The organism is Arthrobacter sp. StoSoilB20, from assembly GCF_019977295.1.
Lineage (GTDB): Bacteria > Actinomycetota > Actinomycetes > Actinomycetales > Micrococcaceae > Arthrobacter > Arthrobacter nicotinovorans_A.
In genome coordinates this window covers 57477-285072 of record NZ_AP024651.1, presented here as the reverse complement: position 1 = coordinate 285072, position 227596 = coordinate 57477, and the positions used below count along the sequence as shown (strand labels likewise).

At 62.6% G+C, this 227596-nt stretch carries 223 protein-coding genes, 1 tRNA gene, 6 rRNA genes and 1 pseudogene (2 of these 231 only partly in view); 105 read left to right on the top strand and 126 right to left on the bottom strand.

The window, feature by feature from the left end; all coding sequences use genetic code 11:
* Window positions 1–150: the start of a universal stress protein gene (locus LDN85_RS01440; protein WP_223944379.1), read on the bottom strand. 225 nt of this gene lie to the left of the window's left edge; only the first 150 of its 375 coding nucleotides appear in the window; the start codon lies at window positions 148–150; its stop codon lies off the left edge, out of view.
* Between the two features lie 218 nt (window positions 151–368).
* Here LDN85_RS01440 and LDN85_RS01435 point away from each other — a divergent pair, with 218 nt between their 5' ends.
* Window positions 369–1175: an SDR family oxidoreductase gene (locus LDN85_RS01435; RefSeq protein WP_051421598.1), complete on the top strand. Its 807-nt coding sequence runs from the start codon at window positions 369–371 to the stop codon at window positions 1173–1175.
* Window positions 1176–1288: 113 nt separating this feature from the next.
* Entirely contained in the window at window positions 1289–1498 is a 210-nt protein-coding gene (locus tag LDN85_RS01430; protein ID WP_026541717.1) for a dodecin, read from the top strand.
* Between the two features lie 54 nt (window positions 1499–1552).
* Here the strand turns inward: LDN85_RS01430 and LDN85_RS01425 are convergent, their stop codons facing one another.
* Window positions 1553–2440, bottom strand: coding sequence for a helix-turn-helix transcriptional regulator (locus tag LDN85_RS01425; protein ID WP_026541716.1), 888 nt, complete (start codon window positions 2438–2440; stop codon window positions 1553–1555).
* 186 nt (window positions 2441–2626) lie between these two features.
* Here LDN85_RS01425 and LDN85_RS01420 point away from each other — a divergent pair, with 186 nt between their 5' ends.
* The 5 genes from LDN85_RS01420 to LDN85_RS01400 are packed head-to-tail and all read left to right on the top strand — an operon-like array spanning window position 2627 to window position 7429.
* The gene (locus tag LDN85_RS01420; RefSeq protein ID WP_223944378.1) at window positions 2627–3448 is read left to right on the top strand and encodes an aldo/keto reductase; all 822 of its coding nucleotides are present in this window, start codon (window positions 2627–2629) and stop codon (window positions 3446–3448) included.
* Window positions 3449–3486: 38 nt separating this feature from the next.
* Complete coding sequence (locus tag LDN85_RS01415) at window positions 3487–4458, top strand: aldo/keto reductase (protein WP_223944377.1); 972 nt, start codon at window positions 3487–3489, stop codon at window positions 4456–4458.
* A 5-nt stretch (window positions 4459–4463) separates the two neighbouring features.
* Window positions 4464–5492, top strand: coding sequence for an NAD-dependent epimerase/dehydratase family protein (locus tag LDN85_RS01410; protein WP_223945402.1), 1029 nt, complete (start codon window positions 4464–4466; stop codon window positions 5490–5492).
* Window positions 5493–5552: 60 nt separating this feature from the next.
* Window positions 5553–6383, top strand: a complete 831-nt coding sequence (locus LDN85_RS01405; protein ID WP_223944376.1) for an aldo/keto reductase — start codon at window positions 5553–5555, stop codon at window positions 6381–6383.
* Window positions 6384–6385: 2 nt separating this feature from the next.
* Complete coding sequence (locus LDN85_RS01400) at window positions 6386–7429, top strand: beta-propeller fold lactonase family protein (RefSeq protein WP_223944375.1); 1044 nt, start codon at window positions 6386–6388, stop codon at window positions 7427–7429.
* Window positions 7430–7502: 73 nt separating this feature from the next.
* Here the strand turns inward: LDN85_RS01400 and LDN85_RS01395 are convergent, their stop codons facing one another.
* From LDN85_RS01395 to LDN85_RS01365, 6 genes are all read right to left on the bottom strand, one after another.
* Window positions 7503–7733 (bottom strand): hypothetical protein, encoded by a 231-nt coding sequence (locus LDN85_RS01395; protein WP_026541710.1) that lies wholly within the window; start codon window positions 7731–7733, stop codon window positions 7503–7505.
* Window positions 7730–7927, bottom strand: coding sequence for a hypothetical protein (locus LDN85_RS01390; protein ID WP_026541709.1), 198 nt, complete (start codon window positions 7925–7927; stop codon window positions 7730–7732). Before LDN85_RS01390 ends, LDN85_RS01395 begins: the two co-directional genes overlap by 4 nt.
* Before the next feature lie 241 nt (window positions 7928–8168).
* On the bottom strand, window positions 8169–9194 hold the full coding sequence (locus LDN85_RS01385) for a hypothetical protein (protein ID WP_223944374.1): 1026 nt from the start codon (window positions 9192–9194) through the stop codon (window positions 8169–8171).
* Window positions 9195–9199: 5 nt separating this feature from the next.
* A complete protein-coding gene (locus LDN85_RS01380) occupies window positions 9200–9709 on the bottom strand; it encodes a sigma-70 family RNA polymerase sigma factor (protein ID WP_026541707.1) in 510 nt (169 codons plus the stop codon).
* Between the two features lie 112 nt (window positions 9710–9821).
* On the bottom strand, window positions 9822–12329 hold the full coding sequence (locus LDN85_RS21905) for a S26 family signal peptidase (protein WP_263422077.1): 2508 nt from the start codon (window positions 12327–12329) through the stop codon (window positions 9822–9824).
* A gap of 24 nt (window positions 12330–12353) precedes the next feature.
* Entirely contained in the window at window positions 12354–12977 is a 624-nt protein-coding gene (locus tag LDN85_RS01365) for a hypothetical protein (RefSeq protein WP_026541705.1), read from the bottom strand.
* Window positions 12978–13238: 261 nt separating this feature from the next.
* Between LDN85_RS01365 and LDN85_RS01360 the strand changes: the two genes are divergently transcribed.
* Window positions 13239–14216: a serine hydrolase domain-containing protein gene (locus LDN85_RS01360; RefSeq protein ID WP_026541704.1), complete on the top strand. Its 978-nt coding sequence runs from the start codon at window positions 13239–13241 to the stop codon at window positions 14214–14216.
* On the opposite strand, the gene LDN85_RS01355 is transcribed toward LDN85_RS01360, so the two are convergent.
* The 8 genes from LDN85_RS01355 to LDN85_RS01320 all read right to left on the bottom strand — a co-directional run bounded on the left by LDN85_RS01355 (window position 14213) and on the right by LDN85_RS01320 (window position 20853).
* On the bottom strand, window positions 14213–15253 hold the full coding sequence (locus LDN85_RS01355; protein WP_026541703.1) for a nickel transporter: 1041 nt from the start codon (window positions 15251–15253) through the stop codon (window positions 14213–14215). The two genes, LDN85_RS01360 and LDN85_RS01355, sit on opposite strands and share 4 nt — an antisense overlap.
* Window positions 15253–16194 (bottom strand): urease accessory protein UreD, encoded by a 942-nt coding sequence (locus LDN85_RS01350; protein WP_223945400.1) that lies wholly within the window; start codon window positions 16192–16194, stop codon window positions 15253–15255. Before LDN85_RS01350 ends, LDN85_RS01355 begins: the two co-directional genes overlap by 1 nt.
* A 328-nt stretch (window positions 16195–16522) precedes the next feature.
* Complete coding sequence (gene ureG / locus LDN85_RS01345; protein ID WP_223944373.1) at window positions 16523–17140, bottom strand: urease accessory protein UreG; 618 nt, start codon at window positions 17138–17140, stop codon at window positions 16523–16525.
* A gap of 21 nt (window positions 17141–17161) precedes the next feature.
* Window positions 17162–17833 carry an urease accessory protein UreF gene (locus tag LDN85_RS01340; protein WP_346347067.1) on the bottom strand — a complete coding sequence of 224 codons (672 nt, stop codon included), beginning with the start codon at window positions 17831–17833 and terminating at the stop codon, window positions 17162–17164.
* A 138-nt stretch (window positions 17834–17971) separates the two neighbouring features.
* Window positions 17972–18445 (bottom strand): urease accessory protein UreE, encoded by a 474-nt coding sequence (gene ureE / locus LDN85_RS01335; RefSeq protein ID WP_026541699.1) that lies wholly within the window; start codon window positions 18443–18445, stop codon window positions 17972–17974.
* Window positions 18446–18461: 16 nt separating this feature from the next.
* Window positions 18462–20192, bottom strand: coding sequence for an urease subunit alpha (gene ureC / locus LDN85_RS01330; protein ID WP_026548000.1), 1731 nt, complete (start codon window positions 20190–20192; stop codon window positions 18462–18464).
* The gene (locus tag LDN85_RS01325; RefSeq protein WP_223944371.1) at window positions 20189–20542 is read right to left on the bottom strand and encodes an urease subunit beta; all 354 of its coding nucleotides are present in this window, start codon (window positions 20540–20542) and stop codon (window positions 20189–20191) included. Before LDN85_RS01325 ends, ureC begins: the two co-directional genes overlap by 4 nt.
* Before the next feature lie 8 nt (window positions 20543–20550).
* Window positions 20551–20853 (bottom strand): urease subunit gamma, encoded by a 303-nt coding sequence (locus tag LDN85_RS01320; RefSeq protein WP_026541696.1) that lies wholly within the window; start codon window positions 20851–20853, stop codon window positions 20551–20553.
* A 197-nt stretch (window positions 20854–21050) separates the two neighbouring features.
* Between LDN85_RS01320 and LDN85_RS01315 the strand changes: the two genes are divergently transcribed.
* Complete coding sequence (locus LDN85_RS01315) at window positions 21051–21572, top strand: flavin reductase family protein (protein WP_026547998.1); 522 nt, start codon at window positions 21051–21053, stop codon at window positions 21570–21572.
* Between the two features lie 25 nt (window positions 21573–21597).
* Here the strand turns inward: LDN85_RS01315 and LDN85_RS01310 are convergent, their stop codons facing one another.
* From LDN85_RS01310 to LDN85_RS01295, 4 genes are read right to left on the bottom strand one after another with little or no spacing between them, the layout of a single operon-like run.
* Window positions 21598–21756, bottom strand: a complete 159-nt coding sequence (locus tag LDN85_RS01310) for a hypothetical protein (RefSeq protein ID WP_155854148.1) — start codon at window positions 21754–21756, stop codon at window positions 21598–21600.
* Between the two features lie 24 nt (window positions 21757–21780).
* The gene (locus LDN85_RS01305; protein WP_223944370.1) at window positions 21781–22881 is read right to left on the bottom strand and encodes an alanine racemase; all 1101 of its coding nucleotides are present in this window, start codon (window positions 22879–22881) and stop codon (window positions 21781–21783) included.
* A gap of 39 nt (window positions 22882–22920) precedes the next feature.
* Window positions 22921–23925, bottom strand: a complete 1005-nt coding sequence (locus LDN85_RS01300; RefSeq protein WP_026541693.1) for a LacI family DNA-binding transcriptional regulator — start codon at window positions 23923–23925, stop codon at window positions 22921–22923.
* A gap of 57 nt (window positions 23926–23982) precedes the next feature.
* Window positions 23983–24390 (bottom strand): RidA family protein, encoded by a 408-nt coding sequence (locus LDN85_RS01295; protein WP_026541692.1) that lies wholly within the window; start codon window positions 24388–24390, stop codon window positions 23983–23985.
* Window positions 24391–24592: 202 nt separating this feature from the next.
* On the opposite strand from LDN85_RS01295, the gene LDN85_RS01290 reads away from it, so the two are divergent.
* The 5 genes from LDN85_RS01290 to LDN85_RS01270 all read left to right on the top strand — a co-directional run bounded on the left by LDN85_RS01290 (window position 24593) and on the right by LDN85_RS01270 (window position 27856).
* Entirely contained in the window at window positions 24593–25312 is a 720-nt protein-coding gene (locus LDN85_RS01290; RefSeq protein ID WP_026541691.1) for a GAF and ANTAR domain-containing protein, read from the top strand.
* A gap of 92 nt (window positions 25313–25404) precedes the next feature.
* Window positions 25405–26187, top strand: coding sequence for a GAF and ANTAR domain-containing protein (locus tag LDN85_RS01285; RefSeq protein ID WP_026541690.1), 783 nt, complete (start codon window positions 25405–25407; stop codon window positions 26185–26187).
* Window positions 26188–26312: 125 nt separating this feature from the next.
* A complete protein-coding gene (locus tag LDN85_RS01280; RefSeq protein ID WP_223944369.1) occupies window positions 26313–27035 on the top strand; it encodes a GAF and ANTAR domain-containing protein in 723 nt (240 codons plus the stop codon).
* Between the two features lie 11 nt (window positions 27036–27046).
* The gene (locus LDN85_RS01275) at window positions 27047–27364 is read left to right on the top strand and encodes a hypothetical protein (RefSeq protein WP_035761003.1); all 318 of its coding nucleotides are present in this window, start codon (window positions 27047–27049) and stop codon (window positions 27362–27364) included.
* Window positions 27365–27481: 117 nt separating this feature from the next.
* Window positions 27482–27856: a hypothetical protein gene (locus tag LDN85_RS01270; RefSeq protein WP_026541688.1), complete on the top strand. Its 375-nt coding sequence runs from the start codon at window positions 27482–27484 to the stop codon at window positions 27854–27856.
* A gap of 13 nt (window positions 27857–27869) precedes the next feature.
* Here the strand turns inward: LDN85_RS01270 and LDN85_RS01265 are convergent, their stop codons facing one another.
* Window positions 27870–29396: an alpha-N-arabinofuranosidase gene (locus LDN85_RS01265; protein ID WP_026541687.1), complete on the bottom strand. Its 1527-nt coding sequence runs from the start codon at window positions 29394–29396 to the stop codon at window positions 27870–27872.
* Between the two features lie 203 nt (window positions 29397–29599).
* Here LDN85_RS01265 and LDN85_RS01260 point away from each other — a divergent pair, with 203 nt between their 5' ends.
* The gene (locus tag LDN85_RS01260) at window positions 29600–30220 is read left to right on the top strand and encodes a class I SAM-dependent methyltransferase (protein WP_026541686.1); all 621 of its coding nucleotides are present in this window, start codon (window positions 29600–29602) and stop codon (window positions 30218–30220) included.
* A 61-nt stretch (window positions 30221–30281) separates the two neighbouring features.
* Here the strand turns inward: LDN85_RS01260 and LDN85_RS01255 are convergent, their stop codons facing one another.
* The 6 genes from LDN85_RS01255 to LDN85_RS01230 all read right to left on the bottom strand — a co-directional run bounded on the left by LDN85_RS01255 (window position 30282) and on the right by LDN85_RS01230 (window position 35182).
* Window positions 30282–30881, bottom strand: coding sequence for a hypothetical protein (locus tag LDN85_RS01255; protein ID WP_026541685.1), 600 nt, complete (start codon window positions 30879–30881; stop codon window positions 30282–30284).
* Between the two features lie 83 nt (window positions 30882–30964).
* Window positions 30965–31459 (bottom strand): hypothetical protein, encoded by a 495-nt coding sequence (locus LDN85_RS01250; RefSeq protein ID WP_026541684.1) that lies wholly within the window; start codon window positions 31457–31459, stop codon window positions 30965–30967.
* 193 nt (window positions 31460–31652) lie between these two features.
* The gene (locus LDN85_RS01245) at window positions 31653–32258 is read right to left on the bottom strand and encodes a hypothetical protein (protein ID WP_155854618.1); all 606 of its coding nucleotides are present in this window, start codon (window positions 32256–32258) and stop codon (window positions 31653–31655) included.
* A 93-nt stretch (window positions 32259–32351) separates the two neighbouring features.
* A complete protein-coding gene (locus tag LDN85_RS01240) occupies window positions 32352–32837 on the bottom strand; it encodes a hypothetical protein (RefSeq protein ID WP_026541682.1) in 486 nt (161 codons plus the stop codon).
* Between the two features lie 128 nt (window positions 32838–32965).
* Window positions 32966–34984 carry an alpha/beta hydrolase gene (locus tag LDN85_RS01235; protein ID WP_026547988.1) on the bottom strand — a complete coding sequence of 673 codons (2019 nt, stop codon included), beginning with the start codon at window positions 34982–34984 and terminating at the stop codon, window positions 32966–32968.
* Between the two features lie 125 nt (window positions 34985–35109).
* Window positions 35110–35182 (bottom strand) — tRNA-Lys (locus LDN85_RS01230).
* A 238-nt stretch (window positions 35183–35420) separates the two neighbouring features.
* Between LDN85_RS01230 and LDN85_RS01225 the strand changes: the two genes are divergently transcribed.
* Window positions 35421–36080, top strand: a complete 660-nt coding sequence (locus tag LDN85_RS01225; protein WP_026541680.1) for a hypothetical protein — start codon at window positions 35421–35423, stop codon at window positions 36078–36080.
* A gap of 234 nt (window positions 36081–36314) precedes the next feature.
* Here LDN85_RS01225 and LDN85_RS01220 read toward each other — a convergent pair whose 3' ends face one another.
* The gene (locus LDN85_RS01220; protein WP_026541679.1) at window positions 36315–37049 is read right to left on the bottom strand and encodes a hypothetical protein; all 735 of its coding nucleotides are present in this window, start codon (window positions 37047–37049) and stop codon (window positions 36315–36317) included.
* A 195-nt stretch (window positions 37050–37244) separates the two neighbouring features.
* Between LDN85_RS01220 and LDN85_RS01215 the strand changes: the two genes are divergently transcribed.
* Both LDN85_RS01215 and LDN85_RS01210 read left to right on the top strand, forming a co-directional pair.
* Window positions 37245–37862, top strand: coding sequence for a hypothetical protein (locus LDN85_RS01215; protein ID WP_026541678.1), 618 nt, complete (start codon window positions 37245–37247; stop codon window positions 37860–37862).
* 1 nt (window position 37863) lies between these two features.
* Complete coding sequence (locus tag LDN85_RS01210) at window positions 37864–38880, top strand: inorganic phosphate transporter (protein WP_026541677.1); 1017 nt, start codon at window positions 37864–37866, stop codon at window positions 38878–38880.
* 171 nt (window positions 38881–39051) lie between these two features.
* Here LDN85_RS01210 and pstB read toward each other — a convergent pair whose 3' ends face one another.
* The 4 genes from pstB to pstS all read right to left on the bottom strand — a co-directional run bounded on the left by pstB (window position 39052) and on the right by pstS (window position 43201).
* Window positions 39052–39831 (bottom strand): phosphate ABC transporter ATP-binding protein PstB, encoded by a 780-nt coding sequence (gene pstB / locus LDN85_RS01205; protein WP_011772968.1) that lies wholly within the window; start codon window positions 39829–39831, stop codon window positions 39052–39054.
* Window positions 39832–39904: 73 nt separating this feature from the next.
* A complete protein-coding gene (pstA, locus tag LDN85_RS01200) occupies window positions 39905–41008 on the bottom strand; it encodes a phosphate ABC transporter permease PstA (protein ID WP_026541676.1) in 1104 nt (367 codons plus the stop codon).
* Window positions 41009–41941 carry a phosphate ABC transporter permease subunit PstC gene (gene pstC, locus LDN85_RS01195; protein WP_026541675.1) on the bottom strand — a complete coding sequence of 311 codons (933 nt, stop codon included), beginning with the start codon at window positions 41939–41941 and terminating at the stop codon, window positions 41009–41011. It lies immediately after the preceding gene.
* 138 nt (window positions 41942–42079) lie between these two features.
* On the bottom strand, window positions 42080–43201 hold the full coding sequence (gene pstS, locus LDN85_RS01190) for a phosphate ABC transporter substrate-binding protein PstS (protein ID WP_026541674.1): 1122 nt from the start codon (window positions 43199–43201) through the stop codon (window positions 42080–42082).
* Between the two features lie 247 nt (window positions 43202–43448).
* Here pstS and LDN85_RS01185 point away from each other — a divergent pair, with 247 nt between their 5' ends.
* The 4 genes from LDN85_RS01185 (at window position 43449) to LDN85_RS01170 (ending at window position 47469) form a co-directional block, all read left to right on the top strand.
* Window positions 43449–44576 (top strand): FUSC family protein, encoded by a 1128-nt coding sequence (locus LDN85_RS01185; protein WP_026541673.1) that lies wholly within the window; start codon window positions 43449–43451, stop codon window positions 44574–44576.
* 110 nt (window positions 44577–44686) lie between these two features.
* Window positions 44687–45385 carry a phosphatase PAP2 family protein gene (locus LDN85_RS01180; protein WP_043433230.1) on the top strand — a complete coding sequence of 233 codons (699 nt, stop codon included), beginning with the start codon at window positions 44687–44689 and terminating at the stop codon, window positions 45383–45385.
* Window positions 45386–45417: 32 nt separating this feature from the next.
* The gene (gene radA, locus LDN85_RS01175; protein WP_026541672.1) at window positions 45418–46791 is read left to right on the top strand and encodes a DNA repair protein RadA; all 1374 of its coding nucleotides are present in this window, start codon (window positions 45418–45420) and stop codon (window positions 46789–46791) included.
* Window positions 46792–46845: 54 nt separating this feature from the next.
* Window positions 46846–47469, top strand: a complete 624-nt coding sequence (locus tag LDN85_RS01170) for a Pr6Pr family membrane protein (protein WP_026547984.1) — start codon at window positions 46846–46848, stop codon at window positions 47467–47469.
* 24 nt (window positions 47470–47493) lie between these two features.
* On the opposite strand, the gene LDN85_RS01165 is transcribed toward LDN85_RS01170, so the two are convergent.
* Both LDN85_RS01165 and LDN85_RS01160 read right to left on the bottom strand, forming a co-directional pair.
* Window positions 47494–47889, bottom strand: coding sequence for a hypothetical protein (locus LDN85_RS01165; RefSeq protein ID WP_139183529.1), 396 nt, complete (start codon window positions 47887–47889; stop codon window positions 47494–47496).
* Window positions 47890–47960: 71 nt separating this feature from the next.
* Window positions 47961–48641, bottom strand: coding sequence for a TetR/AcrR family transcriptional regulator (locus tag LDN85_RS01160; RefSeq protein WP_026547983.1), 681 nt, complete (start codon window positions 48639–48641; stop codon window positions 47961–47963).
* A 228-nt stretch (window positions 48642–48869) separates the two neighbouring features.
* Here LDN85_RS01160 and LDN85_RS01155 point away from each other — a divergent pair, with 228 nt between their 5' ends.
* From LDN85_RS01155 to disA, 6 genes are all read left to right on the top strand, one after another.
* Window positions 48870–50411, top strand: a complete 1542-nt coding sequence (locus LDN85_RS01155) for an amino acid permease (protein ID WP_026547982.1) — start codon at window positions 48870–48872, stop codon at window positions 50409–50411.
* A 101-nt stretch (window positions 50412–50512) separates the two neighbouring features.
* Complete coding sequence (locus tag LDN85_RS01150; RefSeq protein WP_026547981.1) at window positions 50513–51391, top strand: urea amidolyase associated protein UAAP1; 879 nt, start codon at window positions 50513–50515, stop codon at window positions 51389–51391.
* A complete protein-coding gene (locus LDN85_RS01145) occupies window positions 51388–52041 on the top strand; it encodes an urea amidolyase associated protein UAAP2 (protein ID WP_026541666.1) in 654 nt (217 codons plus the stop codon). Before LDN85_RS01150 ends, LDN85_RS01145 begins: the two co-directional genes overlap by 4 nt.
* Window positions 52038–55766: an urea carboxylase gene (gene uca, locus LDN85_RS01140; protein WP_026547980.1), complete on the top strand. Its 3729-nt coding sequence runs from the start codon at window positions 52038–52040 to the stop codon at window positions 55764–55766. The genes LDN85_RS01145 and uca overlap by 4 nt, the downstream gene beginning before the upstream one ends.
* On the top strand, window positions 55763–57775 hold the full coding sequence (locus tag LDN85_RS01135; protein WP_223944368.1) for an amidase family protein: 2013 nt from the start codon (window positions 55763–55765) through the stop codon (window positions 57773–57775). The genes uca and LDN85_RS01135 overlap by 4 nt, the downstream gene beginning before the upstream one ends.
* A 234-nt stretch (window positions 57776–58009) precedes the next feature.
* Window positions 58010–59086 carry a DNA integrity scanning diadenylate cyclase DisA gene (gene disA, locus LDN85_RS01130; RefSeq protein WP_024819020.1) on the top strand — a complete coding sequence of 359 codons (1077 nt, stop codon included), beginning with the start codon at window positions 58010–58012 and terminating at the stop codon, window positions 59084–59086.
* A gap of 36 nt (window positions 59087–59122) precedes the next feature.
* On the opposite strand, the gene LDN85_RS01125 is transcribed toward disA, so the two are convergent.
* Entirely contained in the window at window positions 59123–59806 is a 684-nt protein-coding gene (locus tag LDN85_RS01125) for a hypothetical protein (protein ID WP_026541663.1), read from the bottom strand.
* Window positions 59807–59921: 115 nt separating this feature from the next.
* On the opposite strand from LDN85_RS01125, the gene LDN85_RS01120 reads away from it, so the two are divergent.
* From LDN85_RS01120 to LDN85_RS01100, 5 genes are all read left to right on the top strand, one after another.
* Entirely contained in the window at window positions 59922–60872 is a 951-nt protein-coding gene (locus LDN85_RS01120) for an A/G-specific adenine glycosylase (RefSeq protein WP_275966471.1), read from the top strand.
* Window positions 60873–60986: 114 nt separating this feature from the next.
* Window positions 60987–61469 carry a hypothetical protein gene (locus LDN85_RS01115; RefSeq protein ID WP_223944367.1) on the top strand — a complete coding sequence of 161 codons (483 nt, stop codon included), beginning with the start codon at window positions 60987–60989 and terminating at the stop codon, window positions 61467–61469.
* Between the two features lie 28 nt (window positions 61470–61497).
* Window positions 61498–62028: a MepB family protein gene (locus tag LDN85_RS01110; RefSeq protein WP_223944366.1), complete on the top strand. Its 531-nt coding sequence runs from the start codon at window positions 61498–61500 to the stop codon at window positions 62026–62028.
* Window positions 62015–62389: an SDR family NAD(P)-dependent oxidoreductase gene (locus LDN85_RS01105; protein WP_223944365.1), complete on the top strand. Its 375-nt coding sequence runs from the start codon at window positions 62015–62017 to the stop codon at window positions 62387–62389. The genes LDN85_RS01110 and LDN85_RS01105 overlap by 14 nt, the downstream gene beginning before the upstream one ends.
* On the top strand, window positions 62359–62526 hold the full coding sequence (locus tag LDN85_RS01100) for a hypothetical protein (protein WP_223944364.1): 168 nt from the start codon (window positions 62359–62361) through the stop codon (window positions 62524–62526). The genes LDN85_RS01105 and LDN85_RS01100 overlap by 31 nt, the downstream gene beginning before the upstream one ends.
* 57 nt (window positions 62527–62583) lie before the next feature.
* On the opposite strand, the gene LDN85_RS01095 is transcribed toward LDN85_RS01100, so the two are convergent.
* Entirely contained in the window at window positions 62584–63393 is an 810-nt protein-coding gene (locus LDN85_RS01095) for a helix-turn-helix domain-containing protein (protein ID WP_223944363.1), read from the bottom strand.
* Window positions 63394–63470: 77 nt separating this feature from the next.
* On the opposite strand from LDN85_RS01095, the gene LDN85_RS01090 reads away from it, so the two are divergent.
* Window positions 63471–63983, top strand: a complete 513-nt coding sequence (locus tag LDN85_RS01090) for a VOC family protein (RefSeq protein ID WP_223944362.1) — start codon at window positions 63471–63473, stop codon at window positions 63981–63983.
* A gap of 41 nt (window positions 63984–64024) precedes the next feature.
* Here the strand turns inward: LDN85_RS01090 and LDN85_RS01085 are convergent, their stop codons facing one another.
* From LDN85_RS01085 to LDN85_RS01055, 7 genes are all read right to left on the bottom strand, one after another.
* Complete coding sequence (locus LDN85_RS01085) at window positions 64025–64384, bottom strand: VOC family protein (RefSeq protein WP_026541644.1); 360 nt, start codon at window positions 64382–64384, stop codon at window positions 64025–64027.
* A 3-nt stretch (window positions 64385–64387) separates the two neighbouring features.
* Window positions 64388–64648, bottom strand: a complete 261-nt coding sequence (locus LDN85_RS01080; protein ID WP_026541643.1) for a DUF4235 domain-containing protein — start codon at window positions 64646–64648, stop codon at window positions 64388–64390.
* 104 nt (window positions 64649–64752) lie between these two features.
* On the bottom strand, window positions 64753–64929 hold the full coding sequence (locus LDN85_RS01075) for a CsbD family protein (protein WP_035760998.1): 177 nt from the start codon (window positions 64927–64929) through the stop codon (window positions 64753–64755).
* An 89-nt stretch (window positions 64930–65018) separates the two neighbouring features.
* The gene (gene dhaM / locus LDN85_RS01070; protein WP_223944361.1) at window positions 65019–65711 is read right to left on the bottom strand and encodes a dihydroxyacetone kinase phosphoryl donor subunit DhaM; all 693 of its coding nucleotides are present in this window, start codon (window positions 65709–65711) and stop codon (window positions 65019–65021) included.
* Window positions 65708–66415, bottom strand: a complete 708-nt coding sequence (dhaL, locus tag LDN85_RS01065; RefSeq protein WP_223944360.1) for a dihydroxyacetone kinase subunit DhaL — start codon at window positions 66413–66415, stop codon at window positions 65708–65710. The genes dhaM and dhaL overlap by 4 nt, the downstream gene beginning before the upstream one ends.
* Window positions 66416–66418: 3 nt before the next feature.
* Window positions 66419–67420, bottom strand: coding sequence for a dihydroxyacetone kinase subunit DhaK (dhaK, locus tag LDN85_RS01060; protein ID WP_223944359.1), 1002 nt, complete (start codon window positions 67418–67420; stop codon window positions 66419–66421).
* Between the two features lie 74 nt (window positions 67421–67494).
* Complete coding sequence (locus LDN85_RS01055; protein WP_223944358.1) at window positions 67495–68127, bottom strand: isochorismatase family protein; 633 nt, start codon at window positions 68125–68127, stop codon at window positions 67495–67497.
* A gap of 132 nt (window positions 68128–68259) precedes the next feature.
* Between LDN85_RS01055 and LDN85_RS01050 the strand changes: the two genes are divergently transcribed.
* A complete protein-coding gene (locus LDN85_RS01050; RefSeq protein WP_223944357.1) occupies window positions 68260–69219 on the top strand; it encodes a helix-turn-helix domain-containing protein in 960 nt (319 codons plus the stop codon).
* An 81-nt stretch (window positions 69220–69300) separates the two neighbouring features.
* Here the strand turns inward: LDN85_RS01050 and LDN85_RS01045 are convergent, their stop codons facing one another.
* The 10 genes from LDN85_RS01045 to lysS form a co-directional block, all read right to left on the bottom strand.
* Window positions 69301–69495, bottom strand: coding sequence for a hypothetical protein (locus LDN85_RS01045; RefSeq protein ID WP_223944356.1), 195 nt, complete (start codon window positions 69493–69495; stop codon window positions 69301–69303).
* A 12-nt stretch (window positions 69496–69507) separates the two neighbouring features.
* Complete coding sequence (locus LDN85_RS01040; protein WP_223944355.1) at window positions 69508–70956, bottom strand: FAD-binding oxidoreductase; 1449 nt, start codon at window positions 70954–70956, stop codon at window positions 69508–69510.
* 167 nt (window positions 70957–71123) lie between these two features.
* Window positions 71124–71633, bottom strand: a complete 510-nt coding sequence (locus tag LDN85_RS01035; protein ID WP_026541636.1) for an amino-acid N-acetyltransferase — start codon at window positions 71631–71633, stop codon at window positions 71124–71126.
* Between the two features lie 112 nt (window positions 71634–71745).
* Window positions 71746–72150, bottom strand: coding sequence for a hypothetical protein (locus tag LDN85_RS01030; protein ID WP_223944354.1), 405 nt, complete (start codon window positions 72148–72150; stop codon window positions 71746–71748).
* Between the two features lie 372 nt (window positions 72151–72522).
* A complete protein-coding gene (locus LDN85_RS01025) occupies window positions 72523–74625 on the bottom strand; it encodes a S9 family peptidase (protein WP_223944353.1) in 2103 nt (700 codons plus the stop codon).
* Window positions 74626–74757: 132 nt separating this feature from the next.
* On the bottom strand, window positions 74758–75975 hold the full coding sequence (locus tag LDN85_RS01020; protein WP_026541633.1) for a glycosyltransferase: 1218 nt from the start codon (window positions 75973–75975) through the stop codon (window positions 74758–74760).
* Window positions 75976–76186: 211 nt separating this feature from the next.
* The gene (locus tag LDN85_RS01015; RefSeq protein WP_026541632.1) at window positions 76187–78679 is read right to left on the bottom strand and encodes an ATP-dependent Clp protease ATP-binding subunit; all 2493 of its coding nucleotides are present in this window, start codon (window positions 78677–78679) and stop codon (window positions 76187–76189) included.
* 365 nt (window positions 78680–79044) lie between these two features.
* Window positions 79045–79371, bottom strand: a complete 327-nt coding sequence (locus tag LDN85_RS01010; protein ID WP_026547965.1) for an Lsr2 family protein — start codon at window positions 79369–79371, stop codon at window positions 79045–79047.
* 126 nt (window positions 79372–79497) lie between these two features.
* Window positions 79498–79671: a hypothetical protein gene (locus LDN85_RS01005; protein WP_167332902.1), complete on the bottom strand. Its 174-nt coding sequence runs from the start codon at window positions 79669–79671 to the stop codon at window positions 79498–79500.
* Between the two features lie 2 nt (window positions 79672–79673).
* Window positions 79674–81203, bottom strand: coding sequence for a lysine--tRNA ligase (gene lysS, locus LDN85_RS01000; protein WP_223944352.1), 1530 nt, complete (start codon window positions 81201–81203; stop codon window positions 79674–79676).
* A gap of 75 nt (window positions 81204–81278) precedes the next feature.
* On the opposite strand from lysS, the gene LDN85_RS00995 reads away from it, so the two are divergent.
* From LDN85_RS00995 to LDN85_RS00985, 3 genes are all read left to right on the top strand, one after another.
* Window positions 81279–82175, top strand: coding sequence for an alpha/beta hydrolase (locus LDN85_RS00995; protein WP_223944351.1), 897 nt, complete (start codon window positions 81279–81281; stop codon window positions 82173–82175).
* Window positions 82176–82184: 9 nt separating this feature from the next.
* Window positions 82185–83039 carry an alpha/beta hydrolase gene (locus tag LDN85_RS00990; protein ID WP_223944350.1) on the top strand — a complete coding sequence of 285 codons (855 nt, stop codon included), beginning with the start codon at window positions 82185–82187 and terminating at the stop codon, window positions 83037–83039.
* An 81-nt stretch (window positions 83040–83120) separates the two neighbouring features.
* Window positions 83121–83954 carry an alpha/beta hydrolase gene (locus LDN85_RS00985; RefSeq protein ID WP_026547962.1) on the top strand — a complete coding sequence of 278 codons (834 nt, stop codon included), beginning with the start codon at window positions 83121–83123 and terminating at the stop codon, window positions 83952–83954.
* 92 nt (window positions 83955–84046) lie between these two features.
* On the opposite strand, the gene LDN85_RS00980 is transcribed toward LDN85_RS00985, so the two are convergent.
* Together LDN85_RS00980 and LDN85_RS00975 are read right to left on the bottom strand one after the other, a co-directional pair.
* On the bottom strand, window positions 84047–84892 hold the full coding sequence (locus LDN85_RS00980; protein ID WP_223944349.1) for an EamA family transporter: 846 nt from the start codon (window positions 84890–84892) through the stop codon (window positions 84047–84049).
* An 8-nt stretch (window positions 84893–84900) separates the two neighbouring features.
* On the bottom strand, window positions 84901–85968 hold the full coding sequence (locus tag LDN85_RS00975) for an alkaline phosphatase family protein (protein ID WP_223944348.1): 1068 nt from the start codon (window positions 85966–85968) through the stop codon (window positions 84901–84903).
* A 77-nt stretch (window positions 85969–86045) separates the two neighbouring features.
* On the opposite strand from LDN85_RS00975, the gene LDN85_RS00970 reads away from it, so the two are divergent.
* Entirely contained in the window at window positions 86046–86903 is an 858-nt protein-coding gene (locus LDN85_RS00970) for a LysR substrate-binding domain-containing protein (RefSeq protein ID WP_026547960.1), read from the top strand.
* A 256-nt stretch (window positions 86904–87159) separates the two neighbouring features.
* Here the strand turns inward: LDN85_RS00970 and rrf (LDN85_RS00965) are convergent.
* The 3 genes from rrf (LDN85_RS00965) to LDN85_RS00955 all read right to left on the bottom strand — a co-directional run bounded on the left by rrf (LDN85_RS00965) (window position 87160) and on the right by LDN85_RS00955 (window position 92695).
* Window positions 87160–87276: ribosomal RNA gene (gene rrf, locus LDN85_RS00965) — 5S ribosomal RNA — on the bottom strand.
* Between the two features lie 167 nt (window positions 87277–87443).
* Window positions 87444–90588, bottom strand: a 23S ribosomal RNA gene (locus tag LDN85_RS00960).
* Window positions 90589–91175: 587 nt separating this feature from the next.
* Window positions 91176–92695 (bottom strand): 16S ribosomal RNA (locus LDN85_RS00955).
* Between the two features lie 540 nt (window positions 92696–93235).
* Between LDN85_RS00955 and LDN85_RS00950 the strand changes: the two genes are divergently transcribed.
* On the top strand, window positions 93236–93829 hold the full coding sequence (locus LDN85_RS00950; protein ID WP_223945398.1) for an HhH-GPD-type base excision DNA repair protein: 594 nt from the start codon (window positions 93236–93238) through the stop codon (window positions 93827–93829).
* A gap of 77 nt (window positions 93830–93906) precedes the next feature.
* On the opposite strand, the gene LDN85_RS00945 is transcribed toward LDN85_RS00950, so the two are convergent.
* From LDN85_RS00945 to ftsH, 15 genes are all read right to left on the bottom strand, one after another.
* On the bottom strand, window positions 93907–94416 hold the full coding sequence (locus LDN85_RS00945; RefSeq protein WP_223944347.1) for a GNAT family N-acetyltransferase: 510 nt from the start codon (window positions 94414–94416) through the stop codon (window positions 93907–93909).
* Between the two features lie 186 nt (window positions 94417–94602).
* Window positions 94603–94719 (bottom strand): 5S ribosomal RNA (gene rrf, locus LDN85_RS00940).
* A gap of 167 nt (window positions 94720–94886) precedes the next feature.
* Window positions 94887–98031: ribosomal RNA gene (locus LDN85_RS00935) — 23S ribosomal RNA — on the bottom strand.
* A 587-nt stretch (window positions 98032–98618) separates the two neighbouring features.
* Window positions 98619–100138 (bottom strand): 16S ribosomal RNA (locus LDN85_RS00930).
* Together the 16S, 23S and 5S rRNA genes form the textbook arrangement of a ribosomal RNA operon.
* 1829 nt (window positions 100139–101967) lie before the next feature.
* Complete coding sequence (locus tag LDN85_RS00925; protein ID WP_223944346.1) at window positions 101968–103479, bottom strand: DHA2 family efflux MFS transporter permease subunit; 1512 nt, start codon at window positions 103477–103479, stop codon at window positions 101968–101970.
* Between the two features lie 105 nt (window positions 103480–103584).
* Entirely contained in the window at window positions 103585–104487 is a 903-nt protein-coding gene (gene panC / locus LDN85_RS00920; protein ID WP_223944345.1) for a pantoate--beta-alanine ligase, read from the bottom strand.
* Between the two features lie 5 nt (window positions 104488–104492).
* Window positions 104493–105401: a DUF2520 domain-containing protein gene (locus LDN85_RS00915; protein WP_026540845.1), complete on the bottom strand. Its 909-nt coding sequence runs from the start codon at window positions 105399–105401 to the stop codon at window positions 104493–104495.
* The gene (locus tag LDN85_RS00910) at window positions 105394–106953 is read right to left on the bottom strand and encodes a PH domain-containing protein (protein WP_223944344.1); all 1560 of its coding nucleotides are present in this window, start codon (window positions 106951–106953) and stop codon (window positions 105394–105396) included. Before LDN85_RS00910 ends, LDN85_RS00915 begins: the two co-directional genes overlap by 8 nt.
* Window positions 106950–107462, bottom strand: coding sequence for a PH domain-containing protein (locus LDN85_RS00905; RefSeq protein ID WP_223944343.1), 513 nt, complete (start codon window positions 107460–107462; stop codon window positions 106950–106952). The genes LDN85_RS00910 and LDN85_RS00905 overlap by 4 nt, the downstream gene beginning before the upstream one ends.
* Entirely contained in the window at window positions 107443–107964 is a 522-nt protein-coding gene (locus tag LDN85_RS00900) for a DUF3180 domain-containing protein (RefSeq protein ID WP_026540848.1), read from the bottom strand. The genes LDN85_RS00905 and LDN85_RS00900 overlap by 20 nt, the downstream gene beginning before the upstream one ends.
* A complete protein-coding gene (folK, locus tag LDN85_RS00895) occupies window positions 107961–108506 on the bottom strand; it encodes a 2-amino-4-hydroxy-6-hydroxymethyldihydropteridine diphosphokinase (protein ID WP_223944342.1) in 546 nt (181 codons plus the stop codon). The genes LDN85_RS00900 and folK overlap by 4 nt, the downstream gene beginning before the upstream one ends.
* Window positions 108503–108862, bottom strand: a complete 360-nt coding sequence (gene folB / locus LDN85_RS00890) for a dihydroneopterin aldolase (protein WP_026540850.1) — start codon at window positions 108860–108862, stop codon at window positions 108503–108505. The genes folK and folB overlap by 4 nt, the downstream gene beginning before the upstream one ends.
* A gap of 11 nt (window positions 108863–108873) precedes the next feature.
* Window positions 108874–109779 carry a dihydropteroate synthase gene (gene folP / locus LDN85_RS00885; RefSeq protein WP_026547155.1) on the bottom strand — a complete coding sequence of 302 codons (906 nt, stop codon included), beginning with the start codon at window positions 109777–109779 and terminating at the stop codon, window positions 108874–108876.
* 5 nt (window positions 109780–109784) lie between these two features.
* A complete protein-coding gene (gene folE, locus LDN85_RS00880; protein WP_223944341.1) occupies window positions 109785–110420 on the bottom strand; it encodes a GTP cyclohydrolase I FolE in 636 nt (211 codons plus the stop codon).
* Between the two features lie 10 nt (window positions 110421–110430).
* The gene (gene ftsH, locus LDN85_RS00875) at window positions 110431–112500 is read right to left on the bottom strand and encodes an ATP-dependent zinc metalloprotease FtsH (protein WP_026540853.1); all 2070 of its coding nucleotides are present in this window, start codon (window positions 112498–112500) and stop codon (window positions 110431–110433) included.
* Between the two features lie 464 nt (window positions 112501–112964).
* Between ftsH and LDN85_RS00870 the strand changes: the two genes are divergently transcribed.
* Entirely contained in the window at window positions 112965–113942 is a 978-nt protein-coding gene (locus tag LDN85_RS00870; protein ID WP_026540854.1) for a type IV toxin-antitoxin system AbiEi family antitoxin domain-containing protein, read from the top strand.
* A gap of 12 nt (window positions 113943–113954) precedes the next feature.
* On the opposite strand, the gene LDN85_RS00865 is transcribed toward LDN85_RS00870, so the two are convergent.
* The 5 genes from LDN85_RS00865 to dacB form a co-directional block, all read right to left on the bottom strand.
* Window positions 113955–114782 carry a hypothetical protein gene (locus LDN85_RS00865; protein ID WP_026540855.1) on the bottom strand — a complete coding sequence of 276 codons (828 nt, stop codon included), beginning with the start codon at window positions 114780–114782 and terminating at the stop codon, window positions 113955–113957.
* A gap of 329 nt (window positions 114783–115111) precedes the next feature.
* Complete coding sequence (hpt, locus tag LDN85_RS00860; protein WP_026540856.1) at window positions 115112–115663, bottom strand: hypoxanthine phosphoribosyltransferase; 552 nt, start codon at window positions 115661–115663, stop codon at window positions 115112–115114.
* Window positions 115664–115694: 31 nt separating this feature from the next.
* Window positions 115695–116765 carry a tRNA lysidine(34) synthetase TilS gene (gene tilS / locus LDN85_RS00855; protein ID WP_026540857.1) on the bottom strand — a complete coding sequence of 357 codons (1071 nt, stop codon included), beginning with the start codon at window positions 116763–116765 and terminating at the stop codon, window positions 115695–115697.
* Window positions 116766–116914: 149 nt separating this feature from the next.
* Complete coding sequence (locus LDN85_RS00850; protein WP_026540858.1) at window positions 116915–118036, bottom strand: zinc-dependent metalloprotease; 1122 nt, start codon at window positions 118034–118036, stop codon at window positions 116915–116917.
* A 60-nt stretch (window positions 118037–118096) separates the two neighbouring features.
* Window positions 118097–119539, bottom strand: a complete 1443-nt coding sequence (gene dacB, locus LDN85_RS00845) for a D-alanyl-D-alanine carboxypeptidase/D-alanyl-D-alanine-endopeptidase (RefSeq protein ID WP_026540859.1) — start codon at window positions 119537–119539, stop codon at window positions 118097–118099.
* 212 nt (window positions 119540–119751) lie between these two features.
* Between dacB and LDN85_RS00840 the strand changes: the two genes are divergently transcribed.
* From LDN85_RS00840 to leuD, 9 genes are all read left to right on the top strand, one after another.
* Window positions 119752–120240 carry an inorganic diphosphatase gene (locus tag LDN85_RS00840; protein ID WP_026540860.1) on the top strand — a complete coding sequence of 163 codons (489 nt, stop codon included), beginning with the start codon at window positions 119752–119754 and terminating at the stop codon, window positions 120238–120240.
* 194 nt (window positions 120241–120434) lie between these two features.
* Complete coding sequence (locus LDN85_RS00835; protein WP_026540861.1) at window positions 120435–121415, top strand: hypothetical protein; 981 nt, start codon at window positions 120435–120437, stop codon at window positions 121413–121415.
* Window positions 121412–122215 carry a hypothetical protein gene (locus LDN85_RS00830; protein WP_026540862.1) on the top strand — a complete coding sequence of 268 codons (804 nt, stop codon included), beginning with the start codon at window positions 121412–121414 and terminating at the stop codon, window positions 122213–122215. Before LDN85_RS00835 ends, LDN85_RS00830 begins: the two co-directional genes overlap by 4 nt.
* A gap of 46 nt (window positions 122216–122261) precedes the next feature.
* Window positions 122262–122897 (top strand): RDD family protein, encoded by a 636-nt coding sequence (locus LDN85_RS00825; RefSeq protein ID WP_026540863.1) that lies wholly within the window; start codon window positions 122262–122264, stop codon window positions 122895–122897.
* Window positions 122884–123519, top strand: a complete 636-nt coding sequence (locus LDN85_RS00820) for a hypothetical protein (RefSeq protein WP_026540864.1) — start codon at window positions 122884–122886, stop codon at window positions 123517–123519. The genes LDN85_RS00825 and LDN85_RS00820 overlap by 14 nt, the downstream gene beginning before the upstream one ends.
* 937 nt (window positions 123520–124456) lie before the next feature.
* Window positions 124457–124972 (top strand): CocE/NonD family hydrolase, encoded by a 516-nt coding sequence (locus tag LDN85_RS00815; RefSeq protein WP_223944340.1) that lies wholly within the window; start codon window positions 124457–124459, stop codon window positions 124970–124972.
* Between the two features lie 63 nt (window positions 124973–125035).
* Window positions 125036–125530 (top strand): CocE/NonD family hydrolase C-terminal non-catalytic domain-containing protein, encoded by a 495-nt coding sequence (locus LDN85_RS00810; RefSeq protein WP_223944339.1) that lies wholly within the window; start codon window positions 125036–125038, stop codon window positions 125528–125530.
* A gap of 70 nt (window positions 125531–125600) precedes the next feature.
* Window positions 125601–125915, top strand: a complete 315-nt coding sequence (locus LDN85_RS00805; RefSeq protein WP_026540866.1) for a hypothetical protein — start codon at window positions 125601–125603, stop codon at window positions 125913–125915.
* 48 nt (window positions 125916–125963) lie between these two features.
* On the top strand, window positions 125964–126563 hold the full coding sequence (gene leuD, locus LDN85_RS00800; RefSeq protein WP_051421529.1) for a 3-isopropylmalate dehydratase small subunit: 600 nt from the start codon (window positions 125964–125966) through the stop codon (window positions 126561–126563).
* Window positions 126564–126870: 307 nt separating this feature from the next.
* Here leuD and LDN85_RS00795 read toward each other — a convergent pair whose 3' ends face one another.
* A complete protein-coding gene (locus LDN85_RS00795) occupies window positions 126871–128301 on the bottom strand; it encodes a HEPN domain-containing protein (protein WP_026540868.1) in 1431 nt (476 codons plus the stop codon).
* 222 nt (window positions 128302–128523) lie between these two features.
* On the opposite strand from LDN85_RS00795, the gene LDN85_RS00790 reads away from it, so the two are divergent.
* The 4 genes from LDN85_RS00790 (at window position 128524) to LDN85_RS00770 (ending at window position 131246) form a co-directional block, all read left to right on the top strand.
* Window positions 128524–128964, top strand: a complete 441-nt coding sequence (locus LDN85_RS00790; RefSeq protein ID WP_223944338.1) for a recombinase family protein — start codon at window positions 128524–128526, stop codon at window positions 128962–128964.
* 303 nt (window positions 128965–129267) lie between these two features.
* Window positions 129268–129672 carry a hypothetical protein gene (locus tag LDN85_RS00780; protein WP_026540871.1) on the top strand — a complete coding sequence of 135 codons (405 nt, stop codon included), beginning with the start codon at window positions 129268–129270 and terminating at the stop codon, window positions 129670–129672.
* A complete protein-coding gene (locus tag LDN85_RS00775; RefSeq protein ID WP_051421530.1) occupies window positions 129662–130552 on the top strand; it encodes an ATP-binding cassette domain-containing protein in 891 nt (296 codons plus the stop codon). The genes LDN85_RS00780 and LDN85_RS00775 overlap by 11 nt, the downstream gene beginning before the upstream one ends.
* The gene (locus tag LDN85_RS00770; RefSeq protein ID WP_026540872.1) at window positions 130545–131246 is read left to right on the top strand and encodes a hypothetical protein; all 702 of its coding nucleotides are present in this window, start codon (window positions 130545–130547) and stop codon (window positions 131244–131246) included. The genes LDN85_RS00775 and LDN85_RS00770 overlap by 8 nt, the downstream gene beginning before the upstream one ends.
* On the opposite strand, the gene LDN85_RS00765 is transcribed toward LDN85_RS00770, so the two are convergent.
* Both LDN85_RS00765 and LDN85_RS00760 read right to left on the bottom strand, forming a co-directional pair.
* Window positions 131225–132769: a DUF418 domain-containing protein gene (locus LDN85_RS00765; protein ID WP_223944337.1), complete on the bottom strand. Its 1545-nt coding sequence runs from the start codon at window positions 132767–132769 to the stop codon at window positions 131225–131227. The genes LDN85_RS00770 and LDN85_RS00765 overlap by 22 nt on opposite strands.
* Window positions 132770–133254: 485 nt before the next feature.
* Window positions 133255–133725, bottom strand: coding sequence for a hypothetical protein (locus LDN85_RS00760; RefSeq protein WP_026540874.1), 471 nt, complete (start codon window positions 133723–133725; stop codon window positions 133255–133257).
* 280 nt (window positions 133726–134005) lie between these two features.
* On the opposite strand from LDN85_RS00760, the gene LDN85_RS00755 reads away from it, so the two are divergent.
* Window positions 134006–134674 (top strand): recombinase family protein, encoded by a 669-nt coding sequence (locus LDN85_RS00755; protein WP_051421531.1) that lies wholly within the window; start codon window positions 134006–134008, stop codon window positions 134672–134674.
* A gap of 44 nt (window positions 134675–134718) precedes the next feature.
* Here LDN85_RS00755 and LDN85_RS00750 read toward each other — a convergent pair whose 3' ends face one another.
* Window positions 134719–135207, bottom strand: coding sequence for a hypothetical protein (locus LDN85_RS00750; protein WP_155854585.1), 489 nt, complete (start codon window positions 135205–135207; stop codon window positions 134719–134721).
* A 631-nt stretch (window positions 135208–135838) separates the two neighbouring features.
* Here LDN85_RS00750 and LDN85_RS00745 point away from each other — a divergent pair.
* From LDN85_RS00745 to LDN85_RS00730, 4 genes are all read left to right on the top strand, one after another.
* Window positions 135839–136600: a sce7726 family protein gene (locus LDN85_RS00745; RefSeq protein WP_162150845.1), complete on the top strand. Its 762-nt coding sequence runs from the start codon at window positions 135839–135841 to the stop codon at window positions 136598–136600.
* On the top strand, window positions 136530–137486 hold the full coding sequence (locus tag LDN85_RS00740) for a sce7725 family protein (protein ID WP_155854586.1): 957 nt from the start codon (window positions 136530–136532) through the stop codon (window positions 137484–137486). Before LDN85_RS00745 ends, LDN85_RS00740 begins: the two co-directional genes overlap by 71 nt.
* Entirely contained in the window at window positions 137479–138522 is a 1044-nt protein-coding gene (locus tag LDN85_RS00735) for an RES family NAD+ phosphorylase (protein WP_051421534.1), read from the top strand. The genes LDN85_RS00740 and LDN85_RS00735 overlap by 8 nt, the downstream gene beginning before the upstream one ends.
* 357 nt (window positions 138523–138879) lie before the next feature.
* Window positions 138880–139626, top strand: coding sequence for a hypothetical protein (locus tag LDN85_RS00730; RefSeq protein ID WP_155854587.1), 747 nt, complete (start codon window positions 138880–138882; stop codon window positions 139624–139626).
* Between the two features lie 38 nt (window positions 139627–139664).
* Here LDN85_RS00730 and LDN85_RS00725 read toward each other — a convergent pair whose 3' ends face one another.
* The 3 genes from LDN85_RS00725 to LDN85_RS00715 form a co-directional block, all read right to left on the bottom strand.
* Entirely contained in the window at window positions 139665–140348 is a 684-nt protein-coding gene (locus tag LDN85_RS00725) for a hypothetical protein (RefSeq protein WP_155854588.1), read from the bottom strand.
* Between the two features lie 255 nt (window positions 140349–140603).
* On the bottom strand, window positions 140604–141164 hold the full coding sequence (locus LDN85_RS00720) for a PIN domain-containing protein (protein ID WP_026540880.1): 561 nt from the start codon (window positions 141162–141164) through the stop codon (window positions 140604–140606).
* A gap of 47 nt (window positions 141165–141211) precedes the next feature.
* Window positions 141212–141655, bottom strand: coding sequence for a helix-turn-helix domain-containing protein (locus LDN85_RS00715; RefSeq protein WP_035760787.1), 444 nt, complete (start codon window positions 141653–141655; stop codon window positions 141212–141214).
* Window positions 141656–141833: 178 nt separating this feature from the next.
* Here LDN85_RS00715 and LDN85_RS00710 point away from each other — a divergent pair, with 178 nt between their 5' ends.
* Together LDN85_RS00710 and LDN85_RS00705 are read left to right on the top strand one after the other, a co-directional pair.
* Entirely contained in the window at window positions 141834–142433 is a 600-nt protein-coding gene (locus LDN85_RS00710; RefSeq protein ID WP_026540881.1) for a hypothetical protein, read from the top strand.
* A gap of 40 nt (window positions 142434–142473) precedes the next feature.
* On the top strand, window positions 142474–142950 hold the full coding sequence (locus LDN85_RS00705) for a hypothetical protein (protein WP_026540882.1): 477 nt from the start codon (window positions 142474–142476) through the stop codon (window positions 142948–142950).
* 91 nt (window positions 142951–143041) lie between these two features.
* On the opposite strand, the gene LDN85_RS00700 is transcribed toward LDN85_RS00705, so the two are convergent.
* From LDN85_RS00700 to LDN85_RS00690, 3 genes are read right to left on the bottom strand one after another with little or no spacing between them, the layout of a single operon-like run.
* Entirely contained in the window at window positions 143042–143617 is a 576-nt protein-coding gene (locus LDN85_RS00700; RefSeq protein ID WP_223944336.1) for a DUF3618 domain-containing protein, read from the bottom strand.
* Window positions 143614–144045 carry a phage holin family protein gene (locus tag LDN85_RS00695; RefSeq protein ID WP_026540884.1) on the bottom strand — a complete coding sequence of 144 codons (432 nt, stop codon included), beginning with the start codon at window positions 144043–144045 and terminating at the stop codon, window positions 143614–143616. The genes LDN85_RS00700 and LDN85_RS00695 overlap by 4 nt, the downstream gene beginning before the upstream one ends.
* Window positions 144042–145055 (bottom strand): hypothetical protein, encoded by a 1014-nt coding sequence (locus tag LDN85_RS00690; RefSeq protein ID WP_223944335.1) that lies wholly within the window; start codon window positions 145053–145055, stop codon window positions 144042–144044. Before LDN85_RS00690 ends, LDN85_RS00695 begins: the two co-directional genes overlap by 4 nt.
* A gap of 184 nt (window positions 145056–145239) precedes the next feature.
* On the opposite strand from LDN85_RS00690, the gene LDN85_RS00685 reads away from it, so the two are divergent.
* Window positions 145240–146322, top strand: coding sequence for an aromatic acid exporter family protein (locus LDN85_RS00685; protein ID WP_223944334.1), 1083 nt, complete (start codon window positions 145240–145242; stop codon window positions 146320–146322).
* A 4-nt stretch (window positions 146323–146326) separates the two neighbouring features.
* Here the strand turns inward: LDN85_RS00685 and LDN85_RS00680 are convergent, their stop codons facing one another.
* Window positions 146327–147361, bottom strand: a complete 1035-nt coding sequence (locus LDN85_RS00680; protein WP_223944333.1) for an NAD-dependent epimerase/dehydratase family protein — start codon at window positions 147359–147361, stop codon at window positions 146327–146329.
* Between the two features lie 10 nt (window positions 147362–147371).
* Window positions 147372–148997, bottom strand: coding sequence for a D-glycero-beta-D-manno-heptose 1-phosphate adenylyltransferase (rfaE2, locus tag LDN85_RS00675; protein WP_223944332.1), 1626 nt, complete (start codon window positions 148995–148997; stop codon window positions 147372–147374).
* 158 nt (window positions 148998–149155) lie between these two features.
* On the opposite strand from rfaE2, the gene LDN85_RS00670 reads away from it, so the two are divergent.
* Window positions 149156–150331, top strand: coding sequence for a glycosyltransferase family 9 protein (locus tag LDN85_RS00670; protein ID WP_223944331.1), 1176 nt, complete (start codon window positions 149156–149158; stop codon window positions 150329–150331).
* On the opposite strand, the gene LDN85_RS00665 is transcribed toward LDN85_RS00670, so the two are convergent.
* From LDN85_RS00665 to LDN85_RS00635, 7 genes are all read right to left on the bottom strand, one after another.
* Window positions 150297–150992, bottom strand: coding sequence for an SDR family oxidoreductase (locus tag LDN85_RS00665; protein WP_223944330.1), 696 nt, complete (start codon window positions 150990–150992; stop codon window positions 150297–150299). The genes LDN85_RS00670 and LDN85_RS00665 overlap by 35 nt on opposite strands.
* Window positions 150993–151020: 28 nt before the next feature.
* Window positions 151021–152457, bottom strand: a complete 1437-nt coding sequence (locus LDN85_RS00660; protein ID WP_223944329.1) for a PfkB family carbohydrate kinase — start codon at window positions 152455–152457, stop codon at window positions 151021–151023.
* The gene (locus tag LDN85_RS00655) at window positions 152454–153050 is read right to left on the bottom strand and encodes an SIS domain-containing protein (RefSeq protein ID WP_223945510.1); all 597 of its coding nucleotides are present in this window, start codon (window positions 153048–153050) and stop codon (window positions 152454–152456) included. Before LDN85_RS00655 ends, LDN85_RS00660 begins: the two co-directional genes overlap by 4 nt.
* A 170-nt stretch (window positions 153051–153220) precedes the next feature.
* Window positions 153221–154489 carry a glycosyltransferase gene (locus LDN85_RS00650; RefSeq protein WP_223944328.1) on the bottom strand — a complete coding sequence of 423 codons (1269 nt, stop codon included), beginning with the start codon at window positions 154487–154489 and terminating at the stop codon, window positions 153221–153223.
* Window positions 154486–155571, bottom strand: a complete 1086-nt coding sequence (locus tag LDN85_RS00645) for a glycosyltransferase (RefSeq protein WP_223944327.1) — start codon at window positions 155569–155571, stop codon at window positions 154486–154488. The genes LDN85_RS00650 and LDN85_RS00645 overlap by 4 nt, the downstream gene beginning before the upstream one ends.
* Window positions 155568–156656 (bottom strand): glycosyltransferase family 9 protein, encoded by a 1089-nt coding sequence (locus tag LDN85_RS00640; RefSeq protein ID WP_026547176.1) that lies wholly within the window; start codon window positions 156654–156656, stop codon window positions 155568–155570. Before LDN85_RS00640 ends, LDN85_RS00645 begins: the two co-directional genes overlap by 4 nt.
* Window positions 156653–157207 (bottom strand): HAD-IIIA family hydrolase, encoded by a 555-nt coding sequence (locus LDN85_RS00635; protein ID WP_223944326.1) that lies wholly within the window; start codon window positions 157205–157207, stop codon window positions 156653–156655. Before LDN85_RS00635 ends, LDN85_RS00640 begins: the two co-directional genes overlap by 4 nt.
* 86 nt (window positions 157208–157293) lie before the next feature.
* On the opposite strand from LDN85_RS00635, the gene LDN85_RS00630 reads away from it, so the two are divergent.
* The gene (locus LDN85_RS00630) at window positions 157294–158256 is read left to right on the top strand and encodes a glycosyltransferase family 9 protein (RefSeq protein WP_223944325.1); all 963 of its coding nucleotides are present in this window, start codon (window positions 157294–157296) and stop codon (window positions 158254–158256) included.
* Window positions 158257–158278: 22 nt separating this feature from the next.
* Here the strand turns inward: LDN85_RS00630 and LDN85_RS00625 are convergent, their stop codons facing one another.
* Entirely contained in the window at window positions 158279–159055 is a 777-nt protein-coding gene (locus LDN85_RS00625; RefSeq protein ID WP_223944324.1) for a sigma-70 family RNA polymerase sigma factor, read from the bottom strand.
* A gap of 139 nt (window positions 159056–159194) precedes the next feature.
* On the opposite strand from LDN85_RS00625, the gene LDN85_RS00620 reads away from it, so the two are divergent.
* The gene (locus tag LDN85_RS00620; protein WP_223944323.1) at window positions 159195–159935 is read left to right on the top strand and encodes an ANTAR domain-containing protein; all 741 of its coding nucleotides are present in this window, start codon (window positions 159195–159197) and stop codon (window positions 159933–159935) included.
* A gap of 17 nt (window positions 159936–159952) precedes the next feature.
* Here LDN85_RS00620 and LDN85_RS00615 read toward each other — a convergent pair whose 3' ends face one another.
* The 4 genes from LDN85_RS00615 to helR all read right to left on the bottom strand — a co-directional run bounded on the left by LDN85_RS00615 (window position 159953) and on the right by helR (window position 164561).
* On the bottom strand, window positions 159953–160348 hold the full coding sequence (locus LDN85_RS00615; protein WP_223944322.1) for a DUF1761 domain-containing protein: 396 nt from the start codon (window positions 160346–160348) through the stop codon (window positions 159953–159955).
* A gap of 75 nt (window positions 160349–160423) precedes the next feature.
* On the bottom strand, window positions 160424–161272 hold the full coding sequence (locus LDN85_RS00610) for a helix-turn-helix domain-containing protein (protein WP_223944321.1): 849 nt from the start codon (window positions 161270–161272) through the stop codon (window positions 160424–160426).
* A 43-nt stretch (window positions 161273–161315) separates the two neighbouring features.
* A complete protein-coding gene (locus LDN85_RS00605; RefSeq protein ID WP_026540899.1) occupies window positions 161316–162161 on the bottom strand; it encodes a Cof-type HAD-IIB family hydrolase in 846 nt (281 codons plus the stop codon).
* Between the two features lie 117 nt (window positions 162162–162278).
* Entirely contained in the window at window positions 162279–164561 is a 2283-nt protein-coding gene (gene helR, locus LDN85_RS00600) for an RNA polymerase recycling motor ATPase HelR (protein WP_223944320.1), read from the bottom strand.
* Window positions 164562–164755: 194 nt separating this feature from the next.
* Between helR and LDN85_RS00595 the strand changes: the two genes are divergently transcribed.
* The gene (locus LDN85_RS00595) at window positions 164756–165496 is read left to right on the top strand and encodes a class I SAM-dependent methyltransferase (protein WP_223944319.1); all 741 of its coding nucleotides are present in this window, start codon (window positions 164756–164758) and stop codon (window positions 165494–165496) included.
* A gap of 104 nt (window positions 165497–165600) precedes the next feature.
* Here the strand turns inward: LDN85_RS00595 and serS are convergent, their stop codons facing one another.
* A complete protein-coding gene (gene serS / locus LDN85_RS00590) occupies window positions 165601–166881 on the bottom strand; it encodes a serine--tRNA ligase (RefSeq protein ID WP_026540902.1) in 1281 nt (426 codons plus the stop codon).
* Between the two features lie 112 nt (window positions 166882–166993).
* On the opposite strand from serS, the gene LDN85_RS00585 reads away from it, so the two are divergent.
* Complete coding sequence (locus tag LDN85_RS00585; protein ID WP_026540903.1) at window positions 166994–168055, top strand: diacylglycerol kinase family protein; 1062 nt, start codon at window positions 166994–166996, stop codon at window positions 168053–168055.
* A 34-nt stretch (window positions 168056–168089) separates the two neighbouring features.
* Here LDN85_RS00585 and LDN85_RS00580 read toward each other — a convergent pair whose 3' ends face one another.
* The 3 genes from LDN85_RS00580 to LDN85_RS00570 all read right to left on the bottom strand — a co-directional run bounded on the left by LDN85_RS00580 (window position 168090) and on the right by LDN85_RS00570 (window position 169718).
* Window positions 168090–168320, bottom strand: a complete 231-nt coding sequence (locus LDN85_RS00580) for a hypothetical protein (protein ID WP_026540904.1) — start codon at window positions 168318–168320, stop codon at window positions 168090–168092.
* A gap of 105 nt (window positions 168321–168425) precedes the next feature.
* A complete protein-coding gene (pheA, locus tag LDN85_RS00575) occupies window positions 168426–169358 on the bottom strand; it encodes a prephenate dehydratase (RefSeq protein WP_026547183.1) in 933 nt (310 codons plus the stop codon).
* Between the two features lie 33 nt (window positions 169359–169391).
* On the bottom strand, window positions 169392–169718 hold the full coding sequence (locus LDN85_RS00570; protein WP_026540906.1) for a rhodanese-like domain-containing protein: 327 nt from the start codon (window positions 169716–169718) through the stop codon (window positions 169392–169394).
* Between the two features lie 155 nt (window positions 169719–169873).
* On the opposite strand from LDN85_RS00570, the gene LDN85_RS00565 reads away from it, so the two are divergent.
* From LDN85_RS00565 to LDN85_RS00555, 3 genes are read left to right on the top strand one after another with little or no spacing between them, the layout of a single operon-like run.
* Window positions 169874–170617 (top strand): peptidase E, encoded by a 744-nt coding sequence (locus LDN85_RS00565; protein ID WP_223944318.1) that lies wholly within the window; start codon window positions 169874–169876, stop codon window positions 170615–170617.
* A 25-nt stretch (window positions 170618–170642) separates the two neighbouring features.
* Window positions 170643–172046 carry an amidase gene (locus tag LDN85_RS00560; RefSeq protein WP_223944317.1) on the top strand — a complete coding sequence of 468 codons (1404 nt, stop codon included), beginning with the start codon at window positions 170643–170645 and terminating at the stop codon, window positions 172044–172046.
* Between the two features lie 54 nt (window positions 172047–172100).
* Window positions 172101–173600, top strand: a complete 1500-nt coding sequence (locus tag LDN85_RS00555) for a peptide MFS transporter (RefSeq protein ID WP_026540909.1) — start codon at window positions 172101–172103, stop codon at window positions 173598–173600.
* 91 nt (window positions 173601–173691) lie between these two features.
* Here the strand turns inward: LDN85_RS00555 and LDN85_RS00550 are convergent, their stop codons facing one another.
* Complete coding sequence (locus tag LDN85_RS00550) at window positions 173692–174393, bottom strand: DUF4190 domain-containing protein (RefSeq protein WP_223944316.1); 702 nt, start codon at window positions 174391–174393, stop codon at window positions 173692–173694.
* 217 nt (window positions 174394–174610) lie between these two features.
* Here LDN85_RS00550 and LDN85_RS00545 point away from each other — a divergent pair, with 217 nt between their 5' ends.
* Both LDN85_RS00545 and pgm read left to right on the top strand, forming a co-directional pair.
* Window positions 174611–175366 (top strand): glucose 1-dehydrogenase, encoded by a 756-nt coding sequence (locus LDN85_RS00545; protein WP_026547188.1) that lies wholly within the window; start codon window positions 174611–174613, stop codon window positions 175364–175366.
* Window positions 175367–175653: 287 nt separating this feature from the next.
* Window positions 175654–177327 carry a phosphoglucomutase (alpha-D-glucose-1,6-bisphosphate-dependent) gene (pgm, locus tag LDN85_RS00540; protein ID WP_223944315.1) on the top strand — a complete coding sequence of 558 codons (1674 nt, stop codon included), beginning with the start codon at window positions 175654–175656 and terminating at the stop codon, window positions 177325–177327.
* A gap of 446 nt (window positions 177328–177773) precedes the next feature.
* Here the strand turns inward: pgm and LDN85_RS00535 are convergent, their stop codons facing one another.
* Complete coding sequence (locus LDN85_RS00535) at window positions 177774–178433, bottom strand: TetR/AcrR family transcriptional regulator (RefSeq protein WP_202900163.1); 660 nt, start codon at window positions 178431–178433, stop codon at window positions 177774–177776.
* A gap of 105 nt (window positions 178434–178538) precedes the next feature.
* Here LDN85_RS00535 and LDN85_RS00530 point away from each other — a divergent pair, with 105 nt between their 5' ends.
* The gene (locus tag LDN85_RS00530) at window positions 178539–180011 is read left to right on the top strand and encodes an MFS transporter (RefSeq protein WP_223944314.1); all 1473 of its coding nucleotides are present in this window, start codon (window positions 178539–178541) and stop codon (window positions 180009–180011) included.
* 109 nt (window positions 180012–180120) lie between these two features.
* On the opposite strand, the gene LDN85_RS00520 is transcribed toward LDN85_RS00530, so the two are convergent.
* Complete coding sequence (locus tag LDN85_RS00520; protein ID WP_026540915.1) at window positions 180121–180726, bottom strand: malonic semialdehyde reductase; 606 nt, start codon at window positions 180724–180726, stop codon at window positions 180121–180123.
* Between the two features lie 255 nt (window positions 180727–180981).
* Here LDN85_RS00520 and LDN85_RS00515 point away from each other — a divergent pair, with 255 nt between their 5' ends.
* The 6 genes from LDN85_RS00515 (at window position 180982) to LDN85_RS00490 (ending at window position 186634) form a co-directional block, all read left to right on the top strand.
* Entirely contained in the window at window positions 180982–182337 is a 1356-nt protein-coding gene (locus tag LDN85_RS00515) for a solute carrier family 23 protein (RefSeq protein ID WP_026547191.1), read from the top strand.
* Between the two features lie 346 nt (window positions 182338–182683).
* Entirely contained in the window at window positions 182684–183556 is an 873-nt protein-coding gene (locus tag LDN85_RS00510; protein ID WP_223944313.1) for a sensor histidine kinase, read from the top strand.
* The gene (locus tag LDN85_RS00505) at window positions 183553–184206 is read left to right on the top strand and encodes a response regulator transcription factor (protein WP_026540921.1); all 654 of its coding nucleotides are present in this window, start codon (window positions 183553–183555) and stop codon (window positions 184204–184206) included. Before LDN85_RS00510 ends, LDN85_RS00505 begins: the two co-directional genes overlap by 4 nt.
* Before the next feature lie 66 nt (window positions 184207–184272).
* Window positions 184273–185094, top strand: coding sequence for a hypothetical protein (locus LDN85_RS00500; protein ID WP_223944312.1), 822 nt, complete (start codon window positions 184273–184275; stop codon window positions 185092–185094).
* Between the two features lie 29 nt (window positions 185095–185123).
* Window positions 185124–185840 carry an ATP-binding cassette domain-containing protein gene (locus LDN85_RS00495; protein WP_026540923.1) on the top strand — a complete coding sequence of 239 codons (717 nt, stop codon included), beginning with the start codon at window positions 185124–185126 and terminating at the stop codon, window positions 185838–185840.
* Entirely contained in the window at window positions 185837–186634 is a 798-nt protein-coding gene (locus LDN85_RS00490; RefSeq protein ID WP_051420847.1) for an ABC transporter permease, read from the top strand. The genes LDN85_RS00495 and LDN85_RS00490 overlap by 4 nt, the downstream gene beginning before the upstream one ends.
* 20 nt (window positions 186635–186654) lie before the next feature.
* Here LDN85_RS00490 and LDN85_RS00485 read toward each other — a convergent pair whose 3' ends face one another.
* Window positions 186655–187506, bottom strand: a complete 852-nt coding sequence (locus LDN85_RS00485; protein ID WP_223944311.1) for an alpha/beta hydrolase — start codon at window positions 187504–187506, stop codon at window positions 186655–186657.
* Window positions 187507–187928: 422 nt separating this feature from the next.
* On the opposite strand from LDN85_RS00485, the gene LDN85_RS00480 reads away from it, so the two are divergent.
* The 6 genes and pseudogenes from LDN85_RS00480 to LDN85_RS00455 all read left to right on the top strand — a co-directional run.
* Window positions 187929–189245: an extracellular solute-binding protein gene (locus LDN85_RS00480; protein WP_223944310.1), complete on the top strand. Its 1317-nt coding sequence runs from the start codon at window positions 187929–187931 to the stop codon at window positions 189243–189245.
* Window positions 189246–189308: 63 nt separating this feature from the next.
* Window positions 189309–190406, top strand: a complete 1098-nt coding sequence (locus LDN85_RS00475) for a sugar ABC transporter permease (RefSeq protein WP_223944309.1) — start codon at window positions 189309–189311, stop codon at window positions 190404–190406.
* Window positions 190403–191305, top strand: a complete 903-nt coding sequence (locus LDN85_RS00470; protein WP_026547196.1) for a carbohydrate ABC transporter permease — start codon at window positions 190403–190405, stop codon at window positions 191303–191305. The genes LDN85_RS00475 and LDN85_RS00470 overlap by 4 nt, the downstream gene beginning before the upstream one ends.
* Window positions 191305–192762, top strand: a complete 1458-nt coding sequence (locus LDN85_RS00465; protein ID WP_223944308.1) for a GH1 family beta-glucosidase — start codon at window positions 191305–191307, stop codon at window positions 192760–192762. The genes LDN85_RS00470 and LDN85_RS00465 overlap by 1 nt, the downstream gene beginning before the upstream one ends.
* 45 nt (window positions 192763–192807) lie before the next feature.
* Window positions 192808–193827, top strand: coding sequence for a LacI family DNA-binding transcriptional regulator (locus tag LDN85_RS00460; protein WP_026540928.1), 1020 nt, complete (start codon window positions 192808–192810; stop codon window positions 193825–193827).
* A gap of 24 nt (window positions 193828–193851) precedes the next feature.
* Window positions 193852–194214: pseudogene (locus LDN85_RS00455) on the top strand (Gfo/Idh/MocA family oxidoreductase); the annotation flags it as partial.
* A 595-nt stretch (window positions 194215–194809) separates the two neighbouring features.
* Here the strand turns inward: LDN85_RS00455 and LDN85_RS00450 are convergent.
* Window positions 194810–195097: a helix-turn-helix transcriptional regulator gene (locus tag LDN85_RS00450; protein ID WP_081733568.1), complete on the bottom strand. Its 288-nt coding sequence runs from the start codon at window positions 195095–195097 to the stop codon at window positions 194810–194812.
* The gene (locus LDN85_RS00445; protein WP_223944307.1) at window positions 195097–195588 is read right to left on the bottom strand and encodes a DUF2975 domain-containing protein; all 492 of its coding nucleotides are present in this window, start codon (window positions 195586–195588) and stop codon (window positions 195097–195099) included. The genes LDN85_RS00450 and LDN85_RS00445 overlap by 1 nt, the downstream gene beginning before the upstream one ends.
* A gap of 192 nt (window positions 195589–195780) precedes the next feature.
* Between LDN85_RS00445 and LDN85_RS00440 the strand changes: the two genes are divergently transcribed.
* The 6 genes from LDN85_RS00440 to LDN85_RS00415 all read left to right on the top strand — a co-directional run bounded on the left by LDN85_RS00440 (window position 195781) and on the right by LDN85_RS00415 (window position 199953).
* Window positions 195781–196347, top strand: a complete 567-nt coding sequence (locus LDN85_RS00440; protein WP_223944306.1) for a type 1 glutamine amidotransferase domain-containing protein — start codon at window positions 195781–195783, stop codon at window positions 196345–196347.
* A 419-nt stretch (window positions 196348–196766) separates the two neighbouring features.
* Entirely contained in the window at window positions 196767–197216 is a 450-nt protein-coding gene (locus tag LDN85_RS00435) for a peptidoglycan-binding domain-containing protein (protein WP_217638348.1), read from the top strand.
* 27 nt (window positions 197217–197243) lie between these two features.
* Entirely contained in the window at window positions 197244–197624 is a 381-nt protein-coding gene (locus tag LDN85_RS00430) for a hypothetical protein (protein WP_155854591.1), read from the top strand.
* Window positions 197625–197655: 31 nt separating this feature from the next.
* A complete protein-coding gene (locus LDN85_RS00425) occupies window positions 197656–198423 on the top strand; it encodes a hypothetical protein (protein ID WP_035760789.1) in 768 nt (255 codons plus the stop codon).
* Window positions 198424–198485: 62 nt separating this feature from the next.
* Window positions 198486–199349: a hypothetical protein gene (locus LDN85_RS00420; protein WP_223944305.1), complete on the top strand. Its 864-nt coding sequence runs from the start codon at window positions 198486–198488 to the stop codon at window positions 199347–199349.
* 40 nt (window positions 199350–199389) lie between these two features.
* The gene (locus LDN85_RS00415; RefSeq protein WP_026540936.1) at window positions 199390–199953 is read left to right on the top strand and encodes a DUF4253 domain-containing protein; all 564 of its coding nucleotides are present in this window, start codon (window positions 199390–199392) and stop codon (window positions 199951–199953) included.
* Between the two features lie 365 nt (window positions 199954–200318).
* Here the strand turns inward: LDN85_RS00415 and LDN85_RS00410 are convergent, their stop codons facing one another.
* Entirely contained in the window at window positions 200319–200609 is a 291-nt protein-coding gene (locus LDN85_RS00410) for a hypothetical protein (protein WP_223944304.1), read from the bottom strand.
* Window positions 200610–200725: 116 nt separating this feature from the next.
* Between LDN85_RS00410 and LDN85_RS00405 the strand changes: the two genes are divergently transcribed.
* The 4 genes from LDN85_RS00405 (at window position 200726) to LDN85_RS00390 (ending at window position 206958) form a co-directional block, all read left to right on the top strand.
* Entirely contained in the window at window positions 200726–204325 is a 3600-nt protein-coding gene (locus tag LDN85_RS00405) for a putative toxin (protein WP_223944303.1), read from the top strand.
* Window positions 204326–204355: 30 nt separating this feature from the next.
* Complete coding sequence (locus tag LDN85_RS00400; protein WP_051421539.1) at window positions 204356–205549, top strand: hypothetical protein; 1194 nt, start codon at window positions 204356–204358, stop codon at window positions 205547–205549.
* Between the two features lie 492 nt (window positions 205550–206041).
* Entirely contained in the window at window positions 206042–206368 is a 327-nt protein-coding gene (locus LDN85_RS00395) for a hypothetical protein (protein ID WP_026540940.1), read from the top strand.
* A 38-nt stretch (window positions 206369–206406) separates the two neighbouring features.
* Complete coding sequence (locus LDN85_RS00390; protein ID WP_026540941.1) at window positions 206407–206958, top strand: dihydrofolate reductase family protein; 552 nt, start codon at window positions 206407–206409, stop codon at window positions 206956–206958.
* Between the two features lie 47 nt (window positions 206959–207005).
* On the opposite strand, the gene LDN85_RS00385 is transcribed toward LDN85_RS00390, so the two are convergent.
* Window positions 207006–207959 carry a DUF5937 family protein gene (locus LDN85_RS00385; RefSeq protein ID WP_026540942.1) on the bottom strand — a complete coding sequence of 318 codons (954 nt, stop codon included), beginning with the start codon at window positions 207957–207959 and terminating at the stop codon, window positions 207006–207008.
* A gap of 55 nt (window positions 207960–208014) precedes the next feature.
* On the opposite strand from LDN85_RS00385, the gene LDN85_RS00380 reads away from it, so the two are divergent.
* The gene (locus tag LDN85_RS00380; protein WP_223944302.1) at window positions 208015–209274 is read left to right on the top strand and encodes an MFS transporter; all 1260 of its coding nucleotides are present in this window, start codon (window positions 208015–208017) and stop codon (window positions 209272–209274) included.
* A 75-nt stretch (window positions 209275–209349) separates the two neighbouring features.
* Here LDN85_RS00380 and LDN85_RS00375 read toward each other — a convergent pair whose 3' ends face one another.
* Window positions 209350–209649, bottom strand: a complete 300-nt coding sequence (locus tag LDN85_RS00375; protein ID WP_026540944.1) for a hypothetical protein — start codon at window positions 209647–209649, stop codon at window positions 209350–209352.
* Window positions 209650–209837: 188 nt separating this feature from the next.
* On the opposite strand from LDN85_RS00375, the gene LDN85_RS00370 reads away from it, so the two are divergent.
* Window positions 209838–210104: a hypothetical protein gene (locus LDN85_RS00370; RefSeq protein ID WP_346347055.1), complete on the top strand. Its 267-nt coding sequence runs from the start codon at window positions 209838–209840 to the stop codon at window positions 210102–210104.
* Between the two features lie 4 nt (window positions 210105–210108).
* Here the strand turns inward: LDN85_RS00370 and LDN85_RS00365 are convergent, their stop codons facing one another.
* On the bottom strand, window positions 210109–210552 hold the full coding sequence (locus LDN85_RS00365) for a YdeI/OmpD-associated family protein (RefSeq protein WP_223944301.1): 444 nt from the start codon (window positions 210550–210552) through the stop codon (window positions 210109–210111).
* Window positions 210553–210651: 99 nt separating this feature from the next.
* On the opposite strand from LDN85_RS00365, the gene LDN85_RS00360 reads away from it, so the two are divergent.
* Window positions 210652–210894 carry a DUF2630 family protein gene (locus LDN85_RS00360; protein ID WP_026540948.1) on the top strand — a complete coding sequence of 81 codons (243 nt, stop codon included), beginning with the start codon at window positions 210652–210654 and terminating at the stop codon, window positions 210892–210894.
* Here the strand turns inward: LDN85_RS00360 and LDN85_RS00355 are convergent, their stop codons facing one another.
* Together LDN85_RS00355 and LDN85_RS00350 are read right to left on the bottom strand one after the other, a co-directional pair.
* Window positions 210895–212037, bottom strand: coding sequence for a glycerate kinase (locus tag LDN85_RS00355; RefSeq protein ID WP_223944300.1), 1143 nt, complete (start codon window positions 212035–212037; stop codon window positions 210895–210897).
* Between the two features lie 61 nt (window positions 212038–212098).
* On the bottom strand, window positions 212099–213061 hold the full coding sequence (locus tag LDN85_RS00350; RefSeq protein WP_223944299.1) for a D-2-hydroxyacid dehydrogenase family protein: 963 nt from the start codon (window positions 213059–213061) through the stop codon (window positions 212099–212101).
* Between the two features lie 74 nt (window positions 213062–213135).
* On the opposite strand from LDN85_RS00350, the gene LDN85_RS00345 reads away from it, so the two are divergent.
* On the top strand, window positions 213136–214974 hold the full coding sequence (locus LDN85_RS00345; RefSeq protein ID WP_223945509.1) for a sugar-binding domain-containing protein: 1839 nt from the start codon (window positions 213136–213138) through the stop codon (window positions 214972–214974).
* 51 nt (window positions 214975–215025) lie between these two features.
* On the opposite strand, the gene LDN85_RS00340 is transcribed toward LDN85_RS00345, so the two are convergent.
* Together LDN85_RS00340 and LDN85_RS00335 are read right to left on the bottom strand one after the other, a co-directional pair.
* Window positions 215026–215823 (bottom strand): glycerophosphodiester phosphodiesterase, encoded by a 798-nt coding sequence (locus LDN85_RS00340; RefSeq protein ID WP_091550465.1) that lies wholly within the window; start codon window positions 215821–215823, stop codon window positions 215026–215028.
* Window positions 215824–215836: 13 nt separating this feature from the next.
* Window positions 215837–216109: a hypothetical protein gene (locus LDN85_RS00335; protein WP_026540953.1), complete on the bottom strand. Its 273-nt coding sequence runs from the start codon at window positions 216107–216109 to the stop codon at window positions 215837–215839.
* A gap of 151 nt (window positions 216110–216260) precedes the next feature.
* On the opposite strand from LDN85_RS00335, the gene LDN85_RS00330 reads away from it, so the two are divergent.
* Together LDN85_RS00330 and LDN85_RS00325 are read left to right on the top strand one after the other, a co-directional pair.
* Window positions 216261–217127: an SDR family oxidoreductase gene (locus LDN85_RS00330; RefSeq protein ID WP_263422076.1), complete on the top strand. Its 867-nt coding sequence runs from the start codon at window positions 216261–216263 to the stop codon at window positions 217125–217127.
* A gap of 56 nt (window positions 217128–217183) precedes the next feature.
* Window positions 217184–218044 carry an isoprenylcysteine carboxylmethyltransferase family protein gene (locus LDN85_RS00325; protein WP_223944298.1) on the top strand — a complete coding sequence of 287 codons (861 nt, stop codon included), beginning with the start codon at window positions 217184–217186 and terminating at the stop codon, window positions 218042–218044.
* Window positions 218045–218076: 32 nt separating this feature from the next.
* On the opposite strand, the gene LDN85_RS00320 is transcribed toward LDN85_RS00325, so the two are convergent.
* The 4 genes from LDN85_RS00320 to LDN85_RS00305 form a co-directional block, all read right to left on the bottom strand.
* On the bottom strand, window positions 218077–218901 hold the full coding sequence (locus LDN85_RS00320) for an isocitrate lyase/phosphoenolpyruvate mutase family protein (protein ID WP_223944297.1): 825 nt from the start codon (window positions 218899–218901) through the stop codon (window positions 218077–218079).
* 68 nt (window positions 218902–218969) lie between these two features.
* Window positions 218970–219779: an HAD family hydrolase gene (locus tag LDN85_RS00315; protein ID WP_026547224.1), complete on the bottom strand. Its 810-nt coding sequence runs from the start codon at window positions 219777–219779 to the stop codon at window positions 218970–218972.
* Between the two features lie 39 nt (window positions 219780–219818).
* Window positions 219819–221063 (bottom strand): HipA domain-containing protein, encoded by a 1245-nt coding sequence (locus tag LDN85_RS00310; protein WP_043432592.1) that lies wholly within the window; start codon window positions 221061–221063, stop codon window positions 219819–219821.
* Window positions 221050–221391: a helix-turn-helix transcriptional regulator gene (locus LDN85_RS00305; protein ID WP_223944296.1), complete on the bottom strand. Its 342-nt coding sequence runs from the start codon at window positions 221389–221391 to the stop codon at window positions 221050–221052. Before LDN85_RS00305 ends, LDN85_RS00310 begins: the two co-directional genes overlap by 14 nt.
* Window positions 221392–221530: 139 nt before the next feature.
* On the opposite strand from LDN85_RS00305, the gene LDN85_RS00300 reads away from it, so the two are divergent.
* Complete coding sequence (locus LDN85_RS00300; protein ID WP_026547225.1) at window positions 221531–222592, top strand: glutathione S-transferase family protein; 1062 nt, start codon at window positions 221531–221533, stop codon at window positions 222590–222592.
* Window positions 222593–222637: 45 nt separating this feature from the next.
* On the opposite strand, the gene LDN85_RS00295 is transcribed toward LDN85_RS00300, so the two are convergent.
* Together LDN85_RS00295 and LDN85_RS00290 are read right to left on the bottom strand one after the other, a co-directional pair.
* Window positions 222638–223573, bottom strand: coding sequence for a carbohydrate kinase (locus tag LDN85_RS00295; protein WP_223944295.1), 936 nt, complete (start codon window positions 223571–223573; stop codon window positions 222638–222640).
* A 40-nt stretch (window positions 223574–223613) separates the two neighbouring features.
* Complete coding sequence (locus LDN85_RS00290; RefSeq protein ID WP_026540961.1) at window positions 223614–224435, bottom strand: alpha/beta hydrolase; 822 nt, start codon at window positions 224433–224435, stop codon at window positions 223614–223616.
* 110 nt (window positions 224436–224545) lie between these two features.
* Between LDN85_RS00290 and LDN85_RS00285 the strand changes: the two genes are divergently transcribed.
* The 3 genes from LDN85_RS00285 to LDN85_RS00275 form a co-directional block, all read left to right on the top strand.
* Complete coding sequence (locus LDN85_RS00285) at window positions 224546–225652, top strand: RelA/SpoT domain-containing protein (protein ID WP_026540962.1); 1107 nt, start codon at window positions 224546–224548, stop codon at window positions 225650–225652.
* A 22-nt stretch (window positions 225653–225674) separates the two neighbouring features.
* Window positions 225675–227171: a SulP family inorganic anion transporter gene (locus LDN85_RS00280; RefSeq protein ID WP_026540963.1), complete on the top strand. Its 1497-nt coding sequence runs from the start codon at window positions 225675–225677 to the stop codon at window positions 227169–227171.
* Window positions 227172–227249: 78 nt separating this feature from the next.
* On the top strand, window positions 227250–227596 hold the start of the coding sequence (locus LDN85_RS00275) for a bile acid:sodium symporter family protein (RefSeq protein WP_223944294.1). 649 nt of this gene lie beyond the right edge of the window; the window shows 347 of its 996 coding nt (coding positions 1–347); its start codon is at window positions 227250–227252; its stop codon lies off the right edge, out of view.

Here is a 227596-nt window from a genome sequence, read left to right as displayed (position 1 = left end):
AACCTTGCGGGCAACGTATTCCGCTGAGTCGGCCGAGGACACTGTGATGCGGTCGCTGCCGCTGCCGAATTCTTCGATCCGGTCATCGGAGAAGCCGCTGATTACGTGCAGTTCGGCGCCGAGTGCGGTGGCGAGCTTCGCTGCTGCCACGGCTGCCCGTTTGGCCGTCTAGCTGCTGTCAACGCCGACCACAATAACTTCTGACATGAGTACTCCTGGTTGTGGGGATTCACTGGGTGCTGCTGCAAGAAAATCTACACTCGATCACCTTCGGCCGGGATAACCCTTTGAACCGGGAGTGTTTACGGCCGGTGTCACTGGGTAGGGATACAACTATCGGAACGATCACACGACCGAAAGGCAGGACCATGAGCAGCGCACCATTTTCTCCGCAGACCGCCATCGTCACAGGATCGGATTCAGGCATCGGAAAGGCCACTGCGGTGGCGTTGGCCAAAGCCGGCATGGACGTTGGCATCACGTGGCACTCAGACCAGCAGGGCGCGGAGGAAACAGCCGAGGAAGTCCGCGGTCTCGGCCGGAAAGCAGTGGTCCATCAACTGGACACCACGGATGTCCGCGGAACAGCTGCCGCCATCGAGGATCTGGCGGAGGAACTTGGCGGGGTGGATGTATTCGTCAACAACTCCGGCACCGGCGATGGCACCAAGTTCCTTGAGTTGGACTACGACACCTGGATGTCCACCTTGGACACCAACCTCAACGGCGCCTTCGTGGCCATGCAAACAGCTGCCAAGCGGATGGTGAAGGCCGGCCGCGGCGGGCGGATCATCGCAGTCACCAGCGTCCATGAGTTCCAACCACGTGTTGGGGCCTCGGCCTACGACGCTTCCAAGCACGGTCTGGGTGGCCTCATCAAGACCATGGCCCTGGAACTCGCTGAACACGGGATTACCGCCAACAATGTGGCACCGGGTGAGATCGCAACCCCCATGACCGGCCAGGAAGACGAGGACCCCAAGGGCAAGGAACGTCCCGGCGTGCCTGTTGGCCGTCCCGGTGACGCCCGCGAGATCGCAGCGGTGATCGCATTCCTGGCGTCCCCGGATTCGAGCTACGTCAACGGCGCATCGTGGCCGGTGGACGGCGGAATGCTGCAGATGGGGCCGCAGGCGGGCTCGCACATCACCAGCAATGATTGGCGCGAAAGCTAGGCCGCTGCAGGCTCTGGCCGCGCGGTGATCCGTGGGCTAGTCTGCATAAACGGCCTGCCCGGCGGGCCGGATTTACCTTTCCAGAGATTCGTAAGACGTTGATGAGGAGCACCATGGCTGGCCACACCTATAGCGTTTCCGAAATTGTAGGAACTTCCACGGAGGGCGTTGACGACGCCATCAAGAACGGGATCGCCACCGCGTCCGAAACCTTGCGGAACCTCGACTGGTTTGAGGTCAAGGAAATCCGCGGCCACCTCGAGGACGGCGCAGTTGCCGACTGGCAGGTCACCATCAAGCTCGGTTTCCGCTTGGAGCGCTGACCCACCCCTCCGCCAGATGGCAGTTGCTGACAGTTCCGGGGCTCGGGATTGTCATCAACTGGCATCTCGGCGAGAGGGTTCGGGCACAGCCGATGGGTTGGCGCTGGTGCCGACGTCGCCGATGTTGAGCAGCGTCAAAGCGTCCGACGACGGCGAACCGGCCTTCGCGGAATACACCCTCAGCATCTGGTCGGGGTCGTCCGGGAGACTGAGGGTTTCAAAGTTCAGTTCCAGGTCCCCCACCACGGGGTGGTGCAGCCGAATGGTTCCCGCGGACCTCGACGTGACCCGGTGCCCGGCCCACCACTGACGGAAATGTTCACTGTGGACGGCAAGCTCCCCCACGAGTTGGTTGGTCTGGGGATCATTGGGATGCCGGCCTACGTCCATGCGCAGCGCCCCCACGGCCTCAGCCGCCACGGTCTTCCAGTCCCTGAACAGCAACCCTGCTGCGGGATCAAGGATGATCCAACGCGTGAGGTTCCGCTCCCCTGCGGGCAACGCCGTGAAGTCGGTGAACAACAAATGGGCCAGGCGGTTTCCGGCCAGGACGTCGGCACGGCGCCCCAACACCAAGGCAGGAACATCCCCGACGGCGTCCAGCAGCTGCCGCACCGCGGGCCGCACCTTCTGGACGGGGCCGGGAGTTCCAGCCGAGCCGGCGCAGTGCTCCAGCAGGTCCATCATGTGCGCCTGCTCCCCTGCGTCCAGCCGAAGTGCGCGGGCCACGGATTCCAGCACAGCCTTGGAGGGGTGGATGTTGCGGCCTTGCTCAAGGCGCGTGTAGTAGTCCGTGCTCACTCCGGACAGGCGTGCCACTTCCTCGCGGCGGAGGCCGGGCACCCGGCGCGAACCACTGGATTCCAGGGTTCCGGCGTCTTCGGGTGTGAGGCGGGCACGCATGACTTTGAGGAATTTTCCGAACTCGGCGCTTTGACCCATTCGTCCATTCTGCCGTTTGGAACGTGTGAAAGACCACCTTTGTGGGTAGGACTACCAGACCTAGGAAAAACAGGATCAGGTTGGATTGCTGACTCTGCAGCCAAAAGTGCATAGGCTCGGTACAGAGCCTCCGAAAACGCTTTCTGGAGTGTCACCACCATCATCATCCCGTCGAAGGAGACCGTCATGCCAGAGCTGACATTGAACAACGGCGTCACCATTCCCCAGCTCGGATTCGGTGTCTTCCAGGTACCTGCTGAGGAAACGCAGAAGGTAGTGGAAGACGCCTTTGAAGCCGGCTACCGCCATATCGACACCGCTGCCGCGTACCGCAATGAGGCAGGAGTCGGCGCTGCCATTGCAGCTTCAGGGATTGCCCGCGAGGAACTCTTCATCACCACCAAGCTTCGCAACGGCGAACAGGGCGAGGCCTACGATGCCTTCCAGCGAAGCCGTGATGCCTTGGGCCTGGAAGTCATTGACCTCTACCTGATCCACTGGCCGGTCCCGTCGCAGGGCCTTTACACGCAGGCTTGGAAAGAGATGGAGAAGCTCTACCAGGACAAGCAGATCCGGGCGATCGGCGTCTCCAATTTCCTGTCCGAGCACCTGGACACGCTTCTTCGCGAGGCAGACGTGGTCCCGGCAGTGAACCAGATCGAGGTCCACCCCACCTACCAGCAGGGCGGGCTGGCCAACAAGTGCCGCGACCTGAGCATCGCGGTGGAGGCGTACAGCCCGCTGGGCCAAGGCAAGGACCTTAACGCCGAGCAGGTGGCATTGGTGGCCGCGGCACATGGCACCACTCCTGCACAGGTAATCCTGGCCTGGCACCTGGCGCAGGGGACCATCGTGATCCCCAAGTCTGCGGACTCCGCACGCATGCGCGAGAACTTCGGCGCAGCAGACCTTTCCCTCACCGAATCAGAACTGGCAGCCGTTACGGCACTTGAGGCGGGCGCCCGCATCGGTTCCGATCCCGCCGTCGCCGCTTTCACCCAGCTCTAGGAACCGCTTTCACCCAGCCCTAACAACTAAGGACGAACATGCAGTACACCCATCTTGGCCGTTCCGGCCTGAAAGTATCCCGCCTCTGCCTGGGCACCATGAATTTCGGCCCCCAGACGGACGAAGCGACAGCCCACTCGATCATGGATTCTGCGCTGGATTCCGGCATCAACTTCTTCGACACCGCCAACGTCTATGGCGGCGTGGAGCACCGGGGCTGGACCGAGGAAATCATCGGCCGCTGGTTCGCGAAGGGCGGCGAGCGCCGCGAGCGCACGGTCCTGGCCACCAAGTTGTACGGCACCATGACGGACCGGCCCAACGAGTCCAAGCTGTCCGCATTGAACATCCGCCGTGCACTGGACGCGAGCCTGAAGCGTTTGCAGACGGATTACATCGACATCCACCAGTTCCACCACATTGATCGCGAGACCCCGTGGGACGAAATCTGGCAGGCGATCGAGGTTGCCGTCCAGCAGGGCAAGATTCTGTACTCGGGCAGCAGCAACTTTGCGGGTTGGCATATCGCCCAGGCGCAGGAAGCTGCCCGGAGGCGGAATTACACGGGCCTGGTCAGCGAGCAGTCCATTTACAACCTGTTCCGGCGCGAACTTGAGCTTGAGGTCATTCCGGCGGCCCAACAATATGGCTTGGGCCTGATCCCGTGGTCGCCGCTGCAGGGAGGGCTGTTGGGTGGCGTGCTCAAGAAGGAAGAACAGGGGGTACGCCGCGCCGAGGGCCGCGCACTGGAGACCCTCAAGAAGCACGAGGACCAGATCCGCCGGTACGAGGATTTCGCGGACGAGCTGGGCCACGCACCCGGCGACGTCGCCCTGGCCTGGCTGCTGCACCAGCCGGCCGTCACGGCGCCGATTGTTGGGCCACGCACGCAGGAACAACTGGATGCGGCCATCCGGGCGCTGGACGTCACCTTGAACGAGGACGCCCTCAAGCGCTTGGACGATATTTTCCCGGGCCACCGCACCGCGCCGGAGGATTACGCCTGGTGAGCGATCTGTCGTCCCACAGCCTCGGGTTGGCAGCGGACACCGTCTCGCCACGGAACATCCTGTTCATTGGCGGGACCGGGGTCATCAGTGCGGCGGCGGCTGAACGCGCCGTCGCATTGGGCCACCGGCTGACCATCCTCAACAGGGGACGGTCAGCCGGGCGGCCGGTACCGGACGGGGCTGAGGTCCTCCACGCGGATGTCCGCGACGCCGACGCCGTGCGGGAGGTACTGCAAGGAAGGGAGTTCGACGCCGTTGCGGACTTTATCTCCTTCACCCCGGACCAGGCGCGGGCCGGCACGGAATTGTTCCGTGGGCGGACCGGCCAGTACGTGTTCATCAGTTCCGCCTCGGCGTACCAAAAACCGCCGACAACACTGCCCATCAAGGAATCGACCCCGCTGAAGAATCCGTTCTGGCAGTACTCCAGGGACAAGATCGCCTGCGAGGAGTTGCTGTTCCAGGCCTACCGCGAGCAGGACTTTCCGGTGACGGTGGTCCGTCCATCCCATACTTATGACCGCACCAAGATTGCGATGGTGGGCGGGTGGACCGACATTCACCGCATGCGCGCGGGGCTGCCCATCCTGGTTCATGGGGATGGAACATCGTTGTGGACTTTGACGCACAGCAGGGATTTCGCCAAGGCCTTCGTCGGCCTGTTGGGAAGGCCCCAGGCCATCGGTGAGAGCTACACGATTACTTCTGACGAGTTCCTGCCGTGGAACCAGGTCTATGCCCTTTTCGCGAGGGCGGCCGGTGTGGCGGAACCACGCCTGTTCCACGTTGCCTCCGAGACCATCGCCGCCCACAGCCCGGAGCTTGGCCCCAACCTGCTGGGCGACCGCTCCCATTCCGTGGTGTTCGACAACTCCAAGATCAAGGCGCTGGTTCCGGACTACAGGGCCACGATTCCTTTCGCGGACGGTGCCCGGGAGATCGTCGACTGGTATGACACCCATCCTGAACTTCAGGTGGTGAAGGAGGATTTCATGGAGCTGAGCGACCGGCTCCATGAGTGGTCGCGGCGGTAGCTGTTGCCAAGCAGCTGCCGTCCAGCGTAGAAACAGAGAAACCCGGAGGAGACCAAGCCCATGACACTTGCCCCACTCATTGAACTCAACGACGGCCAGAGGATCCCGCAGTTGGGACTGGGCACCTGGCCCCTGAATGACGCCGAGGTGGCCGACGCCGTGGTGGAAGCGGTGTCGCACGGCTACCGGCATGTGGATACGGCCAAAAAGTACGGCAATGAGAAGGGCGTCGGCAACGGCATCCGTGCGTGTGGAGTGGGCCGCGAAGAACTCTTCATCACCACCAAGCTGGATGGGGAGTTCCAGGGCTCCGGCAAGGCTGTTGCGGGACTGGAAGGATCGCTGGAACGGCTGGGGCTGGAATACCTTGACCTGCTCCTGATCCACTGGCCGCTCCCCCGGCGGGGCGAGTTCGTTTCCACCTGGAAGACCTTCGAGGAGCTCCAGGCCTCGGGCAAAGCCCGCTCTATTGGCGTCTCCAATTTCAAGCCCGGACACCTGGACCAGTTGTTCCGGGAAACTGACGTGGTGCCGGCGGTGAACCAAATCCAGGTCAGCCCTTCCATTCCCCGTCCGGCAGCCCGGGCCTACAACGAACGGCATGGGATCGTCACCGAGTCTTACAGTCCGCTGGGTGCCAGCAGCGATCTGCTCAACGCCCCGGTGCTTGCCGGCATCGGCGGGAAGTATGGGAAGACGCCGGGCCAGGTGGTGCTGCGGTGGCATGTCCAGCAGGGGCTGGTTGCCATCCCCAAGACCGCTAATCCGGAACGGATGAAGGAGAACCTGGAGGTGTTCGATTTCGAACTGGACCAGGAGGACCTTTCCAAACTGCAAACCCTCGACGCCGGTCCTGACGCAGGCGTCGACTCGGACGTACAGGGGCACTGACCATGGCCAACGAAAACACACTGATCTGGGTGGGTTCCTACACCGCCGACAGGAACGCCAACGGCAAGGGCATCACCGCCCTATCGGCCGGCGATGACGGCCAACTGAGCTCACTCGGCTTGGCTGTGGCTGCAGATTCACCGTCGTTCCTTGCGGTGCATCCAACGCTGCCGGTGGTTTATGCGGTGGCCGAGGAAGCAAGGACCGTCCGCGCTTACCGCCGCACGGGCGGCTCCGGGCTGGAGGAGTTCGGCGAGCCGTGGACGGCCGGTGAGGCCACGTGCCATGTTGCCGCGGACCCGCAAGGACGCTTTATTGTGGCTACGTGTTGGGGCGATGGCCAGGTCATCCTGTACGAATTGGACGACGACGGCGCCATCACCTCGCGCACCAGCGCGGCAGCCGCCGTCGATCCCCACACTGCAACGTCCCCGGACGGGCAGCGGCCAAGCCGCGGGCATTCAAGCCTGATGCTCCCGGACGGACGCGTGATGACCACCGATCTTGGGCATGACCTGGTCCGGGTGTGGAAATACGTTCCCGGCGAGGGGCTGCAACTGGACCATCAGGTGGTTTTGCCCAAGGGCTCCGGCCCGCGGCACATGGCACGCCATCACAGCGGGACCGTTTTTGTGGATACCGAATACTCCGTGGAAGTCGCCGCGATCCGAATGGAACCGGACGGTACCTACGAGCTCACGGCCGTGGTTCCGGCGACTGCTTCGGGGGTCAAAGACGGCGACGCCGGAGCGGAGATTGCGTTGTCACCGGATGGCCGATTCGCTTATGTGGGGGTGCGTGGGTCGGACCGCATCTGCGTGCTGAAAGTGAGCCACGACGGCACTGAACTTGAGCCCATCGCCGACATTCCCTGCGGCGGCGCCTGGCCCCGGCACCACCTGGTCCGCGAAGGCTGGCTGTACGTCGCCAACGAAGGCTCGGACGACGTCGTGAGTTTCAGGCTGGACCCGGGCACAGGATTGCCGGACGGTCCCGCGGGCCGGGTGGAAACGGGTTCCCCCAGCGTGCTGGTCCCCGCCGGTTAACTGACACCGAGGTGGCACTCAATACCCATGATCCGCTCAGACATTGGTATTAAGCGCCACCTCGGCGGGCTTTTCAGGCGGACCAGACCTGGACGTCGTCGGTGCCGCAGATCAGTTTGCGGCCAGTGGGTTCAAGGATGACCCACAGCAGTTCCTGATGCTTTGAGACGTCGTCCACACGGCCCGTGCCGGCACCCCAGGCGACGTCGTAGATCCACACAGGATCGCCGGAACTGAGCTCGGACCATTCTGCCGCGGGAACGTGCCGGTAGTCTGCCGGCCGGTTCAGGATGGAGCTGGTCACGCTGATACTTCGGCAGCAGTGCGGCGCCGCCACAGAGTTGCCTCGCCATTGTGGGCGGGAAGCACGTGACCCTCGGGGAAAACCTGGACGGCGTCCGGATCGGAGTCCGGGCTCCACAGGCCCGATGCCGGGCAGTGGGACCCGGTTGGCATGGTGCGGGTGGCTCGTTCGCGCAGGAGGGCGATGCTCTTCATCGTTGAAACTCATCCTTGGGGGTAGATCGGGGCACTGCGTGGTGTGAAGCAGATCTCTTCAACCCTATGCAAGTCCTACCTGCTTGGTTATAGGCAAATGCATAGCGTCCCGTGATGTGGCTATGCAAATGCACAGTGGCATTCCGAAGGGGATCAGCGCCCGTCGCACTTTAACCCACGCAGGGGGCAGGAAACGTCGCTATGGGAGCCCATAGCGACGTTTCCTCCTACCCGGATGTGGCTATTTGTAGCTCAGGCTCAGGAACATCGCCTTCAGCTGGGCGTACTGCGTAGTATTCATCCAGGCCTTGGCCGCTTCCGGGGTGGCGAAGGCGGGCTGCTTGGCGGGATCGAAAATCGCGTAAGCACTCATAATGCCATTAGGTACGCGGATCTGATTGATGCCTGAACCTGTCTCACCGGCTTGCATCTCCGAGGCCAGGCGAACGTCCATGATGTACGTGGGAGTCTCGTCCAGCGGCGTGGCCGGAGCTTCCTCTCCCGGGTGCGTCATGAGGGCCGACTGGTGGGCAAAGAACCCGAACTGCACCGGGTCGTTGGGCGACGTCGAGGACACAACACCAGGTACTACGGCTCGGTCATAGACGGTTCTCTTCACCCAGCCGCCCGTACCATCGGCGTAGTTGCCATTGAACACGCGGGCCACCTCTGCCCCAGCGGCATCGAAGACAGTCACAATGCGCGAGGCTTCCGCAGTCCCGGGAGGATCGAATGGTCCTTGTTCCACCCGGATACTCCAGCCCACCGGATAGGTGAAGGACAAATGCCCGTCCGGGAAGGTGTAAGTCGGCACTACAGCGTGCGGCAGGGTCGTTGTCGAAATTGGTGTGGGCTCTGGGATCGGGACCGCGGGAGCCACGGGCGGGGTGGTTGCCGGTGCGGCCACCGTGGGCGTGGCCGACGGCGTGGCCGTGGGAGTTGGCGTGACCGAAACGCTGGGCGTGGGTGTCGCTTCAGTGGAGGTGACCGTGACAGCAGGTGCCGGCGCGGAGCTCACTGATCCAAGGTTGGCGGCGACCAGCACTCCCGCAGTGACGGCCGCAGCTGCGAGCAACAGCCCTCCGGCGATCTGGGCCTTACGGCGCCTGCGCTGGTCAAGGGACGTCACTGCCGCCGCCGGGTGGCTGTCGCTGAACACCGTGGAGCCGGAGAGGATCCTGTGCAGCGCTTCTTCCCCATTGGGCTCGGCAATTGGATCGACTGTGAGCGGGTCAATCGCTGAAATCTGGTTCTTGATCGGATCCATTGTCTTCAGACCCCCATCTTGTGTGTGGTGGTTTCGGCCCCTGCAGGCATCTGTTTCCGGAACGCCGTTCGGGCCCGGTGGAGGCGGACTTTGGCCGCCGATTCACTGCACTGCAGCACGCCTGCTATTTCTGCGGTGCTCAAGTCGTCCCAGTAGGCCAGTTGGAGGATGTCCCGGTCCTGTTCACGCAACCGCATCATGGCGTCCTGGACCACGACGTTTTCGGACTCCTCGCCAAACCGCTCCACCGCCGTCGTCCGGAGCTTTTCCTGCAATGCCAGCCGCCGGTCGCGGCTCCTGTAGGCGTTCCCCACCAGGTTCCGGGCAACCGTCAATAGGTACGGGAGTTCCGGGCGCGAGTCGTCGCTCCACTTTTGCCAGACGATGCGAAAGACGTCGGCGGCGATCTCCTCCGCCGCCTCAGCGGATTCGACGCGCCGGCAGACGAATTTGAAGACGGATGGGTAGCTGTCTTTGTGAATGGCGATGAACGCCAATTCGCGCTCGGAAAGCACGATTGTTCCCCCTGATATAGAGCCCTGAACTGCAGGATACTTGTATAGTTTCCGGCCGGGACGCCACGGTTACAGAGTCCCGGAAAATCTTCCGGAAGCTGCAGTTGCCCGGTTAGAAGTCCCGGTCCAGGACACCCGCTTCGGTGAGGGGCGCCAGCGAGCAAGCGACGCCTGTCAGGCCGGTGACGGCCGACGTCGGTGTCCAGACCATGTTTGCAGCCGCACCTGCCGTCCTCACACCGGAGCCGCCGCTGGCTGCACTGCCGAGGGTTACGGTCACCACTGTCCGCGGAATTCCGCCCACGGTTTCGGTGGCGGCGGTCATGATGGCGTTGAAAAGGACTGTCTTGCGGCTCTTGGCGTAGTTCTGTTTGAGGTTGACCGAGCCGAGGTTGACGCTGCTGCCGGTTCTCTGGACGTCAAGGACATCCGTGGAGTTGCCCAGGCCGGCAAGGTTGCCGTCCCTCAGGCGCACCGTCACCGGAAGCGCCGCACCGGACCAACCGGGTGTGACGCTGGCCAGGTTGACTTGCTGGCTGTAGACGAAGCTCATGGAGTCACCGCTTTCGAGCCTGCTTTGGGTGCCTCCACCGTTGGCTGTCCTGATGTCGGCTGCCCGGAGCGGGCTGTTGTCCACCCTCCTTGAAGCCACCGTGGCTGAGATGGTCTCTTTGCCAGTGCGGTCAGTGAGGACCGCCCTGAGGTCGTAAGCGCCGTCGGCATAGGCGCTGGTGTTCCAGTTGCAGCCATAAGGTACGGCGACCGGCGTGCAGAGCGTGGTCCACGTGGCTGCTCCCGAAGGTGCCGACTGGATCCTGACTGAAGCCACCCCGGCGGTTGAATTGGCGGCGGCGGACAGGGGTACGGTGCCGGTGAGGTAGGCTCCCGGGTCTTCAAGGGAAATTGAGGCAATGGTGTTATCCACTGTCCTGCTGGTGGCCGCAGTGGTGGCGATATTTCCCGCAGCGTCGACGCTGACGGCCCGGAAGGAATAGGCGCCATCGGACACGGTGGTGGTGTCAAAGCGGCAGGAATAGGGAGTCTCAGTGACCGTGCACGCTGTGGACCAGGTGCTGGTGCCGGTCTTGGCATATTGAAGGCTCAGTTGTGAGACGCCGGAGTGGGTGTCCGTTGAGGTGGCAGCCAACGTGCGGGTCCCGCTCAGGGGAGTGCCCGGGTCCGTCAATGCCACGGTGGGGGCAAGGTTGTCCACGATGATGTCGGTAACCACAGCGGAGTAGGTCGTGGTCAGTCCAGCGACGGCCACGGCGCGGAGATCGTATGTTTCATTCGTGAAGAGCGCAGTGTTCCACGTGCAGTTATAGGGACTGACCAGGTTCAGGCACAACGTGTTCCACTTGTTCGCCCCTGCCAACGAGTACTCCACGCGCACGCTGTAAATGGTGGTACCTGCACCCAGGAGGGTAGTGGACAAGGGCACGTTCCCGCGCACCGCTTCGGCGGGGCTCGCCAGGACCACAGTGAAACTGTTGGCAATCGTAGTGCTGCGGACCGGGGTCACTGAGGTGAGTCCGGCGTTGTCCGTGGCCCGCGCGCGGAGGCTGTAACCGCCGTCGGGCACTGCTTTGGTGTTCCACTGGCACGTGGCAGTGGCGGTGGAAGCCGTACAGAGATTGGTCCACGTGGACGAGCCGTCCCGGAGGTACTCGACGTCGATGCTCCTGATCCCGGACTCGGCGTCCTGGGCGGTGGCTGAGATGGTGGCGGTATCCCTGATGGAGACACCGGGGTCCGCGAGGGTGACCGTGGGCGGGTTCCAGTCCGGGGCCGCGCCGAAGGTGTTCCCGGTATTTGAGGTGACCGAGGTGAAGGCTGCCGCTGTTGTCCCGGCCGTCGCACCAAGGATTACCAATACGGCGATGAGGGCCGCGAGCAGGAAGGCGGCCACCGCCTTGGTACGCGGGCTCGCCCACAGTGGGGGGATGCGGCCGGGAACAGCGGCGGTGGTGGTAGCGGCGGCGGTAGCGACGGCGGTGGTAGCGACGGCGGTGGTAGCGGCGGCGGCGGTAGCGGCGGCGGCGGGGATCCTCCGCGTCCCGCCGCCGGGTGTGGAGCTGCCCAGGTAAATGGCGCACACCACCGCAAGCAACGTTCCCACGGACCATATGGCCAATTGAGGAAGGGTGCCGTGGGCTATCCATAATCCTGGCAAGCCCACCATGGGCACCAAGAGGCGGGCCTGGCCCGTGATCTGCTCCCGCTTCATGGGGGTGCTGTCGGTCTCCACATTGGCGTCGCCGGCGGTGATGTAGGTTCCGTCGTCGTTGGCTCCGACAATGCGGTGAAGCCGGGTCTTCTCTTTCCCGTCGGGCTCGGCTTCTGCGGGACTGAGGAACTCCACCACGCCCCCCACCGGGACCGGGCGGTCATCCGGAAGCCCCGAGGAAAGGACGACGTCGCCGGGGCTGATGTGGGGTTCCATGGAACCGCTTTGCACCACGCTCCCGCTCCAGCCCAGCACAGCTGGAAACAGCGCGATAACCGCCAGCGTCAATGAGATGCCCAGATAAACGCGGGCCAGGAGCGCCACCACAAACGGCACCCATCCCTCAGCGGAGAACAGGGCTGTTCTGGCGCTGTCCTTGTATTCCAGGCTCACGACGCTGCGTTGGATCCCTTCAGCCTACGGAGTAGGCGCGGTGTCCGACTGCAGTTCCCAGACGAGGTCGATGCTGACCCTGGCGCCCTGGAGTGCGTTCACTTGTTCCTGGGTGAGTCCCGTGGTGTTGAAACGCCAGGTACCCCGGTAACTTTGGGTCTCTCCCGGGGTACCGGCAGTGTCCCAGGATGATCCGCCTGTTGCGTAGTCCCTGTTGGATGTGGCCAGTGTGGACAAAGGCAGCTCCGGGACGGTGTTGGCCGTGGGCGTGAAACCGGTGCAGTCATTGAATGACCCGCCGGTTCCCTGTTCCAAATCAAAGTAGATGCGGTCTTCCAGTCCGCGGTCCGTGATCAGGTTTTGCGTATAGGCCCGTACTTCGCCGGGAACATTGGAATTGGACGTCACTACGATGCACTTTTGGCCCGTTTGGCCGGGAACGATGTTTTCCACCGTGAATGCTGCCGCACCGAGGTCGTCATCAGTCAATGTGACGTTGCCTGCGCTCCAGGAGCTGCCGGAGTTGCGCGTGGTGGCCGTGAATGCGGCCTGGGATCCTTGCCAAACCATTGCACCGGCAATGATGACCGCTATGGGCCCGGCTGTGAACCCGGCTATGGCCCTGGTTCGGGAAGAGGGGGTTTTCATGGCTGACATCCTTTGCTTGAGACCACTGAATGACCGCACGCAGGGAAGCATCGAAACCAGGCACCCCATTTCTGCGCAACGACATGTTCAGGCTACGCGAATATAGGGAACCTATCTACAAGTTAGTCATGCAATTGCTGAAGTTTGTCATATGACTTGTCATTACTGTGCTTGACCTGCACAGGTGCGTTTTTCGGGCCGGGATCCTGTTTCCACGGTAGATTCGACTGCACCGAAACCTAACGAGAGCGTGGAACAACCATGGTGGAAACAGGACCCTCCGCAGACTGGGCCCGCAAGCAGGTAGACCTGGGGCGCGTTCCCGTCGCGGTGTTGGGAATTGCGTCCAGCCGTGGCATCGAGGACGTCGTGGCGTTCGGGACCGACGCCGGCAGGCAGGCAACTCCCGAAGACCACTTCGCACTCTTCTCCGTTTCCAAGCCGATCAGTGCCCTGACCGTGATGCGGCAGGTGGAGCAGGGGAAGTTGTCCTTGGGGGCACCTCTTAGCGCCGCCGTCCCCGCCTTCGGTGCCCGCCGCACGGACAGCGTGACTTTGGAACAGCTGCTCAGCCACCGTTCCGGGATTGCCGATCCAGCGCTCGACGCCGGCACTCCCCTCCGCGAGGCCCTCACCAAAGCGGACCAAGCCTTCTACGCGGGAAGCCTGGTCCAGTACTGCAACATAGCTTTTGAGGGAGCCGCCGCCATGGCCGAGTGGGCCGATGGGCGCCCGTTCGAGGAGCAGTTGCTTTCTCTGGCCCGTGACACCGGCGCGGCATCCCTTACCTTTGATGCAAGCTGCAACCCGCACACCGTCCATGGCACCGAAGCCGCGGGCCTGAATGTGCAGGCCATGTATAAGAACCGCCATCCCGGAGCGGGCTTGTTTGGCACAGCCACGGACCTGCTCAACCTGGGCTCGGAACTCCTGCGACATTCCGGGAAGGCAGTCAAGCCCGCAACCCTTGCGGCCATGCGCCGCCCCCGCACCACGGAGGTTTCACACATCACCACCCGCCCCACCCCGCTGAGGCACACGGGATTGGGCTTCCAACTGCCCGCCAATGAGTCCGAGCTCCTGGCCAAGGGGATCTACGGCCACCCTGGCTGGTCCGGGACAGAATGGTGGATGTTCCCGGAGCAGGACAGGTGCGTGGTGTTCCTGACGAATGTGCTGGACGCGCCGGACACGGGCGTAGACACCAACGAGCTCTTCAACGCTGTGGCAGCTTCCTAGACGCTGATCTTCCTGCTGCGCACCGCCGATACTGCCCACAAGAGCACGAACAAGCCCACCAGGATCAGGCCGGCATCGCCCAGGTCAATGCTGCCCAGCCAGGTGGTCAGCGGGTCCTCGAGTTCGAACGCCGAATTCACGAACCCACCCAACGTGATGACCGCAATGAAGAGCGCCGAAACAGCGGAGATTCCGGTGATGACGGCGTTGAATCGAAGCTTGCGCTGCGGGTTGTGAATGGCTGAGGTGTACATCTTCATCATGGCTACGCCATTGATTGAATCGCACAGTGTCATAGCCGCCGTGAACGCAAGCGGGAGGACAAGCAGGGCGAGCGGAGAAACTCCGGCGAGTGACGCCGTCGTGGTGATGACCAGCAGCCCAATGGTGGTGGCGGTGTCGAATCCCAGGCCGAAAAGGAATCCGATGACGTAGATGTTCCGTGGCCGCTGCACTTTGGACAGGGGTTTGGCCAGGAGCCGGGCCACGAAGCCCTTGGCCTCCAGGTCCTCGTGCCGCACCTCGCCGCCGGCCCGCACCTTCCGGTACGCCTGTGTGGCACGGACGAACGCCGATCCGTTGAACAGGCCCATCGCCAGCAGGAACAGCCCGGAAACACCGGCGCCAATCAGCCCCAGCACCTTGTTGCCCGTGGTGCCGTCCTCCATGAACTGCCCGATCATGGATGCACCCACCACCACCAACAGGCCCGCCGCGATCACCACGGAACTGTGCCCCAGGCTGAACGCGAACCCCACGCTCACAGGATCTTTGCGCTGTGCCACGAACTTTCTGGTGGAGTTGTCGATTGCCGCAATGTGGTCCCAGTCGTAGCTGTGCTTGATGCCGGCAACGTAGGCCGTGACCACCAGCCCGAGCGCCAGGGGCTGCGCGGCGCCGGCCGCACCGACCAACAGGAGCACGACGGCGGCGAGGTGCAATGCGGCGACGGCACCGAAAGTGAAAAGCAACCGGGTCCGCAGGGGCAAGGCCTCCCGCTCCCGGTACATGGTGGCGAACCCGGTCAGGGCAGTCATTAGTACTTCCTCAAATTCAAGGGTTCCTGCCCGTACCAGCGTTCCCGCAGGAGGCCGGTGCAGGCACCCAGCAACGTGTTGAGTTCCTCGGTGCTGTTGGACAACGATCGCAGCACAATCCCGGTACTCCCGGCAATAGTCGTGGTCAAGGAAATACCCGTGAAAGCGGCAAAATCCTTGACTGTCCTGTCCAGCTCGTCAGCAAGCCCTTGATCCACCCGCGGATCCACCACCACCAACGACCCCAGATGGCTGAAGCCCTCCATGAAACCCATCCCGGTCACGTCGTTGAGGGGCGGCCGGATCAGGAGGTTGTCGAGCGCCAGCAGTTTCGCTCCGTTCCCGCCCTCGATCCAGATCTCATTGCGCAGCCGCACCTCTTCATATTTAAAGGACGCGCCGTCAGGGGACCACCCCGGCGTGATGACTTCGGCCATGACAAGGCTCGACGTCGGGTGGAGGCTGATGTGCGAATTCTGCCGATAGCTCGCCTCCCGATACGCAATCAACTGATCGGGCATCAGCTCCAACCGCGAGCCCTCCGCCAGCCGGACACTCATCCGCTGCTCAGCAAACGACCCCGGTGTCCGATAAACCTTGGTGGCCGACTGCGTGGTCAACAACAGCTCAGCCCCAGCCCCAACCTCCACGTCAACAACGAACAGATCGGCCCCCAGATACGCCCCACCCGGATTGACCATGACATAGCAAACCTGCCCGGACCCATCCAGATAATGCGGCCTAAGCACCCGCAAAGCGCCCTCATGGAACTGCCGCAAAGCAACAGACCGCCCCCCGCGCACCCCAACGCCCAACTCCAACCGCCCCCGCACACCCCGCTCCCCCAAGGCCAACCCAGCGCCCGGCTCAACATTCCCAAAGGCCAACCGAGCGCCCGGCTCCACGTCCCCCCAAGGACCAGCATCGACGCCCGAGCCCATTACACGCGTGCTCACAAGCCACCCCCGGAGGACGCCCCGAACGTCGCGACGTTGCAGCCTGGGCCGGCCGTGAACGCCAGCCGAATGGCCGGCGACCAAACGGCGGAGGCGGCGCAGCCGGAGAAAAGGGGCCGCCGGGCCGCGGCGGCAGTTGGGGCGGGGCGATCCGCGGAGCCGGGTGATAGGGGCCGCGGCGTGGTGGGCCACGTGGGGGGCCCACTGCCGCGAGGGCCCCGACTCGAGCTTGCGAGAGTTGGGAGCGGCTGGGGACGGGCACGGCCCCTATCACCCGGCGAAGCCGCCGGTCCCCGCCCGGGCATGAGCACGGTCATTGCGCCAAGTCGAGCATCAGGACGTCGCGCCGGATCCAGTTGAGGACCTCGTCCAACCCTTCGTCCGTCTTGAGGTTCGTGAAGCAAAACGGCTTACTGCCGCGGAACTCCTTGGAATCCCTCTCCATGACGGCCAGGTCCGCCCCAACATGTGGCGCCAAATCGGTCTTGTTGATAATGAACAGGTCGGATTTGATCATCCCTTGGCCGGCTTTGCGGGGGATTTTTTCGCCTTGGGCTACGTCGATGATGTAGATGGAGAAGTCGACGAGTTCGGGGCTGAAGGTGGCGGAGAGGTTGTCGCCGCCTGATTCGACAAAGATGACCTGCAGATCGGGGTGCCTGGCTTTGAGTTCTTCGATGGCCGCGGTGTTCATGGAGGTGTCTTCGCGGATGGCTGTATGCGGGCAGCCGCCGGTTTCGACGCCGATGATGCGGTCTTCGGGGAGGATGCCGTTGGCCGCGAGGATTTTGGCGTCTTCGATCGTGTAGATGTCGTTGGTAATGGCGGCCATGGAGATGTCCCTGCACATGTGCCGGGTGATGCGTTCCACCAACTGGGTCTTGCCGGCTCCGACGGGTCCGCCGACGCCGATTTTGATGGGTTCAGTCATGTTTTCTGTCCTTTGCTCCAACTAGCTCATGAACATGCGGGCGCGTTGCCGTTCGTGCCGCATTTGTGAAATTTCAAGTCCGGGGCTGACGGCCCCAAAGTCGTCCCAGCACAGCTGTGCTACATCCTCGACGGCGGCAGCTACGGCGTCGTGCGCGTGGCGCAGTACCCGCTGGCCGGCGTTCTGCCCGAGCGGAATGGCGCGCACTGCGTTCTGGGTCAGGGAAGTCACTGCAGCAAACAAATAGGCAGAGAGCGCGGCCTCAAACGGAACACCCAGTGACCGTGCAATCACCCCAAAAGCCAAGGGCTGATGCCCCCCGGCCCCACCCCCACGAACCAACTCCCGGTACGCTGCCAACTCCGCCGAAGGAAACACCTCCCCGCCGATCTCCAACAACCGCCCACCCATCTTGAGCGAAGCCTCCCGCACCTCCCGAGCCAACAATTGCGCAGAAAGAACAGAATCCAACAAACAAACATCCACCCCGTCATACAAGAACCGCAGAGCCAACCCATCCGAATAGGTCAGCTGCTGCCCCACAAAAGCCCCCAACCACTCCCCAAAAGACCCCTCATCCCAAACCAACCCACGATGCACATAGCTCTCAAACCCCAAAGAATGAGCAAACGCCCCCGTAGGCAACGCAGAGTCAGTCAACTGTTGAAGAGCCAGCTGATATGTCGCACTCAAAGCGCACCGCGCTGGAACCGGGCTCGACAAGCGGAGGCGGGTGATAGGGGCCGCGGTGTGGAGGGCACCGCGAAGCGGGCACGGCCCCTATCACCCGCCGGAGGCTTGCCAACCCCGAAAGCCAGCACCCGTATCCGCCTAGTGCGAATGCTCAGCATGGCGGAAGGGCACCGGCATGACCCGCTCTTGCCTGTCGTAGGGGACGCCAACGCTCTTCAGATAATCTTCGACCGTGTGGTCATACTGACAAACCATGACTTCGGCTCCGTACTCGGAAGCGGCATCGAAGAATTGCGCCTGCAAATGCCGGTTGCCGAGCGAATGCGCCACGATCCCCATCTCGTGGATTGTCCGCGCCCCGATCACCAGGACGTCGGTGGGCAGCACGGAGATGACGATGACGTTGCCGGGTTCGACGGCGAGGATGTCGCCGTCGCGGAGGTCGCCGGTGCCGGCGGGGAGGCGGATGCCGAGTTCTTTGCCGTGGTCGGTGGTGACGCGTTGGATGCGTTTGACCAGCAGGGAGCTCGGGAGTACCACTTTTTCTTTGTGCCGGCCCTCAAAGTCGTTGGGCTGTTCGTGGAGGTTGCCGAGGATTTTTTCGATGATCATGTGATTCCTAAGCGGCTTAGAAGAGGAAGTAGCGCTGCGCCATGGGCAGCACGTCGGAGGGCTGGGAGGTGACTTCGACGCCGTCGACGCTCACTTTGTAGGTTTCGGGGTCGACGGCGATCTCCGGCGTTTCGCCGTTGTATTTGAGGTCCGCTTTGGTGAGGTTGCGGATGCCGGTGACGGGTTTGATGATGCGTTCGAGGCCGAGTTCGGCGGGCACTCCGGCGTCGATGGCTGCTTTGGACAGGAACGTGATGGACGTCTGCTGCAAGGCCTTGCCGTACGTGGCAAACATGGGGCGCATGGTGCGGGGCTGGGGTGTGGGGATGGAGGCGTTGGCGTCGCCCATGAGGGCGTAGGCGATCTGTCCGCCTTTGATGACGAGTTCGGGTTTCACGCCGAAGAACGCGGGGTCCCAGAGCACCAGGTCCGCGAATTTGCCTTCTTCCACGGAACCGATGACATCTGCCATGCCTTGGGCGATGGCGGCGTTGATAGTGTATTTGGCCACGTAGCGTTTGAGCCGGAAGTTGTCGGATTCGGCGGAGCCGTGGGTGGTGCCGGAGGGATCCTTCAACACGCCTCGTTGCCGTTTCATGGCGTCGGCTACCTGCCAGGTGCGGGTGACTACTTCGCCGACACGGCCCATGGCTTGCGAGTCGGAGGAGGTGATGGCGAAGATGCCGAGGTCGTGCAGGACGTCTTCGGCGGCGATGGTTTCGGCCCGGATGCGGGAGTCTGCGAAGGCCACGTCTTCGGGGATGTCCGGGTTGAGGTGGTGGCAGACCATGAGCATGTCCAGATGCTCTTCGATGGTGTTGCGGGTGTACGGCAGCGTGGGGTTGGTGGAGGCTGGGAGCACGTTGGGCAGCCCGGCGATCTTGATGATGTCCGGGGCGTGACCACCACCTGCACCTTCGGTGTGGAAGGTGTGGATGACGCGGCCGTCGATGGCCCGGATGGTGTCTTCCACAAAGCCGCACTCGTTGAGGGTGTCGGTGTGGATGGCCACTTGGACGTCGTATTCGTCGGCCACGCGCAGGGACATGTCGATGGACGAGGTGGTGGAGCCCCAGTCTTCATGCACCTTCAGCCCTACAGCGCCGGCGCGGATCTGCTCTGCGAGGGGCTCGACGGCGGATGCGTGGCCTTTGCCGAAGAGGCCGATGTTGACGGGGAGGCCTTCGGCGGCCTGCAGCATCCGGGAGATGTGCCAAGCTCCGGGGGTGACCGTGGTGGCTTTGGTTCCTTCGGCCGGACCGGTGCCGCCGCCCACCATGGTGGTGATGCCATTGCAGAGCGCGGCCGGGACCTGTTCCGGGGAGATGAAGTGGATGTGGGTGTCGATGCCGCCGGCTGTGAGGATCTTCCGTTCACCGGCGATGATCTCCGTGCCGGCGCCAATTACGATGTCCACATCGTCGGTGATCTGCGGGTTGCCTGCCTTGCCGATTTTGAAGATGTACCCGTCCCTCAGGGCAATATCGGCCTTGTAGATCCCGGTGTAGTCCAGGACGATCACGTTGGTTATCACCGTGTCCGGGATGTCCTCCGAGCGGGTCAGTTGTCCGTTCTGGCCCATGCCGTCGCGGATGACTTTGCCACCGCCGAACACCACCTCTTCGCCGTAAGCTGTGTAGTCCTTCTCGATTTCAAGGAACAGTTCGGTGTCCGCCAGCCGGATGGCGTCGCCGGTGGTTGGCCCGTACAGCTCGGCGTACTGTTTGCGGGGAATGTCGAAGCTCATTTGGCGTCTCCTTCGGAAGCCGGACCACCCTGGCGGGTGCCGCCGTCGAGCGTTCCATTCACCGCGTTACTGAGCCCGAAAACTTCACGCCTCCCGGCAATCGCAATCAGTTGAACGGTCTTTCGATCGCCCGGCTCGAAGCGCGCGGCCGTGCCGGCCGGGATGTCCAGGCGACGGCCGTAAGCGGCGCCGCGGTCGAACTCGAGGGCACGGTTTGCCTCGGCGAAGTGGTAGTGCGAGCCGACTTGGACCGGACGGTCACCGCGGTTGACAACCTCGACGCCGATTGCGTCACGGCCGTCATTGCAGGTGATCGAACCGGGCTGGAGCCTGTATTCGCCGGGGATCATGGTGGCTCCTATCGGATGGGGTGGTGGACGGTGACGAGCTTGGTGCCGTCGGGGAACGTGGCTTCGATCTGGACGTCGTGGATCATCTCCGGCACGCCTTCCATCACATCTTCGCGGCGGAGGATGGTGGTTCCGTAGCTCATGAGTTCGGCCACTGTCCTGCCGTCCCGGGCGCCTTCGATGAGTTCGTAGCTGATGATCGCCACAGACTCGGGATAGTTCAGCTTCAGTCCCCGTGCCTGGCGGCGCCGCGCGAGATCGGCGGCCACCACGATCATGAGTTTCTCCTGCTCGCGGGGCAGTAGATGCATGGTTACTCCTTGGACGCCGGGCACTTGGACAGATTGTGTTCAGCGTAAGGAGCGGAAGTTTCGGCTACGTTTCCAATTCGTCTCAGTCGGGGGTCGGATTACCCGAATTGACCTCAAGTTAAGTTGAGGTCCTAGCATCAGTGAGGTGTGCGTCCATCAAGGCCGCCAGCCCTGGCCAGTCCCATGAAAGTGCGTTAATGACCTACCCCCAGCCCTTGCAGTCCGAACCAGTCGGCGATCTTTTCAGGGCCGCATTCCGTTCCCATCCGGCGGGAGTCGCCATTATCACCGCGCAGGGGCCGGATGGCGCAGTAGGCCTGACCGCGTCCTCGGTAGCGTCCGTGGCCGTGGATCCGCCAACGCTTGCGTTCTCTGTGACCAGCGGCCGTTCGGCCTCGCACATCGCCGCTGCGGAGAGAATCGTGGTGCACCTCATCGGCGCCGATCAGTTGGAGCTGGCACGCGCGTTCGCCGATCCTGCTGCCCCGCGGTTCACGCAGGACATGGACTGGGAGTTGCTTCCCACCGGCGAGCCATTGCTCAGGGAGGCTCAATGGGCGTTGCGCTGCGAAATTGTCCACCGGGCGCCGCTGGGTGGTTCGGTCCTGCTGGCCGCGACAGTCCTCGACATCAGGCCCAACCTTGGCGGCTCGGCTCCACTGGTTTACCACGACCGGGAGTTCCACACCCTGTTCCGCAGCGCGCAGGCGGTTGGCTGACCTCGCCGCGCCCCCAGGTACCCTGTCACGCATCCTCAAGGCGCGTCAGCAACTCGGCATCGTGACTCAGGACGAAATCCAGCCCCTCGCTGATCTCACGTCGCCGCGCATGGCGCTGCAGAACCAACTCTGCTTTCCCCAGCCGACGATCAAGGTCTTCAGGAACGCGCCGATTCATTGCCATGCAGCGACGGTACCAAAGCGGTACCTAGTTGTTCCTCCCCCGCGCCGCCACGGCCCACTGCTCCACCACGGTCCCACCGCGCACCACAGTCACCTGGTCCACCAGGTTCATGGTCAGGCACACGTGGTTGGGGATCACGCGGAGCCTGGTACCCAGTGGCGGCAACTCCGAGGAGTCCGGCCAAACAACAGTGGCATGATGCTCTGACAAGGCAGTGACCTTGGCTTCGGGGTATTCAGGCAGTCGCGCAAACCCTGTGGCCCAATCCGGCCGGTCGCTGCCCAGGATCTTGCTGCCGGAGTCCAGGACAACCCGGCGGACGTTCCCACCTGCAGCTTCGTGCCTGCTGACCACGGTGGCCGCAACCGTCAGCGCGATCTCGTCCCACGAGCACCGTTCGAGTTCCAGCTGCTGGGCGTCGCCGAACACGTAGACGCCCGGGCGCAGTTCGGTTGCTGCCGATTCCCCGGAGATCAGGGCCGTGGGCGTGGATCCGCCGCTGATGGTGGTGACCTCGAAACCCGCCCCAGTCAATGCCGCCGCGGCCAGCCCCAAAGCATCGTTCTCGTTGCCGGCCGCGCCGGTGGGCATCCCTGGCCTGTAGCTGTGTCCGGGGAACGTAAAGACCCCGGATACGGTCAGCCCCGTGGCGGCCGCAGCCTTGGCCACCTCCACCACTTCAGAGGGTAAAACGCCGCTGCGGTGATGACCGCTGTCCACTTCGATCAGCACCTCAATGCTGCCGGCATCCGCCCCAAGTTGGCGGCCCATCGTCGTCGCACTTTCAGCCGAATCCACACCGACTGCCAGGCGGCACGCCGCTGCCAGGGCGCGGAGCCGGTCAGCATGCGGGGCCTCCACCCAGAGCGGATAGGCGATGAAAATATCCTTGACGCCGTCCGCGGCGAAGACCTCGGCCTCGCCGATTGTGGCCACGGTGATCCCCACGGCACCGGCCGCCAACTGTTTCCGCGCGATCTCCAAGGTCTTGTGCGTTTTCACATGCGGCCGGAGCTTCAGTCCCCTGCCGAGCATGCTGGCCGCCATGCGTTCGATGTTCCGGTCCAGGACATCGACGTCAATCAGGACAGCAGGGGTCACAACTTCAGCGGGAATCACGTTCATTCCTCAAACACTAACGGCCCCGGGCACCGGCAGCGGCGGTCAGGGCGCCGACTGCCTGATCCGCAGCTCGAAGGCCGCCTGCGGCTGCTGCACGTGAAGCGGGGCGTCCTTGTTCTCGATGCGGTTAATAAGGAGTTCGACGGCGCGCTCCGCAATTTCCGCACGCCCCGGCGCCACCGTGGTCAGTGACGGCGAGGCAAACTTCGCCTCGTCAATGTCATCAAAACCAGCAACGGCGATCTCCTCCGGGACCTTCCTGCCACGGACCAAAAGCTCGTGAAGCGCACCCAGGGCGAGGGCGTCGTTGAGGCCGAAAACGGCGTCGAATTCCACGCCGCTGTCCAGCAACCTCGCGGTCCCCTCAGCACCGCCGTCGCGCCGCCAGTCGCAATCAATCACCAAAGCGGGATCGTAGGCAACGCCGGCGTCAGCGAGCGCAGCCTTGTACCCCTCAAGGCGGAGGCCGTTGCTGCCTGTCGTGTCGCCGTCGTGCGCGCCCAAAACGGCTATACGACGGCGGCCGCCCGCCAGCAGGTGCGCGGTGACCGCTGCCGCCGCCCGGTGGTTTTGGATGAGGACCATATTCAGCCGGGGATCCTGCACGTATTCACCGAGCAGAACCAGGGGCTTCTTGCCGGCGGCCTCCATGATCTGTTCCGCATCCAAGGCCAGGGGGATGAAAAGGAGGCCATCGGTGAGGGTCCGGAACTGGCCTTGGAGCGCCGCTTTCTCGTGCCCGGGCCCATTCCCGGACTGCTCCACCAGAACACGGTAGCCCCGCGCCCATGCCGCTTTCATGATGTCCGATGCCAACTCCGCGTAATACGGAATGGAGAGGTCGGCCAACACCAAGCCGATCATGCTGGTCTTGCCTGAGCGGAGGCTGCGGGCTGTCAGGTTGGCCTCGTAGCCCAGCTCGTCAATGGCATCCAGGACGCGCTGTTTGGTGGCGGGCCGGATGAACTCGTAGTTGTTGATCACGTTGGAAACCGTCTTCAAAGAGACCCCGGCAACGCGCGCGACGTCGTTCATGGTGACGGCCATCAAGGTGCTCCTTTTGTCCTGTTGGCATACATCGTTGCAGACCAGGGCGTTGCGGGCTTAGTCCATGACAGCGGCGACTGCCTCGATCTCCACCAGCTGATGGTCGTAGCCGAGGACGGTGACGCCCATGAGGGTGCTCGGGACGTCATGCTCACCGAACGCCTCGCGCACCACCTCCCAGGAGGCCACCAGGTCGGACTGCTTGGAAGAGGCAACCAGGACGCGGGTGGAGATGACGTCCGCGATTCCTGCTCCGGCTGCTTCCAAGGCCAGGCGCATGTTCTCCACCGCCTTCCTGGCTTGGGCTTGATAGTCACCAATACCTGCAGTGGTCCCGTCCTCATTCAGCGGGCAGGACCCCGCCAGGAAGATCAGCCTGGCACCGGCTGGGGCGGTCGCGGCATAGGCATACTCTGCAGCAGAGCTGAGCAGGTTGGAACGAATGAGCGTCACGGCACTGGTCATGGGCATCCTTTGTTTGTAGCGTCAGTACATCCCATCACGGGCCCTCGCCCTGTCATGTTCCAGGGCAACGGCGTAGTGTCGGGAGTAGGAGATTTCGGGTGAAGCACAAGGTCCGGAGTTGAATATCCGGGCCGTGCGCGAACACGAGCGCACTGCCGCCAGCCGGACTCACACGCCCGGCATACCCGGGAATGAGGCCTTTATGGCCCTGAACGATGCAGTACCAACAGCTGAGCAGTTGCAGGACCTGCTGTTGGAGAGCCCCGGCTTCACGGAATTCCTCCTCGGCCTCACCACGATTTCGGCATCGCTGTTGGGCGGAGAAGCGCCAATGCTCTGCGCCATCACAGTGGAGCGCGACGGCGGCCCCTCCACAGTGGCCAGCAGCAGTGACGCTGCCCGGCGCCTGGATGAAAAGCAATACGAGTTCGACGACGGCCCATGCCTCACGGCGCTCCGGCAGCAACGTACCGTCCTCATCCCTGACCTTCTGACGGATCACCAGTGGCGGCACTATGCCGCCGCTATCGCCGACGAGGGCATCCGGAGCGTGCTGGCCGTCCCCATCGCCACTGACAACGGCTCAAGGGCGGCCCTGAACTGTTACTCCACGGAACTGCGGACGTTCACCCCGGACACGGTGGAATTGGTAAAACAGCACGCGGACTCCCTTTCGCGGATTCTGCGGCTGGCACTGCGGCTGCACGCGGAGGAACCGTACCCCGGGCATTTGCGTTCAGCCTTGAAGTCACGGGCGATTGTGGACGCCGCTATTTCGCTGATCATGGTGCAAAACCATTGCAACCGCGAATCGGCGCTGCGACTCATCCAGCTGGCGTCCCGCAACAGTAATAAACGGCTGCATGAGATAGCCGGCGACATCCTGGATAGGGCCGGACACAGAGATCAGGGGGGCAGGTAGTGTCGATGAATGCAGGTCTTTTTTGGATGTGGAAAGAGCATGGAGAACTTGATCAACCTCTGCAGGCTGCACGGCAGTAGTAAGGAATAACCATGACTGAGACCCAGCCATCGGAGCAGATCCCCACCGCTGGCCCATTGGAGGACCACGTCGATCTGACGGACTTCCTGGTGCACTTGCAGGATCTCCTCGCGAATAATGCGGACATCCGCGAATTCCTTCAGGATCTGGCCGAGCTGACTGCCCGCGAACTGACTAAACCCGGGAACACGATTGCTTGCGGGGTGACAGTCATCCGGCAAAAGAAACCTGTTGCCGTGGCGGACAGCGATCCCATGGCCCGCAAACTGGACGATATCCAGAACAGCTTCGGGGACGGACCATGCCTTACGGCGCTTCGGACGCGAACCATCACCCATGTCCCCGATGTCCGGCACGAGGACAGATGGCGGGACTATATGGAAGCCGCTGCCTGCACCGACGTGGGCTCCATTCTGGCTTTGCCCATGGAGTTGAACAGCACCGCAGAGGCTGTGGTCAACCTCTACTCGACCCGCAGCCATGGCTTCTCCCATGACGACGTGGTTGCGGCTGAGCGGGTGACAGCCACCGGGGCGAAAGCTCTGTATTTGGCACTAAGGATCGCCCAACTCAGGGATGCGCGGGAAAATCTCGCGGCTGCCCTGGATTCACGCACGGCGATCGATACCGCCGTCGGAATTATCATGGCCCAGAACCGCTGCAGCAGGGACGCTGCCTTCCAAATTCTGGTCAACGCTTCAAGCCACCGCAACATCAAACTGCGCGTTGTAGCGGAAAACGTCATTGCCCATGTGGCCGGGGATCGAAACATCTCGGCCGCCTTTGAGGAGTAGCAATGGGGATGACGGGTTGAGGCATGAAGCAGGAAGGGCATTAGGCTTGAAATGCAACGTAGGAGTGCAGTGATTCACAGGATGTCCGTGTCGGCCAGCCGACATGAAGAGCCGGGGAGAAGACCATGACGAAGAAGCAGCTTCCTCTTGACGAACTCTCGGGTGCCATCGGCAGGATATTGGGCCTGCTCCTCACCGAGGAAAAGGTGGACCAGGCCGTCCAGAGCCTTTCCCAGGCCATCAAGGAATCCGTGCCGGGGTCAATCGGGGCCGGCGTTTCCATCCTGGATTCCCAGGGCCGCAGGACCAGTACCGGCTTCACGGACAGCATCGTGGAGCAAGTGGACCACCTGCAATATGACCTGGGCCAAGGCCCTTGCCTGACTGCGTGGGCCTCCGAGGAATCCGTCCTCCTCACCGATGTCCGCACAGATACCCGCTGGCCGGAGTGGAGCGACGCCGTCAGCGCCCTGCCCATCCGATCGGTGGTCAGTGCGCCGCTCATGGCCAATGGTCACAGCATCGGCGCCATCAAGGTCTACGCATCCGAGACTGATGTTTTCGATGCTTCTTCCACGTACCTCATGGAGCTTTTTGCTTCCCCGGCCGCCACGCTCCTCTCCCATATCCAGAGCGCCGAGACACCCCGACGCATCTCCGAAGGGCTTCAGGCCGCACTTTACAGCCGGGACGTAGTCAACCGTGCCTGCGGAATCCTCATGGAACGCCACAAAACTACCCACGAGCGGGCCCTCCAACAACTCATCCTGCAATCGCGCGACAAGAACCAAAGCCTGCAGGAAGTCAGTGCGGAACTCGTAGCCGGGATACCGGCAAACGGGAACTAAGGCCGCAGGACATGGGCTTCGACAACAACGAACCCGAGCAACGCCGCAGACTCCATGCGGCACTCTCGGGCGCGGGTGTCACCACAGGCACTTTATGGCTGCAGTACTTCAGCATCGGTGGATCGGTGGGTGAGTACGAGGTTGAGGCGTACCTGCAGGGCATGCTTTCCCTCCCCGAATTGGAACGCGACCTCCTGGCCATGGCCGCAAACGAGCTTTCCAACAGCGGACCCGGACCGCACGCGCCGTACGCCGACGAGCTTCCCCTGGACGAAACGCCTCGTCCCGCGGAAGGCGAATTGCCCGACGACGGCGACGACCCCCGGTAGGCGTCACACACCGCTCATCCCCGTGCAACGAGCCTGCAACAAACATGGGCAAAGCTGTAGTCAACCAGCACACAGCTGACGGCAACCAGACAGCGAAGCGAGCCGAGGGGAGCAGACATGAGCATTGCAAACAGGGATCTTTTCCAGGCACTGAAGACCCAAGCCAGCCTGGCGCAGGCATTTGGCGCCATGCCTGGAAGCAAGGAAGAACCGCATCCACTAAGTCCGGGTGATTACATCGAGGCCTGGCACAACGGCCGCCTCTACCACCGCGGCAGCGTGGTGAAAACCGTTGCCGGCACGGACCTTTTCTGGCTCACGGACGATACCGGAAGCCGCCGGCTCCTGGACATGGAGTCCATGGAAATCGTGACCGTCGACCAGCCGGCCCCGGCGCCCGCACCGCAGGCACCGGAACCAACCCTGTCCGCAACAGTCACACCGATCTCCGCGTACCCCATGTTCCACGACGGCACGCAGCAGATCGCGTAGCGCTTCGGAAGGACTACGACTCCAGCGACAACCGGATCATGGTCCAGCTCACGGCCGGAAGACCGGCGGTGAGGCGACCGCCGTCGAGCTTTACACTGACGTTCTCAGTGGGCAGGACCGATGTCGAATCGTCGGCAGTGGCCTGCCAGTACGGATCCTTGTTGGTGTAAGTGACGGCCTCAATGACCTTGCCGGCGTTGAGGCTCCCGACGGCGGCATCCAACGTCAGCGCGTCCGTTGCCGAACGGTTCACAGCAAAAACCACGGACTCCTTGGCTTCTGCGTCGTAGGTCGCGACGGCCGACAAGGCTGTGAAACCTGCCGTCTTTTCGGTCTCCAGCAGCGGGGATTCGACGGCGAGGTTCAGCACCGTACCGGAGGCATTTTGCGAGGTGAGCGCGAACGGGTGGAACGTTGTCTGCTTCCAGGCGCGGCCGCCCGGCTCGGTCATGATGGGGGCAATCACGTTGACCAATTGTGCGAGGCTCGCGGAGTGGACGCGGTCCGTATTGCGCAGCAACGTGATGAGGAGATCCCCCACCACCACGGCGTCGGCAACGGTGTAGCGGTCCTCCAGCAGCACCGGCGCCACGGGCCAATCATCTCCTGTGGGCGCCTTGGATTCGTCGCGGGACATGTGCCACACGTTCCACTCATCGAAGGAAATATTGATCTGCTTCCCAGACTTTTTGGCCGACTTCACGTGGTCGATGTGGGAGACCAAGTCCTTGATGAACGCCTCCATCCGGTGCCCGGCTGACAGGTGCTCCTGCAGGTCACCGAAATCCTCAAAGTACTGATGCGCCGAGATCAGGTCCACCAATTCGTACGTCTCATTGAGGACCACGCGCTCCCATTCGCCGAACGTGGGCATGGTGGGTCCGGAACTTCCACAGGCCACCAGTTCCAGGTCCGGGTTGACCATGCGCATCGCCCGCGCCGTTTCGGCGGCAACCCGCGCGTACTCGTCCGCCTTCTTGTGGCCGATCTGCCAGAAGCCGTCCATCTCGTTCCCGAGGCACCACATGGTGATGTTGTGAGGCTCGACGGCGCCATTCGCCTTGCGCTGTTCGGAAAGGGCCGTTCCACCCTTGATGTTGGAGTACTCCAGCAGGTCCAGCGCTTCCTGGGTCCCCCTGGTGCCCAGGTTCACGGCCATCATGGGTTCAACCCCGGCCTTCTCCGACCACTTGGCGAACTCGTCCACGCCCACCAGGTTGGGATCGCTGGAGTGCCAGGCGAGGTCGAGCCTTGTTGGGCGGTCCTCCTTGGGTCCCACTCCGTCTTCCCAGCGGTAGCCGGACACGAAGTTTCCTCCGGGGTACCTGACGGTGGAGACGCCGAGTTCCTTGGTGAGGTCGAGGACGTCGGTGCGGAAGCCGTCGTCGTCCGCTTTCGGGTGCTCAGGCTCGAAAATGCCCGTATAGACGCAGCGTCCGAGGTGCTCAACGAAGGCGCCGAAGGTCTTCCTCCTGACGGGGCCTACGACGAACGCGGGGTCGATGGTGATTTTGGCCGTGGGGTTGTCTTGGTTTCCCAAAGGGCGGGTCCTTGTCTGCTGGTTCTGGTGGTTCTGCCTGCCGATTTACAACGTTATAGAAACTATGCTGACGTGGTGCGGGTGCTGGAGTCAAGGGATTTCTTGCCGGAACGCTTCCTTCCCGCCGTTGTTAGCCGGGCCCACCGTTGTGCGGCCGGTGATTCGAACATGCTCGGGCGCTAACTGCCTCTAGGCTGAGACGCATGTCCTTTGGAGCAGTGAGAGCCGCCTATTCTGCGCGTTCCGACGAGTACACCTCATTGTTCGGGTCCATCAGCAGCACGCATCCGGTCGATAGGGAGCTGGTGTTGTCATGGGCCCAGGGATTGTCCGGGAAAGTCCTCGATGCCGGCTGCGGGCCTGGGCAATGGACAGCCTTTCTGCACTCCGCCGGGGTGGACGTCCAAGGCGTGGACCTGGTACCGGAGTTCATTGAAACGGCCAAGCGGTTCTGTCCGGAGGCTCGGTTCTCTGTCGGGTCACTTCAACGGCTGCCTGCGCCGGATGACTCATTGGCTGGAATCCTCGCTTGGTACTCCCTGATTCACACTCCCCCGGCTGGGATCAGCCGGGTTTTGGACGAGTTTGCCCGCTGCCTCGCTCCCGGCGGTGGCCTCCTGATCGGTTTCTTCGATGGCCCGGCCGGTGAGTCATTCCCGCATGCAGTAACGCCCGCCTACTTTTGGTCAGTGGAGGAAATATCAGCACTGCTGCAGGAAGCCGGTTTCAGCATTGTCAGCACGCACTCCCGCGCCGACCCCGGAGCGCGTCCCCACGCGGCCATCGTCGCGCAACGGCTGCTCACTCCCGGCCGCGTTGGCTGAACGCACCTACGCGCATTGATTTCTGTGCACCAGCCCAGAGTCAACAAGGGGCCAGGGCTCGTCAGCTCTCCTTGGTACTCGGCGAGGGACTGGCACTCGCTTCCTGCCTGTCCAATTCCTCGTAGATTTCATGCTGATTCCCAGCGACGCAGGCGCTGTTCATCTCTAAGCTGAAGCCTTTAGTGGTAGCGGTGAAGGATACGAGATGTCCGCCGTTCTTATTGGCATAGAGACGGATGTTTCCTGGGTCCTTTGGATTTGATTCGACGCAGGTGGTGAAGCCTTTGGATTCCCAAAACGTCTTGACAACGTTGACCGACGATTCCATGTCGAGGGTTTCAAGGGTCTGACTCATGACGCTGTAGTTCACGCCCTCTTCTCCCTTAGGGGTGCTGCAGTCCATGTTTCGGAGGCTTTTATCCGCCCATTTCTGGGGTCCGATGGCTTGTTGGGTTTCGCTTTTGAAGGCGTGGAGATCCGCGAGGGCTTGTTTGAGCTCTTCTACCTGGGCTTTGACGGTTGCGGGGTCGCTGGGGTTGCTTGAGCCGGTCATGGGGATCTCCGTAGTGGCCGGCGTGCAGGCGCTGAGTGCAATACCGGCACAAAACAAGGCGGCAAGAATACCGCGGGCCTTTAGTCGGGCCCGGGATTCATAGGACATACGGTTCACTCTTCCTGAAATCGTTCCAGACTCACGCGCCAGCATGAGGCAGGACAGGACACCCCAGAAGCCAGCACTCTGCGTCAGCTCTCCTTGGTACTCGGCGAGGGACTGGCACTCGCTTTCTGCCTGTCCAATTCCTTGTAGATTTCATGCTGATTCCCGGCGATGCAGACGGTGTCCATTTCCAGGGTGGAGCCTTTGATGTTTGCGTAGTAGGACAGAAGGTGTCCGCCGCTCTCGTTCGCGTAGAGGCGGATGAGGCCCGGGTCCCGGGGGTTGGTTTCGGTGCGGGTAGTGAAGCCCTTGGATTCCCAGAACGCTCTGACCACGCTTACTGATGCCTCCAGTTCAACAGGGTCGGAAGTCTGGCTCAGGATGCTGTAGTTCACGCCGCTTTGCCCGTCGGATGTGGTGCAGGCACTGTTAACCGGGTTGTCGGTATCGGCCCACTGCTGGCTTCCGATGGCTTGTTGGGTTGCGGTTTTGAAGGCCTGGAGGTCGGCGAGGGCTTGCTTGAGTTCTTCAACCTCTGCTTTGACAGTTGCAGGGTCACTGGAACTATTTGAGCCGTTCATGGGATTCTCCGTGGTAGCGGGCGTGCAAGCGCTCAATGCAATGGTCGCGCAGAACAGTCCAGCGAGTATGCGACTGGCCTTTAGTCGGGCCTTGGATTCATAGGACATGTGGTTCACACTTCCTGAAGCCGTTCCACAGGCCAAAAGCCAGCACGAGGCGACATTGGCAGGCTCTTTTGGCGCACCAGACAGCCTAGTTAGCAGACGGAGAGGAGCTGGGGCTAGAAGGGGTCCCGTAAATTTCGGGATACAGCTCCTTGTAGATTGCGGTCTGGTCTCCGGCGACGCAGACAGTGTCCATTTCCAGGCCGGAGCCTTTGACATTCGCGGTGAAGGATATGAGGTTTCCGCCGTTCTGATTGGCGTAGAGACGGATGAGACCAGGGTCCAACGGGTTGGTTTCGACGCGGGTGGTAAAGCCCTTCGATTCCCAGAACATTTTGACGACGTTGACTGATGCTTCCAGGTCGACGGGATCAGAGGTTTGGCTCATGACGCTGTAATTCGCGCCCTCCCTTCCATCACCTGCATTGCAGGCGCTGTTTCGGGTGCCTTTATCGACCCATTTCTGGGGTCCGATGGCTTTCTGGGTTTCGGTTTTGAACGCGTGGAGATCCTTGAGGGCTTGTTTTAGTTCTTCTACCTGGGCTTTGACAGTTGCAGGGTCACTGGAACTGTTTGAGCCGTTCATGGGATTCTCCGTGGTAGCGGGCATGCAGGCGCTCATCGCCATGGCCGCGCCGACCAACGCACCGAGGATGCAGCTAGTCACCGTACGCGTCTTAGGTTCATAAGACATGCGATTCACTCTTCCTGAAACTGTTCCACAGCCCACACACCGGCAGGAGGCAGGACTGGCCCCTCTCCCGGAAGGCATCACGCCGCAACGCCTCTACTCTGCAGTCGGTGAGGGGCTGTCGCTTGCTTCCTGCCTGTCCAGCTCTTTGTAGATTGCGCTGAGGTCTCCGGCGACGCAGGCGCTGTTCATTTCCAGGCCGGAGCCTTTGATGTTTGCGAAGTAGGACACGAGGTGTCCGCCATTCTCGTTGGCGTAGAGGCGGATAAGGCCCGGTTCTCGGGGGTTGGTTTCGGTACGGGTGGTGAAGCCCTTGGATTCCCAGAACGCTCTGACCACGCTTACTGATGCTTCCAGGTCCACGGGGTCAGGCGTTTGGGTCAGGATGCTGTAGTTCACGCCGTCTTGCCCGTCGGAGGTTCTGCAATCCATGTTACGAGTGCCCTTATCGACCCATTTTTGGGGTCCGATGGCTTGTTGGGTTTCGGTTTTGAAGGCGTGGAGATCCGCGAGGGCTTGTTTGAGCTCTTCAACCTGGGCTTTGACGGTCGCAGGGTCGCTGGGATTGGCTGAGCCGGTCATAGGGTTCTCCGTGGTGGGTGTGCAGGCGCTCAGTGCAACGGCCGCGCAGACTAACGCGGCGAGTATGCGACTGGTCTTTATGCGGGCCTTGGGTTCATGGGGCATATGGTTCACTCTTCCTGAGTTGTTCAACGGCCAGCAAATCCCGCCGGCGGTGATAGGGGTCGTGCGGCTGGCAGGATCTGGTCTCCGTTACCGGTTGTTGTTAGGGCAGCTTCATGCAGGGCCGTGGTGTCCCGATCGAGGTATCCGTAGCCATCGCGGGCATCTTTGTGTACCAGTGTGTTGTGTTCTGTGGTGCCTTGGTACTGGGTCCCGTCGATCGTGGCCTCTTCCGAGGAGAAGACTTTTGCGCCGAATGATTCCATGCGCGGATCCTGGCGTTGGAAGCGGCCCAATTGGGCCAGGCCGTCGCCGGCGGCTTCGGTGGCGTAGACCTGCCCGGCAGGGACGTGGAGATCTCCGGCGTTCCGGATCTCTTTCTCTATCCCGGCCGAGCCGAGCATCGTGAAAGAGGCGACGTTCAATGCCGCGGCGGCAAGGGCGTTGGACGTCACGGTGGTGCCGTAGGAATGGGCCAGTACGTTTAAGGTCTCCGGGGTCCTGTTGCCCAAGCCTTCCCTGACGGCGTTGAAACCTTGCAGGTCAACGATGAACCGGTCGGCGCCTGCCCGTGCTGCATCGCCGCTGTTCACAGTCGGAACCGTGGGCGGTTCATAGTTGATCCACGCCACCACAGCGAAGGTCTCGTTCTCGGAAAGCAACTGCTGGTGCCGCTGGAGGTTCGCGGCGTTTTTCGCCCAGTCGTTGAAACCGCTTTGAGGTGTGATGAGCATGCCGGACACAGCGTAGGTAACGTTGTCAGCCGTATCGGGATTACCCGCAGAGACCTGTGCCTTCGGTGAGCCGTGAGTCAGATCGAAACCCAGCAGGACAGCGTTGATTCCGCCCGCGTTCCTCAGTGCCTCGGTGATGCCATCCAGCGCTTTCTGCTGCGTTTGCAGCCGGGTCCAAGCCGGGTTGGTCATGGACATGCCCTGGCTGGCGGGCAGTAGTTGTGGCGTTCTGGCCAGTTCGGCGTTGATGCGTTCCTGCTCGGTGATGAGGCGTTTGCGGTTGGCGAGGTTCCGGGCGGTCGCGGTGATTCCGTTCAGATTCCCGATGACTCCGGGGATGGCCTCGATCAGGAGCAACTGGGCCTCGCCGGGTTCAAGTGTCCCGCCAGCGGCTGTCTGGCCGAACCCAGCCCACCACTTTGCTATCACCACGGGGTCCTGCCCTGGTTGTTCAAGCAGCCCCTGAAGTCGGTCCTTGTTCGCAGGTGCGGCGAGCCAGGCTTTCAATTGATCGGCGTTTAGGGCCCCGATGTCGTTCAAACCGACTTGCCCCGGTGGTGCGTACTGTATGAGGGCGCTGTTGAGCATGGTGTCGGCCATGGAGCCGCTGCCGGCTGTTTCGAATGCCGCGGCGATCTGTTCAAGCCACGTCGCGTCAGCGGCGTTCTCAGTCAGCAGTTGCTCGAATCCGGACACGAACGTGACACTGCCGCTATTCACCCAAGAACACGCGGAGGTGAAACCGCTCCACGCGTTTCGGATTCTCCCCAGCTCCGCGTTCAGGATGTTCGTGAAGGCGCGGGATTGGGACACAAATTCGCGCAGTTTTCCAGGATCAGCTGAGCTGGTTGCGCCCCCCGCTCCGCCGGCGAACCGGGCCCGGTCCCTCGCCGAGAACACCGCTGAAATCGTCGGTGCAGCGACCGGCCATTCCATGGGCATCGGATCGATCGCCACGCTCTGGAAAGTCTGAAAGTGTTGTTCACGGAAATCGGCGCGTTGCTGCCACGCAGCAAGTTCCTTCAGCCGGGACTTCTCTTCCCGTGCCTTGACCTTTGCTTGCCTGACGTCCTCCGCCAACGCCGCAAGGACACCGGCAAGCCGGCCCCGGTCATCGGCCCGGACGGCCAGAGCGTTGTTGAACAAGGTCGCATAGCCGCCCTTGAAGTCCTCCATCGCGTAACCCGTGGCGACACCAACGAAGCTACCCTCGGAGCGCAGGGTCTGATCCGCGGAATCAGCAGCGTTGATCAGAGCGTCGGCGGCACCATCGTCGAACGCAATCTCCACCGCCGTATCAAAGATCCCCACGCCTGGCCCCCTCGCTTGAACAGTTAATCCATCGAATAGCATAACCGATGGAATCGCAGCGTGGGACGTGACCGGGAAAATAAAAACAGGCCGGAGACTCAAGGTCTCCGGCCTGTCTTGGAGGGTGGGCCCTGTGGGGATCGAACCCACGACCCACGGATTAAAAGTCCGATGCTCTACCAACTGAGCTAAAGGCCCCTCCAGCTGTAGAAACAGCCATGAATACTGTACCCCAACGTCACGGCAGACGAGGAACTCAACCGGACACGCGCCGTCGTCACCTTCTTTGGGTGAACGTTCGACGGCGGCGTGGGGCGGCCGAGGCGTGTAGGGCCCGGGACGGGGGCAAAGTGGGTGGTGAAGGCACAGCGCCGGCAAGGGCGCAGCCCGGCAACCGTTACTCGACCCCACCAGAGCACAGGAGTACGGTGAACTCATGAGCGAACAGCCAGGACCACGCGCGTACGGCGGAGCAAACAGGCACCACAAGCCCAAGCCTTTTGCCCCGATCGATTTCGAACCGTTCGCCGGCGGGGCGGATCCCGCTCGGGTTTCCGAGGCAGCCCACCTTGCTGCACAGGCATTGGTGCGGCGGGGGCGCGACAGCGACGACCCCAAGGTCACCCACCGCCTGGTGAAACTGGCCGACGAACAGGGCTTGGAAGCCATCGCTGAGATGTGGGCCGAGAGCCCGGCACGGAGCCTCCCGGGCGCGCTGTGGCGGCTCTATGCCCTCCGCGCCGCCACCATCCAGAACCCTGAAAGAATCTCCGTCTATTTCCGGGCCGGACGCGATACGGCGCAGGTTGCCAATGTGGTGGCAGGTGCCGCGGAGCCGCCCGGAGCAGACGAAATGAAGACCATGGCTGACGCCATTTTGTCCGGTGCGTTCGACGGCGAGTTCGACGTCGCGCTGGAACGTTCCGCTGCTTTCTGCCGCGTAGTAGCACTCGGCCAGGCGACCCTGGCGGACGGGGCGGAGCACAGCAATGAAGGCCATGCGAGCAAGCTGACCCGCAACTCGCACCAGCTGGTCAAAACGGCCGAGGACCTTGAGCACGCGGCCAACGCGTGGCGGCTGGGCGAGCTGGACTAGCGGGCAAACAGGGCGAAACGTACCCACGCCGGCGCCGGACTGTCAATGTTGACTTAGGCCGCCGGACGGTGAAAACTAAAACTGGTGTCGAACCGCGAAACCCCCGGGCTTCAACTTATAGCCGCTTCGAGCGGCCTACCGCCGAGAGGCGTATCCGGTTCGGCACCATTTTAATGCCCAAACGCAGAATGCCCGGGCCGGCACTGGGGCAGACCCGGGCGAAGCCGCAAGGAACTACTTCAGCGTGACGGTGGTTTCTGCCTTTTCCTTCTTGGCGTGGTCCAGCTTGCCGTCAGCGCCGGCAGGAGTCATGGTCGCCGCGATCTCCGTTTCCTTGCCCGCTGTGTAGGCAAAGTTCTCGGCAATGTTGAACGACTCCCCCGGCTTCAGCACGAACGGGGCCTCTTCCTTCAGCTTGGTCCCGCTGCTGGAGAGCCCATGCTTCTTAAAACCGTCGCTGCTGGAATCCGAGGGCATACCGCCAAGGTACTTCCAGTCGGTGTACTTTGCCGACGGAGTAATCAGGGAATGGCTCAGGGGAATATCGGCCGAGGAAGTGTTGGTGACCACGTAGTTCAGGTACACCACCGGATCACCCTTCTTCAGCAGGTTCTCCTTGGTTTCCTTGTCCACGAACATGCTGTCCTTGGACGCCACATCCGTGGCCACCTGGTAAACGTCCACACTGAAGCTCTCGCCCTTGAAGTTCCCGAGCTTCTCGCCGGCATCTGAAATGGGGAGCGCCCAGGCCGCCGCAGTGTACTCACCCGAGGAAGTACCGGCACCCTCCGAAGAAGCTCCGGACGGCGAGGCCGACGACGACGAGGATGGCGCCGACGCCGACGAAGAAGGAGAAGACGATCCGGAACCACCCGTCGTCGAGCCCGCCGTGGTGGTGCCGCAGGCACTGAGCGCGAGCAGTCCAGCTGCTGCGATGCTGGTGATTTTTACAACATTATTGAGACGCATAGTTCCCCCATTGAGTGGATTAATCCGGAGCTTTGCCAGTCTTTCACAGTGCGGGCTGCGCTGCGATGGGGACTTCTGCCCTCCATGCCCCCTGCCCTTCGCGGGAGCACTCTACGGCCCGGTAAAGTTGGGACCGAAATGGGCTGCGTCAAGTCAAGCTGCCCACGCCCATCCGTCCCCAGCCCGGAAAGCGATATGAAGCTGCGCCTTTTCCCACAGGAACCTGCCGGGCTCGTCCTCCTCGCGCAGATGGCCGGCGTGATCGTGGCCGGCACCGGGACGCTCTCCGAAATACTCGGAGCCCCCGCCAGCGAGCACGAGCGCCTGGCCGAAGAACTGCACGAGCACGAGTCCAAGTCCCTGGACCTGCACTTCGCCCTGCTCACGCATATGCGCACCAGCTTCGTGAACCCGCTCCCCCGCGAGGATATGTACACACTGTCCCGCCACCTCACCGAGGCCATGGAGAAGCTTGACGCCGCCGGAGACCTGGTGGCCATCTACAAGCTGGACCGGCTCCCCAAGCGCGCAGCCGATCAACTGGAGATCATCAGCCGGCAGGCCGAGCTGACCGTGGACGCGATGCGAAAGCTGGAGGACCTGGACGAGCTCGAGGATTATTGGATCGAGATCCTCCGGCTGGCCAAACGGGCTGAACGGACTCACCGCATCTGGGTTGCGGAGATGCTCAAGGACATGAAGTCCACGCAGTACGCACGGCACCGGGACATCGCCAACCAGCTGGTGGAAGTAACCAAGGACATGCGGAAGGTCGCCACCCAGGTAGGCAGCATCATCGTCAAGGAATCATGACGTGACCATCGCTATCCTGGTCCTGGTAATTGGCCTGGCTTCCGGGTTCGCTTTCCTGAACGGCTTCCGGGATGTCTCCAACGCCGTTGCCCTGTCCACGCGGACCCGTGCTCTTACTCCTTCAATCGCCGTGCTCCTGGCCGCGATCTTCAACTTTGCAGGTGCCATGCTCAGCGGCACCTTCATCCTGGCCTTCACCCAGTCCTGGATCACGCTCCCCAGCGGCACCAGCGGCTTGACCATCCTCGCCTCAGCGCTCACCGCCTCCATCCTGTGGGGCGTTTATGCGTGGTGGAGGGGTATCCCTTTGTCCTCCACCAATTCCTTGGTTGGCGGGCTGATCGGCGCCGGCGCAGCCAGCGTGCTGGTGGGTGGCAACGCAGTGGACGGCATGGATAACGTCATGCTCACCCAGGTTGTGCTGCCATTGGTGCTGTCTCCGCTCATCGCGTTCGCAGCCGCGTACCTTTTGGTGTGGCCCGTCACGTGGGCAGCGCGTTACACGCAACCGAACGTGGTCAACCGGCGATTCCGCCGGGGCCAGGCGATCTCCGCCGCTGCCGTGGCTTTTGGCCACGGGCTCCAGGACGGTCAGCGCACCGCCGCGGTCATGGTTCTTGCAGTGGTGGCCGCGGGGTTGTCCGGCGGGAATGACGTGCCGCTCTGGATCCTGCTGCTCACGGCCCTCATGCTCACCGCGGGGACCATGTTCGGCGGTTGGAGGATTTCCCACACCCTTGGCCACAAACTGATCAGGGTGGATCCGCTGCGGGGCTTTGTGGCACAAACCTTGACGTCCGTGATGTTGTTCATCGGCGCAATCGGGTTCCACCTGCCGCTGTCCACCACCCATACGCTGACCGCGTCGGTGCTGGGTGCGGGCGTGAACCAACGGTTCCACGCCGTCAACAGGCGCTTGGTCCGGAGAATCCTGTTGTTCTGGGTGGCTACGCCCCTGGTCACAGCCGCAGCCGCCTTCATCCTTGAGCTGGCGTTCTCGCCCCTCGCGGACCTGTAACCCCCGGGCCTCCCCCAACTGAGTAACAGCAAACGCGCAATGAGCGCCCATTGCGACGTTTGCTGTTACCTACTTGGGCAAGAAAAAACGACGGCGGCCGTACCCCCAAGGCGACGGCCGCCGTCGTTATCTGCCGACTCCCCCCATAGAAGCCGGAACCTGCGGAACCCTTTATCCGAAGCGGCCGGAGACGTAGTCCTCCGTTGCCTTCTGGCCGGGGTTGTTGAAGATGCTGGTGGTGTCAGCGAACTCGATCAGCTTGCCGGGCTTGCCGGTGCCTGCGATGTTGAAGAACGCGGTCTTGTCAGAGACACGGGCGGCCTGCTGCATGTTGTGGGTCACGATCACCACGGTGTACTGGTCCTTGAGCTCGTTGATGAGGTCCTCAACGGCCAGCGTGGAGATGGGGTCCAGCGCGGAGCAGGGCTCGTCCATGAGGATCACCTGGGGCTCCACGGCGATGGCGCGGGCGATGCAAAGGCGCTGCTGCTGGCCACCTGAAAGGCCGGAGCCGGGCTTGTCCAGGCGGTCCTTGACCTCGTTCCACAGGTTGGCGCCCACCAAGGACTTCTCCACCAGGGCATCGGCTGCGCCCTTGGAGATCTTCTTGTTGTTCAGCTTCACGCCGGCCAGCACGTTGTCGCGGATGGACATGGTGGGGAACGGGTTGGGGCGCTGGAAAACCATGCCCACCTGGGTGCGGACAGTTACGGGGTCCACGCCGGGGCCGTAGAGGTTGTCGCCGTCCAGGAGGACTTCGCCTTCTACTCGCGCGCCGGGAAGGACCTCGTGCATGCGGTTCAGGGTGCGGAGGAACGTGGACTTGCCGCAGCCGGAGGGGCCGATGAAGGCCGTTACGGACTTGGCCTGGATGTTGATGTTGACGTCTTCGACGGCCAGGAAGTTGCCGTAGTAGACATTCAGGTCTTTGACGTCGATGCGCTTGGACATGGTGTTCCTTTGTTCCTTGGGGGTGTGGAAGTTTTTGTAGGGGCCGCTGCGGATCACCGCGCGGCCTGCCCGGTCAGCGTCCCGTCTTGGGAGCGAACAGGCGGGCGATGAGGCGGGCTCCGAGGTTCAGGAGCATCACCAGGATGATCAGCACCAGCGCGGCGCCCCAGGCACGCTGGTCCGACGGCTCAGGGTTGGACGGCGACGTCGGGTTGAGGATCTGCGTGTAAATGAAAGTGGGCAGCGAAGCCATCCATCCACCGAACACGTTGTTGTTGATGGTGGTGGCAAAACCCGCCGTCACCAGGATCGGGGCGGTTTCGCCGATCACGCGGGCGATCGCGAGGGTCACGCCTGAAGCGATGCCGGAGATCGCCGTCGGAATAACCACCTTGGTGATGGTGCGCCATTTACGGACGCCCAGCGCGTAGGACGCCTCGCGGAGCTCGTTCGGGACGATCTTGAGCATTTCCTCGCTGGAGCGGACCACAACAGGGATCATCAGGACTGAAAGCGCGACGGCGGCTACCGCACCGGTCTTGGTGCCGGGGCCCACGATGGCGAAGAAGAACGCTGCCGCGAAGAGGCCGGCCACGATCGACGGGATGCCGGTCATGACATCCACGAAGAACGTGATGGCGCGGGCCAGCGGACGGTCGTTGCCGTACTCCACCAGGTAGATGGATGTCAGGAGGCCTACGGGGACCGAGATCACCGTGGCAAGGAGCGTGATCTGGAGCGTCCCCATCAGTGCGTGGTAGATACCGCCCAGGACGGGGGCGCCTTCCTCCACTGCCTTGTTGTCGAAGGCGCCGGTGACACCGTTCATTGAGGTGCCGAGGAAGCCGGGGGTGATGAGCCCGGGGATGCCGTTGACCAGGACCGTGACGATGACGGAGACCAAAGGCAGGAGCGCAACAAGGAACGAGCCCACTACCAGGCAGGTGGCAAGCTTGTCCTTCGCTTTGCGGGAACCCTCAACGGCGGCACTCCAGGAGACCAGGCCCACGGCGAACAGGATGGCTGAGACAAGCCCCCAGCCGAAGGCATTGAAGCCGATGAGCGCCAGGATTGCCGCACCCACAACGAGCGCGACGGCCAGGACAATGTAGGGCGCGAACTTGGGCAGCTGGCCCTTGGTGAGCGCTGAGCGCTTGCGGACTACTGTGGCGGACATTTAGTTGGCTCCCGAGAATTCTTTGTGCCGGGTGATGATCCAGCGGGCGATCATGTTCACGCCCAGGGTGATGACGAACAGCACCAGGCCGGCGGCGATCAACGTGTTGACCTTGAGGCCGCTGGCTTCGGGGAAGTTCAGGGCGATTTCCGCGGCGATGGTCTGGTTTCCGGACTGGATGAGGCTGGCCGTCAGGACACCGGAGGAGAGCACCAAGGCAACGGCCATGGTCTCACCGAGTGCCCGGCCAAGGCCCAGCATGATGGCACTGATGATGCCCGGGCGGCCAAAGGGCAGCACAGCCATCTTGATCATTTCCCAGCGGGTGGCTCCCAGCGCAAGCGCTGCTTCCTCGTGCAGCTTGGGGGTCTGCAGGAAGATTTCACGGGACAGGGAGGTAATGATGGGCAGGACCATGACGGACAGGACGATGCCTGCGGTCAGGATGGTCTTGCCGGTAGCCGACGCCGGTCCTTCGAAGATCGGAATCCAGCCGAGGTAGGTGGCCAGCCAGTCGTAGGCGGGGGAGATTTCCTTGGCCAGGAAGGCTGCACCCCAGGCGCCATAGACAACGGAGGGGATGGCGGCGAGCAGGTCCACCACGTAGCCCAGGCCCGATGCGAGGCGGCGGGGAGCGTAGTGCGAGATGAACAGTGCCACGCCGATGGCCACGGGGGTGGCGATGACGAGCGCGATGACTGCGGCAATGAGGGTGCCCACCACGATCGGGGCAATGTAGGCGAAGAAGCCGTTGCCGCCCTGGATGTCTTCTGCGGGGGCGGTGAGCGCGGGGATCGCCTGCACCACAAGGAACAATGCGACTCCGAAGAGAACCGCGAGAATCAGGCACCCTGCGGCCATGGCGGCCCCGGAGAAAACCTTGTCCCCGGCGCGTCCTGCGCCTTGGGAGGTTGTCAGGGAGTTGGTGGTCACTTCACGTTCCTTCAGTCTGGAGTGAACTGGTCTTACATGGCTAAGTTCCCTGCCCCGGTCCGGTGCCGCGGCGGCCACCGGAGAGCGGGACAGGGAACTTCAGTGTTCAGCCGGGTTCAGTAAACCCGCCGGGAAACCTTAGGACTTGGCCTTGATGGTTTCGATAGCGGCCGTAGCCTTGTCCTGCAGCGTCTTGGACAGCGGCGCCGACTTTGCGGCGTCAGCTGCGGTCTTCTGTCCTTCGTCGGAAACGACGTAGCTTTCGAAGGCCTTGACCAGATCGGCAACTTCCTTGGTCTCGTAGGTGGTGCACACAACGTGGTAGGAGACGAGGACTACGGGGTAGGCGCCCGCTGCGGTGGTCTTGCGGTCCAGCTTGATGGCGACGTCATTTGCGGCGCGGCCGTCAACGGGCTTGCCGGCTTCGACAGCCTTTGCGGCAGCGTCGGCGGAGATCTTGACGAACTCGTCGCCCACCTTGATGGAGGCGGTGCCCAGCTTGCCGGAGACAGCGGAGTCATCAGCGTAGGTCACGGCACCGGGGGTGTCGGTGACGGTCTTGACGACGCCGGAGGTGCCCTTGGCGTTCTCGCCGGCCAGGCTTGCGGGCCAAACGCCGGCAGCCTTGTCCGTCCAGACCTCAGGAGCGGCAGCTGCGAGGTAATCGGTGAAGTTGGTGGTGGTTCCGGAGTCGTCGGAGCGGTTCACCGGAGTGACCTTAAGGTCCGGCAGGGTGACGCCTTCGTTGAGGGCGGCGATTGCGGGATCGTTCCACTTGGCGATCTGGCCGCGGAAGATCTTGGCGACCGTCGCGGCGTCGAGCTTCAGTTCCTTGACGTCCGGAATGTTGAAGGCGACGGCGATCGGGGAGATGTACACCGGGATGTTGATGGCGCCGTCGGGGCCGCACTTGGCCTTGGAGCTCTCCAGCTCCTCGTCCTTGAGGTAGGCGTCGGAGCCGGCGAACTGTGCCGAACCGTCGATGATGGCCTTGCGGCCTGCGCCGGAACCATCCGGGGAGTACTGGACCGTAGCACCGGAGTTGGCAGTGGCGAAGCCGGCCTTCCAGGCGTCCATGGCTGCGCCGGTGGAGGAGGCGCCGATGCCGGTAAGGGTGCCGGTCACCTTGGTGCCGGATGCTGAAGTCTGGGTGCCGCCAGTGGTGCCCGTTGCGTTGTCTGAACCGCAAGCAGTGAGCGCGAGAGCGCCGGCTGCGATGACCGCGATTGCCGCGTTGCGGCCGAAGTGAGTTGCCTTCACTTGGATGTGCCCCTTCCAGGGATTCTTCGATGCGGGCCGAACGGAGATTTCGGCGTGCGCGAGCTGAGGACCTTTTGTTCCTTTACTGAAGGTAAGGAGCGCAGGTAACGGGATCTGCGGTGAAAGGTAAACGGAAGGTGAACGACGGCGGACCATTGGGTTATGTGGCGCGCGCCACCTTGAGGGGCAGGCTGGTTGGGGTCTGCGCCTGCGCCGGAACCCAGGCCGGGCAAATAGACTGGAGGGCATGGCCGCCGCGAAGGGATTTTCCGCAAGCAAGAGGTTCCTGCGCGCAAGGGTCCGGACGGGTTTGGTCCGCAGCCGGAATTCTTTGACGCCGGCCATCCAGATGACCGTGTGCGCCGTGGGTGCCTACGCCTTTGCCGAATACGTGCTGGGCCACCAAGGACCGCTGTTCGCGGCTACTTCTTCCCTGATTGCCCTCGGCTTCTCGCGTGATCCGCGGTTGCGCCGGGTGATCGAGGTGGGCCTGGGCTGCACGTTGGGCATCGTGGTGGGTGACCTGCTGCTCCACTGGCTGGGCGCCGGGATCTGGCAGGCCGCCATAGTCCTGCTTTTCTCCATCCTGCTGGCCAGGTTCCTGGACAGCGGGACGATTTTCACCACCCAGCTGGGGCTTCAGTCGTTGTTGGTGGTGCTGCTGCCTGCGCCGGCCGGCGGGCCGTTCACCCGCAGCCTGGACGCCGTGGTGGGTGGCGTTTTCGCGTTGCTGGTGACCATCCTGGTGCCGAAGGATCCACGGCGTGAGCCCCGCAAGGACGTCCAGAAGATCCTCCATGAACTGGCGGAAGTGCTGCGTGAATGCGGCAAGGCACTGACTGAGAGCGACTCCACCATCGCCTGGCACGCCCTGATCCGCGGGCGCAACTGCCAGCCGCTGGTGGACCGGATGAGGCAGACGTTGCGCGCTTCCGGTGAAGTGGCAACCCTGGCGCCGGCACACCGCAGGCATCGCGATGAACTCGCCGGGCTGGAGCACTCCCTGGAGTACATCGATCTGGCCCTGCGTAACAGCCGGGTGTTTGCGCGGCGGCTCACCAGCGCGATCAACCACGCCGCCCTCTCCGATGAAGCGATCGACAGCATCTCCGAGGTCCTGCAGGAAACGGCCGCCGCCATCGATGAGATGACCATTGGATTGTCCGAGCAAAGCGAGGGGACCCGGCGGGTTCACCTGCGCCGGGCCCGGAACGACCTCTCGGACATAGCCGCCCGCCTTCATCCCAAGATGCTCGATGTCCAGAGGCTCGAGGGCGAGACGGTCGTCATGCTGTTCCGGCCCCTCATGGTTGACCTGCTGGAAGCCAGCGGCATGGAACCGGATGAAGCCCGCGCGGTGCTTCCGGCGCTGTAGCCTCCGCCGAGGTGGCAGTTAATCGCAATCCCACGGCCTGGCATTGTCATTAAGTGCAAGCTCGCGGAGCCATTCAGAGAAGCCCCAGCCCTGTTTGGCAGAATGAACCGATGATCACTGCCATTTCCACGCGCTTCCGGCCCGCACCGGCTCTCCGTTTGCGGCAGCGGACCCTGTTCCTGTGGGCTGCCGGGTTGCTCGTTGCCGGGGATGCGGTGTTCTGGCTGATGTTTGCCGCCGTGCTTTCCGAGACCGGCCTGGCCACCATGGATGGCACTGTCCACAGCTTCATGGTGGATTCCCGCAACCCGTTGCTCACCGCCGTGCTGACTGCCCTGAGCATTGTGACCTCGCCCGGTTGGGTAGCGGGCATTGGTGCAGCGGTGGCGGTTGCATGGATGGTGTGGAAGAGGGAATTTTGGCGGCCGGCGGTGCTGATGGGAGCCATGCTTCTGGCGGTCATTCTTTCCACCTTGGTCAAGCAGGATGTGGGCCGCTCCCGACCGTCGTCGTCCGATTTCCTCCTTGGCCCCGACGACGCACTCTCCTTCCCCTCGGGCCACACCCTGGGCGCAGGCATCTTCGCGCTGGTCCTGACGTACTTGCTCGTTTCACGTTCGGGTTCGCGGGCGACGGCGGTGCTCGCCTTCGCCGGCGCCGCTTTGCTGACGCTGATGGTCGCCTACAGCCGGCTTTACCTCGGGTACCACTGGCTCACCGACGTGGTTGCATCCCTTGGACTCGCGCTCGGAGTGACGGGGATCGCCGTCTTCGTCGACGCAGCCCGGCACGGTGGCCGGCGCGGCTAATACTGTCAGTCCCCGCCACTACGCTTGAACCCATGGCTTCCAAGACGTCCCGCGCATCCAAAACACCCGCCTACAAGTGTGCCGAATGTGGCTGGACTGCCATCAAATGGGTGGGTCGATGCGGGGAATGCCAGGCGTGGGGAACCGTTGAGGAGTACGGTGCCACGGTGGCGCGCACGACGGCGGCAGCTACGGTTTTGGAGCCGGCCCGCCGTATCGCCGAGGTGGATGGGACGACGGCGGCCTTCCTGCCTACCGGCGTGGACGAGCTGGACCGTGTCCTCGGAGGAGGGCTCGTTCCGGGTGCCGTCATCCTGCTTGCCGGCGAGCCCGGCGTCGGGAAATCCACACTCCTGTTGGATGTTGCAGCGAAGTTCGCGCGCACCGGCCAGGACGTCCTCTACATCACGGGCGAGGAATCGGCGGCCCAGGTGAAACTCCGTGCGGAGCGGATCGACGCCGTCGCCCATACTCTTTACCTGTCCGCGGAAACGGATCTTGGCCAGGCACTGGGGCAGGTGGAAAAGCTTGAACCCAAACTGCTGATTGTGGACTCGGTGCAGACCCTGAGCAGCGCGGACGTGGAGGGCAGCGCCGGTGGCGTGTCGCAGGTGCGCGAGGTTGCAGCGTCCATCATCTCCGCTGCCAAGCGGCGCAACATGACCACGCTGCTGGTGGGCCATGTGACCAAGGAAGGCACCATCGCCGGACCCCGTTTGCTGGAGCACCTGGTGGACGTGGTGTGCCAGTTTGAGGGCGAACGCCACTCGCGCCTGCGGCTGCTCCGGGCCGTGAAGAACCGTTATGGTGCCACGGACGACGTCGGATGCTTTGACCTGAACGAGACCGGCATTGAGGGGTTGGCTGATCCCAGTGGGTTGTTCGTTTCACGGACCCGGGAACCCGTTTCGGGCACCTGCATCACGGTGACCATGGAGGGCCGCCGGCCCTTGCTGGCAGAGGTTCAGTCGCTCTTGGCCGAGAGCGCCAATTCGCAACCACGGCGGGCCACCAGCGGGTTGGAAAGCTCCAGGGTGGCCATGCTGCTGGCAGTTCTTCAGCAGCGTGCCGGCTGCATGCTCCACAAGGACGATTCCTATGTGGCAACAGTGGGCGGCGTGAAGCTGACCGAACCGGCAACAGACCTGGCCGTTGCCCTGGCTGTTGCTTCGGCCAAGTCCCGGAAGGCTCTCCCCCAGCGTTTAATTGCGTTTGGAGAGGTGGGCTTGGCCGGTGAGGTCCGTCCTGTTCCCGGGATCAACCAGCGCATCCAGGAAGCACACCGGCTCGGCTTCACCCACGCCATTGTCCCGGCCAGTCCGGCAGGGGCGGGTGTTATTCCGGACGGCTTCTCCGTGCGCGAGGTGGGCCACCTTGCCGAGGCCTTGGAATTGCTGATCACGTAGCTGTTCCGGGGTGTCGGGGCTGTTCGTGGCGCGGGGTCGGCAAGGATGGGGAACATGACCAAACGGAACGTGCTTATCGGGGGACGCTTTTTCTTTGGCCTGCTGACCTTGGTGGCAGTGGGAACGCAGCTGACAGTTCACTTGGGCCTGGGCTATGACCTTTGGAACTTCTTCAGCTACTTCACCAACCTGTCCAACATCTTCGCAGCCTTGGTGCTCCTCATCAGCGGCTACCGGGTGCTGATCCGGAAGAGGCCCACCGAAGCGGACGATGTCACCCGTGGCACGGCCACGATCGCCATGGCCGTAGTGGGGCTGGTGTTTGGTGCGCTGCTGGCGGGCGAAGACCTCGGTTCCCTGCTCCCCTGGGTCAACTTTGTGGTCCACTACCTGATCCCCGTGGTGATGGTGGCTGACTGGCTCTTCCAACCACCGCGGGCAACCCTGCAGCTCAAACACGTTTGGTACTGGCTGCTCTACCCCATCGGCTACCTGGTCTACAGCCTGGTCCGGGGCGCCTTCGTCAACTGGTACCCGTACTGGTTCATTGACCCGGCCCGTGCAGGCGGTTGGGGTGGCGTGGTGGTGTTTGCCCTCGCTATCTCCGTCGGCTTCCTGGTGGTAAGCCTGGCGATGCTGTGGCTCGGGAACAAACTCAAGCGGCAGGTGGATTACTAGGCGCTTTTCGCTGGAAGGGCCGGATCAGAGGCGGCCGACGGCCCAATGGTCTACTGCCCAGCTAAGTGAGATGCGAATTTCAATAGGTTTACCGTCCGCGGCCGTTGCCCTAATTGTGGTGTGGTAGTAAGTAGTTCCGCCCGGGGACTCGTAAGAGACTTCGTAACCCGTGTCCTGCACGCCGCCCCAGGTGGCGACCCAGTCATTGGCGGAGTAAGCGACGCCAACAAACTCGTCGAAGGCCATGTTCTGGAGGCCTTCAACGTCCTTGGCGTGCAGGTAGGACATCACCTTCTGGACAGTGCCGTCCCGCAACTCTGGTTTAGGGATGGTGCCGGGAGTTGCGCTGTCTAACCCACATGCTGAGAACGCGGTCAGCACCAAGGCTAGGGCAATGACTTGGAATAGTCGCCTGAACATTCTGCGGCTCTCCAATCTATGTGCGCAGGCCATAGTAGGTGGCATAGCGAACGAGAAGGCCAGCACGTCCATCATTTGCCATCTCCGGCTGCTGTTCTCGCGATGAGTTCGTCGCTGGCAGCCCTCACCGCCGGGAGTTTTTCCCTCAGGCCGGCAAGGATCGTCACCGTGTCGGCCGTGGTGGACGCCGAGTCCTTGGAGATCAGCCCGTCCGCGCGGAGGTTGATCAGCGACTCCACCAGCCGAAAAGCAGTGTCTCCGAGGTCCGGGTCCCCAGGGGAGGATGCAACGCCCCGCCCCAACTCCCCGTAGATGGTCCGGAGTTCCGTCCGTGCCGCCATGAAGGGCTGGAAGATCTCCGCCCTGGCCTCCGGCAGGTGGTAGAGGACCCCGAGGTTCCAGCGGGAAGTGCAGAGCTGCGAACCGTCGAAGAGGACCACCGCGTGCAACCGTGCCCCAGAAGCTTCCAGGCCGTCGTCGTCGGAATGATCCCGCATGGCGCGGGCGAAATCCAAGCTGGTGGAAACCGTCCCGCCGAGCAGCTCCCCGAGGATCTCGTCCTTGGTGGAGAAGTGGTGATAGAGCGATGACTGCCGGATTCCTACCGCGTCAGCAATAGCCCGGGTGGAGGTGTTGGCGAACCCCTGGCTTGTGAAGAGCTCAGCCGCAGCGTCGAGGATCTCGTCCCGTGCAGTAGCTCCCGGACGTACCGCTTGCTGTTTTCGGGGGCGTCCCGGTCCGGTTGTAGTCACGCTTTCATTCTTGCATCGCAGCATCACCAAAAAGGCCGTTCCGGGAGTCCCGCAGAGACGGTGAGAATTCCTTTACATTCCCGAAACGAGCGGTAACCAAGGCTTTACATTGCCGAAACGCCGTGGGGACACCGCGCTGGAAAACTATCAAGTGACCGATATTCCGGAAGGGCAGTCAAACCTTCTCCGGGCTGGTCCCACATCCCGTTCCAGACACGGAGAAACCCGATGACTTCCACCCTTTCGACGACGGCCAACCGCACCGACGACGCAGACCTGACAGCCCTTGGCTACCAGCCCACGTTGCACCGCAAGCTGGGCCGTTACGCATCGTTTGCCGCAGGTTTTTCGTTCGTCTCCATCCTCACCACCATCTTCCAGCTCTTCGCCTTCGGCTATTCCTTCGCCGGACCGGCCTTCTTCTGGACCTGGCCGGTTGTACTGGTCGGCCAGCTTCTGGTGGCCCTGAACTTCGCCGAACTCGCCGCCCGTTACCCACTGTCCGGCGCCGTCTACCAGTGGTCGCGCCGCATGGGCGGTGAGGTGGTGGGCTGGTTTGCCGGCTGGTTCATGTCGATCGCCCAGGTCATTACAGCTGCGGCGGCGGCAATCGCCCTCCAGGTGGTCCTCCCCCAGTTGTGGGACGGCTTGCAGATGGTGGGCGGTGACCCCGCGTTGGCGTCCCCCACCGGAGCAGCCAACGCCGTCATCCTCGGCGCCATCCTCCTGGTCATCACAACAGTGATCAATTGCCTCGGCGTGAAGCTGATGTCCCATGTGAACTCCATTGGCGTCACCTGCGAGATTGTGGGCGTCGCGGCGGTCATCCTGGCCCTGTTCTCAGCCGCACAGCGCGGCCCGGAAGTAGTGGCGGACGTCAGCGTTGTCACCACCTCAGACCTCGGCGCCGTGGGTGCCTTCCTCGTCTCCGGTTTGATGGCCGCCTACGTGATGGTGGGCTTCAACTCCGCCGGCGAACTGTCGGAGGAAACCAAGAACCCCCGGAAGACCGCACCGCGCACCATCCTGTCCGCGCTCATCATTTCGGGCATTGGTGGCGGACTCATGATTATCGCCGCACTGATGGCAGCGCCAAGCCTCGACGACGGCAGGCTCGCCACCGAGGGACTCCCCTACGTCCTGACTGCCGTGTTGGGCACGTTCTGGGGCAAGGTGCTCTTGGTGGACGTAGCAATCGCCATCTTCGTCTGCACCCTGGCCATCCAAACAGCCGGCTCACGGCTGGTGTTCTCCATGGCCCGGGACGGCAAGCTCCCGGCCTCGGTCAGCCTCGCAAAGGTCCACGCCAAGCGCGGAACTCCCATGTGGCCCTCCATCGCGATCGGCGCCCTGGCTGTGGGAATCCTGGCCATCAACATCGGCAACTCCGCGCTCTTCACCACCCTCTGCAGTGTGTGCATCGTGATGGTGTACCTGGCGTACCTGATGGTCACGGTCCCGCAGCTGCTCAGCCGTTTCCGGGGCGACTGGGACCGCGTGGGCCAGACCATGCCGGCAGGACTCTTCTCCTTGGGCCGTTGGGGACTGCCCGTCAACATCCTGGCCGTGCTCTACGGCGCCCTGATGGTCATCAACCTTTCCTGGCCACGCCCCGAGGTGTACGACCCCTCCGGCGAACACGGGATCCTGCTCTTCTCCGCTCCCCTCATGGTTGGCGCAGTCCTGCTCCTGGGCATCTGGGTGCGGCGGAATATCCGGATCCGCGAAAACAAGGCCGCAACGGCTGCGGAATCCACCAACGCCGGCTGACCCCGCCACCGCCGGTTCCGCCTGACCCCCACCGCCTGCCCAAGCACCAGCAGAGCCTCCTTACCAGCACCTGTTCCAGCACCAGTACAGAAATGATTGCCATGACACAGACTCTCGAAAGCGCTCCCGGCACCGCCACAACAACCGGCGCCAAACTGCACGCCCGGGCCCAGCACGGGCGCACGGCCGAAACCATGATCCACATCCCGCCCACATCGGCCCCTGCGCGTCTCACGGAAGGCCTCCCCATGGAGGCAGCGGGCGCGCTGACCTGGGCCGAAACGCTGGCCTTCGGCCGCTATACGCACCTGGAACTTGCCCGCGGGACCCGCATCAGGATCACAGACCTCGACGGCGATGCTTGCGTTCACGCTGTCATCATCCGCAGCGGGGCCCAGCACGAGAGGATCAATGTTGCGGACACCGTCAAGGTTCCCTGGCAGGCCTACATCACCGCAGGGCACCCGCTCCTCTCCGACGCCGGCCGGCTCATGGCAACCGTCGTGGCCGACTCCTCTGGCAAGCACGATGCCCTGACCGGCACCACGCACCTTGCCGGCAACACCGCCAAGTACGGTGCCGGATCAGCGCACAGTGCATCACCGGCAGGCCGCGAACTCCTCACCCTTGGCGGCATGAAGCACGGGGTCAGCCAAAGGCAACTGCCGCCGTCGATTTCGTTCTTCAAGGGCATCACCGTGGACCCTGATGGCAGCATCCGGTTCGTTGGCAGCGCCGGTGACGGTGCCGCCGTCGAACTTCTCCTCCACATGGATGCGGTGCTGGTCCTGGCCAATACCGCCCACCCGCTGGACCCGCGTGAGGAGTTCACCGGCAGCCCTGTGGACATCGTTGCCTGGCAGTCTCCACAGGACCTCGAGGCGCTCAGGGACGGCACCCTCGGGGTCGACCTTCGCCCCGAAGGGCGACTTGCCCTCCACAACACAGAATCCGACTACAACGCGAGGACTTCCGCATGAACGCCGTGGCAACAGCCCCTGCTTTGATCCCTGGGACAGTAATTCTGGACGAACTGGTGGAAGCCCGCGGTCCGTGGTCCGCCGTGGTGGCGGCCGGCGATGTCCTCACCATCGTGGACCTCGACGGCAACCAGGCCGTGGACTGCATCCTCTACGCCGCCAAGGACACCAGCACGCGGTACTCCGCTGCTGTGACCATCGCAACCCAGGGCTCGATCTTCCTGACCACCGGCTCCGTACTCCGTGCAGACAGCGGCCAGGAACTCATGACGGTGGTGGCCGATGAAGTCGGTATCCACGACACCATCGGCGGTGCCTGCTCGCAGGAATCCAACACCCTCCGCTACGGCCAGCACACCCATGAACAGCACGCCTGCGTTGAGAACTTCCTGATTGAAGGCGCCAAGTGGGACCTCGGCAAGAAGGACCTGGTGTCCAACATCAACTGGTTCATGAACGTGCCGGTGGATCCCGACGGCGCCCTGGGGATCGTGGACGGGCTGTCCGCGCCCGGAAAGCGCGTGGCCCTCCGCGCCGAGGTGGACACGCTGGTGCTGGTGTCCAACTGCCCCCAGATCAACAACCCCTGCAACGGCTTCAACCCCACGCCGGTTCGCATGATCGTCACACGTCCGGAGGCCCGCGCATGAACCGTTTCGACACCCTTCTGGTTGCCAACCGTGGCGAGATTGCCTGCCGGATCATCGAATCCGCCCGGAAAGCGGGGCTGCGCACGGTGGCCGTCTTCTCCGAAGCTGACCGAGGCGCAAAGCATGTGAAGCTCGCCGACGAGGCAGTCCTCCTGGGACCTGCTCCGGCCAAGGAGTCCTACCTCAAGGTAGAAGCCATCCTCAAAGCGGCAGCAGCCACCGGGGCCGGCGCCGTCCACCCCGGCTACGGATTCCTGTCCGAAGACGCTGCGTTCGCGGAAGCAGTGGAAGCGGCAGGCCTGGTGTTCGTGGGACCCACTCCGGCGCAGCTGAGGATCTTCGGGACCAAGCACACCGCCCGCGACGCTGCGCAACGGGCCGGCGTTCCCATGATCGCCGGGTCCGGCCTGCTGGCAGACCTGGACGAAGCCGTTGTTGCCGCAGAGACTATTGGCTACCCGCTCATGCTCAAGGCCACGGGCGGCGGAGGCGGCATTGGCATGGCCGTGTGCCGTGACGACGCCGAACTTCGCGACAACTACTCGCGGGTGGCCCGCCTGGCCAGCTCCAGCTTTGGAACGGCAGGCGTCTTTGCCGAGCGCTACATCGAGCACGCCCGCCACGTCGAGGTCCAGGTGTTCGGTGACGGTGAGGGCAGGGTGGTAAGCCTCGGTGACCGTGACTGCTCACTGCAGCGCCGCCACCAGAAAGTAGTGGAAGAAGCGCCGGCGCCGGACTTGCCGGAAGCCCTGCGCGAGGAACTGCACCGAAGCTCCCGCGCCTTGTGCGCCTCCGTGGGCTACCGTTCTGCAGGCACAGTGGAGTTTGTTTACGATCCCGTCCGCCAGGAAGCCTCCTTCCTGGAAGTCAACGCACGCTTGCAGGTGGAGCACCCGGTCACCGAAGCCATCACGGGCGTGGACCTGGTGCAGTGGATGCTGGACCTCGCACAGCAGAAACCAGTGCTTGATGGCGTGCCGGACAGTGTGCCCGTTTCAGGACACGCCGTGGAAGCCCGCATCTATGCAGAAGACCCCGCCCGGAACTTCCAGCCCAGCGCCGGAACCGTCACCAACGCGCAATACCCAAGCTCCGACGTCGTACGCATTGACGCCTGGGTGGAGACCGGCAGCGAAGTCTCCACCAGTTACGATCCCCTGCTGGGCAAGATCATTACTTCCGGGGCAACCCGCGACGCCGCCTTCGACGCCCTGGCTGATGCGCTGGCAGGAACACGAATTGATGGCATCGAAACCAATCTGGGCATGCTGCGGGCCGTGGCCGGGATGGGCGTGGTCCGGGACGCGAAGCATTCAACCGGGACCCTGAACACCGTGGGTGATCCCGAGCCGCGGATCACTGTTGAACGGCCAGGGCTCCAGACCAGCGTGCAGGACTGGCCCGGCAGGACCGGGCTGTGGCAGATCGGCGTGCCGCCCAGTGGACCCATGGATGATTTGTCGTTCCGGCTGGGCAACACCGCGCTGGGCAACCCCGAAGGTGTCCCCGGCCTGGAATTCACCATGGCGGGTCCGGCGCTCCGCTTTACGCACGCAACCACGGTGTGCGTCACCGGTGCGGACGTCACCGTGACCGTCAACGGCAATCCGGCCAGCACCTGGGAACCCATCACGGTCCCGGAGAATGGCCTCCTGGACGTCGGCTCCGCTGATGGATCGGGACTGAGGGGCTACGTCCTCTTTGAAGGCGGGCTGGACGTTCCCCAGTACCTCGGCAGCGCCTCAACCTTCACGCTGGGCCAGTTTGGCGGCCACGGCGGCAGGGTGCTCCGCGCCAGTGACGTCCTCCGCACAGTGGCCGGACACCTTCCTGAGACCGTCCCTGGTCCTGTTCCCGCGGAAAGCCGCCCCATGCTCACCACCGAATGGCAGCTGAAAGTGGTGGAAGGACCCCACGGTGCGCCCGAATTCTTCCAACGCGAGGACATCGAGGAGCTCTACGCCGCCGAATACGAGGTCCACTTCAACTCGGCGCGCACTGGTGTCCGCCTGATCGGACCCAAACCTCGCTGGGCCCGCAACGATGGCGGCGAAGCCGGACTGCACCCCTCCAACATCCACGACACCGCCTATTCCGTTGGTGCCCTGGACTTCACCGGCGACACCCCCATCCTGCTGGGTCCGGATGGCCCCAGCCTGGGCGGGTTCGTCTGCCCCGTAACCGTTGTGACCGGCGAGCGCTGGAAGCTGGGGCAGCTGCGTCCCGGGGACAAGGTGAGATTGGTGCCCATCCGCTCGGTGGAGGCGCCGTCGGTCAAGGAACTGGGCGCTGCGAGGCAGCTTGTTCTGCCAGGCAGCGCCGGTTTCACCACGGGCAGCGGCTCGGCATCCGGCGCGGCATCGAGCCCGGCTTCCGGCACGGCATCCGGCGCCGCCGGGTTGCTCCGCGGCGACGGCGACGACGGCGTGCTGGGCCGGGTGCCCGAAGGCGACGGCCGGCCTGCGGTCACCTATCGCCGATCCGGTGATGACAACCTTTTGGTGGAGTATGGCGACATGGTGCTGGACCTTGGCCTGCGTGCCCGCGTCCACGCGTTGCACCAGGAACTCGAGCGCCTCCGCGTGCCGGGCATTGTGGATCTGACCCCGGGCATCCGTTCCCTCCAGATCAAGGCCGACCCGTCAGTCCTTCCCACGTCCAAACTCCTGGGCCTGGTGCGGGAGGTGGACGCATCCCTCCCGGCAAGCTCGGAGCTGGTGGTGCCCAGCCGCAGCGTCCGCCTCCCGTTGTCCTGGGATGACCCCGCCACCCGCGAAGCAATCGAGCGGTACATGGCCGGTGTCCGCGATGATGCCCCGTGGTGCCCGTGGAACATCGAGTTCATTCGCAGGATCAACGGCCTGGACTCCGTGAACGAGGTTTTCGATACCGTCTTCAACGCCGAATACCTCGTGCTGGGACTGGGCGATGTCTATCTTGGCGCCCCTGTGGCAACACCCTTGGATCCCCGGCACAGGCTTGTCACTACCAAGTACAACCCCGCCCGCACCTGGACTCCTGAGAATGCCGTGGGCATCGGCGGGGCCTACATGTGCATCTACGGCATGGAGGGCCCAGGCGGCTACCAGTTCGTGGGCCGGACAACGCAGGTTTGGTCCCGCTACGCGGACGCCTCACCATTTGAGCCGGGCTCCCCGTGGTTGCTCCGGTTCTTCGACCGCATTTCCTGGTACCCCGTCAGCCCCGAGGAACTGCTGGACCTTCGGGCGGACATGGCTGCCGGCCGGGGCCGTGGCGTGGAGATTGAGGACGGCACCTTCTCCCTTGCCGAGCATGAGGAATTCCTGGACCGCAACAGTGTCTCCATTGCAGAGTTCCGGGAAACCCAGTCGGCCGCTTTCGCTGTGGAGCGCCAAGCGTGGGAGGAAGCCGGTGAGTTTGACCGTGCCGAGCAGGCTGTTTCCCCCGCTCCGCCGGCGGACGACGTCGTTGTGCCCGACGGCGGCACCCTGGTGACCTCTCCGTTCGCCGCGAGCGTGTGGAAAGTGGATGTGGAACCCGGCGACCTGGTGGTTGCAGGCCAGCCCTTGGTTTCCCTTGAGGCGATGAAGATGGAGACGGTCATCCAAGCTCCCGTGGACGGCGTCGTGCATCGCGTCCTGCCCTCGGCCGGCGCGCAGGTGGTCGCCGGCGAAGCCTTGGTGGTCCTGGAGCCTGCAGAGGTCCGGGAACCAGCCCTCGTCCTGGAAGGGAGCTCCTCATGACCGGGCGTCACGGAAGCACAGTGCAACGCGTCCTGGCCGCGCTCGAGGCGATTGACGCCGTCGACCGTCCTGAAATCTGGATCCACCTGCGCGGGCGGGATGAGCTGCTCGCGGAAGCATCACGGCTGGATGCCGCGACGGCCGCCGGGGAGGACCTGCCGTTGGCGGGCCTGTTGCTAGCCGTGAAGAACAACGTGGATGTTGCCGGGATGACCACGACGGCGGCGTGCCCCGGCTTTGGCGGGACAGCAACCCGGGATGCGGTGCCGGTGGCCAGGCTTCGCGCAGCTGGTGCGCTGGTGCTTGGGGCTGCCAACCTGGACCAGTTCGCCACGGGACTCGTGGGAACCCGGAGCCCGTACGGAGCCGTCCGCGATTCACGGCGACCCGACCGGATTTCGGGGGGCTCCAGTTCAGGCTCCGCGGTGGCGGTGGCCTTGGGTCTGGTGGACATTGCCATCGGCACGGACACCGCCGGTTCGGGCCGGATTCCCGCCGCTTTGCAGGGAATCGTGGGCATCAAACCGACACTGGGCGTGGTCTCTACCGAGGGCGTGGTCCCGGCCTGCCGTTCCTGGGATACCGCCACGATCTTTGCCCGGGACCTCGCCACTGCCGAACTGGCCATGGGCGTCATGGCAGGGGACGGCCGTGCCTGGCCCACGGACGTCAGGGTCGCCGCGCCTTCCACTCCGCGGGTGGCCTATCCCGCTGCGCTGCCGGCCCTTTCGGAGGCGTGGGCGGCGGAATTTCAGGCGCAGATTGAGCGGCTCCGTGCAACGGGGGTGGTGGCCGAAGCAATCGAGCTGGACGTCTTCCTGCAGGCGGCCCGGCTGCTGTACGACGGCGGACTGGTGGCCGAACGCTATGCCGCCGTCGGCAGCTTCATTGACTCGGTGACGATGGGCGGGGCAGATTCGTCCGACGGGACAGGTGCGTCCGGAGGGGCAGCCCAGTCCGGCGGGGTGGCTAATTCCGGCGGGGTGGCTAATTCCGGCGGGGTTGCCGCGACGCTGGACCCCACAGTCGCCGGCATCATCAGCGCCGCGGGCAAGGTACCGGCGCACCAATACGTTGCGGACACTGCGGCGTTGGAGCAACTCAAGTACCAGGCCATGGAGCGTCTGGACGGCTTCGACGCCTTGGTTGTTCCCACAGCGCCTTTCCACCCAACGCTTGCTGAGGTGGCGGCCGATCCTGTGGGGGCCAACTCCCGGATGGGCACCTATACCAATTTCTGCAACCTCTTCGACCTCAGCGCTGTTGCGGTACCGGCGGGCACCGTCACCGAGAACGGCGGCGTTGACGCAAGCGGCGTTGAAACAGGAGGCGTTGACGCAAGCGGCATTGATACACGCAGTAAGTCGCAGTTCGGCCTCACCGTGGTTGCCCGGACGTTCGAGGACGGCGTGGCCGCGGACATTGCCCGGCGGATCGAGCTCACCCCGGAGTTGCCCGAGCTGTTCGCTGCGGGAGCCGCGGGAGCCGTGGGAGCCGCGGCGGCTCAGTCCCCCGCTCCCGAGGTTCCCTGGCCGGTTGCTGCGGGAGCCGCCGTCGTACCTCTTGTAGTGGTGGGGGCGCATCGCAAAGGGCAGCCGCTGGCGTCCCAACTCGAAGACCGGGGAGCGTTCTGGGACGGGCATGTGACCACCGCGGCCCAGTACCGGATGGTGGCCTTGGAGACAACGCCACCCAAGCCGGGGGTGGTGCGATCAGCGCGCGGGGCCGGGCTCGTGGCCGAGAGGTGGCTGCTCTCCGAGGCAGCGCTGGGATCCTTCCTGGCTGAACTGCCCGAACCCATGCTGCTGGGATCCATCACGCTGGATGATGGCAGCAAAGCCGTGGGTTTTGCCTGTGACGCCGTGGCCGCAGCCGAAGGACGGGATATTACGGAGTACCGCGATTGGATTAGATATCTGGAACAGAACACAGCCGGATCGGGAAGCCATGGCTTGTGGCGCGAGGCCGGCGGGGCTCTTCTGACTGGCCTCGGACGCGGCCGGAATTAGAGGGCAGGCGGCCAATTGGCGGAAATAGGGTATCCGCCAATTGGCCGCCCCACCGTTTTCCGGGCACCGCCGAACATCACGAAATGACCCACTTTGGGGCTTGCTGGTGCGGTTAACGGTCCGCGGAAGCCCTATCATTGTGCTTGTCGTCATTCGGGCATTTTTTGCGAGCTCCGCTGACGCCGGATTCAGCATGTCTGTGAGCCGAGGCTTGCACATTCGAAGGGAAACCCTATGGCCCGGAGCCCGGAAGAGTCGCTCAAGGCGACCCTGGCCAGAGTCGCACCCGGAACTCCGCTGCGTGATGGCCTGGAACGCATCCTCCGCGGACGGACCGGTGCCCTGATCGTCCTGGGCTATGACCGCACCATCGATTCCATCTGTTCCGGCGGGTTCGATATCGGCATCGATTTCTCCCCCACCCGCCTGCGCGAGCTGGCCAAGATGGATGGCGCCATCATCTGTGACAAGGACGCCAGCAACATTGTCCGCGCTGCTGTCCAACTGGTCCCGGATTCAAGCATCGAAACCCAGGAATCAGGCACCCGGCACCGCACGGCTGAACGCGTGGCCATCCAGACCGGCGTTCCCGTAATCTCCGTCAGCCAGTCCATGCAGATCATCGCGCTGTACGTCAATGGCTTGCGCCACGTGCTGGAGGGCTCAGAGAAGGTTCTGGCCCGCGCCAACCAGGCCTTGGCAACGCTGGAACGGTACAGCGCCAGGCTGGACCAGGTCACCAGTTCCCTTTCGGCGCTGGAGATCGAGGCCCTGGTCACTGTCAGGGACGTTGCCGTCACCTTGCAGCGGCAGGAAATGGTCCGCCGCATCTCCGAGGAAATCGCACAGTACGTCCTGGAACTCGGTGAGGACGGCCGCCTGCTGTCACTCCAGGTGGAAGAACTGACCATGGGCCGCGGTCCTGGCAGCGACGTCATCATCCGCGACTACTCCGATCCGGACGCCACGCCCGAAGAAATTGAGGAAGCCGTCCAGGCTCTCCTCAATCTGGGCCCCACCGAACTGATCGACCTTAGCCGCATCGCCCACATCATCGGTTTCGCCGGCGGAGTGGAGCAGTTGGACGCAGTTGTCCAGCCGCGCGGTTACCGTCTGCTTTCGGGCTTGAAGTCCGTGCCCAAGGCTGTGGCTGATCGCTTGGTTGACTACTTCGGCGGGCTCCAGAACCTGATGGCCGCCACCATCGATGACCTCATGACAGTGGACGGCATTGGCGACCAGCGTGCCCGCACAGTGCGCGAAGGCCTGAGCCGCATGGCCGAGGCCAGCTTGCTGGACCGCTTCCTCTAAGCCGGCTGCCGTGGTCGGACGCTGGCCAGCCGGAACCTAGTTCAGCTGGAAGACTGCCTTGGGGCTGGCCTTGTTTCCCAGCCGGGCCTCAAACGTGTAATAGGCGCCGCCGCCACCTGGCTTGGCGTTGATCGCCCCGCAGCCTTCCAGTGTGCGGTTGCGCTGCCATGGGAAGTTCGCGGTTTCGCTCTTGCCGGGCTGGATGGTCTTGATGAGGTCTTCGCTACCGGCCTGGCAGTCCTTGGACGAAAAAATACGGTCCGCGCCGCTCATCACCAGGTACTCCATTTGGGATGTCCCCACATTGACCTCGCACGGGGCGGTGCCACCGTTGGTGATGGTCATGGTGAGCAGCGGTTTTTCCTCAGGACCGTAGGCGGGTTTATCGGTCTTGGCGGCGACCGTCATGAGGTTGAAGTCGCACACGGGCGTGGGCGAAGCAGACGGCGATGCGGTCCCGGACGGCACACTTCCCTGCGACGGCACCTGGGACGGCTCCGCTGTGCTGACAGCCTGCGGCCCGGGCTGCCCACCCATGGCACCGCCAATGGACACGACGGCGACCACGATCAAGGCGATCACCAGCAGCAGCCCACCGAAAACCACTTGGCGACGGCGACGATACACCGCAGGGCTCGGGCGGCGCTTTTTCGCGGGGGCAGTACTCTTCCCCGGCGCTGAGGAGCGCGCGGTGGACTGCTGCTTACCCTTGGTGGCCATGGTCCTAGGCTAGGCTCGTGGCCCGCAGCGCACCTAACCTACACGCCGCAGGCCCCTAATCCGGGGCTGTGTGACGTCGGCCATGGTCCGCGGTTCCATTACAGTTGAGGGCAGTATGACACTTCCCGATGCCCACCAACTTACCGCGCTCCACAGCGCCTTGGATCAGTGGTTCGCCGATACCGCCCGGGACCTGCCGTGGCGCGAGCCGGACTGCAGCGCATGGGGAATCCTGGTCAGCGAAGTCATGCTCCAGCAGACTCCCGTGGTGCGGGTGCTCCCAGTATGGCGGGACTGGATGGAGCGCTGGCCCACGCCGGGCCACCTCGCCGCGGAGCCTTCGGGTGAAGCCGTACGTCATTGGGGTCGCCTTGGATATCCCCGCCGCGCCTTGCGGCTCCACGCTGCAGCAGTAGCCATCCGCGAAGAACATGGCGGCAACGTCCCTGACAACCATGCGGGACTTTTGGGTTTGCCGGGCGTCGGCAGTTATACAGCTGCCGCCGTCGCCGCCTTCGCTTTTGGGCAGCGGGAAACTGTGGTGGACACCAACATCAGGCGGGTCCATGCACGGCTCATCCTGGGGAACGCACTCCCGGCTCCCGCGTTGACCGCGGCGGAAATGCGCCTGGCCGAGTCACTCCTCCCCGCCGGGCAGGAGCTGTCCGTCCGCTGGAACGCGTCCGTGATGGAGTTGGGCGCCATGGTGTGCACGGCCCGCAGCCCCAAGTGCGCCGACTGTCCCGTCCGCTCAAGCTGCGCCTGGCTTGCCGCGGGTGAGCCACCGCCGTCGTACACTCCCAAGGGCCAGTCCTGGCACGGCACCGACCGCCAGGTCCGCGGCGCCGTGATGGCCGTCCTCCGCGAAGCTGCCACCCCTGTCCCGCGGGAAATGTTCGAGCAAGCGCCGGCGGATCTGGGGTTCGCGCCCTCCGGCATCGGGATCCCGCTTGCCGCGCTGCACCGGCTCAACTCGGCGCCGGAGCAACTCGAGCGCGCCCTGGATGGGCTGTTGGTTGACGGCCTGGCAGAAATGCACGACGGCGGATTGCGGCTTCCGGCCTAGCGTTCAGCCGGGGGCGGTATCGGTTCGGCAACGCCACCAAGCGGGCAGTAACAATGCAGGTGTTTCTTTCACATGCACCGGGCCAAGCCGATTAACCCTGGCCTACCCTGAAGCATGGGCAGAATCGCAGTGGCGTTGACCCTTGCAGGAACCGCAGCATTGCTTCCGGGCTGCTATCCCCAAGCAGTGGCCTGCCCGGCCATTGGGCACATAGCCGGAGTTTCCGTGACCGTGGCAGCGGGGTACACGGACCGAGTGGGGACGCTGCGGCTCAAGGCCTGCCAGGATGGCAGTTGCACCGAGAACGATGTGGTGCTGCATCCGGGAGCTACAGCCGTGGACCAGGGCTGCTCGCCTGAAGGCATATGCTCGGCCACCTCCTCCCCTGATGGGACGTTGGTGGGTTTCCTCGAGCTTCCATCGCTCAGTGAGAACCCCCTTGAAGCGACCCTTTCCGGCATGTCTCCGGCCGGAATCGCACTGCCGGTCCGGACGCTGACCTTCACCCCGAAGGGTGACTATCCCTACGGCGAGCAATGCGGACGGGTGATTTCTGCGGGCCTAATACTGGATGGTGGGGGTTTGCGGCAGCAGTAGGGCTGAGGCGCCGCCGTAGGATGGGTGCGTGCCTGACCACGATGTTCACCCAGACGTAGCCGAGGCATTGCGGGCCCTCACCCACCCATCCGGATCTCCCCCAGCGCCGGTACCCGAGGCCGACAACCACGAGTATGGAGCCGTCGTCGTTGATCTTGGGCAGGAACTGGTCCGGTTCCGCGTGGGTAAGCTGACTCCGGCCAAGGTGGGCTTGTTCGTTGCCGTCTGGCAACGCGCCCAGGACGGGTCCACTGAGCCCTTCCCCGCCGAAGACGGCGTGGATCTGCTGGTGATAACAGCCCGGGAAGGCAGCAGGGCCGGCTACTTCGCTTTCCCGAAACCGGTACTGGCCAAGCATGGAATCGTGTCCGTGAACGGTGCCGGCGGAAAACGCGGCTTCCGGGTGTATCCGCCATGGTCCGCGGTAAGCAACCGGCAGGCAACCCGGACCCAACTTTGGCAGTGCAACTACTTCACTGAAGGTAATGCCACATCGGATAATACTAAGCAACCTGTCTGTTACTGGGAACCGAAAGGCAGCAACCATGTCCACAACTGAACGGCCACTGGCGCTGGTCACCGGCGCCTCAAGCGGCATTGGATTCGACCTGGCGAGGCAGTTCCTCAGCAACGGATTCGACACCGTCATCGTTGCCGAAAACGACAAGATCCACACAGCGGCGGAGGAACTGAAGGGCCTCGACGGAGACGCCTACGCAGAGCAAATCGACCTCACCGACACGCAAGGCATGGCCCGGTTACACGCCGCCGTCGCGGCTTTGGGGTCACTGTCACCACGCTGCTGCCGGGGCCGACGGAGACCGACTTCTTTGAACGGGCCGACCTCCTGGACACCAAAGTGGGCAGTGATGACAAAGATGATCCCGCATTGGTGGCCAAACAAGGGTTCAAGGCCCTGATGGAAGGCGACGGCAACGTGCTGGGCGGCTCCCTCAAATCCCGAACCATGGGCCTTGGCAGCAACGTCATGCCCGACGCCCCCGGAGCTGAATTCAACCGCAAGCTCAGCGAGCCCGGATCCGGAAAAGACAAGTAGGAACCAGAACAAACACCGCCTGCGAGGCCATCGAACACGTCATCATTCGCCGGGACATCACGTCGCCTTGCCGAACGACTTCCGGTAGCCACTTGGCGTAAAGCCCAGGTACTTCCGGAAGTCGTTGGTCAGGCGCGCGTGGTCTGAATAACCAAGTTCGACGGCGATCGCGGCAAGGTCCGCTTCCGGGTCGGACCGGGTACGCTCGGCGGCGTCCTGGAGCCGCCGCCGCCGGATCAAGGCCGAGGGGCTCAGCCCAATGTACTTCCTTGCCAACCTCTGCAGCGTTCGTGGCGAGACGGACAACCGGGAAGCAGCATCCTCGATCAGGAGCACATCAGGCTCCGAGGCAATGACGTCCATCATCCGGTTGGCGAGCACGGCTTCCTCGGGGAGCTCTTCGCACCGGGAAGCCAGCCAGGCCGCAAAGGCCTCCACTGCCCGCGTGCGGTGACCGCCGTCGTCGTGCGTGTTGGCGTTCAGAGACGAAGACATGGCGGCCGAGACGGCGCTGTGCAGATCCTCCAGGGACATCGCGGCTTCCTGGTCACGGAGGGCTCCCGGATTATCAGTGAACAGCGGAACGGCCGCCGGGCGGAGCAGGGCCCCCACAGCCCAGCCGGTCCCGGTGAGGTCCCGGTGCGAAGCGCGCGTGGTGGGCCCAGCGAGGATGATATCAGCGGGCTGTACCACCAGGTTGGAGGCAGGGTAGGCGATGACGTGCTGGCGGGAGCTGCGGCCGGGCTCGATGTCCCATTCCGGAATCCAGAACCACTGGACCAGCTCCTGCAGGGGTTCCGGGGCAGGGATGCGGTTGAAAGTGGGAAGCCGCGCGGGGTACAGGATGCCCTTGAAGGAACCGTCCATGAGACCCTCCCGGATCGGCTTTAAGCTGTCGCGAATCTCCAAGCACCAGGTGCTCTAAGGCACGTAGCGTCGTATCCATGACCGATACTACAAGCACCGAATCAACCACGGCCGCCAACGGGGACCACACCACCAATGGCATTCCGAACGGCCTGACCAGCCTGACGCCATTCCTCGCTGTAGCCAACGCCAAGGAAGCCATTGCGTTCTATCGCGACGTGTTCGGCGCACGGGTGGTGGGCGAGACCGAGATGGGCGGAGTGGTGGTCCACGCCGAACTCGACTTCGGCAACGGCCACCTCCAGCTCGGTGAGCCCAACCCCGAGTACCACCTCGTCCCCTCACCAAACGGAGAGGACGACTGCTACTCCATGGGCCTCTACTGCTCCGATGCGGACGGGCTGGTCCACAAAGCCGAGCAAGCCGGGGCCACCATCCGCGAGCCGTTGACCACGTTCGTTTCGGGCGACCGCTATGCCAGCATCCGCGATCCGTTCGGCGTCCGCTGGTCCATCATGACGCGCGTAGAAGACCTCTCCGAGGAAGAGAGCAACCGGCGGGTCGAGGAATGGGCGGCCCAGCAGGGCTAGGCCGCCAGCTCTCCCCGGCCGAAGTGTGCCTCACGCCGGAGTTAGCTCAGGCAGAGGCAGAACGGGTGCCCGGCGGGGTCCAGGAACACCCTGAACGTGTCGCCGGGCTGGTGGTCGGCCTTAGTGGCTCCAAGCGAGAGTGCAACTTCCTCACCCTTGTCCAGGTCTTCCACCACCATGTCCAGGTGCATTTGCTGCGGGATGGTCTGTCCGGGCCACACGGGCGGCTGGTACACCTCCACCTGCTGGAAAGAGATGCAGTTGCTGCCGTCGCTGGGCCGGATATCGGACCAGTCGCCCTTGTCCTCGACTTCCCAGCCGAAAAGTTCGCCGTAGAAGGCGGCCAGCGCGGCCGCGTCGGGACAATCGATGACAACACTCGGGTATTTAGCTATAGCCATTTGTTAAACCTCGTCAGCAGTCTTCTTCATACGGGCCAGGGCGCTTTTGGTGCCCCGCTGGGTAAGAACGTGAACAACGGCGCCAACTCCTGCAGAGACAACCGCGAAAACCAGGACGCCCGGGAGCGAGTCCTGAAGATCGGTTCCGTCCTTGGGAGCGGGCTTGCCGGTCTTCTTCTCCCAGAGGCCCTCCAGCGTCTTGTTTGCGATCGCACCGGCGCCAAGGCTGACTGCCAGTCCGAAAATTTTCACCAGTATGTTCACGTAGATCCTCCATCAGGCATGGCGCCGAGGTACGGCGCACACACAACATTCGCCACACAAGACAAGGCAGGGCCGCTGCAAATGCAGCGGCCCTGGTTGGATGCCTAGTCTTTCTTGAAGGCGTCCTTCAGCTTCTCGCCGGCACCCTTGAGGTCGGCCTTCGTCTGGTCGCCCTTGCCTTCGGCTTCCAGGCGCTCATTATCCGTCAGCTTTCCGGCAGCTTCTTTGGCCTTGCCGCCAAGCTTCTCGCCAGCGTTCTCCATCTTGTCGTCAGCACCCATGATTCGTACCTCTTCCTTGTAGTGAACCTGTACCTCTACAACATCACTAATCAGTGTACTTAGCAATATTTGGGCGAAAATCTTTCGGCCTACAGCTCCCCGAACCCTTCCTCCACAAGCCGGCCGACGTACTGGACCGCCTTCAACGCATCCTTGCCCCTCGCCTCGACATGCAGGCTGGAACCCTGTCCCGCGGCGAGCGCCATAAGCGCCATGATGGACATGCCATCGACGCCGTTGACGCTCACCTCCGCGTCCAGCCCTGATAGGCCGCCTGCGATCTTCGCCGCCGGCCGTGCATGCATTCCCAGGGGGTTGATGAGTTCGAAATCGCCGCTGGCGTCCGGTTCATCCTTGAGGTCGGGAAGCTCGGGGCCGCCCACTCCGGCGGGCACACTGCCAAAGGCCACTGCCTCCGCCGCCTTGCAGACATCCTCGACGCCGGCGCCCCCTTGGGCAGCGACGGCAGCCGCCACGAGTCCCTCAACCAGCGGAGCGTCGGCCAGCCGCACGGCGTCGGGATCGCTGGCAAACTCCATGGCCGATTCGGCTGTCATGACTGCCGAACCCAGATCGGCCAGCACCACCACGCCGTCACCACCGGAATCCACCAGTGACTGCTCGACGGCGGCCAGCACCTTCTCAAGGCTTGTTCCGATCCGATCGTCCTCGGTGCCTCCGGCGGCGACCAGTTCGACGTCGGGCGCCATTTGGGCGGCGAGTTCCACCGAACCCTCGGCAATTTTGCTGCTGTGCGAAACCACCACGATTCCAACGGTCATACGGAGTCGGTCCCCGTGTCGCCCGTGTAGCCCGCGGAGCCCGTCTCACCCGCGGAGCCCGCGTCGCGGGTGGAGCCTGCGGCTGCAGCGGCGGCCGCACGGAGGAGCAGTGCCGTGGATGCTGCACCGGGGTCCCGATGCCCTGCGCTGCGCTCCCCAAGGTAACTGGCACGGCCCTTGCGGGCCACCAAGGGGTCGGTGGCCATGGCACCGGTTTCGGCAGCTTCGGCGGCCGCTTCCAACACGCCAATGGGGTCAGCACCGCTTGCCGCGGCTTGTTGGGCTGCTTCAACAGCGGGTGTCCAGGCATCGATCATGGTCTTGTCGCCAAGCTCGGCTTTTCCCCGCGCAACTACGCCGTCACGGGCTGCTGCGAGCGCGGCCACCAGCGTTTCGGCCTCGACGTCTGCAGAGTCTCCCAGCACCGTAGCTGCGCGCAAATAGGCAGTCCCGTACAGCGGGCCGGCGGCTCCGCCCACCTTGGACATGAGGGCCATCGCGGCAGCCTTGAGCGCGGCGCCGGGAGTTTCCGGCGGGGCCTCGTCAAGCTTCTGCAGCACGGCCTGGAAACCACGGTCCATGTTCTCGCCGTGGTCCGAGTCGCCGATGGCCCGGTCCAGTTCGATCAGTTCCACCCGGTGTTCGGCCATGGCCTTGGCGGAGAGCTTCACCCAGTCCAGTGCCCAGTCAACGGTCAACCCCATTACTCAGGCTCCCCACCGCAGGGCGGCAGTGTGGACGGGCGCGTCCCACAGCCGGATCATGTCCTCATCCAGGCGCAGCACCGACACGGAGCAGCCCTGCATCTCAAGGGACGTCACGTAGTTACCCACCAGCGAGCGCTCCACGGTGGCACCGCGTTCGGCCAGGACCTGGGCGGCCCGCCGGTAGACGATGTACAACTCACTTTGCGGCGTCCCGCCCATGCCGTTGACGAACAACAGCACCTTGTCTCCAGAGGCCAGGGCAAGATCCTCCAGCACCGGCTCCAGCAAGCGGTCCGTGATGGCATCGGCGGGTTCCATGGCGATCTTGTGCCGGCCCGGTTCGCCGTGGATACCTATGCCGATCTCGATCTCGTCGTCTGCCAGCTCGAAGCTTGGCGTGCCCGCGTGTGGCACAGTGCAACCGGACAGGGCAACGCCCATGGTCCTCACATTGGCCACTACCCGCTCCGCGACAGCCGCGACGGCGTCAAGGTCGTCGCCGCGCTGGGCGGACGCTCCTGCGATCTTCTCCACCAGCACCGTTCCGCCCACCCCGCGCCGGCCCGCCGTGTAAAGCGAATCTTCCACCGCGACGTCGTCGTTCACCAGTACGGAACGAACCCGCACGCCCTCGGCCTGGGCCATCTCGGCGGCGGTTTCAAAGTTCAGGACGTCGCCGGTGTAGTTCTTCACGATATGGACGACGCCGGCACCTGAGTCCACTGCGACCGTCGCCGGAATGATCTGGTCGGGGGTGGGCGAGGTGAAGACGGCGCCGGGGACAGCGGCGTCGAGCATGCCCAGCCCAACAAAGCCCGCGTGCAGGGGCTCGTGGCCGCTGCCACCGCCCGAGACCAAGGCCACCTTGCCCGCTACCGGAGCGCCCTTCCGGATGACGTATTTGGGATCGGGATGGACGTCCACAATGTCGGCATGGGCCATGCCGAACCCTTCTACGGACTCGTCCACCACTGCGCGTGGATCATTAATGAGCTTTTTCATGGGATGCTCCTGGGCGTGCTGCGGCTGGTGCTCTGACCCTACTACCGGGGACCCGGCACAGGGTAGGGCCTGCACTACTGTGTTCGCAGCGATCCGGCCATTGCCGAACTTCCCAGGTCGCTCGTCTCCAGGGCATTCCCCGCGTTCAAGGCTTCGACCCACGCATCCGTGGTGCTGACGGCCGCCCAGTTCGAGTGCAGCAACGCCATCAGGGTTGTGTGGACTGTTTCCGCATCAGCAAACCCTGCCTCGTTGGCCAGGTTGATGGCGCCGGTCGCATCCGAGAGGACCTCGGTGCTGAACCCGATGTATTCCGCTTCCACGGCAGAGGCCAGGATGCAGTTGTTCGTCATGTAACCCACCAAGGTGACGGTGTCGACGTCGTTCTCCCGCAGCCACGCTGTCAGGTCAGTGTCGGCGTAGACCGAGCCATACTGCTTGACGACATCCTTCCAGGAGTCCTTCCTGCGGTCCTCGACCACCGGGTGGAGCTCGTACTCCGCGGTTCCCGGGGCGAAGACCGGCGCGCCCTCTCCAGAGCTGTGCTGGACGGCGGCAACCGGGATACCTGCGGCCGTCGCGGCATCAATGGCTTTGCCGATCATCGCGATCGATTCCCGGTGCGGCGGGTACTGGATCTCGAGGGGACCACTGAAGTACTGCTGCTGGATGTCTACAAGGACAAGGGCGCGGCGGGGGGTGCTCATGCTGGTCTCTTTCCGGAGTTGGTTCTTTGGCCGCCTTCTGGCAACCATTCCATCCTCTGCGCCTCCGGAGGTGATCGCCAGTGGCATAAATGCCCTTGTACGATTGATTCAGGCCAATTGAGATGGGGACCCTTGCGCATTGCCGTGTATGCCTTCGACGACGTGACAATGTTCCACCTCGCGGTCCCCCAGATGGTTTTCGACGAAGTCTCCCGGCAGGGACTTGCCGAATGGAACACCTGTCTTTTTGCCGATGAAGCGGGCCACATCCGCACCGCGGAGGGCTACCAGCTGGGTGGGATCCGTGGCCCCGAGGCCGCGGACGATGCCAACGTCATCGTGGTGCCCTCATGGTTTGATGACGGCCGCGAACCCAACGGGCAGCTCCGGGACGTACTCCAGCAGGCCCATCAGCGCGGCGTCGTCATCCTTGGCCTCTGCCTTGGCACCATCCCAGTTGCCGACGCCGGCCTGCTTGACGGCCGGTCCGCCGTCACCCACTGGGAAGCCTTCAGTTCGCTCTCGGCACGCCACCCCGACGTCTCCCTGGACCGGACCGTCCTGTACATCGATCACGGCGACGTATTGACGTCGGCGGGTACAGCTTCGGGGCTGGATGCATGCCTCCATCTGGTGAGGACCCGCCTGGGATCCGCAGCAGCCAACCAGGTGGCACGCAGCCTGGTCATCGCCCCGCACCGGGAGGGCGGACAGGCGCAGTACATTGAGCATCCATTGCCACCCCGGTCCTCCGAGGACCCCATGGCACGCATGCTTGAGTGGGCGCTGGGACATTTGGACGAGGACCTCAGCATCGACACTCTCGCCGGCCAAGCCCACATGAGCCGCCGAACATTCATTCGTGCGTTCAGGGCTTCCACCGGCGCCACTCCATCTGCATGGGTGCGTTCCCAAAGGCTCGACGCCGCCCGGCACCTCCTGGAAAGCTCCAGCCTGCCGATAGACCAAGTAGCGGCCAAATGCGGCTTCGGCAGCGCCGTGACCCTTCGGCAGAACTTCGCCAGCGCCTTCTCCACTACACCCACGGATTATCGACGCCGTTTCGACGCCCAACCCCGGCACGCTTCCTGAGCCGGCGCGCGGGATCTCTCGCGGATCGGCGACAAGGAAGCGGCAGGGGCAGCCCGCTGGGAACTGCCCCTGCCGCTTCGACTAGTCCTCGGCTGCCGGTTTCTGTGGCTGTTCCCGTTCCCGTTCCTGACGGGTGGGGAACTCCGGCCAGAAGGCTGAGAACAGGTCCGGGTCGGGATGGCGGTCGCCGGCCCCCGGGGCTTCCTCTGACCACGGCCCATGGGCGATGTCGATCTGGAAGGCGGAGAAGTCCGGGAACGTGACGCGGTTGTTCATGATCCCCGCTCCTCAGTTGCTCAGCACGGCGTCGCCACCGGCAGTCACAACGTCTTCCAGCAGGACAGTCTGGTCGATGACCGGAAGCCCCACCACGTGCCCGAAGCTGAACATGTTCTTCGGATCCAGCTCCGCCTTTGCCTTGCGGAGGCGATCCAGGGCGGATGCCTGCCAGGGCCGTTCCCTGTCTTCGGCATCCACAAAGTGGCCGTGAAGGTTCACGAAGGTTCCGGCGTTGGCAGCGGGGCGAAGGTCTTCATGGACGGCCTTGAACAACGCCGGCAGCATTCCAACCACAGGCGGGACGGCAATGGCGCCCATGAAGAAGCTGAACGCGGCATCGCGACCACCCACAATATCGTCACCATCTGCGCTCCTTGCCAGGGCGCCGCCCAGCAACCGCAGTTCAGCCAACAGGACAGGACTCTCGACGCCGGGGCCAAAGTGCCGCAATATGGCATCGGCCGAGGGGTCATCCAACCTGTCCAGCAGGAACCCGTGTTCCATCACGGGAACCGGCTGGTCCGGGTCCTGGTGGATCGAGTCGAACGCCGTGGCATCCAAAGGACCCGTGGCATCCATCATGAACGGTGCGCTCTGACGCATCGGCTCAAGGAGCTCTGCCGCGGACGCCGGATCGCCCTGATAGGCGTAACGGAGATGGATCACGAATTTTCCGCGCAGGGGCTCGGGCACCATGTCCATGTCCGGCAGCCTCAGGAAAGCGAGTGATGCCGACGCCTCCACGGGCAAGTCAGGCACCCAATCCCTGAATGCCTGCAGCACTTCCGGAGCATGCCCACCGTCAAAGTAGATTCCTCCGGCATAGAGGTCGGAGCCCGGGAACAGGTGGAATTCCATGGCCGTGACGATTCCCAGATTGCCCTTGCCGCCGCGCAGCAGGAAAAACAACTCCGGGTCCTCGTCCTTGGTCACCCTCCGCAGCACGCCGTCAGCCGTGACGATCTCGAACGCAATCACGTGGTCAGAGGCAAAACCGTACTTGCGCCCGAGGATCGGCAATCCGCCGCCCAGCGTGTAGCCCACCACGCCAACATCGGTGGTAGACCCACAGAGCCCCATCAATCCGAAGGTCCCGGCGAGTTCCACCACAGCCTTCCAGCGGACGCCCGCACCCACGCGGGCCGTCTTCTCCAGGGGGTCGATACTGAGTTCGAGCATTCGGCGGGTGCTGATCAGCAAGCCACCTTCAATGGCATTGGTGGCACCGTGACCGGTGGACTGGACAGATACTGGCATACCGCGTTCCGCGGCCCAGCGTATTGCCGCCGAGACGTCCTCTGCGTCGAGGGCACCAAAGGCGAGATCGGGCTGGTGTTGCGTAGATAAATTGAAGGCCGCTACTTCAGCGGCAAAGCCGGGATCGGCAGGCGTGAACACTGGACCGCGCACGCTGAGTTGGAGTTCTGAAACATCTGAAAAGGACGCGTGGGACTGCATGATCTTCTCTCAATTGACCGATGTGGTGGAAGCTTCCCCAGCAAGCCACAATCAGTTTATCCATCAAGTTGAGATAAGAAAAGGGCATTAAATCACGCATAATCGTCGAGGGGTTGAACGACGCGGCTGATCGGGGATTTGCCGGCGCGTAGATGCGGGGGTTAGGCCTAGAGCTGCTTGATCATGCGGGTGTTGCCCAAGGTGTTCGGCTTCACCCGGGCAAGGTCCAGGAACTCTGCTACGCCTTCATCATGCGAGCGCAGCAATTCGGAATACACCTGCGGATCCACGGCAGACTGATCGGCCATGACTTCGAATCCGTGGCGCTTGAAGAAATCCACTTCGAAGGTCAGGCAGAACACGCGGCTTACCCCCAACGCCCGGGCTTCCTCCAGCAGGTTTTCTACGAGGACGTGCCCCACGCCCCGGCCCCGCCAGGAGCCCGCGGCGGCAAGAGTGCGGATCTCGGCCAGGTCCTCCCACATCACGTGGAGGGCGCCGCAGCCAATGACTTCACCCTCGTCAGACTCGGCGATCCGGAATTCCTGCAGGCTTTCGTAGTACGCCACTGTCTCCTTGGCCATGAGGATCCGTTCCTCAGCCAAGGGCGCCACAAGCCTCTTGATCGCGGCCACATCACTGGTGCGGGCAGGGCGGAGGCTGAAGGTCGGATTCACTCCCCCATCCTAGCGAGACAGACAGGCGCGGGCCGCGCCCAGTGCTGATGGTTACGCGCGCATCAACCCGGCCCGCCTGCACCCCTATTGTGACCTTTGGGGTGTCGGACTTTCAGAGCCGGGGCGGTTCTCCCCTGTTGATGAACGCCACGTTGATGATGTGGTCCCCGCCCGTCTCGGAAATGTTCTGAAAAACAAGCTGATAGCGGACGCCCCCAATCAACAAGGCCAGCCCCAACGGGATCCTGGTTGGTGAATTTGCCGCCGTGAAGAGCATTTCCAGAAAGGACGCATCTTCTTCGACTTGCCCACGGATGCCGGACTTCTCAAAGCCTTCCAGCGCCGACAACCAGACAGTTCCGTCCGCCTCTCGGATAGCATGGGCGGGGTACACGGCATGTCCGGTAGCGGTTTCGAAGCCGGCGGTGGTGCGGAAGATCTTGAACTTCCCGCACCAATTCGTAAAGTGCCGGTTCAACACTCCGCTGGGGTCGGCCGCTGCTGCCGGGCCCGGCACGTCTTTCTCCTTGAGCACTTGATCCTGACTGTTCGCTCGCAGTCAATGCCGCGAATCCGTAGCGTCCTGGGCGGCCATGCGTCTCCCAACGATGACCGTCACCCATATCAAGTGCATCCAGGTGCCGAATCGTGACGCCAATCAGCGTTGGTGGCAAAGTCGTTGGAACGTTGGGGCGAAGGAGCCGGCGGCCTGGTATCAACGGCATGGAATGCTCAACTGAAGCAGCTGGAGCGACAAGGGACACTCTCGCCTGTACCCCACCGCGGTCGCAGGTACCCGTAGTTCCCAGCAGGACCACCTCGCGACGGACGCCCGCAACCGCCACTGCAGTGAACGGAAGCGGGCGCCCAACGGGCGTTCGCGCCGGAGCTAAACCCCCAGTTCCTCCGGCAAGGCAACATCCTCGCCCAGCACCTGCTTGGCCAGGAAGTGCTCCACCACGCCGTACCAGATCTTGGCGTGCTGCGGCTGGAGGACCCAGTGGTTTTCGTCCGGGAAGTACAGGAAGCGGTGCGGACTCCGGCCGTTGTCGTCGGCGGGCAGCTGCGAGGAGGACAGGAGCTCGTACCAGAGACGCAACCCCTCGCCGATCGGGACCCTGTAGTCTTTGTCGCCGTGGATTACCAGCATGGGCGTCTTGATGTTGCCCACGTTGAGGTGCGGCGAGTTCTCCATGGCCATTTCCGCAGTCATTTCCTTTAGCCAGTACTGCGCCGCGTCGGTAGTTGGCCCGAACTGATCGAGTGCCCACAAGCTGGCGTGGGTGACAATTGCCTTGAAGCGGTCTGTTTGCCCGGCAACCCAGTTGGCCATGTACCCGCCGAACGACCCTCCCATGGCGGCAGTCCGCGACTCGTCGATGTCCGGACGTGCTACCACGGCGTCGGTGATGGCCATGAGGTCGGTAAAGGGTTTCTTGCCCCACTCGCCCCAGCCGCGCTGGATGAATTCCTGACCGTAGCCGGTAGAGAGTGCGGGGTCCGGCAGGAGCACGGCGTAGCCCTTGGCCACCAACAGCCAGGGGTTCCAACGCCACGTCCAGGCGTTCCAGGAACCCAGGGGCCCGCCATGGATCCACAGCAGGAGCGGCGCGGGCTTGTCCGCGGAGGCACCATCGGGGAGGGCGAGGTAGGCGGGCACGCGCACTCCATCCTCCGAGGTTGTTTCCACGCGCTCCAAGTGCCCGCGATAAACGGGACGTTCGGCCGGGGCTTGCAGCCTGGTCACTTCGCCGGTGGCCAGGTCTATCCGGACTGCTTCGGATGGGAACTCATACGAGCTCCGCAGGGCATACGCCGTCGTCCCATCAGAAGAAACCACGACGTCGGAATAGGCGGAAGCGTCCCGCGTCACCCGGGTGACCCCACCGTTGGCGACGTCGACACGGAAGACCGGCGACGCGCCGTCGTCGTCCGCTTTGGCAAGGACTCCGCTGCCATCGGGGAGCCAGGCGAGCACGGTAGCCCAGCGGTCCCAGTCCTGGGCCAGCGGTTCAAGATCCGTGGTCTCGCCGCCGGCGACGTTGAGCAAGTGCAGCTTCACCTGCGGCGCCTGCGTGGGCGTGGTGTCGCTTTCGCTTTCGACCACAAGGGTGCGGTTGTCCGGGCTGACGGGCCCCGGGAAGTAGCTCATGCCTTCATGGTCCAGCAGCACTTTGATGTTCCCGGTGGCGACGTCGATGGCGGCGAGCACCTCACGGCTGTCCGCTTTCGCCAAAGGCTTGGTCATGCTGGTGTAGATGGTCTTGCCGTCCGGGCTCACCACCGTTTTTGACTCCCGCAGCGAACCGCCGACGCCGGTGGTCAGGTTGCGGAGCTTGAGCGGAGCGGCAGCGTCCACTGTCGAGGGCTTGCCGGGTTCCTGGTTTTCTCCCTGCTCAACTGCAAAGATCCGCGGCTCGGCGGGGCCGAGGTCGGCATCCCAGAAGCGGACGGGGTAGCCGCTGTGCAGGATGGCGGAGACCTTGTTGTCTTTGCGGGCCTTGCGGCGCTCGTCGTCGTTCTCCTCGTCCGCGGATCCGGCCAGGACTTCGGCGTTCACGAACGTGGCGTCCGCGTCCTTCGCGGTCATGACCGAACTGATGCCACCTGAGCGCGAGTGCACCACGCGGGCTTCTCCCCCGTCGGCGGGCAGGAGCCACAGGGCGTTCACCGGGTCAGCGTCGGGACTGTCCGGATCCGGGCGCGCCGAGGTGAAGTAGAGGTCGCCGTTGGCAGCGAACGCTGCACCCGCTTCCCCTTTGGAGCTGCGGGTGATCCGGCGTGCTTGCTTCCGGCCGGCGGGGTCGATTTCCCAGAGGGCTGAAGCGAACTCGGTGCCCTTGCCGTTCAGCGTTGAAACGGTGGTGACCAGGCGCGTGCCGTCCGGGCTGAGGGTGAGGCCGCTGACCCGCGGGATGGCGAGGTAGTGGTCCATGTCGTGAAAGGGAGTTTCGGGCTGCTCGCCCGGGGTGTGAGTGTCAGCAGAGTCCATGATCCGATTCAACACGTAATGTGCCGCCGATCACAGAGTGGTTCACTCACAGTGAAACAGTACTTTCACATATTCACCCGTAGAGCACGTTTTGAGTTTTCAAACGTGCCCTACTGTCACGTGGTTCGGAGATTAGGTGGTTGGCAGATTTCGCAGGGCCGCAACCACGGGCGCGGTTCCGTCCTCCGTGGCGATGGCGGCCGCCACTTCGCGGGCCCGCCGCGCATACGACGGCGTGGTGCCGGCTTGCCGTATCGCGTCGCCGAGGCGCTCCGGAGTCAGCTTCTTATAAGGAATCGGCTGGGGCCCGGCACCCAGCGCTGCGATACGGGAGGCCCAGAGCGGCTGGTCCGTATAGACGGGGACACCGAGCGCCGGGACTCCTGCGCGGAACCCGGCCGCGGTGGTCCCCGCTCCGGCGTGATGCACCACAGCGGCCATCCTGGGGAAAAGCCACTGATGGGGAACACTTCCAACGCCCAGGGCATCATCGCCCAAAACACCCTCCGGACCCTGCACAACGGCCCTTACTCCGGCCCGACGCGTTGCCTCAAGGACGAACCCCGGGTCGAGGTCCGCGCTGCTGCCGAAGCCAACAAAAACCGGCGCCGGCCCGTCGGCCAGAAAATCCACCAACTCCGCGGAGGGTTCCCATTCTGTGTTTTCAGCTGGCCACCAGTACCCGGCCATGACCAGCCCCGAGTGCCAATCGGCCGGCCGCGGCAGGACAGAAGGGCTGATGCCGTGAAGTATGGTTGCCCGCGTTTTCCTCCGGCGGCGCTCACCGGCAGCCCGGCTTTGCCTGCCAAGCCCCAACTGTTTGCGAAGGCGGGCGCTCGGAGCATCATATGGAGCCGGGCCGGCCGCCGCCCTCTCCCCAATGACCTTGTTCCCCACCGCCCCCAAACTGCGGGCCGAATTCATCAACACCGGCGGGTATGCCGCACTTGGCTCAGTTGGTTGCAGGTGTGCGCCTATGGCCGGAATGCCCAAAGCCTCGGCAATGTCATAGGCATAAGGCGCTACGGAATTCGCCAGGATCACATCGGTGCCGGCTTCGGCAGCCGCCAAGGTTCCTGTGGCGGCGTTCTCCATGTACGCGCCGAGCCTGCGCCAGAACGTCAGCACGCTTCCAGCGCCGGCTTTCGCACCAGGGGCGGGCTGTTTGATCAGTTCCGCCAAATCCCCAGGCAGCGGCCTGAATTCGCATCCCGACTCCACCACCAGCGGGGCATAAGCAGGGTTCGCGGCAATGGCAACCTCGTAGCCGAGCCCTTGGAGACGGCTGCCGAGCCCGGCCATCGGCGCAACATCGCCACGCGTCCCGGGAGCGACCATGAGTACCCGCATGCGATCCCCTCTCTTCCCTCGGAGTTTTCCAGCAGACCTTCAAAGCCACCCTAAGGGCTCCAGCTGGACAAAGGCTTCAGCTGGACAAAGGCTCCTGCTGGACAATGGCTCCTGCTGGACAAAGGCCCCAGCTGGACAAAGGCCCCAGCACCAACGCAAAAGCCCCGCCTGCTCCTTGAAGGGAGCAGGCGGGGCTTGGCGCTGTAATGCCTTACGCGGTGGGAGCGATCTCCGGGATCCGCGGCTTGGCGTTGCCTTCGAACGTGAACTTGGCGTCGTCACCTTCACCGTCGACGTCCACCACAACGATGTCGCCGGAGTGGAGTTCGCCGAACAGGATCTTCTCGGACAGCTGGTCCTCGATCTCGCGCTGGATGGTGCGGCGCAGAGGCCGTGCACCCATGGCGGGATCGTAACCACGCGTGGCCAGGAGGACCTTGGCAGCGGGGGTGAGCTCGATGCCCATGTCCTTGTCCTTGAGGCGGCGCTCCAGGCGGGTCACGAACAGGTCCACGATCTCGATAATCTCGTCCTGCGTCAGCTGCGGGAACACCACGACGTCGTCAACACGGTTGAGGAACTCGGGGCGGAAGTGCTGCTTGAGCTCTTCCGTGACCCGGGCACGCATCCGGTTGTAGCCGGTCTGGGTGTCCGTGCCGGACTGGAAGCCCGTGGCCACGCTCTTGGAGATATCGCGGGTACCAAGGTTGGTGGTCATGATGATCACGGTGTTCTTGAAGTCCACTACGCGGCCCTGGGAGTCGGTCAGTCGACCGTCTTCCAGGATCTGCAGCAGCGAGTTGAAGAGGTCCGCGTGGGCCTTCTCAACTTCGTCGAACAGCACCACGGAGAACGGACGACGCCGGACCTTCTCGGTCAGCTGCCCGCCTTCTTCGTAGCCGACGTAGCCCGGAGGTGCACCGAAGAGACGCGAAACCGTGTGCTTCTCGGAGTACTCGGACATGTCCAGCGTGATGAGGGCATCCTCTTCACCGAACAGGAACTCGGCAAGTGCCTTGGCGAGCTCGGTCTTGCCGACGCCGGTGGGGCCGGCGAAGATGAACGAGCCACCCGGACGCTTGGGGTCCTTCAGGCCTGCACGGGTACGGCGGATGGCCTGGGACAGGGCCTTGATGGCCTCGTCCTGTCCAACGACGCGCTTGTGCAGTTCGTCTTCCATCTTGAGCAGGCGCGAGGACTCTTCCTCGGTGAGCTTGAAGACCGGGATGCCGGTGGAGTTCGCAAGAACTTCGGCGATCAGGTCCTCGTCAACCTCGGAGATGTCGTCCATGCCGCCGGACTTCCACGTGCGTTCCTTCTCGGCGCGTTCGGCAATGAGCTTCTGCTCCTTGTCGCGCAGTGAAGCAGCACCTTCGAAGTCCTGGGCGTCGATGGCGGATTCCTTCTCCATCTTCACGTCCGCAATGCGCTCATCCATTGCCTTGAGCTCAGGCGGAGCGGTCATGCGGCGGATACGCAGGCGTGCGCCGGCTTCATCGATGAGGTCGATCGCCTTGTCCGGCAGGAAGCGGTCCGAGATGTAGCGTTCGGCCAGCTGCGCTGCGGAGGCCAGGGCGCCGTCGGTGATCGTTACGCGGTGGTGTGCCTCGTAGCGGTCGCGGAGTCCCTTGAGGATCTCGATCGCGTGGGCAACCGAGGGTTCCTTGACCTGGATCGGCTGGAAGCGGCGCTCAAGGGCCGCATCCTTCTCGATGTGCTTGCGGTACTCGTCAAGGGTGGTGGCACCGATGGTCTGGAGCTCACCGCGGGCGAGCATCGGCTTCAGGATCGACGCAGCATCGATGGCGCCTTCGGCAGCACCTGCACCGACGAGGGTGTGGATCTCGTCAATGAAGAGGATGATGTCGCCGCGGGTGCGGATTTCCTTGAGGACCTTCTTCAGGCGCTCTTCGAAGTCACCGCGGTAGCGGGAGCCGGCAACCAGGGAACCGAGGTCAAGCGTGTACAGCTGCTTGTCCTTGATGGTCTCCGGGACATCTCCGCGGACGATCGCCTGGGCGAGGCCTTCGACGACGGCTGTCTTACCGACGCCGGGCTCACCGATCAGCACCGGGTTGTTCTTGGTACGGCGGGAGAGGACCTGCATGACGCGTTCCATCTCCTGCTCGCGACCGATCACAGGGTCCAGCTTGTTCTCGCGGGCAGCCTGGGTAAGGTTGCGTCCGAACTGGTCAAGCACCACAGAACCTGCGGGGGTACCTTCCGGCTGGCCCTGGCCGGAGCCGCTGCCTGCGGTCTCCTTGCCCTGGTAGCCGGAGAGCAGCTGGATGACCTGCTGGCGGACCCGGTTCAGGTCTGCACCAAGCTTCACCAGCACCTGGGCGGCCACGCCTTCGCCTTCGCGAATGAGGCCGAGCAGGATGTGCTCAGTACCGATGTAGTTGTGGCCGAGCTGCAGTGCTTCACGAAGGGAAAGCTCAAGCACCTTCTTGGCACGCGGCGTGAAGGGGATGTGACCGGACGGGGCTTGCTGGCCCTGGCCGATGATCTCCTGCACCTGCTCGCGAACGCCATCGAGCGAAATGCTCAGGGACTCGAGCGCCTTGGCAGCAACGCCTTCACCCTCGTGGATCAGACCCAAGAGGATGTGCTCGGTACCGATGTAATTGTGGTTGAGCATCCGTGCCTCTTCTTGGGCAAGGACGACCACGCGACGGGCACGGTCCGTAAATCTCTCAAACATTTCGCCACACTCCTAGCTACGACGTACTTTGATGCTACGTGCCGGAGCAGCACTTTTGGAGCGTGTTCGCCACAGGGGAAACATGACGCCGTGGAGGAATAAAACCCGCACTTCCCCTTGACCCCGGCGGACTACGGTGACATCCTGCCGGCTGGCCGGCCGGGCTTCCCTCCGGACCGCGACTGGAATTCTCCAACAGCGCCCAAAGGGACGCCCTCCCAACTCCATGGGCGCAAGTCAACGCACCCTCGGGGCCGGGCGGGCCGGGGAGCATTTCCTTTGGGACGGGATGGCAGCCAACAATCCACAGCCCCGTTAAACAACCAATGCCCCGGCAGTGACTGCCGGGGCATTGAAGCGGTGAATCAGGAATTGGCCTTTTGGTAGGCTTCCTGAATTTCAGCCTGAATACGTCCGCGGCTGTTGACTGTGTAACCGTTATCACGGGCCCACTGCCGGATCTGCGCGGAATCCTGGTTGCGGGCCGGAGTAGCGCGACCCCGCGTCCCACGGCCGGAAGAAGTCTTCCGCGCCTTTGCCACAAATGGTTCCAGGGCCTTCCGAAGCGACGTAGCGTTTGCTGTGGACAGGTCCATTTCGTAGCTAACACCGTCCAGACCGAATCGGACAGTTTCGTCCGCAGATCCTTCATCCAGGTCATCGACGAGGATGATTTTTACTTTCTGTGCCATGAGTTGCCTCTCTTAGAGGGATGGATAATCAGAAATTCCCCGGGTTCCTTTGTCGATTATCGTTCACAGCAAGCACGCACGTCAAAGCACAATTGGATTCACGTGAAAGTGGAACCCATTTAGGAGCTATTTAGCGGCTGGACCTTCAGTTGCCGGCCCTGCGTTTTTTGAATTCGCTTCAGCTTGGGCGCGGGCTTCTGCCTGACGCTCGGATTTGTCTGCATTGAAGATCGACTTCATGGCAAACCAGAAGATCAAACCCACAACTACGGACGGCGCAAGGACTGCTATGTACTCCATGATCAGTGTCCTTCAGGCTTCAACAAGGGGAACAGAATCGTTTCGCGAATACCGGCCCCGGTGAACAGCATGACCAAGCGGTCAATGCCGAGGCCAATGCCGCCCATGGGCGGTGCACCGTATTCGAGGGCGCGGAGGAAGTCCTCGTCCAGCTGCATGGCTTCCTCATCACCGGCTGCGGAGCGGCGGGACTGCTCCGTGAGGCGTTCACGCTGGATGACAGGGTCAATGAGCTCGCTGAAGGCCGTACCGCGCTCCATGCCACCGATGATCAGGTCCCAGGCTTCGATCAGCCGTCCGTCTTCACGGTGCGGACGGGCCAGCGGCTGCGCCGAGGGCGGGTAGTCGTAGACGAACGTCGGGTTCAGCAGGGTGGGTTCCACAATCTCGCCGAACAGCTCAACCACGATCTTCTCGGCATCCCATTTGGGATCAACCTTGACCTCGTGCTTGGCGGCAATTGCCAACAGTTCATCCACCGTGGTGTCCGGAGTAATTTCCACACCCACTGCTTCGGAAATACCGGGGTAAACCGAAACCCAGGCCCATTCGCCGTCGAGGTTGATTTCACCGGCGTCAGTCTGGATGGTACGGGTGCCCACGACGTCCGCGACATTCAGGATGATTTCCTTCATGCGTTCGGCCATGACGAACTGGTCCGCCCAGGCTTCATAGCATTCCAGGGTGGTGAATTCTGGGCTGTGCGTGGAATCCACGCCTTCATTGCGGAAAACGCGGCCCATGTCGTAGACACGGTCAATGCCACCCACTACCGCACGCTTGAGGAAGAGCTCGGTTGCAATGCGCAGGGTCATCTTCTGGTCGAACGCGTTCATGTGCGTTTCGAACGGACGGGCCGTGGCACCGCCGTGAACCAGCTGAAGGATGGGGGTCTCAACCTCCACGTAGCCGTGGCTGTCCAAGGTATCGCGGACGGAGCGGGTAATCGCTGCGCGCTTGTAGACCATCTCGCGTGCTTCGTCGCGGACCATGAGGTCCACATAGCGCTGGCGAACGCGCGTTTCCTCGTTCAGTTCCGCGTGCAGCACCGGAAGGGGCCGCAGGGCCTTGGAGGCCATGGACCAGGAGTCCGCCATGACGGACAGCTCACCGCGGCGGGAGGAGATGACCTCGCCCTTGATGAACACGTGATCGCCCAGGTCCACTGAGGCCTTCCATTCGGCGAGCGCTTCCTCACCGACGTTGGCAAGGCTCAGCATGGCCTGCAGCCGGACGCCCTTACCGTCCACGCCGCCCTCCTGGAGGGTGGCGAAGCACAGCTTGCCGGTGTTGCGGATGAACACGACGCGCCCGGTGACGCCCACGACGTCGCCGGTGGTTTCATCGGCTTCCAAGTGTGCGTATTTCCCGCGGATTTCACTGAGGGAATGGGTCCGTTCAACACCTACCGGGTAAGCCTCTGTGCCGCGCTCGATCAGCTTGGCGCGCTTTTCCATACGGATGCGCATCTGCTCGCTGGCGTCGATGGGCTCTGCGGAGGTGTTCAGGGCTGGGGTGTTTGCGGAAGTCACAGTCCTTAAGTTTACCGGTGATTGCGCGCCTTCACTTCCGGGCCGCAAATCAGGCAAACGCATAGACTCGGGGCTGTGGAGACATGGACAGTTGAAACAGTCGACGGCGGCGGGCAGCTTGAGGTGCACACCTTCCGGCCCGCATCCGGTGCCTCAATTCCCGGTTCGAAAGCGCCTGCTGAACCGTCCGGCGTCGTGCTTATCCATGGCACTTTGGTGACGGACTCGCTGTACTGGTCGTTTGCGCGGACCCTGAGCGTGATCCTTGGACGCCCTGTCCACAGCTACAACCGGCGCGGGCGCGGCAAATCTGCCCCGCAGCCGCCCGGCTATTCCGTTGAGACCGAAATCTCAGACCTTCACTCAGTGATGGAGAAGACCGGCTCCACAGACGTCGTGGGGCACAGTTACGGCGGCTTCGTTGCGCTGCAGGCCGCGAGGCAGGGCCGGATCAAGAAACTGGTCACCTACGACGCCGCGGTTTCCCTCTCCGGCAACCTCAGCAGCAGATGGCGTCCAGAGCTTGAAGAAGCAGTCACCGCCGGGCAGTTGGACAACGCCTGGGCGCATCTGGTGCAGGGACTGGGGACAGCGGGGCCTATTTCCTACCTGCCCATGGGGGCGCTGCGTACGCTCAGTGTCCTGTCTGCCCGGACCCGCTTGGGTTTGGAGATGCGGTCCTTGCTCCCTACGGCAGTCACTGAAATGCGGGCGGTCCTGGACGCCGACGCGCAACTTCACGACTTCATGAAGCTCTCCACGCCCATCCTCATGCTCAGCGGCGGTTGGAGTCCGTCGTATTTCGCGGAAACCGGGCGGACCCTGGCTGGAGCGGTGCCGGCCATAGACTTTGCGGTGGTTCCCCTGCAGTTCCATGAGGGGCCGTTGCGTCCCGGTAAGCGCCTCGCCGTCAGGATTGCGCGGTTCCTTTCGGGCACCATGGTCCATGGCGGACCCTCCGATGCCGCCTAGGATGTTCCGGTGAAGGAACGCGATATTCAGACGCACGACGGCGGACGGCTCGCCTTGTACAGCTACGGCGCCGAAGAGGCGCCCGGGGAACGCCGGGTTGTGCTGATCGGCGGCGCTTTCCTCACTGCCCTCATATACCGGCCGTTCTCCATAGCCTTGGCCAAGGGCCTGGGAGACGGCTGGGCGGTGGACGTGTACGACCGCCGCGGCAGGGGCAAATCCACCGAACAGCCCAACCATTACTCCATGGATACGGAAATCGCCGATGTCCGCACCATCATGGACGCCACCGGCGCACGGAACATTTTTGGCCACAGCCTGGGTGGCTCCGTGGCCCTGAATGCCGCGCAGGCCTTCGCCGGCACCCGCCACCAGCCGGACAAGCTCGCTGTCTACGACGCTGCCGTGAACATCGACGGCAGCATGGACACGGACTGGCTTGCCGGGTTCGAGGACTCCGTCAACAAGGGCGATGTTGGGCTGGCCCTGGCCCGGATGAAGCGCGGGATGCAGCCCGGAACTGCCTTGGCCCGGGTTCCCGAGCCGATTCTGGCGGGACTCATGGCTGTGGTGTCGCGGACCAAAGTGAACAAGCTTTTCCGCGAGCTCATGCCCTCAGGCGTAGGTGAGCTGAAGGCAGCCTTCGAAGCCTCGGATACTCCGACCGATTTCTCCGTCCTTCCCTCCAGCACGCACTTCATGGTGGGCAAGAAAAGCCCGCAGTTCTACAAGGTCACCGCAGCTCGGTTGAACAGGGCGGTTCCCGGCAGCACGCTGGAGGTCTCTCCCAAGGGATTCCACGGGTCCATCCCTGCAGCCGTCAACGAGCTGGTGACCGATATTTCGAACTACTTCAAACGCTGAGGGCTTTCCCACAGCGGTTCCTTTTTCCACATAGGGGCAGGGATGCTGCTTGCATTCAGGTCGCTCGGCTAGGCTCGAGTCATGACGCGCGACATCATCATGACCCCCGACGGCGGACATCTCGAAGTACTCACCACAGGCGGTGAGCTGGCAGCAGCAGGCTCCGGCGTCGTCGTCGTTCCGGCCTCCATGGTGACGGCCGCCGATTACACGCGTTTCGCGCAAAAGCTAAGTGAAGCCCTGGGACGTCCCGTCCATACGTTCAACCGGCGCGGACGGGGCGATTCATCCCCACAGTCCGAGGATTACACCCTCGAGGCCGACATCCGGGACCTCGACGCGGTCATGAAGCACACGTCCAGCACGGACGTCTTTGGGCACAGCTTCGGTGGCGCCGTAGCGCTGCACGCCGCACGCACCCTGCCGGTGGAAAGACTGGCCGTGTACGATCCCGCAGTGTCCGTCAACCACAGCGTCAAAGCAGACTGGACACCCGATTATGAACGCGCGACGGCGGCCGGAGACTACGATCGCGCCCTCGCCATCCTCATCAAGGGAGTGGAAACCGGTGGCGCCTTCGCCAGAATGCCCCTGTCCATGTTGACCCTGGCGAACAAGCTTGCCGCCGGGACACCCCTGGGCAAGCAGATGCGCGAGCTGATGACCTGTGGTGTCCGTGAAATCAAGGCCGTCATCGCCGCGGACATGCCGGCCGAACCATTCGTTGAGCTTCCGTTGGAAACCTTGATCGTGGTGGGCGAAAAGAGCCCCGCATACTTCGGTGTTGCCTGCGGCCAAATTCACGACATCCTGTCCGGATCCAGCTACACCATCCTCCCCGGGTTCGGCCATGACGGGCCCAACAAGGCCCCGGACAAGCTGGTCTCGGAGCTGTCGGAGTTCTTCTCGGGCTAGCCAAGCTGGATCGCGGCGATCCCGGCCACGGCCACAACCGTCAGGCCAAGCCGAAGCCGGCCGAACCCGGAGCTGTCGGAGTTCTTCCCAGGCTAGCCAAGCTGGATCGCGGCGATCCCGGCCACGGCCACAACCGTCAGGCCAAGCCGAAGCCGGCTGAACCTTTCATTGAAGAATACGGCGCCGATGACGCCTGCAAGGAGGACACTGGTTTCGCGGAGCGCCGACACCAAGGCCAGCGGTGCCAGGCTCTGTGCCCAAACGACGATCCCGTAAGCCAGCATCGACACCAGTCCCCCGACGAATCCCGGCTTCCAGTACCGCATCACACGCTGCGGGAAGGAACGGCGATCGGCGGCCATTCGCCAGCAAACCACGGGAATCAGGAAACCCTGCAGCAGGAACAGCCACGAGACATAGGCCATCGGCTGCCCGGAAACCCGGACTCCTACCCCGTCAACCAAGGTATAGGCCGCAATGGCCGCTCCAGTGAGCACGGCAAAAAGGGTACCTTTACGGTTCCTGCCCGGCCCGGCCGCTGCGCCCTGTCGTATCAGGGCAAGGCTCAGCAATGAGCCAGCGACCACTGCCACCCCCGTCAGCTGCCAAAGGCTCAATCTCTCGGCAAGCACGGTGGTGGCGATGACCGTGACCAGAAGCACGGCAAGGCCCCGTGCCAACGGATAGACCTGGGAAAAGTCGCCGTGCCTGTACGAGGTGGTCAACAGGATCAGGTAGCAGGTCTGCAAGGCAGCCGAGGCCACCACAAAGGGCCATGATTCCTGCACGGGAACTCCGAACACCGCCGCCCCCACCAACCCGGACGCCAGATAGGCCAAGGCAATCATGGTCGATGAAGCAAGGCGGTCCGGGATTGCCTTTGCCAGGGCGTTCCAGACGCTGTGCAGGAGCGCTGCCAAGAAGACTGCGGCCGTCACCACAACGGTCAACGGAGAGCTGCTGTGCGGGCAGGCGGCTCCGGGGCGGCACCCCGGGTAGGCAGTTCCTCCGCGGTCCCCGGGGCGGCACCCCGGGTAGGCAGTTCCTCCGCGGTCCCCGGGGCGGCACCCCGGGTAGGCAGTTCCTCCGCGGTCCCCGGGGCGGGCGTCCCCGGCACGGGACTCCGGGCGGGCGGCTCCGGGGCCAGCTGCTCCGGCGCCAGCTGCTCCGGTCCTGCACACCGGGCACCGAACGGAACACCCCCCGCGGCTCCTGCAGTTACGCCAAATGCGGCGAGCACCTGGGTAAAAATGTCCGCGTGGTCCACGGCCTTGACGTCCTCCGGCACGCTTGCTCCGCACGCCGCGATCCAGGCAGTGCGCTCTTCCTCGCTCCAGCCCCCGTGTCCGCCGGCATCCAAGTGCCCGTGGTCGGTGACCACAATGATGGTCCAGTCTTCGTTCCGGCGATTGGGTCTGGCCTTGATGGCTTCCAGCAGCGTCATGAGTCGCATGTCGCAGTTTTGAATAGCCAAGACATAGCCGGACCCCGTGCCGTTGTTATGTGCTTCAACATCCGCCTGGCCAAAGTACACAAAGGACGCCGAGATGTCCTCCTTCTCCAACCGCCCGGCTGCGTACCTTGCGACAGCGTCATCGGCACTTGCCCAACTGCCGCCGTCGTTGGCTTCCTCAGGGTCCTTGTCCGGCACCCAACCGCGGGAGGAGAAGAGCGGTCCACACGCAGTGGGCGCCGCCACCGGAAGCCAACTGGCAGCGATCATGGTGCGGGACCCCGGACGTGACGCGCGAAGCACCGCCGTGAAGTCCTGGAAATCAGCCAACTCCGGCGGATGCACACTGTTGCCGGTTACCTTGTGCCGGTCCGCGTAAACACCGGTGGCCACCGTGGCCCAAACCGGACCGGAAATGGTGACGTTCCTGGGGTGAACTGTCACTGGGAGGAGGAAACCTCCGCGGGCGATACAGTCCACAGCGGGAGTGGCCGCGGACAGGAGGGAGTCGTAACGGACACCGTCAATTCCGACGACCAGGACGTGGGGTTCTCTCTTCACAGCCAAGACGGTACGTGGATTCGTCGTCGACTCATAGGAGGGAGCGCCCCTGTCTATAGGAGACTTAGGCAATGCCTATGAATCTGACTCATCTCCGGGCGTTCCACCTCGTAGCGACACACGGCAGTTACGTCGCGGCGGCAGCAGCCGCAGGCGTGAGCCAACCAACCCTGTCCGAGCAGGTCCGACTCCTGGAACGGCGCCACGGAGTACATCTGCTGCAACGATCGGGACGGTCCGTGGAACTGACGCCCTTGGGCAGCAAGCTCCTGGTGGTCACAGCGAGACTGTTCGGGGCCGAACTTGAGGCGGAGACCATTCTGGCCAAGGCCCGGAACGTCATGCAAGGAGAGTTGCGGTTCGGCACCGATGCGCCCATCAACGCAGTGGGCCTGCTGAGCATCTTCCGCCGGCAGAATCCCGGCGTCAATATCCAACTCATCAGCGGCAACTCCGCCGAAGTGCGCAAGCGGGTCCTGGCCGGAACTGTGGACGTCGGCATCATCGCTGACGAAACACCCCATCCTGACCTGGTGGCACGTGCCCTCGCAAAGCAGGACCTGGTCGCCTTCGTTCGCCAGGATCACGCACTGGCCGGCAGCAAGATGATCCGGTTGCGGGACCTCGTGGACCATCCTCTGATCATTCGCGAGATCGGGTCGGTCACGCGCCGATCCATAGAAACCGCGCTCTCCAGCGCCCAACTCCAACCAACCGAAGTGCTCGAGACTGACAGCCGGGAAGCAGTCCACGCCGCCGTCATTGCAGGCTTGGGCATAGGTGTCATTGCGGAGGACGAATTCAACGACGATCCACGGCTGGTTCTGCTGGACTTCGCCGATGCCATACCGCCCATCACTGAGTACCTGGTCTATCGGCAGGACAGGCAGCGAAGCCACGTGGTGGACGCGGTGTTGGAGTGTTTGGGTGGGTGATTGCTGGGGCCGGCCTGTTGGCGGGCTGGGCCGGCTGTGGTGGTGAGCGGGGCCGGGCTGGGCCGCTTGGGGTGTTTGTGGTGATGAGCGCGGCCGTGCTGGGCCGGCTGTGGTGGTGAGCGGGGCTGTTCGCTGCCGGGCTGGTCTCCCTGTGGGTGGCCCAGCCGGTGCTTGATGTGGTGCCTGCTTGTGGTGGTGTTGTGGTGGTTAAAGGGGAAGAGCCCCGACCTTGGGTCGGGGCTCTTGCCTAATGTGTGTCCGGCGGTGTCCTACTCTCCCACACCCTCCCGGGTGCAGTACCATCGGCGCTGTGGGTCTTAGCTTCCGGGTTCGGAATGGGACCGGGCGTTTCCCCCACGCTATGACCGCCGTAACCTTTTTACCCGTCCCGCCGTGACCTGGTGTGACCGGGTTTCGGGGGTGGGAAGTTTGTGGTTACAACTGTGGTGCTTGGTTGTTATTCAGTTATTTGGTTGGTTCCGGCAACCCGTGGTGGGTTGTTGTTCGGGAACCACATAGTGGACGCGTGCAGTGTGTTGTGTGGTGTAAGTTGTTGGCCTATTAGTACCGGTCAGCTTCACGAGTCTTTAGTCCTCGCTTCCACATCCGGCCTATCAACCCAGTGGTCTGGCTGGGGGCCTCTCACACATAATGTGTATGGAAATCTCATCTTGAAGCGAGCTTCCCGCTTAGATGCTTTCAGCGGTTATCCCATCCGAACGTAGCTAATCAGCGATGCACTTGGCAGTACAACTGACACACCAGAGGTTCGTCCGTCCCGGTCCTCTCGTACTAAGGACAGCCCTTCTCAAATTTCCTGCGCGCGCAGCGGATAGGGACCGAACTGTCTCACGACGTTCTAAACCCAGCTCGCGTACCGCTTTAATGGGCGAACAGCCCAACCCTTGGGACCTACTCCAGCCCCAGGATGCGACGAGCCGACATCGAGGTGCCAAACCATGCCGTCGATATGGACTCTTGGGCAAGATCAGCCTGTTATCCCCGAGGTACCTTTTATCCGTTGAGCGACGGCCATTCCACAATGTACCGCCGGATCACTAGTCCCGACTTTCGTCCCTGCTTGAGATGTCTCTCTCACAGTCAAGCTCCCTTGTGCACTTACACTCGACACCTGATTGCCAACCAGGCTGAGGGAACCTTTGGGCGCCTCCGTTACTTTTTAGGAGGCAACCGCCCCAGTTAAACTACCCATCAGGCACTGTCCCTGACCCGGATCACGGGCCGAAGTTAGATGTCCAAAGTGACCAGAGTGGTATTTCAACGATGACTCCACCCGAACTGGCGTCCGGGTTTCAACGTCTCCCACCTATCCTACACAAGCCACTCCGAACACCAATACCAAACTATAGTAAAGGTCTCGGGGTCTTTCCGTCCTGCTGCGCGTAACGAGCATCTTTACTCGTACTGCAATTTCGCCGAGTTTATGGTTGAGACAGCGGGGAAGTCGTTACTCCATTCGTGCAGGTCGGAACTTACCCGACAAGGAATTTCGCTACCTTAGGATGGTTATAGTTACCACCGCCGTTTACTGGGGCTTAAATTCTCAGCTTCGCCACCGAAGTGGCTAACCGGTCCTCTTAACCTTCCAGCACCGGGCAGGAGTCAGTCCGTATACATCGTCTTGCGACTTCGCACGGACCTGTGTTTTTAGTAAACAGTCGCTTCCCCCTGGTCTCTGCGGCCCACACCCGCTCACGGAGAGCAAGTCTCCATCACGGGGCAGGCCCCCCTTCTCCCGAAGTTACGGGGGCATTTTGCCGAGTTCCTTAACCATAATTCTCTCGATCGCCTTGGTATTCTCTACCTGATCACCTGTGTCGGTTTGGGGTACGGGCGGCTAAAACCTCGCGTCGATGCTTTTCTTGGCAGCATAGGATCACCGGATCCCCCCTTACGGGAGTCCCATCAGATCTCAGGCACGTGCTCGAAGCACACAGGAACGGATTTGCCTATCCCTGACCCTACATCCTTAGACCGGGGCAACCATCGCCCGGCCCGGCTACCTTCCTGCGTCACACCTGTTAATACGCTTACCTCCCAGGATCAGGTCCCGCGCTCGGCCAAAACCCACAACACCACAAGGGTGAGCGGGCAGGCTCCGGGCGGTTAGTATCCCCCGCTTGGCATGGGCGGTTTTTCGCCGGTACGGGAATATCAACCCGTTGTCCATCGACTACGCCTGTCGGCCTCGCCTTAGGTCCCGACTTACCCAGGGCAGATTAGCTTGACCCTGGAACCCTTGATCATTCGGCGGACGGGTTTCTCACCCGTCTTTCGCTACTCATGCCTGCATTCTCACTCGTGTAGGCTCCACCGCTGGTTTACACCGCGACTTCACTGCCCACACGACGCTCCCCTACCACTCCACACCCCTGAACCACGAAGGCTAGGGCAATGTGTGAAATCCACAACTTCGGCGGTGTACTTGAGCCCCGCTACATTGTCGGCGCGGAATCACTTGACCAGTGAGCTATTACGCACTCTTTCAAGGATGGCTGCTTCTAAGCCAACCTCCTGGTTGTCTTCGCAACTCCACATCCTTTCCCACTTAGCACACGCTTAGGGGCCTTAGTTGGTGGTCTGGGCTGTTTCCCTCTCGACTATGAAGCTTATCCCCCACAGTCTCACTGCTGCGCTCTCACTTACCGGCATTCGGAGTTTGGCTGACGTCAGTAACCTTGTAGGGCCCATCGGCCATCCAGTAGCTCTACCTCCGGCAAGAAACACGCAACGCTGCACCTAAATGCATTTCGGGGAGAACCAGCTATCACGGAGTTTGATTGGCCTTTCACCCCTACCCACAGCTCATCCCCTCCATTTTCAACTGAAGTGGGTTCGGTCCTCCACGACGTCTTACCGTCGCTTCAACCTGGCCATGGGTAGATCACTCCGCTTCGGGTCTAGATCACGCCACTACACTCGCCCTATTCAGACTCGCTTTCGCTACGGCTACCCCACACGGGTTAACCTCGCGACGTAACACTAACTCGCAGGCTCATTCTTCAAAAGGCACGCCGTCACCAGAATCAGACTGGCTCCGACGGATTGTAAGCACACGGTTTCAGGTACTGTTTCACTCCCCTCCCGGGGTACTTTTCACCTTTCCCTCACGGTACTGGTCCGCTATCGGTCATTAGGAAGTATTTAGGCTTATCAGGTGGTCCTGACAGATTCGCACGGGATTTCTCGGGCCCCGTGCTACTTGGGATACTCTCCAGGCTGCACACAACATTACGGTTACGGGGCTCACACCCTCTCTGGCCGGCCTTTCAAGACCGTTCACCTATGCACGCACATCACCCCACTGGTCCGGCAGAACCAGAACGGAAAGTCCCACAACCCCGCCCATGCAACGCCCGCCGGCTATCACACATGGAAACGGTTTAGCCTGATCCGCGTTCGCTCGCCACTACTAACGGAATCACTATTGTTTTCTCTTCCTGCGGGTACTGAGATGTTTCACTTCCCCGCGTTCCCCCCACGCACCCTATGTGTTCAGATGCGGGTCACACAATCACCTCACAGCGTTGTGCGGGGTTTCCCCATTCGGACATCCTGGGATCAACGCTCGGTTATCAACTCCCCCAGGCTTATCGCAGATTCCTACGTCCTTCTTCGGCTCCTAATGCCAAGGCATCCACCGTGTGCCCTTAAAAACTTGACCACACAAGATCAATAAACTTACTCGAGAGAACCATGACCACAAGGGCCAGGTTCATTCATAAGAAATTGCTGTAGAAACACACACACCAACCACCCCCACCCACCCCAAAGGGAAGGACAAAAGGATAATCAGCCACCGTGCATGTTTCAGATGCTCGCGTCCACTATGTAGTTCTCAAACAACAACCCCATCAACCAGCCCCCCACCCACCACAACCCACACACCAACGTGCACGGACCATGACAAACAGACAAGGAAAACCGGAAGCAGGAACAAAAGAAACACCAGAAGATGCCCCCCTGCATTGCTGCAAAAAGGTCCTGTTGCCTCAGGACCCAACAGTGCGCCAAACACAACCCACCAACCACGCCCCAGCAGCGTTCCACACACCCCACACCCCCCAAAAGAGGACACAAGATGCCGTACTAACACCAGGACACAACCAGCAAAGGCCATGCCAAAAAATGATTTGTTGATATTCCACCCATGAGCACCCACCGCAGAACAAACGCCTGCGCAATGGGCAACACTGGCAACCCGTCATCCACCCATGCAGGCAAACAACACGACTGCTAGCAGCTCCTTAGAAAGGAGGTGATCCAGCCGCACCTTCCGGTACGGCTACCTTGTTACGACTTAGTCCCAATCGCCGGTCCCACCTTCGACGGCTCCCCCCACAAGGGTTAGGCCACCGGCTTCGGGTGTTACCAACTTTCGTGACTTGACGGGCGGTGTGTACAAGGCCCGGGAACGTATTCACCGCAGCGTTGCTGATCTGCGATTACTAGCGACTCCGACTTCATGGGGTCGAGTTGCAGACCCCAATCCGAACTGAGACCGGCTTTTTGGGATTAGCTCCACCTCACAGTATCGCAACCCTTTGTACCGGCCATTGTAGCATGCGTGAAGCCCAAGACATAAGGGGCATGATGATTTGACGTCGTCCCCACCTTCCTCCGAGTTGACCCCGGCAGTCTCCTATGAGTCCCCGCCATAACGCGCTGGCAACATAGAACGAGGGTTGCGCTCGTTGCGGGACTTAACCCAACATCTCACGACACGAGCTGACGACAACCATGCACCACCTGTAAACCGACCGCAAGCGGGGCACCTGTTTCCAGGTATTACCGGTTCATGTCAAGCCTTGGTAAGGTTCTTCGCGTTGCATCGAATTAATCCGCATGCTCCGCCGCTTGTGCGGGCCCCCGTCAATTCCTTTGAGTTTTAGCCTTGCGGCCGTACTCCCCAGGCGGGGCACTTAATGCGTTAGCTACGGCGCGGAAAACGTGGAATGTCCCCCACACCTAGTGCCCAACGTTTACGGCATGGACTACCAGGGTATCTAATCCTGTTCGCTCCCCATGCTTTCGCTCCTCAGCGTCAGTTACAGCCCAGAGACCTGCCTTCGCCATCGGTGTTCCTCCTGATATCTGCGCATTTCACCGCTACACCAGGAATTCCAGTCTCCCCTACTGCACTCTAGTCTGCCCGTACCCACTGCAGAACCGGAGTTGAGCCCCGGTCTTTCACAGCAGACGCGACAAACCGCCTACGAGCTCTTTACGCCCAATAATTCCGGATAACGCTTGCGCCCTACGTATTACCGCGGCTGCTGGCACGTAGTTAGCCGGCGCTTCTTCTGCAGGTACCGTCACTTTCGCTTCTTCCCTACTGAAAGAGGTTTACAACCCGAAGGCCGTCATCCCTCACGCGGCGTCGCTGCATCAGGCTTGCGCCCATTGTGCAATATTCCCCACTGCTGCCTCCCGTAGGAGTCTGGGCCGTGTCTCAGTCCCAGTGTGGCCGGTCACCCTCTCAGGCCGGCTACCCGTCGTCGCCTTGGTAGGCCATTACCCCACCAACAAGCTGATAGGCCGCGAGTCCATCCAAAACCACAAAAGCTTTCCACCCCCCACCATGCGATGAGGAGTCATATCCGGTATTAGACCCAGTTTCCCAGGCTTATCCCAGAGTCAAGGGCAGGTTACTCACGTGTTACTCACCCGTTCGCCACTAATCCCCCAGCAAGCTGGGATCATCGTTCGACTTGCATGTGTTAAGCACGCCGCCAGCGTTCATCCTGAGCCAGGATCAAACTCTCCGTTGAAGTAAAACAAATCAAACAGACACAACCACACCCACCGGAAATAACGACAGGACGCGGCTGCACAAAATTCGAAACCAGCTGAAAACCAGACCACCACACACGGGGGTGCGCAGCAATCCGGCCATAATTTCAACCAATCAATAAAACAATCGGCATCAACAAACTTGGCACACTATTGAGTTCTCAAACAACAGACCCCCCAAAACATCACCCACAGCACACCACACAAAGCAGCGCACCCAACAGGGCCATTGGAAAAGAAGAGTTATTTTTGGCCGCCTACCGAACCGTACACACCTTCCGGCTTTCCGTTTCGCACCCGGCGACTCAGAAAACAATACACGCCCCCAACCCCCAACGCAAATCCACCCCCACACACCACCCCACCCACACCCAACCACCCCCACAACCCCCACCAAACCGCCGTCGAACACCAACCCCCACCAACAGCAGGTAGCCGACAGTTGCCGGGCCCGATGTGTGCCACGTCCGCGGTCACAAGAGGTGGGACCCATGACGTCGACTCCACCTGGTGGGAGGATGGAAAGCATGGAACTGCACATCACCGGAGATGCCGCCGCCGACCAACTGCTCACCGACGACGCCTTTGCGTTGCTCACAGGCATGCTGCTCGATCAACAAGTCACCATGGAGTCGGCCTTTGCCGGTCCGGAGAAGATCCGCTCCCGGCTCGGGTCGCTGGAACCTGCTGTCATCGCAGAGCACGACCCCGCCGGCTTCGTTGAGGTCTTCAAGGAGAAGCCGGCAGTCCATCGCTTCCCTGGATCGATGGCCGGCAGAGTGCAGGCCCTGGCTGAAACGGTGCACAGCGATTGGAACGGGGATGCCGCAGCAATTTGGACCCGTGGCAACCCTGATGGTCCCGAGGTACTCCGCCGGCTGAAGGCATTGCCAGGCTTCGGCGAACAGAAGGCGAAGATCTTCCTGGCGCTGTTGGGCAAGCAGTGCGGTCTACAAGCCCAGGGGTGGCGTGAAGCCGCCGGCCACTACGGCGAGGAAGGAGCGTACTTGTCCGTGGCCGACATCGTCGATCCACAGTCCTTGGTCAAAGTACGCGCCAGCAAGCAAGCGGCCAAGGCAGCTGCAAAGGCTGCGAAGTCATCCGGTGCTTGATTCGTCAGGAACTCGACCGCCAGCGAGGTGACACTGCACGGGAGTGCTGGGCTGCCTCTGCTGGCACGGTCACCCGGCTATAGCCCGTTGTCCGTCAAGCTCAGCTGGTAATGGATGCAGGGACGTCCCGAGTCTTCGAAGACTCCGTGACCTGCAGCCTTCCAACCGGCCGCTTCGTACAGCTTCCGCGCAGGCAGGTTGTCACTCACAACCCTGAGCGAGGCCGAGGTAAAACCCTCTGTTATGAGCCCCCGAGTGATGTTGGCCGGCAAGGCGCGCCCCACTCCACGGGCCTGGATGGACGGGTTCACGGCAAGCAGCGAGAGGTGGGCCGTGCGGGAGGAACCTCCCTGAGTGTCTTCCAAGACCAGTGCAAACCCGCAGATCGCTGACCGGCTTTCCACGATCGAAAGGACGCTCCCCGGGGAGGTTAGTTTCGTCAACGCCTTGCGTTTCACGTCGGGATCCGGGCGTGTGCCATCACGAAAGGCAATTGCCTGCATCCATAGGTCTGCATACCCTGGGTGGTCTTCCGCATTCCCCGAACGGAAAGTCCATGACGGCAGTGACTGCGTGTTTCGGTCCATCTCTTCCATCCCGACGTCGGCAGTGAAGAACAAGCCGTACTCAGCTTAAGACTGCCCTTCGGGGCGGATGCTGTTCGGACCAATGGGACAAGCCTGGTTCCTGGCGACTTGCCTGGTTTGGTTTGCCGTGTGGTGGTTAAAGGGGAAGAGCCCCGACCTGTGGTCGGGGCTCTTGCCTTAATGGTTGTCCGGCGGTGTCCTACTCTCCCACACCCTCCCGGGTGCAGTACCATCGGCGCTGTGGGTCTTAGCTTCCGGGTTCGGAATGGGACCGGGCGTTTCCCCCACGCTATGACCGCCGTAACCTTTTTACCCGTCCCGCCGTGACCTGGTGTGACCGGGTTTCGGGGGTGGGAAGTTTGTGGTTACAACTGTGGTGCTTGGTTGTTATTCAGTTATTTGGTTGGTTCCGGCAACCCGTGGTGGGTTGTTGTTCGGGAACCACATAGTGGACGCGTGCAGTGTGTTGTGTGGTGTAAGTTGTTGGCCTATTAGTACCGGTCAGCTTCACGAGTCTTTAGTCCTCGCTTCCACATCCGGCCTATCAACCCAGTGGTCTGGCTGGGGGCCTCTCACACATAATGTGTATGGAAATCTCATCTTGAAGCGAGCTTCCCGCTTAGATGCTTTCAGCGGTTATCCCATCCGAACGTAGCTAATCAGCGATGCACTTGGCAGTACAACTGACACACCAGAGGTTCGTCCGTCCCGGTCCTCTCGTACTAAGGACAGCCCTTCTCAAATTTCCTGCGCGCGCAGCGGATAGGGACCGAACTGTCTCACGACGTTCTAAACCCAGCTCGCGTACCGCTTTAATGGGCGAACAGCCCAACCCTTGGGACCTACTCCAGCCCCAGGATGCGACGAGCCGACATCGAGGTGCCAAACCATGCCGTCGATATGGACTCTTGGGCAAGATCAGCCTGTTATCCCCGAGGTACCTTTTATCCGTTGAGCGACGGCCATTCCACAATGTACCGCCGGATCACTAGTCCCGACTTTCGTCCCTGCTTGAGATGTCTCTCTCACAGTCAAGCTCCCTTGTGCACTTACACTCGACACCTGATTGCCAACCAGGCTGAGGGAACCTTTGGGCGCCTCCGTTACTTTTTAGGAGGCAACCGCCCCAGTTAAACTACCCATCAGGCACTGTCCCTGACCCGGATCACGGGCCGAAGTTAGATGTCCAAAGTGACCAGAGTGGTATTTCAACGATGACTCCACCCGAACTGGCGTCCGGGTTTCAACGTCTCCCACCTATCCTACACAAGCCACTCCGAACACCAATACCAAACTATAGTAAAGGTCTCGGGGTCTTTCCGTCCTGCTGCGCGTAACGAGCATCTTTACTCGTACTGCAATTTCGCCGAGTTTATGGTTGAGACAGCGGGGAAGTCGTTACTCCATTCGTGCAGGTCGGAACTTACCCGACAAGGAATTTCGCTACCTTAGGATGGTTATAGTTACCACCGCCGTTTACTGGGGCTTAAATTCTCAGCTTCGCCACCGAAGTGGCTAACCGGTCCTCTTAACCTTCCAGCACCGGGCAGGAGTCAGTCCGTATACATCGTCTTGCGACTTCGCACGGACCTGTGTTTTTAGTAAACAGTCGCTTCCCCCTGGTCTCTGCGGCCCACACCCGCTCACGGAGAGCAAGTCTCCATCACGGGGCAGGCCCCCCTTCTCCCGAAGTTACGGGGGCATTTTGCCGAGTTCCTTAACCATAATTCTCTCGATCGCCTTGGTATTCTCTACCTGATCACCTGTGTCGGTTTGGGGTACGGGCGGCTAAAACCTCGCGTCGATGCTTTTCTTGGCAGCATAGGATCACCGGATCCCCCCTTACGGGAGTCCCATCAGATCTCAGGCACGTGCTCGAAGCACACAGGAACGGATTTGCCTATCCCTGACCCTACATCCTTAGACCGGGGCAACCATCGCCCGGCCCGGCTACCTTCCTGCGTCACACCTGTTAATACGCTTACCTCCCAGGATCAGGTCCCGCGCTCGGCCAAAACCCACAACACCACAAGGGTGAGCGGGCAGGCTCCGGGCGGTTAGTATCCCCCGCTTGGCATGGGCGGTTTTTCGCCGGTACGGGAATATCAACCCGTTGTCCATCGACTACGCCTGTCGGCCTCGCCTTAGGTCCCGACTTACCCAGGGCAGATTAGCTTGACCCTGGAACCCTTGATCATTCGGCGGACGGGTTTCTCACCCGTCTTTCGCTACTCATGCCTGCATTCTCACTCGTGTAGGCTCCACCGCTGGTTTACACCGCGACTTCACTGCCCACACGACGCTCCCCTACCACTCCACACCCCTGAACCACGAAGGCTAGGGCAATGTGTGAAATCCACAACTTCGGCGGTGTACTTGAGCCCCGCTACATTGTCGGCGCGGAATCACTTGACCAGTGAGCTATTACGCACTCTTTCAAGGATGGCTGCTTCTAAGCCAACCTCCTGGTTGTCTTCGCAACTCCACATCCTTTCCCACTTAGCACACGCTTAGGGGCCTTAGTTGGTGGTCTGGGCTGTTTCCCTCTCGACTATGAAGCTTATCCCCCACAGTCTCACTGCTGCGCTCTCACTTACCGGCATTCGGAGTTTGGCTGACGTCAGTAACCTTGTAGGGCCCATCGGCCATCCAGTAGCTCTACCTCCGGCAAGAAACACGCAACGCTGCACCTAAATGCATTTCGGGGAGAACCAGCTATCACGGAGTTTGATTGGCCTTTCACCCCTACCCACAGCTCATCCCCTCCATTTTCAACTGAAGTGGGTTCGGTCCTCCACGACGTCTTACCGTCGCTTCAACCTGGCCATGGGTAGATCACTCCGCTTCGGGTCTAGATCACGCCACTACACTCGCCCTATTCAGACTCGCTTTCGCTACGGCTACCCCACACGGGTTAACCTCGCGACGTAACACTAACTCGCAGGCTCATTCTTCAAAAGGCACGCCGTCACCAGAATCAGACTGGCTCCGACGGATTGTAAGCACACGGTTTCAGGTACTGTTTCACTCCCCTCCCGGGGTACTTTTCACCTTTCCCTCACGGTACTGGTCCGCTATCGGTCATTAGGAAGTATTTAGGCTTATCAGGTGGTCCTGACAGATTCGCACGGGATTTCTCGGGCCCCGTGCTACTTGGGATACTCTCCAGGCTGCACACAACATTACGGTTACGGGGCTCACACCCTCTCTGGCCGGCCTTTCAAGACCGTTCACCTATGCACGCACATCACCCCACTGGTCCGGCAGAACCAGAACGGAAAGTCCCACAACCCCGCCCATGCAACGCCCGCCGGCTATCACACATGGAAACGGTTTAGCCTGATCCGCGTTCGCTCGCCACTACTAACGGAATCACTATTGTTTTCTCTTCCTGCGGGTACTGAGATGTTTCACTTCCCCGCGTTCCCCCCACGCACCCTATGTGTTCAGATGCGGGTCACACAATCACCTCACAGCGTTGTGCGGGGTTTCCCCATTCGGACATCCTGGGATCAACGCTCGGTTATCAACTCCCCCAGGCTTATCGCAGATTCCTACGTCCTTCTTCGGCTCCTAATGCCAAGGCATCCACCGTGTGCCCTTAAAAACTTGACCACACAAGATCAATAAACTTACTCGAGAGAACCATGACCACAAGGGCCAGGTTCATTCATAAGAAATTGCTGTAGAAACACACACACCAACCACCCCCACCCACCCCAAAGGGAAGGACAAAAGGATAATCAGCCACCGTGCATGTTTCAGATGCTCGCGTCCACTATGTAGTTCTCAAACAACAACCCCATCAACCAGCCCCCCACCCACCACAACCCACACACCAACGTGCACGGACCATGACAAACAGACAAGGAAAACCGGAAGCAGGAACAAAAGAAACACCAGAAGATGCCCCCCTGCATTGCTGCAAAAAGGTCCTGTTGCCTCAGGACCCAACAGTGCGCCAAACACAACCCACCAACCACGCCCCAGCAGCGTTCCACACACCCCACACCCCCCAAAAGAGGACACAAGATGCCGTACTAACACCAGGACACAACCAGCAAAGGCCATGCCAAAAAATGATTTGTTGATATTCCACCCATGAGCACCCACCGCAGAACAAACGCCTGCGCAATGGGCAACACTGGCAACCCGTCATCCACCCATGCAGGCAAACAACACGACTGCTAGCAGCTCCTTAGAAAGGAGGTGATCCAGCCGCACCTTCCGGTACGGCTACCTTGTTACGACTTAGTCCCAATCGCCGGTCCCACCTTCGACGGCTCCCCCCACAAGGGTTAGGCCACCGGCTTCGGGTGTTACCAACTTTCGTGACTTGACGGGCGGTGTGTACAAGGCCCGGGAACGTATTCACCGCAGCGTTGCTGATCTGCGATTACTAGCGACTCCGACTTCATGGGGTCGAGTTGCAGACCCCAATCCGAACTGAGACCGGCTTTTTGGGATTAGCTCCACCTCACAGTATCGCAACCCTTTGTACCGGCCATTGTAGCATGCGTGAAGCCCAAGACATAAGGGGCATGATGATTTGACGTCGTCCCCACCTTCCTCCGAGTTGACCCCGGCAGTCTCCTATGAGTCCCCGCCATAACGCGCTGGCAACATAGAACGAGGGTTGCGCTCGTTGCGGGACTTAACCCAACATCTCACGACACGAGCTGACGACAACCATGCACCACCTGTAAACCGACCGCAAGCGGGGCACCTGTTTCCAGGTATTACCGGTTCATGTCAAGCCTTGGTAAGGTTCTTCGCGTTGCATCGAATTAATCCGCATGCTCCGCCGCTTGTGCGGGCCCCCGTCAATTCCTTTGAGTTTTAGCCTTGCGGCCGTACTCCCCAGGCGGGGCACTTAATGCGTTAGCTACGGCGCGGAAAACGTGGAATGTCCCCCACACCTAGTGCCCAACGTTTACGGCATGGACTACCAGGGTATCTAATCCTGTTCGCTCCCCATGCTTTCGCTCCTCAGCGTCAGTTACAGCCCAGAGACCTGCCTTCGCCATCGGTGTTCCTCCTGATATCTGCGCATTTCACCGCTACACCAGGAATTCCAGTCTCCCCTACTGCACTCTAGTCTGCCCGTACCCACTGCAGAACCGGAGTTGAGCCCCGGTCTTTCACAGCAGACGCGACAAACCGCCTACGAGCTCTTTACGCCCAATAATTCCGGATAACGCTTGCGCCCTACGTATTACCGCGGCTGCTGGCACGTAGTTAGCCGGCGCTTCTTCTGCAGGTACCGTCACTTTCGCTTCTTCCCTACTGAAAGAGGTTTACAACCCGAAGGCCGTCATCCCTCACGCGGCGTCGCTGCATCAGGCTTGCGCCCATTGTGCAATATTCCCCACTGCTGCCTCCCGTAGGAGTCTGGGCCGTGTCTCAGTCCCAGTGTGGCCGGTCACCCTCTCAGGCCGGCTACCCGTCGTCGCCTTGGTAGGCCATTACCCCACCAACAAGCTGATAGGCCGCGAGTCCATCCAAAACCACAAAAGCTTTCCACCCCCCACCATGCGATGAGGAGTCATATCCGGTATTAGACCCAGTTTCCCAGGCTTATCCCAGAGTCAAGGGCAGGTTACTCACGTGTTACTCACCCGTTCGCCACTAATCCCCCAGCAAGCTGGGATCATCGTTCGACTTGCATGTGTTAAGCACGCCGCCAGCGTTCATCCTGAGCCAGGATCAAACTCTCCGTTGAAGTAAAACAAATCAAACAGACACAACCACACCCACCGGAAATAACGACAGGACGCGGCTGCACAAAATTCGAAACCAGCTGAAAACCAGACCACCACACACGGGGGTGCGCAGCAACCTGGCCATAATTTCAACCAATCAATAAAACAATCGGCATCAACAAACTTGGCACACTATTGAGTTCTCAAACAACAGACACTACCGGCACCACCCACACCCACCAGGGTCCAGGATCGCTCCGGAGCAACTTTTCAAACTTACCCGAACCAGCCGCACAAAGCAAACCAACCCCAGGCCTCCCACACCAACCCGGAAGCGCACCAAAGCACCACCGAAACCGGCAATCTGAAGGGAGTCTGTCACCATCATTTCCGCATCAGCGGCGGCGACTCGAATAACTTTACACGCGCCCCACCCCCACACCAAATCCACACCAACACCACCCAAAAACCCCGAAAACACAACGAAAACACCAACCACACCCCCACAAAACACCCCCAAACACCAAAAACAAACCCCCGTGAACCCCATCACACAACACAACCCCCAAGACATGAGACGCGACGCGACGTGAGAGAGGATCAACCCCCGACCCCGGGGGTTGTGAGAGAGGACCCGCCCCCAACCCCGGGGGAAGTGAAAGAGCATCGGAAGGTGCAGGGACATCCGACAGCGCGCGCCCAAAGGAAGAACGACCAAGCGCACCCCAGAATGTCCCACCCGACCAGCCGCCAACCCAACCCCTGGGAAGTGAGCGGGCATCCGGCCCAAGACCGGGGGACGTGAGAGAAGATCCGCCCCCAACCCCAGGGGAAGTGAAAGAGCATCGGAAGGTACAGGGACATCCGACAGCGCGCATCCAAAGGAAGAACGACCAAGCGCACCCCAGAATGTCCCACCCGACCAGCCGCCAACCCAACCCCTGGGAAGTGAGCGGGCATCCGGCCCAAGACCGGGGGACGTGAGAGAGGATCCGCCCCCAACCCCAGGGGAAGTGAAAGAGCGTCGGAAGGTACAGGGACATCTGGCAGCCCGCGCCCAAGGGAAGAACGACCAAGCGCACCAAGGAAGACCCCCATCCAAACAACAGCCACCCCGCAACCCGGGAGACATGAGAGAGGATCCACCCCAAACCCGGGGAAGTGCGAGAGCGTTGGGAAGGGGCGGAGGCATCCCGCAGCGCGCATCCCAAAGGAGAAACGACCAGGCGCACCTAGGAAGAGCCCCGCCCAGCCGCCAGCCAAACCCGGGGGACATGAGAGAGGATCCGCCCCAAACCCGGGGGACGTGAGAGAGGATCCACCCCCAAACCCAGGGGACATGAAGGAGCGTTGGGGAGGGGCGGGGCCGTCCGGCAGCGCGCGCCCAAGGGAAGAACGACCAAGCGCACCAAGGAAGACCCCATCCATCCAACAGCCGCCAACCAAACCCGGGGATGTGAGAGAGGATCCACCCCAAGACCGGGGGACATGAGAGAGGATCCGCCGCCAATCCAGGGGGAAGTGAGAGAGCGTCGGGAGGGGCGGGGGCATCCGGCAGCGCGCGTCCAAGGGAGGAACGACCGAGCGCGCCGAGGATGACGCCGCCCCTCCAGCAGTGCGCCCCCCCCGCCCCTCCAACAGTGCGCCCCCGTCCCCTCCAACAGTGCGCCCCCCTTCCCCTCGAGCAGTGCGCCCCCGCCGTCCAGCAGTGCGACCCAACCAGCAGCGGGCCCCCGCCCCTCCGGCAGCCAATCGAAACCGGGAGGCCATGCCGCGCAGCACCCTTAAACCCAACAGCGCTCCCCCACCGAAGTGGAGGAGCGCTGCAGGAAGACGCGAGAAGCGCGGGTCAGTGGCCCCCGTGTCCTCCGGCACCTTCGGTCTTGCGCATCATGGCGCCGAGCACCACTGCCGCTACAGCGATCACTGTTGCGGCCAGGAAAGCTGCCTGCATCCCGGCCACCAAACCGGACGATGCCGAAACCACTGCGTAGATGGACACAAGCAGTGCCGTGCCGGCTGCACCGGAAACCTGCTGGGCGGTGCTGATGATTGCCGAACCGTGGGAGTAAAGGTGCGGCGGCAACGGGTTGAGGCCAGTGGTGAACGCCGGCGTGAACAGCAGTGCCAGTCCAAGGCTCAGGGTGACGTGCAAGGCGATGACCCAGCCAAGCGAACTTCCCTCATCCAGGCGGGAGAACTGCCACAGTGTCAGGACCATAAGCACGGAGCCGGAGACGGTGAGCGGCAGGGGACCTACTTTGTCGAAAATCCGTCCGATGACAGGGCCCAGCAAGCCCATGGCCAGACCACCGGGCAGCAATGCCAGCCCGGTCTCCAGCGGCTGAAGGTGCAAGGTGTTCTGCAGGTACAGCGGCAACAGGATCACGCCGCCGAACAGGGCCATCATGGCAACGACCATCAGCAGCGTGGATACCGTGAACATCCGGAACTTGAAAGCGCGAAGATCCAGCAGCGGGGCGTCGGACTTCTGGAGATTGAGCTGCCGGAAGACAAACAACGCAAGGCAGAGAACCCCAACTACCAGTGCGATGACGGGAACTACGCCGGCCTCGGCGCCGCCAATCTGGCTGAGGCCGTACACCAGCCCACCGAAGGCGGGAACGGTGAGGATCACTGAAGGAACGTCCAGCGTGGTCTTCTCGCGTTCACCCACGTTGGTGAGGTACTTGGCACCAATTGCGAATGCAGCCAGGGCAACCGGCAGCACGAACACGAACATGAAGCGCCACGAGAAGTTGTCCAGGATGATGCCGGAAACGGTGGGGCCCATGGCCGGAGCAACCGAAATGGCAATGCTGACGTTGCCCATGACGGCACCGCGTTTGGACATGGGTACCAGCGTCAGGATGGTGGTCATGAGCAGCGGCAGCATGATGGCAGTACCGCCGGCCTGGACAATGCGCGCCAGCAACAACACGAGGAAGCCCGGTGCCAGAGCGGCAAGCAGCGTTCCGCCGCTGAAGAATCCCATGGCCAGCATGAACGCCCCGCGGGTGCTCATCCGCTGAAGGATGAACCCGGTGGTGGGAATGACAACTGCCATGGTCAGCATGAACCCGGTGGCCAGCCACTGCACGGTGGATGCACTGACTTGGAGGTCCGTCATGAGCCGCTGGAGGGCGACGTTCATGATGGTCTCGTTAAGGATCACCACGAAGGTTGCCACCAGGAGGGTGACAATAACCGTCACGGATTCACGTGACATTTTCCCGGACACAGGGGCTTGAAACGCCGGAACCTGCGGAGCCTGGGAAGCCGCCGGCTCTGCTGAGGCGACGGAACCGGATGCACCGGATTCAGGCTTTCCGTTGGCGTCGGACGTGACGTCGGTAGACATGAGGATTCCCCAAGGGTTGGATTTGGTGTCCGGCGATCGATGCCGGTGAAGACTAGAACAGTCTAAGCGCCCAAGCAATTCCCGTCAGCAGGAAAATTCCAAACGTCAGGAGAACAATGGGGCGTTATCAATCAGGCGTACCGGCCCCACCTTTGCCGCAATGATCGCCAGGCCTTCCCCGCGGAACGGAGTCTCCTTGCAGTTCTCGGCGAGCGGCTCCAGCGTGACGGGATCGACGACGTCGAAATAGTCCAGTTCCACCAGCGGCTGGGATTCAACAAGCGCGACGGCGGAGTCAAGGTCAAGCGGTTCGTGCGCGTTTGCGCGGGACTCAATAAGGCGCAAAGCCCGGGAAAGGACGAGGGCAGCCTCGCGTTCCTCCTCGGAAAGGAACCTGTTGCGGCTCGAGAGCGCCAGTCCGTCTTCACTGCGGACAATGGGCACAGGAACTATCTCGACCGGAAAGTTCAGGTCCGCGACCATCCGCTTCACCAATGCCAGCTGCTGCGCGTCCTTCTGTCCGAAGTAAGCCCGGTAGGCCGCCGTCGTGCCGTCCGCTGCAGCACCTCCGGGAAGCCCGTAGTGCAATAGTTTGGCCACCACCGTGAGGGCTCCGTCGAAGTGGCCGGGGCGCGATGCACCCTCCCACTTTTCGCCCAGTGGTCCGGAGGTTACGCGAACCAGCGGCCGGCCGCCGGGGTAAACCTCGTCAACGGACGGGGCGAAGACGAGGTCGACGCCTTCGGCATCCAGCAGGGCCATGTCGGCATCGAGCGTGCGCGGGTAGCGGTCCAGGTCCACGGCATCGCCGAATTGCAGCGGGTTTACGAAGATGGTGGCCACCACGACGTCGTTCTCTGCCACGGCCGTCCGCGCAAGCGATGCGTGGCCAGAGTGCAGGGCGCCCATGGTGGGCACAAGGCCCTGCGAGTTTCCGCCCTTGGCAGCAAGGAGGCGGGCACTTTCGGCGCGCAGTTCGGCTGCAGTGGTCACGAGTTTGATGGCCATGATCTTCAGTTTCCTTCCGGCGACTTGGGCTCTCCGCCCAGCGCCTCGTCAATCTCGTTCAGTTGTTCGGGCCGCAGGATCCCACGGCTTCCTGCCCGGCGCGCGGTGGCGCGTGCCATGGCCTGGTAGGCCGCGAGGACATCGCCGCCGGCACCGCCGTCGTACTCTTTCAGCGCCTGGGCGTGCGCGGAAACGGTACCAACATCCCCGCGCGCTACAGGACCGGTGAGTGCGGATTCGCCGGAGGCAAGGGCGTTCTCCAGCGTCGCGCGAAGCAACGGACCGAGCATCGATTCAGGGGATTCGACGCCGATCTCCCGCAGCATCTGGGATGCCTGGGCCACCAGCGTGACCATGTGGTTCGAGCTATGCGCGAGGGCTGCGTGGTAGAGGGTGCGGTCGGCTTCGGCAATGACCACCGGCTCGGCACCCATCTCCACCACGAGGGCTTGGGCGATCGGCAACATGGCCGCATCGGCGGTGACTCCAAAAGTGCAATCCATGAGCCGGGTCAAATCCAGGCTCATGCCCGTGAAGGTCATGGCGGGATGCAGCGCCAAGGGAATCGCGCCCGCAGCCCTGACGGGGTTCAGGATTCCCACGCCGAACCGGCCGGATGTATGGGCCACGAGTTGACCGGGCTGCCAAGCACCAAGCTTCGCCAGCCCCGCCACCAACTCTCCGAGGGCATCATCCGGAACAGCCAACAACACCAGTTCCGAGCGTTCCACAATGTCCTGGATCTCCAGGACCGGAACACCCGGCAGCAGGTTTTCGGCCCGCTCACGGCTCGCCTCGGACACCGCTGAAACCCCGACGACGGCGTGCTCGGCCGCGCGCAAAGCGGCGCCCAACACGGCACCCACCTTGCCGGCGCCGATGATTCCGACTCCGAGTCGTCCTGGCCTAGCCATCGTGGCGGTCCTCCTGTTGCGGTGAAGTTTGGGATTGTTCCGGCTGTTCTGCTGCGGCTGCAACCTCCGGAGCCTGGGACGCCACCTGCGCCAGCCATTGCTCGCTGGTCTGCCGCTTCCGGGCTTCGCGGGCTCGGGCGGCCTGCTGATCGAACAGCTCCACAGCCTGCCCAACGCCAGCCTGGTACACCCGGGGTGAAACAGGTCCGGCGGTAGTGTGCAGGACCAGGTCGGCTACCCCGAAGCGGCGGGCCAACGGTCCCTGGTGAAGTGCCATGGACTGGGTCCGCTGATGTGGCACAAGGACCAGCATGCGCCACCACCGACCGGACCGGATCAACAGCGCTGTGCGTGTGGCAAGGAACCCATTGCGACGCCGGCCAAGAGGGGCCAGCCAGCGTGCACGGCGGGGAGTCGTGACAAAACCATCCGTCGGGGCAACATCCGGGCCGGCCGGAGCCAACCCATCCAGCCCGGCCGTGAAGACGCGCTCCGGGTCTTCAACTCCCGGATCCGGCAGCACCAAGGACATCATCCGCAAGACATCCGGCTTCATGCCGACGGGCAACAGCATGGTGCGGGCGGCACCCTCGGTGCTGCCCGAGACCCCATAGCCCGCCACGTTGACATGCATTCGATACCAGCCGAAGATCCTCCACAGGGGCGGCTGCGTCACCATGACCGCCTGAATACGGCCGGGAGGCACAGTCTGCGCCTGCGTATCAAGGAGGCCATACCGCAGGCGGATGCCGTCCGGGGAAATTGCGGCCGTGAAGTTGTAGCCCTTGTTGAAGGAGTTCCAATACGCCGCACCAATGCCCAGGATCGCAGGGATGAGCGCCAGGAACAGTGTCTGGTTTTCCGTGAAAACGGAGATGGCAACCACTGCGGCAGCACCAACGAGGATCCCCACGGTTTGCTCGCTCAACACCAGCGAACCGATGAGCCGCGCAGGAGGGACGGACAGCACCACGTGCTCGGGCGCTTCAGGAATTTCCTCCTCCTGACCGGGCTCGCTGACAACACCGGCGGCCCGCGCCAGGATGGTGGCGCGGAGCTGCTTGGCCTGCGCCAGCGGGAGGTACGCCAACCGCACCGCCGACTCGCCGGCGTCGGCCACTTCAAACTTGAGTTCAGCCAGGCCGAAAATCCTCGCTAAGAGGGGCTGAACGATGTCAATTGCCTGGACTCTGTCCAAACGGGCCTGCCGTTGCTGCTTGAAAAGGAAGCCGGTGTTGACGCGGACGTACCCTTCAGCAACCTGGTAGCGCGTGAAATACCAGCTCAGGATGAAGCTGCCCACCGTCAACAGGAGCACCACGGCACCGCCGGCCAGAAGCCACGGCACCCGGCTGTTCAGGTTCGGATCCAGGACATCCCGGCCCTGCAGCATTCGTTCAAAAGCCTCACGGCCAAAGAAGAACCCGACGGCGGCAAGCGCCACCCAGCCACGGACAAAAGGCGACGCCGGGTGGACGCGGTTCCAATCGCCGTCGACCCTTGCTGCCGTCTTATCCGGCGGGCCAACCGCCGCAGTGTCTTCCGGGCTCACAGCCCGGCCAGCCTGGCTTCTCCACGGGCCGAAAGTTGCTCGCGCAGCCGCGCACCTTCCTCGGCGGGAAGTCCGGGGAGGTGTGCGTTGGTACCCGTGGAAGCCGTGTGGAGTTTGAGGGTGCAGAGTCCCAGGCTGCGCTCAACCGGTCCCACTGCAACGTCCACGTACTGCATCCGGCCGTAAGGGACCACCATGGTGCGCTGGAAGAAGATGCCGCGGCGAATGAGGAGGTCGTCGTCGCGTTCCGCGTAGCCTATTGCGCGCACTTGGCGGGGAATCAACACCAGCCGCCACAGCGCCAGGACCAGCATCACTGCGGGCACAGCGATCGCCAGCCACAACGGCGGCCACCGCCACCATCCCAACAGCACAAAAACAAGCGGCAAACTGAAGACCGCCAGCATCAGCACGTTGCCAATTGCCCATTCCACCAAGCGCACCGTGACGTACTTTGGGGAAACCCGCAGCCACTGGACGCCGGGGGGATCAATCGCCACGGTATGCATATTCGCCTTCACCCTTGGTTTCGCCGCGACGGGTCCCCGGTCCTGCAGAACCACCTTCAAGGTCCTCCGGCGGAATCCGGCAAAAACGCTCCACCACGAGTCCGACCACCACCATCACCACGCCACCTCCGCCCATCAACAGGGCGTTCCAAAGAATTCCTTCGCCGCCCCGCAAGCTGCCAATACGGAGGAGGTCCATCGAAATTCCGGCATGCCAGCCAAAGAGGAGCGTTCCCGCATAAGCGCAGGCTTGTGCAAGGACCAGCGTCCTGGCCGCCAGGATCGGGTTGAGCATGTTCTTCTTTTTGCCGTTGCGCCAGCGCAGCACACGGATCCCCATGATGAGCGTGAGACCGGCAATAACAGCCATGGTCACCAGCGCCGAGACCGGCAGGACCGGAGTGGGCATGCTGTACCGGTTGGTGGTGGCGGTCGCCAACCAGCCAACGACCACAGCGACGACGGCAATGAGCACCAGAACTACCGGGCGCATGGCTTTCATGGCTGCTCCACCGCTCCCGTCGCAGGTACTCCGGCGACGTCGCCATAGCCGTCGAAACGCCGGATATCGGGCATGTCAGCGGCGACGGCGGCCAGCTCAGCAACGCCCTGCCCGTTCAATTGCGCGTGCGGTTCCAGCAGCGACCACGGGTAGAGCACGAATGCGCGCTCAGCCGCCCGCGGATGGGGCAGGGTCAGAACAGGGTCCCCGCTGACGACGTCGCCGTAAACAACGATGTCCACATCCAATGTTCGTGGGCCCCAGCGAACCTCACGCGTACGGTGGTGCTGCTGTTCAACCCGGTGGCAATGCTCCAGGAGCTGCATCGGGGTCAACGTTGTTTCCACCGCCATGACCATGTTCAGGAAGTCCGGCTGTCCTTCGGGGCCGCCCACTGCTTTGGTCTGCACCACGGGCGAAACACCCAGGAGACGCACTTCCGGCGGATCCACCAGGGCCGCCACTGCTGTGGACAAGGTGTCGTTGCGCTCCCCCAGGTTACTGCCGAGAGCCAGGATGGCCTTGGTGTAACCGGATGTCATGACCGCTCCCGATGCACGCTGACCGTAACATCGCCGAACGGCACCTCGATGGGGGCCTTGGGCTTGTGGACAGTGACGTCGACGGCGGCCACGCTGTAGTCCGCGAGGATGGCTTCGGCGATCCTGACAGCCAGGCCCTCGATCAGGTTCAAGGGCTCGCCCTCGATATGCCGGGTGATCAGCCCGGCAACCTCGCCGTAATGCGCCGTGTATTGGAGGTCATCGGTCTCGGCCGCCTTGGTGAAGTCCGTGTGCAATACGGCATCCACAACGAAAGGCTGGCCGTCACGGCGCTCGAAATCGAACACTCCGTGATAACCGACGGCGGTGACGCCGGTCAGCGTGATCCTGTCCACAGCGTTTCCTATCAGCGGGCGATACGGGCGGCGACCTTGACGGCGTCAAGGCTGGGGCCGACGTCGTGAACGCGGACAGCCCAAGCGCCCTTGGTGGCGCTCAAAGCGGTGATGGCGGCAGTTGCGGCATCGCGCTCCAACGGGGCAGCAGACTTGCCGGCCACCGTGAGCAACGAGCCCAGGAAGCGCTTACGGGATGCGGCCACCATCACCTTGTGGCCCAAAGTGAAAAGCTGATCCAGGTTCTTCAGGATCTCCCAGTTCTGGTTCTCGTTCTTGGAGAAACCCAGGCCGGGATCGATGATGACCTGCTCAGGGGCAACACCTGCCGCATAGAGCTTGTCGCGGACCCCGCTCAGCTCAGCCACCACATCTTCCGTCACATTGTTGTAGTCCGTGAGGTTGTCCATGGTCAGGGCGTCGCCACGGCGGTGCGTAAGGATGTACGGAACCTTGGTCCGGGCAACGAGCTCGGGCATTCCAGGCTCGATGGTCAGGCCTGACACGTCATTGATGATGGCAGCACCGGCCTCGATCGCAGCGGCCGCAGTGGACGTGTGCATCGTATCGATGCTGACCAGGGCACCGGCCTTCACCAAGGCCTGGATCACCGGAATGACCCGGCGCTGTTCTTCCTCAGGGGAAACGGGCTCGGCACCCGAGCGCGTGGATTCGCCCCCGACGTCGATGATGTCCGCGCCGGCGTAGAACATGCGCAAGCCGAGCGCGATGGCGGTATCCGGCGTCCGGTGCGTGCCGCCGTCGCTGAAGGAATCCGGGGTGACGTTCAGGATTCCCATGACGAGCGTACGGTCCGTCGGCAGGTCCTCGAACCTGGCCGCCGGACGCGGTTTGCGGAGAACCGGCAGCGGGCTTGTGGCCGGGCCGGTTCCGGGTGCTGCAGCGAGGGAGTCCATAGTGCTTACCTTCCGAGTATGAGGCTCATGGCCTCGGCGCGGGTGGCCGGGTCATGGAGTTGACCGCGCACCGCACTGGTGACGGTCTTTGCGCCGGGCTTGCGGATGCCGCGCATGGACATACACATGTGTTCGCATTCGACGACGACGATCGCGCCGCGCGGGTTGAGGTGCTTCACCAGCGCCTCGACGATCTGCGTGGTCAGGCGCTCCTGCACCTGGGGCCGGCGCGCATAGATATCCACCAACCGTGCCAGCTTGCTCAGGCCCGTCACCTTTCCGTCGTGTGACGGAATATAACCAACATGCGCCACGCCATGGAACGGCACAAGGTGGTGCTCACACGTCGAGTAGAAGGGGATGTCCTTCACAAGGACAAGCTCCTCATGGTCGAGGTCGAACGTGGTGGAAAGGACATCCGCGGGGTGCTGGTGCAGACCCGCGAAGACCTCGGCGTACGCCTTGGCCACGCGCTTTGGCGTGTCCAGGAGGCCTCCACGCTCAGGGTCTTCACCGATGGCCAGGAGGATCTCCCGGACAGCGGCTTCAATGCGCGGACGGTCTACTTTATGGCTGTGCTGGGAGCCCACGGCGGAACCGTGGGCGGCGGCGAGGTCGTCGTCGTCGTCGAAATGAGTCACGGCAGATAGCTTAGCCGTGATGCGTGGAGTCGTTGCCGCCGTCAGGTCGCGGTGCCTGGAAGGATTCCTGGCTGCTGACCCCCTGGGCATGCGGAGCGACGACGTCCAGCGGCTCGTCCAGACGTGCCTTCTTGGCCTCTTCCTGGGCTTCGCGTTCAGCCTTTTCCGCACGGCTTTCAACCGGCGGGATGGACTGGACGGGGCGGGATTCCTTGGACAACCAGATCTCACGGAAATCGCGCTTCCGGATGTCGTGGAAGATCTCAGCAATTTCGGCCTGGTTCAAGGTTTCCCGCTCAAGCAGTTCCAAGGCCAGGCGGTCCAGGACGTCCCGGTTTTCCGTGAGGATGGCGTAAGCCTCGTCGTGTGCCTGATCGATCAGGCGCCGTACTTCCTCGTCCACAACGTAGGCGATCTGGTCCGAGAAGTTGCGCTCCTGAGCGGCGTCGCGTCCGAGGAACGGCTCTCCGCCACCCTGGCCCAGTTTCACCGCACCAACACGCTCGCTCATGCCGTACTGGGTGACCATCTTCCGGGCCGTGGAGGTGGCCTTTTCGATGTCGTTGGATGCTCCTGTGGAGGGATCGTGGAACACGATTTCCTCAGCAACACGACCGCCCATGGCGTAGGCCATCTGGTCCAGCAATTCGTTGCGCGTCACCGAGTACTTGTCGTCCTCGGGAATCACCATGGTGTAGCCCAGGGCGCGGCCGCGGGGAAGGATGGTGATCTTGGTGACCGGGGCGGAGTTGCGCAGGGCAGCAGCAACCAGTGCGTGGCCACCCTCGTGGTAAGCGGTGATCTTGCGCTCGAGTTCCTTCATGACGCGGCTGCGCTTCTGCGGGCCGGCCATGACGCGGTCGATTGCCTCGTCCAGCGCGCGGTCGTCAATCAGGTTGGCGTTGGAACGCGCGGTCAGCAGTGCGGCCTCGTTCAGCACGTTGGCCAGGTCAGCACCTGTGTAACCCGGGGTCTTCTTGGCCACAGCCCGGAGGTCGATGCCCTGGGCCATGGGCTTGCCCTTGGCGTGGACGTTCAGGATCTGCTCGCGGCCAATCATGTCCGGGGCTTCCACGGTGATCTGGCGGTCGAAACGGCCCGGGCGCAGCAGCGCAGGATCCAGGACGTCCGGGCGGTTGGTGGCAGCGATGAGGATGACGTTGGTCTTGACGTCGAAACCGTCCATCTCCACGAGGAGCTGGTTCAACGTCTGCTCGCGTTCATCGTTGCCGCCGCCGATACCGGCACCACGGTGACGTCCAACGGCGTCGATCTCATCCACGAAAATGATCGCTGGAGAACTGGCCTTGGCCTGCTCAAACAAGTCGCGGACACGGGAAGCACCCACGCCGACGAACATTTCAACGAAGTCCGAGCCGGAGATGGAGAAGAAGGGAACGCCGGCCTCGCCTGCGACAGCGCGGGCCAGCAGGGTCTTACCGGTACCTGGAGGGCCGTAGAGCAGCACACCCTTGGGGATCTTGGCGCCCACGGCCTGGAACTTGGCCGGTTCCTGGAGGAACTCCTTGATTTCCTGGAGCTCTTCCACGGCTTCGTCGGCACCGGCGACGTCAGAGAACGTCACCTGCGGCATGTCCTTGTTGACCAGTTTGGCCTTGGACTTGCCGAACTGCATCACCTTGGAGCCGCCGCCCTGCATACGGGAGAGCAGGAACCAGAAGAGGACACCGAGCAACAGCACCGGAATGAGCAGCGAGAACAGGCCGGAGAACCAGTTGTTCTCGATCGGCTGGTCCGTGAAGCCCTTGTCCGGGTTGGCGTTGGTGACTGCCTTCACTACATCCGGACCGCGATCGGTGACGTAGAAGAACTGGACGTTCTTGCCCTTGTCCTGGCCATCCAGGTTCAGGTTGTCCTTAAGCACCAGGTCAACGCGGTTCTCGGCGTCGAAAATCTTGGCCTGCTCAACCTTCCCGCTTTGGGAAAGGAGCTCAAGGCCTTCCTTGGTGTCAATACGGGTTGAACCGCCCGGAGCCAGTGTTGCGAATGCCACCAGGAGCAAGCCAACAACGACAACAATCCAGATGCCCGGGCCCTTGAAGAAACTCTTAGCTTTCATCTGATCGGGGCTTTGCCCCGTCCCTCCTGGTAGTGCTGCAAGGCGCAACTTCTGCGCGCGAGTGGTGCTGCTTCAGTTTCAAGCTATACACCGTTCCCAGTAATTCACGCACCGGAAAGTCCAAAAGTTCCCTCTGGGCGTACACAGGATACTCGCGTCGGTGGCGTTGGAACAGGGCTTTTGCGCTTGGTGGGCGGGGGGTTCCCACTGGCCTTCGCTTCCGGCGCACCCGTTGGCGCCGTGCGCACCCGTAACCACGGGCGCGAACGGCGGAAAAGGGTGCGGGCGTGCTGAGGAACGGGCGCGAACGGCGGAAACGGGTGCGGCCCGTGGGGCGCGTCGCCCCGCTAAGTGCTGTTAGCAGGGCACCACCTTGGCTACTTCCGTGTGGACTCGATGCTGTTTTTCCACATAGCTCGGACGGGTGCTTTCGACTTCGCGCTAGAACGGGAAGCGTGGAACCCATGACCATTCCAGAACTCATCCTCGCTGCAGATGCGACACGCATCGGGCATGACGCGCGGCACCTCGCGAAGCAGGCCAAGCGTGGCGAGCTGGTGCGGGTCCGACGGGGCGCTTATACACGCTCTGCTTATTGGGCGGAGTTGAACGAGCGTCAGCGGCACGGACTCCAAGCAGCCGCGCTGGTCAATGCAGCCAGGACTCCGCCCCTGTTCAACTTGCAGACGGCCGCACTCCTATGGGGGCTCGGCGTAGTGGGCGTACCTCAGGGCTTATGCACTGTCACTGAAGACCCAAGAGGCGGCAGGTCCAAGCACGGGATCCGGAGAAGCTTCGGGTCCCTTGACGCCGGGGTGGCCCAACTTGGTGACTTTCGAGTCACAGACAAGGTCCGCACCACAATAGAGCTTGCCGCCGCCCTCAATTTTGCTGAGGCCTTGGCCGTAGTGGACTCCAGCCGACGCAACCAAGGGTGGGGCGATGATTTAGAGGCCGACAATTGGAACAAGGATAAAGCGTGGGGTCCTCCGGCAAGCGTCGACGAACTTGCTGAAGCTGTCTCCGCTCTCACCAGGGTTTCCAGAAAGCGACGGGCCGAGTCGATTCTCGATCTTTCCTCAGACAAATCCGAATCAGTGGGGGAATCCATAAGCCGAGCACAAATGATCTTGCTCAACTTTCCCGTACCCAGCCTTCAAGGTTCTTTTACCCTGGGAAACGGACGCACTGCCCGAACTGACTTCTGGTGGCCCGAGCTGGACCTTGTCGGGGAATTCGATGGACACGGAAAGTACCTAAGAAAAAGGTTGCGGGGAAACCAGACCATCCAGCAGGCGGTCATGGCAGAGAAGGCCCGCGAGAATGGTCTGCGGGCGCTGGGCCTCACTGTCGTGCGCTGGGACTGGGCCGAGATGATGAACCCACGCGTGTTCGCACGTATTTTGAACGACGGCGGGCTTCGTTCCTTGCGTGCAGCGTAAGGCACCGGGTGGTCAGGCTGCGACCGGAAGCACCAGCAAATAACCTGTGGGCAGGTCCGAACTCCAGCGCCGGGGCTCACGGACCACGAACTGTGTGGCCAACTGCTCCGGAGTCAGCAGACTGTTGGGCTCCGGAGAGGGACCCCACTGTCCGCTGCCGTGAGGATAGAGCGGATCCAGGACCCGAATCCCCGTTACCTGAAACTCCGGGAACTGCGCAGGATCACCCATGGACTCAAAGCCGCTCATCACCCAAGCATGCCGACCACTCCACATGACCAACCCCACCGGCCGGCCAGTTTCAGCTATGGCGCGCGCCGCCGTCTGCAGCGTGTCCTCGTAGGTTGGGACGCTGACCACCGAGTAAGGGCCCAATCCAACCTCAGTCAACACCTGCGCCCAGCCCCGGGGGTTGGCGCCGTTGAATGAATTCGAGGACCTCGCACGGGCCATCTCCCACAGCTCACTTTGCTGCGCGGAGGAGGCCCAAGAGGCTCCGCCGGTGTCGTCGATGAGATTGTGCGCCATTTGGATGCTCGCAGCAACACACCAGTCGAACGTATATTGCGGGACGAAGTCACCCTCTTGGTAGAGGTTCAGGGCAAAAGCTTGAGGTACCACTGCCGGCGCGGGCGGAGGTGCGGGCTGCGGCGGCACAGGAGCCTGCGTGGCGCTCGGTGACGGGGCCGTTTCAAGGTGGCCCGTTGCCGGCGCAGCAGAAGCGGACGCGATTGGTTGACCGGAACCGGGCTCAGCGAGATCGACCCCAGGAGTGCAGGCTGTGAGGAGAGTCGCCATGACGGCGAGCCACGCCAGAAGGCGGGCAGGAGCACCGGTCATGGTCCAGTTTAGCGCGAGAGGGTGCGCAGCGGCAGGTTCACAAACCAAACAACCGCACCCACACCCGCCGAGCGCACCCCTTAAACGCAAACACCGCACCCACACCCGCCGAGCGCACCAGAGGTTACGGGCGCGAACGGCGGAAAAGGGCGCGACGGCGAGAGGGTGCGCGGCGGCAGGTTCAGAAACTCAATATCTGCACCCGCTACCGCCAAGCGCACCCCTTAAGCCAAGCGCCCCCTTAAGCACGGACGCCGCCCCCACTCCGGCCAGAGGTTACAAGTGCAAATGGCGGAAAAGGCGCGGCGGCGTGAAGCGAAGAAGAGCGCTTACTCGTAAACGTGCGGGGCCAAAGTGCCCACGAAGTCCAGGTTGCGGTACTTCTCGGCGTAGTCGAGGCCGTAGCCCACCACAAACTCGTTGGGGATGTCGTAGCCGACGTACTTGACGTCGATCTCCACCTTGGCGGCAGTCGGCTTGCGGAAAGCCGTGCAGATCTCGACGCTGGCCGTGCCACGCGACTCAAGGTTGGACTTGAGCCAGGAAAGGGTCAGGCCGGAGTCGATGATGTCTTCAACAATCAGGACATCCTTGCCCATGAGGTCGGTGTCGAGGTCCTTGAGGATACGGACGACGCCGGAGGACTGGGTACCGGAGCCGTAGGACGAGACAGCCATCCAGTCCATGCTGACGTGGCTGTGCAGTGCGCGCGCCAGGTCAGCCATGACCATCACCGCACCCTTGAGGACGCCGACAACCAGTATGTCGCGGCCTTCGTAGTCCTTATCGATCTGCGCTGCGAGTTCTGCAATGCGCGTCTGGATCTGTTCCTTGGTGTAAAGAACGTGCTTGAGATCTGCCTGGACGTCGTTTGAATCCACCAATGGCTCCTGTTTTGATGCTCGGGTGCGGCTACTGTTGGGACGGTTTCTGATGCCGGAATACTAGCTTCCCACAGCGCGCGGCTTCGCGGGGACCGGCGTCGGCCGAATCACGCGGGCCACCGGCTGCCGGAGCGCCGGCGGACACCGAACGCTCCTGCTCCAAATCGCTGAGGGACAAACGGTAAACACTGACATGGCCGGGAAGTTCCACGGGTCCGGCTGACCCTTGGCGCCGAAGCAGTGCTTCCGCTGCCTGGAGGCGTCCATAGCCCGGTTGTTGACCCCCGACGTCGGCGGCGGCCTTGGCGATGACACGGAACCTGAGGGCGGCCGGCAGCTCGCGTACGGCGTCCTCGGGAAGCCAGGCATCATCGCCTTCGTGCCGGACAAGTGAGAGATAGGTCTCCTTGGCCAGGCCTTCGAGGAAATCAGCGTCCTGCTGCAGGATTGCGGCAGTCCTCGCCAATGATTCAGCCACGCCCGGGCCCAGTTTCTCTTCCAGGACCGGCATGACCTCAACACGGGTCCTGGAGCGCGCGAACGCGGGATCGGCGTTACTGGGGTCGTGCCAGGGGGAAAGTTCCTCCACCTCGCAGATTTCCAGGGTCTCCTCGCGACGAAGCCCAAGGAACGGCCGGAGGAGGCGGCCACGGGCGGGCCTCATCCCTGCCAGGGACCGGGTCCCGGAACCGCGGGCCAGCCCCAGCAACACCTGCTCGGCTTGGTCGTCCAGGGTATGGCCCAGAAGGATCGCATCACAGGCCAGATCCTCGGCGGCAGAATCCAGCGCAGCGTGACGGGCGTCCCTGGCTGCGGCCTCGGGACCATAGCCGGTGGCGGCGACTTCCACAGTGCGCACCTCCACCGGAGACAAGCCCAGCTCCCGCAGCACCCCGGCAGCCCGGGAGGCGACTTCTGCAGAACCTGGCTGCAGCTGATGATCCACCACCACTCCGGCAACAGCCACCGGGTGTCCATCGACGTGGCCGCGCCGGCCGAAATAGGCGGCGATGGCCGCCAAAGCCAACGAATCCGGGCCGCCGCTGCATGCTACGAGCACCCGTTGGGGGTAGCCGGCGGAAGCCAAGGCGTTCTGCAACTGCTTCCGCGCCTTGCCGACGACGGGCGCGAGACGTCCAGGCCGCCGTCGCCCCTTACCCGCGACTCCGGAACTGGACCCGGCAGACCCGGCTACGGAACCCGCAGCAGGCCCGTCACTGGAACTCCCGACAGAACCAGGCGAAACGCTCAAAGCCCCATCCGCTCAAGCCACAGCTTGGAGTTGTGGATCTCTTCTTCGGTGGGAAGGTATTCGGCGGACGTCCACACCCGGTTGAAGCCTTCCATGCCTGCCACGGCAACCACTTCACGGACGAACTTGGCGCCATCGGTGTACTGGCGCATCTTGGCATCCAGGCCGAGGAGGTTGCGGATGAACTTCTCCACGACACCGCGGTCCTTGCCGCGCTCGTTGAAGCGCTGGCGGATGGTCCTCACGGACGGGACGATGCTCGAGTCCACGGCATCCATGACCACGTTCGCATGGCCTTCGAGGAGGCTCATGACAGCCGTGATGTGGGACAGGGACGCTTTTTCCTCGGGATCCTGCAGGATGTCGAGGATGGCGCCCCGTCCGGGTGCTTTCTCGGAGGGATTGCGGTCCCGCAGGGACTTGGCAACCGCGCCCGCGCGCTCCACCAGCGAGTCCATGTTGCCCAGGAGGTTGCCGCTGAGCTTTTCGATTTCGTCCAGCATGTGGTGGCGGAGCCACGGCGCGGCGGCGAACTGCACACGGTGTGTTTGCTCGTGCAGGCAGACCCAGAGCCGGAAGTCGTCGGGGTGGACGTTGAGTTCACGTTCCACGGAAATGATGTTCGGGGCAACGAGCAGGAGCCTGCCGCCCGGGGGAACGTTGGAGTCGGGGGCCAAGGCAGCGAATGGGTCGTACTGGCCCAGGACCTTGCTGGAGAGGAAAGCCAGCACGGCCCCGAGCTGGGTGCCGGTGATGGCACCGCTGGCTGCTGCGGCGGCCGGGGTCATGGCGGCACCGTTGCGGCTCTCCAGCATTTTCTTCAGCGCGGGCTGGAGCATCACTGAGAAACTCTGCGTATTGGCTTTGGACCAGGAGGCACGGTCAACCACCAGGACGTGCGAGTCCCGCAGGTCCCGGGCCGCTTCCAGGCCAGTGATGTCGTGGACGTGCGGAACCGAGATATCCGCGTTGAAGCGCAGGTTCTCCACCGCCTTGCCGATCTCCCCGGCGCTAAGCTCCGGACCGGGAGGGGCAAGCCGGGCAGCCGTAGAGGAGGCCAGGTCCCAATTGATCAGGGACGGGGCCCCTGCTGACGAATCGCGGGCAGATGACACCATAGGGACCATCACACCACATGAGACTGACAGTGGGCCCTTAAGTTCGCTCCACGCGGAGCATCAGCCCCGGCAACCGCACGAGGCCAGCACCGACGCCGAACGGTCCATGGCAACCTTGTTGGCAGCGGCACCGGGTTCAAGGTCGTTGCCGATGAAGGAGAACACCAGCAGGCGCCCGTCGGCATCCACCACGTAGCCGCTCAACGCGATCACCGTATTAAGTGTCCCCGTCTTGGCCCGCACCAGCCCGGCTCCGACGGCAGTTCCGGCGTCCACATACCTGTCATCAAGGGTGCCGGTCAGGCCAGCCACCGGGAAGCCGTCCAACGCCGCCCGCAGGGATAGATCGGGGCCGCTGGTGATGGCACGGACTACTTCGGCAAATTGCCGGGCACTGACCTGGTTCTCCAGGGCAAGGCCGGAAACATCGGCCAACTGCATCGAATCCGTGGCGATTCCCAGCTCCCCCAGCCTTTGCCGCACGGCGGCAGTGGCGCCGTCGTACGTCCCCTTCTGACCGGAAGCCAAAGCTGTCATCCGCCCCAACGCCTCGGCGAGGAAGTTGTCCGAGGACTCGAGCATGAGGTCAACCTGCTCGCTGACGGTGGCGGACCGGGCAGCAGCGAGCTCCCTTGCGGGGAGGCCTTTACCGCGTTCGACGCCGGGACTCACCGCCACGCCTGCGGCCGCCAACTGCTCGGCAAACGCCTGGGCGGCCGTGGCGGCGGAATCCTGGGGGCGCGGACCAGTCAGAACGTCCGGGGCGTAGCGGCCGGAGTTCAAAGCCAGCGAAAACAAGGGTGCTGTCTCCCCGGCGGCAACGTCATCCAGGCTCCAGGCAGGGTTGAGGGGTGCGCCGGCGAACAGTGAATCGTCCACTCTCACCGAGACCGGCCCCTTGATGCCTGCCTCAGTCAACGCAGCGGCAGTATCCACAGCCAGCGAACCAAGACCGGCGTGCCCAAGGACCGAGGACGGATCCGATGCGGCTGCACCCAGCAGGACGTCCCCTCCCCCGGTCAGCACCACCGTGGAGGGATCTTCGGAAGCGAGCACCCGTGTAGTGAAACGCGACTCCGGGCCAAGTGCCTTCAGCGCAGCAACAGCGGTCAGCAACTTCATGTTGGACGCAGGGATCCTGTTGGCGTTGGCATCGCGGTCAAAAAGGACCTGGCCCGTGGAGGCGTCCAGGACCACGCCGCTGATGGTGCCCCCGCCGGCGGGTTTCAGCGTGGCATCAAGTTGCCGGGCAACTTCGGCCGGCACTGGAACGGGGGCGCCGGTATTCAGGGGAAGCACGCCGCTCGTGTCGCTCAGGTGGTCCGGCACTTGCTGCCAGGAAGGAACGGAAGGGGACGGCTTGGGCGCGGTGAACAGTCCCGGCGCCAGGCCTGCCACCACCAGCGCGGCGGCGCACAACAGGACTCCGGCCAACAGCACCGGCCATTTCAAGCGCCCCCACGCCGCGGATACCCAGCGGGCACCCCCGTTCTTATCGCCCATCATGGAAGTTGCTTGGTCCTGTCAGTCCTGAAATGTCCCCGCCGGTTCAAGAAACCCGGGCCTCTCGCTATATCCTCAATAGTAGTCGGCGGCACCGGCTGCCCTTTTGCCTGCCGCCAGCCCCGGGCTGAGCAGCCTGCCTGAGGCACCGTCACCCGTGACGGCCGCTTCGGCGGAGCGACGCCCCACCCACACCCGTCAAGGAGCATTCCATGAAGCACGACGTGACCATCGAGATCCCCAAGGGATCGCGCGTCAAGTACGAAGTTGACCACGAAACCGGCCGTGTCCGCCTGGACCGCGTCCTGTTCACCTCCATGCAGTACCCCACGCACTACGGTTTCTTCGAGAACACCCTGGGCGAAGACGGCGACCCGCTGGACGCACTGGTGCTCCTGCAGGACTTCGACCTCCACCCGGGCGTCATTGTTGAATCCCGCCCCATCGGCGTCTTCAACATGACCGACGACGGCGGCGGAGACGCCAAGGTCCTCTGCGTCCCCGTTGACGCACGTTTCGACCACATCCAGGAAGTCAGCGACGTCAGCGAATACCTGATCAAGGAAATCGAGCACTTCTTCACGCGCTACAAGGACCTGGAGCCCGGCAAGTGGGTCAAGGCTGAGGGCTGGGGCGACCGCGCCGCTGCCGAGGCCGAGCTGGAAGCTTCCATCAAGCGCTACGTTCCGGCAGCACACTAGTCATCACCGATTGACGCCCGACGGCGGCCGGCGCGGTTCCCTGCGAACTGCACCGGCCGCCGTCGTACTTTTAAGGCAACGCGGGGTCGCGTTGTGGATGGGCATGTCTCCCCATCGCGGCGACGGCCGCCTCCGCCTAGGCTGGGACGAGACTTTTCGACGGCTTACACAGATGGCTTACACAGGGGGTTCACATGGCTGGGTTCTACGGCGCGGACATTTCGCAGCTTCGCAGTCTGGCTGGCGTGATGGGCAAAGCTGCCGACGCCATCAGCCTGCAAAGCACGCAGTTGTCCAACGCCATCAATTCCACCACCGCGTGGCAGGGCAAAGACGCAACGGTATTCAAGGGCGATTGGAACTCCCAGCATCGGCAGAGCCTGGTCAAGGCCGCCAACATGCTGCGCGAGAATGCCAGCCAGCTGAAGAAGCACGCCAACCAGCAGGAGTTCGCCAGCCACAACGATGGTTCGGGCTCCTCGGTGGGTGTCCTCAAGGACGTCTATGACACCGCGATGGGCGTCAAAGGCCTGGCCGCCCCGCTGTGGACTGCCTACAAGTACCTCAAGCTCGGCAACGCCGAATGGGTGAAGACCCGCGAAGTCCTGACCAACTGGCGGGCCGGCGGGACGGTTGTCCGCGATGCCATGACCGCGCTGCGCAATGGGGAAAAGGTCACTGACGTCCTCACGGACTTCAAGGCCAACATCCCCTTCAGCCAGGCGTTCCAGGATGCCAGCAAATTCTCCAAGGGCCTCCGTGTGGCCGGAGCGCTGGCAGCACCGTTGAACATTGTGGGCGGCATCAGCGACATGATCAACCCGCAGCACGATGGCTGGCGCGGCACCGGTGACCGTGTGGCCGGCGGCCTTTCCGTGGTGGGTGGCGTTGGCAGCATCATGCTCATGACGGCCGGTGGCGCAGCTCTGCTCGGACCGATCGGTGCCCCCATTGTGATCGGCGCGGGCATCGTTGCCGGTGCCTGGGCCCTGGGCAACCTCGTAGCCGACAACTGGGACTCCATCAGCAACTTTGCACGCAATCCGGGCAGCTACATCGCCGATGGTGCCAAGGAAGTGGCGGGCTTCGCCAAGGACGTAGGCAGTAAGGTGGCAGACGGGGTCAGTGACGCCGCCAAGTCAGTCGGAAACTTTGTCGGAGGGATATTCGGATGACCACCAGCACCATGAAATGGACCCAGCGGGACGTTGAGGCAGCAGCCAAGGTCCTGGCCTCGGCCAGCGCCGTGGGCTCGGCCCTGCCCACGCTGACCGATGAAGAAGTTGTGGCCCTGGATGGCGTCCAGCACGAACAGCTGGTTGCCCTGCCATGGCTTTCGGCCCAGGATGCCAGCAAGGAACTGATGTGCGCCATCGCCTTGCGCGGCCTGCTGGCCAAGGAACTTGTGTACCCCGTGGTGTTCGAGGGCGAGACCGAGCCGTCCCGCCTGCACGCGACGGAAGAAATCACCGGCGCCCTCACCCTGCGCCGCAGCGGCAGCAGCGTGGTCTCCGTGGAACGGACAGTATCCACCGGCAAGCGCTGGCTCTACGGCTACCTTCATGACGAAGGCGTCCTGCTGGAGGAAGTGGACGAAAGCGGCCTGCACGGCTTCACCGTGGTCACCCGCGACCAGCTGGTTCCACGCCTGGCCGAATTCGTGGACCCCCAGCAGGCGGCTGCCCGCGACACCGAGGCCGCCCTCTACACCGAAGCCCAGTTCGAGGCACACGCCGCCACGGCTTTGGCGGACACCCAGGCAGCGAGCAACGTGGTGGCCTTCAATTCCGACACCAACGAGTTCCCCACCGTGACCGTATACACGGGCCCGTCCGGAGTCCACGTACTGACTCCGCGCGTGGAGGGTACGTCCGGCAACGGTGCGGAACAGGCAGAATCCGTGGCGTTCGAGCTCCAGGAAACTTCTGCGGCAACGTTGGCCCGCGTCCTGGGCGGGCTGGCCGGACTGGCCTGACCTTCCGTACCCAAGCCGCAGACCGCCGTCGAGCTGAAAGTCCCTCATGAGTACTTCGAAGTCCACCACCCTCACCGGCCTGCTTGACCCTGTCAACGGCCGCCCTGTCCGCCGGCACCCTGACACCGGCGCGTACTTCGTCAAAGCGTCCGGGGGCGCCCACTTCTGGGGCCGGGTACTGGACGCCATGGTGTTCCTTGTTGGGTACGTGGTCCTGGCCGTAATCCTTGCAGTGGTCCGGGAATCCATGATGAACAGCGGCTCTGCGCTCGGGTACAACGACGGTTTGTGGCTGAGCCTCTACGCTGTCCTGTGGTTTGTGGGGCTGTTCGTGTACGGCATGATCTGGGGATCCGTGGGCAGTGTGGGCGACGCCGCAGCCGGCATGCGCTCCGTGCGGATCAAGAACGGCACGACGGCGGGCGCCTGGTTGGGCGGATGGCGCGCCATCTGCTGGTCCTTCTTCCCGTTCTTCGTGGTCATGCTCATTGCCTCCGCCATCAGCGGCGGCGGCGATGACACGTGGGATCCGAAGTTCGCGGCCATCGATCGCCGCTCCGGCATTGCCCAAGGGCAGGCACCGGTTCCTGACCCCAAAGCGGCGGCAGCCGATCAGGCCGCTGCGGCCGAACGCCGGGATTTGCCCAACCTCTACGGCCAGCGCCCGGATGCACGGCCGTAACTGGCTGGTTCGCCGTGTTGAACGGGAGCTCTCCCCTGAACTGGGCCGGCTCCGGTATGTAGCGTCGTCGCGCCGCATCTACTGGAAGGTCCTCATCCCCTGCCTGGTGGTGGGGTTCGTTTTCGGGACCATCGCGGAGTTCGTCAGCCCGATCCGTTCCACCCGGGAAGCCGGGCACTTCAATGATCCCGCTTTCTTTGTGGTGACCAGCATGCTGACCGGCTTGGTGCTCTGGTCCATGACGTTCCTGGGCAGTTTCCGGAAGCTGTTGGTTTTCGACGGTGGTGTGGTTGCCAAATATTCGCAGAAGCACACGCTCTTGGTCATCCCCTGGGACGAAATTGTGCCCGGGACCATCAAAGCGGTGACCACGGCTGACGGCACCGATCCCGATCGGCGCTTGGCGGCCCGACGCAAGGTTTCCCTGGGCGCCGGCGGCCACAACGCGGTGGTTTTCCAAGCCCGCGGGACGTTCTGGGTCTTCGCATCAAACCAGGATCCTGCCCCTTTGGTCCTTGCCATCCACGGAGCCATGAATGATGCCGGAACACCCGGCGCCGCACGGGCAGCGGCAGGTGCGCTGCCCGCCGTCGTACTGACCGGGCGAATGGCGCTCGACTGACCGGTTCTGCTCAATAATGGGCGCTGCCATGCTGCCAGCCAAGGAAACACGACATTGCTGTGCCATCGCTCCAAGCTTTTGAGGATCTGTGTCATCGAGGGAAGCTTCTCACTGAGGGGGTTCCACGAACCGAGACCGGCCTGCCCGGCAACTTCCTTTAATCTGGCGCGCCGCTTCGCCTTAGTGGAAGGGTGATTCATGGTTTCTCGCAAGGCAGCGGCCTTACCAACCTCATCAACTCCCAGAAGAAGCCTTCGTTTGATACGCAGTGTGCCGTTGACGGGTTCCAGAAGCCACAGGGCAAAGGCGGCAGCATCCAGAGCATTCCTCACCAACGCATAGGCACCGAAAGGGCTGGCGGCCATATCGATCTTGTGCTCGGATTCCTGGACAATCATCTGCTTCAACGAAGCGATGCACCCTATGGCTACGGAGAGCTGACTATGCGCATATCCGGAGACATCGTAATGCGGTGATCTGGTGTCGTCGGAGAGCAGTGCCGATCCTGGCTGCGACTCCATGAGTGGTTCCAATGTTGCTTCAATTGCCGTAACTCTTTCGAAGAGCCGCATGATCCATTGGCTGTACTGAACCTCGTCTTCGTCATCGACCGGGAACTTTATCACAGCATGAGTCTAGGAGCAGGGCGGGGAGCTCTATTACACTGCATTGTTGGATAGCGGCCAACACCGCCAGTAGGCCCAGTCCGGAATCCGGGGCCTTAGAAGCGGAACGCCCTTGGCCACCCGCGCGTCGGCCGCTGTGAGACGCCAATTGCCGAAACCAAAACCTAGAACCTTGGTTGGCGTCCTCGCCGCTGTCCGGGCGACTGTGGCGCTAAGCTTCTGGCTGATGCCCAACATTTATGGCGCTGCGCGGATGCAGGTCGTGGGGTGGGTGCTTATTGGTTTGTAGAGGATGTGGGACGTGCCCGGCAATGACGCTGATGCGACCGATGCTCCTCACCCACGGCGGGATCCCCGAGACACAATTCGGCGCTGCCCTGGGTCCGCTGATCGCCAACACCCACGGACGTGTTGAGGACATCCTGACCAACAGCATGAACCACCCCTTCTACGACGAATACTGGCAATCCAAAGCACCGGATCTGGCCGCCATCGAGGTCCCCGCCTACATCGTGGCGAGCTGGTCCGACCACGGCCTGCACACCAGAGGAACCCTCGAAGGGTTCCGTCGCATCTCCTCCAAGCAGAAGTGGCTCGAAGTGCACGGCCGGAAGAAGTGGCAGAACTTCTATGACCAGGACAGCCTGGCCCGCCAACGTGAGTTCTTCGACCACTTCCTCAAAGGGGAAGAAAATACCATGGAATCCTGGCCCAAGGTCCGGATCGAAGTCCGCGAGAAAGCCTATGTGGGCGAAAACCGTGCGGAAAACGAATGGCCCCTCGTCCGCACCGAATACACGCCCCTCTACCTCGACACCGGCCGCTGAAGCCTCACAACGGACCCCGGCCCCGCCCCGGAAAACATCTCCTACGATGCCCAGTCCGGGAGGGTGGTTTTTGACCACACCTTCACAAAGGACACAAAAATCACCGGGTACACGAAGCTCCGGCTATGGGTTGAAGCACAAGGCTCCAACGACATGGACCTGTTCGTTGCCCTCAAAAAGATCGACACTGCAGGCAAGGAAGTGAACTTCCCGTTCTTCTCCACCTTTGACGACGGAAATGTTGCCCTGGGCTGGTTGCGGGTCAGCCGCCGGCAGCTCGCCGACGACTCACGACCGGAACAGCCCCGCTACACGCACCAAACCGAGGAACTGTTCACCGAAGGCGAGATCGTGCCGGTAGAGATTGAAATCTGGCCTTCCAGCACGCTGTTCCACACCGGCGAAACTTTGCGGCTCGTCGTCCAAGGCCATGACGTCAACAGCTACGAGCAGGGCTTGTTCGCTCAAGGCCACACCTACACCCGCAACAGTGGACGACACATCATCCACTCCGGCAACGGGCACGACTCGCACCTGCTGCTGCCCATCATCCCGTAGCCCTGTTGGGTTGCTGCCAACCTCCAAGCTGGCAGCAACCCAACGCTCCCCAACGCCCAAGAGAGACACGATGACCACCACCACTGCCAGGGCAGCAGAGATCTCCGAAGATCCCACCACAGAGACCGGCAGCATCCCGACAACCGGGGAGACAACACCCACCCGCCACGGCTTCCGACGCACCGTCGTCGCGAACTGGCGCGAACTGCTCCCTGACGACACAGTCGTCCTCGTCGCCCCCAACAAAGAGTGCATCACCGGAGTCATCGACGCCGTCACCAAGGACGGCGCCTTTCTTTGGCTGCGCCAAGGCCACGGCAGGGACCGGCAGCTGTTCTACCGCTCCGACGGCTACAAAATCCTCGTCGACCCACGATCAACCTGACCCGGGCCAACCCAGCACCGCCCGCCAATACGAAAAAGAGAGGGAAGCGTGGCCTTCCAACCCGTGACCACGGTCAAAGGCACCGCCGTGCCGCTGAGGCGCAACAACGTCGACACAGACCAGATCATCCCGGCCGTCTACATGAAACGCATCACCCGAACAGGATTCGAAGACGGCCTATTCGCCAGCTGGCGCAAAGACCCCGAGTTCGTGCTCAACCGCCCCGAACACGCAGGAGCAAACATCCTCATAGCCGGGCCCGACTTCGGCACCGGGTCTTCACGGGAACACGCCGTCTGGGCCTTGATGGACTACGGATTCCGGGTAGTCATCTCGCCACGCTTCGCCGACATCTTCAAAGGCAACGCAGGAAAATCAGGTCTCCTGGCCATCCAACTAGGCCAACAGCACATTGAACAAATGTGGGAAGCGGTGGAAGCACACCCTAGACGTCCCCTCAACGTGGACCTGGACGCACAAACCATTTCTGCTGGGGATCTCACTCTCGACTTCACTGTGGACCCCGACACCAGATGGCGGCTGCTCAACGGCCTGGACGACATCGACCTGACGTTGCAACACCAAGACGACATCACAGCCTTCGAGCAAACCAGGCAAGCCTGGCTGCCCACCACGACGCCAAAATAGCCACCCTTCAGAAAAGAAGGGACACGCGGGCACATCCCGCCCACCCCAAAGGCTCTTGGGCCGGGAGACGAGCACTCGTTCGCAACACGAAACCTGAAAGTCAGGCGCCACCTCCCGGCCCAAGCAGAATCTGGATATCGTGGAGTGCGGCAACGGTCCAGCTCGGCCTGGAGGTCTGCCTTCGACTTCGTCGACCTCGAAGTGGCCCCGTTAATGCGAAGGCGGCCTGCTGCCCAGGGTCGCGGTGTCCACTCCCCTGATTTGCTCAGCACGGTACAACCGCGGGCGCCAACCGGCCAGCGGAACTTTACCCATCTCCAACGGGCGCGGGGCTCAAAGGTTCGGAAGGACTAGCTTTGCTCCGTTCCCGAAACATCTCTAGTGCCCCTGGTGGATCCCAAAGATGTTCCTCATCCATGTTCGCGAGGGCGAACATGAAACTTTGGGCCTTGCGGAGGGCCGCCTTGAGCTCATTACTATCAGTCAGCTCAAGCAGGATGCGGAGAGTGAGTATCCACCGGCACGAGATCATCGCAACGAAATAGGAGGAAAGTTCGGTGCCACCGAACCGGTTCACCAGTTGGTGGCTCTGATCGTTGCGGATTTTCTTGACTATCTTGACCCAAAGGTCCAGGTCTGGGCCGCAGACCCCTGGGGCGATCTCACAAACAGGAGCTGCGAGTTGGACAATTCGCTCATGGTAAGTCGGCTGGTCCACGTGGTTCAGAACGTTGCGCAGCGTCTCGTTGGCCATCGCATCATCGCTGAAGCCCTCATCCGTTAGGGCCCTAACCCCTGCCGCGCGCGCTTCATCCATGGCCCGCTCCACGGCTCGCGCACTAAGCTCCTGAAAAGGCCGAGCTTTCGTATGAAGCCTTCGGTGTAATCCTTCCAAAGCTGTGACCAAGACCTGGGCATCCACTTGGATTACTCCTGAGCGGGAATTAGCGATGTACGGGAACGGGTCTATTTTCGCCGCAAAAGGAAGCCACGTAGCTAAGTGCTCTACTGTGAGATCCCCCAGAGGTAAAAAACTGCTTCTCCGCAGGATTCCCTGCTCTTCGTCTCCTCTCGGAACGTACAGACACCAGCCGTGATCCTCAATGAAGACCTCTGTGAGGAGAGGACTAGGAGGTTCCTTCTGCGTCCACAAGCCAAGGAGCTGGGCGGAGGACAGCTGTATGTCCTGGGTTAGGGTGCCCAGCGAGGAGATCTCGTGGGATGAGAAAGTAAGTCCGGCGTTGCCACCGTGCGTCCAAGGACCGATTCGCCCCGGCACCGGCCCAGCGACTTCTGGTTCTGTAGCCCAGCTGATAGCCGACTCTGGGATTGGCCACGTCCAACGGATGGCTGTAACCCCTTGATCCTCGCCTGAGACATGAGCGCCGTGCAGCCGTTGTTTTCCCGTGAAACGCTGGCGGGTGTGGATCGAAAATTCTGGCCCGGGTTGCATGTGTGCATCCATGAACGTCACTAGAGAGCCATCATCGAGTCGACCAAGGATCACTCGGGGTGAAAAGTCCGCAGCAATGTGGGCGGGATCATTGCTGAACTGAAGGGCCCTGTCGTCAAGGACGGTAACCTGCACAGGCATGAAGCAGAAACTGGAAAGTCGGAGATTGTAGCCGTTGTCGTCTGTATATTCGACGGCCCCGGACACTTCCTTGCCGCCCGCGATCCAAAAGACCCCCGCGGCGTCCGCCTTTTCGTGATCGGATTTAATTTCGTTGCTCATCATGCTCCCAATGACGTTCGGGCTGCTCTAGACGTGGCCTAATACGTAACGCTACTGCCTGTGACCAGAGCCGCCGTCCTGGCACCCACTTGCCGGGTGGAGTGTCCCACTTCCTTAGAAGTGGGACGCCTCCGATGGGACACTCCCCCCACCTCCGAATCCGCCCGATCCCGTGGAACGAAACCGTCCCGTGTGTAGTCCCAAAAGTCATGCAATCAATCCCTGTTGCAGAGACAACTTTCGGTACGGTTCAGAAATGAATATCGGGTACGCGAGGGTCTCAACAAGGAGCAACACCTTGCCCGCCAGTTGGACGCCTTGGGGGGTGCCGGCATCGAGGCCCAGCCCATTTACGTGGACGAGAAGTCCGGGACGACCACGAATCGTCCAGGACTTCAGGAAGCAGTGCGCCACGCCCGAGCCGGGGACGTGATCGTGGTCCACACCCTGGACCGCTTTGGCCGGACCGTGCGAGACACTTGGAACCTCGTCCATGTTTTTGGGGCTAAATCCCTATTTTTCCGGCTGCGGCCGCCCCGAACCTGCAGCCCTGGCTGGTCATGTCAAGGGCAACGGCGATACCTACGACCAGAACGTAAACAACGGCTTTGCTTCTCAATCTATGTAGGCATACTATCTAGATATGAGACTAGATCCTTGGCCTGATGAGTGGACGCGGGGGGTGCTGCCATTTGCAGTGCTGTCTGCGATTGCTCGGGGACCGGCCCACGGTTACGCGGTTCTGCAGTCTCTCCAGGCTTCAAATATCGGGACTTTTCAGGGAGGGACGCTGTATCCGTTGCTGCAGCGGCTCTCTGACCAGGGCTTGGTCGCTGCACATTGGGAACACCCTGCGGCCGGGCCTGCGAGAAAGATTTTTAGTTTGACCGATGAGGGACGGGACATTCATCGTCTTCTAACCGATCGCTGGGAACAATTCGATGTCATCGTGAAAGGACTGAACGCCAAATGATCAACTTTTACAGTCAGGTAGCCTCCAACCTCAGGGCGAAGAACTACACGGAAGCGGAAATCCGTTCCATTCTTGACGAGGTGCGAGCTCATGTTGCTGCCTCCGGCCAGTCGCCGGAGAAGGATTTCGGGACTGCCTTTGAGTACACGGCTGGGTTCGAGAAGAAGCCCAAGACGAGCCCGTTTCGCCGTAATCTGAATGTGGCATATGGGCTCGTCTTTGCGTTTGCTGCCCTGTACTTCATCGCCCGGCTCCTGTGGCCGGCGGTCGATCTGGGTACATCCGTGGGGCTGTGGGGAACCGTGGGCGCCCTTGTCGTGGTCACCTTTGTCGGCTGGGGACTTAGTTACAAGACTCCGGCCGTCCGCAGCGGTGAAGGCAGCCGTCCATATGAAGGCTGAGGTTGAGTTTCTTTCAAAGTCCTATGGGGGTAAGCCAGTCGTCTCGGACGTGTCTTTCGGCTGCCCGGAGTCCTCGGTCACGACCCTCTTGGGTCCGAATGGGGCCGGCAAATCAACGGTGATGCGGATGATGGCCGGCCTCGCCGTGCCGGAACGGGGCCAGGCACTCTACGACGGCCGCCCGCTCACTTCTTACACCCGGCCGAGTAGTGTTGCGTCTTTCATGCTTGGGCCAAACCATCTGCCCGGGTCGTGCAGCGTGCAAAGGTTCCTCAAGATGAACGCCGACGCCGCTGATCTTCCGCCCAACATGATCCCAGAGACTCTTTCCGTCACAGGGCTCCAAGCGGCATCACGGAAGAAAATCAGACACCTGTCATTGGGCATGAGAATGAGACTTGCCATTGGTGCCAGCCTCATGACCGACCCGAGTCTGCTGGTTCTGGATGAGCCCTTCAACGGGCTGGATCCTGAGGGAACTGCTTGGTTGCGCGGTTTGATCATGCACCGTACCGGGCAGGGAAAGGCTGTGTTGATTTCGACCCATCTTCTACGTGAAGCAGAGGCTTACACCGACCAGGTTGTCGTTCTCGACAATGGCGAGGTCCGGGCCCAGGAGTCGGTCCAGCGACCGAACGCCCGGGTGCGCTGCGTTCCGACGGACGCTGCTCGTTTCAGGCAAGCCCTGAACGCCAGCGATGTCAGATATGCCGAGGGGGAAGACCGTTCCTTCGCTGTCGAGCTCAAAGCTGAAGCGTTGCTTTTACTGTGCAACAGGGAACGGATTGATCTGGTGTCAATTGATCTGAACGCCCAGGGTCAGCTGGAAGGCATCTTTGAAAATGCCCTTAGGGCGACGGGAGCTCAAACGCATGCTTAACACTTTTCGATTCGAAGCAGGCAACATGCTCGCCCTCCGATCCCGCCAGATCTTCGCTGTGGTTGGAGGCTTGGTGCTACTTCTGGCAGCTCTGATTACAGCATTCGTTCCAGGCTTGGACCAAGGCAATCTTTCGGCTGCCATTCTCGAAGCCGCTGTTTCGGTCGCCGGGGTCTACATCCCCATCATGGTTATCCTGATCTTTGCCGGGGATTGGAAGTCAGGGGTCACCCATTACACCTTGCTTCATTTTCAGAATAGAAAACAGGTTTGGGTAGCCAAGGCAGTCCTCAGTCTCACACTGGCTCTGGCCGCTACACTGGTTTGCTTGATGTTGTCCTTCGGCTTGGCCGCTATCACAGGGGGCCTGTCAAGCGCTTCTGACCAGCCCTGGGCGTACGTGCTCGGGGTGGTTCCGGTCTTCCTGTACACAGCCCTGGGCATGGGCCTGGCATCAGTGTTACTGTCCCCCTGGGCTGCGATTCTGGCCTTCATCGTTGTGACGTCGATAATGGACGGTCTTTTAGGACTGCTCCCTGGCGAACTCGCCTCCTGGATCCAGTTCTCCGCATCCGTGCAGAACTTCACAGGGAGCGGGGCTCTATCCTTGGCCGGCTCTACTGCGTTGGTGCTGTGGATAGTTCCGCTCTCCGCTCTTGGTTTTAGAAGGTATCAACGGGCCGACATAGGGTAGCGGGCCGCTGCCGACGAAGTGCTGTAGCTACGCACGCCTTCTTCCAGCGGCAACAGCGGGCGCCGTTGGAAGAAGGCGACGGCAAGGCAGAACAAGAACCAAAACCCGCCCGCGCACAGGAGCACAGCGATGACCCCATGCTCCGCCAGACCCAGGCCGTAGGGGGTAAACAGTGCTGTCATTGCGATGGAGGAAAGCAAGTAGCCCGAGAGCGTGTTCCTGCCCGCGCTCGTTACAGCTTGCTGGACAACCACGGCTGGCCCCAGACCAGGGGATTCCGCTTTTCCTGTCCCACGGATGCAGAGCAGCCACAGTCCCAAAGCTCCTGCCAGGCCTCCGACCGCCGACACGGACTCCGCCCACCAGGTGACCGGCAATTCGGCCGTTGGCGAGCCGAGCTCGAGCCCTCGTGGAAGACATAAGACCAAGGAAGCGCCAAACAGCCCAAGGCCCAGCGTCCGCGAGCCCAGCCAGGGCTTCCGTGCGCCGTGCCCTTTCAGGTATCGGGCGGTGAGGTACCCGAGCGCTATTGGCAGGAGCAGCTGCAGCGCGGCGATTGGCGCGCCGATAACAAGGCTCAGCCACTCAACGGCCCGGTCTTCAAATCCACTGTCCCAAGATGAAGCAGTCAGAGATGCAGCCGGCCCGTCGGAGAAACCGTTGAGGACACCTGTCAGCAGAGCACCGACCAACCAGGCAACCAGAACCGATATGGTCCACCGACGTCCAAGTCCCCGCTTTCGCTTTAGGTTCCACACAACAAACGCGAGAACCAACCCGTACAAGGCCATGATGTCAGCTGAAAGAACGAACAACCCGTGAACGGTACCAATGGCAATGAATGCAATGTTGCGCAGGGCGATGTCTTGTTTCCGGTCACGCAGGAGTGAGTAAAGCGAGTAGCCCAGCAGGATCGAAAAAAGGTTGATGCCGCGGTATTCGAAAAGCACCGCGTAGGCGCCCCGCGCGATCCCGTCTGCGGAGTCGCCCATCGTCGGCTTAACGAACAGAAGCGCGTTTTCCGTCACTATCAAGAGCAGTGCGATGCCTCTGAGGAAGTCGATACCAGGGATGCGAATATGCCGGGATGTGGCGTGGCTTGTGGGCGCAGGGGCCTGGCCGATACGCCAGCTCTTGAGCGGAAACGCCCAGAGCAGCGCCGTACACCAGAGCGCGTATTTCGCCAGGATCAGGACCAATTCACCGGCCGGGGATCCAAACATGGTGTTCGGGGTGTAGGTAAATGCCAAGGAAGCGACGTTGTTCATCAGATGGAATAGCACCGGGACCACCAGGGAACCGGACATCCTGAAGAGGATGAACATCAGTCCGCCGAATAGGGCGTGGTCTATGGCCGCTCCTGCGTTCGTGGGAAGGTGCCATAAGGAGAAAGCAAGAGTCGCTGCGATGATGGATGTTTTGGTCGGCAACAACTGCTTCAGGACGACGGCGCCGAAGGCCAGCGGCAGAACTATCCGGAACAACGCTTCCTCAAAGGCTGCAGCCGGGATCAGTGCTACCAAATCACCGGTGTTGGGTAACGTCAGCTGAAGTGATGACGATGTCAGTCCGGTCGCCCCAGCAATCCACATCGTTGCGACAAGTGCCGCAGCGCATAACACGAAGTAGAGGGCCCAATCCGCTTTCCCGGAAATGCCTTTGCCACGGGTGATGTGCAGTTGTCCCCTCAGACACCCCAGGAGCGGAATCAAGGCTGCCGAGAAGGCGACTCCTTGAACCATGATCATTGATGTCGTTGATGCGGTCAGTGCATTCACAAGGAGAACACTCAGACATGTAGAAAATGACACAACAATAGAAAGAACTGCCCGCCGCCGGGTTCCATCACTAAGCACGAAGTATCCCCAGGGGTGGGGCCTGAACCCATCTATAGCCTGCATTGTTCCTTCATGACTCCTTGACGCGTTAAGCGCCTGGGCCCCCGAACGGAGGTTCGAGGACCCAGGCAAGTAAATACGGGAGGGCTGATCACCAGCCCGGCATGCTCTTAGCCGAGGCCCAGCACGCCCTTGATGGCGTCGTAGATGGCGTTGACGGAGATGCCGCTGCCCAGGGCCTTGACCCAGCCCGGGAGGCTGTTGAACCAGTTCTGGAAGCCGTTGTAACCGCTCTTGACCGCGTTGACCATGGCATTCCAAGCCGCCGGTCCCCATGTCTTTACTGCGTTGACGATGGCCTGAGCGGCTGCGCGTGCAAGCGCACCAAGCTGCTGGCTGTTGGCAGCGGTAGCCTGGGCCGTTGAAGATGCGTTCAGCACGGCGCCTGCGCCGGCGGTGGAAGCCGCGTTGGTGCTGGACGAAGCAACGGCACTGATCGATGGAGCCGAGGCCGCTGAAATGGTGGTCTGGATGTTCGACTGCGGAGACGGTGCCGCGGTTACAGCGGCCTGTCCTCCGGCGCCGAGCAACACGGCTGCGGCGATAGTGGCTCCGAGAAACTTCTGCTTTGCAATATTCATGATCTGCTTTCTAATCCAGTGATTTAAGCAGGTCGAAAGGGTGCCCCCACGACCCGAATCAGAGGCTACCAGCTTTTATACTTCGATTTTTGCAAAGGTGTGACTGGACAATATGAAGTAAATGCCGTATGGCCGCGATAAGGATTTTATGGATGAGGAACGTATTAACCTATTTATTTAACTTTGAATAAGTGACAGCAAATGTGACATTAATTGGTGAAAAGCCTTGGATGTGATTCCGTTAGGTGCTGTAGTGCAGATGCGTTTTGGGGGTTAGGGATTGATTATCGGGTATGCAAGGTATGCCGCTCATGGGTCCCTCGCAGAGGACAGGGGCGTGCAGCGGGATGCCCTCCTCGCTGCCGGCGTTGGACGGGAGTCGATCTACGAAGATCAGGCCTCTGCCAAGGGCGACGACAGGGCTGGCTTGGAAGCGTGCATGGGGGCACTGCGTGCTGGCGACACCCTCGTTGTCTGGAAGCTCGACAGGATAGGCGTCGACCTCAGCCACCTAATTGGCACGATCCACAACCTCGTCAAGAACGGTGTAAGCCTCAAGATACTTAGCGGACCTGGGTCGACGGTAGAAACGGCGACCTCTGCCCAAGAACTGATCAGCAGCATCTTCGCTGCACTAGCCGAGTTCGACCGCGCGTCGACGAAGGAGCGAACAGTGGTTGGCCTGAGGTCCGCTCGGGCAAGAGGTCGCGCTGGTGGTCGTCCTCATAAGATGACACCAGAGAAAGTCCGGAGGGCCGCGGCATCCATGAGCAAAGCTGAAACTTGCGTCGCTGACTTGTGCAGGGAACTCGGAATTACTCGACAGACGCTGTACCGCTATGTCTCCCCTGACGGCGAGTTGCGTGCCGAGGGGCGAAAGTTGGCTTCGAAGAAGAGCTCACGTCCAACTGATAGGTTGGCCCTTGCCGAGGACAGGGCCGATCGATGAGGGCCCACGGGCTTAGGAGCTTGAACGCCACAGGGGCTTGAGGCTTACCCGAATAGCCAGTCGACTTCTGTTTTCTCGGATCGCCAGTCCTTGTATTCGAAGGAAAGGTTGATGAAGGTGGTCAGTATCGCGACAAGGAGTGCTGAGCAGATGCGCTCAGAATAGCCGCGAATCTCGCCCCACATCAGGCCTTGCCCGTTAAAGAGGGCGATTGAGAAGGCGATGACGAAAAAAGCTAAGGCGCCCGCGATTAGCCAACGTAGGAGTCGGTTTTCGCGGGGCCTGATTTCTGGTAGGAAGCGCCAGAATCTGTAAGTGTGAGGCGTGACGATTTGGCCCTTGGCTACCGTGGCACCGTCGTTGTTGTTCCGGATTTCTATGGACGGTTCAAGGATTGGGCTTTCGTTTGTTGCAGTGTGTCCCTTGAAAGCATCCGGTAAACGCTGAGCCACGCTGATAACGGCGGCCTTGATGGACTCGACACTGCCTCCGTCCTGGAACAAGCGAAGGACGATGGACTGTTCACGTTCCAAGCTAACCAACCCGTCAACTGAGAACCCGACTTGAACCCGCCCCCTGAAGCTGGCGCTGCGTGTCTTCGGGGAGCTTGTCTAGCAAACCCTGTATCTTCTCCTTCTCCCACGCCGGCGAGACATCATCGTGCCGGGGAAGCCAAGTCGTGGGGCCGAGTGCCTTCCTGACGTCTTCGACGGTCAGGTCGACCCCGGGCATTGGCAGAGTCAGAACGGCGCGCATGCACAAACCTTCCTCGATGAAGAATCTAGGAAAAGTATGCGCAGGCATAGGTGCTATCCGCGTCAGGCGCGACCTCTATAAGCCGAAGGAAGCAACGAACGCCAGCGCCACGGCGCAGTCTCGCATTCTGCCTCTGCCTCTGCCTCCGAGGAAAAAAGCGACGAGGGCAATGGTCGGTAACTTTGGGCCAGTCGGCGAAGTAGCCTGAGGGCTTGTTGCTACTCTGAGACTGTCATGACTTTAGCTATACGCGACCTTGCGAGGGCTTCCAGGTTCCTGGGAAGCGCGCACCTTCGCAACGTCGCCAGGCACGGAGGGCGACTGGGATCTAGTGACGCCGCCGAACTACAAGCTCTCGGGCTAATGCGCTCCCGGGAGACCATTGCTGATGCGCTGACCCGATTGCACATGACGTTGCAGAAGAATTACCGCAATGAAACGGTCTATAAGAATGCTATCGCGCGAAAACTACTGATGGGCCGCCACAGCCCACGAACGACCACCCTTCTTCAGGAGATCCGCGTCAACAATTCCATCGTGGACATGGTCCTGCTCAACGGCGTATGCGAAGCGTTCGAAATCAAGACCGAGTTCGATTCCCCAGGCAAGCTCGAAAAGCAGCTCGATGACTACTACCGCGCATTCACCCGGGTCACGGTGGTCTGCGACGAATTGAAGGAAGCCCAGTACCTGAGCCACCTTGCCGACAGCCCCGCAGGGCTCATGGTCTACACCCGGAAGGGGACCCTGAGGTCCGTACGATCTCCCCGTATCCATGCAGACCAGTTAAGCGTGGAGACCATGATGTCTGTATTGCGGCAACCGGAGTACATGGAAATTGTCCACGACGTCCTCGGACCACAGCCGGACCAGCCCAACACCCTTCGATACCGGCACTATCTCAATTTGGCCGAAACAATACCCCCAGCCCGGTACTCTGAGCTGATGGCTCAACGACTGAAGGCCCGCCGTCCCCGCGAGGCCGGGGCGCTGGAGAACCCAAAGATTGAGCCGATCATGAGTTCACTCCTAAGAGTGAATCCAACGCAGAGCCAGTACCGCAAAATCGTTGATTGGCTCAACGAAGGGGGACCCAACGATGTATTTTCCGTACCTGCGCGGAAAGCAATTCGAGCTGCTGGCGATAAAGGAGCTAGCCCCGGCAATTAGGGAGTCTGGTTTCGTCCATCCGGTTGTCGAACCGGTTCGGGACATTGCCGCCGGGCCCACACTTCTGCGAAACCTCGCGGCCCTTGCCGATCAGAGTGTGCCCTGCACTGTCATCATCAACCCCGAGGTCGGTGACATGAAGGGGATCTCCAAGAGCGCAACAATACTCACGCAATTGGAACCGATTTTCGCAGCGAACAAACGGATGCGCATAGGCATCCATCTCTCGAGCGAACCTGAAATCGAGGGACTGCTGGACATCCTCGAGCGGGCGAGCCGCCGCTACTCGGCGGACCTGTTCTATGGAACTGCAGTAATCAGCGAGCCCACCATGCGGCGGCTCGCCGGGGTATGCGACGTCAAGGTGCACCTGGCCGAAGACAAAAACTCAGTGCGACGGTACCGCCGAACCTTTGCCAGCCCGTCAGCGGTCCTGCTCAGGGACAATTTCGCCAAGCAGGAACGCAACCAGGACTATTACGACATTGAAGAATCGATCTTCACCGAAGACAACATCTTCTTCAGAGAAGACAACTACATAGGGTTTGGCGACTACCAAACGATCGGCGAGCTCTTCAAAGAGGGTGGATCCCTTCCCCGCGTCGTTGCCATCCACCTGACCTATCAACGGCCCCGCGATGAGGCAATTTTCATCCGACACTTCTGCTCCACACCCAACGGATCTTCGGCCGACACCGCAGGAAAATATCTCGAAGCGTTGTCTAAACTGGTGAACTTCGCCGATTCGGCAGGCCTCGGCAACCCTGCCCTGGACACATTCCGCTCACATCTGGACCGTCAAACCTTCCCCGGGCTGGGAGTAATCAAGAAGCTCTCCATCCAAAACCACATCTACGTGGCCATGGGGGCGCTGGCCCGTGGCTGACGTCAGTACCTGTGCGACCTGTTTTGGGGACGCCAGCCCCATCGGCTACGAAACGGAAGCCCCTCAAGTCGGCGTCTGCGCGTTCTGCTCCAACGGCACCTCAGACGTCTGGCCCGCAACTACCTGGGCAGACCCCTTTCAGCAGGTGACGGACCTCTACCGGCAGGCAGGCGACCAGGGCGGCTCACCCCTGCACATCAGGATCCAAGACGACTGGAGTCTGTTCGCGGCAAACCGTACACCCGAGGAGAATCGTGCTTTCCTGGAGGCCGTCTTTCCTACCGGGCATCCGCTCCTGGACGTCACCGCCGTCGAGCCAGTCAACGGAGCAAACCTCCAGAACTACTCCCGGGCTTGGGACGATTTCGCCAATCAGCTGATATCCCAGAACCGCTTCTTCCCCAGCGGTGCCATAGATCCCCAAGTACTTGAATACGTCATCCGCCGCAGCCTAAGAATCATCCAACCGGGGACGCGCTTCTACCGCGGACGAATGAGCCCGGACGGAAACTCCATTTCCAAAGCCAAAATGGGCATGCCCCCGAAAAATTGGGCCACCGGCGGACGAGCCAACCCGCCCGGCATCCCTCACCTTTACCTGACATTCCATGAAGACACCTGCATCGCAGAGATCAGACCGTCCATGTACAGCACCCTTACCGTGGCAACATTTGAAACCACCGACAGGATAACTTTCCTCGATCTCTCCGCCATCCAACCCCTGAACCCATTTGGTATTGAAGACGAGCAGTTCAGCCAGTTGTACAGCTACAAACTGCTCAAGCGACTTGGCCACGAACTTTCCCGACCAGTACGACGCTCCGACAACGGTGTGGAATACGCCGCAAGCCAGTACATTTGCGAGTTCGTAAAGTCGATCGGTATTGAAGGGATCCAGTACGCGAGCTCAGTGCACGCCGGCGGACAAAACCTCGTGCTGTTCAGCGAAGAGAAGGCCCGAGTGACAGGAAGACCTAGCACCTACGAAGTCACGGGCGCCCAATACACGAAAAGAGCAAAAACCCAAGCAAGATGAGCGCTGAACCCGTCGGGATACGGCAACCTAAGTCGCACACTCGCCCCTATGCTTCTATTCGCAACCGTTGCGGCGCCTAGGAAGTGCCCGCAATCACCATCCCAAGGGAGGGGGCACTCAAGACGTGAGTCCGGGCCCCTTCGTGTTCCCACAATCTAGTGTGAATCCAGCCAACCAGAACGTATGTCCGTACTATGCTCTCCCCTAAGCAGAACTCAATATAAGGGGGCGGTAATGGCAGCTAGCAAGAAGGATGCCGCCGTAGGATCGCTACGTTTTCGTGTCGGGCCTGGCTACATTGACTATTGGACCCACACGTTCACTCATTGGGACTCAACGGACGGCCAAAAACAAACCGTGACCGACCTCGAAGAGTCGCTGAAAAGCCTGCTTCAGAAGAGGGACCAGTTGCAGTTGGCACGCGGAGCATTCAGCCAAGTCAGCGTCTACTACCCCGACGTACACCCCACCCCCCGTCAAATGGAAGCGCTATTCGAGACAACGCAGGGCTTCTTCCACGCGTACTACTCTGCCGCCTCCGCGATGTTATCCGTGGTCCGACGTCACGCTTCGGTCTTTGGCGAGGCCCCCACGCACTCCATCGCCAAGTTTTGGACTTGGTGGAAGCCAAAGGGCATCTTCATGGACGAGGCCTACCCGCTGTTGGAGAAAGCCCGCGCTTTTCGCGCCTTCCTAGACCACAAGGAGTCATATCCCCCGTACACATGGCACACGGGTAGCCTCAACGGTCTCACCAAGATCCTGTTGGTCGGATCCGCAAACAGCAAGGGAGGCCTCCCGGAAGGAACCACGAAACACCCACAAGGGTGGGCAATCATGGCCCCAGACGAAGACCTCGTCGTTTCAGCACTGGCCGTTCAAATGAACGCGTTATTTCCGGAGATTGGGGCAAAAGCCGATGCCACCAAAGGCCTCCGTTGCACCTGGGAACCCCATGCTACCCCTGACGACGACGGCCGGGGATACCCTGTCTTCGCCCACAAGGAGGGCCGAATCAGCGACACGTACACCCGCACCGTCACCACTCAGGTCACAGTCACTCGCAACACCGCACCAAAAGAACAACCAAACGGCGACGCATAGACGCCCGTTGAGATCTCTTCACATGCGTTCGATCGCGATCAGCCGGCCCAACCTCTAGGGATCGATCTGAGGAACTCATGTGCTATCTGGCGGACAGACGCAGGAACCGGGCTGCCAAATGGAGTCTCCTCCCCCGCCCCCACGACGACGAATCCCAGCGAGTTCGATCGGGAAAGACGGTGATATGCTTCGTCGACCGTAGCGTTGATGTGAGCCCCGCCGTCCTTGTGGCAAAGCGCCAACACTAGGTCAGCTCTGGAAAAATCATGGCGTCTATCATCCCGGATGACCGGCATGGACCACCATTCCTCAAATTGCAAGCGCCGGCCCGCAGCGGGCTCTCGTGTGTTGCCGAACGCGGTCTTTCTGTTAAACCCCGTGCGAAAGCCATAGTCATCAAGTACAGGTATGTGCGAGGGAGCAACATGCCCCTCATCGTCAATCACTGTCATCCGCTGCACAGTCAAGTTCGTGCTGGTCGCAAGATTCTCTTCGGGCATTTGTGCCGCAGTGTCGAGAAAGGCTATCCGGTCCTTAAGCCCGAGCTGCCTTAGCAGCGACCGACCCCTACCTCCGTCATAGAGGAGTACCCTCAACGTGGTGGCCGCAAATTTGGCATAGGCCGGCTTCCCTTGGTCGAACTCTGCGCATGCTGATCTGAGGAAATCAATCTGTTCAGCTAAGTGCGTCTGTAGCTCTTCCTGCGTCTGCGCAAAATTCATGCCGATATCCCTCTCATCCATCGAACCTCGTCGCAGTCGGCTGCGCTACACCGGGCGCCCGACAACAGCCATAGTCGAGCTTTCATTGTCGCCCCGAGGTATAGAGGCCGAGCACTCAGCAACGCCCACTCCGCGCCCTCGTCTGACGCAGGATTCACTATGAGATCTGGCAGCCGATTCAAGATCTCGGTATGTTGTCGCGGCTGAGTTCCTGGGATTGGCGGCGTCCGCTGAGCAGTGGCTTCGCTACAACAACTACCGTGCAGCAAGTTCTTTGAGGATGCCCAAAACAACATCCGCGAATTCCGAGCACCCAGCGTCGCGCAGGGCGTCCGGAAGCTGCTTGCCGTTTCTCCTCGACCAGTAGACTGCCTGCATTTCAACAACACGTTTGACCACATCCGGCGCTGAGCATTCCACTTCAAGGAAGAAATTATCACAGGTGTAGACCTCATAATTGGAGTCATCCGATTCGAACCCAGTGTCATCGGTGAGGAGCACATGGGCTCTGCATGCTTCAGCCGCATGGTGGACGTGCCAGTCCCCCTCGTCAGCGATCCCTTCGACGGGACCACCAGGAAACGCCGTCAGTATCTCATCTACGCACTCTTGGATTTTTTTTATCAAGCTTGCGAGCAAATCGCCAGACGCGTTGGGATACTCATCGCGAAGCCGTGCGCTGGTTTCTGTGATGACATCCCAAGTCGTGTGCAACTGGAACATTCCGCCCTTGGATTCGATCCGTAATAGAAACAGCCAGTCGCGGAGGGTCCTACTAAAAAACACGTTTGCATCGACAAAAACACGTTGGGTCATAGCACTAGTTTGCGCTATGACCCAACGGAAATGCCTATCGTGTGGACTTAGGCCAGACCGTCTATTTGGTCCTCAAGTTCCCGCAGCTCCGCAAACGCGGCCCGACGGGCTTCTTCCCTCTTTGCCTTGAATGCCAGGACAGCATCCCGCTTGAATCGCGTGTGAGTACGAACTTTGAATGATTCAACTTCACCGTCCTTCGCGAGCTTCAGCAGCGTTGGGCGGGAGACGCCTAAGACTTCAGCGGCGGCGTTGCTTGTGAGCTCATCAGGAAGAGTCCCCACGGTGACGCTCCCGTTCATAGCGAGAGCGTGGAAGGCCTGGTCAATAATCGAGGACAGCTCAGGGGGAAGCTGGCGAGTAGTGCCGTCAGACATGACGGCTGCGAAACCTACCAGCCCTGCAGGAGTTGATTCGACCTCGCGGCGAACGGTCGTGAGTTCTTCATCCGTCACGAGAACGTCAGTCCGAGTAAGCATGAGCGCTGTCATCGGTTTCTCCTTCACCTTTGTTTGTCTTCCTTCACGATACCTCCTTTCACTTATAAGTGAAAGTTGGTAGAGCGGTTGCCTGATTTGGATAGGGCAAGGGAAGAAGTTCCCCACCGGCTCACGGCAGAGAAATTTGGCCCTTGCAGACCGTCTACCAGCCGGTAGCATGTGATCCACTATGTTCACTCTCACCATCAACCAACGCGACAGCCGCCGTGACGGCGACCTTGTGCCGCAGCTGCTCAAGGACCTGCGGCACATCCCTGCGCGGCTCGACTTTGACCGCTCGGTTGAAGATGAGGTGCAGGGCATCGTCGAATCGGGCCACCAAGCCGTGGAGACTGCACTGATCGCCCTTCGCTCCAGCCAGTGGTACGTGGGTATCGGAGTGGGACCCATCAACGAGCCACTGCCAAACCTCGTGAAGGACGCGTCCGGGCATGGCCTGGTGTATGCCCGCCGGGCCGTGGACCGGCTGCGCAACGGCAAAGAGCGGATTCCGGTTGCGGTGGACGGCCCCCTGGGTGCGTTGGCCTCGGAGGCCGAGGCCGTGCTGCGGCTCCTGGGGCACATCGTCCAACATCGCAGTGCCGCGGAATGGCGGGTCCTTGACCTGCTTACACCGGGCGTCCGCGGCCAGCAAAAAGCAGTGGCCCAGGAACTGGGCATCACCACGCAGGCGGTCAGCAAAGCCCTGGCCCGTGCACAGTGGTCCGAGGAACACGCTGCCCGTCCGGCCGCCGCCCGGCTCCTGCAACTGATCCTCGACGTACGCTGACTGTCACGTACCACACCCATCCAGCCTGACCAGGAGACCCATGCCCTACACCGTTGACTTCAAGAATGTCTCCACAACCGGCCTGGAGTCGTCGCCGGTGGCCGAGGCTGCCGCGGGACTGCGCGCCAACGAAGCCCGCTACTTCCACAACAAGTACCAACACGTTTTTACCGTGAGCCCGGCGGATGAGGTTCCGGCAATAGTGGATCGGGTGAGCCGGATCCTTCGGGAAGAACGCGACATTGTTATTGAGTCCCGCCCCCTGGAAGCCACCGCCTTCCAGGTGGAAGACCTCCACATGGCGTACGTGTTTTATGAATCAGGGCTGTCCATCAATGTGATGTACAGCCTGGAAGACGGGAAGAGGGCGGTGGGCTTCAAGCTGGCCGACGGGATGGAGGTCCCCGCCGAGTTGGAAGCGAAGTTCAAGTTCGCCCGGCAAAAATCCAAGCTCGCCGGAACTATCCGCGGCTCCTACTTCGTCATCAGGGGCGAGTACCCGCCCACCCCCGCCTGAACGCAGCCGTCACGCAACTGAGTCGCAGTTAATGCCTTTCTGAGGGTTCAAAAGGGCATCTGCTGCGACTCAGTTGGGTGAGGCGGAAACCTTACTGGTTACTGACGTTGTCCTTGGCCGTCTGCGCACGGTCCTGGACATCGGCTGCGGCTGCCTGGCCTTCGTCCTTGACGTTGGCCGCGGCTTCCGTGGCGGTGTCCTTCACGTTCTGCAGGGCGTCCTGGGCTGGTTCGCGCAGGTGCTCGGCAACTTCCTGGGCGGCGTGGCTCAGTTCCTCGGTCAAGGGTTGGGCTGCTTCCTTCAACGCCTGGGCAGCCTCGCGCTCCTTGTCCGACGGTGGAATCAGGGCTGAGACCAGCAAGCCCGCACCGAAGGCGATGAGTCCGGCCGCAATCGGGCTGCCTTGGGCCTTGCGAGTGATGGCCTGCGGTGCGTCGCTGATGTCCGAAACCACTCCGGAAACAGCGTCTCCTGCATGGTGCGCCGTTTCACTGGCACGGTACTGGACGTCGTCACGGGCTCCGAAGACGGCCGTCTTGATCTTGTCCACCCTGCGGTTGACGATGTGGGACGGCGTAACTTTGTCCGCTACAGCGTCAACGTTGGTGCTGAGCCGCCTGCGGGTTTCTTCGATATCGGCGCGCAGGGCGTCGGGGTTCTGCGTCATCGTGTCTCCTCAGTGTTCGGTTTCAGAGCGGGGGGTATTTCCTTGACGGTCTCGGCTGTCCGCGGCATGCCCTTGATGGCGTTCAGCTCCTTGCGGCCCATCGTGGCGAGGATCGCCGCGATGATTCCCCAGATCACCGCGACAATCACCGCGGACCAGCCCAGGCCAACCAGTTGCCCCAAAGCCCACCAGAGGGCGATGGAGAGGAACAGTACGGTGATGTGGCCGGCCCAAGCGGCTCCGGCCAGCATTCCGGCACCCTTGCCGGCCTTGGTGGCGGACTCTTTGAGTTCCACCTTGGCCAGCTCCACTTCCTGGCGCATCAACGTGGAAACATCGCGCGTCAGGTCGCTCAACAGCTCGCCGAGAGGAAGGTTTTCCGCTTTCTCGTGCGCTGTTGTGGAAGGCAGGTCGGCAGGACTACTCATCGGGGACCTCCGTACTGTGGGTCATCCGGATCAAGGGGGCTCTCCGGGTCGATCGGTCCGGCCAGGGGGTCACCCTGTGCCTTGACCCCGCCGGCGTCGGTTTCCGGGTAGGGAAGCGTCGATCCGTCATAGCCACCAGTGGTTCCTGCGTCGTAGCCAGTGGCTGCGCCGCCGGTTGCTACCCCCGTGGTGGTTGCCGAGCCGTAGCCGGCAGTGGTGGTGGTAGGACCGGGAAGGTCCACGGCCGGAGGAGTTACAGCTCCACCCTGGGTTGGGTAGTAGACGGCGCGTGGAGTTTCAGTGGTGGTCCCACTGGAAGTGTTGCCCTCCGGTGAGTTGTCTGCCATGCCCCGGCCGAGGCGGCCTGCAAGGACACCGGCACCGGCGGCAAGAAGCAGGAAAGCTCCTGGCTTGCGGCGCGCGAACCCCTTGACTTCATCCAGCAGGGAACCGGGATCCCGGCCTTCCAACCACTGGGCGATCGAGGAAGAACGCTGGGCTGCCTGCTGGACCAGGTCCGTGGCAACGCCGCCGTTCTGGCTTGAATTGGCCATGGTGGACAGTTCATCGGAGATGGAGCGCAGGCCCTCGGCAACACGCTGCTGCTGGACCTGGGCCTGGTCAGTCAGTTCACCCTTGGTCTGCGTGAGCAGTTGGCGTGCATTTACCTTGACTTCGTGGGCTACATGGCCGGCCTCGGATTTGGCGGTATCCATTACTCCACCGGCGGCATCCTGCACGGCACCGGCAACTCCCGCGGCTTCCTCCTTGGCGGTGTCCACCTTTCCGGAATTGCCTGAAGTACCGGTTGTGCCAGTGGTGCCTGAAGTACCCGAAGTGCCGGAGTAGCCCGACCCCGCCGGGGTTCCGCTGATTCCCGTGGTTCCCGCAGTTTCTGTTTCAACGTCCGGCGAGTCGAGGTAGCTTCCGGAAAATGGTTCGGTGCCTGCATGGGCACCGGTGGTTGGCGCCGCGAAGCTTCCGTCCTGCGGCGATTGGCTCTCAGTCATTGTCGCTCTCTTTCCACAGTTGGCAGGCTGCGGACAGCAGCCGGGATAGTAAGTATCGTTACTATCAATGGGTGTGTACCCGCTTGCCGGGGATCTAATCACCCAATCGAACTAATTGATGTCCCTGCTCACGTTCGGCACTTTCCGCTCGACAGCCGGGACCAGACCTGCGAATGTGGGGTTGATGAGCCAATTGCCCACGAGGCGACGGCTGATTCCCGCGCTTCGAAAAACCGTCACCCGCCACCGACTCCTGTTTGCCGCCAAAACGGCCATTGCTGCAGGCCTCGCGTGGTACCTCGCACCCTTTATGCCCGGTCCTGCCGCCGCCTATCCGTACTATGCGCCGCTTGGCGCCCTGGTGAGCATGCACCCCACCGTGGCCGACTCGGCCAAGCATGGGCTCCAGAGCCTGGCGGGGTTGGTGTTGGGCATCGGCATGGCCTTCGCCATCACCACGGTTGCTGCCCCCACCGCCCTGGCCGTTGCCGTGGTGGTAGGACTCGGCGTGCTCATCGGCGGCCTCCCCCGCCTGGGTACTGCTTCTGAATGGATCCCCATGGCAGCACTGTTCGTGCTGGTGCTGGGCGACTCCAACGCCGAAGGCTTTTCCTTCGCCTACGTCCTCCAGATGGCGCTGGGCGTCACGGTGGGATTTGCGGTGAACTGGCTGATATTTCCACCCCTGCACCTGGACGACATCGATCCCGCCATCGCCGGACACCAAAGCGCCTTGTCCCGCCAACTCAGGGATATGGCACGGGCCATGGAAGAGTCATGGCCGCCCAACCACGAGGCCTGGGCCAGCCGCAGCGACGAACTCTCGCTCACGGCAGCGGGCGTCCGGACTGCGGTGCATCAAGCGGAACTGAGCGCTAAAGCGAACCCCAGGTCCCGCCGTCGTGCGACCCGCCTGCCCAGCGACCTTGCCGGCCTGAGAACCCTTGAACGGCTCACCTTCCACGTCCAGGACATCACCGATGTCCTTGCCAGCGCCATTTGGGAAGAAGGCGCCGGAACAGTCATCCCGGATGCGGTGGTGACTCCGCTCGCAGAAGCCCTGGAATCGGTGGCGTCCGTTGTGGATCACTGGCGGGACGCCGAGAACGGCGAGCTGGCCAACCGGCTGGCGCGGGCCAAGGACAACATCACTGCCCTCGGCGATGCCGTAGCCGGGGCGGCCGCCGACCAGGCCCCGGTGAACGCTCCGGCGTCGGTGGCCATGAGCCTGCGCCGCATCCTGACCGTGGTGCTGTCCTCCGAATAGGAAGCTATCGCGGTTTCAAGGGAGGAGAAGCTTCCCGCCCCTTCCCCGCACCGATTCCCTCCAGCATCTCCGCCAGGGACTCCAACGAAGAACGCTTGGGCGACCACCCCAAAACCGCGTGAGCCCGTGCCGTATCCATGATGGGTGCGTTGGCCGCCATATCCACCCATCCGGCGTCGGTCACCTGCAGCCGCAGCCTCCAACTGACGTCGACGACGGCGCGGAGCACCTTGAGGGGGAACGGCATCAGCCGCCGGGCGTTGAGAATCCACGCCAAGGCGTTGGGGTCGATGACCGGTTCGGCGGCGATGTTGAAGGCACCTTCGGCCTTGCGTTCCACCACCCGCCAGTAGGCATCGGCGACGTCTGCGGTGTGGGCGGCTTGGAACACCATCTCCTTGGGGATGGCGAGGAACGGCAGCCAGGGCTTACGCGGCACCAGCCGGGGCAGGACGCGTCCCAGGAAGTAGCGGCCAACCTCGCTCCCGCCCCCGGCGCTGAACATCAGCGCCGGGCGAAGCCGCGAGACCACAATGTCCGGGTTTTCTTGGGCAAAACGGTCCAGGAGCCTTTCCTGTGCCGCCTTGTCCACGCTGTAGTGCGAGCTGCGGACGCCGTCCGTCGGCCACTCTTCAGTGGTCCGCTGGTCTTTGGGAGCGGGCGAATACGCTCCCACGGACGAGGCACACACAATGTGGCCCACCCCGGATGCGCGCGCAGCGGCCAGCACGTGGGATGTACCTGCCACATTGGTCCGGCGAAGCGCTTCCCGGTTGTGGTTGGGCTGAATCAGCCAGGCGAGGTGGACCACGGCATCGGCTCCCGCCAAAGCTGCCTCCAAAGCCGGCTGGTCCGCTGGGGAGCTGATGTCCACAGTGTGCCACTCCACACCGTGATAGGGCTCCGCGTCCGGATCCGGTTGCCGGCGGGCGATGCCCACCAACTCGAGGTCAGCGCCCTCTTCGGAACGCGCCCTTTGCAGCCGCTTCAGCAGTTCCGTGCCGCCATGTCCTGTTGCGCCGGTGATCACAATACGCATGGTTGATGCCTCAGCCCTGCGGAGTTTCGCCCGTGGAACGGATGCGTTCCAAGACCGCCGTGGTGGAATGCTCCGGTACATAATCCAGGATCGTCACTATGCCGCCGTTGCGCTCCACCGCTTGGGTTTCCTGCAGCATCTCCGGTGTGTAATCCCCGCCCTTGGCATAGACGTCGGGCCGCAGGAGATCTATGAGCGGTATGGGAGTGGGGGTGTCGAACACGGTGACGTGGTCCACGCAGCTCAGTGCAGCGATGACTGCCGCACGGTCGGCCTCGTGATTGACCGGCCGGTCCGGGCCCTTGAGCTTTCGAACCGAGGAATCGCTGTTCAGCGCCACCACCAGGACATCACCCAATTGCTTGGCTTGGTTGAGGTAGCGGGTGTGGCCGCGGTGAAGGACATCGAAGCACCCGTTGGTCAGCACAATCCGCCGGCCCTCCCGGCGATGCTCCTCCACCTGAAGGGCCAACTCTGCATCCGTCAGCGCAGTATCGGCAAAACCACGGAGGTGTTTGGCCAGTTCGTCAGTGGTGCACACCGAGGTACCCGGCCGGTGCACCACAACATCGGCCGCGGCCTGGGCCAGATCCACGCTGGTAGTGAGCGGCAATCCGGCAGCACGGGCAATGGTCAGGGCAGCCACGAACGTGTCCCCGGCCCCGGACGCCTGCTTCTCTGCCTGCGGCCGGGCCCACGTCCGGTGGGTTGCCGGTTTCTGGGCCTCACCTTGGGGGCGGATGGTCAGGGTCCCTTCCCGGTCCAAAGTCACGACGACGGCTGCCGCACCTGAAGTGCTAAGAAGCTGCTCCGCGTGCGCTTCCACGAAGGGGCACCTGGCAGCGCCACCGGGAAATTCGGTCCCGAGCAACCGTGCCGCTTCCTGCGCGTTCGGGGTTGCGAGGTCCGGATTGAGTTGGGCCCAACGTCCCGGATAGTGGGCGTCCACCACTACCAGCGTGTCTTGGCGGGCAATGGCAGGACCGTTCCCCTCGGATGCGTCACCCTGTGGACCGAGGTGTTCAAAAATTGCCTCCCGCACAGCGCCTTCCAGGGTGCCCGAGCCATAGTCGCAGAGGACCACGGCTGACGAACCGTCGACTGCCTGGGGGATGGCGGCGGCAACCTGCCGGAGCCCGTCTGGGGGGACCTCGTCCGCGGCGTCGTCCAGGCGCAGCATCACCTGGCCGCCGCTGCTCACCCGGAACTTGGTGGTGGTGGTCATGCCCGCATGGGAGACCACGTGCGATACGTCCACGCCGGCGGCTGTGAGCTGTTCGAGGAGGGTTTGGCCGCCCTGGTCTTCGCCCACGAGGGATACGAAACGAACGTCCGCCCCCATCGCTGCGAGGTTCATCGCCGTATTGGCGGCACCTCCCGGGGCAAAATCGCGGCGCTGGACCTGAACCACGGGGGCCGGGGCCTCGCGGCAGAACCGCTCGATGGTTCCATCCCACCAGCCGTCAAGGATGGAATCGCCGATGACGGTGATCAGGGGATGCGCCTCGGCCAGGCGGCCAGGCAACCAGTCGGCCAGACCTTCCTGGCGGGACAGGCTGTCATCGTGGGCCGGGCCCTCTTGGTTTGCCCGGCCTTCCTGATTGGCCGGGCCCTCTTGATTGGATAGGCGTGCCATGGGGTACCTTCCGGTTGGGCTTACAGTTTCCTGTTCCCCTCAGGTACCCCGCGGCACGGGCTTCACACGCCGGCTCCGGGAGTTTCCCACGGAACCACTGCGGCCCCGGAACTACGGAAAGTACCGGCCCGCAGCATTGGCAGCGAAAGGAATGATCCATGGAGAAACCGCTGACGAATCCGAGCCCCGGCGTGGGCCCCGTGCTGGACAAGTTCAGCGGCGTCAAGCGGATTGCCGTCCTCAGGGGCGGCGGACTGGGCGACCTGATCTACACGTACCCCGCCCTTTATGCGCTGAAGAGCGCGTACCCCGAAGCCACCATCACGCTGCTTGGAACCCCCATCCATGCGGCGGTTGCCGCTGCCACGGAAGGTCCGGTAGACGACGTCGACATGCTTCCCGTGGCCCGGGGTGTACACGACGGCCCGCGCAACGGCGAGCGCTTCGAGGACGATGCCGAGGACGTTGCCGCGCAGGAAGCCTTCTTCGAGGACATGCGGGCCAGGGAGTTCGACGTTGCGTTCCAAATGCACGGAGGCGGACGTTTTTCCAACCCGTTCCTGCTCCGCCTCGGTGCCAGGCATACCGTGGGCACTCGGACCAAGGACGCGGAGCCGTTGGAGCGGAACCTCGATTACGTGTACTACCAGAACGAGCCTGACCGTTGGTTGGAGGTCGCGGGCCTCGCAGGGGCTCCGAGCATCATCTCCCCTCCCTTGCTCCCCAGCCCCGAGCATCAGCAGAACATCGTGGGCCTGCGGGACCCCGGAAGGACCTCGCTGGTGGTGGTCCACCCGGGTGCCACCGATCCGCGAAGGCGATGGCCGGCGTCGAACTTTGCTGAAGCTGCGGCCGGATTGGCGCGGGAAGGGGCCCAGGTATTGATCGTGGGCGACCGCTCGGAGAAGGCGCTGGCGCAGGAAGTGGCGGAATTGGCGGTCCGCCAGTTGCCGGCAGCAGAGCACAACGCGGTGCGCTCCGTGGCCGGGGAGCTGGACATCGGCGACCTGGCCGCCCTCCTGGCTGAGGCCACCGTGATGCTCGCCAGCGACAGCGGACCCCGGCACCTCGCCCAGGCTATGGGAACGCCGACGGTTGGCATCTTCTGGGTGGGGAACGTGTTCAACGCCGGTCCACGCGGCAGGAGCATGCACCGTGTCCACATGTCCTGGATGACCCGGTGTCCGCGCTGCGGGGCAGACATCACCCAGGTTGGCTGGACGGCGCCGCACTGCGGCCACGACGACACCGTGGTGAGCGGCATCGCCGTGGCCGATGTTGTTCAGGACGTGCTGGACCTTACGGCCACGAGCCTTCTTCTGCGGGGCAGATAAGGAGTTCGCGGACTTCGCTGCCGAACGGCTGCGAAAGGGCGAACACCACGGCCTGCGCCACGTTGGCGGGGTCGTTGAGCTTGGAATCGTCCTGCGGCTTGTACTGCTCATCGCGGTCGTCAAAGAAGTGGGTCTTCATGCCGCCCGGGATGATGGTGGTGACGCCGATGACGCCGCCCGTTTCGGCGGCAAGTGCGCGGCTGAAGCCGATCACGCCGAACTTTGAGGCGCAGTACGCCGTGGCGTCCGGCAGTGCCCGGAGCCCAAGCGTGGAGGCGATGGTAATGGCCCGGCCCCGGGATTCCTTGAGGTAAGGCAGTGCCGCCCGGACTACGGAAACCGTGCCCATGAGGTTCACTCCGATGACCTTTTCCCATTCTTCCGCCGGGACGTCGCCGAGTTTTCCGCAACGGTCGATGCCCGCAGCAGTCACCACTCCGTCCAGTCCGCCAAGGGTTTCGGCGGCTTCCTTGACGGCGGTTTCCACTGCTTCACGGTTGGAGACGTCCACTTCCAAGGACTTTGCGCCTGCGACGTTGCTGATATCGCGGTCGAAAGCGAACGGTGTGCCACCGGCGTCGCGGATGGCTTCCACGATCGCAGCGCCCAGTCCGGAGCCGCCTCCAGTAACGATGACGCGGCCTGGTGTTTGCGTGTTCATGCGTTTCCTCTCGATTGATGGTTGCTTGTCAGCTGACCTTGGCCAATGCTTCTGCCAGGCCGCTGGTGGAGCGTGCCGGGTGGAAGGGCACGGTGACACAGCGCCCTCCCCAACCCGCCACCAGGCGGGCTTCCGGCAATTCTTCGGGGGTGTAGTCGCCACCCTTGACCCAGATATCGGGCTGTATTTGGGTGAGGCAGGCTTCAGGGGTGTCCTCGCCGAACACCACCACGGCGTCCACGCATTCGAGCGCCAGCAGCAGCTCCGCACGGTCTTCCGCGCTGACGATCGGCCGGTACCCGCCTTTGAGCCGCCTTACGGATTCATCCGAGTTCAGGCAAACGATCAGGCAGTCACCCATGCTGCGGGCGGCGGCCAGGGTGCGGGCATGCCCTGCGTGGAGGAGGTCGAAGCACCCGCCGGTGGCCACCACCGTGCCGCCTCCCGCCCGCACGGCCCGGGCGAGTTGGACGCCGTCGGGGTGGAGGTCGCCGGCGTCCACCAGTTCCAGGCCCTTAAGCTCGACGACGGGGCGGGGCCCGGGTGCTTCAGGCCCGGGCGCTTCGGGTCCCGGCGCTTCCACCACGGCCAACGACGCCGCTCCCCCGTTGGCCAGGAATTCGGACGCATCCTCCACAGCCCGGGTGGCTGCCTGCGCCAGGTCCAGCCCGAGGCCCAGGTGCACGGCCAGGCTCCCAGCCAACCGGTCCCCGGCCCCGCAAGGATCACTGACGTTGGTCTTGGGTGCGGGAATGCCCTGTGCGGCATCACCGGCAGGGAGCAGAAGTGCCCCTTCTTCGCCCCTGGTCACCAGGACGGCAGCACTCCCCCACTTTTCCAGCAGGTACCGGCCGGCTTCTTCCGCACCCGTGCCGGATGGAGCCAAACCTCCGGCTTTTGCTGCGGCCAGTGCCTCAGCCAGGTTGGGCGTGACGACGGCGACCCCCGCCACCGGCTCGGAGCCGGCTGGATGCGGGTCCCACACCACGGGGACGCGGCGCCCGGCAGCTGTGAGTGCCACACGGATATCCGCGTTGGCGGTGATCCCCCGCCCGTAGTCGGCCACCACAATGGCCTCCGCCGAGGCGATGGCCTCGAGCATCTCCGCGGTGCCGGCCGGGACAGGAGCGGGTGAGCATCCTTCGTCGAACCGGACCATGGGATGTGTTCCGATCCGCACGCGCGTCTTGGTGGGCGTCGGGGCGAGCGGGGCTCCGGCGAGCACAGACACACCGGACAGTGCGCGCCGGAGGTGGCCGGCGCCGTCGTCGTTGGACAACGCGGTAACCAGCGAAACGCTGTGGCCGTCCTGGGCCAGCACCGTTGCCACCAGTCCGGCACCGCCTGCACGACGCCGGATGTCGGCTACGTCCACAACCGGCACCGGCGCGTCGGGGCTGAGGCGGGTGGCTGCCCCGTTGATGTCGACGTCAAGGAGGACGTCGCCTACCACTGTGATCCTCATGGCTGCCGCACTCCCAAAGAATTCGAGCCGGCCCGCTTGGCGATCTCGGCGTCGAACGCCCGGCACACGGCGTGGATGGCGATGAGGTGGCCTTCCTGGGCGTTCGCCGGGATGGCGTCAACCGTGATGGCCTGATCGCAGGCCTCGGCGAGCGGGTTGGGGCCGCTGCCGGTGAGCGCCCAGGTGGCGATGCCGCGTTCCTTGGCCGCACGGACGGCTTTGAGCAGGTTGGGGCTGCGGCCGCTGGTGGAAAGGAGGATGAGGACATCGCCGGCGCGGCCATGGGCCCGGACTTGGCGGGCGAAGACTTCCTCGTAGCCGTAGTCGTTGGCCAGGGCAGTGACGGCAGAGGACTCGGCGTGGAGGGAGATCGCGGAAAAGGGTGCACGCTCCTCATCGAACCTGCCCACGAGCTCGGCCGTCAGGTGCTGCGCCTCAGCCGCCGAGCCGCCGTTGCCCGCCGCCAGCAGGCGTTGGCCGGACAGCAACCGCTGGGCCAGGACAGTTCCCCACTGGGACAAAAGGCCGGACTGCGAGCGCAGGGAGTCCAGGGCGGGCAGGACATTGTCCAGGTGCTTGGTGACTTCGGCGATGTGGTTGGAGTCAGTGAGATCGGGCGTCCACCGTGCCGGTACCGTGTCCGGGATGCTGCGCCCGGTGGGAGCTGCGCCGTGCCCGCTGGGAGCTGCGCTGTGCCCGGTGGATAGGGTGCCGTCAGCGGTGGAGGGGCGGCTGGTCTTGGTGGTCACGGAGCCTTTGGTGTTCACAGTGCCGTTCCTTCCAGTGGTTCCAAGCCTTCTCCGGCCTGCCGGGTCAATCCCGCGGCCAGGACGGATCGGTAGGCTTTCTCGGTATCCGCTGCAATCCGTTCCCAGGAGTAGCGCGAGCGTGCCCGGCGTGCACCGGCGCGGCCCATGTCCGCACGCAGATCCGGATCCCCCAGCAGCTTTCCGAGCGCTTCGGCCAGCGCTTCAGGATCACGAGGAGGGACGTGCAGCCCGGTCTTCTGGTCCACCACGGTTTCCCGCAGGCCGCCCACGGCAGCTGCCACCACCGGAACGCCGCACGCCATGGCTTCAAGGGGCACGATGCCAAACGGCTCGTACCAGGGTGTGCAGACCACGGCGTCGGCACTGCGGAAGATGGCCGGCATGGCATCCCGGGGAACTTGCCCGCGCATGGTCACCTTGTCCTCCACTCCGAGTTCCTTTGTCATGGCCCGCAGGCGCTGCGCTTCAGGATCTTCCTCGAGGTTCAGGGCATCGCCGGAACCTCCGACGATGAGGAGCTCGACGTCGTTGAAGCCCGCCTCTGCCAGGAGCGGCAGGGCCTGGATGATGAGGTCCACGCCTTTGCGTTGCACGAGGCGTCCCACGCTCAGGATGCGGTGCGTGCGGGACTTGGGTTCGGCGTCGGACGTTCCGGGGAACAGCGTAAGGTCCACGCCGCAGGGGGCAGTGGAGATTTTGGACCTGCTGATGCCCAGGGCCTTGAGTTCGAAGACCTCGTCCGGGCAGGTGGCAATGACCCAGTCGGCGGTGCGTCCTACCCACGGTTCCAGCCACTCCCTGGCCGGCGGGCTGGTATCGGCAGCGCCTTGGTGCCGGCGCTTTACCGAGCCCAGGGCGTGGAACGTCTGCACTACGGGAACGGGATCGGCGGCCCCTGCGCGACGCGATGCCTGGATGGCGGCGAGGCCGGACATCCAAAAGTGCGCGTGGAGCACGTCCGGCAGGTCGCCGGCCCAGTCGGCGCAGATCCCGTCGGCCAGCTCTCCCATGTAGGGCAGCAGTTCGTCCTTGGGGATACGGCGCGCGGGACCGGCATCCACGTGGACAACTGTGAGGCCCGGCCCCACCTCCACCCGCTCTGGTAGCTCGGGGTCATCACGCCGTGTGTACACAGTGACTTGATGGCCGCGATCTGCCAAGGCGGATGAAAGCGCCGCCACATGGACGTTTTGCCCTCCGGCATCAACGCCTCCCAAGGCAGCCAGCGGACTGGCGTGTTCGGAGACCATGGAGATTTTCATGGGTGCGTCCTCTCTGTGTCATGGGTGGCGTTGGCTTCATGGCGGGCGTTGGCTTCATGACCGGCGAAAGCTGTTCCGGATTGCGGAAGGCTTCCCGGGCGCGTGCCCTTGGGGAGTTCGGCCAGGAGTTCGTCCCAGGCCCGAAGGAATTTGTTCAGGCCATAGCGCTGCAGCGCTGCCTCACGGGCGATCATGCCCATGGCATAGGCGTCGTCCGGATCGTCCAGCAGCCGACGGGCGAACTTTTGGAGATCGTCGACGTCGTTGGAGACCAGGCCTGCACCATGCGGGACGGCTCGGCCCGCCTCGGTGGTGGCCAGGGCCAGGACCGGCATGCCAAGGTGCATGGCTTCCAGCAAGGCCAACCCCAGTGAGGTCCAACGGAGCGGGTGCAGGTACAGGCGGCAGCGGGCCAGTTCCTGGTGCAGTTTGGGCGCCTGCACGTCACCGGCAATATGCAGCCTCTCCTCACTGAGTCCGTAGCCCTTCAGGTTCAGCGCCGCGGGCAATGCTTCGGTGCCCATGCCGAACACCCGCAGCGGCCCAATTCCGGCGAATCCGGGCAGGAGGTCGGTTCCGGTGACCCGGCCGCGGCGGACGGGTTCATTGACAACCACTCCCATTTCTTCCTGTTCACCGGTGTAAAGGTGCCCGGGATCGGGGATGCCGTGCTCGATCACCGTGGAGGTTGCAGTGCCGGTGTCCCAGAAGAGCTGGTTGAAGTGGGTTACGTGGACCACGGGGATGGTGCCCTGGTCCGCCAGGGGGTGCAAGGTAAAGGGGACGTCACCCTTGGGAGTGTTGTGTTCCAGGTACACGGCGGGGAGGTCAACGCCCGGCCGGCGGCCCAGCGACCGGGCTACCGCGGCGATTTCTTCAGGGCGCTGAAGCACAACAGCGTCAACGCTCGCAGGGTCCAACGTTTCCAGGTCAACTTCAATCGCGGCGGCAGGCCAGTCCCGGCCACCGCGCCCCAAACCCCATGCGCCGCCTTCGGACGATGCCGGCAGCAGGTATTCGTGCCGGCCACGGACGAACGCTTCCATCCATCCGCCGTGGACGTGCCACACCAGGATCCTCATGGTTTCCAAACCTTTCGTCGGGTGGACAGGGAGGACACGCCTCCCAGGAGCCTTTCAACAGCTTCGACAACCTGCTCCGGGGTTACCGAGCTCAGGCACGGATGCCCGGGAACCGGGCAAACACGGGCCCGGGAGTTCTTGCAGGCGGCTTCCTGGTCTCCCAGCAGTTCCAGCGGAACGCCGTAGGGCGCCCATCGGATAGCCGGAACAACCGGGGAGAACAGGCACACCACAGGTGTTCCGACTGCTGCGGCCAGGTGGGCGGGTCCGGTGTTGCCGGTGACCACGACGGCGGCTCCGGCCAGTACCGCTGCGAGCGTCCGCAGGTTGGTTCCGCCGCCTAGGTTCCTGGCGGAGGGGCCGGCCACCGTTGCCGTGAGTGAGGTTTCGCCCGGTCCGCCCGTGACCACTACCCGGTGTCCGTACGCTTCAAGGAGTTCCACGGTTGCTGCATGGTGAAGTGCCGGCCAGGCCCTGGCGGGAGCGGCGGATCCGGGGTGGACCACTATGTACGGTCCTTCATCAGCCAGTTCCCCGGCCACCCCTTCAGGGTCCGGGCCGGAGGTGATCCGCAGCTTTCCGTCGTCGCCATTGGGAAGCACATAGCCGCCGGCCTCAGCAATGGTGAGTGCACGGACTGCTTCGGGCTGGTCTTCGGGAAAGTCCTCCCCGGGCTTCAGCCGGACGTCCAGGAGCGAGCCGGCATAGTCCGTTGACGCACCCGTGATCTTCTTGACGCCCGCCAACCGCAACAACATGGCCAACGGAAGGGGCGACTGATGGAAGGACGTCAGGATGACTGCTTCCTGTATCCGGGAGCTGCGGACAAAATCGATCAGGCCACGGGTCATCTCTTCCGAGACAGGTGGTGCCGGGTTCACAATCCACGGGCAGGCCCACGTATGGACTTGGGTCACTCCGGGGAGCATTTCCGCCGCGCTGGATCCTTCCGGACCGCAGAGCAGGACCACGTCGTTGGGCCTGCTGCCATCGGGGCGGCTTCCGTTGGCCACGGCGCGAAGGGCCGGTCCCGAGAGGAGGACATCGCCCATGCTGTCCAGGCGGGCTACCAGGACGCGGCTCATACAGGGGCTCCCTGTTCTTTCAGGACCCCGGAGAGCAGGAGCTCAACGGCCTGGCCCAGGTCCTCGGCAACAATGGCGGCGGCCTCTACCTCCTCCTGCCGGGTCGCTGCGGTGGGCACCAGCACAGAACGTGCTCCTGCCGCAGCGGCCGCTTCCATGTCGGCCCCGATGTCACCCACAACGGCAACCTCGTGCGGCATGAACCCCAAAGTGCTGCACGCTCCCAGGATCATTCCGGGCGCAGGCTTACGGCAGTTGCAGCCGTCCCCGGGTCCATGCGGGCATACTACCCACACGTCGAACGGACCCAGCAGCTCGTCCACACGCTGGTTGACGGAGTGCATCTGCTCCAACGTCAACAGCCCACGCGCCACGCCCGACTGGTTGGTCACCACTCCTGTGGCCAGCCCTGCCCGGCGGACTTTCTGCAATGCTTCGAGAGCCCCGTCCATGGGCCGCACCAGCTGCGGATCACCGTTATAGGGCACGTCAACAACCAGTGTTCCATCGCGGTCAAACAGGACCGCCTTCAACGTTACGGTTCCTCCCATACCCGCAACGTTCCCCAGTTCTCCGGACGCTAAACAGCGCGGCGGTGAGAAGTTTCCTCCCGCTAGACTCCTAGCGGGAGGCCACTATGACCACAGCTTTGGACAATCTCGAGAACAACAATCAGCCCCTGTTGCTTGCCCTGCGCGCGCTCAAGCTCGGCGACCTCCTGGTCGCAGTTCCGGCGCTGCGAGGCTTGCGCCGGGCCTTTCCTGAACACAGGATCGTGTATGCGGCGCCGGCCTGGATCGGCGAGGCTTTGGAGCTGGTGGGGGGTATCGGCCACCTGCCGACCCCCGGGCTTGATGACCCGTTGACAGTCCCACGGGGTGCTGTGGACATCGCGGTCAATCTTCATGGAAACGGTGCCGAGAGCCGGCTCCGGATCGAGGAATTGCAGGCCAACAGGGTGGTGGCGCATGCCTCCGCCGACACCGACGGCCCTGAATGGATCACCGGCATCCCTGAACGCGAGCGCTGGACGCGGCTGCTGAACTGGCACGGCATCGACGCCGATCCGCTGGACTACCGGCTGAACCGCCCGGCCGTTCCGTCACCGCGCCCCGGCGCCACGGTGATCCATGTCGGCGCCGCTTATGGCAGCCGTTTGTGGCCGGTGGAGCGGTTCGCGGACGTCGCCGTCCAGCTTGCTGCCGCGGGGCATGAGGTAGTCCTGACAGGCGGCAACTCCGAGCGTGCCCGGGCAGAGGAGACTGCTGCTTTGGCGAAACTCAAAGGAGCAAACCTCGACGGCGGCCTGCTGGCGGGGCGGCAAGGCCTCGCCGAATTCGCGGCGACCATTGCCCAAGCCCGGTTGGTGGTCTCGGCCGACACCGGCGCAGCGCACTTGGCATCCGCCTATGAGCGGCCCTCGGTGGTGCTGTTTGGCCCCGCCCCGGCCGAAGAGTGGGGACCGCCGCCCGGACCGCACGTGGTGCTGACCGCCGTCGAACTCCGACGCGGCGATGTGTTCTCCGCCGATCCTGATCCGGCGCTGCTGGCAGTGGGTGTGGGCGACGTGTTGGAGGCAGTGGAGCGGCTCGGTTGCTAGCCGGCCCTTTGCTGCTGCCTCCTCAGCGCGCTGTGGCGTCCTTCAGGTTGGCCTCTTCGTCCAGCAACTGGGTCTGGAGTGACACCAGGATCTTGGACAACTTCCGCGATACCTGCATCTGCGACATCCCCAGGGCCTCCGCGATGGTGGACTGGGTTTCCTCGCGGTAGTAGCGCCTGTACAGCAGGTGGCGGTCTTCCGGGCTCAGGTCCCGGATGGCGTTGCGGAGGGCCAGCACGTCCTCGAGCCGCTCAGTGGGGCAGCCGAAAGCCGAGAGAGTGCCCTGCAGCCCGTCCCGGCCATCGGATGCCGGGGCGTCCAGGGAATCGGGTCGTTTGCTGGTACCGGCCATCAAGGCTTCACGCACTTGGCAGGGCTCCAGGTGGAGGTCTTCGGCCACTTCCTCGGGGGACGGCGTCCGTTGCAGGGTTTGGGTCAGTTGCTCTGTCCGTGCCAGGACTTGGCGCCGGACGTCCTGGATGGTCCGGGGCGGGCGGACAACCCAGCAGTGGTCCCGGAGATAGCGTTTGACCTCGCCGGCGATGGTAGGTGCGGCGTAGGCCGGGAAACTGACGCCCTTGGATTGGTCATAACCCCGCGATGCCTTGATGAGGCCCATGTACGCAACCTGCCTGACGTCGTCGAGGTCGTGCGTGTGGGCCGAGTACCTGGCGGCGATGGACTTGGCCAGATTGAGGTGGTCCAGGACCAGGCTGTCCTGAAAGCTCTGGCGAATGCTGCCTTCAGGTTTAGCTGCAGACGTCCTCTTGCGGAGGTCAAGTTGTTGGGTCTGTCCCATGGGGCTTCAATCCTCTGACCGGCTGAAAGTGAGCCCACGGCAAGACTCCTTAAAAAGAGAAGCACACTTACTATTAGCTTTCAACGGGTTCCCGGGGTTAGTCTCGAAAGGTAGCCGGAATCAGGGATCGGAGTTCCTCATGGAAGACCCCCAGCTTGCAGAGCCTTCTACGGTCGTGGCCGATATCCAGGACCTGCTGCTCGACACGCCTGATGTGGAAGCGTTCCTGGAGGAACTGGCAAGGCACTCAGCGGCCATGTTCAGCTCCCCTGGCAACGAGGTTTACTGCGGCATCACCTTGATGCGGCATCGCTCCGCAGGCACCGTGGCCAGCAGCGGCGAGCGCGCCCGAATGCTCGATGAATTGCAGTACAACTTCAACGACGGGCCCTGCCTGCGCGCCTGCCGTGAAATTACCCAGGTTCACATCCCTGACTTCGAGAAGGACAACACCTGGCCGGAGTACAACAAGCTGGTCACCGAGAACGGCATCCGGTCCGTGCTGGCCGTACCGTTCCCCCTCAGCGACGAGGCCGCCAGGGCTGGACTAAACCTCTATTCCGAGCACCCCAACGCCTTTGACCAGGCCGCTGTGCAACGCGCCAACGACTACGTGGAACAGGCATCCAAGGGCATGCGCCTGGCGGTCCTGATCGCACAGCACAGCCAAACTGCCGCCAACCTGCGGGCGGCCATGGAATCGCGGACCGTGATCGACATTGCCACCGGCATCATCATCGCCCAAAACCGCTGCACCCAGGAGGAGGCAATCGAACTCATCAAAAAAGCCTCAAGCAACCGGAACGTCAAGCTGCGGGTGGTTGCCCAGGCCATTGTTGAGTCGGCCGGCGGAGGGCAAATCCAGACCGTGTTTAAGTGATGGCGCCGTGACCGGCACTAGCCCTGCATTGCACCGACAATGGCGCCCATTGCCGTGAAAGTCACCACGTTGTAGCTGCCGTTGATGGCGAAAAGCGTCAGGCTTCGTCTTTCGAACAGGTAATTCATGCCCAGCGCCGTCGCCACCCAGCCCAGACCCGCGGCCAGACCGGCGAAAGTCCCGAACGCCAAACCGCCACGGCCAATGAAGGCTGCCAGGAAAACGGCCATCACCACGGCAAGGAGGAAAGATCCCGCAAAGACGCGGGCCGTTCCTGACTTCAACTGCTCATCGCTCACCCCTGCTGCTTTTTGCCACGGCTTGGCGAACAGCAGGGAGTACCAGAGCCCGCCGACCACGAATGTCGCCACAGCGGCGAGCAGCACCGCGAGCCAGTTGATCTGAACGTCCATCGCTTTCCTCTCCAACGTCTTCCTGACTGGAGGGTACGCCTGATCACAGCGGCGGTCTTGTAAAAAACCCGCAGGCTATCCGATGACGTCCTCCATCGGGACAAAGGTGGCGTATGCCGCGCCGTAGCTCTGCACCACCTGTAGATACTCCGTGGGTGTGAATCCGCTGAAACGCCTGAAGGCCCGGATAAGGTGCGGCTGGTCGTAGTAGTCAGCCAAATGCAGGAGCTCCACGCCCGGCACCGAACCTGCGGGTAGCGATGCCGCCTGGTTCACCAACCTATTGAACCGGCACACGTCCGAGTACGCCTTGGCGGTGATTCCACAGTCCCGCATCATGATCCGTTCCAGCGTGGACGTGCTTATTCCCAGACCAGCGGCCAGCACACTGATTTCCACATCTTCCTGCGCAAGGATCTCTACTGCTTGCGCAGTCCGGGAATCCGCTTGGTAACCCTGTCTGAGCTGCTTTTTCAGGAACGTTGCCAAGGCCGTGAACGCCTGCTCAGGTTCTGCCGCGACGAGGTGCGGGCGGAGCTCAGAAAATCCCGGAAGGAGGCTTTCGGCATTCACCACCCGGTTCTGAAAATCGGACGGCGGCAAACCGGTGAAGGCCGCAAGGCCGTAGGGAGTCAACCGGGCACCAATGTTGAAGAGTTGGTCAGGGTTTTCGCTGATTAGGAAGCTGCGCTGAAGGCCTGCATAGAAGCCTGTGGAAACTTCCGTTCCCTTGCTGCTCTTCTGACCGCCCGAACCGTCCGGCGGGCTGATGAGCCGGTATGGATCTGACAGGTTCAGGATCAGGTGCGCTTCGGGGCCGGGAAGAATCTTCTCGTACCGCGCCTGCGGCTGGGCGCGGACAAACCACAATCCGGAGACGAATGGCTGCAGTCCGGGCGGCGCCGGGCACTCTTGGTAGAACACAGCCCCAGTCTAGGCAGGCCGGCTGGGACTGAGCCCGCTGCAGTTACAGCAGGCTGCGCAAAACCTGCGCGGCGCCGTCGTCGAGCACTGACGCGGTGACCTCGTCCGCAACGGCGATGACCTCATCGGGAGCCTGGCCCATGGCGACGCCGCGACCGGCCCACGTGAGCATCTCGATGTCGTTGCGGCCATCGCCCACTGCAACCGTGTTGGCCTGGTCCGTGCCGAGCTTCCCACGCAACGCCTCAAGGGCACTGGCCTTGGTGACACCCTCGGCGGCAATGTCCAGCCAAGCCGTCCAGCCTACGGAGTACGTCACGCCTGACAGCCCGATGTGCTTGATGGCCTCGTTGAATTCATCAGAGGTGTTCTCGCTGCTGAAGACCACCACGCGGACCGCGGTGGCATCCAACATGGTCTGGAAATCCACGCCGATGGACTCCACGCCAAAGCTGGCATCCTGGAAACGCTCCGTGGAGAGGAAGTTCCCGTCCTCGTCCTCCAGCGCGTACTTGGCATTGGGAAGCCGTTCGCGCAGCGCCTTCAGGGCCGGAGCGGGATCGAAGGTTGCTTTGTGGATGATCTCGTAACCCTTGTCCAAAGAAGGATCCAGGTGAAGGGTCACACCGCCGTTGCAGCACACCGCGTAGCCGCGCTCGAGGCCGATCTGCTGGATGATGGGCAGGGTTGCATTGAGTGAGCGGCCCGTGGCAATCATGACGTCGTGCCCGGCGGCAACCACGGCCTGCGCTGCGGAGCGGACAGCCGGGGACATGTGGCCGTCGTGGTCCACCAGGGTGCCGTCAACGTCCAAGGCGATCATGAGGTTGTTGTTGTTATTTGGCTGGTCATCGATGCCAGCAACTGGAGTATCAGTCAAAATAGTCATACTTACAGTAGAGCAGACACCTCCGACACTGAACTAGGACCGGCGCCACAGCGGTGGATTAACGCACCGTGAACAGTCGGGACAGTCAGGACAGTCAGGTCAGTCGGGTCAGTCGGGTCAGTCGCTCTGTTCCCGGCCGCTCCGAAGGATCACGAGTTGCCGGGTGGCCCGGGTCATGGCGACGTAGCGGTCGACGGCGCCTTCGATGCCCCCGGTTCCTGAGGTGGCAGCGGTTCCTGAGGTGGCAGCGGTTCCTGAGGTGGCAGCGGTTCCGGCACCGGCACCGGTTCCTGCACCGGCACCGAAATCCTCCGGATCAATGAGGACCACGAGGTCGAATTCCAGGCCCTTGGACAACTCAGGGCTGAGCCAACTGACGCGGTCCCGTCCGCCCGCGGCCATGACTCCCGGCCGGCTGATAACGCAAGCGATGCCTTCAGGGTTTTGTTCAAGCCAGTCATCCAGGATGGTGCTGAGCTCTCCGGTTCCTGCATGGAGCACTGGAACGCCGGTACTGCGGACCGACCTTGGCACGTTGGCGTCCGGGAGGGCGGCCCTGATGACCGGTTCAGCTTCAACCATAACTTCCTGGGGAGTGCGGTAGTTGATGCTGAGGCCGGCCACCGTCACCGCGCCCAGGCCCACCCGCTCCAGCCGTTGCTCCCAGGTTTCCGTGAACCCGTGCCTGGCCTGGGCGCGGTCGCCCACCACCGTGAAACTCCGTGACGGGCAGCGAAGCAGGAGCATCTGCCACTCAGCGTCCGTCAACTCCTGTGCCTCGTCCACCACGATGTGCGCAAACGGCCCGGCCAGGACGTCCGGATCGACGGACTCGAAAGCGTCCATGTCCACCAACTTTTCGCGCATGTCATCGCCGCGCAGCATGTACATCTCAAGGTTCTCGGAATCATCAGCAGCGATGAGGTCATCCACCACCCGATCCATCAGCTCCTTTTCAGAGGCGAGAGCTGCTGCCTGCTGCCGCTTTCGCCGTGAAGCTTCAGGGTCGCCGAGGCGTTGGCGGGCTGCGTCCAAAAGCGGCAGATCCGCCGTCGTCCATTCTTCCGCGCCGTGACGCTTCAGCGCTGCCATTTCAGCGGGTTGCAGCCAGGGTGCACACAACGCCAGGTAAGCCGGTACCCGCCACAGGTCCGCCACCAACGCCGGGTAGTCAAGGAGTGGCCAGGCCTTGGCGAATGCTGTTCGCAGTTCCCCGTTGCCGGTTAGCGCGCGGCGAAGAATGCTGTCCGGAACGTCATACTCCGCCAGCTTGTCCACGAGGATCGCGAGCAGTGCATCCCACACGTCCTCGCGGGCTTCGTTGTGCGGGGTGCCGGCTTCTGCGGCGTCGAAGGCCTCTGCCCAGTCCTCGCTGCTGAGCCAAACGTCGGCATAGGGCGTCTCCACTTCCATGCCCTCGGCCGGCGGCTCCTCATAAAACGCCGCAGCACGCTCAATGGCTTTCACCATCCCGACGGACGACTTCAGCCGCACCACTTCAGGATCGCTTTCGACGACGGCCGTGGCACCTTCCGGAACCAGGTCCCGCAGCGTGCACGTCTGCACTCCTTCTTCGCCCAGGCTCGGAAGGACGTCGGCCACGTAGGCCAAATATTGCTGATGCGGGCCGACGAACAGGACATCACTCCTGCGATGGTTGCCGCGGTGACTCAACCGGGGATCCGAATAGAGGAGGTATGCCGTCCTGTGCAGCGCCACCACCGTCTTTCCGGTACCGGGACCGCCGTCCACCACCAAGGCGCCACGCGAGCCGGCACGGATGATCCGGTCCTGGTCCGCCTGGATGGTCCCCAGCACGTCCCGCATCCGCGGCGAGCGGCTGCTGCCCAAGCTGGCGATAAAAGCAGACTGGTCATCAAGGGCCGCGTTGTTTTCCAAGTCCTCGGCAGTAAACACCTCGTCCCAATAGTCGCTGATCCTGCCGCGCGTCCAGCGGTACCTGCGGCGGTTGGCCAAGCCCATGGGATTCGCGTGGGTCGCTCCGAAGAAGGGTTCGGCTGCCGGTGAGCGCCAGTCGATCAGGAGCCGGCGGCCGTCCTTGTCAGTCAGGCCAAGCCTGCCGACGTAGACCGCCTCTGAACTGTCCGCGCCCACCATCCTGCCCAGGCAAAGGTCCAGGCCGAACCGCCTTAGGGCCCGCAGCCGCGCGGTGATCCGATGGATCTCCTGGTCCCGGTCCAAAGCCGCCTGCCCACGGCCGCCAGGCTGCTTTCGCGCGGCATCGAGGCGGGCGGACAACTCCATGATTTGTTCCGCCAGGCTGGACCTGATGGCTTCGAACTGCTGCTCGTCATCGCCGATCAACGTCGGATCGGCCTTGCGTGCCAGGTGCTGGGGCAACGCGAAGGCACTGGTTTTCAATGGGCTGGTTTCAGGCATCACACGACTCCCTTTTCCTTTGGTGATGGGGTTCGTGGATCAATTGTTCGGCACGCAGGGGGCCTTGCCGCAAGCCCCCGTGTGCGTTATAAATTGAATATGGAAGGGATGATTTCCCTTCCTTTTTTGTGCCCGGTTTTGTGCCCGCTACCGAATGAACGCAGCTTGGCTCGCGCGGGGCTTAGGGTAGGCGGATGTTCCCACGAATGACCGGTGCCCAGCTGTCAGCCCTCTACGACGCCAACAATGAGTGGGCCGGGGACGATGACTTCTTCCTTGCCTTCGTGAATGAGCGGCCAAGCAGCCGGGTGCTGGACCTGGGCTGCGGCACCGGGCGGATGACCCTGGCGGTGGCAGCCGCCGGCCATCGCGTTGTTGGCATCGACCCGAACCCTGACTCCCTGGCAACTGCCCGCATGAAACCGGGGGCTGGACAGGTGACGTGGATAGATGGCACATCGGCGGCGATCCCCAGCGGCGCCGCGTTTGACGTGGCCATCATGACCGCGCACGTGGCCCAGGCGATTAACGACGACGGCGACTGGTCCCGCACGCTTGCCGACGTCCACCGTTCGCTCGTACCCGGGGGCCGGTTGGTGTTCGATTCCCGCGACCCTGCGGCGCGGGCATGGGAGCACTGGACTCCGGCCAGGACGCGTCGCGTACACACGCTTCCCGACTCATCCGTAGTGGAAGCATGGGCCAAAAGCACCCCGGAATTGGAAGGGCGCGTTACCCTCACCGAGTACCGGGCCGTCAACGGGAGCATCCCTGAAACGGAGACCTCGGTCCTCGCATTCCGCACCGAAGCCCAGCTGCGGCAGGATCTGGAAACGGCCGGTTTCACAGTTGAGCGTGTCTACGGCGGATGGGCCGGCGAAGACGTGGGCTCCGGGCAGGGCGAACTGATCGTGGTTGCGCACAAGGCCGGCTAGGCGTTAACGCGGATTCCCGCCCCGGTAACGAAAATCCCGCCCCTGTCCGTCGCGCGGGCCATACAACGGCGGGCGCAACGAACGGGGACGGGATCCGCCAAGAACTAGAGAACCGGCAAAACCTCAAGCCCGCCAAGGTACTTCTGCAGTGCCTTGGGAACGTTGACGGAGCCGTCCGGGTTCTGGTGGTGCTCAAGGATGGCAACGATCCAGCGGGTGGTGGCCAGGGTGCCGTTCAGCGTGGCAACCGCGCGGGTTCCCTTGGCAACACCTTCGTCGTTGACCACGCGTTCGCGGATGTTGAGCCGGCGCGCTTGGAACGTGGTGCAGTTGGAGGTCGAGGTGAGCTCGCGGTAGGCATTTTGGGTGGGTACCCAGGCTTCGCAGTCGAACTTGCGGGCCGCGGACATGCCGAGGTCACCAGCGGCGGTGTCGATCACGCGGTAGGGAAGCTCGCACTTGGCCAGCATTTCCTCTTCCCACGCCAGCAGGCGCTCGTGCTCAGCTGCCGCTTCTTCAACCGTGGTGTAGATGAACATCTCCACCTTGTTGAACTGGTGCACACGGATGATGCCGCGGGTGTCCTTGCCATGCGAACCGGCCTCACGGCGGTAGCAGGAGCTCTGGCCCGCGTAACGGATGGGACCGGCGGAGAGGTCCAGGATCTCGTCCGCGTGGTAACCGGCGAGGGCCACCTCAGAGGTTCCCACAAGGTAAAGGTCGTCTTCAGCGAGACGGTAGATCTCGGCGTCGTGCTTGACATCAAAACCGGTGCCCTGCATGGTCTCGGGGCGCACCAGAGTGGGGGTGATCATGGGGACGAAGCCGGCGTCGATGGCCTGCTCCATGGCCATCTGCAGGAGCGCCATTTCCAGGCGGGCACCCACGCCGCGGAGGAAGTAGAAGCGTGAGCCCGAAACCTTGGCACCGCGTTCCATGTCGATCGCGCCGATCAGCTCACCGATTTCCAGGTGGTCCTTGGGCTCGAAGTCCGTGAATTCGCGGGGAGTACCAACGGTCTTGACCACCACGTAATCGTCCTCGCCGCCCTCGGGGACACCGTCAACTACGAGGTTGGGGATGACGCGGAGCAGCTCTTCCTGCTTGGCTTGCGCAGCGGATGCTTCAGCGGCAGCGGCTTTGACCGAGTTGGCCAGTTCCTTGACCTCGGCCAGCAAGGCCTGCTTTTCCTCGCCCTTGGCCTGCGCCACCTTCTTGCCGAACGCGTTCTGCTCGGCACGGAGCGTCTCGTGGCGGATCAGCGCAGCGCGGCGATCGGAGTCAGCGGAGATGATCGCGTCCACAACGGACTCGTCGGCGCCACGGGCGCGCTGGCTGGCACGGAACTTGTCCGGATTTTCGCTGAGGTCTTTTACGTCGATCACCAGACAAGAGTATCGAATCCGCCGCGGATTTCCGGTCCGCAGCGGGCAAAGGCCGCCGGTCCAGGACGCGCGGCAGGGATGGACCCGCCCAGGAGGATAGTGTTGGAGCACCATGAGCGACTGGATCCTGTACGTGATTCTCGCTGGGGGCGTGGCTTTTGCCGTCTCCAGTTGGTGGGGTGTGCGCCGATTGAAAGCCCGGCACATCAGGAGCGCGGTCCGGGAGGATGCCCACAAGCCAGGCGCAGGCGACCAACGGGTGGCCGTCATCCTCAACCCGGTGAAAAACAACGCCGAAGCCGCCCGCCAGGCCATCATCGACGCCTGCGACCTCGCCGGATGGGATGCGCCCAAATTCTTTGAAACCACGGTGGAAGATCCCGGATACGGCCAGTCGCGCCAAGCGCTGGCTTACGGGGCCGACGTCGTACTGGCGTGCGGCGGTGACGGCACCGTGCGCGTTGTGGCGGAGTCGCTGGCACACAAGAACGTAGCCATGGGCCTCATCCCGCTGGGGACCGGAAACCTGCTGGCGCGCAACGTGGATCTGGACGTCACAGACCTTGCCGATTGCATCCAGGTGGCACTGTTCGGCCACCAGCGCTACATCGACACCGCCACCATGGGCGTGGACAACGACATCACCGGTGAATCCGCGGAACATACATTCCTGGTCATCGCCGGGATGGGCCTGGATGCCGAGGTTGTTGGCGACACCAAGGACAATCTCAAGAAGAGCGTCGGATGGCTGGCCTACACCGAAGCCGGCGTCCGCCACCTGCCTGGCCGGCGTAAACGCGTCACCATCACCATGGATGACCAGCCCGAGCAATCACGGAAAATCCGCAGCGTGCTGTTCGCCAACTGCGGCTTGATTCCCGGCGGCATCGACTTCATTCCGCAGGCCATGATCGATGACGGAATGCTGGACATCGTGGTGATGAGCCCACGCAGCGCTTTCGGCTGGCTGGCCATGTACACCAAGGTCCTTTTCAAGCACAACGCAAACCTGCCGATGATGAGCTTCTACCGCTCCGGCAAGGTCATCATCCGCAGCCAGGAACCCATGGCAACACAGCTCGACGGCGACCCCTCAGGCGAGGCGACAACCGTCACCGTGCAAGTGGAGCCGTCGTCCCTGCTGGTACGCGTGCCGAAAGCCCGGACTGCCTAGCCTGACCTGGACCGCCTAAAGTGTGCCGGACTGCCTAGAGTGTGCCGACGTCCGGCTGGGCGGCGTTCCTTTCGGCTTCCTCGGTAGCTGCCTTGGCTGCAGCGCGGGCCTCAGCCTGCTCCTTGATCATGGCTTGTTCTTCTTCAAAGCGGAGCCGGTCTGCACGATCGGCTTCATCGCCATTCCAGTCGTCCTGGTTTTCGCCTTTGGGCTTCGGATTGACGATCATGCCCTGGCCATCTTTGTCATCCCGGTGGACGGACATGACCGCTCCTTTCACTTGGCATTCATCCATCGTTTATGGATCAGGCAAGCATACGCACAGAAGCATCCTTGCGAAAGGGCAGACGCCCCGCTTGTGGACAGGTGGCTAGGAACCCTTCAGGATCGACTCAACCCACGCGTGTGCGGAGGCGAAAGCGGCGTCGGAAGTGTGCGGAGCCACCACTGCCGGCTGCTTGTCGGCGCGGGCGTAGGACCCCAGGAACCGCGTTGCCGGGCTGATGCGGTGGAGGCCCGCGAGGGCGTCCGCCACGCGTGAATCCGTGGCATGGCCATCAGCGTCGATGCTGAAGAAGTAGTGGCCCAGGTACTGCCCCGTGGGCCTTGATTCGATGCGGCTGAGGTTTACGCCGCGGGAGGCAAACTGGTCCAGGATTTCCATGAGGGCGCCGGGGTGGTCCTCCGGCAGCGGGACCACAACCGAGGTTTTGTCCGCGCCGGTCCGGTCCGGGAGTAGGCCGGGCTTGCTCACCAGGATGAACCGCGTGACGGCTTCGGGGTTGTCGCCAATATCCTCAGCCAGGACGTTCAGGCCGGGTTGTCCTGCAGCAACCAACGGACCACATATGGCGGCGTCATACGCAGCGTCGTCCTCCAGCAGGCCCATGGCCGATGCCGCCGTCGACGATCCCGGAACGTAATCGGCGTCCGGAAGGTGCTCATCCACCCAGAGGCGGCACTGCGCCCACGCGTGGCCATGGGTGGAGATCCGTTTGATGTCGGAAAGTCCGACGCCGGGCCTCGCCACGAGCACGAAGGTGATGGGAACCAGGGCCTCGCGGATGATCCGCAACTCCTGGCCTGTGGCGATCGCGTCCAGGGTGGCAGTGACCCCGCCCTCCACCGAGTTCTCGATGGGCACCATGGCCGCATCAGCTTCACCGGCGCGGACCCGTTCCAGTGCTGTGTTGACGTTTGTGCAAGGAATTCGATGAGCGTCGGCAGCCCCGGGAACCTGCAGGAGGGCCGCTTCGGTGAAGGTGCCCTCCGGGCCAAGGAAGGTATAGGTAACTGCGGTCATCTGTAAATATTCCTTGCTGGTTATATACGAAGGCTAGAGGACAACCGGCTTCAACCCGTTGTCCGAAACCATTGGCTTTCCGGCCTCGAACCACATATCCATGCCGCCGGCCACATTCACTGCCGAGTAGCCCTGGCCCACCAGCCACTGGACCGCACGGAAGGAACGGCCACCGGTCCGGCAGATGACAAAGAGGTCGTCGTCAGGATCAAGCTCGTCCAAGCGGGCAGGCAACTGATCCAAGGGAATGTGGCGGGCGCCCTCAGCGTGGCCGGCCACCCACTCGTAGTCTTCGCGGACGTCCAGAATGCTGGCGTCGGCCGGAATGTCGCCCACAGGCACGGTATCGAAGTCGCTCATGGCGGTCCTTTCCCATCGATTAAGTCCAGGATCCAGCCTAGTCCCCGGCACACGGCACCGTAACTTCACCAGTGGACCGAGCTTGCTTCCCGACGCGCTGAAGCTAAGACTGGGAGCCAAGCACTCCCCCACCACTGGCGCGTTAGGAGTACCCCATGGCTGCTGGGCACCCCACCATTCTGGCGACATCCGGCGGCTACAAGCCGGGAGGCCGCACCAGGATCGAGTTCAACCACTTGATGCACTATGCGGTGGAGTTGTCCGGCGTCACGGGCCGGGCGCCCCGCGTCACACATCTCGGCACGGCGTCGGGTGACCAACGTTGGTGGGCCGCCGAAATGGACCAGGCTGCCCGCATTGCCGGCTTCGATTTCAGCCATCTCAACCTTTTCACCATGCCAAATATTGAGGATCCTGAAGCCCATCTGCTGGAGCAGGACGTGGTATGGGTCCATGGCGGTTCAGTGGTGAACCTGCTGGCGGTCTGGCGTGCCCACGGACTGGATGAAATCCTGCGAAAGGCCTGGGAAAGCGGCGTGGTGCTGGCCGGGGTCTCCGCCGGCTCCATCTGTTGGTACCAGGGCGGTGTTACCGACTCTTTTGGCCCTGAACTTCAGCCGGTCACCAACGCACTCGGCTTCCTCCCCTACGGCAACGGAGTCCACTATGACTCTGAACTGCGGCGCGCACCGGCCATCCACCGGCTCGTGGCCAACGGCACGTTGGGCGAGACGCACTGCACGGACGACGGCGTAGGGCTGGTTTACCGTGGCACCGAACTTGTGGAGGTGGTGTCCGAGATGAAGAACAAAGCGGCCTTCCGCGTGACGGCAGGGGCCGGCGAGAGCGTGGATGCTGTTGCTGTGGAGGAACGGTTGGAGTCGCGTTTCCTTGGCTGATCCTTACGTGCATGACATATCGCGAATGACGGCTGTTGAGCTCCGTGATGCCCTGGCCTCCGGAGAGCTCTCCGCCAGCGAGGCCGCCACCCATTTCCTTGAGATCATCGAGACCCGGAACAAGCAACTGGGCTCTTTTCTCACGGTCACAGCTGACCAGGCCTTGGCTGACGCCGCAGCAGCAGACCACCTGCACGCCGGGCTGGTGAAGGAAGGGCGCCGGGAAGACCTCCCCCTACTCCACGGCATGCCGATCGCGTTCAAGGACCTCACCGACGTTGCGGGTGTTCCCACCACCCATGGCAGCGCCGCGTTGGAACACAAACCGGTGCCCGAAGACGGTGCCCTTGCGGCAGGCCTGAAGGCCCAAGGTGTCATCTCCCTGGGCAAGACCCAGGTCCCGGAATTCGGGCTGACCGCCTACAGCGAAAACCGCGTGGCACCGCCGTCGCGCAATCCACACGCCTTGGGCCGCAGTTCCGGCGGGTCCTCCGGCGGCAGCGCTGCCGCGGTGGCTGCGGGACTCATTCCGTTCGCGCCAGGGACCGACGGCGGCGGCTCCATCCGTATTCCGGCCGGCGCCTGCGGGCTGGTCGGCCTGAAACCCGGAAGGGGCTTGGTGCCGTCCGGTGGTGGCGCCGGCGATGCTGCCAAGCTCGTTGTCGCCGGCCCCCTCGCAAGGACCGCTGCGGATGCGGCGCTGCTGATGGACGCGCTGGTCCCACGGCATGAAGCGCCCGACGGCGGATACCTCGCCAATGTTGGGCGGGCGCCCGAAGCCCTGAGAATCGGCGTGACCCTGGATAGCCCGTGGGCCGGCATCTACCCATTCCAGGTCGAACAGGAAGCCATGGACGCCCTGGCTTTGGGGATCAAACTGCTGGAAAAGGCGGGCCACAGCGTTGGTGAAGCCGAAATCCGCTATGACAACCGCTATCCCGAAGCGTTTACGGCCGCCTGGACCGCCGGCGTCGGAAGCGCCCGGATAGCACCCCAACGTGAGGCGTTGCTGACCCCGCTGACCCGGACTTTCCGGCGTCGTGCGCAGCAGCGGAGCGCGTTGAAGGTCAACGAGGCCCTGCAGTTCCTGCGGCAGTTCGAGCACGACACCATCGCGCAGTACTCGGACTGGGACCTCATGCTCATGCCCACCTTGGCGCAAACACCACGCCCGATCGGGTGGTTCACCGGTGGCGGCCACAGTGGTGAGCCTTGGCCGAGCGAGTGGGCCGGGGACGCTGATGAGGACTACAAACGGCAGTGCCAATATGCGCCCTGGTCCTCCATGGTGAACGTGTGCGGACTCCCGGCCATCAGCATCCCGGTGCACACCACCCATGGCGGCCTGCCCATGGGGATCCAGCTCATTGGCATGCCGGGATCTGAGCTGCTGCTCCTTCAGCTCGCGGCGGTCCTGGAGAACCGCTGAACCTGCTGTCTAACATATGGAAACTGGTTGCCTCGGGCATATATCGATGTGACAATGCCCGCAGTCAGTGCCAGCATTGAGAAAATGAGCACACCTCAAACCACGGCTGAGTCCGCAAAGCCAGCGGGCGATACGTCATTCTTCGGCCACCCAAAGATGTTGGCCAGCCTCTTCTCCGTGGAAATGTGGGAGCGATTCTCCTTCTACGGCATGCAGGGAATCCTGCTCTACTACATGTACTTCACCGCCGAGCAGGGCGGCCTTTCCATCGACCAGGGCCTCGCCGCTGGTTTGGTGGGTGCGTACGGTGGTGGCGTTTACCTGTCGACGATCCTCGGTGCATGGCTCGCCGACCGTCTCTTCGGCTCCGAAAAGGTCCTGTTCGGCTCGGCCATCATGATCATGGCCGGCCACATTGCGCTGGCACTCCTGCCGGGCATTCCGGGCTTGATCGCGGGCTTGGTGCTGGTGGGCATCGGCTCCGGCGGCCTGAAGGCCAACGCGACAGCCCTTGTAGGCAGCCTGTATGGCGAGAAGGACGAGCGTCGCGACGCCGGCTTCTCCATCTTCTACATGGGCATCAACATCGGTGGGCTCATCGGCCCGCTGGTGACCGGCTGGCTGCAGACGAGCTACGGCTTCCACGTCGGGTTCGGCGCGGCGGCCGTGGGCATGGCGATCGGCCTGGTCATCTACTCGCTGGGCCGCAAGCGCCTTCCCGAGGAAGCCCACCGCGTTCCCAACCCGCTCCCGTCAAAGGACCGCACCAAGTACGGCCTGATTTTCCTGGGCATCCTGGTCATCATCGGCGTCCTGCTCGGCACGGGACTCGTCAACGCCAACAACCTGGCCAGCAGCATGGCCTACGCCGCAATCGGCGCCGCGGTGGTCTACCTGTTCCTGATCTTCCGCAGCCCACTGGTCACCGGCGTGGAGCGCAAGCGCGTCATCGCGTTCATCCCCTTGTTCATCGCATCGGCCGGGTTCTGGGCACTGTTCCAGCAGCAGTTCACCTTCATCGCTGTGTACTCCCAGGAGAAGCTGGACCGCAACCTCTTCGGCTGGGAAATGCCCGCGGCCTGGGTCCAGTCCATCAACCCGGTGTTCATCATCATTTTTGCCGGTGTCATGGCTGCCCTCTGGACCAAGCTGGGCTCCAAGCAGCCGAGCTCCCCGCTGAAGTTCGCCGCGGGCCTGTTGATCATGGGCTTGGCATTCCTGGCGTTCATCCCGCTGGCCGGCGAAGGCAAGACGCCCCTGCTTGCGCTGGTGGGCATCCTGTTCATGTTCACCTTGGCGGAGCTTTTCCTCTCCCCCATCGGACTGTCCGTGAGCACCAAGCTCGCCCCGCAGGCGTTCCACACCCAGATGGTGGCGCTGTTCTTCCTGTCCGTGTCGCTCGGCACCACCCTGGCCGGCATCCTCGCAGGCCTGTACAACCCCAAGGACGAGCTCCCGTACTTCCTGGGCATTGGAGGCGTGGCTGTGGTCCTGGCCGTTGGCATGGCTGCGGCATCTCCGGCCATCAAGAAGCTGATGGGCGGCGTCCGCTAACCGCCACCGCCCCGACGTTAACCAACGACGGCGACCCTCGCCTCCGGTGGGATTCCCACCAGAGGCAAGGGTCGCCGTCGTACGTTTTTGCTTAGTAGTTGTACCTGCTGGTTGAGGCTCCGATCGCGGCGAAGAAGATGATGCCGAAGATCACCGTCAAAGCAATGCCGATGTACCCCATGACCAGGCCGGCGATCGCCATGCCCTTGCCTGCGGGCTCGCGCTTGAGGCCGAGGTGACCCAGGATCACTGCGGCGATCTGCGGAAGGATGAAGAATCCGAAGCCCACAAAAATGGCAATTCCACAGCACATGCTGGCAATGCTCAGGCCCTTGGGCTCGGCCTGCATGGCGTAGTACGCGGGCTGGCCGTAGGGTGACTGCGGCTGACCATAAGGCTGCTGGCCGTACGGCTGCTGGTTGAATGCCTGCTGCTGGTACGGGCTGGGCGGCTGGCCGTACGGGGAAGCGGGCTGCTGGCTGTAGTCGCCCGGCGTGTAAGTGCTGGCGGGCGGCTGCGGCTGCGAGTAGAAGTCGTTCTGGCCCTGGGCGTTCTGCGTGTACGGGTCTTGACCGTGCGCGCTCTGCTCGTACGGCGGGAGGGGCTGCGTGGCGTTGGCGCCCTGATCTGCCTCGGCTTGGCCCGGAACGCTCTGGTCCGGCGCGCTGTGGTCCGGCGTGCCGTGGCCCGGCGCGCTCGATTCGGGGGCGCTGAACTGTGCGGGCGGGACGTACTGGGGCGGTTCGTAGCCCGCCGGCTTGTCTTCGTTGCCCTTGGATGGCTGATCTGACATAGGAATCCCCCTGAAAGTGGTCTTTGCTCCCCACACTACCGCCGTCCGGGGCGCCACATAAGGCAACGCGCACCAAAGCCATGGGTACAACACCCCATCCACAAAGATTCATGCAAAAGCATGGAATTTTTTCGAGTCCGACTCGGTTTATGAAAGTAGCGACTTAAGCAGCGCTCACCAAAGAAATCGGCGGGATCCGTCCCGCGAAGGAGGAATCATGGGTAACTTCGAAGGCAAGACCGCGCTCGTCACCGGCGGCGGCTCAGGACTTGGGGAAGCGATCAGCAAGGACCTCGCAAAGAACGGCGTCAACGTGGTGGTTGCGGACGTGAACCTCGACGCCGCCACCCGGGTGGCCAACGAGATCACGGCCGACGGCGGCACTGCAGTCCCGTTCCAGGGAAACACAGCGGTGGCTGAGGACAGCAAGAAGGCGGTCGACTTCGCCGTGGAAACCTACGGGGCCCTCAACTACGCCGTGAACAACGCCGGGATCGGCGGTGCCAGTGCGCCTGTTGGCGACGTCGACATTGAAGACTGGGACCGGGTCATTGCCATCAACTTGAGCGGTGTCCTGTACGGCATGCGCTACCAGATCCCCGCCATCCTTGCCGCCGGCGCCTCTGAAGGTGCCATTGTGAACATGGCCTCCATCCATGGCGCGGTCGCTGCTCCGGGCAACGCCGCCTACACCGCCGCCAAGCACGCCGTAGTTGGCCTGACCAAGAACGCCGCAGCCGAATACGGCGCGCAGGGTCTTCGCGTCAACGCCATCGGCCCGGGCTACATCGACACTCCGTTGCTGGCTGCTGCTCCGAAGGAAGTTGTGAGCGGACTTGAAGCCAAGCACCCGCTTGGCCGCTTGGGCACGGCCGAGGAAGTCGCGAACGTCACCACGTTCCTGCTCTCGGACAAGGCCAGTTTCATGACCGGCTCCTACGTGCTGGTCGACGGCGGGTACACCGCCGTCTAGCACCGCTATTGAAGTGCTCCGGCCGGGGGTAAGGGTGGATTTTTCGCCACCGTTACCCCCGGTCGCGCCCGCAACCTCTGGAGCGAATCGCGCGAAAGGGTGCGCCCCGGGCCTACGAGCGGCGGGCCAAGCGGGAACAGCTGCACCAAGGTGCGGTCTGAACGGGGAATGAATCTTTGCAGGCTTGGCGGTTTTTGTCCTGCCGTAACATCGCCTTTCGGCGTCACAGGGGCCGGATCCCGGACATGTCGTGTCAGCTGACGCCAAGGTCTGGCATGCTGGACCCCATGGCTAGCCGAGCGGGCACAGTTGCCCTTCCCCAGGACCTTGTTGACATCACAGCCCTGCTGGACGCGTATTTCGACGTAACTCCGGACTTGGGCGATCCCGCGCAACGCGTGGCATTCGGAACGTCGGGGCACCGCGGATCCAGTTTGAAGGCGTCGTTCAACGAGCCGCACATCCTTGCAATCACCCAGGCAATCGTTGAATACCGCGGCCGCCAGGGCATCACCGGTCCACTCTTCATCGGCCGGGACACCCATGCGCTGAGCGAGCCGGCACAGAACTCCGCCTTGGAGGTGTTGGCCGCCAACGGTGTGACCGTCCTGGTGGACGCCCGCCACGGATACACCCCGACGCCGGCATTGAGCCACGCAATCCTCAAATACAACCGCGAAGCCGCGCCGGGCACCCCCCAGGCCGACGGCATCGTGGTCACCCCCAGCCACAACCCGCCCGGCGACGGTGGCTTCAAGTACAACCCTCCCCACGGCGGCCCGGCGGATACGGACGCCACAGGATGGATTGCCGACCGCGCCAACCAGCTCCTTGAGAACGGCCTTCGCGGCGTCAAGCGCATCCCCTTGAACGATGCCCTTGCTGCCGACACCACCGGCAAGTTCGATTTCCTCAGCAGCTACGTGGACGACCTCCCGTCCGTGCTTAACCTTGACGCCATCCGCAACGCCGGCGTCCGCATCGGAGCCGACCCCATGGGCGGCGCCTCCGTTGACTACTGGGGTGAGATCGGCGAGCGCCACCAGCTCAACCTCACGGTCGTGAACCCCACCGTAGACCCGCAGTGGGCTTTCATGACCCTCGACTGGGACGAGAAGATCCGCATGGACTGCTCGTCGCCGTCGGCCATGGCGTCCCTTATTCAGCGCATGGCCCCCGGCGCCAACGGCACCGCCCCGTACGACATCGCTACCGGTAACGACGCCGACGCCGATCGCCACGGCATCGTCACACCTCTTGTTGATGGAGTGGGCGGGCTGATGAACCCGAACCACTACCTCGCCGTTGCCATCGATTACCTGTACCGGAACCGCAACGGCTGGAACCCGGAGTCCGTGGTGGGCAAGACCCTGGTGTCATCCTCGATCATCGACCGGGTTGCCGGTGGTTTGGGCCGCAAACTGGTTGAGGTCCCCGTGGGCTTCAAATGGTTCGTGCCCGGCCTCCTCTCCGGCGAAGGGGCTTTCGGTGGTGAAGAATCCGCCGGCGCTTCCTTCAACAAGCTCGACGGCAGCGTGTGGACCACGGACAAGGACGGCATCCTCCTGGCGCTGCTGGCGTCCGAGATCACGGCCGTCACAGGGTCCTCACCGTCACAGCTCTACAAGGGCCTCACCGATCAGTTCGGCGCACCCGTTTACGCCCGCATTGACGCCGCAGCTACCCGGGAACAGAAGTCCAAGCTGGGCAAGCTCTCCGCTGCTGACGTCACCGCCACGTCCCTTGCGGGCGAGGAGATCACGGCCAAGCTCACCGAGGCCCCCGGCAACGGCGCCTCGATCGGCGGCCTGAAAGTGGTCACCGAGAACGCCTGGTTCGCGGCCCGCCCCTCCGGCACCGAGGACGTCTATAAGATCTACGCCGAGTCCTTCAAGGGCGCGGACCACTTGAAGCAGGTGCAGGAAGAGGCCAAGGCGCTGGTCGACGGGGTCATCGCCTAGCCGCACGCTACCTCACGTCCCCGGGGGTTCCAGCCCCACGCTCTCTCACATCCCCCGGGGTCTGCGGCGAGCCCTCTCTCACAACCCCCGGGGTCTGCGGCGAGCCCTCTCCCACAACCCCCGGGGTCTGCGGCGAGCCCTCTCTCACCTGCCGCTAGAGTCGGGGCATAGACATCCACTACTTGGGGGAAAATGATGAGGCTTGAGGCATGGCACGTCCTGGTTTTACTCATCCTGCTGGTTGTAACCGTCGTGGTTATCGTGGCAGTGACCTTGCTGGTCCGATGGGTTGTCAGGACGGCCGATCGTAGGGGCGGGTCCAACGGTTCCATACGCAGGTGATAGAGGGTTCGCCTGAAACCCGGGGGACCTGAGAGACCGTCAGGCCCCACCCCAGGGGACCTGTGAGAGGGCTTGGCTTTAGCCCAGGGGATATGCGAGAGGGTCTAGTGGGTTGGGTGGATCCGGGTGTCGAGCAGGATCCGCAGGACTTGTTCAAGCGGTTCGGTGAGTTGCTGCGCCGACGAGGAGGCCAAAGGCTGTACCTCCGTGGCGGTCCGCAGCATTACCAGTCCCAGCATCAACGCGATGGCCATCTGGGCCCGGAGAAGAAGTGGTTGCGAGTCGGGGTCACCGGGAGTCCAACCTGCCGCCGCGGCCAGTTGCTCGGTGAAGTGTTCCAAAGTCCTGCGGCGGATCGCGTCGGCATTTTCGTCACCGGATGAGCGGAGCAGGAGCAGGAGTTGCAGGGGGTCGTCCGCGTTCGGGGCCTGGACAACGTGTGCCAGGAGCCGGGCGATGACTTCGTCCACGCTTGCTGCAGATTGCCGGGTTTGGGGATCCAGCTCGTCCACCGTGCGGCTCATGCACGCTTCGAAGAGGCCCTCTTTCGAGCCGAAATATCTGTTGATGAGGGCTACATTGACTCCTGCGTCTGCTGCAATATGCCGGACTGTCGTGGCACGGTAGCCCTCGGTAGCGAAGCGCCGTCGGGCAGCGCGAACCAGCGCACGCCGCGTAATGTCCGAGTCCCGACCCGAACGGACCAGTTCGTCGTCCGCCACTGAACCTGCGCCGTCGGGAGTCTTTGCTGCTTGCTTAGCCACTCTCCCACTCTAGCCCGGCCAATCGACAAGTAAACGATTGTTGACATGAGCAACCAATTGGATTTAGAGTCTATGTAATCAACCGTTTACATGCCGAGGAGAACCATGTCCAGCACCATTGAGCGCGCCACAAGCGCACCAACACCTGGTACGGAGGCCCACCGTAAGCGCGGTTCGGCGATCATCGCCTACCTTTCCCTCGGCGGCCTCTCCTTCGCGGTCCTGCAATCCCTCGTGGCACCAGCTTTGGGCACCATTGGGCGGGACCTTGGCGTGGCTACGAGCGATGCGAGCTGGGTGCTCACCGCTTACTTGCTCTCCGCTTCGGTGCTGACCCCGATCCTTGGCCGCCTGGGTGACATGGTGGGCAAGCGCAAAGTGTTGATAGTTGTCCTCTCACTGCTTCTGGTCGGCGCTGTACTGGCTGCCCTTGCGCCCAACCTGACAGTGCTGATCATTGGCCGCGTGCTTCAAGGCGCGGCAGGTGCAGTGATGCCACTGTCCATTGGCATCGTCCGCGATGAGCTTCCGAAGGAACGCGTGAGCGTCACCATCGGCCTCCTGTCCGCCATCTTTGGCATCGGGGCCGGGGTTGGGATCGTGGCTGCCGGCCCGATTGTTGAAGCACTGTCCTGGCACTGGCTGTTCTGGCTTCCTGCCGGCTTGGTGGTCATCGCCCTCCTGGGGGCGATCTTCGGCATGCCCGAATCTCCCGTAAAGACACCCGGCAAGCTTGACCTCCTCGGGACAGGCATCCTTTCCGTAGGACTTGTCGCCGTACTTCTGGCCATCAGCGAAGGCCAAACCTGGGGTTGGGGCGACGGCAAAACCGTCAGCCTGCTCATCGGTGGCGGCATCGCTTTGATCGCCTTTGTGCTGGTGGAACTGCGGGTGGCGGAACCACTGATCGATGTTCGGCTGTTCCGCAACCGCGGCGTGTGGACCGCCCATATCGTCGCGCTGGCGTTCGGCTTCGCAATGTTCGGCACGTTCGTCCTGGTTCCCACGATCCTCCAGCTCCCAACGGTCCTGGGCTACGGGTTCGGCAAGACTGTCAGCGAGGCCGGTATTTATCTGTTGCCGACCGTCGTCGCCATGGTGATTTCCGGCGTCGTTGCAGGTGCCCTCATCCGGAAGGTGGGGCCAAAGATCCCCATGATCCTCGGAGCAGTTGCCGTCACCGTCGCCTTTATCATTCCGGCTCTGGGACATGGTGAGGAATGGCAGATCGTGGTCTCGGGCATTCTCACGGGCATAGGTATCGGCATGGCTCTGGCCGCCACCTCCAATGCGATTGTGGAGAGTGTTCCCGCAACCCAGACCGGGGAAGCCATCAGCGCCAACACAGTGTTGCGCACCATCGGCAGCAGCATCGGCACGGCAGTCATCGCCGCCCTCATCTCCTCCAATATCACTCCTCAGGGCGCACCGGCGGACGATGCTTTCACCATCGGCTTCTGGGTGTCCGCAGGTGTTGGCGTGCTGGCGCTCCTCGCAGCGCTGGTTGTACCGTCCCGGGTGAAGCGTCGCCAGAACGCCGAGGCGGCCGGTATCGACGACTTCGATGAAGCCCCCTAACCTCCAGCAACGCAAAAACGCCCGCTCACAGGACAGTGAGCGGGCGTTTTTGCTGCGGAGAACTTGGGCCGTGCGGACTTAGATGGTGCGGACTTGGACGGCGCGAAACTTAGACGGTGCGGACAACGTCTTCGTAAGCGAACTTGGGCTTGGCTTCGCCCCAGGCGTCCGGGCCGGGCTGGCCAATGTTGACCACCAGGAAGCTCTTCTGGTCGCCGGCCGGGAAGAATTCGGCGTCGATCGCGGAGAAGTCCGCACCGGTCATGGGGCCGGCGGCGAAACCGAGCGAGCGCACAGCCAGGATGAAGTATCCGGCCTGCAAATGAGCGTTGTTGTTGCCAGTAGCAGCGGCGAAAGCGGGATCGGCGTCGTACATCGCCTTGGGCGCGCCGTACTCGGGAAGGAACTTGTCCCACTGACCCTGCCAGTCGGTGTCGTAAGAGAGGATGGCGACCAGCGGAGCGGAAGCGGTCTTGGCCTGGTTGCCGCGGGAAAGTGCGTCAACCAGCTTGGCGCGGGCCTCATCGGAGCGGACATATGTCACGCGGAGCGGCTGGGAGTTGAAGGCCGTGGGGCCAAACTTAGTGAGCTCGTAGATGGCGCGGGCCTGCTCCTCGGTGACCTCACCGGCGAAGCTGTTGGCGGTACGGGCTTCGGCAAAAATGGCGTCGACTGCTGCGGCGTCAATGACTGCTTCTTCGTGGGCGATCGTCATTTCGTGAACCTTTCGCTGGGCCTGACCCTGAGCCGGCCGGGCACTTCTGCTTTCCATGGTTGCAACTTCAAGTTCCCTTGTCCTCTTCCCATGACGGCCCGTGACGTTGAGCACACAGCGTGACTCCGCGTGTCGTTTTCTTGCGTTGCGAGGCCCGCTTTGCGCTTTATTCGGCACGCGAGGCGCGTAGAGCGGGCCCCGCAATGGCGGTAATGTTGCACCGAATCCCAACACTCTTCTGAGGAAGGCCCCGCCATGAGCATGCTCGGCATGAAATGGAAGCTCCACGGTAACGGCAAGTCCATTCGCCCAGGCCACGTGGTTGCACCCGACGAGCGGCTCGCGTGGCCCCTGACCATCGGCATCGGCATGCAGCACGTGGTGGCGATGTTCGGCGCGACGTTCCTGGTCCCCATCATCACGGGCATGCCGCCGGCCACCACCTTGCTCTTCTCCGGCATCGGCACTCTACTGTTCCTCATAATTACCAAGGGCCGGGTGCCCAGCTACCTGGGTTCGAGCTTCGCGTTCATCGCCCCGATCATGGCGTCCCAGCAGCAGTACGGCGTCAGTGGCGCCTTGGGCGGCGTGGTGCTTGCCGGCGTCGTACTGGCGCTTATTGGTGCGGTGGTGCAGAAGTTTGGCGCGGAATGGATCAACCGGCTGATGCCGCCGATCGTCACGGGCGCCATTGTGGCGCTGATCGGCCTGAACCTGGCACCGGCGGCGAAGAATAATTTCGACGCCGCACCGGTCACCGCGCTCATCACGCTGGTCACGATCATCCTGGTTTCTGTTTTGTTCCGCGGGATTCTGGGTCGCCTGAGCATCCTGGTGGGCGTCGTAGTGGGGTATCTCGTGGCGATGATGCGCGGCGAGGTGTCCTACGAAAAGATGGACGCCGCCGCATGGATTGGCCTGCCGCTGTTCCAGACCCCCGAATTCCACATAGGTGTGGTGGGGCTGTTTGTTCCGGTGGTCCTGGTGCTGGTTGCCGAGAACGTGGGGCACGTGAAGTCGGTGGCCGCGATGACAGGCCAGAACCTCGACGGCGTCTCCGGCCGCGCGCTGATGGCCGACGGCGCCGCGACGGTACTTGCCGGGTTCGGCGGCGGTTCCGGTACCACGACATACGCGGAGAACATCGGCGTCATGGCCGCCACCAAGGTCTACTCGACGGCGGCCTACTGGGTGGCCGGTATCTTCGCCATCCTGCTGAGCTTCTCCCCGAAATTCGGCGAACTTATCGCCACCGTCCCGGCCGGTGTCCTGGGCGGCGCCGCCACGATGCTCTACGGCATGATCGGCGTGCTCGGCGTGAAGATCTGGGTGCAGAACAAGGTCAACTTCTCCAACCCGATCAACCTGACCACCGCTGCTGTTGCCCTGATTATCGGCATCGCGGACTACACCTGGACCATTGGCGAGCTGAAGTTCACGGGTATTGCCCTGGGCTCCGCTGCTGCCCTGGTGATCTACCACGGCATGAAAGGGCTGGCTCGCTGGCGCGGGACCGTGGCTGAACCGGAGACCGAGACGGCGGGGCTGCCGCCTGCGGTGAAGTCGGCGATGAACGCTGCGGCTAAGCGGGGCGGGAAGAAGGGGAAGTAGGGGTTAGCTGCAAATCGCGCATGAGTTGCCGCTTCGAACGGACCGGCCGGGATTCGTGCAAGGCTGAGGCATGCGACATGGGGGCAGAACACAAAGCGCTGACAGTGATTCCTTTCGCAGCCCCACTTCCCGCCCGACACTCGCTCCTCTGCTGCTAAACGGTCTGGTCGGCCTCATTGTGGTGGCCGGGCTTTGGATCACCGTGGTTCCGCCGGAATCACCAGGACGGTTGGTCCAGCTGGCCCTGGGGGGCCTTGTTGTCCTCGGGCTCTGCCTTCGGTCCCGGTTTCCATGGCTTGCCGCTGCCTGGACCGGCGCCGTCACGGCGGCGGGGTGGGCCTTAGGAATGACTGAGGATCCTTTCCTGCTTACCGGGCTCTGTCTCTACATCGCCGCGGAAAGATTCGGGACACGCCTCTTTCCTGCATGGTTGATCGCGCTGGAAATTCTTCTGTTCGCATCCTTGCTTCTTGTCTCCGCCGAGGGCGCCGAAGCGCGCATCCGGGGAATTATCCTTGGCGCTGTCATCATCGGGGCAGCGTGGGTCTTGGGAATCCGCACCCAGCGCATGCGGTACGAAACCGAGCGCAATGCCCGCGCGCAGGAACGGCTTCGGCTCGCCCGTGATATCCACGACGTGCTGTCTCACACCCTGGGAGGGATTGGACTGCGGGCAGGTGTCGTGGCCCATGTAAAGTCGTCCACCAAAGACGATCTACGATCCGCGCTGCAAGGCATCGAGTCCGACGCCCGTGACGCGTTGAGACAACTCCAGGTCTTGATGCGCCGGGAACGCAGTGAAGCGGCTGACGACACTCCCCTGGAAAGCCTTCCGGAACTGGTGCAGGAGCTGTCGCAGCCGGCCATACGAGCCGGGATATCTGTTGTGATCGACGCCGACGAAGGTACCCAGGGCCTTCCGGCCGCGCAGCGAACCACCGCGTATCGGATCATTCAGGAGGCCCTGACAAACGTGATCCGTCATTCCGGAGCAAAAACCTGCCGGATCACCATCAGGACCGAAGGCGCCGACCTGCGAATCAGCGTCCTCGACGACGGTCCGGGGGCAGCATTGGCTTCCAAGAACGGTCACGGGCTCACAGGAATGCGTGAACGGGCTGAGTTATTGGGCGGAACCTTCCAAGCAGGACGGGAGGCCAATGGATACGGGGTGGCTGTTTCACTGCCGGGAACTGCAGCGAGGGTGGAACACCGATGAACGAGATCAGCGTCCTCATCGCAGACGACGATGCTCATACCAGGACATCGCTGCGCCTTTTGATCGAGCATGAGCCGGACATGACGGTGACCGCCGTGGTTGTGGACGGCGCAGAGGCCGTAGAAGCCATCATGGATCATCAACCAGACGTGGCGTTGATGGATGTTCGAATGCCCCGGATGACCGGTCTTGAAGCTGCGGGGGTTCTGGCATCACGGAAGTCCCGCACCCGGCTGGTCATGCTGACCACCTTCGATATGGATGACTACGTTTATCAGGCGCTCCGCCAGGGTGCCTCCGGCTTTCTTCTCAAGAACGCACCGTTGCCTGACATTCTCAAGGCAATCCGAACCGCACATGAAGGAAACGCCCTCCTCGCCCCAGAGATCACCCGCCGCCTCATAGACCGCTTCACTCTGGGCCCGGCCGCACACGAACGCATCAGCGAACTGACAGTTCGCGAACGCGAAACCTTGACCCTCATCGGACAAGGCGCCTCCAATAACGAGATAGCAGCGGCCCTGTTTCTCACGCGAACCACTGCGCGGACTTATGTGAGTCGAATTCTGACAAAACTGGGCGCCCGGGACAGGGCACAACTCGTAGTTATCGCCTACGAAAGCGGCTTGGTGGGCCCCTCGACCGTCTAATTTGGGTGACACAACTGTCTACACCTGCAGACAGACAAGCGGTGCCGGGCCGGATTGACTTGAGTCATGCCAGCATCTTCCAACGCGACCTCCGATGTGGGGACGGGATCGCGAACCACCATGATGCGCGCTGTCAGGGCCGAAACCACCAAACTTCTGACACTGCGTCTTTGCCTCAACACCATGGCAGGAACGGTGCTGCTCACGGTGCTTCTTTCCTGGATACTGACCAGCCTGATCGACGCTGCCCATAAAGCAGGGAGACCTGACGAGGCAGCCGGCCTTGAGGCTGGCACGGCCTTTTTGGTCATCCTCCACTATGGACAAATAGGGGTCATCCTTCTGGCGGCATGGTCCATGCACCAGGAATCGGACACTGGCTCTCTTCGGAGCACCTTGATCAGCCTCCCGCAGCGCAGTGTTGTGTTGGCGGCCAAAGCGATCGTGATTGTCGTTGCCGTTTTCGTCACGGCGGTTCTGAGTGTGTTCGGGTCGGCCGGGATTCGTTGCGTGGTCATCGACTGCACCGCCGAAAGCAGCCAGATAGCAGCCACTCCACAAGCGGGATCAGGAATCCTGTGGGGCGTGGTCCTTTACTGGATCCTCATCGCCCTGTTCACCTACGCCTTGTCGGTGGTCCTGCGCAGCGGGCTGGCAGCCATGGGTACGGTCTTGGCGATGGCCCTCATTGTCTCCACGTACCTGGTGAACATCACCCCCTTCGCCAAGTTCCTGCCGGATCAGGCCGGAGCCCAGCTCTACCAATTGCCGCCTCCTGCGCCGGGCGACTTGGGACCTGCCACGGGCGGATTGGTCCTCGCGGTTTGGGTGGTCGCGGCTCTGATCGCTGCACTTGTTCTGTTCCGCCGCCAACCAGTTCGCCGCTAAGTGACATCGACTACCAAGGAGATCAATCAGTGATCGAGATCAAGAATTTGAGCAAGAAATACGGGCAGTCGGACGGAATCATCGACGTCTCACTGACTGCCGAGCCCTGGAAAGTTACTGCCTTTCTCGGGCCGAACGGGGCCGGCAAATCGACAACTTTCCGTCTGCTTCTAGGCCTCGATCGGGCGGACAGCGGGTCCGCTCTCATCGAGGGAAAACCCTACCGGGACCTCACCGCCCCCCTCTGGACCGTAGGAGCTCAGTTCGACGGCTCGGGAGCCCACAAAGGCCGCACGGCCAAGGCCCATCTCACCTGGCTTGCGCAATCCAACGGCATTCCGCAGTCGAGGATCGGTGAAGTTCTGGAGGTCGTCGGGCTTTCGGACGCCGCCCGGAAGCGCGTGGGAGCGTACTCACTGGGTATGGGTCAGCGACTGGGGATCGCCGCGGCCCTCCTCGGCGATCCACGCATTATTGTTCTCGATGAGCCGACCAACGGCTTGGATCCCGAAGGCATTCGCTGGATCCGGGGGCTCCTGAGGACCCTTGCAGCCAACGGCAAGACGGTTCTTATTTCCAGCCATCTTATTAATGAGGTCCAGCACGTCGCTGACCACATCGTGGTCATTTCCGGTGGCCGCATTGTTCAGTCCGGAAACGTCGATGATCTGGTAGCCGGTCACCATGACCTGGAAGCCGCCTACTTCGATTGGACCGGCAGTGCGGCTAAAGGAAACGCCGTATGACTACGCTGGTGGACACTACCCGGAAGTCCAGCCTATTCCGCGCCGAACTCACCAAACTCATCACGTTGAGGTCCGTATGGATCACTGCAGCCCTGACGTGGCTCATCGTTGTTCTCATCGGGTGGTCCCAGGCGGCCCCGGTGGGAGACGCACTCCGAACCAACGACCCCGGGCTTGCACCAGGAGCGAGCCCGGAGACGGTGGGTTTTGACTGGGTTGCGCTGGGACTGATCGGAATCATTGTCATCGGCGTCATAGCCGCATCGAGTGAATACGTGTCGGGCCAACTGCGGAGCAGCCTGGTGGCCGCGCCGAACCGCGAGCGCCTGTATTGGGCGAAATGCGCTGCGTTGACAGTGTTCGTCACACTGCTGGGGCTCGTGACCATTCCGCTGTTGAGCTTGCTATCCCAGTCTGGTCTCGGCGAACTTTCCGTCATCAACGGGACCGTTCCGGCAGGCCTCCTTCTCCGCTGGGTTGGTGCCATAGCTTTCTGGGATGCCATAGCCCTCATTGGGTTCGCACTGGGCATCCTGCTCAAACAGACGCTGATACCGCTGTTTACGCTCATTGTGGTGTCGCAATTGTCGTTGATGTTGCTGCTGCTGACTCCAGCTTTTGCCTATTTACCCACTGTGGCCGGGGTCCTGCTGTTCGACCCAGGCCTGGTTACAGGTTCCTATCCGAATGCAGATCTGGGTTCTCTCACCGCCGCGATAGTAACCTTCACCTGGACAGCCGGCCTCGTGGCTTTTGCAGGGTTCAGGTTCAGCACGCGTGACGTCCGCGGCTGACTGAAGCACGACGGCGGTCCTCACCGACTGCTCGGGCGTGGACCGCCGTCGTGGTTCTCAATAGAACGTGCGGCGACGCCGTGTTCTTTCCAGTCACTGACCCGCTCCAACCACTCACCAAGGAGGGCCGCCGTTAGCTCCGGCTGGTCCAAATGCGCGTTATGCCCGGCCCGATCCAAGACGGCGGTGGTGGACTGTGCGTAGCTGCGCGCCAGCGCAGTCTGATCCTCAAACCCCACCACATGGTCCTGGCGCCCGGCGAGAATCAGCGTGGGCCCCTTAAAGCTGGCGAAGCGATTTTCCGGCTCGGTACGGAGTGCGTAACTGCTGGAAATCCGCTGGACTGCTGCCTGATCAAAGATTCGAAACCCCGGCAGAGCCGCGTCTCGGAAACGAAGCCAATTCTCGGGGGATTGGACCACGGCCATGGCCTCATAGTCGGCCGCATCCGCGGGTTCCAAGGCCGCCAAAAGGGTCGGGTCTGTTTGGAGCACTGTCTTGGCAGGCAGAGTTCGGGACCCGTTATCCGCAACGACCACTGGGCAAAGGAGTGCCAGGCCAAGAACCTGCTCCCCGAATTCTGCGACCATGTGGCGGGCGATCATGCCGCCGAAGGAGTTTCCGAGGACTGCGAACTTTTCGGCACCGAAGCTCTGCCGGGCAAAGGAGACCACTGTTTCGGCCACGGCATCCGCGCTATCGATCTCGGGTCCTGCCGCTGATTGGCCCATGCCCGGCAAGTCCACGTAGACCCGCCGCCACTGACCGTGAGCTTCGAACACGGGGTCGAGCCCCAGCAGTAGGCGATGATCGACACAGAATCCGTGGATGATCAGGATTGGGGTCCCCGCCCCGCAGTCAACAGAATGCACCCTCGAACGCTAACACCGGCGGCATGTGATCGCGGGTCAAACGTGACGAGTTGAGGACTCGTGAGCATCAACAATGAGCGGTACTCAGCCACCGAGGGGCGGGTTCTCGGCAGAAAGAGCCCCCAATACCCCCGAGAACTAACCCCTCACCAACTTGAGATCTAACCCCTCGGCGGCGGGTGAGTGCGAGGTCCACCGAGGGGCGGGTTCTCGGCAGAAAGAGCCCCCAATACCCCCGAGATCTAACCCCTCGGCGGCGCGAGATCTAACCCCTCGGCGGGCCGACTCACAACGACACAGAACCAACCCCAGAGAGCGCTCTCTTGACGCGAGTGACCCACAGCACATACTGTGAACCCACATCTCAGAGAGCGCTCTCTCGCCCTAGGCGTACGGTCGCTCGAACACACAAAGGAGTGATCGTGGAGTTTTCGCGACTAAGGAAATTCACTGCCCTGGCGGGCGTAGCCTCACTGGCCCTCGTGGCAGCAGGCTGCAGCGGCGGAGGCGATAAGGCGGCGAGCGCCGACAACCCCGTCACGCTGACCGTGACCACTTTCGGCACTTTCGGATACGACGACCTGTATGCCGAATACGAGAAGCAGAACCCCGGCGTCAACATCGAGGCCACCAACATTGACCGTGGTTCCAACGCCCGGACCGATGCGTTCACCAAACTGGCCGCCGGCTCCGGACTCAGCGACGTCACGGCCATCGAGGAAGGCTGGCTCGGCTCCATCATGGAGGTCTCGGACCAGTTCGTTGACCTCAAGGAGTACGGCGCCGAGGACATCAAGGACAACTGGGTGGACTGGAAGTTCAAGCAGGGCACCGACCCCAACGGCCGCGTGATCGGCTATGGCACGGACATTGGACCGCAGGCCCTGTGCTTCAACGGCAAGCTCTTCGAAGCAGCCGGCCTGCCGAGCGACCGCGCGAAGGTCGCGGAGCTTTTCGGCGGCAAGGACGCGAGCTGGGATACGTACTTCAAGCTGGGCCGCCAGTACAAAGAGGCAACCGGCAAGGCCTGGTATGACCAGTCCGGCTTCGTGTGGAACTCCATGGTCAACCAGATGGACGAGGGTTACTACACCAAGGACGGCAAGCTGAACGTTGAGGGCAACAAGGAAATGCGGGCAAAGTTCGACATGCTCGCTGCCGGCACTGCCGATGGCCTGTCCTCCAACCAGACCCAGTTCGACTGGGGCAACGGCAAGGCATTCGTTGACGGTTCCTTTGCAACCCACGTATGCCCGGCCTGGATGCTCGGCACCATCAAGGGCCAGCTCGAGTCGGCAGGCGGCGGCGCAGCCAGCGGCTGGGATGTAGCCGACGTCTTCCCCGGCGGTGCCTCCAACTGGGGCGGAGCTTTCCTCTCCGTTCCCAAGAGCTCCAAGCACCCCGCTGAAGCAGCCAAGCTGGCAGCATGGCTGACCGCACCCGAGCAGCAGATCAAGCAGTCCGCGGCGGCGAACAACTTCCCCAGTACGCTGGAAGCACAGGCAAAGATCGTTGAAGCAGCAAAGCCGAACGAGCTGTTCAACAACGCTCCCTACGGCGCCATCTTTGAGTCCCGCGCCGAGGGTGTCATCGCCCAGTTCAAGGGCCCGGATGACTCTGTAATCCAGGAAAACGTCTTTGGTCCGGCCCTTAAGATGCTCGATTCAGGCAAGGGCAACGCCGATCAAGCCTGGAATGAAGCCGTCAAGCTCCTCAACGACCTCGTGGTCAACAACTAGCAGCACCCGGCCGTGGGGCCTCCGGGAAACCGGAGGCCCCCTCACAGAGTCTGAGACCCGACCATGACCACCACATTGAACCGCCCGGCCGCCGGTAGAACGGCCGCCACCAAACCGAAACCGACCTTCCGCCAACGCCTCAACGTGTTCGACATGAAGGCGTCCCCCTACCTATATATCGCCCCGTTCTTCATCTTGTTCGCCTTGGTGGGCCTCTTTCCCCTGGGCTACACGTTCTTCGTCTCCCTCTTCGACTGGCACCTGCTCAAAGGCCAGGGAGAATTCGTTGGATTCCAAAACTTCGCGGAAGTACTGCAGGACCGTTTCTTCTGGAATTCCCTGTTCAACACGGTCAGCATCTTCCTGATCTCCACCATTCCGCAGCTGATCATGGCCACCATCATCGCTGCCGTCCTGGACCAGAACCTCCGGGCCAAGACCTTCTGGCGCATGAGCATCCTGCTCCCCTATGTCGTGACTCCCGTGGCTGTCGCCATGATCTTCACCAACATGTTCGGGGAGCAGTACGGCCTCATCAACAACATCCTGTCCAGCTTCGGCATCGATCCGATCATGTGGAAGAACGACACCCTCCCGAGCCACATCGCCATTGCCACCATGGTGAACTGGCGCTGGACCGGCTACAACGCGCTGATCCTCCTGGCCGCCATGCAGTCAGTACCGCGCGATATCTACGAGTCCGCTGCAATCGACGGCGCCGGCTCCATGCGCCGCTTCTTCAGCATCACGCTGCCGAGCATCCGGCCCACAATGGTGTTCGTCATTGTCACCGCCACCATCGGCGGACTGCAGATCTTCACCGAGCCCAGGCTCTTCGATCCCGTTGCGGCCGGCGGAACGGCACGACAGTTCCAGACCACCGTGCTGTACCTGTGGGAGATGGCGTTCCAGCGCCAGAACTTCGGCAAGGCCTCAACCATCGCCTGGCTCCTGTTCCTGATCATCCTGCTCTTCGGCATCGTGAACTGGCTGATCTCCCGCCGCATCGCCACCAACGGCGACGATCGCGGAGCAGCCAGCCGCCGCCGTCGTCTGCGTTCTTCCGCTGCGAAAACAAAAGCGGACGACGCCGGCCTCGCCGCCCAGGCGGTCACCGCACCGGCAGCGGCACCAGACTCGACCCCGAGGAGCGGGAAATGACCCTCACGCAAAACCGGCCGGCAGCACCGGCTGCCCAGCAGAGTTCCCGGGCCCTGGCCACGCGGAAAGCCCTCTTCGGCAACGGCCGGCGCCCCGGCTTCCTCACCTACGGGCTCCTGATTGCGTTCTTCCTGGCCTCGGCCTACCCGCTCTGGTGGTCCGTGATCATCGGCAGCCGCTCCAACGAAGCCCTCGGGGAAACCTGGCCGCCGCTGCTCCCCGGGGGCAACTTCTGGACCAACGTGGGCGAGGTCTTCGATACCGTTCCGTTCTGGCTGGCACTGGGCAACAGCGTGCTGATCTCCGGCATCATCACCATCTCCGTGGTGGGGTTCTCCACCCTTGCCGGATACGCGTTCGCCAAACTGCGCTTCCGCGGCCGGAACTGGCTGATGGTGGCAGTGATCGCCACCATGGCCATCCCGACGCAGCTGGGCATCATCCCGTTGTTCATGCTGATGCGCACGCTGGGCTGGACAGGTGAGATCGGCGCCGTCGTGATCCCTACTTTGGTGACAGCGTTTGGCGTCTTCTTCATGCGGCAGTACCTCGTGGACGTGATCCCGGACGAGCTGATCGAATCGGCACGCATGGACGGCGCGTCCATGATCTCCACGTTCTGGCATGTGGCACTTCCCGCGGCGCGTCCGGCCATGGCAATCCTGGGCCTGTTCACGTTCATGACGGCGTGGACCGATTTCCTCTGGCCCCTGCTGGTGCTCGACGCCGGCAACCCCACCTTGCAGACGGCGCTCAGCCAACTGCAGTCGGCCCGTTACGTGGACTATTCAATCGTCCTGGCCGGCGCCGTCATGGCAACACTTCCGCTACTGGCCCTCTTCGTCCTGGCGGGACGTCAACTCATATCCGGAATCATGCAAGGAGCAGTGAAGGGCTAATGCCATTCGAAGCAACAAACCACCCCGCGACCCCTCCCTTTAACAGGGTGTGGCCCGAGGGCTTCCTCTGGGGCTCGGCTACCGCCGCAGCCCAGGTGGAAGGTGCCAGCCATGAAGGCGGCAAGGAAGATTCCGTCTGGGACGCTTTCGCCCGCGTTCCAGGCGCCATTGCCAACGGCGAGACGTTGAAGGACGCGGTGCAGCACTACCACCGCATGCCCCAGGACGTCAGGATCATGAAGGAGCTGGGCCTGGATTCCTACCGGTTCTCCACCAGCTGGTCCCGCGTCCGGCCCGGCGGCCGCACTGCGAACGCCGAGGGCTTGGACTTCTACTCACGCTTGGTGGATGAACTGCTCGACGCCGGCATCCTCCCTTGGTTGACCCTCTACCACTGGGACCTGCCGCAGGCGCTGGAGGAGAAGGGCGGCTGGGCCAACCGCGACACCGCCTACCGCTTCGTCGACTACGCGAACGATGTCTATTCGGCCCTCGGTGACCGTGTGCAGCACTGGACCACGTTCAACGAACCGTTCTGCTCATCCCTCCTTGGCTATGCGGCGGGCGTTCACGCACCCGGCCGCCAGGAACCGGAAGCAGCCGTCGCGGCCATCCATCACCAGCACCTCGCCCACGGCCTGGTGGTCAATGAGCTGCGGGGCCGGGGCGCCCAGCAGTTGGGGATCACGCTCAACCTCAGCAACTCCATTCCGCGGGATCCTTCCGACCCCGTGGACCTCGATGCCGCACGCCGGTTTGATTCGCTGCAGAACCGGATCTTCCTGGATCCGATCCTCCGCGGCGCTTATCCGGAGGACACCCTCAATGACCTTGAGCAGTTCGGCATCCGGGATGTCATCAAGCCCGGCGACCTGGACATCATCGGTGCATCCATCGATTTCCTGGGCGTCAACCACTATCACGATGACCTCATCAGCGGACACCCCACTGCTGAACACGGCGACGGCCACTCGGGCGGCGCAACCCGTCCGACGTCGTCGTGCTGGGTCGGTTCGGAAGACATTTCCTTCCCGAGTCGCGGCCTGCCGCGTACTGCCATGAACTGGGAGGTCAACCCGGACGGACTGCGGAAGCTCCTGGTGCGCCTGGGTGAGGAATACCCGGCGCTGCCGCCGCTGTACATCACTGAAAACGGCGCTGCCTACGACGACGTCGTCAGTCCCGACGGCGCGGTCCACGACGCCGAGCGGACCCAGTTCGTCCTGGACCACGTCACGGCAGTAGGGGAAGCACTCGACCAGGGCGCCGATGTGCGCGGCTACTTTGTGTGGTCCCTCCTGGACAACTTTGAGTGGTCCTGGGGCTACGGCAAACGATTCGGGGTGGTCCGCGTGGATTACGACACTTTCGAGCGCACGGTCAAGGACAGCGGACTGGCCTACTCCCGGGTCATCGCAGCGGCCAAAGCATCATCCGCTGTCACCGCGAACGCCTAAAGTAGCCTTCAGAGGCATACTTTTCTTTACGTTCCGGAGATGACCATGACGCAGGACACCAGCGGCCCCCGGCCGGTACCCACCCTTGAGATGGTGGCTGCCTTGGCCGGGGTGTCGCGGGCCACCGTGTCCCGGGTGGTCAATGACAGCCCGAGTGTTGACCCTGAAATGGCGCAGTCGGTGAGGAAAGCCATCCTCGCACTCGACTACACGCCAAACCGTGCAGCCCGCTCCTTGGCCAAACGGCGGGCGAATGCGGTCACCCTGATCGTTCCGGAGTCAACGTCCAAAGTCTTCGCGGATCCGTTCTTCGCCTCCGTAGTCCAAGGCATCGCCCTGTATCTCACCGATACCGAGTACACGCTGAACATGGTGATTTCCTCGGAGTCGAAGCCGGAAAAAACCCGCAGCTTCCTGCTCGGCGGCAACGTGGACGGCGTCCTGGTGGTCTCGCACCACAGTGGCGACAACTCCTGGACGCACCTGTCAGGATCCCTTCCCATGGTGTTCGCAGGACGCCCCTTGGTGGGCGGCAAGGAAAGCTACTACGTGGACGTGGCCAACGAACAAGCTGCCTACGAAGTCACCAAGTTATTGACCCAGAGCGGCCGAAGGAACGTGGCAACCATTGCCGGCCCGCAGGACATGCCACCTGGCTTGGATCGCCTGGCCGGATGGAGGACTGCAATGAGGGAGGCGGGTCTTGGGGAGGGCTTGATGGAGGAAGGCGACTTCACCTTGGCCTCCGGCGCAAAAGCCATGCACCGTTTACTGGATCGCGGTGTTCCCGTTGATGCCGTTTTCGCTGCGAATGACCAGATGGCTGCAGGCGCCTACACCGCAATCCAAGGGCGGGGTCTTCGCATCCCGGAGGACATCGCCGTCGTGGGTTTTGATGACGATTCCTTTGCCACCTCGGTGACCCCCGCCCTTACTACTGTCCATCACCCGATTGTTGAACTCGGCAAGAAGATGGCCGAGACCCTGGTGAACCTGATCGAAGGTAAACCGGCAGAACGCGTCACCAGGATGCCTACCTCGATCGTGATCCGCGATTCCGTTTAGCCCCATGCCTTGAAAGGCCTGTCAATGCTTCCTGCTCCTGTCAGCACCGTCGCGCCTTCGGTCGCAACCGGCCGTCCGATCCGTTGGGGAGTAGTGGCCACTGGCTCCATTGCCCAACGCGTGGTGGAAGACCTTGCGCTCCTTGACGACGCCGTCCTCCAGGCTGTCAGTTCGCGCTCGGAGGCCTCTGCCCAGGCCTTTGCGGCGAAGTTCGGATTCGCCACGGCTTACTCGGATATAGGAACGACGCCGGGCTACCAGCGGCTGCTGGCCGACCCCGCCGTCGACGTCGTCTACGTGGCCACGCCGCACGCGCAGCATCACGCCGTCGCGCTGGCCGCCCTAACTGCGGGGAAGCACGTCCTCTGCGAGAAGCCCATCGCCATGGATGCCTCGCAGGCGCGGGAGTTGGCTGAACTGGCCCGGGATAAGGGGCTTTTCCTGATGGAAGCCGTGTGGACCCGGTTCCTGCCCAGCTTCTGCCGCGCCGTCGAGATCCTGCGGTCAGGGGAGATCGGGGAGCCGCGCTGGCTCCAGGCTGACCTCGGTTTCGTGCCCGCCTACGATCCCGCCGCGCGGATCTGGGACCCGGCCGCCGGGGGTGGGGCGTTGCTGGACCTCGCCGTGTATCCGCTGACATGGGCGGATGGAGTCTTCGGCGAGCCAGGCAGCATGGTTGCCAGTGGTGTCCTGACTCCCGAGGGCGTGGACCTGCAGAATTCCCTGGCCCTGAGCTACCCGGGCGGAGCGTGTGCCCAGCTCATCACCTCAATCGGTGCGGAGTGCCCCAGCATAGTGACGGTGGGAGGTTCCGAGGGTTGGCTGCGTTCCTCCGCTCCCCTGTTCAACCCGGCCGAGCTCATCATCCAACCACGCAGCGGCACGTTGCGGACGGAGAAATTCGAGGTGCTCGGGCATGGGTTCAGCTATGAGCTGCGTGAGGTGACCCGGTGCCTGCAGGCCGGACTGGCCGAGAGCCCGTTCATGACCCCTGGGGAGTCGGTTGGGATGATGGAACTGCTGGATGAGGCTCGTCGGCAGATGGGTCTGCGGTATTCGAGCGATCATCAGACTCCCACCGCAACAAATCCCCCGGCTGGCACTCGAGTACCTCGCACAGCGCTTCCAGTGTTGTAAACCGCACGGCTTTCGCGCGACCGTTCTTGAGCACAGCCAGGTTGGCCGGCGTAATTCCCACGCGTTCGGCGAGCACTCCTACGGGCATTTTGCGCTTGGCAAGCATGACGTCGATATCCACGATGATTGCCATCAGATGACCTCATCCAGCTCAGCCCGCAGGCCGGCGGCTTCGACGTCCCGGGCTACGGCTTGGGCGAGCAGGGTCCGCATGACCAAGACAACCAGGGCCACTCCCCCGATCATCAGCGCTGCTCCGCAGATCAGCATGACGACTCCGGGCGCAATATCGCCGGGCGCCAAAATCACGGCTATGCCGAACATCAGCACTGCTGCGGCAGCGATGGCACCAAAAATCACGTCCACAAAACGGAACGCTCCATGGGAAAAGACAGTCCCCCGCCGCACCATTGTCAGCAGCCGCCACACACAGACAGCAACCACCTGCACACAGAGGATCCCCAGGACCACGACCACCAGCAGCGCCATGCGAGGACCGTCGGGCGCCCCGGCTTCAACCAGATCAGTTGAGAGCAGGGGAACCATCCACAACTGCACGAACAGTGAACCCGCCAGCACCATCGCGATCACTATCCGCAGCGCGAGGATGGTTAGCTTTCCCATGGCAACTCCTTTATCGAACAACAACCTGATTCTATCGATATTCGATACTTAAGCAACTAACGCCACTCCTACAGTATTAGTCAGCTTGCTTACTAACGCGTCCTTCCCTAGGCTTGAACAGGTCAGACAAACAACTCTCACAGTGGCGGCCCACGCTCAAAAAGCACCCCGCCGCGCAATGGAGGAGGAACAATGTCAGAACAGAACATCGCAGGCAAGAAGGTCGCATTCCTGCTGACGGACGGCGTGGAGCAGGTAGAGCTCACCAGCCCATGGCAGGCAGTCAAGGATGCCGGCGGCGAGCCGACTCTCGTAGCTCCCTCCACGGGAAAACTCCAGGGGTTCAACGGCGTGGACAAGGGTGACACCTTCGACGTCGACCTTGCAGTGGCGGATGCCAACGCCTCCGATTTCGACGCCCTGGTTCTCCCCGGAGGCGTCGTGAACGCCGATCACCTCCGCGTCGACAAGGACGCACAAAACTTCACGCGCGCCTTCTTTGAGCAGCACAAGCCGGTGGCCTCGATTTGCCACGGTCCGTGGATCCTCATTGAAGCCGGAGTGATCAAGGGGCGGAATGTCACCTCGTATCACACGCTCCAGACCGACCTGAAGAACGCGGGTGCCAACTGGACCGACGAGGAAGTGGTGGTGGACCAAGGCCTGGTCACCAGCCGCAACCCTGACGATCTTCCCGCCTTCAACAGCAAGGTTGTTGAAGAGATCTCGGAAGGCCAGCACGCCGGCCAGACCGCCTAGCGGTCACCGACCCCCATACGGCAAGTGCCGCCGTCGTACTTTCACAAGAAGTACGACGGCGGCACTTGCCTTTTTCCGTACCTCTCACTGCCCAGCTGGGCTAAGAAGCCCAGGGTCTCCGGCCCACGCACCGCGGATCCCCTGGCTGAGAGGAAGATACCTCGCGACGCAGCTTCCCTATCAACCTGGATGGAACTAATAGTGCAAATTATTTGCTAATTTATGTTCCGCCACTTTCGGCTAGTGACACACTCTGACTGCGCCCGCTTAATGTGGGGGCTTGCTCTTGTTTAATGATGGCGGGTCGGCTAACAATACGAACCTGAGCCCGCACCCAGCGAGGTGCACGGCCAGATTTCAATATTGACTGAGGCTAACCGTCCTGGTGTTGGATATTGGCCTCCAACAAAGGGGGAACGATGAAATTTTCGAAAATTGCCACGCCGAGGAATTCCAGGCGATCCGGAATCATTCTCGCAGTGAGCCTTCTCTTCGGAGCCACGATGCTCTCGGCGGCACCCGCACAGGCAGCCAACGGCGGCTACTGTTCCAAGCAAGTCATCATGTGGGCAGCAGATAACAACTACTACACGGTTCCGGCTGATTCGAACTTCAACATACTCTGCCGCTTGGACCAAGGAGCCAACTCCATCGCCGTGAAGTCCCTCCAAGCAGGTTTGAACGGCGCTTGCGCCGTAAGGGCAGGGCTCGTGGTCGATGGTGCTTTCGGTCCGGCGACACGGTCCGCACTGATCCGGGCTCAACAGAAGTTCGGGGTGACGGCGGACGGTATCTACGGTCCAAACACAGCCAAGGCATTCCGATGGACGTCGGGCAAAGGAAATTGCTACTCACATCCGAACGGGTAACTGATCGATCAGCAGCACTGCCCGTGGGTGCCGACGTCAACAACAATTTTGGCGTCGGCACTCGCGGGAAAACAGCCTAAAATCGGCAAGGATCCGCACCAGGCTGAATGGATGCATGATGAGATCCAACGCATAACGGCTCTAGGCGCCAAAAATATCAGGATCAACCAAAAACAAGTGGATTTTGGCTCTACTAAGGTGCTTGGTAACAACCGTCCAGACCTTCAATTCGACTTGGGTGGGAAACACCACGTGGTGGAACTGGATAGGCCAAAAACGGACTTCAGTGATGACACTGACCGGGGCATGGGTCACTTCCTGCGGATCCTGGCCAACGACCCGTCCTTGGCTAAAGACCAGCTTCGAATACTGCCGGTAGGGGATCCGATTAAAAAGTGGTGGCAGTGAGACTGGTCAACGGAGAGGAACGGAGGAGGCCGTGGTGGTAAGAAGTGTCAGTGATGGTGACGCGCTGGCTGCTGAGCTGTTGCTGGGCAGCCGATGGGCGCCTATCACCAATCGGCTTTCGTTCATCAACCTGCCCCTGGAGGACGCCGCAGGCATTTGGCGTGAGTGGGAGGAGTCCAGGGACTACGAGGGCAAGGAAGGGGTTGTCACATCGGCCCATCATGGTGGGCTTGAGGACCTGCTAGGCGCACTCCTGCCCTTGGGATCGGTGACAAGAGTTCTCTTTTTGGAGACGGCCAATCCCAACTGGACCCTGGCAGTAGAAAATTCCTCCAGGAGTCCGGACCTTCATTCGGTCTTGACCGTCCAATACGGGCAAAAGAGGAAGATCAGGTCCGTTATCGTAACCGAGATCCCCCACACGCTGGAAAAGAAAACTCGTCAAGATCAATACCGAGGCTGCTACGGGGCCCGTAAACTCCAAGTGGTCGGGCCTGGAGGTTTCGCACGCACGGTTGCTGTGATCAACGAGGACAAATGGGTCTTCATCTCCAACGGCGACCCCTTCGACTTCGAGAACACAGCAGCTTATGGCCGGCCGCGAAAGGCGGAGCGTTTCACCCATGAAATGTTGGTGGACTACTGCCGGCACTTGGGACTCGACCCCTTCAATGAAGGCTTCTACGTTCCCAACGGTCGCGCCATTCTCGTGGAAAGCATCGTCAGTTACCCCGTAAAGGAATACACCTTGGCCGAAGCGCGGGCCGGTAACGAGGACCGGGACGTTCCACGAACCTGACTCGACCGGGCACCTCAATCGACCAACTGGACTACGAAACAGCGACGCTCAACGACCGTTCGTTGCTCGCGAAGGATCTGCGAATCGGCAAGCGGAACTACAACTTAGACAGCGCCCGTCCCGCCAGCGTTGGGACGACGGAAACGAGGAACCGATTCATGCAGAAACAGTTGATCCAGGCGGATCAGCTTGCCTCCCAGTTGTTGCTTGGCAGCAAGTGGGCGCCGGTGACGAATACGTTGTCGTTTATCAACGCGCCGCTGGAGGAAGCAGCCAAGGTTTGGCATGAATGGAATCAGTCGAAAGCTCAAAATAAGGACGATGCCTTGATGATCGAGGCCACTGGGACTTTGGAGGAACAGTTCGCCAGGTTGGTGCCGCTGGACAGTGGAGGGAGGCATCTGTTCCTGGAGACCAAGAACCCAGAATGGACCGCTGCTGTGAATAACTCCGTCTCAGGTCCAGACCTTAGCTCGATGCTCTATTTTCGATACTCACAGGCACGGGGCATCCGCTCGGTGACAGTCACGGAGATCCCACACTCTGTGGACAAGAAGAGCTATCCCGAGTACCGAGGAAGATATGGTGTCCGCAAGATCATGGTGATGGGGTCTGAGGAATTCGCTTCCTATGTCAGCTTGGTCAACGATGACAGATGGGTGTTCGACAGGGACGGTACGGCGTTCGCTGATTTTGAGGACAAGGAAGCCTACAAGTCAGTCAGGGCCACCGACCGGTTCACCCACGACATGCTCGTCAGGTACTGCCAGAACCTAGGCCTTGATCCCTTCAACGAAGACTTCTACGTCCCCAACGGACGCGGGATACTTGTGGACTTCAACAATCACTCAAAAAACAAAACCTTCACCCTGGCCGAAGCCCGCGCCGGACGGGAAAACAGGGATATCCCACCTGTCGGACGCTAAACGACGGAGTCCTCGAGCCACGGAAATGACAGGAAGAGACGTGACAACGGTGGACGAGATTCAAAAAATTCTCACCGGACACGGGTTTCCCTCTCCGCTCCAGGCAGTGACCCCGGCCGGTGTGCCGGCGCTGGTCTGGGACCCCGAGCTGGCCGGCGAGGCATCGTGGCAGGTTCAGCGGGAGCTCACAGGGAAACTACCGGGCTGGCATGTCTTCACCTACGGAGCGGAACCCTCAGACCCTGAGGAACTCGCCGAAGCATGGGAAGAACAAGGCCCCGCAGAGGTTCCGGCATACAGCGTCAGTGTAGGGAACCTGGTTGCTGTCCAGGTCGAGAATCCCGGTGACGTCGTCCACGCCCTTGAATGGGAGGGCGCCGACAACCTGGGCACACGGACCGAACTCGCGGCGCTGCTACGCCGCTGGAACCGGCTGGCCGGCGCTGTGCCAGTGCACCTCTCGGACACAGACAACGCCACCCTCGTCCTGGCCGTCCCGGACCTACCTAAAATCCAAGACGAACTGGAACAAGCCTGCGACGAAATCGCCATCATCTCCACTAACCCAGGCAGGACCGCTCTCATCGAACTCTGGTGGGACTAGCACCCAAACCCATGCATAACCGAGATTTGACGCAGACCTCGGGACCCTGGCGTCAAGGGTTCGGGTGCACGAATACGAACGATTCCGTGCACATCCTCCTGAGTTTCCGTGCACATCCTCCGGAGTAAGGTAAGGACATAAATCCACGGCATCGCTCGGACGCGGACACCGTGGCCATCAGGGGCACGGGTGGCTGCGATTGCTGGCCGTCGAGGAAGCCGGCACAGGTCAGAGATGAAGTTGGTCCGCCAAGGAGCGGAAGGGCAAGGCAGCTGCTGAATGAGTGTCCCAGTTCCATGGAAATGGGACACCCTGCGACCTCCGTTCCGGGCCTGCTGCGTAATACTCCACTATTTGCCGTTTTGTTAGCTTTGCAGCACGTTGAGGAGTTCGTCGGGCAGGTAGAGGTTTACGTCTTCGCCGTCTGTTCCGGAGATGGGTTCTACGGTGGTGCCGTTCCACCAGTAGAGCAGTGGGGTCAGCGGGGATGGGTGCTGTGTGTGGACGTTACCTGCAAACATGAGCATTGCGCTGAAGTCGTTGATGCTGGTGGATTCTGTGACCAGGTGCAGGCAGAGCATGTTCGTGGCGGGGATGGTGACCAAGGCCCCGAGCGGGCCTGGTTTGTAGCCGAGCAGCTCCACGAATTTGTCCATGCACGAGATCCAGGACGCTTGATATACGGTTTCGGTTTCGAAGATAAGGAAGGAGCCACCCTCGGCGGTGAATTTGCGAAGCTGCCGAAGCCGCGTTGCTGGGCGGTCCGGATGCCATGAAGAAATTCCGCGACGTGGCCAGCGGCGAAACCTACGCGCCCCAAGACGTCGCCCTACGTCAGGACCTTCGCCTGACGGTGGTTAGGCTCTCCATGATCGGTGGGGAGCACGTCCGAGCCGGTGCCTCGAAGGCTCTCAGCGAGGGTGACGCCGCCATGAACACTTTCGTCACTCAGGGCTGGCGCGCAGCCTGGGTCGGCGACAACCGCACCCAAGTCACGTTCCTGCTCGACTCCGGGACCCCGCATGTCCGGTCTTCTGCGTCCAAGATGCTCGACCACGGCACCGAACAGAACATCCAGGACTTTCTTCTCACTGGCAAGGTCAAGGCACAGGAGCTTGATAATCGGATCGCGACGTACCGACTGATTGATTCAGGTTCGAAAAGCGTCAAACTCGCCGCCCAAGCTGCCCTCGATACCGGTTCCCCCCAGCTCATCGAGGACTTCCTCCGATACGGACAATTCGTCGCCGCCGCCAGGGACATCGAAACAGCCTCCATCCAGCAACTGGTAGATCAGGCCAAGGCAGCCAGTGACATCGCCCGTGGGGAAAAGCTCAAGGCCCAGGAATCCTCCAAACAGGCCGTCGCGGCCTCTTTGGCAGCAAAACAAGCGCTGGAGAAGGCCAAAGCCGAAGCCGCCCAAGGACAACGCAACGCAGAGAAAGCCACGTCGGCAGCCAAACGTGCAGCCAGCCTCGCTGACCAGGCAGCCAACGCAGCAGATATCGCCGTCAGCGCCGCTCAGGAAGCACGCCAGGCGATGCTCGCCGCAGCCAACGCCGCTTCCAACGCCGCGGCGGCAACCTCCCGAGCGAACATCGCCGCATCCAACGCCCTTGTTGCAGCGTCCTCCGCTGCCAGCAACGCCGGCATGGCCTCAGCTGCCCGCACAGCCGCAGAAGTAGCCCGCGACGCGGCAAAGAACGCGCAGTTCGCCAAGGACGCCGCCGACGCATCCCGTGTCGCGATCCAAGAATCCCTGAACGCGGCGAACGCTGCTGGCGGCGCGCAACAAAACGCCATCGACGCCGCTAACCTTGCAGCAGCAGCGGCTGGCGAAGCCGGCGTGTCCGCCGAGGAAGCCGCCAAAGCCCGGGCGGCCGCGGACAGGGCCAAGAATGCGGCTAACCGCGCCGACGCTGCCGTCCGGAAGGTCGCGTCCCTCGCCGCGCAAGCCACCGCTGCAGCCAACGAAGCAAGTGCAGCAGCCGCAGCAGCCATCATCAACGCCAACAACGCCGCCGCAGCGGCAGATCAGGCAGCGGCAGCCGCCGGGCAAGCCGACCTCAATGCTCAGCGGGCCACCACCGCAGCGAATAACGCCATCAGTGCCGCGAACGCCGCCACAGCAGCCGTAACACTCGCCAAAAACACAGCAGCGCAGGCCCGTTCTGTTGATTCCGAACGGCTGGCTACCGAACGCGAATACGGAATCGCCCAAGCTGCGGCGGCAAAAGAGGTCGAAGCGATCCGCCTCAGCACCGAAAAAACATCCAAAGACCAAGCCAAAACCGACGCGGCGACCACCCAGCAGCTCCTGACCCAGCTCACCGCGCCCGGGGCGAATATCGCCTCACTCATGCCAGCGGCCAGGAAGGCAATTCTCGGTCTGGCAAAGATCGGCGGATCCTGGGTCAAAGCTGGTGCCGAAGCAGCTCTGACCGGCGACGACGCCGGCATCGTCGCTTACATCAAAACCGGCCGCCAGGTCGCGCTCGAACAAGACCAGTTCGACGAAGCAATGACCTACGCCTACAAAGCCCCCTTGGCGATCACCATCGCCGCCCAGGAAGCCCTGGATAGTGGCGAGGAAGCCGTTGCTGAATTCGTCACCACCACCCGGTACCAGCTCGAAGCCGGCGAAATGCGCGTCCGAGCCACCTACCTGTTGGACACCGGAGGCCAGCACGTCCGCGCCGCGGCTTCCAACGCACTCGATAGCGCAGACCCTAACGCGGTCAGGATCTTCCTTGAAGAGCAATACCAGGCCCAGAAAGACCTCGATGACCGCATCGCGGCCACCTATGTCCTGGACACCGGCGGCCCCGAAGCACGGGTCGCAGCCGAGGTAGCACTCGAAGGTCCCGTCTCTGCCATGCGGTATTTCATCAAATCCCGCCTTAAAGAGGCCACAGCCCGCGACCTCGAAACAAAATCGCACGTCGCCGCTATCGACGCCAACATCTCCAAGGCAGCCAAGTACGCCTTCCAGGCACAGGCCGACGCGTACGAAGCCGCACGGGTAGCCGCAGTCGCCCGGCAAGCCAGCGCCGATGCCAACAACTACGCCGCCCAGGCAGCAACGTACAAAAACAACGCCGCGGCCTCAGCTGCAACAGCAGTGACCCAAGCCAACCAAGCAAAAGACTCAGCAGCGCAAGCCGAGCAATCACTCGCAACAGCCCGACAAGCTGCCGAACAAGCACGCGCCGACGCCAAAACGGCGCAAGCCCACGCAGCCGACGCAGCAACCTCCGCGAGCAACGCGGCAGCCGCGGCCGCCACGGCAAGCCAAGCAGCTGCCAACGCACAGCAATCAGCCGTCAACGCGGGCAAGGACGCCGAAGCCGCAGCCGCGGCAGCCACAGAAGCAGTCACCATCGCCACCAACCTCCAACGCGAGGAAGACGCCGCCGCCAACATGGCAAAAGCTGCCGCGAACACCACCGGCGACGTCAGCCCGGACGAGCTCGCAGCAGCCGAAGCTGCCGGCGGCCCTGAAGCGGCAGAGGAACTCCGCAAGGCGCACGAAACTCTCGCCGAAGGTGACATTACCGACTTCATCATCAAGGAAGGCGGCCAGCTCCTCCTGGACTTCTTCGGAGTCACCGACATCATCAACTGCTTCACCAAGGGCGACATCGGAGCCTGCGGCATGGCGCTCATCGGCGTACTACCCATCGGCAAACTCTTCAAAGCAGCCGAAGCCATCGCCCTCGTCGGCCGCATCCTCCCCAAAGCAGCAGCCTTCTTCACTCGCCACCAAGACGCCATCAAGGCGATTGAAAAGAACGCCAACAACCCAGCCGTCTGCTCAGTCGGGGGTGCGGGCAGGGTCAGTGCCCTCTCAGGAGCATCTACCCTCGTCGTCACCGCTGGTGTGTATAGAAAGAACCCGACAGGCACCAGCCAGCCCCTCATGCAAAGGGCATCCGCCCACAGTTGCGGCTTCGATAACCTCAACCCCGCCTTCGCAACACCGCCCAAGGGAGCTTCACTCATCGGACGATGGGGCGAACACGCGGTCGAACAGCTACTTGGCGTCAGCCTCTCGGGGAAGACAGGCGTCAAGATCAACGGGATGAGCAGAATGCGATTCCCCGACCACATGGAACAAATCGGTGGGAAACTAACTGGTAATGTCATCGAGGTCAAGAATGTAAAGCAGTTCAGGATGACAAGCCAAATCCGGGACTTCCTTAAGTACGCCGATTACGGTGACGCCACCAAACCAGCCAAGGGCACACTGATCGTCTACACACGTGCAAGCACGAAGGGAACCGGTGATATCGCCGACACTTCAAAGGAGGTGCGGGACCTTATCGCCGCAGGAAAGATCAAGTTCTTACCTTTCCCTGACACGATTCACTAGAAAGTCTCGGAAGGGAAAGGGAAGTTCTTTATGTCCTATGACCTGACGGTCTACTGTCCGGAAACCCCGACTATTGAGCAGGTGCTGCTGCTCGTGGGAAACACCCGTGGCCTGCGTGTCGACTCAGCCAACACCAACGACACCGGTGTGGTGGTGCTACGCGGGGTGAAACGCAGCTACAGCTTCACCGTGGACGGGCCATTCCCGGTAGAAGTCGAAGACATCCCCGTCGAGATCACCGCGGTCCTGCCTGAGGTGACGACGATGTTCCAGGTCCTAGTGGAAGGAACCCAGGAGGCTGAGATCCCCCACGGTGTCCGCTTCGCCCGGAAACTGGCCAAAGCCTGCCACGGGATGGTTCTGGACGAACAAACAGACGAGGTATGGCCCCAGCCCCGAACTGCTAAGGTCGCATCGCAGCCAGAGCAAAAACAGGAGCCCCTCAGTGTCTGGCTTAGCTGGATGCTTTTGGAAGATGACCTGCCGACGGACTTTCTCGAACGCTACCTACAACTAGCACAGGAACTCCTCCCCGAAGCCGTCCCGGTGCGGTTCGGGAACTACGAACCGTACCAGCACTTCGACTCGACAGGTCCCGAAGGGTTCATCACCGAGTACTACAGCAGCAAAGCCAACAAATGGGAAGTCCACTACAAAAATCCCTCACCTATCACTTTCGGGAAAATTGACGGTCCGGAGCGCGCCTGGGGTATTCCGTTCACCCGAATCACCCTGGTCGTGGACGGGCCGAACCTCGCCGATGACGCACTCAGGAGCGCACTCCGACGCTTTTTCCTCGCCGTAGCTACCGAGCTCGGCGCGGTCTATGCCTCCGCCGAAGTGGAACGCGGCCAATACATGCCGCGCCGTCCATTCTTTCGGCTTCCGCCAGATCAATGGGTAGGCTTCCCGCCCTACCCCCTCTGGTGGGTATGGGCCGGACCCCGGCTCGCACCCGAAATTGGTCATTTTCTTGGTCCAACTGCCGAAGAGCACAACGGGGGGGTGTTCCGTGCTTTCAGCGACGAGCCACTGGACCGCGACGCACTTGCGGACGTTCTCGGTCCCGAAAACTTACCGTGGATCCCGGCCGAATACTCCGCAACCTACACCGACCATCAAGTGGCACCCCTCGCAGTCGCGTCTGTTATCCCTGAAGTCCTCCGCAACCGCGAACCCCTAGACCTCCCCCCAGGCATCTACAACCCACCGAGGAAAGCCTAAAAACCGCTCCCAACCCCACCACCCAGCATCGCCTACGGATGGTGGGGTCCGTACAACGGCCTGAGAGTGTCCCAGTTCCTTGGAACTGGGACACCCACGTTGGGACGGTCCCACCAGGCTGTTTTTGGCCGTAGCAGCACCCCCCGCCGCGAAGTACCCGTTAGGCGGACTTAAAGAGCGTCCACTCCCGGGCATCTTGCAGACGGCTTCAGGGCACTCATCAAGGCACTTTTGAGCACTGGTGCATTGCCGATTGAGCATCCACGTAACATTTCAGTCCCGTATGTTGTCCCAAAACTTCTCTCACAAACAACAGTCACAAAGACAACTTCCGGGACAGTTGGGTATGGGCTCACCATCCAAGCATGGGTACACAGTGACCGACGCCGACGATCTTCAGCCACGGCTGCCGCCCCCGCCGCCCACCGCCATAATGTTGCGCAGGTCACACATGCCACATACGCTGGGGGACGCTGCAGCGTGGCAGCAAGGATGAAAGGCAGTACATTGGCCAGCGAGAAGCTCTCCGTTGTTGTTCGGGTCGACGTTGACGGCGAACAAATTCAGATCGCCGCGACCGGTCGTGTGACCACTTTGAGCCTGCAGGGCCTTTACCCCGTGGTTCAGCGCACCAAGAGCCTGGGCGGCGGCTTGGGAGTCGAGATGGACCTGTCCCAAGCCACCATTGATGAAGACGCGTTGCGCCAACTCCACGTCTACTCCGAAATTCATGAGGTCCCCGTGCGACTGAACCCGCACCACAACAACGTGACCGCCCTGCCATCCCGTGCACTCCAGACGGCCGGCCGCGCCGCCTGACGTCGCCACTCAAACCCGCCACACAACAGGAGAAACTGATGCGTAAAGTTACCGCCGGGCTGTTCCATTCTGTTGACGGGGTGGTCCAGGACCCCTTCAAGTTCCAGTTCGACAGCTTCGATGAGGACCTGGGCAAGGGACTGAGCAAGATGATCACCACCGTGGACACAGTGGTCCTGGGCCGCGTCAGCTACCAGGAATGGGCTGGATACTGGCCCAACGCTTCGCAGGATGATGATTTTGCTGCCTTCATCAATCCGGTGGAGAAGTTCGTCGCGTCGCGCACCCTCACAGAACCGTTGGAGTGGGAAAACTCGCACCTTATTGAAGGCGACGTGCAGCAGTTTGTCACCGACCTGAAGAGCCGCGACGGAGGCGAAATTGCCGTCTGCGGCAGTATTTCACTGGTTCGCCAACTCTTTTTCGCAGGCGTCCTCGACGAACTCACCCTCATGACCCACCCAGTGGTGGCTGGCAGCGGGCGGCGCATCTTCGATGAAGGCGACCCCCTCCACCGCCTCACGTTGGAGGATCAGTACGCCACCAGCAAGGGCAACGTGGTCAGTACGTACAGCCTGCGCAAGGATTGAAGGCACGACGCCGACACTCGCCTCCCGCCGTCAGCCCGCCTCGGCGGTCACCCCAGCAGCAACGCCGCGCCCAGCTCGCTCCTGAAGTAGAGCACGCTGCGGCCGTAGCGGGTGGAGGTCACGAGCCCGGCGTCCCGAAGCACCCTGAGGTGCTGGTTTACAGCAGATGTTGAGACGCCAAAACGCAGCCCCAGCTCTGTGGACGATGCCGGTGCAGCCAAGGCCGTGAGCAGGCTTGTCCGGACCTCACCCAACACGGCCACTATGGCGGCTGGGTTCGTCACACGCTCCGCTTCCCACATGGCGCCTTGCCCACGCACCGGGTACATCAGCATGGGTGGATCGCCGTGGTTTACGGGTGCAGACGCCCTGCGGGTGAACATCGTGGGAACCAGCGTCAGCCCCAGGCCCTCGGTCTTCTCGGTCCTCGATGCCGGGTTCTTCAGCCTCACGGAGATCACCCGGCCATCGAATTCCACAGCACCGGACAAGTCGTTGAGCATGGTGAACAGCCCGCCCTGTGCAATCTGCCGGCCGCGGTAGACGATGTCCGCTTCCAGGATGGTGCGCATGCGCAGCCAGTGCGGCGCGAAACAGGTGTCCCAGAATTCCCTGAGGATACGGACCAGGCGACCGACCGCCGGGCCGACAGGTCCGGAAAAGATGGCCGGAACGGTACCGTGCACCCTGATTAAGTCTCCATGAAACTGCTCCGCAGAAATCTGCTCCAAAACCGTGAACTCGTCATCGATCCGAGTAAGTGGGGACTGAGGGCGGGGGTTCAGGAAGTCCGGCGTCCAGAGCCGATCATCAACCAGGGCAAGCAGTCCATCGAGGTCCAACCGGGACCGGGCCTCTTCAGTCCTGCGCAACCAAGGCAACTGAAGCGGATAGTGGCTGGGGTCGCGGATGGCCCTCAGGGAAAGCCCGAGTTCGCACAAAGGTGAGATGCCAAAACGCACACCACCCAGGTCTGCCTCCGACAACTCGTACTTCAACATGAAGCAATACGCTACATCAATACCGCGCGCCGTCCGTGGGTGACAGAACTATGGGGTGACCAAATCCTCCGCAACCGCTGCCCCAGCCGCAGAGCACAGCCTCCGCATGGCGCTCTCTGACCCCACCCTCAGGATCCTCGCTTCTGCCATCCTCGTCGCAACAGTAGGACGCGGCATCTTCCTCACGTTGACGGTTCTATATTTCAGCCGTTTCGCTGGGCTGAGCGCCGTGGAAATCGCCGTGATCCTCTCGGTTTCCAGCGGCGTGGGAGTCGCGACGTCCTATATCGGCGGCCGGCTCGCTGACCGCTTTTCCGCCCGTCGACTCCTGGTGGGCATGGTCGCCATTGAAGGTCTCGCGATCGCGACCTATACGTTCGCTGCGAACTTCAGCACCGCCGTCGTGATTGCCTGTATCGCGGTGGGCGTGAACCGGGGTGCGAACGCCACGCGTTCGGCGATCATTGCCCGGGCCTTCGAGGGTCCGAACCGTGTGAACGCCCGCGCGGTCCTCCGCACAGTAACGAATCTTGGTATCGCACTGGGAGGCATGATCGCCGGACTCGCGCTGCTGGCTGGAACTGCCGAAGCCTTCCGGGCAATGATGATCGGCGCCGGCGTGGTCTACCTCCTCAGCGCGCTGCACCTGCGCCGCCTCCCCACCCGCGTGGACGCACCGCGCCATGACCCGGCCAGCCCGCTTCCGCAGCGACGCGTCTCCCCCTTTCGGGACCGCCGCTATCTGGTCCTGACAGTCCTGTCCGGTATCTTTGGCATGCAGTTCGGCCTTGCCGAAATGGGCGTGCCGCTGTGGATTTCGCAGGACACCAGCGCGCCGGATGTCCTGATATCCGTCATTCTGGTCATCAACACGCTGTGTGTCGTTCTCCTGCAAGTCCCGCTCTCCCGCGGCACGCACGACCCACGGCGCGCAGGAAAGATCGTCATGACGGGCGGCGTGCTCATGGCCCTGGCTTGCGTGCTCTACGCGACGGCGGGAGGAGTCCCGGTGGTGGCGGCCGTGTCCCTCCTGTGCGGCGCCGCGCTCCTGCACTCGTTTGCGGAGATTCTGTCGCAGGCGGGTGCGTGGGGACTGAGTTTTGAGCTCGCCGACCCGCTCCAGGCAGGGGCTTACCAAGGAATGTTCGGTATGGGATCTGCCCTCGGAGCCATGCTCGCACCGCTCGTGGTGACCGCCACCGTCGTCGAACATGGAGCGTTGGGTTGGGGCATCCTGGGTGCCGTCTTCCTTGGGTCTGCGGCAGGAGTCACGCTGATCGCGCGGAAAGCATCGACGACGCCGGCACTCGCCTGAGGGCGGTTGGCCAGCAAGAGGTGCCTCCCGCCGAATTGATCCTGCGGGAGGCCCCTGATGCTGATGGAGCCAGGGTCAGTGGCTACCGGTCACTTCCTGCCAGGGAAGCCGGTGTCCGTTGCACAGCTGGCTGGGCGATTCCCCGGCCGCAGCCAGGTCTGCCTTGAGTCCCTGGCGGACCAGCTGACCGTAGGACTGCACCCTGCCGCCCTCGGGAGCGGCGGCATTGGGGGTGTCGTTCTGACCCGAATACGAGCAAATGGAATTGGCGTTATCCGGGCCGCGTTCCACTTGTCCTGCGGCGAAAGCCGGTGTGGCCGACAACGCCGTCAGCGCACCTACACAGAGGGCAGCGGAGAGAAGTTTGATTCGCATTGTGTTACCTCGATTTGTTGTGACGTGGCGTGCGCTCCCCAGCCAGCCCGACGCAGGTGGGAATAAGATAGCGCAACTCCGCCTCGAGGGTAAGAGCCTTTCGGTGGCGCCTTGGGCTGCCCCTTTTCCTACCGGGTGGCTAGGCGATCCCCGCCGCAATTTCTTCGACCGCCCGCGAGAGCGCCTTCATGCTTGCTGGACCTCCATGGCCCTCCCTTAGGGAACGCGGAATCCTGTTCAGCGGCGACGCCTTGGTCACCATGGATCCCTACACGCAACGGACCGGGCCGAGGATCGTTGCCGGGGCAGCCACTGCGGACAGCGCACTGAACCTTGCATCACTCAAGCAGTTGGCGGACACCCGGGCCGGCCTGGTGCTTCCCGGGCACGGCGAGCCTTGGACCAGGGGCATTGAAGAGGCAGTAACCATCGCCCGGGCAAACGGTCCGGCCTGAAGTGCTACTTCTTGCCGGCTTTCAAATCCGCGACCACCTTGGCAATTCGCCGCGCACGCGTTTCCTCGGTCTTGGCATCGGCGATCGGTTCAACGTAACGCCGTTGGGCACTGTAGTTGAGTGTTCCGTAGAAGGTCTTTGCCTCGGGTTCAGCGTCCAGGGCGGCAGCCAGGTCATCTGGCACCTCCACCACACGGGGCTCGGTATCCACTTCAAGGCCAACACCCACCGTGTCACCTGCGGCAACGCCGGTGAGCTCACGGTTCGCCGAGCTGACGCCCACCATGTATTTCCCGGCCATCACCGCGATGCTGCTGCGGTAGCGCTTACCGTTGATGGTCACCACCACCGGGGGTCGCTTGCCGGCACCGAGGGCATCCACCACCTCCGGGGGAACCTCGATGCCCGCCTTGTTTCCATCGCCCACGATCGTGGTTGTGAATTCCATGTCCCAAGTATGCCGCCAGGCACCGGTAGACGCACTGCACGCACAGGACTACTTTCGAGATAACCGCAATCCAACAACCCAACCGCAAGGAGACAGGTAATGGACAACCAGGATCTTTTGGAACGCATCCAGTCACTGGTCGAGGAGGAGCACCGCCTCCGCGACTCCGCAGGATCAGAACACGACGGCGACGACAACCGCGCCCGCTTGGCCCACCTTGAGGCCCAACTGGACCAATGCTGGGACCTGCTCCGCCAACGCCGCGCCAAGAAGGACGCCGGAGAGAACCCGGACGAAGCCGAGCCAAGGCCCGTCAGCGAAGTAGAGGGCTACCGGCAGTAGTTACGCCCCTTCAAGGACCTGGCTGGTAGCCCACGCGAGGTACTTCGCCGCGTTGGCCACGGCGTCCGCCACATCCGGGACGCCGTCTTTGCGCTGTGCGACGTCCAGCAATTGGGCGGCGGCAACAATGCCGTGCTTGGCCAGGTCCTCAGGTGTGACAGTAATTCGCCCCGCCACGGCGATGACGGGGATCCCGTGAACGCTGGCAGCATCGGCCAAGGCGATAGGGGCCTTCCCGGTAAGTGACTGCTCGTCCATGGAACCCTCACCGGTGATGACCAAGTCAGCCTCGCCGAGGTGCTTGGCCAAGCCCGTCAGTCCCGCGACCAGCGCGAAGCCACCTTCCAGGGCGGAGTCGGTGAAGGCAAGGAACGACGCCGGGAACCCGCCTGCCGCTCCCGCACCAGGTACGTTCACATCGCGGCCAGTTGCTTCCCGAAGGAGCGACGCCCAGTTGCGTAGACCGGCGTCGAGCTTCTCCACCGCATCCTCGTCCGCACCCTTCTGCGGACCAAAAACATGCGCCGCACCTTCGGGCCCGTAGAGCGGATTTTGAACGTCGACGGCGATCCGGAACTTCACGGCGGACAGTCGCGGATCCAGTTCGGAGGCGTCCAGGGCCACGACGTCCACCAAGGAACCTCCCCCGAGCGGCACCACGTTCCCGGCCGCATCAAGGGGTTTGAGCCCCAAAGCACGCAAGGCTCCACTGCCGGCGTCGGACATTGCCGAACCGCCCAAGCCGAGGACGATTTCGGTGGCACCTGCGTCCAGGGCTGCGGCGATCAGCTGGCCGCAGCCGTAGCTGTGGGCGCGGAGCGAATTCTCCGGAGTGGGTTCCATGTGCGCAAGGCCGGAAGCCATGGCGGTCTCAATGACAACACTGGCCCCGCCGAAGGCGTCTTTCCGGATGGCCCATGATGCTCCCACCGGCTTCAGGATCGGGCCGACAACAGCGTTGTTCCGCTCCTCATATCCGGCGGCGATGGCCGCATCCAGGGTGCCTTCACCGCCGTCGGCCACCGGGAACTGGGTGGTCACGGCGTCAGGGTAAACACGGAGGGCGCCTTCGGCCATGGCTGACGCGGCTTCGGCGGCGGTCAGTGATCCCTTGAACTTGTCCGGGGCGATGAGGATACGCATGGGTCCATCTTGCCAGCTTTGCTCGGAAAGCGCTTGCCCACGCGTAATGTGGGCGCCGGAACTACCCGTTGATCACCCGGACCGGGGCCCCGTCCAGCCACCCCTTCACATCTTCAAAAGCCCCGCCATAGAACTGGCGGTAACTCTCATGCGTCACGTAACCGATATGCGGCGAGAGGACCGTCCGCGAGGAATGAAGCAACGCATGGCCTCCCGGAAGGGGTTCATCGTCGAACACATCCAGCGCAGCTCCGCGGATCCACCCCTCTTCCAGCGCCTGGATCAGCGCAGCCTCATCCACCAAAGGACCACGCGCAGTATTGACCAGTACGCCTTCGGGTCCGAGCAAGCGCAGTTCCTTGGCCCCCACGATTCCCTCTGTCCGCTCGGACAACCGGAGGTGGAGCGTCACGACGTCGGACTCACGGAACAGTTCCTCTTTGCTGACCTTCCGGGCACCGGCTGCCTCTGCGGCGTCGGCCGTGAGGTTTTGGCTCCACGCGAGGACGTCCATACCGAACGCCTTGGCATAACCAGCCATCCGCGTGCCGATCTTGCCCAGGCCCACGATTCCCAGCGTCTTGCCTTCAAGCTCAAAGCCGACGCCGGTCTGCCAGCCCCCGGCGCGCAGCGAGTTCTCCTCCACCGTCAGGTTCCGGGCAAAGGCCATCAGCAAAGCCCACGTCAGTTCGGGCGCAGCGGCCGGCGATCCACTTGTCCCGCACACCACGATTCCCCGCTCTGCCGCTGCCTCCAGGTCAATGGCTGCATTCGCCATGCCAGTAGTGACCAGCAGCTTCAGGTTGGGCAGGGCCTCAAGGACATCCTGCGGGAAGCGGGTTCGCTCGCGCATCGCCACAATGATGTCGAACGGCGCCAAGGCGGCCACGGCCTGCTCTGCCGAGACGAAAGGTGCGCTGAACACGCTCACCTTTACGCCGTCGTCGAGCAGTGAGTCCCACGGGGCATAATCGCCGGAGACCTGCTGGTAATCGTCCAGGATGGCTAAACGGAATCGGGTCACGTCCCTTATCCTCGCGCGGCGGCCGGTGGTACTCAACCCCATCTCGCGTTAGGTTTTTGAGTGTGAGCCAAAATGTGACGTCCACCATGCCCAAGCCCGAGCACCCCCGCCCACAATTGGTCCGTGAAAACTGGCTGAACCTGAACGGCACCTGGAGTTTCGAGATCGACGCCGGTGACTCCGGTTTGGAGCGCGGCCTCACCACCCGCGAACTCAACAGCGAGATCCTGGTTCCGTTCGCACCTGAATCCGCCCTTTCGGGGATCGAGCACGTCGATTTCATGGAAGCCGTCTGGTACCGACGGACAGTGAGCATTCCGCAGGAGTGGACCGGGCAGAACGTACTGCTGCACTTTGGGGCCGTAGACCACGACGCCACCGTGTGGGTGAACGGGGTTGAAGTTGCCCGGCACCGCGGCGGTTTTACGCCGTTCACCGCGGACCTCGGAGGCGTGGCCGAGCCCGGTACGGAAGCGGTAATTGTGGTGCGGGCCAGGGATTCCCGGCACGAAATGCAGGCCCGCGGAAAGCAGGCCACGTGGTACAACAACACCCACTGCCAGTACACCCGCACCACCGGGATTTGGCAGACGGTATGGATGGAGGCCGTGCCCGAGGTGCACATCAAACGCCTCCGGATTACGCCCAACCTTGCAGATTCCAGCATCACCGTGGAAGTGCCCGTCAGCCGGAATCGAAGCGCACATACCGTTACGGCCGTCCTCAGCGACAAGGGCGATGTACGTGTTGAGGCCAAGGCAAAAGCGGACCTGGATCTCACGCCATCTCTCCGCCTGACCATCCCCGAAGAATCCCTGCGCCCCTGGTCCATCGAAGACCCGTTCCTCTACGACCTCGAGGTCAGCGTGCGGGACTCCTCCGGCACTGTGGTTGACCAAGTCAGCAGCTACGCGGCGGTCCGTTCGGTTGCCCTGGACGGCAAGGTTGTCCGCATCAACGGCAAGGCTGTCTTCCAGCGACTGATCCTGGACCAGGGCTACTGGCCCGAATCGCTCATGACCTCGCCGGACGACGCTGCGTTGGTCAAGGACATCGAGTTGTCCATGGCTGCAGGCTTCAACGGCGCCCGGCTGCACCAGAAAGTCTTCGAGGAGCGCTTCCTCTATCACGCTGACCGGCTCGGCTACCTGGTGTGGGGCGAGTTTGGAGACTGGGGAGTTTCCGGCGGAGGAACCGTGGGGCACAACCAAAAGCCCACAGCCAGTTTCGTGGCTCAATGGTTGGAAGTCCTGAAGCGCGATTTCAACCATCCCTCCATCATTGGCTGGTGCCCGCTCAACGAGACCCACCAAGTGATGCATGATCGCCCCACCGTGCTGGATGACGTCACCGAAGCCATGTTCCTGGCCACCAAGCTCGCCGATCCCACGCGCCCGGTCGTCGACGCCTCCGGCTACTCGCACCGCATCCGGGAAACCGACATCTACGATTCCCACTCCTATGAGCAGGACCCGGACCGCTTCCGCCTGGAACAGCAGGGCCTCGCTGACGGCAAGCCGTACATCAACCGGACGGCGGACGGCCAGGAGTATTCAGTGCCCTACGCCGGCCAACCGTACTTCGTCTCGGAATTCGGCGGAATCTGGTGGAACGAAGTTGAGGCACGGCAGGCTGTGGACGGAAGCGACGTCTCCTCTTCATGGGGATACGGCCAGCGGGTCAGCAGCGAAGAAGAGTTCTACACCCGCTTTGACGGGCTCTGCTCTGTGCTGCTGGAAAACCCGGACATGTTCGGTTATTGCTACACCCAACTGACGGACGTTTTCCAGGAGAAGAACGGCATCTTCACCTTCGATCGCAGCAATAAGTTCGATCTGGAGAGAATCCGTGCCAGTCAAGTCCGGCCAGCCGCTATCGAAACCCGGAACCAGCCCCGCCGAGGTGGCATTTAACGGCAATGTGGGCGCCTGGGATTGTCATCAAATGCCAACTCGGCGGGGGTCCTAGACCCACTGGCCGCGGCGTACCAGGACTTCCTTGAGCAGGTCCAACCGGTCCGACACCAGCCCGTCAACGCCCAGGTCCAGCAGCCGTTCCATTTCCCCCGGCTCGTTGATGGTCCACACATGCACCTGCCGTCCCAGCCGGTGGGCACGACGGATAAGTCCCGGCGTCACCACGGGCAAGCGGCCGTACCGGACGGGAACCTGGAAGACGTCGACGCCGGAGAGCAGCTTGCGTGCCACAGCGGCAGGAAGTACTGGGCCCAGAAGGACGAAGAGCGCGGTCAAGGAGCTGCCAGCCGAGGACGCTGCACGCCGCGAAAGCCTGGACAGGACGGCCCGCCGTCGCCTGTCCGAGAAACTGGTGACCAAAACCCTGTCGTGGATGCCGTGCTTCTCGATTGCCGTAGCCATCGGGCCCACGGAGTTCCAATCCTTAACGTCCAGGTTCAGCCGGGCACCCGGCAAGGAAGTGACAAGCTCCTCAAAAGTTGGCACCGGCTCCACCCCGCCAATCCGGGCAGCCGCGACCTGGGCGGCCGTGAGCTCGGAAATCCTGCCCACGGAATCCGTCACCCGGTCCAGGGAAGAGTCATGGAATACCAGCAATACCCCGTCCGCGGTGGTGTGGACATCCGTCTCCAGGTGCACCGTCCCAAGGTCCACAGCGGCACGGAAGGCGGACATGGAATTCTCCAGGCCATTCAAGGAGAAACCCCGGTGGGCGAAAGCCAAAGGGCCCACCGAACCGTCCTTGCGAAGGAAATAGGGCAGCGTCACTCCCGTAGCGTAGCCCATTGCCAAGGTGCGGCTAGGACTCCTGCGGAACCGCCGCCGTCGTCGGTTGTGGAACGATCGCAACGCCGTCGCTGACGTGGACCAGCGTGCGGCCGCGGCCGCCGTCGAGCTCCACCCACACTGCAGTGGCATCACCGGTGACGGCATCCACCACCCCGGACGATTCGTAGCCGGGCATCAAGGTGATGTTGACGCGGTCACCCTGGCGCAGCGAACGCCAATGGTGGTCCGGTTCGATCCGTCGCAAAGGCGCGGTATTGATGCTGCTGATCCGACGCTTGGCCATGATTTCCCCTACACATTTCAACGAGACGATTTAACCGTGCAAATTTCACCGTGCAAACGAGTTCTTGGCTGGAAGCCTACGGAGCCAAGTTGAACGCCGGTTGTATGGAAGCTGGGAACTGGGTGACACTGCGTGCTGGCAAACTGGGGGAATGACTGTGTTGATTGCCGGCTGCGGCGACCTTGGAACCGAAGTTGGACTGCGTTTCGCCGCTGCGGGACATGACGTGGTGGGCCTGCGCCGCTCCCCCGAAAAGCTGCCTGCCGGGATCCACGGCATGTTCGCCGACATCTCTGCCTCCGTGCCGGAACTGCCCGGGGACGTGGACATTGTTGTGGTGGCTGTTGCAGCGGATTCCTCCACGGAAGAGGCGTACCGCGCGGCGTACTTGAACGGGGTTAAGAACGTCCTGGATGCACTGGAGCGGCAAGCGATCGAGCCACGACGGATCCTGTTCGTCTCCTCCACGGCTGTGTACAAGGACTCAGGTGGGGCTGTTGTGGACGAGTCGACGCCCACTGAGCCCACACGGTTCAGCGGCAAGGTCCTGGTGGAAGCGGAAGAGCTGCTGTTCAGCCGGACGCGCGGAACCAGCAGCGAGTCCATCTCCCTGCGGCTGGGTGGAATTTATGGGCCGGGTCGAACCCGGCTAATCGACCAGGTCCGCAGCGGCAAAGCCGTGATCCCCGCCCAACCGCGGCACACCAACCGCGTCCACAGGGACGACGCCGCGGCAATGATCGTGCACCTCACCACCATGGAGGCCGCTCCGGAATCCGTCTATGTTGGCGTCGATGACCTGGCAGCCGAAATGGGGGACGTCATGCGGTTCCTGGCCGCTGAACTTCACTGCCCGGAACCCCCGACGGCGGCACCCGGCGACGCGTCCGACGCCGGCCCCGGCGACAAACGCTGTTCCAACGAACGCCTGCGGGCCACCGGCTTCCAACCCACCTTCCCCACCTACAAAGAGGGCTACCGGGCTTTGCTGGCCGGTGAGGGTGTGCGGCACCCGTGACCGTGGGGGCGCAGGGGGCTCGGGCGGCTCAACTATGGGGGCGGGTTTACTTCGCTGTGCAGGCCGGGGCTGGACTGGCGTGGTGGATTGCCGTTTTCCTGTCGCCGGCGGTGCGCGGGGCTACGCTCGGCAGCCTGGACCCCGTACTTGTGGCGGCCTTTGACGTTCCACTGTTCGTCATCGGCTCCGGTGTGGCGGCCTTCGGCGTCAGGGCTGCAGCCGCCGTGGCCACCGGCTGGACGGTCCTCGTTGCGATCGCCTTGGCCGCCTACGGCACCATCACTACTGAAGCAGGGTGGGGCGTCCTGATCATGCTTGCCGCCGCCGCCTGTTCAGTTATCGCCTTGTTCTTTCTGGTGCGGGGCCGGGTGCCGACGGGACTGATCGTGCAGGGACCGTTCGCGTTCCGGCCGGCATCCACCCACCGCGGCACGGCAGCCAACGTGGCGGCAACCATGGGTCAGTTGGTTCTCTTCTGGGGATTCTTCCTGGTGGTAGTGCCGTCATTGCTTTCGTGGCTCGAGCAGCGCTGGCAGGTTGCCGTGACGTTCCCCTCCGCGGCGGCGCCTACAGGGCTGGCCTTGCTGGTGCTGGCCAGTTTCCTGGGCATTGCTTCGGCGGTGACCATGTCCTCCACGGGAGGCGGCACCCCGCTGCCCTCCTCCATGCCCAACCGACTGGTGATCGCCGGGCCATACAAGTGGGTCCGGAACCCGATGGCCGTGGCCGGCATTTCCCAAGGAGCAGCCGTGGGCATGATGCTGGGCTCGTGGTTGGTGGTTGCCTACGCGGTGCTCGGCTCGCTGCTGTGGAATTACGCTGTAAGGCCGCACGAAGAAGCGGACTTGGAGCATCGGTTCGGCGCCGAGTTCCAGCGATACCGTGAGTCAGTACGCTGCTGGGTTCCCCGCTGGTGAATGGACTGCCCTTGCAGTGATGGGGAGGCCCCTCAGTTCTTCGTCGACGAGTCCATCAAGCCATTGAGGAAGCCGTAATCCAAGGCTTCCGCCACCGTGGTGTACGTGCCCGTAGTGTTCAGCTCTTCAGTTGCCCGTTGCGCCACAGCGTAAGCGGCTTGGGCGATGCTGGATCCCAGGCTGACCCGGCCCACGCCCAGCTTTCCAAGCTCACCAACGCTGAGCGATCCCGCCCCCACCATGACATTGACGGGGACGGAAATCCCGGCTGTCAGGGCGGCGATGGTCCCTGCCTCTGATGCTCCTGGGACGAAGATGCCGTCGGCACCTGCCTCAATGTACTTTTCTGCCCGGGCCAGGACTTCCTCGATCTGCTCCTCAACAGTGCCGGCACCGGCCAGGAAGACATCTGTGCGTGCATTGATGAACAGGTCGCGGCCTGCGCTCCGTGCGGCATCCCGCGCTGCCGAAATCCTGGCGCAGAATTCCTCCGGGCGCCTGGAGCCGTCCTCCATGTTGATTCCCACCGCACCGGCTTCAAGAATCCCGGCGACTGTCGTAGCGATTCCCTCGAGCGTTTCGGAGAATCCGCCCTCGATGTCCGCAGTGACGGGTACGTTGACGGCCTCCACGATGCCGGCAACTACGGCCACGGCGCGCTCCCGGTCCAGCCGGTCGCCGTCGGGCAGGCCCAACGACCAAGCGACGCCCGCACTGGTAGTGGCAACAGCGGTCGCACCGGCTGCCGCAGTAACGACGGCGCTGGCCACGTCCCAGGCGTTGCTCAACGCCAAGGGCTTTTGGCTCGTGTGAAGGGATCGGAAGTGGGCGGCCGTTTGGTGATGTTCGAAGTTCATGAGTTCATTCGATCAGCCGGTGTGGAATCTGGCTGGCGGAAATCGGACATTACCAGTGCAGCGCCTGACTAGACCCGCTGCTCCGTCAGCATTGCCTCGAGAACCTGGGCCACGCCGTCGTCGTCGAAATGCGGCGCCTGCTGCCCGGCGGCGAGGATGGCCTCAGGGTGCCCGCTGGCCATCGCGTAACCGTGACCGGCCCAGCGCAGCATCTCGATGTCGTTCGGCATGTCACCGAACGCCACAACATCAGCGGCTTCGATCCCCAAGGACTCAGCGTATTTCGCCAGGGTGACGGCCTTGTTGATGCCCGGAACGGACATCTCCAGCATCGCCGTCTGCGGCGCCGAGTGCGTTGTGCTCACCAGATGCTCCACCGCCGGCTGGACCTCGGCCAGGAACTCGTCCGGAGTACCCTTGCGGGTTATTGCCAGGAATTTCACGACGGCGTCATCCGCCGTGAGCGTCTCGGCAAGCGGTGCGGGGGTGAACTCGGCCAGAAGCTCGCTGGTTTCGTTCTCGATGAAGCCCGGCTCCAGCTGGAAACCCGTGAGGGTCTCAACAGCGAAGAGTGCATCGGGCCGGATGGATTTGATGATGCGGCGCGCTTCAAAAACGGACCCGGCATCAAGGACAGACGAGGACAGTGCCTTCTCAGATTCGAGATCCCACACCACGGCGCCATTAGAACAGATCACGATCCCGCTGTGACCCAACTGCTCCTGCAACGGGTACAACCAGCGCGGCGGGCGACCCGTGACGAAGACGAGTTCCACCCCTGCGTCGCGGCACGCCTGGAATGCCTTGATGGTGCGGTCACTGATTTTGCCGTCGTGACCGAGGATGGTGCCGTCAATATCGCTTGCTACGAGCCGCATCATGCCAGTCTACGTGGGTAGCCCGTGCGTCCTTCACCGCTACAGCTGGTCAGGTTCATAGTCGAAAAACGCCGCTCTCGGGAGCACCTGCTTTTCCCAGAGCCTCTGTTTGTCTGCCCTACCCAGCCGTGCAATATCGGCAGCAGCGTCCCAATTGTCACGGATACTCGACACGAGATTGTCAATAATCTCCCGGCCTTGTGCTGCGCTGAGCCCGTATGTCTCGGACTCGCCCACCAAAGCTGCGAAGTTGGAGACCTTCGCGCCGCGATCACCGCGTCCGTAACGCATCGCCTGTTCGAAAGTATCGCCGGACCTCTGCCCTGGGGCCAGATCGTAAGCCGGTGTCAGTTCCAAATGTTTCCCGTCCCAGAACGCCGCGTGATTTCGCGCGTGATCGTCGTTGTTGCTAATGGCAATATTCATCGCGATGCGTTGAAACAGCTCTGGTCCTGGCTTGGTGGCATCCTTGGCGTACTCGCGGAGCACATCAAGGATCTGGGGGTATGACACGTACCGTGCGTACATCTCGTCCGTCTGGGCCATGGTCAGGCCCGACACTGCGTGGCGTCTCCCACCCGCCCCGTCACGGTCGAATCGCTGGACAAGAAGGACTTCCCGTCCGAGAGACAGCACAACCTTGCTATCGGCCACGTTCAAACCGGCGCGCCGGGCTAGTTCAAGCATCGCCCCCTCAGCGTTTACCACCGAAAAAACGCGGTCGTCGGACGAGGAGAACTTTGCGAGCCACTCGCTCCCGTCATCCTCAGTGAGCGTCGCCTTGGGACGCGCACCTCCGAGGCTGGTGCCATGAATCATGGCTGCCTCAAGACTTGCCGAAAGCTCGCCGCCTTCATCGAGGATGGTGGCGGCCCTGTGCAACTCGTCCAAGGTTGCCGAGTCATCCCTGGCCACGTACTCATCCCGATCAACTTGGAAGTCCAAAGCGCCGAAGCGGTTCGAACCCGAACTCAGCATGTAGTCGATCTCGCTAAGGGAGTTTGGGGCAACATTCCGCCTCCTCTCAATGACACCGCGACCCCACCTATCGGGGCTGCCATCCCTGAGAACGCCAGCGATGCTCAGTCCGTCTGAAGGCTCCTGCACTCCTGGCCGAAGGGGAAGCTCAGGGGCGAACAGGCTGATAGCGTCCGGGCGGGATCTGTAATTCAGGCCGTAGATGAACGTGACGAGCGGCCCGGATTGCTCCACCCTCCCGGCTACCACAGGCTCGGTTCCGCCCGGCAGCCAAATCCAAACGTAGAGCTCGTCAGAAATCGTCATCGACACTCCTGCTCTTCGGTCGGCGCACACGGCTGGGTAGGAGAGCCAGCATCTCCTCCCCACGCTGACGACGAATCGCCAGCTCTGCACGGTCTTCAATACCGAAGATGGGAACGCCTACGAGGTCCGCGAGTTCCATCATGGTGCCTACGGCCGCACCGCGGCTGCCGGCCTCAGCTGCGAGTACCGTCTGCTCCGAGACATTCGCACGAGCCGCCAGTTCCTTTGCGGTCCATTTTCGTTCTGTTCGTCCTTGGCGGATGAGTTGCCCCCACACGGTTAGGGCGTCCTGAACATGAGGACGAAGGGGGACGCTACGCTTCGCCATAACCAGCCTTCTTAAAACATCGCTTATAGCCCTTTAGGGATGTTTTATTATAGCGGTACCGCCGGCTTCAAGACGATGCTTGTCTGGAACGGAGGGAGTTGTCTGGAGAATGTCCAGATCCGGGGCATAGTGTGAAGTCATGAGTGAGAAGACCAGCGAAGTCGAAGAACACAGCACCCGCGGGGCGTACGTCACCGGCAGTGAGTTCACCCGGGACACCAATTACATCGAGGACAGGATCACCCGCGACGGTGCCGCCGGACCCAACGGCGAGCCTGGCTGGCCTGTTGAGCCGGGGCGGTACCGATTGATCGCAGCAAGGGCGTGCCCGTGGGCCAACCGCGCTGTCATTGTGCGCAGGCTGCTGGGCCTTGAGGACGTCATCAGCCTCGGCCAGCCCGGCCCCACCCACGACGCACGCTCCTGGACTTTTGACCTGGACCCCGACGGCAAAGATCCCGTGCTCGGCATAGAACGCCTCCAGGAAGCATTCTTCCGCCGTTTCCCGGACTACCCGCGGGGCATCACGGTTCCGGCGCTTGTGGACATCCCGAGTGGCCAGGTGGTGACCAATAACTTCCCGCAGATCACCCTCGATTTCTCCTCGGAATGGACAGAATTCCACCGTCCGGGCGCACCGCAGCTGTACCCGGAGCACTTGCGCGAGGAAATCGACACGGTCAACAAACGCGTCTTTACCGAGGTCAACAACGGCGTCTACAGGTGCGGATTCGCCGGATCCCAGGAAGCGTACGACGCCGCCTATACCCGGCTCTGGAACGCTTTGGACTGGCTCGAGGAGCGGCTGGCGGGGCAGAGGTACCTGGTGGGCGATTCCATTACCGAGGCCGATGTCCGGCTCTTCACCACGTTGGCGCGCTTCGACGCCGTCTATCACGGCCATTTCAAGTGCAACCGGAACAAGCTCAGCGAGATGCCGGCGCTTTGGGCCTACGCCCGGGACCTGTTTCAGACGCCGGGGTTCGGGGACACCATCGACTTCGTGCAGATCAAGCAGCACTACTACATAGTTCACGAGGACATTAATCCCACGCAGATCGTCCCCGCCGGACCCGATCTATCCGGCTGGCTCACCCCGCACGGACGCGAAGCCCTGGGCGGGAGCCCGTTCGGCGAGGGAACTCCGCCGGGACCGGTGAAGGCCGGGGAGGAAGTAGCTGCGGGGCACGGAGCGGGCTAAGCTTCCTGGGCTCATGCCCGCTCGGCCGCCGCGTTTATGCCTCGTCTATGCCACACCGTGGTTAAGCTCGGCGCGCGTGGGCGGGTTTGCGCCTGCCCGTGACACCGTAACTGCAGCGGCCCGCGTGGCCTGATCCATGATGGCTTCCAAGGTTTCTGCAGGCATCGCCCGGAGCTCTGCGCGGTTCTGCGCGCCATCCAGCCCGTGGTCCACAATCGCGGACAACAGGCCGGCCATGAATGAGTCCCCCGCACCCACGGTGTCCACCACGTTCACGGACGGGGCGGCAACCTGCGCCTCCCCTGCCCTGGTCACACCCCAGGGACCCTGCGAACCCCGCGTGACCACTACCAAAGCCGGGCCTTCCGAGCCGCCCAACGTCAGCCAGCGGCGTGCGGATTCCACCGGGTCAACACCGGGGTAGAGCCATTCAAGGTCCTCATCCGAGGCCTTCACGACGTCGGACAGCACCACGAAGCGCTCGGCCTGGGTCCGTGCGTATTCAACGTCCGTAATGATGCTCGGACGGCAGTTGGGATCGAAGCTGATGGTGCTGTTCGGGTGGGCATACTCGACGGCGGCAAGCACCTCCGCTGCGCCAGGCTCCAAAGCGGTGGCGATCGAACCTGTATGCAGCAAAGTGGCACCCTGGAGCATCAGCGGCAACCGCGCGGCGAGTCCGGGCAATTCCCAGGCGAGGTCGAAAACGTAGGTGGCGGCGCCGTCGTCGTCGATCTGCGCTGTGGCCACGCTGGTGGGCTTTCCGTCGGGCGGAAGCGGCACCATGACCGAACTCGAGCGCAAATGCGCAGCAATGGAATCCCCGTAGGCGTCCTTGCCGTAGCGGCCGATGAACTGCACAGGGTGGTCCAGGCGCGCCAAGCCGACAGCCACGTTCAGCGGACTGCCGCCAACGTGCGCCTCAATCCCGGACGGACGTTGCACCACATCAACAAGGGCCTCACCAATGACTGTCAGCATGGGACAACTCTGCCAGAGGTCGGCAGCGCCCGACCAACAATTACGAGAGCAGCCGTTGCACCAATTCGCGGCACTTCTTATATGCCACGGCTTTTGGGTCAATCAGGTCGAAGTGGTCGCCGGGTACGCGAAGCAACTGGGCTGCGCTTCCAGCAGCCGTAGCCGCAGCAACATATGCCTCGGACTGGCTGGCGGGAACGTCCTCGTCATCCGTGGCGTGAACGGCATATACGGGGACATCCAGCGGCAGCGAACTCATGGGATCCGCATACTTATGCCGTTTGGGGTATCTGGCGGAATCGCCGCCCATCAGGTTGCATACGGCGCCGTTGCTGAGGTTCAGCTTCTCCGCGGCGGCGAGGTTCAGGAGGCCGGACTGACTGACGACGCCGGTCAGGTGCACGGCGTTGTCCTCCGGGCTGCGCTGGAGCTGGCGATCGGCGTCGGGCGTTCCGATGTCCGAGAGCCGCTGCCGGCCAGCAGCCCAAACAGCCAAATGGCCGCCGGCAGAGTGACCCAGGGCCACCACTTTGCCGAGCTGGAGGTTGTGGTCGCCGGCAATGGTGGACAGGTGGTCGATGCCGGCCAGGATGTCCTCGAAAGTATGGGGCCAACCACCACCGTTACCGGCCCGCCGATATTCGAGGTTCCAAGCAGTGATGCCGTGCGCTGCCAGATCCCGCGCGAGGGGCTCGCCGAGCTCAGCGCCGTACTGTGAGCGCCAATAACCGCCATGGATCACAACAGCGATTCCACCGGCAACCGCAGACGCGCCACGATGGTTTCCGTTGGACGGTTCAGGTATGAAGAGTTCGCCCCATTGGCTGGGGTGTTCGCCGTAGCTGTACTTGTGCCGCAACATTGCGCCCTCCTTTGTACTGAGCCTATCGTGACGATTCACTGGTTTGGCTAGAGGCACCCCGACGGCGAGTGGCTCGGTTCAGTGTCGGACCCGCACCGTAAGCTGGGGGCATGGCAAGCAATTGGGACAGCCTGGACCAGGAACAGCGCGACGCGGTAGAGGCGAACGTGGCGCTCTATGAGCGTGTCCGCCCAGCTTTGAAGCGGGTTACGCGTGATGTCCTGCTGACCTTGAGGGACATGCTGAACGACGCCGAGGTCACGCCTTTGTTCGTCACGGGTCGGACCAAGACGGTGGAGTCATTCCGGGAAAAGATTTCCCGGACGGACGATCCCCTGGAGCCGGGCGGGCCACGGTTGCTGAAGTTCCCGGATCCTTTCCGCACCTTGAACGACATGGTGGGCATCCGCGTGATCACCAAGTTGCCGGCCGAAAACGCTGCCGTTGCCAACATCATCAAGCGCCAGCGGCAACTTTTTGATTGCCGTGGAGACCGGGAGAAGGACATCGGTTCAATCGAGTCCGGAACCTATGGTTATTCCAGCCGCCACCTCATTCTGCGCACCATCCAGAACGAGGCCGTCAAGGAGTACCAGCACGTCTTCAACCCGGAAATGCCCGCCAACGGCAGCTACTTCTTCGAATGCCAGATCCGCACCGTCTTTGCGCACGCGTGGAGCGAGATCGAGCACGACATCCGTTTCAAGGCCGAAGACCCGCGCGCCTGGACCCCGCATTTCGACCGCCAGTTCACGGCCACGGCGGCCATGCTGGAAACGGTGGAGAGCGCCTTCGCCGATCTTCACGAGCGGTACGAGGAAGTCCGCGGCTACTGGGACCTTGAGGGTGAGGGCGGCTCACCGCTGACGCCCAACAGGGTCCGTGACGTCTGGCGTACGCTCCTTCCTCACGTTGACCGTAAAGTTGATGATGACTGGGGATGGGCTGCCGAACTGCTTGCCGCCCACGGACTGACCAAGACCGTGGAGCTCGCCGGACTGCTCAGCGCCAACCGGATCACCGAGGTCCGCAAGGCCCTGGACCATCGCTATTCCCCAGGCCCGGACCGCCTTTTGGATGACCTCCTGCTGTGGCAGTACGGAACCGGACACATCGATCTCACCGCTGAGGCGCCCGACGTCGTCCCGCACCCGCGGCGCGACAGCCTCCAGCGGCGCCTTAAGCAGATTGAGCGCTACCGCCAGACTGCGCTCTAGGACAACTGCACTGTAAGGACCCATGACTCCCGAGCAACTCATGTCACTGCGGGCGACGTTCCGCTCGCCCCGCCGCCTCCTGACTGAATCCCTCGCGGGGCTCGTTGTGGCCCTGGCTTTGATCCCCGAAGCCATTGCGTTCTCCGTGATTGCCGGGGTGGATCCGCGTATTGGCCTCTTCGCATCATTCACCATGGGCGTGGTCACGGCCTTGGTTGGCGGCCGTCCCGCCATGATTTCCGCGGCCACCGGTGCCGTGGCCTTGGTGATCGCCCCGGTGATGAAGGAACACGGGCTCGACTACTTGATTGCCACGATCATCCTGGCTGGCGTTTTCCAGATCATCCTGGCGGTCCTGGGTGTCACGAAACTGATGCGCTTCATCCCCCGATCCGTGATGATCGGGTTCGTCAACGCCCTGGCAATCCTGGTGTTCATGTCCCAGATGCCCGAGCTCTTCAACGTGCCGTGGATGGTCTATCCCATTGTCATCGTGGGCCTGGTGATCGTGTTCGGACTGCCCCGCATCACTACCGCCATTCCTGCGCCGCTGGTGGCGATCGTGGCCATCACGCTGGTGACCGTACTGGGTGGCATCGACGTTCCCACCGTCAGCGACAAAGGCGAACTCCCGGACAGCCTGCCCGGGTTCTTCCTTCCCAACGTGCCCCTTAACCTGGAAACCTTCCAGATCATTGCTCCCTTCGCGCTGTCCATGGCACTGGTGGGCTTGCTGGAATCGCTGATGACGGCCAAGTTGGTGGACGACATCACGGATACGCGTTCCAACAAGACACGGGTGTCCTGGGGCCAAGGTGCCGCGAACATCGTCACCGGTTTCCTTGGTGGCCTGGGCGGGTGTGCAGTGATCGGCCAGACCATGATCAACGTCAAGGGCTCAGGGGCTCGAAGCCGCCTCTCGACCTTCCTGGCCGGCGTGTTCCTGCTGGTGCTGGTGGTTGTCCTAGGCGATGTTGTGGGCATGATTCCCATGGCGGCCCTGGTGGCGGTGATGATCTTCGTTTCGCTGATTACCTTCGATTGGCACTCCATCCTGCCCTCCACGCTCAAGCGACTGCCGAAGTCTGAAACCGCCGTCATGCTCATCACCGTCGCTGCGGTGGTGGCGACGCACAACCTGGCGGTGGGTGTCGGCGTCGGCGTCCTGACCGCCATGGTGCTGTTCGCGAGGCGGGTAGCCCACTTCGCCACGGTGGAGCGGACCGAACTGGAGCTCAACGGCGAGCATGTTGCAACGTACACCGTGGACGGCGAACTCTTCTTTGCCTCGTCCAACGATCTGTACACGCAGTTCGACTATGCGAAAGATTCCTCAGAAGGCATAGATCGGGTGATCATCGATCTCCATGGTTCACACATCTGGGATGCCTCCACGGTGGCGGTGCTGGATTCAGTGACCGAGAAGTACCGGAATCATGGGCGGGAAGTGGAGTTCATCGGGCTCAACGAGGCCAGTATTCGGATGCGCGAGCGCCTCGCGGGGAAGCTCAACTCCTGACCCCAACCAAGTGACATATACGCTCCGACGAATGTCACGAAGTCGCGGGGCCGCCGGGGTGAATGTGAGCATGGATGAATGCTTGAGGCAACCAATTCCCCGTCGAAAACCGAAGAAGCCGCTACCCCTGCCAACCCCGCACTTGCTGCGGAAGCCCGGATTGCACGCATTGCCGTTACCGTATTCCCCATTTTGGTAGTGGTTGCAGGCGTGCTTGGCTTCCTGCTTCCGGACCTCTTCAAACCGATGGGCGTCGCGGTTCCCTACCTGCTGGGCGTCATCATGTTCTGCATGGGCCTCACGCTGACCCCGCCCGACTTCGCCTCGGTAGCACGGCGCCCGTGGGCTGTGGCGCTGGGCATTATTGCCCACTACGTCATCATGCCCGGTGCCGGCTGGCTCATTGCAGTGCTCCTGCAGTTGCC

Coding starts and splice junctions, on each gene's coding strand:
- LDN85_RS00440 (WP_223944306.1), top strand. CDS start 195,781: ATGTCAGAACAGAACATCGCAGGCAAGAAGGTCGCATTCCTGCTGACG.
- LDN85_RS01260 (WP_026541686.1), top strand. CDS start 29,600: ATGTCCTTTGGAGCAGTGAGAGCCGCCTATTCTGCGCGTTCCGACGAG.
- LDN85_RS00475 (WP_223944309.1), top strand. CDS start 189,309: ATGACCACCACATTGAACCGCCCGGCCGCCGGTAGAACGGCCGCCACC.
- LDN85_RS00635 (WP_223944326.1), bottom strand. CDS start 157,207: ATGGGAGGAACCGTAACGTTGAAGGCGGTCCTGTTTGACCGCGATGGA.
- LDN85_RS00615 (WP_223944322.1), bottom strand. CDS start 160,348: ATGGACGTTCAGATCAACTGGCTCGCGGTGCTGCTCGCCGCTGTGGCG.
- LDN85_RS01415 (WP_223944377.1), top strand. CDS start 3,487: ATGCAGTACACCCATCTTGGCCGTTCCGGCCTGAAAGTATCCCGCCTC.
- LDN85_RS00820 (WP_026540864.1), top strand. CDS start 122,884: ATGCACGGCCGTAACTGGCTGGTTCGCCGTGTTGAACGGGAGCTCTCC.
- LDN85_RS00665 (WP_223944330.1), bottom strand. CDS start 150,992: ATGAACACGCAAACACCAGGCCGCGTCATCGTTACTGGAGGCGGCTCC.
- LDN85_RS00630 (WP_223944325.1), top strand. CDS start 157,294: ATGACCACAGCTTTGGACAATCTCGAGAACAACAATCAGCCCCTGTTG.
- LDN85_RS01290 (WP_026541691.1), top strand. CDS start 24,593: ATGGCCCTGAACGATGCAGTACCAACAGCTGAGCAGTTGCAGGACCTG.
- LDN85_RS01250 (WP_026541684.1), bottom strand. CDS start 31,459: ATGAACGGCTCAAATAGTTCCAGTGACCCTGCAACTGTCAAAGCAGAG.
- LDN85_RS00585 (WP_026540903.1), top strand. CDS start 166,994: ATGAGCGACTGGATCCTGTACGTGATTCTCGCTGGGGGCGTGGCTTTT.
- LDN85_RS01155 (WP_026547982.1), top strand. CDS start 48,870: ATGACTTCCACCCTTTCGACGACGGCCAACCGCACCGACGACGCAGAC.
- LDN85_RS01055 (WP_223944358.1), bottom strand. CDS start 68,127: ATGAGCACCCCCCGCCGCGCCCTTGTCCTTGTAGACATCCAGCAGCAG.
- LDN85_RS00650 (WP_223944328.1), bottom strand. CDS start 154,489: ATGAAAATCTCCATGGTCTCCGAACACGCCAGTCCGCTGGCTGCCTTG.
- LDN85_RS01405 (WP_223944376.1), top strand. CDS start 5,553: ATGACACTTGCCCCACTCATTGAACTCAACGACGGCCAGAGGATCCCG.
- ureE (WP_026541699.1), bottom strand. CDS start 18,445: ATGATCATCGAAAAAATCCTCGGCAACCTCCACGAACAGCCCAACGAC.
- LDN85_RS01285 (WP_026541690.1), top strand. CDS start 25,405: ATGACTGAGACCCAGCCATCGGAGCAGATCCCCACCGCTGGCCCATTG.
- LDN85_RS00690 (WP_223944335.1), bottom strand. CDS start 145,055: ATGACTGAGAGCCAATCGCCGCAGGACGGAAGCTTCGCGGCGCCAACC.
- LDN85_RS00340 (WP_091550465.1), bottom strand. CDS start 215,823: ATGGGCTACGCTACGGGAGTGACGCTGCCCTATTTCCTTCGCAAGGAC.
- LDN85_RS01325 (WP_223944371.1), bottom strand. CDS start 20,542: ATGATCCCCGGCGAATACAGGCTCCAGCCCGGTTCGATCACCTGCAAT.
- LDN85_RS00680 (WP_223944333.1), bottom strand. CDS start 147,361: ATGCGTATTGTGATCACCGGCGCAACAGGACATGGCGGCACGGAACTG.
- LDN85_RS00365 (WP_223944301.1), bottom strand. CDS start 210,552: ATGGAATTCACAACCACGATCGTGGGCGATGGAAACAAGGCGGGCATC.
- LDN85_RS00870 (WP_026540854.1), top strand. CDS start 112,965: ATGACCATTCCAGAACTCATCCTCGCTGCAGATGCGACACGCATCGGG.
- LDN85_RS00545 (WP_026547188.1), top strand. CDS start 174,611: ATGGGTAACTTCGAAGGCAAGACCGCGCTCGTCACCGGCGGCGGCTCA.
- LDN85_RS00360 (WP_026540948.1), top strand. CDS start 210,652: ATGGACAACCAGGATCTTTTGGAACGCATCCAGTCACTGGTCGAGGAG.
- LDN85_RS00300 (WP_026547225.1), top strand. CDS start 221,531: ATGAGTGAGAAGACCAGCGAAGTCGAAGAACACAGCACCCGCGGGGCG.
- LDN85_RS00490 (WP_051420847.1), top strand. CDS start 185,837: ATGACTACGCTGGTGGACACTACCCGGAAGTCCAGCCTATTCCGCGCC.
- LDN85_RS01165 (WP_139183529.1), bottom strand. CDS start 47,889: ATGTTCAGGCGACTATTCCAAGTCATTGCCCTAGCCTTGGTGCTGACC.
- LDN85_RS00685 (WP_223944334.1), top strand. CDS start 145,240: ATGAGCCAATTGCCCACGAGGCGACGGCTGATTCCCGCGCTTCGAAAA.
- LDN85_RS00900 (WP_026540848.1), bottom strand. CDS start 107,964: ATGAAAGCCATGCGCCCGGTAGTTCTGGTGCTCATTGCCGTCGTCGCT.
- LDN85_RS01120 (WP_275966471.1), top strand. CDS start 59,922: ATGACACTTCCCGATGCCCACCAACTTACCGCGCTCCACAGCGCCTTG.
- LDN85_RS01135 (WP_223944368.1), top strand. CDS start 55,763: ATGACCGGGCGTCACGGAAGCACAGTGCAACGCGTCCTGGCCGCGCTC.
- LDN85_RS01105 (WP_223944365.1), top strand. CDS start 62,015: ATGTCCACAACTGAACGGCCACTGGCGCTGGTCACCGGCGCCTCAAGC.
- LDN85_RS01425 (WP_026541716.1), bottom strand. CDS start 2,440: ATGGGTCAAAGCGCCGAGTTCGGAAAATTCCTCAAAGTCATGCGTGCC.
- LDN85_RS00695 (WP_026540884.1), bottom strand. CDS start 144,045: ATGAGTAGTCCTGCCGACCTGCCTTCCACAACAGCGCACGAGAAAGCG.
- LDN85_RS00560 (WP_223944317.1), top strand. CDS start 170,643: ATGACGGCTGTTGAGCTCCGTGATGCCCTGGCCTCCGGAGAGCTCTCC.
- LDN85_RS01320 (WP_026541696.1), bottom strand. CDS start 20,853: ATGCATCTACTGCCCCGCGAGCAGGAGAAACTCATGATCGTGGTGGCC.
- LDN85_RS00760 (WP_026540874.1), bottom strand. CDS start 133,725: ATGAATATTGCAAAGCAGAAGTTTCTCGGAGCCACTATCGCCGCAGCC.
- LDN85_RS01220 (WP_026541679.1), bottom strand. CDS start 37,049: ATGCGTCTCAATAATGTTGTAAAAATCACCAGCATCGCAGCAGCTGGA.
- LDN85_RS01385 (WP_223944374.1), bottom strand. CDS start 9,194: ATGGATCCGATCAAGAACCAGATTTCAGCGATTGACCCGCTCACAGTC.
- LDN85_RS00815 (WP_223944340.1), top strand. CDS start 124,457: ATGACGCTGATGCGACCGATGCTCCTCACCCACGGCGGGATCCCCGAG.
- LDN85_RS01270 (WP_026541688.1), top strand. CDS start 27,482: ATGAGCATTGCAAACAGGGATCTTTTCCAGGCACTGAAGACCCAAGCC.
- pgm (WP_223944315.1), top strand. CDS start 175,654: ATGGCTAGCCGAGCGGGCACAGTTGCCCTTCCCCAGGACCTTGTTGAC.
- pstB (WP_011772968.1), bottom strand. CDS start 39,831: ATGTCCAAGCGCATCGACGTCAAAGACCTGAATGTCTACTACGGCAAC.
- LDN85_RS00515 (WP_026547191.1), top strand. CDS start 180,982: ATGAGCATGCTCGGCATGAAATGGAAGCTCCACGGTAACGGCAAGTCC.
- LDN85_RS00470 (WP_026547196.1), top strand. CDS start 190,403: ATGACCCTCACGCAAAACCGGCCGGCAGCACCGGCTGCCCAGCAGAGT.
- LDN85_RS00825 (WP_026540863.1), top strand. CDS start 122,262: ATGAGTACTTCGAAGTCCACCACCCTCACCGGCCTGCTTGACCCTGTC.
- LDN85_RS00355 (WP_223944300.1), bottom strand. CDS start 212,037: ATGCGTATCCTCATCGCCCCGGACAAGTTCAAGGGATCACTGACCGCC.
- LDN85_RS01430 (WP_026541717.1), top strand. CDS start 1,289: ATGGCTGGCCACACCTATAGCGTTTCCGAAATTGTAGGAACTTCCACG.
- LDN85_RS00465 (WP_223944308.1), top strand. CDS start 191,305: ATGCCATTCGAAGCAACAAACCACCCCGCGACCCCTCCCTTTAACAGG.
- LDN85_RS01170 (WP_026547984.1), top strand. CDS start 46,846: ATGACCAAACGGAACGTGCTTATCGGGGGACGCTTTTTCTTTGGCCTG.
- LDN85_RS00950 (WP_223945398.1), top strand. CDS start 93,236: ATGGAAAGCATGGAACTGCACATCACCGGAGATGCCGCCGCCGACCAA.
- LDN85_RS00595 (WP_223944319.1), top strand. CDS start 164,756: ATGTTCCCACGAATGACCGGTGCCCAGCTGTCAGCCCTCTACGACGCC.
- LDN85_RS00305 (WP_223944296.1), bottom strand. CDS start 221,391: ATGGCGAAGCGTAGCGTCCCCCTTCGTCCTCATGTTCAGGACGCCCTA.
- LDN85_RS01435 (WP_051421598.1), top strand. CDS start 369: ATGAGCAGCGCACCATTTTCTCCGCAGACCGCCATCGTCACAGGATCG.
- LDN85_RS00320 (WP_223944297.1), bottom strand. CDS start 218,901: ATGAACTTCGAACATCACCAAACGGCCGCCCACTTCCGATCCCTTCAC.
- LDN85_RS00625 (WP_223944324.1), bottom strand. CDS start 159,055: ATGGGACAGACCCAACAACTTGACCTCCGCAAGAGGACGTCTGCAGCT.
- LDN85_RS00835 (WP_026540861.1), top strand. CDS start 120,435: ATGGCTGGGTTCTACGGCGCGGACATTTCGCAGCTTCGCAGTCTGGCT.
- LDN85_RS00280 (WP_026540963.1), top strand. CDS start 225,675: ATGACTCCCGAGCAACTCATGTCACTGCGGGCGACGTTCCGCTCGCCC.
- dhaM (WP_223944361.1), bottom strand. CDS start 65,711: ATGACCGTTGGAATCGTGGTGGTTTCGCACAGCAGCAAAATTGCCGAG.
- rfaE2 (WP_223944332.1), bottom strand. CDS start 148,997: ATGGCACGCCTATCCAATCAAGAGGGCCCGGCCAATCAGGAAGGCCGG.
- LDN85_RS00915 (WP_026540845.1), bottom strand. CDS start 105,401: ATGGCTAGGCCAGGACGACTCGGAGTCGGAATCATCGGCGCCGGCAAG.
- LDN85_RS00710 (WP_026540881.1), top strand. CDS start 141,834: ATGTTCACTCTCACCATCAACCAACGCGACAGCCGCCGTGACGGCGAC.
- LDN85_RS01010 (WP_026547965.1), bottom strand. CDS start 79,371: ATGGCACAGAAAGTAAAAATCATCCTCGTCGATGACCTGGATGAAGGA.
- LDN85_RS01315 (WP_026547998.1), top strand. CDS start 21,051: ATGACCTACCCCCAGCCCTTGCAGTCCGAACCAGTCGGCGATCTTTTC.
- LDN85_RS00450 (WP_081733568.1), bottom strand. CDS start 195,097: ATGGCAATCATCGTGGATATCGACGTCATGCTTGCCAAGCGCAAAATG.
- LDN85_RS00780 (WP_026540871.1), top strand. CDS start 129,268: ATGATCAACTTTTACAGTCAGGTAGCCTCCAACCTCAGGGCGAAGAAC.
- LDN85_RS00445 (WP_223944307.1), bottom strand. CDS start 195,588: ATGGGAAAGCTAACCATCCTCGCGCTGCGGATAGTGATCGCGATGGTG.
- folK (WP_223944342.1), bottom strand. CDS start 108,506: ATGACATCCGGTTACACCAAGGCCATCCTGGCTCTCGGCAGTAACCTG.
- LDN85_RS00670 (WP_223944331.1), top strand. CDS start 149,156: ATGGAGAAACCGCTGACGAATCCGAGCCCCGGCGTGGGCCCCGTGCTG.
- LDN85_RS01310 (WP_155854148.1), bottom strand. CDS start 21,756: ATGGCAATGAATCGGCGCGTTCCTGAAGACCTTGATCGTCGGCTGGGG.
- uca (WP_026547980.1), top strand. CDS start 52,038: ATGAACCGTTTCGACACCCTTCTGGTTGCCAACCGTGGCGAGATTGCC.
- LDN85_RS01300 (WP_026541693.1), bottom strand. CDS start 23,925: ATGGCCGTCACCATGAACGACGTCGCGCGCGTTGCCGGGGTCTCTTTG.
- LDN85_RS00605 (WP_026540899.1), bottom strand. CDS start 162,161: ATGACTATTTTGACTGATACTCCAGTTGCTGGCATCGATGACCAGCCA.
- LDN85_RS00805 (WP_026540866.1), top strand. CDS start 125,601: ATGACCACCACCACTGCCAGGGCAGCAGAGATCTCCGAAGATCCCACC.
- LDN85_RS00640 (WP_026547176.1), bottom strand. CDS start 156,656: ATGAGCCGCGTCCTGGTAGCCCGCCTGGACAGCATGGGCGATGTCCTC.
- LDN85_RS00500 (WP_223944312.1), top strand. CDS start 184,273: ATGCCAGCATCTTCCAACGCGACCTCCGATGTGGGGACGGGATCGCGA.
- LDN85_RS01180 (WP_043433230.1), top strand. CDS start 44,687: ATGATCACTGCCATTTCCACGCGCTTCCGGCCCGCACCGGCTCTCCGT.
- LDN85_RS00925 (WP_223944346.1), bottom strand. CDS start 103,479: ATGTCTACCGACGTCACGTCCGACGCCAACGGAAAGCCTGAATCCGGT.
- LDN85_RS00970 (WP_026547960.1), top strand. CDS start 86,046: ATGAATCTGACTCATCTCCGGGCGTTCCACCTCGTAGCGACACACGGC.
- LDN85_RS00395 (WP_026540940.1), top strand. CDS start 206,042: ATGAAAGGCAGTACATTGGCCAGCGAGAAGCTCTCCGTTGTTGTTCGG.
- LDN85_RS01400 (WP_223944375.1), top strand. CDS start 6,386: ATGGCCAACGAAAACACACTGATCTGGGTGGGTTCCTACACCGCCGAC.
- LDN85_RS00295 (WP_223944295.1), bottom strand. CDS start 223,573: ATGCTGACAGTCATTGGTGAGGCCCTTGTTGATGTGGTGCAACGTCCG.
- dacB (WP_026540859.1), bottom strand. CDS start 119,539: ATGGGCGATAAGAACGGGGGTGCCCGCTGGGTATCCGCGGCGTGGGGG.
- LDN85_RS00370 (WP_346347055.1), top strand. CDS start 209,838: ATGCTTGCTGGACCTCCATGGCCCTCCCTTAGGGAACGCGGAATCCTG.
- LDN85_RS01090 (WP_223944362.1), top strand. CDS start 63,471: ATGACCGATACTACAAGCACCGAATCAACCACGGCCGCCAACGGGGAC.
- LDN85_RS01215 (WP_026541678.1), top strand. CDS start 37,245: ATGAAGCTGCGCCTTTTCCCACAGGAACCTGCCGGGCTCGTCCTCCTC.
- LDN85_RS00505 (WP_026540921.1), top strand. CDS start 183,553: ATGAACGAGATCAGCGTCCTCATCGCAGACGACGATGCTCATACCAGG.
- LDN85_RS00510 (WP_223944313.1), top strand. CDS start 182,684: ATGACTGAGGATCCTTTCCTGCTTACCGGGCTCTGTCTCTACATCGCC.
- LDN85_RS01085 (WP_026541644.1), bottom strand. CDS start 64,384: ATGGCTATAGCTAAATACCCGAGTGTTGTCATCGATTGTCCCGACGCG.
- radA (WP_026541672.1), top strand. CDS start 45,418: ATGGCTTCCAAGACGTCCCGCGCATCCAAAACACCCGCCTACAAGTGT.
- LDN85_RS00530 (WP_223944314.1), top strand. CDS start 178,539: ATGTCCAGCACCATTGAGCGCGCCACAAGCGCACCAACACCTGGTACG.
- LDN85_RS00460 (WP_026540928.1), top strand. CDS start 192,808: ATGACGCAGGACACCAGCGGCCCCCGGCCGGTACCCACCCTTGAGATG.
- pheA (WP_026547183.1), bottom strand. CDS start 169,358: ATGACCGCAGTTACCTATACCTTCCTTGGCCCGGAGGGCACCTTCACC.
- LDN85_RS00390 (WP_026540941.1), top strand. CDS start 206,407: ATGCGTAAAGTTACCGCCGGGCTGTTCCATTCTGTTGACGGGGTGGTC.
- LDN85_RS00310 (WP_043432592.1), bottom strand. CDS start 221,063: ATGACGATTTCTGACGAGCTCTACGTTTGGATTTGGCTGCCGGGCGGA.
- LDN85_RS01225 (WP_026541680.1), top strand. CDS start 35,421: ATGAGCGAACAGCCAGGACCACGCGCGTACGGCGGAGCAAACAGGCAC.
- LDN85_RS01275 (WP_035761003.1), top strand. CDS start 27,047: ATGGGCTTCGACAACAACGAACCCGAGCAACGCCGCAGACTCCATGCG.
- LDN85_RS00905 (WP_223944343.1), bottom strand. CDS start 107,462: ATGCATACCGTGGCGATTGATCCCCCCGGCGTCCAGTGGCTGCGGGTT.
- helR (WP_223944320.1), bottom strand. CDS start 164,561: ATGCCTGAAACCAGCCCATTGAAAACCAGTGCCTTCGCGTTGCCCCAG.
- LDN85_RS00725 (WP_155854588.1), bottom strand. CDS start 140,348: ATGAATTTTGCGCAGACGCAGGAAGAGCTACAGACGCACTTAGCTGAA.
- LDN85_RS01125 (WP_026541663.1), bottom strand. CDS start 59,806: ATGGCCACCAAGGGTAAGCAGCAGTCCACCGCGCGCTCCTCAGCGCCG.
- LDN85_RS00775 (WP_051421530.1), top strand. CDS start 129,662: ATGAAGGCTGAGGTTGAGTTTCTTTCAAAGTCCTATGGGGGTAAGCCA.
- LDN85_RS00435 (WP_217638348.1), top strand. CDS start 196,767: ATGAAATTTTCGAAAATTGCCACGCCGAGGAATTCCAGGCGATCCGGA.
- LDN85_RS00645 (WP_223944327.1), bottom strand. CDS start 155,571: ATGAGGATCCTGGTGTGGCACGTCCACGGCGGATGGATGGAAGCGTTC.
- LDN85_RS00840 (WP_026540860.1), top strand. CDS start 119,752: ATGAAGCACGACGTGACCATCGAGATCCCCAAGGGATCGCGCGTCAAG.
- pstA (WP_026541676.1), bottom strand. CDS start 41,008: ATGTCCGCCACAGTAGTCCGCAAGCGCTCAGCGCTCACCAAGGGCCAG.
- LDN85_RS00570 (WP_026540906.1), bottom strand. CDS start 169,718: ATGAGCGACTTCGATACCGTGCCTGTGGGCGACATTCCGGCCGACGCC.
- panC (WP_223944345.1), bottom strand. CDS start 104,487: ATGGCCATCAAACTCGTGACCACTGCAGCCGAACTGCGCGCCGAAAGT.
- LDN85_RS00405 (WP_223944303.1), top strand. CDS start 200,726: ATGAAGAAATTCCGCGACGTGGCCAGCGGCGAAACCTACGCGCCCCAA.
- LDN85_RS01365 (WP_026541705.1), bottom strand. CDS start 12,977: ATGAAAACCCCCTCTTCCCGAACCAGGGCCATAGCCGGGTTCACAGCC.
- LDN85_RS00290 (WP_026540961.1), bottom strand. CDS start 224,435: ATGTTGCGGCACAAGTACAGCTACGGCGAACACCCCAGCCAATGGGGC.
- LDN85_RS01115 (WP_223944367.1), top strand. CDS start 60,987: ATGGGCAGAATCGCAGTGGCGTTGACCCTTGCAGGAACCGCAGCATTG.
- LDN85_RS00720 (WP_026540880.1), bottom strand. CDS start 141,164: ATGACCCAACGTGTTTTTGTCGATGCAAACGTGTTTTTTAGTAGGACC.
- disA (WP_024819020.1), top strand. CDS start 58,010: ATGGCCCGGAGCCCGGAAGAGTCGCTCAAGGCGACCCTGGCCAGAGTC.
- LDN85_RS01150 (WP_026547981.1), top strand. CDS start 50,513: ATGACACAGACTCTCGAAAGCGCTCCCGGCACCGCCACAACAACCGGC.
- LDN85_RS01305 (WP_223944370.1), bottom strand. CDS start 22,881: ATGAACGTGATTCCCGCTGAAGTTGTGACCCCTGCTGTCCTGATTGAC.
- LDN85_RS00740 (WP_155854586.1), top strand. CDS start 136,530: ATGTATTTTCCGTACCTGCGCGGAAAGCAATTCGAGCTGCTGGCGATA.
- LDN85_RS01045 (WP_223944356.1), bottom strand. CDS start 69,495: ATGAACAACCGCGTCACGTTCCCGGACTTCTCCGCCTTCCAGATCGAC.
- LDN85_RS00375 (WP_026540944.1), bottom strand. CDS start 209,649: ATGCGAATCAAACTTCTCTCCGCTGCCCTCTGTGTAGGTGCGCTGACG.
- LDN85_RS00865 (WP_026540855.1), bottom strand. CDS start 114,782: ATGACCGGTGCTCCTGCCCGCCTTCTGGCGTGGCTCGCCGTCATGGCG.
- folP (WP_026547155.1), bottom strand. CDS start 109,779: ATGGACTCCCTCGCTGCAGCACCCGGAACCGGCCCGGCCACAAGCCCG.
- LDN85_RS00520 (WP_026540915.1), bottom strand. CDS start 180,726: ATGACGATCGCCCACGAAGAAGCAGTCATTGACGCCGCAGCAGTCGAC.
- LDN85_RS00850 (WP_026540858.1), bottom strand. CDS start 118,036: ATGGTGTCATCTGCCCGCGATTCGTCAGCAGGGGCCCCGTCCCTGATC.
- LDN85_RS00315 (WP_026547224.1), bottom strand. CDS start 219,779: ATGCGGCTCGTAGCAAGCGATATTGACGGCACCATCCTCGGTCACGAC.
- ureC (WP_026548000.1), bottom strand. CDS start 20,192: ATGAGCTTCGACATTCCCCGCAAACAGTACGCCGAGCTGTACGGGCCA.
- LDN85_RS01390 (WP_026541709.1), bottom strand. CDS start 7,927: ATGAAGAGCATCGCCCTCCTGCGCGAACGAGCCACCCGCACCATGCCA.
- LDN85_RS01420 (WP_223944378.1), top strand. CDS start 2,627: ATGCCAGAGCTGACATTGAACAACGGCGTCACCATTCCCCAGCTCGGA.
- dhaK (WP_223944359.1), bottom strand. CDS start 67,420: ATGAAAAAGCTCATTAATGATCCACGCGCAGTGGTGGACGAGTCCGTA.
- LDN85_RS00700 (WP_223944336.1), bottom strand. CDS start 143,617: ATGACGCAGAACCCCGACGCCCTGCGCGCCGATATCGAAGAAACCCGC.
- dhaL (WP_223944360.1), bottom strand. CDS start 66,415: ATGGGGTTGACCGTTGACTGGGCACTGGACTGGGTGAAGCTCTCCGCC.
- LDN85_RS00555 (WP_026540909.1), top strand. CDS start 172,101: ATGCCCGCAGTCAGTGCCAGCATTGAGAAAATGAGCACACCTCAAACC.
- LDN85_RS00400 (WP_051421539.1), top strand. CDS start 204,356: ATGTCCTATGACCTGACGGTCTACTGTCCGGAAACCCCGACTATTGAG.
- LDN85_RS01145 (WP_026541666.1), top strand. CDS start 51,388: ATGAACGCCGTGGCAACAGCCCCTGCTTTGATCCCTGGGACAGTAATT.
- LDN85_RS00770 (WP_026540872.1), top strand. CDS start 130,545: ATGCTTAACACTTTTCGATTCGAAGCAGGCAACATGCTCGCCCTCCGA.
- ftsH (WP_026540853.1), bottom strand. CDS start 112,500: ATGAAAGCTAAGAGTTTCTTCAAGGGCCCGGGCATCTGGATTGTTGTC.
- LDN85_RS00330 (WP_263422076.1), top strand. CDS start 216,261: ATGACTGTGTTGATTGCCGGCTGCGGCGACCTTGGAACCGAAGTTGGA.
- LDN85_RS01185 (WP_026541673.1), top strand. CDS start 43,449: ATGGCCGCCGCGAAGGGATTTTCCGCAAGCAAGAGGTTCCTGCGCGCA.
- LDN85_RS01350 (WP_223945400.1), bottom strand. CDS start 16,194: ATGGGCTCGGGCGTCGATGCTGGTCCTTGGGGGGACGTGGAGCCGGGC.
- LDN85_RS00715 (WP_035760787.1), bottom strand. CDS start 141,655: ATGACAGCGCTCATGCTTACTCGGACTGACGTTCTCGTGACGGATGAA.
- LDN85_RS01240 (WP_026541682.1), bottom strand. CDS start 32,837: ATGACCGGCTCAGCCAATCCCAGCGACCCTGCGACCGTCAAAGCCCAG.
- LDN85_RS00580 (WP_026540904.1), bottom strand. CDS start 168,320: ATGTCCGTCCACCGGGATGACAAAGATGGCCAGGGCATGATCGTCAAT.
- LDN85_RS01075 (WP_035760998.1), bottom strand. CDS start 64,929: ATGGGTGCTGACGACAAGATGGAGAACGCTGGCGAGAAGCTTGGCGGC.
- LDN85_RS00660 (WP_223944329.1), bottom strand. CDS start 152,457: ATGAGGATCACAGTGGTAGGCGACGTCCTCCTTGACGTCGACATCAAC.
- LDN85_RS01005 (WP_167332902.1), bottom strand. CDS start 79,671: ATGGAGTACATAGCAGTCCTTGCGCCGTCCGTAGTTGTGGGTTTGATC.
- LDN85_RS01025 (WP_223944353.1), bottom strand. CDS start 74,625: ATGGACTCTGCTGACACTCACACCCCGGGCGAGCAGCCCGAAACTCCC.
- LDN85_RS01355 (WP_026541703.1), bottom strand. CDS start 15,253: ATGACTGCCCTGACCGGGTTCGCCACCATGTACCGGGAGCGGGAGGCC.
- LDN85_RS01015 (WP_026541632.1), bottom strand. CDS start 78,679: ATGTTTGAGAGATTTACGGACCGTGCCCGTCGCGTGGTCGTCCTTGCC.
- LDN85_RS01040 (WP_223944355.1), bottom strand. CDS start 70,956: ATGCAGTCCCACGCGTCCTTTTCAGATGTTTCAGAACTCCAACTCAGC.
- LDN85_RS01280 (WP_223944369.1), top strand. CDS start 26,313: ATGACGAAGAAGCAGCTTCCTCTTGACGAACTCTCGGGTGCCATCGGC.
- LDN85_RS00830 (WP_026540862.1), top strand. CDS start 121,412: ATGACCACCAGCACCATGAAATGGACCCAGCGGGACGTTGAGGCAGCA.
- LDN85_RS00985 (WP_026547962.1), top strand. CDS start 83,121: ATGACGCGCGACATCATCATGACCCCCGACGGCGGACATCTCGAAGTA.
- LDN85_RS00745 (WP_162150845.1), top strand. CDS start 135,839: ATGACGTTGCAGAAGAATTACCGCAATGAAACGGTCTATAAGAATGCT.
- LDN85_RS01020 (WP_026541633.1), bottom strand. CDS start 75,975: ATGCGGGTACTCATGGTCGCTCCCGGGACGCGTGGCGATGTTGCGCCG.
- ureG (WP_223944373.1), bottom strand. CDS start 17,140: ATGACTGAACCCATCAAAATCGGCGTCGGCGGACCCGTCGGAGCCGGC.
- LDN85_RS00550 (WP_223944316.1), bottom strand. CDS start 174,393: ATGTCAGATCAGCCATCCAAGGGCAACGAAGACAAGCCGGCGGGCTAC.
- LDN85_RS01360 (WP_026541704.1), top strand. CDS start 13,239: ATGGTGGAAACAGGACCCTCCGCAGACTGGGCCCGCAAGCAGGTAGAC.
- LDN85_RS00410 (WP_223944304.1), bottom strand. CDS start 200,609: ATGGACAAATTCGTGGAGCTGCTCGGCTACAAACCAGGCCCGCTCGGG.
- LDN85_RS00705 (WP_026540882.1), top strand. CDS start 142,474: ATGCCCTACACCGTTGACTTCAAGAATGTCTCCACAACCGGCCTGGAG.
- LDN85_RS00385 (WP_026540942.1), bottom strand. CDS start 207,959: ATGTTGAAGTACGAGTTGTCGGAGGCAGACCTGGGTGGTGTGCGTTTT.
- LDN85_RS01245 (WP_155854618.1), bottom strand. CDS start 32,258: ATGTCTTATGAACCTAAGACGCGTACGGTGACTAGCTGCATCCTCGGT.
- LDN85_RS01095 (WP_223944363.1), bottom strand. CDS start 63,393: ATGGACGGTTCCTTCAAGGGCATCCTGTACCCCGCGCGGCTTCCCACT.
- LDN85_RS00335 (WP_026540953.1), bottom strand. CDS start 216,109: ATGGCCAAGCGTCGGATCAGCAGCATCAATACCGCGCCTTTGCGACGG.
- LDN85_RS00945 (WP_223944347.1), bottom strand. CDS start 94,416: ATGGACCGAAACACGCAGTCACTGCCGTCATGGACTTTCCGTTCGGGG.
- LDN85_RS00795 (WP_026540868.1), bottom strand. CDS start 128,301: ATGATGAGCAACGAAATTAAATCCGATCACGAAAAGGCGGACGCCGCG.
- LDN85_RS00565 (WP_223944318.1), top strand. CDS start 169,874: ATGGCTGCTGGGCACCCCACCATTCTGGCGACATCCGGCGGCTACAAG.
- LDN85_RS01295 (WP_026541692.1), bottom strand. CDS start 24,390: ATGACCAGTGCCGTGACGCTCATTCGTTCCAACCTGCTCAGCTCTGCT.
- LDN85_RS01255 (WP_026541685.1), bottom strand. CDS start 30,881: ATGTCCTATGAATCCCGGGCCCGACTAAAGGCCCGCGGTATTCTTGCC.
- LDN85_RS00620 (WP_223944323.1), top strand. CDS start 159,195: ATGGAAGACCCCCAGCTTGCAGAGCCTTCTACGGTCGTGGCCGATATC.
- LDN85_RS00285 (WP_026540962.1), top strand. CDS start 224,546: ATGGCAAGCAATTGGGACAGCCTGGACCAGGAACAGCGCGACGCGGTA.